This is a genomic window from Colwellia demingiae (assembly GCF_007954275.1).
GTDB classification, from domain to species: Bacteria; Pseudomonadota; Gammaproteobacteria; order Enterobacterales; family Alteromonadaceae; genus Colwellia; species Colwellia demingiae.
Map to the genome: position 1 here is coordinate 461,374 of NZ_VOLT01000001.1, position 213,071 is coordinate 674,444.

The 213,071-nt window shown below is 37.8% G+C and carries 164 protein-coding genes, 7 tRNA genes, 2 rRNA genes and 2 pseudogenes (1 of these 175 running past the window's edge); 66 read left to right on the forward strand and 109 right to left on the reverse strand.

The window, feature by feature from the left end:
- Window positions 1–466, reverse strand: partial view of a response regulator gene (locus ESZ36_RS01970; protein WP_146782786.1) — the 5' portion only. 107 nt of this gene lie to the left of the window's left edge; the window shows 466 of its 573 coding nt (coding positions 1–466); its start codon is at window positions 464–466; its stop codon lies off the left edge, out of view.
- 220 nt (window positions 467–686) lie between these two features.
- Here ESZ36_RS01970 and ESZ36_RS01975 point away from each other — a divergent pair, with 220 nt between their 5' ends.
- A complete protein-coding gene (locus ESZ36_RS01975) occupies window positions 687–2,675 on the forward strand; it encodes a methyl-accepting chemotaxis protein (RefSeq protein WP_146782789.1) in 1,989 nt (662 codons plus the stop codon).
- 563 nt (window positions 2,676–3,238) lie between these two features.
- On the forward strand, window positions 3,239–4,108 hold the full coding sequence (locus ESZ36_RS01980) for a mechanosensitive ion channel family protein (RefSeq protein WP_146782791.1): 870 nt from the start codon (window positions 3,239–3,241) through the stop codon (window positions 4,106–4,108).
- A gap of 16 nt (window positions 4,109–4,124) precedes the next feature.
- Here ESZ36_RS01980 and ESZ36_RS01985 read toward each other — a convergent pair whose 3' ends face one another.
- The 11 genes from ESZ36_RS01985 to hemN form a co-directional block, all read right to left on the reverse strand.
- A complete protein-coding gene (locus ESZ36_RS01985; RefSeq protein ID WP_146782794.1) occupies window positions 4,125–6,203 on the reverse strand; it encodes a sensor domain-containing protein in 2,079 nt (692 codons plus the stop codon).
- 593 nt (window positions 6,204–6,796) lie between these two features.
- Window positions 6,797–7,456, reverse strand: coding sequence for a response regulator transcription factor (locus ESZ36_RS01990; RefSeq protein ID WP_146782796.1), 660 nt, complete (start codon window positions 7,454–7,456; stop codon window positions 6,797–6,799).
- A gap of 259 nt (window positions 7,457–7,715) precedes the next feature.
- Complete coding sequence (locus tag ESZ36_RS01995) at window positions 7,716–8,897, reverse strand: porin (RefSeq protein ID WP_146782799.1); 1,182 nt, start codon at window positions 8,895–8,897, stop codon at window positions 7,716–7,718.
- Window positions 8,898–9,308: 411 nt separating this feature from the next.
- Window positions 9,309–10,067, reverse strand: a complete 759-nt coding sequence (locus ESZ36_RS02000) for an ABC transporter ATP-binding protein (RefSeq protein WP_146782802.1) — start codon at window positions 10,065–10,067, stop codon at window positions 9,309–9,311.
- Window positions 10,060–10,827, reverse strand: a complete 768-nt coding sequence (locus tag ESZ36_RS02005; protein WP_146782805.1) for an ABC transporter permease — start codon at window positions 10,825–10,827, stop codon at window positions 10,060–10,062. The genes ESZ36_RS02000 and ESZ36_RS02005 overlap by 8 nt, the downstream gene beginning before the upstream one ends.
- Before the next feature lie 77 nt (window positions 10,828–10,904).
- Window positions 10,905–11,903: an ABC transporter substrate-binding protein gene (locus tag ESZ36_RS02010; RefSeq protein ID WP_146782808.1), complete on the reverse strand. Its 999-nt coding sequence runs from the start codon at window positions 11,901–11,903 to the stop codon at window positions 10,905–10,907.
- Between the two features lie 51 nt (window positions 11,904–11,954).
- Window positions 11,955–14,102 carry a TonB-dependent receptor gene (locus ESZ36_RS02015; protein WP_246128950.1) on the reverse strand — a complete coding sequence of 716 codons (2,148 nt, stop codon included), beginning with the start codon at window positions 14,100–14,102 and terminating at the stop codon, window positions 11,955–11,957.
- Window positions 14,103–14,237: 135 nt separating this feature from the next.
- Entirely contained in the window at window positions 14,238–16,580 is a 2,343-nt protein-coding gene (locus tag ESZ36_RS02020; protein ID WP_146782814.1) for a TonB-dependent receptor, read from the reverse strand.
- Between the two features lie 328 nt (window positions 16,581–16,908).
- A complete protein-coding gene (locus ESZ36_RS02025) occupies window positions 16,909–17,073 on the reverse strand; it encodes a CCGSCS motif protein (RefSeq protein WP_146782817.1) in 165 nt (54 codons plus the stop codon).
- A gap of 124 nt (window positions 17,074–17,197) precedes the next feature.
- The gene (locus ESZ36_RS02030; protein WP_146782819.1) at window positions 17,198–18,247 is read right to left on the reverse strand and encodes an NAD(P)/FAD-dependent oxidoreductase; all 1,050 of its coding nucleotides are present in this window, start codon (window positions 18,245–18,247) and stop codon (window positions 17,198–17,200) included.
- A 363-nt stretch (window positions 18,248–18,610) separates the two neighbouring features.
- On the reverse strand, window positions 18,611–19,996 hold the full coding sequence (gene hemN, locus ESZ36_RS02035; RefSeq protein ID WP_146782822.1) for an oxygen-independent coproporphyrinogen III oxidase: 1,386 nt from the start codon (window positions 19,994–19,996) through the stop codon (window positions 18,611–18,613).
- A gap of 414 nt (window positions 19,997–20,410) precedes the next feature.
- Here hemN and ESZ36_RS02040 point away from each other — a divergent pair, with 414 nt between their 5' ends.
- Complete coding sequence (locus ESZ36_RS02040) at window positions 20,411–20,725, forward strand: c-type cytochrome (RefSeq protein WP_146782825.1); 315 nt, start codon at window positions 20,411–20,413, stop codon at window positions 20,723–20,725.
- 64 nt (window positions 20,726–20,789) lie between these two features.
- On the opposite strand, the gene norR is transcribed toward ESZ36_RS02040, so the two are convergent.
- The 4 genes from norR to ESZ36_RS02060 all read right to left on the reverse strand — a co-directional run bounded on the left by norR (window position 20,790) and on the right by ESZ36_RS02060 (window position 23,720).
- Window positions 20,790–22,328: a nitric oxide reductase transcriptional regulator NorR gene (norR, locus tag ESZ36_RS02045; protein WP_146782828.1), complete on the reverse strand. Its 1,539-nt coding sequence runs from the start codon at window positions 22,326–22,328 to the stop codon at window positions 20,790–20,792.
- A 61-nt stretch (window positions 22,329–22,389) separates the two neighbouring features.
- Window positions 22,390–22,647: a cytochrome C oxidase subunit IV family protein gene (locus ESZ36_RS02050; RefSeq protein ID WP_146782831.1), complete on the reverse strand. Its 258-nt coding sequence runs from the start codon at window positions 22,645–22,647 to the stop codon at window positions 22,390–22,392.
- Window positions 22,648–22,655: 8 nt separating this feature from the next.
- Window positions 22,656–23,270 (reverse strand): cytochrome c oxidase subunit 3 family protein, encoded by a 615-nt coding sequence (locus ESZ36_RS02055; protein ID WP_146782834.1) that lies wholly within the window; start codon window positions 23,268–23,270, stop codon window positions 22,656–22,658.
- A 90-nt stretch (window positions 23,271–23,360) separates the two neighbouring features.
- Window positions 23,361–23,720 carry a hypothetical protein gene (locus ESZ36_RS02060; RefSeq protein ID WP_146782836.1) on the reverse strand — a complete coding sequence of 120 codons (360 nt, stop codon included), beginning with the start codon at window positions 23,718–23,720 and terminating at the stop codon, window positions 23,361–23,363.
- A 412-nt stretch (window positions 23,721–24,132) separates the two neighbouring features.
- Between ESZ36_RS02060 and ESZ36_RS02065 the strand changes: the two genes are divergently transcribed.
- The gene (locus ESZ36_RS02065; RefSeq protein ID WP_146782839.1) at window positions 24,133–26,508 is read left to right on the forward strand and encodes a heavy metal translocating P-type ATPase; all 2,376 of its coding nucleotides are present in this window, start codon (window positions 24,133–24,135) and stop codon (window positions 26,506–26,508) included.
- Between the two features lies 1 nt (window position 26,509).
- Window positions 26,510–26,911 carry a Cu(I)-responsive transcriptional regulator gene (gene cueR / locus ESZ36_RS02070; RefSeq protein WP_146782842.1) on the forward strand — a complete coding sequence of 134 codons (402 nt, stop codon included), beginning with the start codon at window positions 26,510–26,512 and terminating at the stop codon, window positions 26,909–26,911.
- 89 nt (window positions 26,912–27,000) lie between these two features.
- Here the strand turns inward: cueR and ESZ36_RS02075 are convergent, their stop codons facing one another.
- The 6 genes from ESZ36_RS02075 to ESZ36_RS02100 all read right to left on the reverse strand — a co-directional run bounded on the left by ESZ36_RS02075 (window position 27,001) and on the right by ESZ36_RS02100 (window position 34,286).
- On the reverse strand, window positions 27,001–27,798 hold the full coding sequence (locus tag ESZ36_RS02075) for an IclR family transcriptional regulator (RefSeq protein WP_246128951.1): 798 nt from the start codon (window positions 27,796–27,798) through the stop codon (window positions 27,001–27,003).
- A 402-nt stretch (window positions 27,799–28,200) separates the two neighbouring features.
- Complete coding sequence (locus ESZ36_RS02080; RefSeq protein ID WP_146782845.1) at window positions 28,201–29,697, reverse strand: CoA-acylating methylmalonate-semialdehyde dehydrogenase; 1,497 nt, start codon at window positions 29,695–29,697, stop codon at window positions 28,201–28,203.
- Window positions 29,698–29,740: 43 nt separating this feature from the next.
- On the reverse strand, window positions 29,741–30,901 hold the full coding sequence (locus ESZ36_RS02085) for an iron-containing alcohol dehydrogenase (protein ID WP_146782848.1): 1,161 nt from the start codon (window positions 30,899–30,901) through the stop codon (window positions 29,741–29,743).
- Window positions 30,902–31,147: 246 nt separating this feature from the next.
- Window positions 31,148–32,026 (reverse strand): enoyl-CoA hydratase, encoded by an 879-nt coding sequence (locus ESZ36_RS02090; protein ID WP_146782851.1) that lies wholly within the window; start codon window positions 32,024–32,026, stop codon window positions 31,148–31,150.
- A gap of 31 nt (window positions 32,027–32,057) precedes the next feature.
- Complete coding sequence (locus ESZ36_RS02095; RefSeq protein ID WP_146782854.1) at window positions 32,058–33,329, reverse strand: CaiB/BaiF CoA transferase family protein; 1,272 nt, start codon at window positions 33,327–33,329, stop codon at window positions 32,058–32,060.
- Window positions 33,330–33,644: 315 nt separating this feature from the next.
- The gene (locus tag ESZ36_RS02100; RefSeq protein WP_146782857.1) at window positions 33,645–34,286 is read right to left on the reverse strand and encodes a LysE family translocator; all 642 of its coding nucleotides are present in this window, start codon (window positions 34,284–34,286) and stop codon (window positions 33,645–33,647) included.
- 113 nt (window positions 34,287–34,399) lie between these two features.
- On the opposite strand from ESZ36_RS02100, the gene ESZ36_RS02105 reads away from it, so the two are divergent.
- Window positions 34,400–35,326 carry a LysR family transcriptional regulator gene (locus ESZ36_RS02105; RefSeq protein WP_146782861.1) on the forward strand — a complete coding sequence of 309 codons (927 nt, stop codon included), beginning with the start codon at window positions 34,400–34,402 and terminating at the stop codon, window positions 35,324–35,326.
- 267 nt (window positions 35,327–35,593) lie between these two features.
- Window positions 35,594–36,223, forward strand: a complete 630-nt coding sequence (locus ESZ36_RS02110) for a pseudouridine synthase (protein WP_146782864.1) — start codon at window positions 35,594–35,596, stop codon at window positions 36,221–36,223.
- Between the two features lie 37 nt (window positions 36,224–36,260).
- Here ESZ36_RS02110 and rho read toward each other — a convergent pair whose 3' ends face one another.
- Window positions 36,261–37,205: a transcription termination factor Rho gene (gene rho, locus ESZ36_RS02115; RefSeq protein ID WP_146782867.1), complete on the reverse strand. Its 945-nt coding sequence runs from the start codon at window positions 37,203–37,205 to the stop codon at window positions 36,261–36,263.
- Between the two features lie 684 nt (window positions 37,206–37,889).
- Here rho and ESZ36_RS02120 point away from each other — a divergent pair.
- The gene (locus ESZ36_RS02120; RefSeq protein ID WP_146782870.1) at window positions 37,890–38,375 is read left to right on the forward strand and encodes a VOC family protein; all 486 of its coding nucleotides are present in this window, start codon (window positions 37,890–37,892) and stop codon (window positions 38,373–38,375) included.
- Window positions 38,376–38,704: 329 nt separating this feature from the next.
- Here the strand turns inward: ESZ36_RS02120 and ESZ36_RS02125 are convergent, their stop codons facing one another.
- Window positions 38,705–39,745, reverse strand: a complete 1,041-nt coding sequence (locus ESZ36_RS02125; protein WP_146782873.1) for a hypothetical protein — start codon at window positions 39,743–39,745, stop codon at window positions 38,705–38,707.
- Between the two features lie 446 nt (window positions 39,746–40,191).
- Between ESZ36_RS02125 and ESZ36_RS02130 the strand changes: the two genes are divergently transcribed.
- A complete protein-coding gene (locus tag ESZ36_RS02130; protein ID WP_246128952.1) occupies window positions 40,192–40,950 on the forward strand; it encodes a nuclear transport factor 2 family protein in 759 nt (252 codons plus the stop codon).
- Window positions 40,951–41,325: 375 nt separating this feature from the next.
- On the opposite strand, the gene ESZ36_RS02135 is transcribed toward ESZ36_RS02130, so the two are convergent.
- The 4 genes from ESZ36_RS02135 to ESZ36_RS02150 all read right to left on the reverse strand — a co-directional run bounded on the left by ESZ36_RS02135 (window position 41,326) and on the right by ESZ36_RS02150 (window position 45,150).
- A complete protein-coding gene (locus ESZ36_RS02135) occupies window positions 41,326–42,108 on the reverse strand; it encodes an ABC transporter permease (RefSeq protein ID WP_146782879.1) in 783 nt (260 codons plus the stop codon).
- On the reverse strand, window positions 42,108–42,836 hold the full coding sequence (locus ESZ36_RS02140) for an ABC transporter ATP-binding protein (protein WP_146782882.1): 729 nt from the start codon (window positions 42,834–42,836) through the stop codon (window positions 42,108–42,110). The genes ESZ36_RS02135 and ESZ36_RS02140 overlap by 1 nt, the downstream gene beginning before the upstream one ends.
- Window positions 42,833–43,837 (reverse strand): YVTN family beta-propeller repeat protein, encoded by a 1,005-nt coding sequence (locus tag ESZ36_RS02145; protein ID WP_146782885.1) that lies wholly within the window; start codon window positions 43,835–43,837, stop codon window positions 42,833–42,835. The genes ESZ36_RS02140 and ESZ36_RS02145 overlap by 4 nt, the downstream gene beginning before the upstream one ends.
- A 134-nt stretch (window positions 43,838–43,971) precedes the next feature.
- A complete protein-coding gene (locus tag ESZ36_RS02150) occupies window positions 43,972–45,150 on the reverse strand; it encodes an ABC transporter substrate-binding protein (protein ID WP_342779707.1) in 1,179 nt (392 codons plus the stop codon).
- A 345-nt stretch (window positions 45,151–45,495) separates the two neighbouring features.
- On the opposite strand from ESZ36_RS02150, the gene pedF reads away from it, so the two are divergent.
- From pedF to ESZ36_RS02185, 7 genes are all read left to right on the forward strand, one after another.
- The gene (pedF, locus tag ESZ36_RS02155; protein WP_146782891.1) at window positions 45,496–45,936 is read left to right on the forward strand and encodes a cytochrome c-550 PedF; all 441 of its coding nucleotides are present in this window, start codon (window positions 45,496–45,498) and stop codon (window positions 45,934–45,936) included.
- The gene (locus tag ESZ36_RS02160) at window positions 45,926–46,816 is read left to right on the forward strand and encodes a substrate-binding periplasmic protein (RefSeq protein WP_146783273.1); all 891 of its coding nucleotides are present in this window, start codon (window positions 45,926–45,928) and stop codon (window positions 46,814–46,816) included. The genes pedF and ESZ36_RS02160 overlap by 11 nt, the downstream gene beginning before the upstream one ends.
- 231 nt (window positions 46,817–47,047) lie before the next feature.
- Window positions 47,048–48,811 (forward strand): PQQ-dependent methanol/ethanol family dehydrogenase, encoded by a 1,764-nt coding sequence (locus ESZ36_RS02165; RefSeq protein ID WP_146782894.1) that lies wholly within the window; start codon window positions 47,048–47,050, stop codon window positions 48,809–48,811.
- Window positions 48,812–49,101: 290 nt separating this feature from the next.
- Entirely contained in the window at window positions 49,102–50,622 is a 1,521-nt protein-coding gene (exaC, locus tag ESZ36_RS02170) for an acetaldehyde dehydrogenase ExaC (RefSeq protein ID WP_146782897.1), read from the forward strand.
- A 153-nt stretch (window positions 50,623–50,775) separates the two neighbouring features.
- Window positions 50,776–52,929 carry a 4Fe-4S binding protein gene (locus ESZ36_RS02175; protein ID WP_146782900.1) on the forward strand — a complete coding sequence of 718 codons (2,154 nt, stop codon included), beginning with the start codon at window positions 50,776–50,778 and terminating at the stop codon, window positions 52,927–52,929.
- A 197-nt stretch (window positions 52,930–53,126) separates the two neighbouring features.
- On the forward strand, window positions 53,127–54,275 hold the full coding sequence (nosP, locus tag ESZ36_RS02180; protein ID WP_146782903.1) for a nitric oxide-sensing protein NosP: 1,149 nt from the start codon (window positions 53,127–53,129) through the stop codon (window positions 54,273–54,275).
- Complete coding sequence (locus ESZ36_RS02185; protein ID WP_146782906.1) at window positions 54,268–56,832, forward strand: hybrid sensor histidine kinase/response regulator; 2,565 nt, start codon at window positions 54,268–54,270, stop codon at window positions 56,830–56,832. Before nosP ends, ESZ36_RS02185 begins: the two co-directional genes overlap by 8 nt.
- A 95-nt stretch (window positions 56,833–56,927) precedes the next feature.
- Here the strand turns inward: ESZ36_RS02185 and ESZ36_RS02190 are convergent, their stop codons facing one another.
- The 6 genes from ESZ36_RS02190 to ESZ36_RS02215 are packed head-to-tail and all read right to left on the reverse strand — an operon-like array spanning window position 56,928 to window position 64,124.
- On the reverse strand, window positions 56,928–57,509 hold the full coding sequence (locus ESZ36_RS02190) for a Tll0287-like domain-containing protein (protein ID WP_146782909.1): 582 nt from the start codon (window positions 57,507–57,509) through the stop codon (window positions 56,928–56,930).
- A 38-nt stretch (window positions 57,510–57,547) separates the two neighbouring features.
- Entirely contained in the window at window positions 57,548–59,335 is a 1,788-nt protein-coding gene (cydC, locus tag ESZ36_RS02195; protein ID WP_146782912.1) for a thiol reductant ABC exporter subunit CydC, read from the reverse strand.
- A gap of 34 nt (window positions 59,336–59,369) precedes the next feature.
- Window positions 59,370–61,148, reverse strand: coding sequence for a thiol reductant ABC exporter subunit CydD (gene cydD, locus ESZ36_RS02200; RefSeq protein WP_146782915.1), 1,779 nt, complete (start codon window positions 61,146–61,148; stop codon window positions 59,370–59,372).
- 51 nt (window positions 61,149–61,199) lie between these two features.
- Complete coding sequence (cydX, locus tag ESZ36_RS02205; RefSeq protein WP_146782918.1) at window positions 61,200–61,331, reverse strand: cytochrome bd-I oxidase subunit CydX; 132 nt, start codon at window positions 61,329–61,331, stop codon at window positions 61,200–61,202.
- A 41-nt stretch (window positions 61,332–61,372) separates the two neighbouring features.
- Entirely contained in the window at window positions 61,373–62,527 is a 1,155-nt protein-coding gene (gene cydB / locus ESZ36_RS02210; RefSeq protein WP_146782921.1) for a cytochrome d ubiquinol oxidase subunit II, read from the reverse strand.
- Between the two features lie 10 nt (window positions 62,528–62,537).
- On the reverse strand, window positions 62,538–64,124 hold the full coding sequence (locus ESZ36_RS02215; protein ID WP_146783276.1) for a cytochrome ubiquinol oxidase subunit I: 1,587 nt from the start codon (window positions 64,122–64,124) through the stop codon (window positions 62,538–62,540).
- Between the two features lie 398 nt (window positions 64,125–64,522).
- Between ESZ36_RS02215 and ESZ36_RS02220 the strand changes: the two genes are divergently transcribed.
- The gene (locus ESZ36_RS02220; RefSeq protein WP_146782924.1) at window positions 64,523–65,827 is read left to right on the forward strand and encodes a sigma-54 interaction domain-containing protein; all 1,305 of its coding nucleotides are present in this window, start codon (window positions 64,523–64,525) and stop codon (window positions 65,825–65,827) included.
- A 57-nt stretch (window positions 65,828–65,884) separates the two neighbouring features.
- Here ESZ36_RS02220 and ESZ36_RS02225 read toward each other — a convergent pair whose 3' ends face one another.
- Window positions 65,885–68,929 carry a DUF748 domain-containing protein gene (locus ESZ36_RS02225; protein WP_146782927.1) on the reverse strand — a complete coding sequence of 1,015 codons (3,045 nt, stop codon included), beginning with the start codon at window positions 68,927–68,929 and terminating at the stop codon, window positions 65,885–65,887.
- A gap of 447 nt (window positions 68,930–69,376) precedes the next feature.
- Here ESZ36_RS02225 and ESZ36_RS02230 point away from each other — a divergent pair, with 447 nt between their 5' ends.
- Window positions 69,377–69,652 (forward strand): HU family DNA-binding protein, encoded by a 276-nt coding sequence (locus ESZ36_RS02230; RefSeq protein ID WP_011042697.1) that lies wholly within the window; start codon window positions 69,377–69,379, stop codon window positions 69,650–69,652.
- Between the two features lie 69 nt (window positions 69,653–69,721).
- On the opposite strand, the gene ESZ36_RS02235 is transcribed toward ESZ36_RS02230, so the two are convergent.
- The 6 genes from ESZ36_RS02235 to ESZ36_RS02260 all read right to left on the reverse strand — a co-directional run bounded on the left by ESZ36_RS02235 (window position 69,722) and on the right by ESZ36_RS02260 (window position 79,576).
- Window positions 69,722–71,473, reverse strand: a complete 1,752-nt coding sequence (locus ESZ36_RS02235; RefSeq protein ID WP_246128953.1) for a Mur ligase family protein — start codon at window positions 71,471–71,473, stop codon at window positions 69,722–69,724.
- A gap of 145 nt (window positions 71,474–71,618) precedes the next feature.
- Window positions 71,619–74,438 (reverse strand): cyanophycin synthetase, encoded by a 2,820-nt coding sequence (gene cphA, locus ESZ36_RS02240; RefSeq protein ID WP_146782930.1) that lies wholly within the window; start codon window positions 74,436–74,438, stop codon window positions 71,619–71,621.
- Window positions 74,439–74,689: 251 nt separating this feature from the next.
- A complete protein-coding gene (locus tag ESZ36_RS02245) occupies window positions 74,690–75,514 on the reverse strand; it encodes a cyanophycinase (protein ID WP_146782932.1) in 825 nt (274 codons plus the stop codon).
- An 8-nt stretch (window positions 75,515–75,522) separates the two neighbouring features.
- Window positions 75,523–76,710 (reverse strand): beta-aspartyl-peptidase, encoded by a 1,188-nt coding sequence (gene iadA, locus ESZ36_RS02250; RefSeq protein ID WP_211357748.1) that lies wholly within the window; start codon window positions 76,708–76,710, stop codon window positions 75,523–75,525.
- A 299-nt stretch (window positions 76,711–77,009) separates the two neighbouring features.
- Complete coding sequence (locus ESZ36_RS02255; RefSeq protein ID WP_146782935.1) at window positions 77,010–78,041, reverse strand: PTS sugar transporter subunit IIC; 1,032 nt, start codon at window positions 78,039–78,041, stop codon at window positions 77,010–77,012.
- 770 nt (window positions 78,042–78,811) lie between these two features.
- On the reverse strand, window positions 78,812–79,576 hold the full coding sequence (locus ESZ36_RS02260) for an NRDE family protein (RefSeq protein ID WP_146782938.1): 765 nt from the start codon (window positions 79,574–79,576) through the stop codon (window positions 78,812–78,814).
- Between the two features lie 158 nt (window positions 79,577–79,734).
- Between ESZ36_RS02260 and ESZ36_RS02265 the strand changes: the two genes are divergently transcribed.
- The 3 genes from ESZ36_RS02265 to ESZ36_RS02275 all read left to right on the forward strand — a co-directional run bounded on the left by ESZ36_RS02265 (window position 79,735) and on the right by ESZ36_RS02275 (window position 81,637).
- The gene (locus tag ESZ36_RS02265) at window positions 79,735–80,226 is read left to right on the forward strand and encodes a VOC family protein (RefSeq protein WP_146782941.1); all 492 of its coding nucleotides are present in this window, start codon (window positions 79,735–79,737) and stop codon (window positions 80,224–80,226) included.
- Window positions 80,227–80,457: 231 nt separating this feature from the next.
- The gene (locus tag ESZ36_RS02270; protein WP_146782944.1) at window positions 80,458–80,910 is read left to right on the forward strand and encodes a tellurite resistance TerB family protein; all 453 of its coding nucleotides are present in this window, start codon (window positions 80,458–80,460) and stop codon (window positions 80,908–80,910) included.
- A gap of 109 nt (window positions 80,911–81,019) precedes the next feature.
- A complete protein-coding gene (locus ESZ36_RS02275; protein WP_146782947.1) occupies window positions 81,020–81,637 on the forward strand; it encodes a MarC family protein in 618 nt (205 codons plus the stop codon).
- A gap of 56 nt (window positions 81,638–81,693) precedes the next feature.
- Here the strand turns inward: ESZ36_RS02275 and ESZ36_RS02280 are convergent, their stop codons facing one another.
- The 12 genes from ESZ36_RS02280 to ESZ36_RS02335 all read right to left on the reverse strand — a co-directional run bounded on the left by ESZ36_RS02280 (window position 81,694) and on the right by ESZ36_RS02335 (window position 96,336).
- On the reverse strand, window positions 81,694–82,881 hold the full coding sequence (locus tag ESZ36_RS02280) for an ABC transporter permease (RefSeq protein WP_146782950.1): 1,188 nt from the start codon (window positions 82,879–82,881) through the stop codon (window positions 81,694–81,696).
- On the reverse strand, window positions 82,881–84,065 hold the full coding sequence (locus ESZ36_RS02285; protein WP_146782953.1) for an ABC transporter permease: 1,185 nt from the start codon (window positions 84,063–84,065) through the stop codon (window positions 82,881–82,883). The genes ESZ36_RS02280 and ESZ36_RS02285 overlap by 1 nt, the downstream gene beginning before the upstream one ends.
- 4 nt (window positions 84,066–84,069) lie before the next feature.
- Entirely contained in the window at window positions 84,070–85,068 is a 999-nt protein-coding gene (locus tag ESZ36_RS02290) for an HlyD family secretion protein (protein ID WP_146782956.1), read from the reverse strand.
- A 2-nt stretch (window positions 85,069–85,070) separates the two neighbouring features.
- On the reverse strand, window positions 85,071–86,471 hold the full coding sequence (locus ESZ36_RS02295) for a TolC family protein (RefSeq protein WP_146782959.1): 1,401 nt from the start codon (window positions 86,469–86,471) through the stop codon (window positions 85,071–85,073).
- Window positions 86,472–86,899: 428 nt separating this feature from the next.
- Window positions 86,900–87,187: a hypothetical protein gene (locus tag ESZ36_RS02300; protein WP_146782962.1), complete on the reverse strand. Its 288-nt coding sequence runs from the start codon at window positions 87,185–87,187 to the stop codon at window positions 86,900–86,902.
- Between the two features lie 218 nt (window positions 87,188–87,405).
- Window positions 87,406–87,801 carry a hypothetical protein gene (locus ESZ36_RS02305; protein ID WP_146782965.1) on the reverse strand — a complete coding sequence of 132 codons (396 nt, stop codon included), beginning with the start codon at window positions 87,799–87,801 and terminating at the stop codon, window positions 87,406–87,408.
- A 65-nt stretch (window positions 87,802–87,866) separates the two neighbouring features.
- Entirely contained in the window at window positions 87,867–89,849 is a 1,983-nt protein-coding gene (locus ESZ36_RS02310; protein ID WP_146782968.1) for a S1 family peptidase, read from the reverse strand.
- A 741-nt stretch (window positions 89,850–90,590) separates the two neighbouring features.
- The gene (torD, locus tag ESZ36_RS02315) at window positions 90,591–91,277 is read right to left on the reverse strand and encodes a molecular chaperone TorD (RefSeq protein ID WP_146782971.1); all 687 of its coding nucleotides are present in this window, start codon (window positions 91,275–91,277) and stop codon (window positions 90,591–90,593) included.
- On the reverse strand, window positions 91,274–93,766 hold the full coding sequence (gene torA / locus ESZ36_RS02320) for a trimethylamine-N-oxide reductase TorA (RefSeq protein WP_146782973.1): 2,493 nt from the start codon (window positions 93,764–93,766) through the stop codon (window positions 91,274–91,276). Before torA ends, torD begins: the two co-directional genes overlap by 4 nt.
- Window positions 93,767–93,781: 15 nt before the next feature.
- Entirely contained in the window at window positions 93,782–94,960 is a 1,179-nt protein-coding gene (torC, locus tag ESZ36_RS02325) for a pentaheme c-type cytochrome TorC (RefSeq protein WP_146782976.1), read from the reverse strand.
- A 43-nt stretch (window positions 94,961–95,003) separates the two neighbouring features.
- On the reverse strand, window positions 95,004–95,177 hold the full coding sequence (gene torE, locus ESZ36_RS02330; RefSeq protein WP_011042655.1) for a trimethylamine N-oxide reductase system protein TorE: 174 nt from the start codon (window positions 95,175–95,177) through the stop codon (window positions 95,004–95,006).
- A 397-nt stretch (window positions 95,178–95,574) separates the two neighbouring features.
- Window positions 95,575–96,336 (reverse strand): TorF family putative porin, encoded by a 762-nt coding sequence (locus tag ESZ36_RS02335; RefSeq protein ID WP_146782979.1) that lies wholly within the window; start codon window positions 96,334–96,336, stop codon window positions 95,575–95,577.
- Between the two features lie 239 nt (window positions 96,337–96,575).
- Between ESZ36_RS02335 and torR the strand changes: the two genes are divergently transcribed.
- On the forward strand, window positions 96,576–97,298 hold the full coding sequence (torR, locus tag ESZ36_RS02340) for a two-component system response regulator TorR (protein WP_146782982.1): 723 nt from the start codon (window positions 96,576–96,578) through the stop codon (window positions 97,296–97,298).
- Between the two features lie 51 nt (window positions 97,299–97,349).
- Here the strand turns inward: torR and torT are convergent, their stop codons facing one another.
- On the reverse strand, window positions 97,350–98,420 hold the full coding sequence (gene torT, locus ESZ36_RS02345; protein WP_246128954.1) for a TMAO reductase system periplasmic protein TorT: 1,071 nt from the start codon (window positions 98,418–98,420) through the stop codon (window positions 97,350–97,352).
- A gap of 52 nt (window positions 98,421–98,472) precedes the next feature.
- Between torT and torS the strand changes: the two genes are divergently transcribed.
- Window positions 98,473–101,451: a TMAO reductase system sensor histidine kinase/response regulator TorS gene (gene torS / locus ESZ36_RS02350; protein WP_146782984.1), complete on the forward strand. Its 2,979-nt coding sequence runs from the start codon at window positions 98,473–98,475 to the stop codon at window positions 101,449–101,451.
- A gap of 360 nt (window positions 101,452–101,811) precedes the next feature.
- Here torS and ribA read toward each other — a convergent pair whose 3' ends face one another.
- The 5 genes from ribA to ESZ36_RS02375 form a co-directional block, all read right to left on the reverse strand.
- Entirely contained in the window at window positions 101,812–102,408 is a 597-nt protein-coding gene (gene ribA, locus ESZ36_RS02355; protein ID WP_170235765.1) for a GTP cyclohydrolase II RibA, read from the reverse strand.
- A 709-nt stretch (window positions 102,409–103,117) separates the two neighbouring features.
- The gene (locus ESZ36_RS02360; RefSeq protein ID WP_146782990.1) at window positions 103,118–103,804 is read right to left on the reverse strand and encodes a MaoC family dehydratase; all 687 of its coding nucleotides are present in this window, start codon (window positions 103,802–103,804) and stop codon (window positions 103,118–103,120) included.
- 193 nt (window positions 103,805–103,997) lie between these two features.
- Window positions 103,998–105,335 carry a 30S ribosomal protein S12 methylthiotransferase RimO gene (gene rimO, locus ESZ36_RS02365; RefSeq protein WP_425457370.1) on the reverse strand — a complete coding sequence of 446 codons (1,338 nt, stop codon included), beginning with the start codon at window positions 105,333–105,335 and terminating at the stop codon, window positions 103,998–104,000.
- Between the two features lie 676 nt (window positions 105,336–106,011).
- Window positions 106,012–106,608: a hypothetical protein gene (locus tag ESZ36_RS02370; protein ID WP_146782996.1), complete on the reverse strand. Its 597-nt coding sequence runs from the start codon at window positions 106,606–106,608 to the stop codon at window positions 106,012–106,014.
- Window positions 106,609–106,926: 318 nt separating this feature from the next.
- Window positions 106,927–107,199 (reverse strand): hypothetical protein, encoded by a 273-nt coding sequence (locus ESZ36_RS02375; protein ID WP_146782999.1) that lies wholly within the window; start codon window positions 107,197–107,199, stop codon window positions 106,927–106,929.
- Between the two features lie 166 nt (window positions 107,200–107,365).
- On the opposite strand from ESZ36_RS02375, the gene ESZ36_RS02380 reads away from it, so the two are divergent.
- From ESZ36_RS02380 to ESZ36_RS02395, 4 genes are all read left to right on the forward strand, one after another.
- Window positions 107,366–108,358 (forward strand): helix-turn-helix domain-containing protein, encoded by a 993-nt coding sequence (locus tag ESZ36_RS02380; RefSeq protein WP_146783001.1) that lies wholly within the window; start codon window positions 107,366–107,368, stop codon window positions 108,356–108,358.
- A 743-nt stretch (window positions 108,359–109,101) separates the two neighbouring features.
- The gene (locus ESZ36_RS22755) at window positions 109,102–109,644 is read left to right on the forward strand and encodes a PEP-CTERM sorting domain-containing protein (protein WP_246128955.1); all 543 of its coding nucleotides are present in this window, start codon (window positions 109,102–109,104) and stop codon (window positions 109,642–109,644) included.
- Between the two features lie 450 nt (window positions 109,645–110,094).
- Window positions 110,095–110,649 carry a PEP-CTERM sorting domain-containing protein gene (locus ESZ36_RS22760; RefSeq protein ID WP_246128956.1) on the forward strand — a complete coding sequence of 185 codons (555 nt, stop codon included), beginning with the start codon at window positions 110,095–110,097 and terminating at the stop codon, window positions 110,647–110,649.
- 250 nt (window positions 110,650–110,899) lie between these two features.
- Window positions 110,900–111,238 (forward strand): NirD/YgiW/YdeI family stress tolerance protein, encoded by a 339-nt coding sequence (locus ESZ36_RS02395; protein ID WP_146783004.1) that lies wholly within the window; start codon window positions 110,900–110,902, stop codon window positions 111,236–111,238.
- 251 nt (window positions 111,239–111,489) lie between these two features.
- On the opposite strand, the gene ESZ36_RS02400 is transcribed toward ESZ36_RS02395, so the two are convergent.
- A complete protein-coding gene (locus ESZ36_RS02400; protein WP_146783007.1) occupies window positions 111,490–112,323 on the reverse strand; it encodes a lipase family protein in 834 nt (277 codons plus the stop codon).
- A 566-nt stretch (window positions 112,324–112,889) separates the two neighbouring features.
- Here ESZ36_RS02400 and ESZ36_RS22765 point away from each other — a divergent pair.
- The gene (locus ESZ36_RS22765) at window positions 112,890–113,597 is read left to right on the forward strand and encodes a PEP-CTERM sorting domain-containing protein (protein ID WP_246128957.1); all 708 of its coding nucleotides are present in this window, start codon (window positions 112,890–112,892) and stop codon (window positions 113,595–113,597) included.
- 273 nt (window positions 113,598–113,870) lie between these two features.
- Here ESZ36_RS22765 and ESZ36_RS02410 read toward each other — a convergent pair whose 3' ends face one another.
- Window positions 113,871–114,791 carry a LysR family transcriptional regulator gene (locus ESZ36_RS02410; RefSeq protein ID WP_146783010.1) on the reverse strand — a complete coding sequence of 307 codons (921 nt, stop codon included), beginning with the start codon at window positions 114,789–114,791 and terminating at the stop codon, window positions 113,871–113,873.
- Window positions 114,792–114,923: 132 nt separating this feature from the next.
- On the opposite strand from ESZ36_RS02410, the gene ESZ36_RS02415 reads away from it, so the two are divergent.
- Together ESZ36_RS02415 and ESZ36_RS02420 are read left to right on the forward strand one after the other, a co-directional pair.
- On the forward strand, window positions 114,924–115,364 hold the full coding sequence (locus ESZ36_RS02415; RefSeq protein ID WP_146783013.1) for a VOC family protein: 441 nt from the start codon (window positions 114,924–114,926) through the stop codon (window positions 115,362–115,364).
- Window positions 115,361–116,527, forward strand: a complete 1,167-nt coding sequence (locus tag ESZ36_RS02420; protein ID WP_146783016.1) for an alkene reductase — start codon at window positions 115,361–115,363, stop codon at window positions 116,525–116,527. Before ESZ36_RS02415 ends, ESZ36_RS02420 begins: the two co-directional genes overlap by 4 nt.
- 249 nt (window positions 116,528–116,776) lie before the next feature.
- Here the strand turns inward: ESZ36_RS02420 and ESZ36_RS02425 are convergent, their stop codons facing one another.
- The 3 genes from ESZ36_RS02425 to ESZ36_RS02435 form a co-directional block, all read right to left on the reverse strand.
- Window positions 116,777–118,156, reverse strand: coding sequence for an ATP-binding cassette domain-containing protein (locus ESZ36_RS02425; RefSeq protein WP_146783019.1), 1,380 nt, complete (start codon window positions 118,154–118,156; stop codon window positions 116,777–116,779).
- Between the two features lie 642 nt (window positions 118,157–118,798).
- Window positions 118,799–120,985: an OsmC domain/YcaO domain-containing protein gene (locus tag ESZ36_RS02430; RefSeq protein WP_146783022.1), complete on the reverse strand. Its 2,187-nt coding sequence runs from the start codon at window positions 120,983–120,985 to the stop codon at window positions 118,799–118,801.
- Between the two features lie 257 nt (window positions 120,986–121,242).
- Window positions 121,243–122,853, reverse strand: a complete 1,611-nt coding sequence (locus tag ESZ36_RS02435; protein WP_146783025.1) for a SulP family inorganic anion transporter — start codon at window positions 122,851–122,853, stop codon at window positions 121,243–121,245.
- Window positions 122,854–123,652: 799 nt separating this feature from the next.
- Here ESZ36_RS02435 and ESZ36_RS02440 point away from each other — a divergent pair.
- Both ESZ36_RS02440 and hpt read left to right on the forward strand, forming a co-directional pair.
- Window positions 123,653–124,984: an NCS2 family permease gene (locus tag ESZ36_RS02440; RefSeq protein WP_246128958.1), complete on the forward strand. Its 1,332-nt coding sequence runs from the start codon at window positions 123,653–123,655 to the stop codon at window positions 124,982–124,984.
- Between the two features lie 121 nt (window positions 124,985–125,105).
- Complete coding sequence (gene hpt, locus ESZ36_RS02445) at window positions 125,106–125,636, forward strand: hypoxanthine phosphoribosyltransferase (RefSeq protein ID WP_011042577.1); 531 nt, start codon at window positions 125,106–125,108, stop codon at window positions 125,634–125,636.
- A gap of 91 nt (window positions 125,637–125,727) precedes the next feature.
- On the opposite strand, the gene ESZ36_RS02450 is transcribed toward hpt, so the two are convergent.
- Window positions 125,728–126,180 (reverse strand): Spy/CpxP family protein refolding chaperone, encoded by a 453-nt coding sequence (locus ESZ36_RS02450; protein ID WP_146783031.1) that lies wholly within the window; start codon window positions 126,178–126,180, stop codon window positions 125,728–125,730.
- A 204-nt stretch (window positions 126,181–126,384) separates the two neighbouring features.
- On the opposite strand from ESZ36_RS02450, the gene ESZ36_RS02455 reads away from it, so the two are divergent.
- The 4 genes from ESZ36_RS02455 (at window position 126,385) to ESZ36_RS02470 (ending at window position 131,711) form a co-directional block, all read left to right on the forward strand.
- Complete coding sequence (locus tag ESZ36_RS02455) at window positions 126,385–127,113, forward strand: response regulator transcription factor (RefSeq protein WP_146783034.1); 729 nt, start codon at window positions 126,385–126,387, stop codon at window positions 127,111–127,113.
- A gap of 2 nt (window positions 127,114–127,115) precedes the next feature.
- Window positions 127,116–128,534, forward strand: a complete 1,419-nt coding sequence (locus ESZ36_RS02460; RefSeq protein WP_146783037.1) for an ATP-binding protein — start codon at window positions 127,116–127,118, stop codon at window positions 128,532–128,534.
- Between the two features lie 283 nt (window positions 128,535–128,817).
- Entirely contained in the window at window positions 128,818–129,573 is a 756-nt protein-coding gene (locus tag ESZ36_RS02465; protein ID WP_146783040.1) for an alpha/beta hydrolase, read from the forward strand.
- A 587-nt stretch (window positions 129,574–130,160) separates the two neighbouring features.
- Window positions 130,161–131,711 (forward strand): mechanosensitive ion channel domain-containing protein, encoded by a 1,551-nt coding sequence (locus tag ESZ36_RS02470; protein WP_146783043.1) that lies wholly within the window; start codon window positions 130,161–130,163, stop codon window positions 131,709–131,711.
- 230 nt (window positions 131,712–131,941) lie between these two features.
- On the opposite strand, the gene ESZ36_RS02475 is transcribed toward ESZ36_RS02470, so the two are convergent.
- Window positions 131,942–132,337: a bacteriohemerythrin gene (locus ESZ36_RS02475; protein WP_146783046.1), complete on the reverse strand. Its 396-nt coding sequence runs from the start codon at window positions 132,335–132,337 to the stop codon at window positions 131,942–131,944.
- Window positions 132,338–132,526: 189 nt separating this feature from the next.
- On the opposite strand from ESZ36_RS02475, the gene ESZ36_RS02480 reads away from it, so the two are divergent.
- On the forward strand, window positions 132,527–133,633 hold the full coding sequence (locus tag ESZ36_RS02480; protein ID WP_146783049.1) for a GGDEF domain-containing protein: 1,107 nt from the start codon (window positions 132,527–132,529) through the stop codon (window positions 133,631–133,633).
- 37 nt (window positions 133,634–133,670) lie between these two features.
- On the opposite strand, the gene ESZ36_RS02485 is transcribed toward ESZ36_RS02480, so the two are convergent.
- The 20 genes from ESZ36_RS02485 to ESZ36_RS02580 all read right to left on the reverse strand — a co-directional run bounded on the left by ESZ36_RS02485 (window position 133,671) and on the right by ESZ36_RS02580 (window position 150,721).
- Window positions 133,671–135,824: a sensor domain-containing protein gene (locus ESZ36_RS02485; protein ID WP_146783052.1), complete on the reverse strand. Its 2,154-nt coding sequence runs from the start codon at window positions 135,822–135,824 to the stop codon at window positions 133,671–133,673.
- A 333-nt stretch (window positions 135,825–136,157) separates the two neighbouring features.
- A tRNA-Ser gene (locus tag ESZ36_RS02490) sits at window positions 136,158–136,247 on the reverse strand.
- A gap of 247 nt (window positions 136,248–136,494) precedes the next feature.
- Window positions 136,495–137,553, reverse strand: coding sequence for a quinolinate synthase NadA (gene nadA / locus ESZ36_RS02495; RefSeq protein ID WP_146783055.1), 1,059 nt, complete (start codon window positions 137,551–137,553; stop codon window positions 136,495–136,497).
- Between the two features lie 389 nt (window positions 137,554–137,942).
- Window positions 137,943–138,018, reverse strand: a tRNA-Lys gene (locus ESZ36_RS02500).
- A gap of 170 nt (window positions 138,019–138,188) precedes the next feature.
- Window positions 138,189–138,264, reverse strand: a tRNA-Lys gene (locus tag ESZ36_RS02505).
- A gap of 36 nt (window positions 138,265–138,300) precedes the next feature.
- A tRNA-Lys gene (locus ESZ36_RS02510) sits at window positions 138,301–138,376 on the reverse strand.
- A 96-nt stretch (window positions 138,377–138,472) separates the two neighbouring features.
- Window positions 138,473–138,548: transfer RNA gene (locus ESZ36_RS02515), tRNA-Lys, on the reverse strand.
- 36 nt (window positions 138,549–138,584) lie between these two features.
- A tRNA-Lys gene (locus ESZ36_RS02520) sits at window positions 138,585–138,660 on the reverse strand.
- A 125-nt stretch (window positions 138,661–138,785) separates the two neighbouring features.
- Window positions 138,786–138,861: transfer RNA gene (locus ESZ36_RS02525), tRNA-Lys, on the reverse strand.
- A gap of 172 nt (window positions 138,862–139,033) precedes the next feature.
- On the reverse strand, window positions 139,034–139,825 hold the full coding sequence (gene ybgF / locus ESZ36_RS02530; protein ID WP_146783058.1) for a tol-pal system protein YbgF: 792 nt from the start codon (window positions 139,823–139,825) through the stop codon (window positions 139,034–139,036).
- 33 nt (window positions 139,826–139,858) lie between these two features.
- Window positions 139,859–140,413, reverse strand: coding sequence for a peptidoglycan-associated lipoprotein Pal (pal, locus tag ESZ36_RS02535; RefSeq protein WP_146783061.1), 555 nt, complete (start codon window positions 140,411–140,413; stop codon window positions 139,859–139,861).
- 64 nt (window positions 140,414–140,477) lie between these two features.
- Window positions 140,478–141,836, reverse strand: a complete 1,359-nt coding sequence (gene tolB / locus ESZ36_RS02540; RefSeq protein WP_246128968.1) for a Tol-Pal system beta propeller repeat protein TolB — start codon at window positions 141,834–141,836, stop codon at window positions 140,478–140,480.
- 121 nt (window positions 141,837–141,957) lie between these two features.
- On the reverse strand, window positions 141,958–142,902 hold the full coding sequence (gene tolA / locus ESZ36_RS02545; RefSeq protein WP_246128959.1) for a cell envelope integrity protein TolA: 945 nt from the start codon (window positions 142,900–142,902) through the stop codon (window positions 141,958–141,960).
- A 1-nt stretch (window position 142,903) separates the two neighbouring features.
- Complete coding sequence (gene tolR, locus ESZ36_RS02550; protein WP_146783066.1) at window positions 142,904–143,329, reverse strand: protein TolR; 426 nt, start codon at window positions 143,327–143,329, stop codon at window positions 142,904–142,906.
- A 9-nt stretch (window positions 143,330–143,338) separates the two neighbouring features.
- Window positions 143,339–144,025, reverse strand: coding sequence for a protein TolQ (gene tolQ / locus ESZ36_RS02555; RefSeq protein WP_146783069.1), 687 nt, complete (start codon window positions 144,023–144,025; stop codon window positions 143,339–143,341).
- Entirely contained in the window at window positions 144,015–144,449 is a 435-nt protein-coding gene (gene ybgC / locus ESZ36_RS02560; RefSeq protein WP_146783072.1) for a tol-pal system-associated acyl-CoA thioesterase, read from the reverse strand. Before ybgC ends, tolQ begins: the two co-directional genes overlap by 11 nt.
- Window positions 144,450–144,682: 233 nt before the next feature.
- Window positions 144,683–146,533: a DEAD/DEAH box helicase gene (locus ESZ36_RS02565; protein WP_146783075.1), complete on the reverse strand. Its 1,851-nt coding sequence runs from the start codon at window positions 146,531–146,533 to the stop codon at window positions 144,683–144,685.
- 421 nt (window positions 146,534–146,954) lie between these two features.
- Window positions 146,955–147,557: a hypothetical protein gene (locus tag ESZ36_RS02570; RefSeq protein WP_146783078.1), complete on the reverse strand. Its 603-nt coding sequence runs from the start codon at window positions 147,555–147,557 to the stop codon at window positions 146,955–146,957.
- A 112-nt stretch (window positions 147,558–147,669) separates the two neighbouring features.
- Window positions 147,670–150,087: a Lon protease family protein gene (locus ESZ36_RS02575; RefSeq protein WP_246128960.1), complete on the reverse strand. Its 2,418-nt coding sequence runs from the start codon at window positions 150,085–150,087 to the stop codon at window positions 147,670–147,672.
- Between the two features lie 148 nt (window positions 150,088–150,235).
- Window positions 150,236–150,721: a zinc ribbon-containing protein gene (locus ESZ36_RS02580; protein WP_146783081.1), complete on the reverse strand. Its 486-nt coding sequence runs from the start codon at window positions 150,719–150,721 to the stop codon at window positions 150,236–150,238.
- A gap of 206 nt (window positions 150,722–150,927) precedes the next feature.
- Here ESZ36_RS02580 and leuS point away from each other — a divergent pair, with 206 nt between their 5' ends.
- The 14 genes from leuS to ESZ36_RS02650 all read left to right on the forward strand — a co-directional run bounded on the left by leuS (window position 150,928) and on the right by ESZ36_RS02650 (window position 168,145).
- Window positions 150,928–153,519 (forward strand): leucine--tRNA ligase, encoded by a 2,592-nt coding sequence (gene leuS / locus ESZ36_RS02585; protein WP_146783084.1) that lies wholly within the window; start codon window positions 150,928–150,930, stop codon window positions 153,517–153,519.
- A gap of 14 nt (window positions 153,520–153,533) precedes the next feature.
- A complete protein-coding gene (locus ESZ36_RS02590) occupies window positions 153,534–154,052 on the forward strand; it encodes an LPS-assembly lipoprotein LptE (RefSeq protein ID WP_146783087.1) in 519 nt (172 codons plus the stop codon).
- 69 nt (window positions 154,053–154,121) lie between these two features.
- Window positions 154,122–155,186: a DNA polymerase III subunit delta gene (gene holA / locus ESZ36_RS02595; RefSeq protein WP_146783090.1), complete on the forward strand. Its 1,065-nt coding sequence runs from the start codon at window positions 154,122–154,124 to the stop codon at window positions 155,184–155,186.
- 12 nt (window positions 155,187–155,198) lie between these two features.
- Window positions 155,199–155,882, forward strand: a complete 684-nt coding sequence (gene nadD / locus ESZ36_RS02600; protein ID WP_146783093.1) for a nicotinate-nucleotide adenylyltransferase — start codon at window positions 155,199–155,201, stop codon at window positions 155,880–155,882.
- Window positions 155,883–155,976: 94 nt separating this feature from the next.
- Window positions 155,977–156,297 (forward strand): ribosome silencing factor, encoded by a 321-nt coding sequence (rsfS, locus tag ESZ36_RS02605; protein ID WP_146783096.1) that lies wholly within the window; start codon window positions 155,977–155,979, stop codon window positions 156,295–156,297.
- A gap of 151 nt (window positions 156,298–156,448) precedes the next feature.
- Entirely contained in the window at window positions 156,449–156,919 is a 471-nt protein-coding gene (rlmH, locus tag ESZ36_RS02610; RefSeq protein ID WP_146783099.1) for a 23S rRNA (pseudouridine(1915)-N(3))-methyltransferase RlmH, read from the forward strand.
- Between the two features lie 59 nt (window positions 156,920–156,978).
- Window positions 156,979–158,937 (forward strand): penicillin-binding protein 2, encoded by a 1,959-nt coding sequence (gene mrdA / locus ESZ36_RS02615; RefSeq protein WP_146783102.1) that lies wholly within the window; start codon window positions 156,979–156,981, stop codon window positions 158,935–158,937.
- On the forward strand, window positions 158,937–160,052 hold the full coding sequence (gene rodA, locus ESZ36_RS02620; protein ID WP_146783105.1) for a rod shape-determining protein RodA: 1,116 nt from the start codon (window positions 158,937–158,939) through the stop codon (window positions 160,050–160,052). Before mrdA ends, rodA begins: the two co-directional genes overlap by 1 nt.
- A gap of 67 nt (window positions 160,053–160,119) precedes the next feature.
- Window positions 160,120–161,001, forward strand: a complete 882-nt coding sequence (locus ESZ36_RS02625; RefSeq protein WP_146783108.1) for a septal ring lytic transglycosylase RlpA family protein — start codon at window positions 160,120–160,122, stop codon at window positions 160,999–161,001.
- A 457-nt stretch (window positions 161,002–161,458) separates the two neighbouring features.
- On the forward strand, window positions 161,459–162,658 hold the full coding sequence (locus ESZ36_RS02630) for a serine hydrolase (protein ID WP_146783110.1): 1,200 nt from the start codon (window positions 161,459–161,461) through the stop codon (window positions 162,656–162,658).
- A gap of 153 nt (window positions 162,659–162,811) precedes the next feature.
- Complete coding sequence (ybeD, locus tag ESZ36_RS02635) at window positions 162,812–163,075, forward strand: DUF493 family protein YbeD (RefSeq protein ID WP_146783113.1); 264 nt, start codon at window positions 162,812–162,814, stop codon at window positions 163,073–163,075.
- 53 nt (window positions 163,076–163,128) lie between these two features.
- Window positions 163,129–163,836 (forward strand): lipoyl(octanoyl) transferase LipB, encoded by a 708-nt coding sequence (gene lipB / locus ESZ36_RS02640; RefSeq protein WP_146783116.1) that lies wholly within the window; start codon window positions 163,129–163,131, stop codon window positions 163,834–163,836.
- Window positions 163,829–164,815, forward strand: coding sequence for a lipoyl synthase (gene lipA, locus ESZ36_RS02645; protein ID WP_146783119.1), 987 nt, complete (start codon window positions 163,829–163,831; stop codon window positions 164,813–164,815). The genes lipB and lipA overlap by 8 nt, the downstream gene beginning before the upstream one ends.
- Window positions 164,816–165,688: 873 nt before the next feature.
- Window positions 165,689–168,145 carry a TonB-dependent receptor plug domain-containing protein gene (locus ESZ36_RS02650; protein WP_146783122.1) on the forward strand — a complete coding sequence of 819 codons (2,457 nt, stop codon included), beginning with the start codon at window positions 165,689–165,691 and terminating at the stop codon, window positions 168,143–168,145.
- A gap of 248 nt (window positions 168,146–168,393) precedes the next feature.
- Here ESZ36_RS02650 and ESZ36_RS02655 read toward each other — a convergent pair whose 3' ends face one another.
- A complete protein-coding gene (locus ESZ36_RS02655; protein ID WP_146783125.1) occupies window positions 168,394–170,229 on the reverse strand; it encodes a protein kinase domain-containing protein in 1,836 nt (611 codons plus the stop codon).
- A gap of 254 nt (window positions 170,230–170,483) precedes the next feature.
- Between ESZ36_RS02655 and ESZ36_RS22770 the strand changes: the two are divergent.
- Window positions 170,484–170,684, forward strand: a pseudogene (locus ESZ36_RS22770) (hypothetical protein); the annotation flags it as partial.
- A 17-nt stretch (window positions 170,685–170,701) separates the two neighbouring features.
- Here ESZ36_RS22770 and ESZ36_RS02665 read toward each other — a convergent pair.
- Window positions 170,702–172,300, reverse strand: a complete 1,599-nt coding sequence (locus ESZ36_RS02665; RefSeq protein WP_146783128.1) for a sigma 54-interacting transcriptional regulator — start codon at window positions 172,298–172,300, stop codon at window positions 170,702–170,704.
- A 382-nt stretch (window positions 172,301–172,682) separates the two neighbouring features.
- Between ESZ36_RS02665 and megL the strand changes: the two genes are divergently transcribed.
- Complete coding sequence (gene megL / locus ESZ36_RS02670) at window positions 172,683–173,924, forward strand: methionine gamma-lyase (RefSeq protein WP_146783131.1); 1,242 nt, start codon at window positions 172,683–172,685, stop codon at window positions 173,922–173,924.
- Between the two features lie 69 nt (window positions 173,925–173,993).
- On the opposite strand, the pseudogene ESZ36_RS22775 reads toward megL, so the two are convergent.
- From ESZ36_RS22775 to ylqF, 3 genes and pseudogenes are all read right to left on the reverse strand, one after another.
- A pseudogene (locus ESZ36_RS22775) lies at window positions 173,994–174,212 on the reverse strand (hypothetical protein).
- A 179-nt stretch (window positions 174,213–174,391) separates the two neighbouring features.
- Window positions 174,392–174,826, reverse strand: coding sequence for an HIT domain-containing protein (locus ESZ36_RS02680; RefSeq protein ID WP_146783134.1), 435 nt, complete (start codon window positions 174,824–174,826; stop codon window positions 174,392–174,394).
- 92 nt (window positions 174,827–174,918) lie between these two features.
- Window positions 174,919–175,851, reverse strand: coding sequence for a ribosome biogenesis GTPase YlqF (ylqF, locus tag ESZ36_RS02685; protein WP_146783137.1), 933 nt, complete (start codon window positions 175,849–175,851; stop codon window positions 174,919–174,921).
- A 569-nt stretch (window positions 175,852–176,420) separates the two neighbouring features.
- Between ylqF and ESZ36_RS02690 the strand changes: the two genes are divergently transcribed.
- The 5 genes from ESZ36_RS02690 to ESZ36_RS02710 all read left to right on the forward strand — a co-directional run bounded on the left by ESZ36_RS02690 (window position 176,421) and on the right by ESZ36_RS02710 (window position 180,913).
- The gene (locus tag ESZ36_RS02690; RefSeq protein ID WP_146783140.1) at window positions 176,421–177,767 is read left to right on the forward strand and encodes a DUF3422 family protein; all 1,347 of its coding nucleotides are present in this window, start codon (window positions 176,421–176,423) and stop codon (window positions 177,765–177,767) included.
- 342 nt (window positions 177,768–178,109) lie between these two features.
- Window positions 178,110–178,928, forward strand: a complete 819-nt coding sequence (locus tag ESZ36_RS02695) for a ribonuclease H family protein (RefSeq protein WP_146783142.1) — start codon at window positions 178,110–178,112, stop codon at window positions 178,926–178,928.
- A 99-nt stretch (window positions 178,929–179,027) separates the two neighbouring features.
- Window positions 179,028–180,296: an MFS transporter gene (locus ESZ36_RS02700; RefSeq protein ID WP_146783145.1), complete on the forward strand. Its 1,269-nt coding sequence runs from the start codon at window positions 179,028–179,030 to the stop codon at window positions 180,294–180,296.
- A 76-nt stretch (window positions 180,297–180,372) separates the two neighbouring features.
- Entirely contained in the window at window positions 180,373–180,609 is a 237-nt protein-coding gene (locus tag ESZ36_RS02705) for a hypothetical protein (protein ID WP_146783148.1), read from the forward strand.
- Window positions 180,610–180,715: 106 nt separating this feature from the next.
- Entirely contained in the window at window positions 180,716–180,913 is a 198-nt protein-coding gene (locus ESZ36_RS02710) for a hypothetical protein (RefSeq protein ID WP_246128961.1), read from the forward strand.
- 3 nt (window positions 180,914–180,916) lie between these two features.
- On the opposite strand, the gene ESZ36_RS02715 is transcribed toward ESZ36_RS02710, so the two are convergent.
- The 7 genes from ESZ36_RS02715 to ESZ36_RS02745 all read right to left on the reverse strand — a co-directional run bounded on the left by ESZ36_RS02715 (window position 180,917) and on the right by ESZ36_RS02745 (window position 193,248).
- On the reverse strand, window positions 180,917–181,261 hold the full coding sequence (locus ESZ36_RS02715; RefSeq protein WP_033081615.1) for a YajD family HNH nuclease: 345 nt from the start codon (window positions 181,259–181,261) through the stop codon (window positions 180,917–180,919).
- 164 nt (window positions 181,262–181,425) lie between these two features.
- Complete coding sequence (locus ESZ36_RS02720) at window positions 181,426–181,803, reverse strand: acyl-CoA thioesterase (protein ID WP_011042528.1); 378 nt, start codon at window positions 181,801–181,803, stop codon at window positions 181,426–181,428.
- 270 nt (window positions 181,804–182,073) lie between these two features.
- Window positions 182,074–186,360, reverse strand: a complete 4,287-nt coding sequence (pulA, locus tag ESZ36_RS02725; RefSeq protein WP_146783154.1) for a pullulanase-type alpha-1,6-glucosidase — start codon at window positions 186,358–186,360, stop codon at window positions 182,074–182,076.
- Between the two features lie 148 nt (window positions 186,361–186,508).
- Window positions 186,509–189,532, reverse strand: a complete 3,024-nt coding sequence (locus ESZ36_RS02730) for a TonB-dependent receptor (RefSeq protein WP_146783157.1) — start codon at window positions 189,530–189,532, stop codon at window positions 186,509–186,511.
- 518 nt (window positions 189,533–190,050) lie between these two features.
- Window positions 190,051–191,433 carry an alginate export family protein gene (locus ESZ36_RS02735; protein ID WP_146783160.1) on the reverse strand — a complete coding sequence of 461 codons (1,383 nt, stop codon included), beginning with the start codon at window positions 191,431–191,433 and terminating at the stop codon, window positions 190,051–190,053.
- Between the two features lie 54 nt (window positions 191,434–191,487).
- Window positions 191,488–192,060: an ester cyclase gene (locus ESZ36_RS02740; protein WP_146783163.1), complete on the reverse strand. Its 573-nt coding sequence runs from the start codon at window positions 192,058–192,060 to the stop codon at window positions 191,488–191,490.
- Between the two features lie 291 nt (window positions 192,061–192,351).
- Window positions 192,352–193,248, reverse strand: coding sequence for a LysR family transcriptional regulator (locus ESZ36_RS02745; protein WP_146783167.1), 897 nt, complete (start codon window positions 193,246–193,248; stop codon window positions 192,352–192,354).
- A gap of 104 nt (window positions 193,249–193,352) precedes the next feature.
- Between ESZ36_RS02745 and ESZ36_RS02750 the strand changes: the two genes are divergently transcribed.
- The 4 genes from ESZ36_RS02750 to ESZ36_RS02760 are packed head-to-tail and all read left to right on the forward strand — an operon-like array spanning window position 193,353 to window position 196,046.
- Window positions 193,353–193,841: a luciferase domain-containing protein gene (locus ESZ36_RS02750; protein ID WP_146783170.1), complete on the forward strand. Its 489-nt coding sequence runs from the start codon at window positions 193,353–193,355 to the stop codon at window positions 193,839–193,841.
- Between the two features lie 12 nt (window positions 193,842–193,853).
- Window positions 193,854–193,991: a hypothetical protein gene (locus ESZ36_RS22475; protein WP_170235755.1), complete on the forward strand. Its 138-nt coding sequence runs from the start codon at window positions 193,854–193,856 to the stop codon at window positions 193,989–193,991.
- Window positions 193,992–194,002: 11 nt separating this feature from the next.
- Entirely contained in the window at window positions 194,003–194,938 is a 936-nt protein-coding gene (locus ESZ36_RS02755; RefSeq protein WP_146783173.1) for a glutathione S-transferase family protein, read from the forward strand.
- Window positions 194,928–196,046 carry a low temperature requirement protein A gene (locus tag ESZ36_RS02760; protein WP_146783176.1) on the forward strand — a complete coding sequence of 373 codons (1,119 nt, stop codon included), beginning with the start codon at window positions 194,928–194,930 and terminating at the stop codon, window positions 196,044–196,046. The genes ESZ36_RS02755 and ESZ36_RS02760 overlap by 11 nt, the downstream gene beginning before the upstream one ends.
- A 238-nt stretch (window positions 196,047–196,284) precedes the next feature.
- Here ESZ36_RS02760 and ESZ36_RS02765 read toward each other — a convergent pair whose 3' ends face one another.
- Window positions 196,285–197,571 (reverse strand): hypothetical protein, encoded by a 1,287-nt coding sequence (locus ESZ36_RS02765; protein ID WP_146783179.1) that lies wholly within the window; start codon window positions 197,569–197,571, stop codon window positions 196,285–196,287.
- A gap of 293 nt (window positions 197,572–197,864) precedes the next feature.
- On the opposite strand from ESZ36_RS02765, the gene ESZ36_RS02770 reads away from it, so the two are divergent.
- The gene (locus ESZ36_RS02770; protein WP_146783186.1) at window positions 197,865–198,383 is read left to right on the forward strand and encodes a DUF1697 domain-containing protein; all 519 of its coding nucleotides are present in this window, start codon (window positions 197,865–197,867) and stop codon (window positions 198,381–198,383) included.
- Between the two features lie 74 nt (window positions 198,384–198,457).
- Here ESZ36_RS02770 and ESZ36_RS02775 read toward each other — a convergent pair whose 3' ends face one another.
- The 3 genes from ESZ36_RS02775 to ESZ36_RS02785 form a co-directional block, all read right to left on the reverse strand.
- The gene (locus ESZ36_RS02775; protein WP_146783189.1) at window positions 198,458–199,123 is read right to left on the reverse strand and encodes a LiaF domain-containing protein; all 666 of its coding nucleotides are present in this window, start codon (window positions 199,121–199,123) and stop codon (window positions 198,458–198,460) included.
- A 383-nt stretch (window positions 199,124–199,506) separates the two neighbouring features.
- Window positions 199,507–200,079, reverse strand: a complete 573-nt coding sequence (locus tag ESZ36_RS02780) for a tRNA-(ms[2]io[6]A)-hydroxylase (protein WP_146783192.1) — start codon at window positions 200,077–200,079, stop codon at window positions 199,507–199,509.
- A gap of 190 nt (window positions 200,080–200,269) precedes the next feature.
- Window positions 200,270–200,905, reverse strand: coding sequence for a sulfotransferase (locus ESZ36_RS02785; RefSeq protein WP_146783195.1), 636 nt, complete (start codon window positions 200,903–200,905; stop codon window positions 200,270–200,272).
- A 344-nt stretch (window positions 200,906–201,249) separates the two neighbouring features.
- Here ESZ36_RS02785 and ESZ36_RS02790 point away from each other — a divergent pair, with 344 nt between their 5' ends.
- The gene (locus ESZ36_RS02790) at window positions 201,250–203,118 is read left to right on the forward strand and encodes a bifunctional acetyl-CoA hydrolase/transferase family protein/GNAT family N-acetyltransferase (protein WP_146783198.1); all 1,869 of its coding nucleotides are present in this window, start codon (window positions 201,250–201,252) and stop codon (window positions 203,116–203,118) included.
- Between the two features lie 17 nt (window positions 203,119–203,135).
- Entirely contained in the window at window positions 203,136–204,089 is a 954-nt protein-coding gene (locus ESZ36_RS02795; protein WP_146783200.1) for a histone deacetylase family protein, read from the forward strand.
- Between the two features lie 100 nt (window positions 204,090–204,189).
- Here the strand turns inward: ESZ36_RS02795 and ESZ36_RS02800 are convergent, their stop codons facing one another.
- From ESZ36_RS02800 to ESZ36_RS02815, 4 genes are all read right to left on the reverse strand, one after another.
- On the reverse strand, window positions 204,190–205,461 hold the full coding sequence (locus ESZ36_RS02800; RefSeq protein ID WP_246128962.1) for a hypothetical protein: 1,272 nt from the start codon (window positions 205,459–205,461) through the stop codon (window positions 204,190–204,192).
- Window positions 205,462–205,507: 46 nt separating this feature from the next.
- Window positions 205,508–206,308, reverse strand: coding sequence for an outer membrane lipoprotein-sorting protein (locus tag ESZ36_RS02805; protein ID WP_211357749.1), 801 nt, complete (start codon window positions 206,306–206,308; stop codon window positions 205,508–205,510).
- A gap of 85 nt (window positions 206,309–206,393) precedes the next feature.
- Window positions 206,394–208,721 carry an efflux RND transporter permease subunit gene (locus ESZ36_RS02810; RefSeq protein ID WP_146783209.1) on the reverse strand — a complete coding sequence of 776 codons (2,328 nt, stop codon included), beginning with the start codon at window positions 208,719–208,721 and terminating at the stop codon, window positions 206,394–206,396.
- Window positions 208,722–208,828: 107 nt separating this feature from the next.
- Complete coding sequence (locus tag ESZ36_RS02815) at window positions 208,829–209,596, reverse strand: TetR/AcrR family transcriptional regulator (protein WP_146783212.1); 768 nt, start codon at window positions 209,594–209,596, stop codon at window positions 208,829–208,831.
- A gap of 354 nt (window positions 209,597–209,950) precedes the next feature.
- On the opposite strand from ESZ36_RS02815, the gene ESZ36_RS02820 reads away from it, so the two are divergent.
- Complete coding sequence (locus ESZ36_RS02820; protein ID WP_146783215.1) at window positions 209,951–211,141, forward strand: cyclic di-GMP phosphodiesterase; 1,191 nt, start codon at window positions 209,951–209,953, stop codon at window positions 211,139–211,141.
- Window positions 211,142–211,372: 231 nt separating this feature from the next.
- On the opposite strand, the gene ESZ36_RS02825 is transcribed toward ESZ36_RS02820, so the two are convergent.
- From ESZ36_RS02825 to ESZ36_RS02835, 3 genes are all read right to left on the reverse strand, one after another.
- Window positions 211,373–212,560: a hypothetical protein gene (locus tag ESZ36_RS02825; RefSeq protein ID WP_146783218.1), complete on the reverse strand. Its 1,188-nt coding sequence runs from the start codon at window positions 212,558–212,560 to the stop codon at window positions 211,373–211,375.
- 137 nt (window positions 212,561–212,697) lie between these two features.
- Window positions 212,698–212,812 (reverse strand): 5S ribosomal RNA (gene rrf / locus ESZ36_RS02830).
- A gap of 156 nt (window positions 212,813–212,968) precedes the next feature.
- Window positions 212,969–213,071: ribosomal RNA gene (locus ESZ36_RS02835) — 23S ribosomal RNA — on the reverse strand; the annotation flags it as partial.

A 213,071-nucleotide genomic window follows, 5' to 3' on the forward strand; every position in this document is an offset into this window, starting at 1 on the left:
TTCCAGAAATCGTAATCACTCTAATATGATTTTGAAGTGGGTTTCCCTTTACAGCTTGGCATACTTGAAAGCCATCAAGACCTGGCATTTTAAGATCTAACAACAGTATATTTGGAGTAAAATCGTGAAGTTTGTTCGCCGCATCAAAACCATCTAAACTGATTTCAACTTCAACATTTTTAATCTCTATTTTGAGCAACTCCTTGAGAAATTGAGCAAAATGAATATCATCATCTACAATCAACACTTTAGGGTTTTCATTAGTACTCGTATTAAGTTGTATATTTTTTTGGGTGGCGAATTCTTTAATATCATCAAGTTTAAAGCGACGATGGCCCCCTGCAGTGACTCTTGCTTTTAAACTCCCACTTTCTGCCCACAAACGAACCGCAGCAGTAGAAACCATAAGCAATTCAGCGACCTCTTTAGGTGTTAAATAGCTTTTTACTGACTTTTTCAATGACATTTAGATGACTTACTTGATAATTGATGAGTAATAATTATTCGCTAACATATAAGAACCGATTAACCTTTTAAATAATTTATCATTCTTTATTTGATTAAATTTGATCCACATCAAACGAGTTTGATGTTTGTTGCGTTTTTTGCGAATTTCATTGTTTTTATGGTTCTATTACGTAAACTTTACTTTCATAAATAACTTGCAGAATTCACAGAAGGCTCTAATGAGACTTGTAGATATATCGTTTAATAAGAAAATCTTTATTTTATTATTTTTCCCCCTATTGGGTTTTCTAGGAATAGGCTTGAACGCCATTGTCTCTTCCCTTGCGACAAATAATGAAATGGAACAATTGAGCAAATACACAGAACTTTCTTCTGTATATAGTGAGCTCGTTCATGAGCTACAAAAAGAGAGAGGAATGACCGCAGGTTTCCTTGCTTCAAAAGGAGTGAAATTTGCTTATAAATTACCAAGTCAAAGACAAAACACCTCCAGTATTGCGGCGAAACGATTAGATTACTGGCAAAATAATCAATTTGATAATAGGCAGGTTCAACAATTAAATGACAATATTAATCAGCGTATAAATATGCTCGATCAAATTAGAAGTAATGTTGATGATTTATCAATCCCTATTTCGGATGCATTAGCCTTCTATACCAAAACCAATGAATTACTGTTGAGTGTTTCAACTATCATTTCTACAATTTCTACTGATGCCGAAATAACAAAAGAAACGGTGGCCTATTATAATTTCCTTCAAGGTAAAGAAAGAGCTGGTATTGAGAGAGCGGTGTTAACAGGTACTTTTGCTTCAGGTAAGTTTAATCCAGGTGTGTACCAAAAATTCATTCGCTTTCTTTCTGAACAAAACACGTACTTTTATAGCTTTAATGCCTTCGCAAGTAACGAAAATAAAAGCTATTTTAGTCAAAAACAAAATACTCCTTCAATTAAAGAAGTGAAGAAGCTAAGAAAAATAGCGATAGATAATGCTACATCAGAAAAACTTAATGTAGACGCTACTTTTTGGTTCGAGCAATCAACTAAAAGAATTGGCGTATTAAAGGATATTGAAGATAAATTAACTAGTTCGTTATTAAAACTCACCAAAGAAACTCAAGGGAACGCATTCAACTCATTAATATATTACGTAATATCTTCACTTGCTATTCTGTTATTAGTTGCCATTTTTAGTTTCTATATTATGAAAGAGCTGCATAACCAAGTGGCAGATCTTACTTGTGTCATGTCAAAAGTTAGCGATGAAAATGATTTAACTGCCAGAGCAAAATTTACCGGTAAGAGCGAGTTAGGGGTTATTTCTACAGCATTAAATTTAACGCTTGAAAAGTTTGCTGGTGCCATGAGTGAGATTTCGACTTCAAGTACAATGCTGGCAGCCGCAGCAGAAGAAACATCACAAACATGTGAGCATAACTCACGTTCTTTAGTTGAGCAACAAGATGAAATTACGCTTATTGCTACCGCGATAGAGGAATTATCAGCAACGGTTAAAGAAGTTGCAGGAAATACTCAACTAGCGGCTGATTCAGCGAAAGAAGCGGATGAACAAGCACAAGGTGGCGCGGGTGTTGTACAAGAGTCTTACCTGTCCATTGAACTCCTTGCTGAAGAAATAAATAATTTGGCGTTAAGAATAACAAGCCTTCACGAAAGTAGTAACAATATCACTAGTGTGGTTGATGTGATTAAATCAGTAGCAGAACAAACTAATTTACTCGCCTTAAATGCCGCAATTGAAGCAGCAAGAGCCGGTGAACAAGGGCGTGGATTTGCAGTTGTTGCTGATGAAGTTAGAACTTTAGCACAAAGAACTCAACAATCGACCAGTGAAATTGAAGGGTTTATTTCGGCGCTACAATCAGATGCTAATTCAGCATATAGTGTTATAGAAAAGAGTCAGAAGATGGCAGTGAGTGCGGTAGAAAACTCTAAAAATGTTGAACAAACATTAGGCGCTATTACCCATTCAGTCAGTACCATTTTTGCGATGACTGAACAAGTTGCTGTAGCTGTAGAAGAGCAAGCAATGGTTACTCAAGATGTGGCTAAAAATGTTGTGACTATTGAACATAAGTCAATGGAATCAGCTACAGGCTCAACTCAAATTACCACTACAGCAAAAGAACAAGCGATATTAGCAGTCACATTACAAGATATATCTACTATATTCAAAATTTCTTAATGTCTTTGGCTTTATAGATAAATGTTGAAAGTTATTAATTTTTAATAACTTTCACATAAATTAAATCGATATCATACTCATTGTTTAAGACTTAAAAATTAGCAAGTATTAAACAATGAGTATGAAAGCCTGGTAATAAAGCACTAGGTTCTCTTCTCTTTTACCAGTCAGCCCTCCTATACAAAAATACTTTTGTTGAATGTTTTAATATACTCATAAGATAAATCTAACTGGGATAAACATACAATGAGAAATCAGCCACCAAGTCTTTGTTAAAATTGTCTTTTTTGAATATATTTTCATTCAATGCTACGCTTAACCCATTGACGGTATTATCCGTAGAGAAAGTTAGCTATTCAAATAAGCAAATAGGCAAATAGGCAAATAGGCAAGACATGGACAATCCAGCATTATTAACTGATTTTTTAACTACCGTGACTGATATCAGTTATTAAATGTTAGTTGCTCAAGAAATTATTGGTCGTAAACTTATTATTTAACCTAATAAAGTATTTTTTAGTTTTATTTACCCTCTTTGATCATTATTCTATAGGAAGTGTCTGATGACATATGAACAAGTTGTAAATTTTTTAAACATTTCTGTCGCTTCAATTGCAGAGCAACCTATTACTATCGGGGATATTTTGTTAGTCCCCACATTGTTGATTATTGGTTTCTTATTGACAAAATGGTTAGTAAAATTAATTACTCAACGCCTAACGACCAAAAATACAGATCCTAATATTATTCATTTACTGCAACGAGTATTCTATGTTGTGGCAATAACGATCATTGTGATTACAACGTTAGACGTTATCAATGTGCCCATCACTGCTTTTGCATTCTTATCGGGGGCTATTGCTATTGGTTTTGGTTTTGGTTTTGGTGCTCAAAACATTATCAATAACTTTATTAGTGGTTGGATATTAATGTGGGAACGCCCTATTCGCATAGGTGACTTTCTCGAAGTCGAAGATGCTAAGGGAATCGTTGAACAAATTAACACACGATCTACGCGAATAAAGCGTGTCGATGGCGTACATTTATTGATCCCAAATAGTAAGTTACTTGAAAATACTGTAATTAACTGGACCCTGGTCAATAGCTTAATGAGAACAACAGTAAGAGTTGGGGTAGCATATGGCACGTCAGCCAAAAAAGTGTCTGAACTCATTTTGCAAGCGACAACAGAGCAATCAAATATATTAACTGATCCAAAACCTTTGGTTACTTTTGAAGATTTTGGTGATAACGCCTTAATATTTGAAGTAAACTTTTGGATGAATTCCAATGTTGAAGGCGGTTTGAGAGTGATGAGAAGTAACATTCGTTTCCGTTTAGATGAGTTATTTGAAGAGCATAATATTGTTGTTGCCTTCCCACAGAGAGATGTACATCTTGATGGTTCAATTACTATAGTAAACAAAGATTAATCTTGGAAGTAAGGTGTTATTTATAGCTAACTGCAAAATCAAGTAACTGTTTTGCCGGTATAGGTTTACTAAAATAGTACCCTTGTACTAAGTCACACCCCAACTCTTCTAGTAAAGTAAGTTGTTCCTTAGTTTCAACACCTTCAGCAACCACTGTAAGCCCTAAACTATGTGCCATTGCTATAATGGTATTAACTAGTTCACAATCGGCCTTGTTGAGCGGTATACCACTAATAAAACTCTGATCTATTTTCAGTACATCAAAAGCATATTGTCTTAAATAACTTAAGGATGAATACCCTGTACCAAAATCATCCATTGATAATTTTATACCTAGTTCACTAATTTCAACCAAGGCATCATGAATATGGGATTGGCCACTCATTAAGACACCTTCAGTAATTTCAAGCTCTAAATATTCTGCATTCACATTGCTCTCACTCAGGGAATCTTTGATAAAGCCAAGTAACTCTTTATCTCTGAATTGGCGTGGAGACAAATTAACTGCCATGGTGAATTTTTGCTGATGAGCATTTTGCCATTCATTTAAAAAACTTAGTGCTTGTTTAATAACAAACCGTCCAATAGGTATAATTAAACCCGTGTGTTCCGCAATGGGAATAAACTCATCAGGCGTTACATTACCTAGGGCAGAATTATACCAACGCAATAAAGCTTCCACCCCTGTAATCTTTTGTTTTTTAACATCAAATTGAGGTTGATAATATAATACAAATTCATTTCGCTCCAAGGCCCCATGCATTTGCTCTTCAATTTCAAAACGGCGGAGCATCATGGTGTTCATTTTTTTAGAAAAAAACGAATAGGTATTCCGTCCTAAGTCTTTTGCTTGATACATAGCAGTATCTGCATTTCGCAACAAATCAGAAGAACAACGACCATTTTCAGGGGAAATGGCAACACCAATACTCAACGTCAGTATTAATTCTCTGCCATCTATTATAAAAGGCTCTCTAAAACTTTTAAGTAAATTTTCTGTAATAACTAACGCATCATGATGTTCAGTTACACCGCGTAATAGCACAATAAACTCATCACCACCTAAGCGACCTACAGTATCTCCTTCTCGTAATACTTGTTTTAATCTATAAGCTGATTGTATTAGTACTTTATCTCCTACCTCATGACCCAATGAATCATTAATTTTCTTAAAGTCATCTAAATCAAGAAAGAGCACTGCGATTTTTTCATTATTTCTTTCCGCTTCAGTCAGCATTTGTGATAAACGGTCAAGTGCTAAGAAACGATTGGGCAATGAAGTTAATGTATCAAAATAAGCCTGATGCCTTATTATTTCGGCAGACTTATATTGTTCACTAACGTCTCGAATGATAAGTACTATCTGATTATACTTAGGTAAATAACTCATTCTTGCCTCAAAATGCACCACTCCATGAGGCATAATTAGCTCATACTCAAAAGTTATCATCCCTTCTTTATTTAATATTTTATCAACATGGGCTTGAAATTTACTGACGACCTTTTGAGGTAATATATCTGTCATACGTTTACCAATAAACTGGTGTGGCGCAACGTAGAGGTTCTTTTGGTCACCCGTATGATAATCAACAATAGTTCCATCTACCTCCATCAAGAAAAACAAATCAGGTATTGCATCAAAGATGGTCTCAAGCATATGCTCTTTAAATAGTACTTGAGATTGGGCATGCTTAACATCAGCTAAATTGACATCAATACAATACATTTGCTTTTTATTATATTGATTAGTAAACAGCGCATGGCTTGAAAAAACATTTACATCATTACCATTTTTATGACATAACGTAATTTCTGAAGCAGGGATTTCAATGCCTTTATTGAGCCAATCACTGTGCGCACCAATCACTATTTCACGCATAGGCTTAGGGATGATTAAATCTTCCAGTTTTTGCCCTAATGCTTCTTTTTGGGTGTAACCATAAAGCAATTCACTACCTACATTCCAATATATCACCCGACGCTGTTCATCATATCCCTGTACAGAAACAATATTTACTGCATCAAACAATTGGTGAAGTGAATCATTAAGAACATATTGATGAGTCTGTCCATTTTCAACATTGCTCGATTTCATATTAAGCTAAATCCAAGAATTCCTTTACTTTTATAATAGACTTACATAATCAATTTGACACACAAAACTTGAACAAACTTTGACCTACTTCAAAATATTACAGTAAATAGACTACTTAAATGACACATGTGTGGGAGTTATAACAATGCCAATGTAACCAAATTCATCAACTTTTAGCCAGCAGCTGAGCTAAAGAGTAACAATAACTAATGTCTTCAATCAGTAGCTCTTTTATATATTAAATTCCAGACAAAATTAAGAAGGCAACGCATTGATTAATTTAAATGGAGACTGCAGAAAAGATGCTCCTTCAAACGTAATAATACCAATGCCTTGCTTCTAGCCCTTTAATTATCGCTGTGTGGGAAATAACGTAATGGACTGGGTATAAGTCATCTTTTATTTAGGTAAAATGATTAAAGGTACGTTCGGCTTATGCTTGGCCTTGCAAGACAGGGAAGCTAATTGAATATTTAGGGGCTGAAATAGAAGGTGCTTTGTCTATTTAGCAAAGCACTGAAACTTAGTTTTATGACTATGACGTCGAATAATTGAGCTACATACGCCGTCCAATTATTCGAAGTAAAATAAAGCTAACGCTTTAAATATTGATTAAAATCGATATCACTACACCCGAGTACTACTTTCACTCGATTAGATGCACCTAGCTTCTTAAGAATGGATGAAACATGTGATTTAACCGTTGTTTCTGAAATATGTAAATTAAAGGCAATTTGTTTGTTAGCTTCACCTTTAGTTAAGTGTTGTAACACAATCAATTCACGCCGCGTCAGTAAAGAAATGTTTTCAGGTGAGGCTTGAAATTCGTTTCTAGTGACCGTTGAGTCATTTTGAGAGCGCATGATATCCGATGGTAAATATACATTGCCCTGAAAAATACTATCTAGTGCATCGCCAATAACATCTTTTGAAGAGGATTTGGCGATAAAACCAACAGCCCCATAAGAGAGGGTTTGTAAAATTTTCTGTTTTTCTTGTTCTGCTGAAACAATAACAACAGGCGTTGTTGGGCATTGATTACGTAGATCTAACAAACCACTTAGGTTTGACATACCTGGCATATTCAAGTCTAACAGTATTAAGTCAATTTCATCATTATCTTTAACGAAAGCGAGCGTCGATTCAACATCTTCGGTTTCATAAGTGGTAGAACCGGGGTACTTTATGCCAATAATATTTACAATGGCATCTCTAAACAGCGGATGATCGTCTGCGACTAAAATTTTATACATAAGGCTAACTACCATGCGATTAAGTAAACTATTTAAACTTAACATGTTACGAGTATTTAGTTAACCCTACGTTAGTTGTAGGTAACTCATCTTTTAGTGTAACACTTACTCAATATCAGCTGAATAAATACCCAAGCAATTTGCAGATACGTGTTTCTAATTATAGCTGAAACCTGCTTCATTATATCGCTTGGGTATAAATTAATACTCACTACCCTCCCCCTTTTTAAGCTAACGAGGAAGCAGTGCTGACTGCGCGTTAGAAGGTTACCACTGCGCCAATTGAGAAGGTGTTATTATCTTCTGCTACCAAAGAGTTAGTTGCATCAACTTCTGTATTATTATATTCAAATACAGCAGTTACACCGGGAACAATTGTTCTAAAATATGCAACACCGGTATTACTATGTACAGCGTCCCCAACAATACCAACAACTTCAACATTACCAGAATTTGTTGTTTCAGACTCACCGTAAGTTAATACAAAACGGTTATCATCCATTGTGTATGCCGCTTGTACTAGGTAACCATCAGATTCAATAGTATCAACCCCAACAATATGATCTAAACCTGCAACATGACCTAAACCTTTTGAGCTATAACCAGAAGCGGTTAAAGATAACCCTGAAAACATAACGTTAACACCGTAGCCAATACCTGATTGGTTTTGTTCAATATCATTTATTTCACTTGTTTGCGCTACACCACTAACCCAGGCTTTCATTGAACTATTTTCATTAAAACTTGTGTTGTACATTAATTCAGCTTCAAAACGCGGTAATTCCTCAGATGAGTCACCCGCCGTTTTATTAGGATCCATAATACCAACAGCTAATTTAAAGCCACTCATATCAGGCGTTCTATAAGTAATTTGTGCTTTTGGCATTGGATAAGTGTAACCCGTAGCAATGTTACCAAAAGACACATTACCGCCATCGACTAAACCAAAAAAGTCAGACGTTTGACCAAAACCAAGTAAGAGTTCATCGCCTAGGATATTGGCACGGTTATATAGACCAAAATCTTTACCAAGTAATACTTCACCCCAGCTTCCACCTACAGTCGCATAAAATTGACGAACATCAATTAATGATCCCGTACCTAAATCAGCAGGCGATGCATCACGATTATTATCGCTATCACTAAGAGAAACCCAAAATGAAGAGCGCATTCCAATTTTCACATCTGATAATTGCTTAGCGAAGTTAAAACCAATATTACTCGGAAGGAAGCCTGTACGGACACGCGATTGAGTGCGGTCTTCTTCAAGGCCTGCAGCATTAGTTGAGTCAATTGAACTATTAGAATAAAAGACATTAACTAGGCCATCAGCACTAAATGTCATACCATCTTTTTCGTAAATTTCAACTGCTGCATTTGCGTTAAATGCTGCCATAGTCAATGTTGCTGTGATTAAGCTTAATTTAAATAGTTTAGTCATTTTCATGCTTCCTGTTTTATCGTTATTATTTAGTACAACCATAATAAAACCCTCGCAATAAAATAGAATGAGTCGACCTACCCAAATACCTTGTTACTTAGTCGCATACAAAAGGCTTACTACTTTAGTGGGATCAGGGATGAGAAATGAGTAATTGTTTATACTTTTAGAATTAAAGGGACTAATTAGGGGGGAAATTATTAAACACTTAGCGAGAGCTAAAACGCTAATAAGTAAAAAATATGAAATACAAAGACGACTTTATTTAATTGAGTTGTCAGGGTTTTTAAATATAAACAATAGTAGGCAGAAGTAATAACTGGGTGACAGCATTTACCGGACTCATTGTTGACTCTTTTCAATAATACTTGTTATTGCCTACAGCAAATCAATGTCGTAATTTTTCCCAAGTTAATCAATGCGTCCAGCAAGTAACTGAGGATATGTTACCAGAAGTTGTGCTTGCCATTCTAGTTCAGCCACACCCGATTCTTTACGTGGTCTAGGTAAATCAACAATGCTCTGATGCACTATGGTGCTAGGAGAGTCACTCATAAAAATAATGCGATCCGCTAAATAAATGGCTTCTTGCAAATCATGTGTGACAAAAATGACGGTAGTGCCTCTTTGTGCGCACAAATCAATTAACAGTTGTCGTAATCGAGCTGCCGTTGGCGCATCAAGCGAATTAAAAGGCTCATCTAATAACAACAGCTGCGGGTTTATAGCAAAAGCACGAGCAATACTCACCCGTAGTTGCATGCCACCAGAAAGTTGACTGGGAAAGTATTCCCCTTCATTTTCTAATCCCACTTGCGCTAATAAACCATCAATTTTATGAAACTGGTCCGGTTGTAATATCAGCTCAATATTCTCTCGAACTGTAAGCCATGGCATTAACCTTGGCTGTTGAAAAATATAACCAAGTTGATGTAATTCTTTATTGTTAGCAATACCCTCTTGATAAGCACTTTGATTATAAGAAAGGTGTTGTCCTTCGCAACTTTCAAGGCCACTAATCATATTTAGCAAAGTCGATTTTCCACAGCCCGATGGACCAATGATGGCAACAAACTCACCCGGTTTCACAGTAAAATCCAGTTGCGCTAAAACCGCTTGTTCGCTATTGGCGTAATACTTATCTTTAATAGCTACCTTTAATTCAATCAAAGCGGGTTCCTCTAGCAACGAGTTTATCAAAGGGTTTAAAAATCAGTGTTTCGATCAGTAAAATAATTACCACAAAAGCAAAGGTATAGGCAAGAATTCCGGCAATATCAAAAAATTGAAATAGCGTATTAAGTGCAAAACCTACGCCGTCACTTCGGCCTAACAATTCAACCACTAACACTATTTTCCAAATCAAAGATAAGCCAGAACGGGCAGCAGCAATAATGAAGGGGTATAGTTGCGGTAAAAACACAGCAAAGAAGGTTTTACTTGGCGATAATTTGTATATTTTAGCCACCGCTAATAAGTCTTTATCGACCGTTCGTGCACCTTCTCTGATCATCACCACTACCGTAGGAATTTTATTAATAACAACGGCTGCAATGGCTGCTGACTCAACTAAACCAAACCAGATATAACTAAGTAAAATAGTTACCAAGGCAGGAATATTAAGCATGATAATGAGCAGCGAGTCGGTTAACTTATTCACCCAGGCATTAACACCCATCACTATCCCAATGATGCCGCCTAACAGCATCGCAATGACAAAGCTCAACAGTACACGCCTAAGAGTGATCAAAATATTAGTAACCATCTCACCTTCATTGAAGTGAAACTGCAAACTTTTGATCACAGCAAACAGTGAAGGGAAATCTGGACTGGCAATTAACCATGCCATGCCCTGCCACAACGCAGAAATTGCGATAATAACGCCGAGTCTCACCAATAAAAATGAAAATAGTTCCTTTGGAAGTCTCATAGTAAAAACGCCTTTATTTAAAGGATTGTTTTCTGTACCGCCCTTTGATGCGCCAAAGTTTTTGAATAAAAAGAGCTTCATTGAACAGACTTGGTATTATTGGCGTTTTCCAAGGTATTTTTCTGCCAAAAAGTCCCCTTACTTAACGCGGTAGCTTTACCAACTAAAGCGCTGCCCCCCTGCTCTGCCAATATTTCAAAAACCCGCTGACTTGCCGTTATTTCTTTGCTACCAAATTCACGCAATAAACCTGCGCGGTAGTCTTGTTTCAATAGGGTGAACACTGCTGCATTTTCGGCTTTGATTAAGGGACGAATACGTTGCCATTCCTTATCAGATGAAAATAATAGTTGTTTGGCTTCAAGTGATGCTTGCAAGAATCTTGTTAGCGCTTTGGGGTGTTCATTGGCCCATGTTTGTTCAAAGACCCAACCTAACAAAGGTATTTTTCCTTCGATGCCTAATTCAGTCAGCATTTGAGGAACGGTCACTAATGGCTTAAAACCTGCCGCTTTTAATCTCGCGCCATAGTGCCAAAAGTTAATTGCTGCATCTAAATCACCGCGCAGCATTAGTCGATTTAATAGTGGTGGTACCGCAAAGGTAGGTTCAGTTTCATTTTTTAAATCAAGCCCATATTTTTTTTGACTGTAGGCTTGCAATAACAGCCAACTTTTATCTACAGATCCACCGGCAATACCAATTCTTTTTCCTTTAAGATCGGCTAAAGTTTCAATTGATGAGTTAGCCGAAACATAAAGTCCTCCGGTCGCCATTGAGGTAGGAAACATGGTATACATTCTATGGTCAAAACGCTGACGATTCACCCAAAGCCAATCGCTGAGAATAATATCAACCGCATGACTTTGTAATGCTACCGTAGACGCATTTTTACTGGCTAATGACGTTACTTTTAGATCGAATTGATATTTTTTATCTAACTGGTGATGTTTAATCACATCAATTTCCCAGTTAACCGTGCCGTATTTTAAAACACCAACGCGTACTTCAGGTTCAGCAACTACATAAAAAGAAAAGAAAAAACATAATACTATGCTAACAAACCACTTATTCATACTTATTCCTACTCTTATGTTTTAGCCATAATCTTAATTGAAAAATAAAAATTAAAAGTTAACATTAACGCCAACATGCATGGCGCGCGGTTGACCACCAAAGAAGCGGTATGAGCCAAAAGCATAATCAGCACGACTCGCATATTTTTCATCTGTTAGGTTTTCAATACGGGCAAACAAATTCACATGACTATTTATGTTAATAGCACCGCGAAGTTGCCACAGATCATGTCCTTCATACTCATGTTCATTCGCTGGATCTAGGAAGTAATCACCCATATGTAACCATTCTAGTTCAAGGCTAGTATTTGTTGTTGGCAACCAGCGCAATCGTGTATTAGCAAGATGTTCTGGTGCTGTGTCAATCTGATTACCTTTGACAACACCACTGCTTGGACGGTCGAATTCATATTCATGCTGGCCATAACTGTAATTAATCGCCAGATTTATGCTATCGCTAAGATCATAATTTATTCCTAGCTCAACTCCTTGGTGTGACGTTTTACCATCCGTTACATTTAAGCCCTGTGCATCACGAAAGAAAACGTTATTTTTAGTCATAGTATAAATAACCGCTTCGTAATGAAGTTTGTCCCTTACACCACGCAAACCTAGCTCGGTACTATTAATTTCTTCTGAGTCAATCTCTCCTACCACTTGCTGTTTTTGCAAACGATATAAGTCTGTCGTTTGTGGCGCCCTAAATCCTTGAGACCATGCACCAAATAACGCGGTATCGCCCGCTAATTGATAATTAAAACCAATCTTGGTACTAGTATTATTAAACTGATCATCACTGTCACCCGGGCGAAGATATAAACAAGGTACAGCGTCACCTGAATTGTTAACACAACTACTGCCATCTGCTTTAGTGGTGCCATCAGCAACTAAGTTATTGTAACGATACTCGGTGGCATCAAAGCGGAAACTGCCGGTGAATTTTAAAGCCTCATTCACCTGCCAGTCTCCTTGAACATAGGGCGCTATCGTTGATGCATCAACGTCGTAATCATAGTGTGTTCCTTGTTGTCGTGCCTTGCCAAAGCTAAAGGTGTCTGGCTTTTGTTGCGTTTGGGTTAGCTCTCCTTCAGTCCATTCAGCATCAATACCCATCACTAAAGCGATGCTAGCATCTATTTGCCAATAATAATTACTGGCTAGCCCAACACTATAATGACTATTTTCTTCTATCGCTTTAGATGGTAAATAATGTTGGCGAAACTCCATTTGATTGACCCGAAAGTAAGGGGTAATACTGATATGAGTATCAGCACTTAATGTACGTTGCCAATTCGTCGCAATACGTAATGATGACCACTTACGATAGGCATCATCATCACAATTTTTTTCCATTGCATTACGATCTTGGTATAAATTTCCGTCAGTATAATCAGAGCTATAACAATCACTACCGTTGTCACCAGAAGAAATAAAGCCAGCGGTTTCTTGGTCAAGTACAAAGCCTGAAATCAGTGTGCTAATTTTATCAGCGCCCTGCTCGTAATCATGTCGACCATTGACTTTAAATGAGGTAAAGCCACTATCATCTCGATAACCGCCATCTTCAATTGCTTGAAAATTACCGCTGAGACCATGCTCGCCCATTTCACGACCTAAAGTGCCTTGAAGTTGATAGCTTTGATTGGGGCCAAAAAGCAATGATACTTCCCCTTCATCACTAGGCGCTTTAGTTAATACGTTAATGACGCCATGTACGGCATTAGAACCATAAACAGCACTCGCTGGTCCTCTGATCACTTCTATTTCACTTGCTTGTGCTAGGTTGAGTTCCGACAAGCCATTATTATTAGCAAAACCTGCGGATCGGGTGGCAATGCCATCTTCAAGAAACAAAAAAGCGCCCGCGGCTCCAGGGCCTGTTAACACAGGGGAACGTAATGAAGGCAGTGACTCCATACCATTATTAGTTTGAATATGAACACCGGTAGCACGATTAAGAATATCACTTGGATGAACCGCGCTCACCCTCTCGATATCTTCGGTTGAGATGCGATCGATATTTCCCGCTAAACTCAGCAAGTCAGACGCTAATCGACTGCCGGTAACGACAATAATTTCAGTATTGGTTGAATTGCTTTGAGCAATTTTTTTATCATCATCGGCAAGCGCTAGCCCAGTAAAGCTAGTTAGGGATAAGGCTAAATAAGGAAGAAAGGCAGAATAAGATTGCTGGTACATCGATTTGCTCTTATATGAGACAAAATACATACCTTAATCCTATTCTGACTACTGCAACAATGCTTTCCTCCTTTAGTATGACTAAGCTCGTCTTTTAGTGAGTAAAGCCTTAGAGCCATCACCAAACTAGCCAATTTAGAATTGATAGTTAACACTTACGCTAATAGATCGTGGTCTTGAAGGACCGACAAAATATTCAGTAAATTCTGTATCAGGATATAGCTCACCTAATACTTCATCCGCTTCACCGTAAGTACCAAAGGTATCAAAGTGGCGATCAAAAAGGTTATCAACTTTAGCAGACAATCGTAGTTGCTCATTGATTTGATAATTGAGATAAATATTGGTAACCGCATAAGCTGATATTTTTTTGTTTTCATTGGCTTCATCACCGCGATAATACGATGAAGAGGCATATAAAAACTCTGTCCCAACATTTATCTCATCATTAAATTGCCAATTAGCATGGAGCTTAAACTGATGTTTAGGTTGACCGGGGATCTCGTCTCCTGGATTGACTTCTCTATTAGGTCCCAATGGATTAACAGGACTAAAAGAAACAAAGGGGGATTCAAACGTTGCTTTTAATAAATTATAGCTAACACCAAAATCAACATCACCCAGCTGCTTCGAAAAGGCAAGCTCTACGCCTTGACGTTGCGTTTTATCCAGATTGATAAAGTAACCTTCATTGGATTTCTCACCCGCCTGTTGAAAGATAATATCTTGATAACTCAAGGTTGAAAATACCGTCGCCACTGCTGAAAAATTGGTAATATCGTAATGTAAAGATACTTCCGTTGTTTTTGCAACCACCTGCTCAAGTGGTGGATCGGCAACAAAAGCATTGGGTAATTTGCAGGGGTCTTCTTCATCCGCACAACTCAATTCAGCAGGGCTTGGTGTGCGAGAAGATTCACTGTAACTTAATTTAACCGCGTATTGTTGGTTAAGCTGGTAGTTAACAGAAATCGCAGGGTTAAAGCGATGAAAAACGTGCTCACCGTTAAGTGACCCTTTACCACTCTCAATTTGATCTTTCATACTCACATCGGCGTAATTATATCGACCAGCGAGATTAAGGGTAAAATCCTCCGCTAGCGTAATAGCATTTAAAAAATAAAGGTAATGCTGTTTAGTTTTCACCTTCAAACTTACACGGGAGTCGGTATCATATAAGCCAATACCAGTGACTGAACGATCATCGTTGATACTGTCATTATGAAGTATTGCAAACTCGGTATTACTGGTGAAACTAATTTGGGCTTGGTCGGCACCTAAGCCAAAAATGAATTCATTATCAAAAGAGAAAAGAGAGTCAGAAGCGTCAAAATGGCTTAATCGAACCCATTGCAGCGCAGCGCCATAACTTTCACTATCAGTGAAGCCGGTATTAAAAGTGCCATCAACCTCATCTGCATCAATATCGCTAAGCTCACTTAACCAGACATCCTCATCATAACCAACAAAGTGAACTCGCTCTAAAGAGTCATCTTCACCCTCTTCGCACAAGCTATAAAGCGTACCAGACTCGCACTCTTCATAATCGCTGTCATCACCATTTATGTTATTAATTTCGTTTTGGCGATAATAAATATTTGCCTGCCATGACGTTTGCTCATTGATAACATTATCAGTCTTAATACTAAACTGCTGAAAACTCGTCTCAGTTTTATCAGGCTGTGTATAGATAGCATTTCTACCCGCTAATTCAGCAAGCTGTTCAGGTATAGCGCCATTGCCAAGCATTTCGTTATTATTAGCGGAGAAAGTAAAGTCGATTGTACGAACGTCACTGGCATAAGAGAGCGTTGCAAGCATCTGCTGCAATTCACTTTCAGAATGATCTCGCCAGCCATCTTCTTGATAATTATTAGCGACAAAATAATAGCCCCAATTCCCCTGATTACCGCCTGATTGCACAGTGAATTGCTGCTGCCCAAAGCTACCAAATCGAGCCTCAAGTTCATTTTGAGTATAGCTAAAGCCATTCTTGGTCTGTAGTGCTAGCGCACCACCTAAGGTATTTTGACCGAATGCTGGATTAGATCCAGAGTAAAGGGCTACGGTATCGAGTGCCGCAAGCGGAATGAGGTCCCAATTAACCGTATCACCAAACGGCTCATTGAATCGTACTCCATTTAAATAAACAGATATCCCCTGTGGTAACCCTAATAATGGTGAAGCGGTGAAACCTCTATATTGCACATCAGGCTGAAATGGATTATTTTGCACGTCATTGATATGCAAACTTACTAGCTGATTCTTCATATGTTCAGCTAAAGAGATGGCTTGTGATTGAGACAACGCTTGCGCATTAATAGTCTGAACACTACCAAAAGCACTGTATTCACTAACTGTGCTAGTCGACAGTGGCGTTTGGCCATAAACACTGATTTTCTCAACATCATCCATACCTTGCCCGCATACGGGTAAGGTAATTAAAAAACCAACACAGGCTAAAATACGCTTTTTCATAAACATCCCTGAGATCATACCTTAGGTCATAATTAACGCTGATGATGCTGCACTCTTCGTTAAAAATCAATCAGGATGAAGTCAGTTACAAAGCAACAGCAACACAATAAAGCCTTACATTACAATTAGATAGCAAATATAGATTTAATGGTTATCATGCTAAAGTATGATGGATTTACTCCCCAATGTTTATACTTTTAACATTGCAGAACATGAAAGTGATGAGCCGTTTAATTTTCGCCTGAGGCTAGTTAACGTTCATCACGATTTCACTGCTAACCTATCAATAATGCTGTATTGAAAACATATTGCTATCGCGGACTCTGCCCTATTCGCCTCCACAACCACCACAACATACGCCATCTTCGCCATGAACTTTTTTATTCTCTCCCTCCTCATTTGAGTTGTTTTTTACAGCACTTTCAAGTTCGTTTGATTGTGCTGATACGTCATCGTTAGTTTGCTCTTTGTTAGTTTTGAAAATATTAAACATGATGTTTTCCTATTGTTTTAATGAACGGTTGAGTAAATTATTCTGTTGGGTTTTTATTTGATTTGAAAAGATTAGCACTGCGACTATCTGATCTGCGTTTATAATATCTGCCAGTAATCAATGACTAATTCAACATTTCCTCCAGCGTGTGTTCAACTCCCATACGTTGATGCACTAACGGACTCGTCGTTGTGTATAACGTGGGAATGCGATCTTTTTCTAATACAGTTTCAGCAATCGAAAAGGCGGCTAATGCAGCCTCATGAAAACCGCTCAGAATGAGTTTTCTTTTACCAGGGTAATAATTAATATCTCCCACAGCATAAATGCCAGTTACGGATGTTTGAAATGATTGCGTATCGACTTTTATTTGATGTTGATGCATTTCAAGTTGCCAATTATCTATTGGTCCAAGTTTGGGCGACATCCCAAAAAGAACGACCAGCTCATCAAGTGCGACTCTGCGGTTAACGCCATCTTTTGAAGTAATCGTCAGTCCCGTTAGGTTATTTTCTTTTTCTTGAAAATTGCTCACTTGCCCACATAAAAACTGCATTTTTAGTTGATCACATAACTCATACATCTTATTAACGCTGTTTTTTGCTGCTTTAAAATTAGTACTTCGATGAATAAGAAGCACACTTTTAGCTGTTTTTTGCAGCGTTAAACTCCAATCCAAAGCAGAATCACCACCGCCTAGTACAACCACATTTTTATCTCTGAAATGTTCTACATTACTAATGCGGTAAAACAGCTGTTTATCTTCAAATTTTTCGATTAACGGCAGTTTTAATTTAACAGGTGAAAAAGCTCCATTACCCGCCGCAATAATGACTGCGCGACAATGTATTTTTGTCTGTTTATGAGTAGTGACGATGAAAGAATCATCTGAAACTTTTTCAATATGTTCAACCCGTTCAGCCAATAAAAAAGTAGGGTCAAAAATTGCGGCCTGTTGCCAAAGGTTATCTACAACGTCACTTGCTTTTGCGTTAGGCAATGCAGGAATATCGTATATAGGTTTATCTGGGTATAGTTCGCTGCATTGGCCACCTATTTCTGGCAAACTGTCGATTACAATCGTATTTAACCCTTGTAAGCCAAGCTCGAATATCTGAAATAAACCAACGGGGCCTGCACCGATAATAGCAACATCTGTAGTTAGGGTTTTCATAAGTACCTCCTTGGTACAGTTAGCATATTCTCAGTATTGCCGCAGCAACGTGAAGAATTCGTATTTTTTCAATAATAAACATGTGGGTTATTTCATTGTACGTCTTCGCTTTTATCAAGTTCATTACCACAATGTTGAGTCCACCCATGTAATAGATACTGCAGAAGACATGCCATAAAAATAAAGTGTTCTAAATCATAAGTATAAATAAAAAAACAAATGTAAAGCCAAATAAACGTGTCCATATAACTCATGTAAATGAGTCACTATGACATCGTTCTTGCATTCTTTTTTCAATAAAAAACACATAAAGAAAGTAGACACCTTGATGCTTTATGAGAATACAATTAATCGGCCTTGGCGTTATATTGTTCTAGAAAATATAACTTGATTATTAATCGGTTCAATATAAGCATCAAATACCATGGCAATATTGCGCAGCAACAATTGACCAGCTTGTGTAACAACAATGTTTTCAATACCTAGGGTAATGAGCTTATCTTCAACCATAGGGAGTAACTCGGTTACTTCATCAGCAAAGTAGTCAAAAAAATTGATGTTATATTGCTCATTAATATCATCTATAGACACACGATTTTGGCACATTAATGCCTGAATAATATCGCGACGAATACAGTCATCTTTATTTAAACGATACCCTCTATTCACTGCCAAGCCGCAATGATCAATGCCTTTAAAATACTCTTCTTCTGTCGCCATATTTTGAATAAAACAATCATTTACTTGACCAATTGATGTCATACCAAAACCAAGAAGATCACTATCAGCATGTGTTGAATACCCTTGAAAATTCCGCTGTAATGTACCGTTTTGTTTTGCCTGTGTCAGTTCGTCATCAGGTAAGGCAAAATGATCCATACCAATATATACATAGCCAGCTTTTTGTAGGTAATTAACAGTCATTTCAAAAATAGCGAGTTTGGTTGACGCATCGGGTAAATCATCAGCATTTAAGGTCCGCTGCGATCTAACTTTGTTCGGTATATGTGCATAGCTGTAGATAGATAATCGATCGGGTCTTTTTTGCATGACCAAATCAAGCGTTCTTTTAAAGCTCTCAACGCTCTGACATGGCAGACCATAGATAAGATCAACACTGACAGATTTATAACCCACAGCTCTAGCCGCGTCGATTACATCAAAAGTCTGCTCTACAGACTGAATGCGATTAACCGCTTTTTGTACTTTAGGATCAAAATCTTGAACACCTAAGCTGATACGATTAAAACCAAGGCTATGTAATAAAGGAATAGTACTGGCTCTAACGGCTCGGGGATCAATTTCAATCGAAAACTCCCTGTCTTCAATAGGTGCCAAGGTAAAGTTTTTACGAATATGTTCAAACATTTCTTCGAATTGCTCATCACTGAGAAAAGTTGGTGTTCCACCGCCAAAATGCAGTTGCTCAACAACACGATTAGGGCTGATCAATTCCGCCTGATGGTGCAACTCTTTATAGACTCTTTCCAAGTATGGAATTGATCTTTCCGGCTTTTTCGTAATAATTTTTGCACAAGCACAATAGAAACAAAGTGAATTACAAAAAGGAATATGAAAATACAAAGACAATGATTTGTTACTTTGGTTACTCTTATCTAGTTCTTCAATATAGATGTCATTATCAACTTCACGGTTAAATTGAACCGCCGTTGGATAAGAAGTGTATCTAGGACCCTGCCTATCGTATTTTCGGATCATTTCTGTATCAAAATTTATAACAGAACTCATAAAGGCTCACTTATCATTAGAAAACCTCCATATAGCAAATATAACACCAACAATTTAATTATTTGAAAATAAAGGAGTTTTAAAGTTTCAGTTAATGAAGATCAAAAAACGATGTTAATTTAACACTACTATTTCGTGTACAAGTGATAACAATTATTAGGCTTACAAAGAATAACTTTCAAAGTCACATTGGTTAATAAGTATGAACAGTTAATAACGAATCGTACTGTTGAATAAGAAAAATAAAGCAGTATTAAGATACATACAAAAAGACACATGAAAGATGTCATTATTACATCAAAATAAATCCAACAAATAAAAAAAACTCATAAAAACAATTAGATATAAAATGGCACATTGGTTGCTATTACTTAAACTGAATTGAATTGCTATAACATTAATCTAAGGAAAATTATGAAAAAATTACTTTTGAGTTCACTCACTCTTGCACTAGTAACATTGTCTTTTAACAGCTTCGCTGGAGATATTACGGCCGGTAAAGCCAAAGCTGGTATGTGTGCAGGCTGTCATGGTTCAAATGGTAAAGCTATGATCCCCACTTACCCAAACCTTGCAGGACAGAACCAGCAATACTTGGTAAGTGCTTTAAAAGCTTATAAATCTAAGAAAAGAAATGGTGGTCAAGCCGTTGTGATGCAAGGGATGGCAGGAGCATTATCAGAGGTTGATATTGATAACCTTGCAGCTTATTTTGCCAGTATAAAGTAAGTAATCTCGAATAAAAAATAAAGCCAATAATCATTATTGGCTTCTATTTTATATTAGCAATAAATCAGGTTAATCCAAGGCGCTTTGCTTGACGATATAAGTTTCCTCTATCGAGTTGTAGTTGACGGGCAGCTTTTGCCCACACATGGTCATTGTCTTCCATTGCTTGAGTGATCAATTGACGTTGAAAGTCGGTTACTATTTCGTTAAATGATTTATTTTCAGTAGAAATTAGCGGAGCAATACTGCCAATTTCATCCGTACTATCAGCAACAAAGTCCAAACCTAAATGCTTAAGTTCTATAACAGCTACTTTTCCTTCTGCGCTTGCGGCAGCCCTTAATGCTGCACGCATAAGCACATGTTGTAACTCTCTTACATTGCCAGGCCAATCGTATTGCATTAGTTGATGCATAGCCGTTTTACTCACTCTGACATTGTTGGTGCCAATTTTTCCTTTAATATTATTTAAGATAAAGCCACTCAACTGTGGAATATCATCAATTCGTTCACGCAAAGGCGGTACATTAAGCGGAAATACACTTAATCTGTGATAAAGGTCTTCTCTGAATCGTCCTTGCGCAACTTCTTTGGATAAATCTCGATTAGTGGCAGCAATAATTCGGACATCAACATAGAAATTTTTGTCCGCCCCAACCCGCTGAATTTCTCCTTCTTGAATCGCTCTTAATAATTTTGCCTGAAGATTTAAAGACAACTCACCTATTTCGTCTAAGAATAACGTGCCGTGATTTGCGAGCTCAAATTTTCCCATGCGATCCTTATTGGCACCGGTAAACGACCCTTTTACATGACCGAACAATTCACTCTCGGCAATATTTTCTGACAAAGCCGCACAATTTATTTGCACGATAGCTTCTTCACTTCGACGTGATTGAGCATGAACAGTGCGCGCGACTACCTCTTTACCCACGCCAGTTTCTCCAGTAATTAATACCGAAAGCTCTGAATTCGCGACCACTTTGATCTCATTTTTCAACTCAAGCATTTTCGGGCTTTCACCAACAAAATCGTCACCTTTGGCTTTATGAGCGTCTTTCACTAATTCATTAGTTAAGCACAATGCTTTCTCATTTCTTTTTTCTAACACAGCGATACAGTTAGCATTACGTATCGTTGCAGCTGCAAGCGCAGCTAACGTCGCAACGGTAATATCATCGATATTACTAAATGCACCCACTTGCAACGCATCCAGAGTGAGAACGCCAACAAGATTCTCCTCAACATATAAACAGCACCCCATACAGTCGTGTACATCAAGCACACGTCTGGGGTCTATCGATAGCAGGCCATCATAAGGGTCTGGGTAACTTGAGTCTGCATCAAAACGAATGGGTTTACGCGAAGATAATATAGCTTTTAATCTTGGGTGTTCTTCAGGAGAAAAGCGCATTCCAAGTACTTCTGGTGACAAACCGTCAACCGCGACAGGAACCAAATAATCATCTTGTAATACAAGTAAGGCTACCGCATCACAAGGCATCACTTCATTAACTGCCAGCATTAAACGCTGATAATGGGCTTTTTTAGGTAAACTTAGACTCAGATCTAAAGCTATTTTTAATAATGTTTTTTCAAGCACAAGCAATATTCCAACGTGGGAAAAAGAATAAATTATTAGTAATTCAGTGATTATAGCGTGTTTAACTATATATAATGATAGCCAATACTAAAGGAATTAAAATGGTGTAACTTAACAAAAGCCAGCGCCATTTAGCTTGTGCTCTATTTAACTCCATAAAAATATCGACGATCTGCTGACCTTTTATCACCACTGACAGGGTAACTAATATCGCAACTACATTTGTCTGAATATTTGATTGCGCCAATAAAGTACTTACCAGTGTTAGTAATATCAGAATAATTACTGAAAAGTGCACATTATTAAGTAAACGACTCATAATTTCTCCTAGTGAATGATGTAAATAAGAAAGAAAACAATAATCCAAACGAGATCGACCATATGCCAATAGGAAGCCCCTGCTTCAAAACCATTACAATCCGTTGGAATGTAAGACTCTTTTCGTGCTTTTAGTCCCATATAAGCCAAAATAATCATACCCAATAAGACATGCATAAAATGAAAACCAGTAATGAAAAAGTAAAGGGTATAGAAGGTGTTAGTTGATATATCGTAACCAAGCTCAAGCAAAGTTGTATATTCGTTCAGCTTTAATGCCAAATATACGGTAGCACTAAACATAGCGAGCATCAGTCTTCGACTTGCCGCAACATTATTACCTTTTCTCACTGCCTCAACGGCTAACGCAACAAAATAACTGCTAATAATTAAAGCCAATGTGCAAAATAGTCCGGTGGAAGCACTAAGTGTGGCTCTGCCCTCGATAAACATTTCAGTCTGTATCCGCTGCGTAACTGCAAAAGCAATAAAAAAAATCGCAAAAACAGTAAGCTCCATAACAATGAAAATCCACATTGCTAGATCACCAGGTAATTTTTTCTCGGAAACCTTATTAGTTGCAGGTACATTGTTAATTTCATCAAAAAGTAGAATATTAGTCATTTAATTTCCTTTGCTTTAACTTGAGTTGAGCTTGAGTTGAGCTTGATACTTTCACTGAAAATTTAATACTCTCCAAAAAACGAAACTTTACTATTCGTTAGTTTCAATCGGTATAGCTCTAAGTCCTACTATTTTTACTTTATCGCCCACTTGAAAAGTATAATTTGGCGAGCGAATTAACACTTCTTCATCATTTTCTTGCTTCACTACGTAAGAGTTACCGCTTGTACCTGACAATTCTTGCACGCCACCACCTGCCCAAGCACCAACTAACCCACCTGCGATAGCACCTACGGGTCCGCCTAAAACCCCACCAATTAAAACGGAACTCCAACCCCCAATAACTTGACCGACACTATTATCAGGTATGCTTTGCACAACTTCATCAGCATTTGAGTAACTACTTACTAGCAACATTGCGATAAGAAGCATTGATTTTATTGTTTTCATATAAGTATCCTATAACTTAAGTTTTTGTTTAATATTTCCTATATAGCAAAAACAAAGCCAACAAAATAAACACCTATATATCAATAGGATAAAAAAACATTTTGTACTCACCAACTAAGGCGATGTCAAAACAACATCAATAAATCGTGATGTAGGCATCAAATACACATCAAAAATATCGAGTTGTTAATTGCACAACCTGACGTAAATAGAGAGTGGCTCGAAAATCTACGAGTCGCTGATCTGACAAAGCCTTCACAATAATGATTCCCCCCCTCTTCGAGTACTGTGATTGCACGTCATGCTATCAACTTTAGGTAAAGCATCTTTTTATACTAAAAAGATTGACCTTCCTATCGTGGTAAGCTTTAACCTCAGGTTAGTTCTACAAATCAATTAAGATGAGAAGTTTATGAATACGACTACACAATTCAAAATTGACGGGTTGACCTGTGCATCATGTGTAGGTCGTGTTGAAAAGGCGTTACATAAGGTTATTGGAGTGACAGATGTCACGGTCAATCTAGCAACGGAAATAGCAACTATTCAAGGTAGTGCCAGTCATAGTGAATTAATTGAGGCTGTCATCGAAGCGGGTTATCAAGTGCCGGTAAAGGTAAGGCAATTTGGCATTGGCCAAATGAGCTGTACATCTTGTGTGACGCGGGTCGAACAGGCATTACTAAAAATAACTGGTGTGGTCAGTGCGTCAGTAAATTTAGCCACCGAGCACGTACAGATAAAGACTCTATTCTTTGTAACCGATGCACAACTAGAGCAAGCCGTTATACAAGCAGGTTACCTCTTTAATGCGTTGAAAAGTGACCGTGTGATAAACCAATCCAGTCAACATCAACCTTTTTATAATAAAGCCTGGTGGCCGGTATTGGGATCAGCTCTGCTTACCTTGCCATTGGTTTTACCCATGTTAGGTATGTTATTTACTCAACAGTGGATGTTACCGCCCGTTTGGCAATGGTTGCTAGCTACGCCAGTTCAGTTCTATTTTGGCTTTCGTTTTTATCGTGCAGGCTGGGGGGCATTAAAAGCTGGCATTGGCAACATGGATCTCCTTGTCTCCATCGGTACCAGTGCAGCCTACGGACTATCTTTGTATTTGTGGTGGAGTTTTGACAACTCTCATGGCATGCCGCACTTGTATTTTGAAAGTAGTAGCGCAGTAATAACCTTAGTTCTGCTGGGTAAATATTTAGAACACAAAGCCAAACGTAGAACAACTGATGCACTTAGAGCGTTGGAAAATTTGAAACCTGTAGAGGCGACAGTGCAGCGCTTAAGTAAATGGCAAAAAGTTGCAGCTTCATCAGTGCAGTCAGGTGAAAAAGTGAAGGTAATTCCGGGTGAAAGAGTGCCAATTGACGGTGAGATTTTACAGGGGAGTAGTCATCTGGATGAAGCGTTAATTAGTGGAGAATCAATTCCGTTAAGTAAAAAAGAAGGTGATATTGTCACGGGTGGCTCACTTAACTTGGACGGTATTCTGGAGATTCGTGCCACTAATGTTGGTACCGAATCGACCTTATCTAAAATAATTGAACTCGTCGAGCAAGCCCAAGGAGCAAAAGCCCCCGTACAGGCAATAGTGGATAAAGTCAGTAGTATCTTCATCCCTGTCGTATTATTGGTCGCGCTTACCACCTTATTGGTGACGGGTTTAGTCTTTGATGACTGGACCAATGGCATTCTCAATGCGGTAGCCGTTTTAGTGATTGCCTGTCCATGCGCACTTGGTTTGGCAACCCCGGCAGCGATAATGGCCGGCACAGGAACCGCGGCTAGATTGGGCGTATTGGTTAAAGATGCCGTGGCATTAGAGCAGGCAAAAGAAATCGATTTAGTAGTCTTTGATAAAACAGGCACTTTGACCCAAGGCAAGCCAGTTGTAGATGAGATGACTGTCATCAGTGGCAGTGAAGAAGCTGTGTTGCAGTTGGCCTATTCCTTACAAATAAATAGTGAGCACCCATTAGGCAAAGCAGTTGTGGAAAAGGCATTAGCCAAAGCTACACAACCTTTACCTGTCGAAGAATTTCAGGTTGTCTCAGGTTATGGTGTCAAAGGCAACATTGATGACAGTTTACTATTGATGGGCAGTAGTCATTGGATGCAAGCGTTAGGTGTAAAGCTGCCAACCGAAAAAATAAAAATACCGGGTGCTTCTGTTTCCTGGTTGGCTAGTCAGCAACACGATCAGATCACATTACTTGGCCTGTTTTGTTTTAGTGATCAATTGAAACCTGATGCGCTGCTTGCTGTGAAGTTATTACAACAACAAGGTATAAAGGTCGCTATGCTTACCGGTGACAATCAAGCGAGTGCAACATCGGTGGCTACAGAATTACATTTGGACGATTTTAAGGCTGAAGTGCTTCCAGCAGATAAAGCTAAATATATTCTCCAATATCAAGAGCAAGGCTATCAGGTTGCTATGGTTGGTGATGGTATTAATGATGCTCCAGCACTAGCACAAGCGGATTTGGGGATGGCAATGGCATCTGGTACTGATGTTGCGGTTAGCGCAGCTTCTTTCACTTTAATGCGCAGTAAGCCAAGCCTAGTTCCCACGGCACTGGTCATTGCAAGGCTGACTTATCGTAAAATACAGCAAAATCTTTTTTGGGCATTTATCTTTAATACGGTGGGAATTCCACTAGCAGCCTTTGGTTATCTTGACCCAATTATTGCCGGTGCTGCAATGGCCTTTAGTAGCTTATTTGTCGTAAGTAACGCATTGTTATTACAACGTTGGACATTGAAGGAAAAATAACATGGATAAACTTGTCACCATAGGCAAAGCCTCTAGTTCATCAGGGGTGTCGGCTAAAATGATCCGATACTATGAAGAAGTCGGCGTGTTGAAAAAAGCGAGTCGCACTGATGCAGGCTATCGACTATATAATCAAGCGCAATTACAACAACTAGGATTTATCCGTCGTGCAAGAAACTTAGGGTTCTCCATGACTGAAATTCAATCACTGCTCAAGTTCTGGCTCGATACTGATAGAGAAAGTCGTAACGTGAAACAACTAGCACTGAGTCATTTACAAGAGATAAATGAAAAAATATTGGAGCTAGAACAAATGAGAGAAGTGTTACAGACGCTAGCGGATAAATGTGATGGTAACGATAACCCTGACTGTCCTATTTTAGAAGGCTTAGCTCAAACGTGAGCAAGCCAGAAGAGTTAACCAATAATCATTGAATAATTAATTGTAAGGGTTTCTTAGTCAGTAGTGCGATGTTGTGAATCGCTGGTCGATTATTGTTCTTTGAGCAGTTCACCTAACTCGATGGCTGCCTGGCGCAATACTGGTTCAAAATCGAGTAATTCATCTAAGCTTTTGCGGATCACAGGAGCATGGGTGAAAAGACAAGCAAACAACCTGCCATCCTGATCTTTAATGGGTACCGAGCAGGCAACCATACCATCGACAAACTCTTCGTTATCTGTGCCTAGCTCATTTGCTTGAATTTTTAACAGCTCACTTTCTAATAATTCTGGCTCAGTCAACGTATTACGTGCCAATTTGTCCAGTGGTAGTTTACCTACAATACGTTGACGGCGCTCTTTGGGCAGAGAACTTAAATAAAGTTTACCGCTGGAAGTACACCATATAGGCGTATGGCTGCCGACAGGTAAATGAATCCGCAATGGCCAATTGGTTTCAACACGATCGTAATAGATCATCTCGGTGCAATCGGGAATCGCAATGCCGCAGGTTTCACCAATGGTTTCCGCCAAATTTTTTAAAATGGCCTGACGTAAAGCTTTAAATCGACTGCTATGGAGTACCCCTAAAGCAATATTATGCATCCGGTCACCAGGAACCAGTAAGCCACGCATATTTATTTGCACATAATCATCAGCCTCAAGTTGCTGAAGTAAACGATGAATGCTGGGTTTAGGAATATCGAGTAAAAAGGCCAATTCAGCAGGTGACATAGGTCGCTCGGCACGAGAAATAGCCTCGATTATTTCGAGTACCCGAGTTATAGATGATCCTTTTTCTCTTCGCTGAGCTGCCATTTTATATCCTGTCATAAATTTCGTGCTCATTATAAGCAAGCCTAACGCATATAGGCAAGTAACAACGGACTCAAAGACACCGATCTTAAAGACAAAAAACTAGCCCATCGTTAGAAAGGCTAGTTAATACCAATTGAATTAATGAATGCACCACTTAGCGAGAATTAAAAGGCTTAGAGGCAAGGCATTGATTGAAGAGAATGGTTATTCCCTTGTCAAAATCAATAACGCCGCATGTAAGCCTTTTAAACTCGCCCTTAGGGAGTTTCGTAGCAACCTGATAACCTCACAAAATGAAAGAAATATAGAATAACTATGTTTAACTCATTTTGTTTGTTCTAAGTTCGCTACGTAACTCTAAGTTGGTCGATTCATTATTTCAATTGGTATACTCTCACACTTACCCGTGAGAGCTATTTAATTGTGCTCGGGTTAGCTCAACGTTGGCATTGAAAATTCTACCCCCTCACGAACACCTGCTGAAGGCCAGCGTTGGGTGACAGTTTTACGCTTGCTATAAAAGCGTACTGCATCGGGACCGTAAGCATGTAAATCACCAAACAATGAACGCTTCCAACCACCAAAACTATGATAAGCCACAGGCACAGGTAGTGGCACGTTAATACCAACCATACCTACTTGAATATTGTCAGAAAAATAACGTGCTGCTTCACCATCACGGGTAAAGATACAAGTACCATTGCCATATTCATGAGCGTCAATTATATCCATGGCTTCTTGCATTGTTTGCACACGAATAACCTGTAATACCGGACCAAAAATCTCTTCTTTGTAACTCACCATATCAGTAGTAACGTTATCGATTAACGTACCACCAACAAAGAAACCATCAGAGTAACCTTCAACCTCTATGTTTCGACCATCAACTACAATCGTTGCGCCCTGCTCTTGAGCATGATTAATATAACCAACCACTTTGTCACGATGCTGAGCGGTAATAACAGGACCAAAATCGTTGCTGCTATCGCTAAATGCACCAACTTTTAGACCCGCCATTGCCTTGGTCATTTTTTCAACTAATGCATCACCGGCAACATCGCCCACAGCAACAGCAACAGATAATGCCATGCAACGTTCACCTGAAGAACCAAATGCAGCACCAAGTAATTGGTTAACGGCATTGTCCATATCTGCATCTGGCATCACGATGGCATGATTTTTTGCGCCACCTAATGCCTGACAACGTTTACCATTCGCGTTGGCTGTCGCATAAATGTATTCAGCAATAGGCGTTGAACCAACAAAGCTAACTGCTTTAATACGCTCATCAGATAACAACACATCAACAGCAACCTTATCGCCATTAACAACATTCATTACGCCGTCGGGGAGTCCCGCTTCTTTTAATAACTGAGCAATAAGTAACGTTGAGCTTGGATCGCGCTCTGATGGTTTTAATATAAAGCAGTTACCGCAAGCAATCGCCATGGGGAACATCCACAGTGGCACCATCGCTGGAAAATTAAATGGTGTGATACCAGCAACAACGCCTAATGGTTGAAACTCGCTCCATGAATCAATATTTGGCCCAACATTTTTACTGTGCTCGCCTTTTAATAACTCCGGCACGCCACAAGCATATTCAACATTCTCGATGCCGCGTTGTAATTCACCCGCCGCATCATGTGATATTTTTCCATGCTCTTCCCCTATCAACTGGCAGATTTTATCAGCATTAGCTTCAAGTAATTCTTTAAAACGAAACATCACTCGCGCACGTTTGATAGGCGGTGTATTGCGCCATGCCGGAAATGCGGCCTGAGCACAAGTAATTGCTTGCTCTACCGTTTCAACAGAGGCTAGTGCCACTTGTTTAGTCGGCTGACCCGTTGCTGGGTTAAACACATCTTGAGTGCGAGCGGCGTCGGTACAAATTTCACCGTTAATTAAGTGTCCAATAGTATTCATAAATAATTCCTAATGTTATAAAAAATAGTATAAGTAGCAGAGGTTAATCCCACAGCCCTTGATAGATAGCGACCATATCGCTGATAGACGGTTCGATCGGGTTATTAGCTGGAGAGCCTGAAGCCAAGGCTTGCTCAGCCATCGTTTGACAAACCTCGAAAAATTCATCGCGCTTAATTCCAAACTGCTGTGGTGTTGGCACCGCTAATTCATCGTTTAATGCATGAAGTTCAATTAATAGTTTTTGGTTAGCCACCTCATTGTTGTCTTGCTCAGTTGCGATACCCATCGCTCGTGCACAATCGGCATAACGTGTTGGTGCGGCGGGGATCGAATAAGCGGTAACGCTTGGTAATAACATTGCATTTGAAAGGCCATGGGGCACATGAAAAAAAGCACCTATAGGCCGACTCATACCATGCACTAAGGCCACTGATGCATTAGAAAACGCAACGCCAGCTAAGGTAGAGCCAAGCATCATGGCTTCACGTGCATTTTGGTCTTCACCGTTGTGATAGGCTTTTCGCAAGTTTGGTCCAATCAGTTTAATCGCAGCAATCGCCTGACTATCACTGTATGGATTAGCTTTTTTACTCACATAAGCTTCAATAGCATGGGTTAATGCATCAATTCCAGTATCGGCGGTTATTCTTGGCGGCAAACTTATGGTTAACTTATAATCGACCAATGCCGCAACGGGCATAAAACCAATGCCGACACAAAGCATTTTCTCGTCGGTGGTTTCATCAGTGATGATGGTAAACCTCGTTACTTCAGAACCAGTCCCAGCAGTAGTAGGTACAGCAATAACAGGCAAGCCTTGTTCTATGACCATGCGTGGAAAACGATAATCTTGCATCACGCCGCCATGTTTGGCCAAAATTGCGATTGCCTTCGCACTATCAATCGGGCTTCCGCCCCCTAGGGCAATAATACAGTCGTAATTACCCTCTTGTGCCTTTTCAACACCCGCTTGAATAGACTTTACCGTGGGCTCTGGCACAGTATCATCAAAGATATGGGCAGAAATGTTATGTGCACCTAAACTAATTTGAATACGACCGGCATATCCCAGTGCCACCATCATCTTGTCGGTAATGATCAAGGGACGGTTGCAGCCAAGACTAACTAATATATTCGGTATTTGCAGGGCAGCATCTTCACCTATCTGCATAATACGTGGCAGAATAACTTGAGTAGACATATCAACTCCTTTCTATTTTTTGGTTATGTGAGTAAGTGGCTTGTTCAATATCAAAAGCCTATACCCGTTATCATTCAAGATGCTGTAATTTAGTGTGAATTAAAAATTACAACTACAAGGCACTCATTTGAAGTAATCGTCGTTCTATTGCAAGAATGAGTAACGCCGTAGCTGTATTTTTGAAACGTAATAAAAACTACATATTGAGTGGTGATGGGTATAAACACCCCCGTTTATTTATTATTTCTAGCGATGGCGAAAAACAGGTGCTCGCTTGGCGATAAACGCATGCATACCTTCTTTCTGACCCTCTGTAGCGAAAGCAGCCTGAAATAAGCGACGCTCATGACGCATACCCTCAGTAAGACTGGTCTCAAAAGCTACATTTACCGCCTCTTTAGCCATACGTACGGCAGGATTGTTATACCCTGCAATAGTATGTGCTGCTTCTAGTGCGGTTTGTAACAGCTCTTTACCCGGCACGACACGCGCTACTAGCCCAGCAGCTTTTGCTTCATGAACATCAATGGTTCTACCGGTTAAAACAAGATCCATCGCCAGTGACTTACCGACTGCATTGGCCAAGCGTTGTGAACCACCGATGCCAGGCAAAATACCAAGCTTAATTTCCGGTTGTCCAAATTGAGCATCTTCAGAGGCAATAATAAAATCACACATCAACGCTAACTCACAGCCACCGCCTAGCGCATAGCCACTAACAGCGGCAATGATCGGTTTGCTGATTGAACGCAATTCATCCCAGGGTGCAAAGATATCGTCACAATAAAATTCGGCATAAGTCAGATTTGCCATTTCCTCAATATCTGCACCGGCGGCAAATGCTCTAGCACTGCCAGTAATAACAATCGCCCCAATATTATCGTCGGCGTCGAAGACCTTTAAGGTGTCAACAACTTCTCTGGCAAGCTCTCTACTTAAGGCATTTAGGCTTTTAGGTCTATGAAGGGTGATCATACCTACCCGTTCACGGCGTTCGACTAATATGGTTTCCATCGCTGCAACCGTCGGTTGAGCAGCAGTTACAGATTCGGCATTTTCTTTGGTTTTTCTACTTTCCTGTTCAGTGTCGACGGATTTAAGTTTATCGCTGCTTTTGGTTTTCATAATTAGATTCTCTCTCGTGGAATATTAAAAGTTAAGCTTCAGAAATGACTTCGGCGTGCTTATTCTCAAGCTCATTATCATCCGAATTTTCCTGAGGTTGGGGTGTCGGCGCATACGCACCGTTGTTGGCCATCAATTCTGCTAAAATTGCCTCTCGATGCTCGTTAAGCGCTGGGGACTTGAGCGGTACCTCGGGATCAATTTCTGATACTGAACTCATCTTTATTGGGTTACCGGCCGTTCGTATAGCTCTCTCGTTTTCCCCTTTTACTTTAACGATCATGTTGCGAGCGAGAAGTTGTGGATGGGTAAATAATTTATCAATGGTGTTTATCGGCGAGCAAGGTACTCCAGCTTCATTGAGCGCATCAATCCAATGCTGCATTGGCTCGCTGAGTGTTATTGCCTCGACATCTTTAACCAGTTGTTTACGGTTTTGCACACGTAAATCGTTAGTTAAAAATTGTTCTTCTAAGGCCATTTGAGGAGAACCCAAAGCATCCATCATTAGTAAGAATAACGTATCATTGCCGGCACAGATCACGAACTTTCCATCCATTGCCGCAAAGGTTTCAAAGGGTGCAAGTGATGGATGATTGTCACCGGTACGTGTTGGTACAATCCCTTCCACGTCATATCTTGCTAGTGCAGTTTCCATCAACGCTGCCTGGCAATCTAGCATGCCTATATCGACTCGAGTTCCTTGAGCATCACGTGTTCGACTATAGAGTGCCGACAAGATACCAATAACACCAAAGAGTGCCGCACCTAAGTCACCAAAGCTGGTGCCAACGCGAGCGGGCTCTTCATCTGGCCAGCCTGTCAAACTCATCACCCCACCCATGGCCTGTACCACCATATCGTAGCCTGGTAATTCACTAAATGGGCCGCTGTGACCAAAACCTGAAATAGACGTATAAATAATATGGGGATGCGTTTTTTCAAGGCGTTCAGGCCCGTAACCAAGGCGTTCCATCACTCCAGGTCGAAAATTCTCTACCACCACATCACAACTGTCCAACAGGCGCTCTAGTAGTTCGCGGTCGCGTGGTGATTTAATATCCAGAGAAATACTTTCTTTACCGCGATTGAAGCACATGAAATAGGCTGAATCAACGCCAACGAAAGGCCCAAATGCACGTGTATCATCGCCAGTACCAAACCGTTCAATTTTAATAACTCGAGCACCAAGATCCGCCAAAACCATGGTGCAATAGGGTCCTGCCAGCACACGAGAGAAGTCCAAGACGGTAATTCCAGACAAAGGGCCTGGCTTTTCATCTGTTTCACTTATTTGATTCATAATTGCTAATCCGATGGTTGATTAAAACTTACGAACAGTCAAAATGAGACAGAACGTATCGAATTAAAGATACTACAGGTACACATATAATGAGTCAATACGTATCGATATAGACCTTAGTAGTAGTATTATCAATGTGGAGTATTAACAACATAGAAGATTGTAATTATTGATTCTATAAAAATAGTTTTATAATTTAAGGAGTTAAGAATATAAAAGCATATCAATCGAATGTCCGCTGTCGGTATTTTCAATAAAATTTCAGTATTGTTGTTTTAAGTTTAAACATAAAAACTTAAAACAACTTAAAACAACTTAAATAGAACTCACTAAGGTGAGCTTTATAGCAATTAGCATCAATACAAATCCTGCTACTTTATCAATTTTTTGTTTCTGTCGATTGAAACGAGGCAATATATTTGGGTGTGATAACAGTAAAGCAATACCGCTGTACCAGATAAAATGTGCCAACATAATAATCAAGCCATAACTTATTTGCATTATTAGGGGCGTATCTACCGACACCACTTGAGTAAAAATACTTAAGAAGAAGATAGATGTTTTTGGGTTTAATATATTGCAAGTAAAACCTAAACGTAACGCTATGAAGGGTGACATTTGGGCTGTTGTATTTTTTTGATCTTTATCTAAAAGCTCACGTGTTGTTAATAACTGCCAGGCAATATAAATGAGATAAGCTGCACCTAAATATTTGATTGCCGAAAATAACTCTGGTGAATTTGCAATGACTACTGCTAATCCTGCAATTGAATAGCTAGCATGAATACAAACGGATAAACACATACCTAAGCTCATATATAAACCTGCCAAACGGCCATTGTAGATGCTAGTACGCGTCACCATCACAAAATCAGCCCCAGGTAACATAGCCATAAAAATAGCAATTGTGCTCACCGCGATAATTTCTGCCATATAAGTATTTATTAATAATTCCATATTCTTCTCTCAATTTGAAGTATGCTCACAGCAACTCATTTATTACTTTGCAACTATGTTAATCTATGAGTAATTTTAAACAATACATCTATTTGTAAAAGGACTTGTGCCTCATGGACACAAATAAATTAATCCCTTTATTATCCGATATGGCCATTTTTGTCACTGTGGTTGAGCAGGGAAATTTTAGTAAAGCGGCAAAAGAACTTGGGGTAACACCTTCTGCAGTGAGCCGTCAAATTAGCCGATTAGAAGATGCATTAGGCATTAAATTGTTGCAACGTACTACGCGACAACTGGCGTTAACGGAGTCAGGGACAATAACATTTGATTATTGTAAACAGATGGTTGAAGCTGCGGATCAAGCGGTTAATGCCAGTCGCTCTGCAACATCGACGGTTAGTGGGTTATTGAGAGTAGCAGCGCCAAAATCACTAGCAAATAAGGTATTACGACCACTCTTTGTTGAGTTTTTAAAATGCTATCCAGACATTCAGTTGCACGTAAAAGTAACCGACCGTATTCTGGATCCTATCCATGACGGTGTCGATTTCTTGATTCATATTAATGATTATCCAATTGAAGCCTTGGTAAATGTTAAAATTGGTCGCGTTGAACAGGTGTTATGTGCCAGTCCTGATTTCTTAAAAAACCATACTCTGCCAACACATCCCGATGATTTGAAATATTTAGCATGTATTTGTTTAGGCGAAAACATGGCCGATAATCGTTGGCGATTTAGTAATAATAATCAACAAACAACCATACAAGTGACTGGATCATATTTACTTAACCACAGTGAAATGCGTCGAGATGCGATTGAACAGGGATTTGGTGTTGGCCCTTTGCCGGATTATATCGCGCAACAGGGTATTGAAACGGGGAAACTCATTCCGCTATTAGAAGATTGGCAGTTACAAGGTAATTATCAAGGTGATATTTGTTTGCAGTATGTGCAAAGTAAATATATGCCTAATAAAAATCGCATGTTTATCGATTTTATGAAACAAAAGTTACTTATAATTCAGCCTGATTCATAAGTAGTGGTTCGGGTCAGTTGCCGTTAACATTGAGAATTACCTTATGACTTCTTTTCGCTAAAAGCTGACATTGGTCCGTTAACTTTATTTGCTAACTTTTCGTTGCAAGAGCTAGCATCACTCTAATGTCCGCTATCTTCTAGGCTAGCGAGCATATATACTCTAACGCGAAATCGTCCCCAAACCAGCAAGAAAGCTAAATCGAAAATGCCCAGATTAACCGTATAATGCGATACCACTCAGACTTTACGATCAAGGCCATGTTTAATGCCAAGCACTAACCAAACCAGTTTAGCTGAACTCGCTGAGCCAAGCCAAAATCACCAGCACTTCAAAATATTTAAGCCTTATGGTTTTTTAAGTCAGTTTTTACCCGAATCACGAAAGAAGAAACATCTTCTTGGCGAGCTATGTAACTTCCCCGATAAAACGATGGCTATTGGCCGATTAGATCACGACTCTGAAGGGTTATTGTTACTCACTACCGACGGTATGATGAGCTACAAAGTCAGAAGTAAAGGCATAGAAAAAGAGTACTACGTTCAAGTTGATGGAGCTATCACTACTGAAGCAATGTTACTGTTACAAAATGGTGTTGAGATTAGTGTTAATGGGGATAAATATCTAACCCTACCTTGTAAAGCGTCCAAGTTAGACCATGAACCTCAACTTCCCACACGTGGTCGTAAAATCCGCGATCCGAGACATGGTCCTACTAGCTGGATCTCTATCACTCTCTGTGAAGGGAAAAATCGTCAGATAAGAAAAATGACGGCTGCAGTAGGCTTTGCCACATTAAGACTGGTAAGAGTGCGGATTGGCGACATCCATATCGATAGTATGATTGCCAGTGACGTTGTTACGCTACCTAATCTTGACGCCGCACTTAATCGCTAATGCCTCAATCATTAAACCCTTTGTGCTCCAAACACAACTAACGGTTCAGCAGCTCAGCATTCGTTGGATATTTCTCAAGCAACTCAACAAGTGTCCGAGCACCATCTGCAGGTTTAAGACTGGTAAGTGCTCTTCGTAAAACTCTTACCTTTTCGATATCGTTCGAATTGAGAAGAAGCTCCTCACGGCGCGTGCTACTTTTAGCAATATCCAACGCGGGAAAAATTCGCTGATTTGCAGCCTCGCGTGATAAAACGATTTCCATATTACCCGTCCCCTTGAATTCCTCAAATATCACCTGATCCATCCGGCTTCCAGTATCAACAAGTATGGTCGCTAAAATGGTAATTGAACCACCATTTTCAATATTTCTGGCTGTACCAAACAGTTTTCGTGGTATTTCCATCGCTCGAGCATCAATTCCGCCCGACATAGTACGACCACTGCTCTTTTGATTTGCATTATATACTCGGGTGAGCCTTGTGAGAGAATCAATGACAATCATAACATTGTGACCTTCGCCAGCTTCTCTACGAGCGATGTTAAGAAGCTCGTTGGTTACACGTAGGTGATGATCATAGTTTTCATCTGTGGATGAGGCGTATACTTTTGCTGGCACGCTACGTTTAAAATCCGTCACTTCTTCCGGTCGTTCATCAATGAGTAATGCATAAAGCTTTATATCGGGATAAGCTTCGCCCACAGCCTGGCAAATATGTTTTAAAAAGGTCGTTTTTCCAGAACCTGGCGGAGCAACAATTAAACCTCTCTGCCCCATTCCGATTGGCGTTATCAAATCCATAGCTCGCGTGGAGAGTTGCTGGGAGCCTAACTCTAGTTTAATACACTGATCGGGATTGATGGCTATGCCATTTAAAAAACGCTTTTGTGGGTCTTTATGAAATACATCCTTAACCACTTCCTCTACTGGCTTAGATACTATTTTTCTTTTCACATTCAGTGTTAATATTTTTCTTGTCATAATATCGCTTTATAGCTCTAGATAATTAAGTGTTTTTTGACGTGTCACCGTAGTCTAACGCAGTTAACAATTTATTATGTTGACCGTGAAAGGTTAGCCACCTTGTCAGGTTATATTTTATAAAAATAGATAATAACGCATTAGAAAAAGTATTGATAAACATCAATACAAAAATGTATAAAAAGCCACAAAGAAGTATAAATTAAGGCTGAAATTCTATCTCGCTTTATGTCCCCAAAGTGCCCAATACAATAATTTTTAAGGCCCCAACAACAAATGCTTGATACAGCTAATAGTTACTCATTGCTTTTCTAACTGCAGCGATCCGAAAAGCGGTAGTAAGCATCAATGATTACCTTATTATTTCTAATAGCCTTGAGTTCAAATGGTGAATGCAACGCTATCCTTAATGCAAAAGAGCATATTGATGAAAAGAAATCGTATTACCTATATTGAAAAGCTGTTCACAAAGCACTCATCTGTAGTCAAAAACATACTGTTAATTCTCTAGAAAATAAATCGTTAATAAATGACATGATTAATAGCAATTTTTAACACGACAAACCATTACAAATTATTATCATTATCATGACAATTGATAATTTTTAATTATGAATTGTTCGGCGTAAGATTACCTCATCGAAACGAAGTACGAACTAATCAATATAATTTTTGGAGTAAGTTATGAAAATGAATCACGTAGGTCTCATGGTTGGTGATATGGATAAAGCGGTTGAGTTTTACACTAAAGCGCTTGGTCTAAAAATTGTAATGGGTAACACTAAGGTAAAAGAAGAGCGTGAAACTGCCATTGGCAGAATGTGTGTGGCTGTTTTTGGTGAAGGCTTTAAAGGATTTAATATTGCGCACCTAGTAACGACTGACGGTATTGGTGTTGAAATGTTTGAAATGAAAGAGCGTCAAGAACGTCACGAAGTTGATTTCTCACGCCTTGGTATATTCCACTTCTGTCTTCAAACAGATGACTTCGAAGGTGCTATTGCGCGTACTGAGCAATATGGCGGTAAAGTGCGTATGGACATTATGCGCTACCATCCAGAAGACGACAGTAAACAAGCAAAAATGGTGTACTTAGAAGACCCGTTTGGCAATTTATTTGAGCTTTACTCGCACTCTTATGAAGAAACTTACGCTTCTGATTACGAGTAATCGATTTAACGTAACACACGTTAAACGAATTATTTGAAGGCTACCTAATGGTGGCCTTTTTTGTATCTGGCTGTAATAGAATAGTAACTTTGGCTATGTTTGTTGAGGTATCAGTAAAATATTCTAAGTCGCTTTGTGCCTCTTTGCGAGATAGAACTAATGGTCACTTTTGCCACATTGAGGACATTAACTAATGAAGGTTTAAAGCTGATTCAGATTAGATTTTGTATCGATAACGCTACCTTAAGCGGCGAAATCTTGCTGGCTAAAATATTGAACGCAGTGAAAATAGCCAGCTATATGTTGTCCGTTTAAAGGTCTTGTTACCCTTATATCCAAATTAATGAGAAAATTGTATTTGCTATTAAACCTACAAAAATACCAATGAAAAGCTCCTTAAATAACAATAAATATCTAAATGGACTTACGGATGATTGACCATGTTTTTGAATGTCTGCTGAAGTAGCCAACATCCAAGATCTAGACTGTATCACTGCTGATCTCCCTAACCTATCTGATAACATTCCCGAAACAAACCCAAGTAACACTACATAAAAAAGACTACCGACGATAAAATAGATCAAAGACGTGGAGTCTGAACCACTAATGAGTTGGTTTAAGGCAGACCTTATAAATTCATCTTTATCTTGTATTTCTAAAATTTTAGATATGGAATCAACCTGACCTTCTTGCCAAAAGTTATAACCAAATATTATCCCCAATAAGCCAACACCAAAACATAAAAATCCTGCAACCCCCGTTATATATCCACTTAATTTATTCCATACTCTAACTAACTTGGGCGATTGAATAGTATGATTTCCTAGAAAATCTTCAAATAGATTTACAATATCATTTGCCCAAGTTCTTTCAGTGTGCGAAATTGAAATTGAAATCTTACTTTCTGGGGCGGGTGTTCGATAGGAATAAATTGATTCATCGCCTTTTTGAACGCCAGGTGATATTGAAATGGCAACAGTCTGTTTTTCTGGGTTCTTTTTGTTTGGAAATTGAATCAAGAAAACAAATTCTAAAGATATATTTCGAGTTGTTGATTTTTTTAATTCATTGAAAGAAAAGAATTCCTCGGGAGAATTTAGACTTACGTGTCCTCCTCCTGAAAAAAACATCTGAGCGTGAAAAGATATAATTTCGCCTGAGTTCTGCAGTCCTCTTTGCCCAAGTAATATATAGAACTGACGAAGGTCTTCAACTCTCAACTCAAATAAACAATCGAAACTTCTCTCTAATGTTTGTCCTTTACTAATCAAAGAACTAATAAACTCTGCAAACTCATCGGGCTTACAGGGAAGTGTTATTTTAAAATCATTTTGATCTTCATCCCTTTCAACTACAACACCATTACTCATTAGATACTCCATTCTGCTTATTGGGAGGCATGGTACCTTATTTCAATAAGTCACCATGCCTCCTTTTATAATTCATTGAGTTCAACCATAACGATTAATCCAATGGTTTTCAAGGCATTAACAAGATCTAGGCTTTATACGCTTAGTTGAAAGAAGGCGCTATACTTTCTTTCTCGCAAAAAGTGTAAACTTCTGGTGGAACTGTACATAAAATCAGTTACAGAACAAACTTAATTCATTAGAAAATACATGGGAAAATTTTTAACTGTAATGTCTGCAATGCGCACAAAGTGATCATAATTACTGTGCAGCTAAGTACCCCAAAGCGTGTTGGAACTAAACGCTTTGTGTGATGCCAAAGCTGACATTATGTAAGACAAAAGCCTAGCTATTATTATTTTTAGTTATAATGAAGTATAAATACATATTATTAAGGATCACTATTGTTGTCTAATAAAGATAAAATTAGAAAGCTGCTTAAAGGTATAGAAACTGGTGATCCTGATGCAGCATTAGTTGTAAATGAAAATAAGTACATCCAGCATAATCCGCATACAAAAGAAGGAAACATTGGATTAGCAGAGCTATTTAAACAAATAGCAAAGACGGGACCACGCGTAAACATGATTCGGGTATTTGAAGATGAAGATTTTGTCTTCGCACATATGGAGTATCATTTTTCAAGTTTAAAAGTAGCGTTTGAAGTATTCCGTTTTGAGGATGGTTTTGCTGTAGAGCATTGGGACAACATGCAACCCATGCAAGAAGTTAATGCTTCTGGTAGAAGCATGTTGGATGGCTCTGTAATTTCAGAAGATCATGACCTCACAGAGTTTAATCGGAATAGAATCACTTTGTTTGTAAATGAGATTTTAATTAAACGAAATCTGGATCTATTAACAGACTTTATTTCTAATGATAATTTTATCCAACACAGTCCATTACTTGCTGATGGTATATCTGCTTTGCGCTCAGCACTCAGCGATATATCAGAGGAAAAATACAAAATATCCTATTCTAGAATTCATCGTGTATTAGCTGAAGGAAACTTTGTATTGAGTATAAGTGAGGGGCTACTTGATGGAAAACATTGTTCATTCTATGATTTATTTCGTGTAGCACAGGGTAAAGTTGTTGAGCATTGGGATACTGTCGAAGCAATTCCATCTCGTACAGAATGGAAAAATGAGAATGGTAAGTTTTAATCTATAGGTAGCTCAATGAATTAGCTTTGTAATTTAAATATTGAAAAGACAATTCAGTTGAATAAAAGTCCTAAGTAGCCTTAAAAATTATTAGGCCTACTTATAATAGGTACAAACGAAGTCCTATTCTAGGCTAGTTTAAAAGCGGTAACGAACACCAGCAACATACCAATTAAAGCGGTATCTTCATCAAAAGATCCTCTCTTTAAATTGTTTTATTCAGTAACGTACTCCTCATTATTTATTAAGACCCATACACTCTCTGCGGATATTTCCCCCTTGGATACTATTAATAATTATATCTAAGGGGGGGAATGTACTCTTTTACTGATTATTTACTGATTATTTACTGATTATTTACTGATTATTTACTGATTATTTACGTCCATGAAGGGGCTTAAAACTCATTAGAGCAAAAAACGATGCAATGCTTGTTGCGATTAACACCGTTGTCAGAGCAAGGATATTCATTTGTCCATAAAGCGCAAACCGCAATAACTCAACACAAGCGGTAAAAGGATTGAACTGACAAAGCCAATATAACCACAAACTTGCTTCTTGCATTTTCCACAACGGATATAAGGCACTGGAAAGAAAAAACATTGGAAAAATAACAAAGTTCATCACACCGGCAAAGTTTTCCAATTGCTTAATTAGATTAGACAACATCAGCCCTAGCGCGCCGAGAAAAAAGGCAATTAAAAAAATGGCTGGTATTGAGCTAACATAACCCATCAGAGGAATATCAACGTCGACTAACTGCGCAAAGAGTAAAAAAATTACCACTTGTAAAAGTGACAGCAACGCACTAGCAATCAACTTACAACATAATAAAAAAGGTCGAGGTAGCGGACTCATCAATAAAACTTTCATACTACCCATTTCACGGTCATAAACCATAGAAAGCGAACTCTGCATGCCATTAAATAAAATGATCATGCAGCAAAGACCTGGGGTGATATATTGTTGATAAGTAATATAAGTGCCGTAAGGTTCCATAATAGAAACACCCAGCGCCGCTCTAAAGCCCGCAGCAAATACAACCAACCACAGTAGTGGTCTGACTAACGCACTCAATAACCGCGAACGTTGTTGAAAAAAACGTAATATTTCACGCTTAACAATGCCATTAAAACAGTAAAGATAACGATTGTTCATCAGCTGATCTCCGCGCTAGCCGTTAACGAACGATAAAGCTGATATACATCGGCGACATTATGCTTTTTACATAATTCGCCACTGATACCCTGTGCTTGGATTTTCCCATCATCAATAATAATTAATTGATCATCAGCTGCTATTTCATCAATTAAATGCGTTGCCCATAACACACAAATACCTAATTGTTGGCTAAGTGAGCCAACGTATTCGGTGATCATTTTTCTGCTATCAATATCTAAACCAACCGTTGCTTCATCGAGTAATAATACTTTGGGTTGATGAATTAACGCTCGGGCAATTTCAACTCGGCGACGATGCCCGCCATTTAATGATCTTACTTTATCATTGAGTCGCTGCGTCAATTGAAGTTGAGACAGGATCTCGCTGATATTTTCTAGTGCTTGTGATGAGGAAATGCCATGTAGCGCCGCATAATAAGTTAAGTTTTGCTTAACCGATAAATCTAAATCTAGCGTGCTTTGCTGAAAGACCACGCCCATCGACTGCATGATTTTTGCTCTCTCATGATTTAAGTCATAACCATTGATCTTAATATCTCCTGATGCTGACTGATAAAGGCCCGTTAGCATTGAGAATAAGGTACTTTTTCCTGCGCCATTAGGGCCAAGTAAAACATTAAAACCACTGTTAATATTTAGGCTTAAACCATCAATGGCCGCTTTTTTACCGTAATAAAAAGTGAGCTCGTTTGTTACAATACTCATGGCTCATTTCGTATCACTACGCCCCACGGATAACGTCCAACTTTAATTGATTTTGTTACTTTCATGCGTTTCACGTCAATCACTGACACATCACCACTAATGCCATTGGTCGTTAATAGCTGACTTTGATCATGATTAAAAGCAAGCTGCCACACCCGACGCCCTACTAATAAATATTTCTCAACCGTCATTTTTTGACGATCAATAACGGCCACATGATTTGCGGGGCCTAATGCCACGAACGCATATCGCCCATCCTGTGTTAATTCGATGCCAACAGGTTGAACACGGTCATGATGAATACCTCGTATATCAAAGGTAAATTCCTTAATAATTTTTTGCGTGGCAACATCAAGTATCACCACAGTGCCGCCAATTTCAGAGCTGACCCATAAATATTTATTATCGTCGGTAAACTTAGCTGACCTTGGTCGTGCACTCACTAAAGTATTAGCAAAGTTGTCATGAGTTTTGGTGTCAATCCAATGCACCATGTTGGTCGTTTCCGAGGTTACTACAACAATTTTTCCATCGGGACTTACCGCTAATCCTTCAGGTTCAACCCCTACATCTATTTGCGCGATAACAGTAGCAGAGTCAATATCAATCACTGTAAGCAAGGCATCATCTTCATTAGAGGTATAAATAATTTTGCCATTTGGATGTAATGCAATCGTTTCAGGATCTTCACCTGAAGGTAGCTCACCGATGATTTGCTCAGTTGCCACATCGAGTATTTGAATCCTATCTGACTCGCTCGCACAGATATAAGCAAGTGACTGTTCCTTATTGAGAATAATGCCTCGAGGTCGTTCACCTATCGATATTGTTTTTATAACTTTATTGAGGCTTAAATCGATAACCGAAATATTGTCATCTTTTTCATTGGTGACATAAGCAAATTCAGTGGCATAGCCAGCGGTAGCGTTAAACAAAATGGCTACTACCGATACTCTAAGTAGTTTTCTAAAGTTTTCTCTAAAATAAAGTGTCTTTTTCATAAGTTACCTTAAGCCCAATATCCACTATGAGTTTTTATTAAGCGCGTCCATTAAAAGTTTACGTTAAAAGTAAATATTGAGCATTTATGTTGAGCATTTACCTTATACATTTACCGTGTTCTTTAGCGTGATCTTTACCGGGATAATTCGCATTGAGATTCTTGTGCATCAAAACCAAGCGTATCAAGTTCAGTTACGGGATGAAGCATGCCAGGCTGTGGAGACTGCGATACCAGAGCGTGAGGATGTACCAAAGCCATCGGCATTCTTAATTGTCGGCTCCAAGCACGAAAACTAAGCTTGCGCCCTTTGTACGCCGCCAATTCAAAATCCACCGAGTTAATATATTTGATGAGCTCACTACTCGTGTTTGAATGAAGTCTATGTACCGATTGAGCAACACTGCGCACGGCTAGATAACCAGCAAAGTCTATTTCATTCATTTTTCTATCAGCCATCTGCATAAAACGATTTTGCAGTTGAGTAGCGCCCCACTGCTCTATCGCACTATGCCATGCCAAAGCTTCCAAACCGGCCGAGCCTATTACAGGCCGAGGTAAATAAGTATTAAAGGGTAAAAATTCAGCAAAAGCTTTTGATTGGTCAGCAACATAAACAACATCATAATCTTTTACGGTTTGAGTAAACAAAGGTATTTCTTGTTGTGCACTACGCCTAAGGTCGGTATTAAAATCCCACTGCTTTTCATCGATAATTTTCAAACCAAAACGTTTCGCCGCCCGCTTAAACGAAGTGGCCAGCTGAAGATCTTCGGCTTTACTACCCTGTATTAATAATACTTTATTCATCCGACGATAAAGCAACCACTGAGCAAGGGCATCAGATTTCATAGCATCACTGGGTATGGTATGAAATACAGAAGCTAAACACTGCGTATTACGTAATTCATCAGCAGATTCACTGACATTAAACAGCAACACTGGCTTGTTTTTGGCCCAGAGATCTACTTGCACCAGTTGTGTTAAGGGCGCTTCAAGAATAAAAATGCGTCGGCCCTGTTGATATTCTTCTTCCAGATAATCTAAAAACTGCGCAGTTTTCGTCGCAATAAAGTAGTTTAATGTAAAGTGTTGCTGTAAAAATTTTCCGGTGGTATTAGAGTCACTGATAGCTAGCTTAGCGCCCATATAGCCACTGTTTTCTGGCTTTTTAAAAAGAGTTGATACGCCAGGAGCTTGTTGCTGCGCTAACTTTACATAACTGATATCAAGAGTGATGGGGCTTGCTAATGCATTAAAACAACTAAAAAGACTAAGAAAAAATAGCCACATAGAGCTAGCAATACTTTTCACTAGATACTTTTTAAACCTTACTCTTGTCACAATAAACATGGCGACCCCAAAAATAAAAAACTCGATGACTATCAGTTATACCCAACAGATTAAACGAATGTACTTATGTATAAGCATATAGAAAAATCTCATAAAGTTAAAAAGACAATAATTCCATCAGAACACCATAATGAATTGATATATAACAAAATAAAATTAATTATGCAGTTTTCTACCCCTAAATTCATACTAAAGGATGAGGCTTAACCGCGCTAAAGTACAATTCTTGAAGGTCACTAACCTCGTTAAGATGGTTCTATTAGAATTAAACACCACAATTTTTTACGTGAAAGAAGGTACACAGTGATGATAAAACTTAACTTAGGTCGTAGCCATTTAATTGCATTCATATCAATATGTTCATTTGGCGTAGCGGCTCACGGCCCTGTGACCCCGCAATCAATTAACACCTCAACATTGCCCACATTGGGCGAAGAATGGGCAGACACTAACCCTTACCGCACAAAAGAAGGTGACGTACGCACTGAAATTTTACGTATTGGTGCATCAGCCTATAACCAAAATTGTGCTCGCTGTCATGGGTTAGGTGGAATATCTGGCGGTATTGCTCCCGACTTACGTCAATTACCAGCAGATTATGATGGTGATGAGTGGTTTATTTATCGTGTACAAAATGGCGCGGTACGTAATGGTGCTGTTTACATGCCGAAAATGACTGAACATTTAAACCAAGAAGCACTTTGGTCTATTCGTACTTGGTTAGAGTCAGTAAGTGATGAAGAATAAATTTTATTCTCTATTTTTGTGGTTAAGTTGTTGCAGCATATTGTGCTCAACAACTTTTGCGCGATCTTATGATGATATTATTGAAAGCAATGAAATTACCGTTGCTGTTTATAGCGATTTCATCCCCTTTTCATACAGAGAAAACGGGGAAGCCAAAGGCATTGATATTGATGTCGCAAAACATATTGCCAAACAGTTAGGCGTGACACTTCGATTCAGGTGGGTAACCGCCGATGAAAATGTTGAAGATGACTTACGCAATAATTTATGGAAAGGACACTTCCTTAAGCGTAGTGTTGCTGACTTAATGCTCAGAGTCCCCTACGATAAGAAATATTCTGAGCTGCGAGACGATATTGGTGAACGGGTACATGAACAGGTACACATGTTCGCTCCCTACCATACAGAATCATGGAAAATCGTTTTCAATACTAAAAAAATTGACGATGTTAGCACCATGGCAGTCTTTCAATATCATGACATAGGTGTCGAAGTAGACTCCATTCCCCAGTTTTACCTTCTATCAGTCTTCAATGGTCGAATGCGCAACAAAACCAAACAGTATTCTTCACTAGCATTAGCTATTTCAGCAATGTCTGAACAGAAGATTGATGCCGTAATGGGACTTCGAAGTCAGATAAGTCATTACCAACATCAGCTTGACTCCCCTACTTACCAGTTAGCCACCAATGCCTTTCCGATGTTAGGAAAACAACAATGGGATATAGGTATGGCGGTAAAAAGTGACTATCGCCAATTAGGTTACGCCATTGCTGATATTGTCGAAGCTATGGTAAGCCAAGGACAAATGAAGAAAATATTTAAACAGTACAACGCAGTTTACAAAATTCCAAACCTGTACTCGGTCAGTGATAAATAGCAGTCTGTGATGAACGACAGTCAAACTCATCCTTTTTCATCATACTAAATGATGAAAAAAACGCTACTGCCGAGTAATAGAGAAGTAAATAGAGACGTTTTAATATCGTTATAGCCTGCTTTAATGTTTTATTCATATCGTTAGATGATGTGTGAATTCATGGACGTTATGCAGGAAGGTAAATAGAGAAGAATATCTTTAACCAAATTTACAACCCAAGAGGAAATAACAATGATAACAACATGTAAAACTAAGGTATTGTCATTATCTATGGCAATTTCTTTATCATTAACAGGCATAGCAAATGCTGATGTAACCGATAAAGATATTGCCAATGACCAAATGACAACTAATGATGTTGTGTCCTATGGACTTGGTCTAAGAGGACAACGTTACAGCCCTCTTGATAAAATAAATATCGACACAGTTAAAGAAATGCGTCCAGTTTGGTCATTCTCATTAGGTGGGGAAAAACAACGTGGTCAAGAATCTCAGCCTATGGTCAAAGATGGCGTCATGTATATTACTGGCTCATACTCTCGTGTGTATGCTATAGACGTTCATACAGGTGACGAACTTTGGCAATATGATGCAAGATTACCTGATGGTATTATGCCTTGCTGTGATGTTATCAACCGTGGCGCAGCACTATACGGCGACCTAGTTATTTTTGGTACCCTTGATGCAAAACTTGTCGCGCTTAATAAAGACACAGGTAAAGTTGTTTGGAAAAAGAAAGTAGAAGATTATAAAGCGGGTTATTCAATTACTGCTGCACCTATTATTGTTAAAGGTAAAGTCATCACAGGTGTTGCTGGTGGTGAATTTGGCGTAGTCGGTAAAGTAAGAGCTTATGATGCCAAAAATGGTAAATTAGTATGGGAACGCCCAACAGTTGAAGGCCACATGGGCTACATCTGGAAAAATGGCAAAAAAGTTGAGAATGGCATTTCTGGTGGTAAAGCAGGTGAAACATGGCCAGCGGAACTTTGGAAATCAGGCGGAGCAGCACCGTGGTTAGGCGGTACTTATGATGCAGACGTTGATTTACTCTTTTTTGGTACCGGTAACCCCGCACCATGGAACTCTCATTTACGTCCAGGTGATAACCTCTTCTCTTCATCACGTTTAGCCATTGATCCAGATACCGGTAAAATTGTTTGGCATTTCCAAACTACGCCACACGACGGTTGGGATTTTGATGGTGTTAACGAACTAGTTTCTTTCGATTATAAAGAAAATGGTAAAACCATTAAAGCAGCAGCAACAGCTGACAGAAATGGTTTCTTCTACGTACTTAATCGTGAAAATGGTGATTTCATTCGAGGTTTCCCGTTTGTTGATAAACAAACATGGGCTTCAGGACTTGATAAAAACGGACGCCCAATTTATATCGATAGTAATAGACCATCGGATCCAAGCGAGTCGAAAGACGGCAACAAAGGTAGCACTGTTGTAGCCGCTCCTGCTTTCTTAGGCGGTAAAAACTGGATGCCAATGGCTTACAGTCAAGATACTGAATTGTTCTATGTACCATCAAACGAATGGGAAATGGATATCTGGAATGAACCTACTGCTTATAAGAAAGGTGCTGCATACCTTGGCGCTGGTTTTACCATTTCAGCAATCAATAAAGACTACATTGGTGTATTAAAAGCAATCGATCCTAAAACAGGTAAAGTTGTTTGGCGTTACAATAACTATGCTCCATTATGGGGTGGTGTATTAGCCACTGCAGGTAACCTAGTCTTTACCGGGAACCCTGAAGGATACTTATTAGGTCTTGACGCTAAGACGGGTGAAGTTAAATATAAATTTAATACCGGCTCAGGCATCGTTGGTTCCCCTATTACTTGGGAAATGGATGGTGAACAATACCTTTCAGTTCTATCTGGTTGGGGTGGCTCGGTTCCTCTATGGGGCGGTGATGTTGCTAAGCGTATCAAACACTTAAACCAAGGTGGTAGTGTATGGACGTTTAAACTACCTAAGTAGTTTATACAATCTTATCAAAAGGCTTTTGAATTTATTCAAAAGCCTTTTTTATTTAAAAAACAAATACTTTCAAACAGTTAAAACAAAAACCTCAACGTGACTTAATTCAACTCATTCTAAAGTATGATGTTTTCTATGCAAAGGGAGAATAGTCTACTTACCGTACTGCTACTAATATGGATACATGAAACAACGCTTTGGTAATTATCAATTTGATAAGTATCAAAGTAAATATAAACAGGGCCACGGAAAAGAGTTTTACTCTGGCTGGTCTAGATACGAGGTGATATATGATCTATGCAAACCCAGGCAGTGAAGGTTCTGTCGTTTCTTTTAAACCTAAATATGAAAATTTTATCGGCGGTAAATGGGTTGCTCCAGTAAAGGGAAATTATTTTACTAACACCACCCCCGTAACTGGCGAAGCAATTTGTGAAATCCCACGTTCAAGCGCTGAAGATATTGAGCTAGCACTTGATGCTGCTCATGCTGCAAAAGTGGCCTGGGGTAAAACCTCAGTACAAGAACGTTCAAACATCTTATTAAAAATTGCCGACCGTATTGAAGCAAACCTTGAGTTAATAGCGGTAGCTGAAACTTGGGATAATGGTAAACCAGTACGTGAAACACTCAATGCTGATATTCCATTAACGGTTGATCATTTCCGCTATTATGCTGGTTGTATCCGTGCTCAAGAAGGTACTCTTTCACAAATAGATGATGATACGGTTGCTTATCACTTCCATGAGCCTATCGGTGTTGTTGGTCAAATAATTCCGTGGAACTTTCCTATGCTAATGGCTGCATGGAAATTAGCGCCAGCGCTTGCTGCTGGTAACTGTATTATTCTTAAACCAGCTGAGCAAACACCGGCAAGTATTCTTGTGTTTATGGAGCTGATTGCTGACTTGTTACCGGATGGTGTATTGAATATTGTTAATGGCTACGGTAAAGAAGCCGGTGAAGCATTAGCGACTAGTACCCGTATTGGTAAAATTGCTTTTACTGGTTCAACACCGGTTGGCCAACATATATTGAAATGTGCTGCTGAAAATTTAATCCCTTCTACTGTAGAACTTGGTGGTAAATCACCAAACATATTCTTTGGTGATATCACTCAATTTGAAGATGATTACCTGGATAAATGTGCTGAAGGTTTTGCTTTAGGTTTCTTTAACCAAGGTGAGGTATGTACATGTCCTTCTCGTGCACTAGTACAAGAAGATATTTTTGATGAGTTCATGGCAAAAGTTCTTGAGAAAACTAAAAATATCGTTCGAGGTAACCCGCTTGATGTTAACACTATGGTTGGCGCACAAGCTTCTAAAGAGCAATATGAAAAAATTAAAGGTTATCTACAAATAGGTAAAGATGAAGGCGCAACGGTACTTTCTGGCGGTGAAGCTGAAAGTTTAGACGGTCCACTAGGTACCGGTTACTACATCCAGCCAACTATTTTAAAAGGTAAAAACTCAATGCGAGTTTTCCAAGAAGAAATTTTTGGACCGGTTATTTCTGTGACTACCTTTAAAGATGCTGAAGAAGCGTTACAAATAGCTAACGACACTGCTTTTGGTTTAGGTGCTGGTGTTTGGACGCGTGATGCTAACCTTGCTCATCGCATGGGTCGTGGTATTGAATCAGGACGAGTGTGGACTAACTGTTACCATTTATATCCTGCTCATGCTGCCTTTGGTGGTTATAAGAAATCAGGTATTGGTCGCGAAACTCACAAGATGATGCTTGATCATTATCAGCAAACTAAGAACTTATTAGTGAGCTATAGCACAAGTCCTTTAGGCTTCTTTTAAAGCTATCTTTAAATTTATATTTTAGCGCTTAGGCCTTAGGTGAATGAGTGTCCCTCAATAAGAGACACTCATTTTTTTTTAGTAAAGCTAAAAATCAAACAAGCTTAGTGTTTATTCTTACTAACGCTTTTAACGATTTATTTGGGTGTTAACATGCCTTTGAAACAATTAAAAAACCTCAAAACATGGGTTATCTTTGCCCTACTTTTAATGTTAACAACTTCCTTTTATTCTGTTGCTTTTAATACAACGACTCATGCCAATGTTACCGCAATCTCAGATGAAGTCGCTCAACTATTTCCTAGTGCAACACGCGTTGGACCTATTGATAAAAAAATTGCCGTAACCCCTATTTATCAATTAAATGAACTACTGGGTTATGTTTTTGAATCAGATGATTTTGTTAATTTTATTGGGTTTTCTGGTCAAACAATTAACCTGCTAATAGGTATGGATACGCAAGGCGTTTTTACCGGTTTAAAAATACTCAATCATAATGAACCGATTTTTTTGCACGGCTTAGGCGAGCAGCCTATGTTCAAATTTATCAAACAATATCAAGGGCATTCAATTAAAGAGCGATTTATTGTTAACGCTCGGTCTAAAACATCTGTTGATGCTACCTATATTGACGGCGTCACACGCGCAACAATATCAGTACTAGTAATCAACGACACCATTACCGCTTCAGCACTTAAAGTCGCACGAGAAAGGCTATCTGGCTTTGTTGCGCCATCACAAACCAGCATTAATCCAGACTACTATCAAACACTCAACTTTGAAGAACTCGTTAACAAAAACTTCATCAAGCATTGGCAGCTTACCCGTGAGCAAGCAATCGCGTTGACTAAAACATCACCGACAAACTTAGCGGATGAAATTAACCAGGTTACTGAAGAGGGAGATGAATTTATCGACTTGTATTTTGCCTTCGTCAATATCCCTATCATAGGTAAAAATTTATTAGGTGAACAAGAATACCAACGCTTGCTTGAGAGCTTAAAACCCGGTGAACACGCGTTAATGATGTTTAGTGACGGTAAGTATCATTTTGTTAGTGAAGACTTTACCCCACAAACAGTGCCTAATCGTTTAAGTGCACAGCAAGCGACTCTGCCTGTGGATATTCGTGATATCGACTTTTACAGTTTTTACGATCCTTCCTTTTCACTCACCGTCCCCGACTTTAATGAAATTAGGGTGTTTAGAATAAAGTCTCAGTCGGGTTTTGAATTAAATAAAGAATTTTCATTATCGTTAATGCTGAGTTACAACAAGTCGTTCTTATCAAAGCAACAACACAGTTTTACTATCAATAACACCTTACCTGACAGTTTATTTATTCATAAAGAGCCCGAAATCAACCCTGAAGAAAATCGACCTTTGTGGTTGAAAATTTGGATAAGCCGTAGCACGGATATCATTATACTTGGCATTTATCTTATCTTTTTAGTTTGGCTATTTATCAAACAAGAAACACTCGCCAAAAATGCTAAAGCCACCCACAAAATACGATTTACCTCATTAACCTTTGTCATTGCTTTTATAGGATTTTATGCGCAAGGTCAATTATCAGTGGTCAATATTTACACCTTATTTCTGTCAATCTGGCAAGGTTTTAATATCAATGTATTTCTCCTTGATCCAATAATTTTTATCTTATGGGTCTTTGTCTTTATTAGCCTTTTTCTCTGGGGAAGAGGCCTGTTCTGCGGTTGGCTGTGCCCCTTTGGTGCATTACAAGAGTTTGCCGCTTTAGTGGCGAGTAAACTAAAAATAAAGCAAATAAAAATAAAACCTCATCACCATAAAAACGCACAAAAAATAAAATATGCAGTGCTTATTTTATTGGTTGGCAGCTCATTTTATTCACTCACGCTTGCAGAGCAGTTGGCTGAAATTGAACCCTTTAAAACCAGTATCACACTCAATTTCGTTCGTTATTGGCCGTTTGTTTTATATGTAGTATTACTACTTGTCGTTAGCTTGAAAATACACAAATTTTACTGTCGTTATTTGTGTCCATTAGGCGCAGGACTTGCCATTATTGGCCGATATCCACTTTTCAAATGGCTGACACGACGCAAAGAGTGTGGCTCTCCATGCCAACTTTGCCGTAACAAAAAGTGTGGTATTGATGCTATCAATAAAGACGGCTCTATTGACTATGGTGAATGTATTCAATGCTTAGAATGTTTAGTTACCATCAAAAGTCCAAAAGAGTGTGTGGTTGATAAATATTCGAAAAAAAGAAAAGCTGTAATCTTGGTAACACCGAACACTGATTTTATAAATAATCTCGAGTGAAATTGATAAAAGGTGCTCGATAAAATTAAAGCGTCTACGAACTATGATAACTAACCTAACTAACGGTATAAGTTACCTAGAAATTAACAGCTTAGAAGTAAAGTTAGCACATGCAAATTAGGGTAAATATGGTTATTCTATATTTCATTCATTTTAAAAATGTATCAGGTAGCTGTTAGGCTACCAAAGGGAATTATATGAGTACAATTAAAACAATTACCGCGGTCAGTAATGCGACTGATCCCTTCCTTGCAAGCCAAGAATTGTACCAACAACTTAACCAAGAAAATATCTGCTTTGTGCTATTTTATTGCTCCTCAACTTATGCGCTCGATACACTGGCAAAAACGATGGAAGATACCTTCAAAGAAACCAAAATTGTTGGCTGTACTACCGCAGGAGAAGTAACTCAGCAAGGTTACGAACAACATTCTATTGTTGCCATCGGCTTCTCTAGTGACTACTTTGCTATTAGCGCCAAACTTATCGAGTCAATGGAAAAGTTCGATACCATCAATGCGCAATCAACAATAAATGAGTTAATAGAAGATTGTCATTCAAAAAATTTAACACCCATTAAAAATAACAGTTTTTTACTGACGTTACTCGATGGCCTTTCCTCAAACGAAGAACAATTCCTGGTTACCCTAAACTCAGCGACCCGTGGTATTCCCCATTTTGGCGGCTCTGCTGGAGACGATATTAATTTAGCGAAAACGCATGTGTATTACCAAGGTAATTTTTATCAAAATGCCGCTATCGTGATTATGGTAAACACCCTTTTATCTTTCGAGGTTTTTAATTGTCATCATATCGCACTACCAACGGAAAAATTAGTGGTAACAGCCGCAGATGCTGATAGTAGAACGGTCTATGAATTAAATGCCGAACCTGCTGCACTTGAGTATGCAAAGTTATTAAATATGGATTTAAAGGATTTAAGTCCTGAAGTATTTTCGCTCAATCCTTTAGCCGTTAAAGTCGGCGGTCAATACTATATTCGTTCAATTCAAAAAGTGAATGAAGCTGATTTAAGCCTAACATTCTACTGCGCTGTTGATGTTGGCATTGTACTCACTGCGGTAGAAATGGGTGACATATTTGATCCTGTAACTCAAAAGTTAGATGAAATTTCAAACCGTTACGGTAAACCTGAGTTAGTACTCGCTTGTGATTGCTTTTTAAGACGCTTAGAAATAGAACAAAAAGGTTTAGAAAATAAAGTACAAAAATTAAATGCTAAGTACAACATTGCTGGATTTAATACCTATGGTGAACACATTAATGGCACGCATTTAAATCAAACCTTTACCGGTGTTTACATTGCGGGAGGTATTAATGAGTGATCTATCCCTAGAAGAAGAGTTAGCTCAATTAAAAAAACAAAATATCAAATTAAAAAAAATTAACGATGCCTTAATGCAACGGGTAGAAGACAGCGGAGAAAATCAGTATGCGCCTTATACTGCCTTTGAGCATTCGGTGCACCTAGCTGAACAAGTAAGAGAAAAAACGCAAACCTTAAATGAAACACTGGCAAAACTGGAGCGGAGTAATCACGCATTAAAACAAGCAAATACTCAAGGTAATCTGTTCAAACAACGTTTTATTGATGCAATAGAAAGTATTTCAGAAGCCTTTGTTTTACTCGACAGTAAAGGTCGAATTATTTTACAAAACAGTAATTTTGCCAATTTTTGGATCGACTCAGGTTTACCCATTACAGAAGGCGTCAATCTCAAAGACTTAAAAGATTTAGCCAAAACCCGCGGTATTATTCAACGAGCATCTCCAGGTGATGCGTTTGCCAGCCCTGTATATCAATTATCAGATGGTCGATGGTTTCAATTAAACGAACACCAAACCAGCGAAGGTGGTTGGGTAATGCTCTATACCGACATTACCGCGGTAAAAACAGCAGAAAGTGCCCGTTATGAGCGAGGCATGGCGCAAAAGTCGCTGTTACTACAAAACTTGATTGATAACATTTCTCAAGGTGTAGTGTTGATCAGCAGTCATAACAAAATCGAAGTATGGAATACGCGTTTTGCCCAGATCAGTCAATTATCCCCTCACCTGTTACGAGGCACGCCTACGACTGATAATATGCAACATTTAACGGAACTCGACTTAACACCAAAATCAAGTACCAATAACTATTCTTACACCCAAACATTGATTAACGGAACCGTCTTAGAAATTAAAAGTCATCGACTTAAAAACGGAAAAACAATTAAAACCTATAGCGATATTACCGAACGTCATCGCTACGCGGAATCATTAAGAAAAAGTGAAAGTTGGTTACGATTAATCACGGATAACGTACCCGCAATGATCGCTTATGTCGGTAAGGATCTAAAATATCAGTTTACTAATCAAGTGTACGTTGACTGGTACGGTTGGCCTCAAGGTGGCCTTAATGGCTTAGAATTAGAACAAAGTCGAGTCCATTCAAATTTTACTAAAATAAGGCGTTACGTTGATCGAGCCTTGGAAGGTGAAAGTGTTAGTTTTACCATTGATGAAAAAAACAAATTTGGTGAATCGAGCTATTTATTAAAATCTTATGTGCCTAATCGTGATGTTAACGGTGATGTACTCGGATTTTTCGTGCTCATTCGAGATATTACCGAACGAAGAAAGAATGCCTTAGCTCTGCAAAAAGCCCATGACCAGCTGGAAGTTAGGGTACAAGAGCGAACCTTTCAATTACAAAGTTTAAATGACAAGCTGCAAGTGGAAGTAGAAGATCGCCGTCAAGCGCAATCTAATCTAGTCAAAGCTAAAAGCGAAGCAGAGTTCGCCAACGTTTCAAAAACAAAATTTCTTGCTGCCGTGAGTCATGATTTATTACAACCATTAAATGCAGCCCAATTATTTACCAGTTCATTAATGGAACGTCCTTTAGAAGATAACACTAAAAAGCAGCTTAACTCGGTTGCTAATTCGTTAGACGATTTAGAGAATTTAATCTCTACACTGGTTGATATTTCAAAACTTGATGCAGGTGTGGTCAAAGCCGATAAAAGCTCATTTAAATTGTCAGAACTACTTAACAACCTCGTGAGTGAGTACCAACAAATCAGTGGTCAATTTCAAGTGGAATTACATTATGTCAGTAGTGATGTTGTGGTAAACAGCGACAGTGTATTGCTTGCCCGCATATTGCGTAATTTTCTATCAAATGCCTTTAGATATACGAATAATGGCAAAGTGTTACTTGGCTGTCGACGTCAAGGTAACCATGTATCTATCGAAGTATGGGACAATGGTACCGGTATTGCTCAAGACCAAATTAAAGAAATATTTAAAGAGTTTAAACGTCTTAAAGCTTCTCAAACGGCGTTTCGTAATGGTCTTGGTTTAGGTTTAGCCATTGTAGATAAAATTTCTAAAGTACTCGAACATCCAATTAATGTTAACTCTGCCTTAGGTAAAGGTTCGGTGTTTTCAGTCAAAGTTCCGCTTGGAAAAATAAGTGATTTACCTCAATCAAGTGACCCACTTAATTATATTATGGATACCCCAGTATTAGCGAAAAGTAAGATATGGCTTGTTGATAATGACGCCAGTGTTTGTGCCGGTATGTCACAACTACTAGAAGGCTGGGAGTGTGTGGTAATAACTGCCACCAGTCTAAAGGAATTGCAACAGCAAGTTGATATCAGTCATGATCATGCCGATATATTAATCGTGGATTATCACCTTGATGATGGCGTAAATGGTTTCGATGTAGCAAAAGAAATTAACAGCTTACGAGATAAGCCATTACCGGTGATGATGATTACTGCCAACTACAGTAAGCAACTGAAAAAAGAAGTAAAAGATAGCGATATTCTATTATTAAATAAACCCGTTAAGCCGATGAAATTAAAAACATCAATGTTATATTTATTAAAATAGTTCCTTATTTATACCCGTATTCCGCTAGTATTAAAAGCGCCTTTAAACCTTTTAATACTAGCTGAGCGGTGAATATTTTAATTTTTCGCTAATGATTAATTAATTCTTTTTTGTAACGTGAAAGCCCCTCGAATATCACCAACCTTAAATCCTGTCGCCTGGTCGTTAGGATATAAGGATTTCACCTTCGTGGTGATTTCTTCAGACACATCGCTCCCATGACAAGTTACACATAAGCCAGCAGTGGGAATCGGCTTCATATAACGATAGACTAATTTATCACCTTCTCTCACCGTCTCAGAGTATTCCATGGTTTTTAATTGCTCTCCTGCAGCTTTACGTTTTTCAAATTGACGCAGAGTAGTAGATTCCCATTCATCAGGTGCGTTGCTCTCGTTTCGAACTTTCAATGAAGTCCGCGCTATGTTCCAACCTGATGAAGAAGAATTCTTTACGGCAATTGGCCCAGCTTGAATATTACACTGCTCTAATGCTTTTATAGGTCCACCTGATTTCATCGACGTTTTTAATACGTGCTTTAAATCACTGCCGAACGCTTTTACCAAAGAACGCGCTTGTAGAGTCTCTTGGCTAGCTACATTTTCTCCGGCATTTGCTAGCAATGGTAATATCGATAATGTGCTGACTAACAACACCTTAATGCTCATTGTTTTCATTTACTGCTCCATAGTTGTGTTAATTGTGTGAGTTGTGTTTAAAAATAATTAAGTAATTTTTGATAATAATCGTTATTACTAACCAGTTGGCTGTGGTTGCCTTGTGCAACAATTTTTCCTTGTTGCATTACGATTATTTTATCCATTTTTTCTAGCATCAAAGGTTTGTGAGTGATCACCAGTAGGCTTCGTTGCTGTTGCTTCACATGAGCTAATATATTACTCATTATCTGTTCTTCATTGTGACGATCTAAGCCTTTGGTAGGCTCATCTAAAATCAGTACACTGGCAGAACGCAGTAGTAATTGGGCAATTTGTAATCTTTGAGCTTGACCACCTGAAAGCCCTGTACCACTTGTTCCTAACCAAGTATCGAAACCTTTGGATAACCCCTCAATAAAGTCAATTAAGTTCACTAATTGACAGACTTTACGCATTTCTTCATGTGTTGCATCGTGTTTAGCTAAACGTAAATTATCCGCAATACTTGCCTCAAAAATATGTCCTTGTTGGCTCATCAAGGCAATATGTTGGCGCAATGACTCGCGTTCTATCAAACTCAAATCACACCCTGCAATAGTAATACTGCCTTTGCTGTGTTCACTTTCAGCAGCACTTGATGAGCAATTAGTTGGGGAATGAGATGATGAAAGCGCAACTCCTGTTGGCCAAAAGCCCATCAGTAAATTAACTAACGTTGATTTCCCTGCTCCACTAGCACCGATGATTGCAACTTTTTCGCCAGCTTTTATTGATAAATTAACATCAACTAAGCTAGCTGTTTTTTGCTCTGGATAACTAAAAGTGAAGTTTTCAAAATTAATGTCGCCATGTTTCACTGGTTCAACACCAATATCGATAGGTTTTTCTTTATCGATAATAGCGAATAACCTTGCCGCGCTGGCAAGACTTTGCGGTAACAACTGCAATGCCAACGGCATGCTACTCACGGTTTCAAAACTCACTAATACCAATAAAATAACGGCAACTAAAGACTTACTATCAACTTCACCCATTGATAACTGAGGTAATAACAACAATAAACACGCTAACGCTGATAAATGAATGAGTAAAAAAATGATCGCATTCAATCTGGCATTAATTTTTACTAAACGATAACGTACATCATAATATTGCTTGGTAATGTTTGCTATTGAGCGCTGATAACTGATGCTTACTTGATACACCAAGAGTGTTTTAATCGCGCCAATACCATTGATTAATTCTTCAGTGAGATGGCTTTCTAAATGAGACTTTTCATGCGAGAGTTGTGTTGACGCTAAATAACTGATCACCGGAAAAATAAGTCCAACAATCAATAATGCAACGAGCATTACCCAAGCAATAGAGGGTGAGAAAATGGCAAGAGCATAACAAACGATAGGTACTGATATTAGAGCAACCACAATAGGTAACAGTACCCGTAAATAAAAGTTATCAAGATTATCTATATCTTGCTGCAATCTTGCTAACAGGTCGCCCGATCGTAAATTTATACGGTAATAAGGTAATAACGGCTCTAGCTGTTGATAGAAATAATGGCGTAAATGTGCCAAGGCATTAAACGTTGCTCGATGCGTTAACATGCGTTCTGCGTAGCGCCCCGCGGTGCGCACTATGGCTAAAAATCGTATGACTGCCGCTGGAGTAAAGTAATTTACCGTAATACCTGTTGTTCCGGCAATGGCCATCAATGTAATAAACCAACCAGAAACCGCTAGTAAACTAATGTTGGCTAACACAGTAATGACTGACAATAATGCGCCAAGTAACATTAACGGCAATTGCGGTTTAAGTAAGAAAATTAAGCGTATAAAGACCTTCATACATTTACCTTATATAAACCTTCATTGATGCAGCTCATAAGTTAACCTGCTGCGCATAATAACCATCATGCAGTAACAGCTCTTGATGCGTTCCTGATTCAATGATTTTTCCTTGCTCAAGTACAAATATTTTTTTGGCGTCAATAACCGTATGTAAACGGTGGGCGATAACAATAACGATATGGTTTTTAGCATACGCATTAATTGAAGCGGTGATGATTTGTTCAGTATGTTGATCAAGATGGCTTGTTGGCTCATCCAGTATCAAAACATCGGGTTGATGATAGAATACTCTGGCAAGCGCTAAACGTTGCGCCTGACCACCTGAGAGCCCTGCACCGTCTTCGCCAATTTCACTCTCAATTCCTAGTTCAAGGGTTTGCACAAAATCTGCTAATCCCGCCTTTTCGAGTGCTTCAATCACCAGGTCATCTTGATAATTGTCCGATAAGGCGATATTAAAGGCTAATGAACCAAAGAAAACTTGTGCCTGTTGGGAAATCCATCCGCAATGTTGCAACCAGTGATCACGGTTAGCTGAGGTTAACGGCTGATCGTTGACTATTACCTGTCCAGAATCTGGTTGAACAAATCCTAGCACCATGTCTATTAAGGTTGATTTTCCTGAACCACTTTCACCAATGACGGCATATAAGCCCTGAGATGCAAACTCAATATTCACTTGAGTTAAGGCATTACTACGGTCAGGATAGGCAAACTCTGCTTGCACAAGACTGATTGAAAATGGAGCAGTAAATATTTCCTCTAGCGAATAATGTACTTGTGGTTGACCCAGTATTTCAACCAAATCTTCTGCTGCGGTAACACCAGCCATTTTTGCATGATACTGCGTACCAAGTTGTCTAAAAGGCAAGTAAAACTCAGGAGCGAGTAATAAAACCCATAAAGCGAAAACGTAATCAACATCGCCATAATACAAACGAAAACCTAAAATAACCGCGACTAATGCGATTGAAATAGAAGCTAAAAACTCTAAGACAAATGACGACAGAAAAGCAATCTTTAAAATGCCCATGGTTTCATCACCATAGTCATCACTGATTTTTTTTACGGCGGCTATTTCTCTACGCGAAGCATTGAATATTTTAAGTTGTGTTAATCCTTGGATAATATCAAGAAAATGACTGCTCATTCGCTGTAATTTAGCCCAATGTTCTTGGTTTAATCGCTGTGCCTTATGACCAATAAGTATCATAAAAAATGGCACCATGGGCGCTGTAAGTAATAAAATTAATCCTGATTGCCAATCAATAGGAAATACCGCGATCAATATCGCTAAAGGTATAACTGCGCAGTAAGCAATAACCGGAAGATAACCCGCAAAGTAATCCTCTAATGAATCTATACCTTGATGCAATAAGTGACTTAACTTCGCACTCCCCTTAGTTTGTGTGTAAGCAGGACCAAACTGAAATAAGCGATTAAGCAGTCGTGAACGAATATTGGCTTTAATATCCATAGCACCACGACGGCTATAACATTCACTAAAATAGCCTAAGGCAGCTCGACAAAAAATAAGTGCGACTAATGCTATGCTTATCATGGTGGTATCTGAAAAAAGAATACCATCCGTGATTTCACTGCTGCTTAAACTATTTGTTAAACTCAGATCTTCACTAGGAAATATCACTAAATCAATAAGGTAAGCGAGCATTGCTGTTTGTATTATCATTAATAATCCATTTAATGATCCTAACGCAATAGCGCGGCTTAATTTACCGTGAGCATATCTTTTTTGATATTTGAGCCAGTCATTAACTTGCTTTTTTTGTTGTTCAGTTTGCTCTGTCATTTCTATCAACTTAATACTGGCTCATTTTTAATGCTGCACGATCGTGCTCTTTTATGATTGATCATCGCTATCTTGATCTTTAGCAACATTGTCTACATGTTGCTCCATCTCGTACCACATCACATTAATGATGCCTAAAGAGACCGCGAGTAATACACCCAAAATCCAACTGAAATACCACATAATGTTTTCCTCTATTCTTATTTAGTTTCATGCCAACCGGATTAATAAGCGGTGTGATTATTCTGCTCAATTTCAGCGATGGTAACAGTGCGCCACATTTTTTTGTAACACCAAAGGGTATAACCAATAATGATAGGAATAAAAAAGGCGACTACCATGAACATTAACCCTAACGTTCCTTCACTCGATACGGTATCCCACATTAATAAACTATGATTTGGGACACTGCTCGATGGCATAACAAAGGGAAACATAGCAATGCCAGCAGTTAAAATAATGCTGATAATAGTTAAAGAGCTGCCGATAAAAGCAAATACTTTTACTGAGGTACTCTTACTTTTTATGCTCAATAAAAGTGCCACTAAAAATGGCACAACTAACCCAACAGCAGGTACTAACCATAATAATGGAGTCTCTCTATAATTATTTAGCCAAGCGCCTGAACTTGTAGTTACTTCTTTTATTGTTGGTTGTGCTTGTCCCATGGTATCGATAGTACTAACAACTAAATAACCATCAATACTTTGCCAAACCATCAAACCAGCAATTGCAAAAGCAAGCGATAATACCACCGCAACCACACGACCAATATTAGCCGAACGCTGGGCAACATCAGCATCTGTTCGCATTACCAACCATGTTGAACCATGCATCAACATCATCGCTACACTCACTACACCGGTTAATAAAGTAAAAGGGGTAAACAAAGCCAAAAATGAACCTGTATACGTTACCCGCATTAATGAATCAAAGCCAAATGGCACACCTTGTAGTAAATTACCAAAAGCAACACCAAATACTAACGGCGGTACCATAGAGCCAACAAATAATGCCTTGTCCCAGTTAGTTCGCCATTTTAATGAGTCAATTTTACTACGATAGTCAAAAGCAAGTGGGCGTAAAAACAAACTAAAGAGTGTTAACATCATCGCAAAATAAAAGCCGCTAAATGCCGTAGCATAAACTAAAGGCCACGCGGCAAACAAAGAAGCCCCTGCGGTAATAAACCAAACTTGGTTGCCATCCCAATGCGCGCCGACAGTGTTGATAACGACTCGACTCTCGACATCTTTTTTCGCTACAAAGGGTAACAAACCACCTACGCCCATATCCATACCATCGGTGATTGCAAACCCGATGAAAAGAAAACCGATTAAGCACCACCATATAAATTTCAATGTTTCGTAATCAAACACATATTTCCCCTTAAGAATTCTGGCTGCGAAGACCAGAAGTTAACTCTGGTACTTGTTCAAAATGATAACGTCCGGTATGTAACGCACTAGGGCCCAAACGAGCAAACTTAATCATCAAATACATTTCGATAACAAATAAAATGCTATAAACAACGATAAAGGCAATGAGAGAAAACAGCACATCGCTTGCCTCTAATGATGAAGTAGATAAGAAGGTTGGTAAAATTTCACTAATTGCCCAAGGCTGACGTCCAAATTCAGCAACAAACCAACCTGTTTCTATTGCTATCCAAGGCAGTGGTAGTGCAAAAAGTATTGATTTTAGTAACCAACGTTTTTGCTCTATTTGACGTCGAGCATTAAAATAAAAGGCTAAGCAAAATAACAGCAACATAATGAAGCCGGAAGCAACCATCATTCGAAATGCCCAAAAAACCTGCGCTACGGGTGGCGTGGAATCTTTAACAGCCATTTGTATTTGTGCTTCAGTCGCATCGACCACATTATCGGTATAACGTTTAAGTAATAACCCATAGCCAAGATCTTGTTTTGTTTCATTAAATTTAGCAATATTTTCAGGTGTGTCTTCACCATTACGTAATTTAACTAAGTACTTGTAAGCGATCATGCCATTACGAATGCGAGGTTCATGCGCTTTTTGTAAGTCCCGTAAGCCAATAACTTTTTCATCTAAAGAGCGCGTGGCAATAAGACCCAGCGCATAGGGAATTTTCACTGCATAATGGGTTTCCATAGCTTCATCATCAGGTATGCCGATTAAAGTGAATGCCGCTGGTGCTGGTTCGGTATGATATTCCGCTTCAATAGCAGCAAGTTTAACTCGCTGTACTTCACCCACTTCATAACCTGACTCATCACCCAATAAAATAACAGAAAATATAGCCGCTAAACCAAAACCTGCAGCAACTGAAAAGGAGCGTTTCGCAAACGCAATATCTCTACCTTTGAGTAAGTAATAACTGCTAATGCTTAACACAAACATTGAACCAGCAACATAACCGCCAGCGACAGTGTGAATAAATTTAACTTGCGCAACCGGATTGAAAATAATTTCGCTAAAGCTTACTAACTCCATACGCATTGTCATGTAGTTGAATTCACTTCCGACGGGATTTTGCATCCAACCATTGGCAATCAATATCCATAGCGCAGAAAAGTTGGTGCCTAACGCCATCAGAAATGTGCCCATTAAATGCTGACGTTTACTTAACCTATCCCAGCCTAAAAAGAACATCCCGACAAAAGTAGACTCAAGAAAAAAGGCCATTAACCCTTCAATCGCTAACGGTGCCCCAAACACATCGCCGACATAATGTGAGTAGTATGACCAATTAGTGCCAAATTCGAATTCCATAGTCAGGCCGGTGGCCACACCAATCGCAAAATTGATACCAAATAGCTTGCCCCAAAACTTTGTCATGTCGCGATAAATTTCACGACCTGTCATGACATAAACAGCTTCCATGATGAATAAAATCCATGTTAAACCGATTGTTAAGGGTACAAATAAAAAATGGAATAGTGCGGTAACAGCAAACTGCCACCGCGATAATTCGACTAACGCTTCACTTATCATGTTAATTACTCTCAATTCTGTTCTTTTGTTATTAAAATAGTGTTCCGATGTGCATTCAACGAGTATTCTACTTTCTAGAATGACACTGGATTAAAGTAAATATAGCTGATCGTTATAACCACCGTAGTTTTAATTACGACCAAATAACGAACGGTTAAACAACCTGCTGTTGAATCGAGTGCTTCCCCCACAGTTAATCAATTAGCTTTATTTATTACTTAATGTCTATTTAGCAATAAGCACGCCATAAAAACCAATCACTTAACCAGCTGAAAAATAACAAAATTTAATGAAAATATAATAAACGGTTCAAAATAGCTTTTATTTAAGTCATAAATGACATTAAATAATGACACGTAACGTCAATTATGACGTAAAAATCAAAAGGTTTACGGCAAGTGGTACATCAAACTATTCAAGCAATCATCGAAGCTGTCGAGAAACCAGCAATATTCATTACCCATGATTACTCAATTGAAGCGGTGAATCAGGCTTACCGTGATACCTATACGACAGAAGTAATACTCGGGAAAAGTAAGTGTTTCGAGGTGTCACATAATTTCTCTAAACCTTGTGACCAAAAAGGCGAAGCGTGTCCTCTCTCTTCATGTAAAGAAACGGGTAAGAACAGCTCGGCATTGCACATTCATAAAACAGGCTCTGCTGATATTTATTGCAATATTCTGATGAAACCCGTTAAAGATAACAACGGCATGACCATTGGTTTTTTAGAGATTCTCGAAAAAGTTGATTTTGCGAGCAGCGTCAGTAGCGATCTGAAATTAATAGGTAAAAGTAAGCCGTTTCAAGAGCTCCTCAAAATGATCACGCGCAGTGCAAATAGTAATATCAGCATATTATTACAGGGTGAGACAGGAACAGGTAAAGAGCTCGCGGCTTTATCAATACATCAAGCAAGTAAGCGAGCTAATAAACCATTTATTGAAGTTGAGTGTACCGGACTCAATGAATCCTTATTTGAATCTGAGTTATTCGGCCATGAGAAAGGTGCGTTTACAGGAGCAAACACAAGTAAGAAAGGTTTAGTGTGTATGGCAAATGGTGGCACCTTATTTTTAGATGAAATAGGTGATGTGCCACTTAATTTACAAGTGAAATTATTACGATTACTTGAAACAGGACATTATCGACGAGTCGGTAGTGTTGAAAAGCAAATGGCGAACTTTAGATTAATTTGTGCCAGTCATAAGAATTTAGAAAAAATGGTTGAACAAGGTGAGTTTCGAGAAGATTTATATTATCGGATTGCCGCTTTTCCCATTAGTTTACCAACACTAAGACAAAGAAAATCTGATGTTTCGCTGTTAGCAGAGCATTTATTATCAAAAAGTGAATTCTCCTCGAAGAAGTTTACCCCTGAAGCGCTAACTGCATTATCTCATTATCATTACCCAGGCAATGTAAGAGAGCTTAAAAACATCGTGCAACGAAGTGCCTTATTAAGTGATGATGATTTAATAAACGTTGAACACTTACCCGACAACATTACCAATTTAAACATAATCGAACATCACTCAAGCAATCTGATGTCTAACGAAAAAGAGCACATCACTAAACTACTTAATCAGTACGGTAACCAACCACAAACAATCGCTGATAACTTAGAAGTAAGCGTTAGAACTTTATATAGAAAACTGCAAAAACATCAGTTAAACATCAAAGACTTCTCTTCAACTAAATAAAAATGCCTCTTATTCCTAGAAATAAGAGGCATTGGTAATCGATTTATCCAATGAAGGCTATTTTGCTTTTAAACTGAGCGGTAGCGTTATTTGTGACTTTTCAATATTGGCAAGCTTGTTTTCAATTTCAATACTACTGTCGAGTAAAAACACATTAACAGTTGGCACTTGAGCCGTTTCAATCAGGTGCTTTTGAATTTGTAATGCACGTTGTTTTGCCAGCATTAAGTATTCTGCATCTGTTACAGCTGTTTCAGCGAGTATAAACTTAACCGCATCGTTAAAGAATTTCTCTTTCTCTAGTGCTTGTTCTGCTTTAGTTAAAGTAGCAGCAACATCTGCTTGATTTGAAGCTTCTTCTTTTTGCTTTGCTTGCTCTGTTTGTTTGTTTAAAGAATGATAATAAGTTATTAACGATGTTTTCTCATCGTCGGTCAGTGCACCGCCCAAGGTTCTAGGCGCTAATTGTAGTTGTTTTAATATTTTTGCATACGCCATTTCGTCATGATCAATTAAATTGGAACTTAGCCCTCTTATTTCTATATATAAAGAAGGTCGTTGCAATAATGCTTTGGCGAGAGAATTGAGTTTACCCTGCTCTGCCTCATTAAGTTCAAAACTATTTGCGGTAAAAGTCACATGATCAAAATTGTCATTATCTCCCTCAACCAAACTAGCTAAAGCTTTAAAAGGAGAACTTATAATACCCGTAATCAAATTACCCAATGCCCCCCAAACCAAGCTGGAATACTTAAAGTCAGGGTTATCAATGTCACCTCGAATAGGCAAGTTAAATTCTATTACCCCTTCACTGTCTTTTAGCATTGATAAGGCAAACTTTATCGGTAAGCTGGTGGCCTCTTCGCTATTAACAACATCACCTAAAGTGAGCTGGTCTAACGTGACATTATTTTCAGCAACCAGTTTGTTTTTAGACAATTTATAATTTAGCCCTAAACTTAGTTTGCCTTTATCGATTGCGTAGCCTGCGAACTTCCCGCTATATGGTGTAAATGTCGTTAACTCAATTCCTTTAAATAACATGTCAATATCAGTGAAAGCGTCATGACTTAATGGGTTAACAGCGCCTTTAATAATAACAGGCGCATATTTATCTACTTTACCTTTTAAATCTATTTTTGCTCTGCTGTCTTCATTAGAAGATAACCCTGTTATGTCTCCGTTTAGGCTATAAATTCCAGCACTAAACTTTGGTGTAAGTGAGCTATCTGAAAAATCTAACTTGCCATTAATAATATTGATTTTATTAATGTCAGCGGTAAAGTTTTGTGCTGTTGAACTGCCTTCGTTTTTGGTCTCAGACTTAACTTTTTTCGCCTCGGGGTTTGGCGCAGCTGTAGGTTCAGCTTTCATTAATTGTTGAATATTAGTTGTACTGCCTTCATTAATGACTAAACGTAAGAAAGGCGCATTTATGTCAATAGCAGCCAAGGTCAACTCTTGCTCAGGGTAATTAAATTGAATATCCTTTAATACTAAATTTTCCCAGCTTAAAAATTCTTCATTTAACGTAGTCTCGATGACATTGAGTGAGCTTATTTTAATATCACCCTTAATGTCCAATAAGGGCGTGGGCTTAGCCGCATCGATATTAATAGTTAAATTCGTGGCTAAGTCGCCATTAAGTATTTTCATGTTGGCAATAGCATTAATATAAGGCTGGAAATCTTTTAGCGATATTTGCTCTGTATCAAGGGCAAGAGACAACTGCTTGGATTCAGGTTTTATTGTGCCCTTTACGTTAATAATACCTTGATCGTTCAAGCCTATATTTGAGGATAATAGTGCTGTTTCGTTAGTAAAAGGCTTTAAATGTTCAATTGTTAATGACTTTATTGTGACATCATGAATGGCAGTTGGTGATACCGAGCTGTCGTTAATCACAATATTATTGTTGCTTGTGTTGATAACCTTTATTTCTAGATCCCAGTTATCACGCTTACCCTCATTAGGATTGACTGCTGTATTGCTTTTAATTGCGTTGTCGGTTTGAACAGCTTTAGCTGAGCCAACTGAGTGATTTAATTTTTGTAATACAAATAAGTCTTCAATATCAAACTTTGCTGATTTGTTTTTGTTAATAGCAATGAAACTGTCTTTATGGGAAATACTATTAATTACTATTTTTTTATCTGATGAACTCAATTGTTCAAGATCTAACCTAATCTCATCCGAGGTAATAATTTTTTTGTTGTCTTCTTGGCGACGAATCTCTAACGTTGAAATGGTAGCGATTAAATTAGTGATAGTAAATTGCGGCTCTTCGCCTGCAAAATTAAAGTCATAATGACTATCAACCTTTAAGGAACCTTCAGAAATACTGAATAATATTTTTTTTTGTAAATAATCAGAAATAACGTGTAATTGACTGACTAAACTAATATCGCCTGAAGACTTAAGCGGAGATAAACTAAATTTTCCGTTCCAATTAAGCTCAGTACCTTGTGATGTTTTGGCCTTCACGTGGTGGGTATTATTGTCACCTGCTTTAGTGGAAAAGTTATCCAATGCAACATTAATTTCTTTAATTTTATGATGATAGGCTATTTTTCTATTCAGATCACTGAAGTTGATAATCCCTTCATTATGACGAAACTTGTCTATAGATAAGATCCAAGCAGGGTCACTGGTATTCTCACTGTCAACTTCACTCTCGGGAGCGGTATTTTTAAGGATAATATCTTGAAAGTTAAACTCACCATTGGCCAGTATTAAAACACTAACCTCTGGTTTATTAATAATTATCTCGTCAAAGGAAATTGTTTTTTGTAAAAGAGGAAAAGCTTGCAAATTTACCGTTAACAGATCCAAACCAAGCAGTTTATCGGTATGCTTCCCATTAATACTGAAGCCTTTTAAGGTAATGGATAAAGTGAAGGGGTTAAATTCGATAACGTCTAATTGGGCTTGTCGTTCTAATTTTTCCGTCACTGTATCAATAATAAGTGGCTTTACTATAAGAGGTAAGATAAAAAAGCCAGTTATGGCATAAAGTAACACGACGATGCCACTATAAATAATGGCTTTAATACGCTTATTTAATAAAGAAAACTTTTGCCCAAAGGTCATAATAAAACTCATTTAATATACTTATTCAAACAAGGGTTTGGATGTGAAAAACTGTCGCTATCTAATCATTTTATGCTGTAAATTACCATTGTTTTCATAAGTATAAATGTCATGAAACAATAGTACATTAATCATGCTACTTTCGAGCTGCTGAGAAATTAAAATCAGGCGGCAAAAAATTTATGTCGATGAAATGTTTAACCTAAAGACTTAGTATAGAAAAAGTTAACTATTTATCGAGAAAAATACTGATTGCTCATAACATCAATGCGCCTGTCTTGAAATTGTTCAAGCACTCTGAAACATGCATATTAATTGCTAATAAGCAGATGCCTAACTTTAAGTAACGGTAAAACAAACAAAATGTCCACTTTTCGCACAAAAATGACGATTTCTATTGCTCAATTCACTGTTATTTTTTAGTATGTTAGTGACAACCATAATTAAGGAATAATAATAATGAACAAAAGTGAATTGGTAGAGAAAATTGCTGAAGGCGCAGACATTTCAAAAGCTTCAGCTGGCCGTGCTTTAGATAGTTTAATTGGTTCTGTAACGACTGAATTAGCTAATGGCGGTGATGTCGCATTAGTGGGTTTTGGTACTTACAAAGTAAATGACCGTGCAGCTCGTACTGGTCGCAATCCTCAAACAGGTGCAGAGATCCAGATTTCTGCGGCGAAAGTTCCTGCTTTTAAAGCAGGTAAAGCATTAAAAGACGCGGTAAACGTTTAGTCATTTGATGTCAAATAAGCCCCCCTTAATATAGGGGGTCTTGTTTGTGACTGATACAGAATTCTCCTATCAAACAAAAGCTTTATCAAGCAAAAGCTCGATTATCTCTTCTCGGTCAGATAGCACCATTAATAACGCTAAATCTTTCTCGTGCAACTGTTCTACAATGTGCTTTGCTCCTTCATGAGGGCTATCAGCAATATAAATCTTATCTCTTTTCATGCCATAAGCAAGAGCCGTATCAACAATAAGCTGAGGTACCTCTCCTAATGTTCTACCACGTAAATAAGGCGCTAACTCAGCAGCAATAATGAAATCAGGCTGCATTTTTAACGCCGTTTTAGTCATATTGATGATCTCATCGTCAGTTCGATCTCCTGCATGACTTAGCATTAAAAATTTACGCTTTGCTCGCATATTCGCAGTAGTTACCGCCATCGCTTCCATGCTATGAACATTGTGTGCAAAGTCCATAATCACTTCTGCATTTTTAACGCTAAAATGATTACCTCTGCCAGGGTTATCTTCAACGTTGCTAGCAAAATTTGATAATGCTATTTTAATCGCCTTATTTTCAATATTCAGGCATTTAGCTAACGCGATAGCACCAAGTGCATTTTGAATATTGTGCAAAGCCGCACCGTTTAGGGTCATAGGAATGTCGTTAACGGCAATGATTATCGACTCTTCATTACCGTATGAATAAACCAATTGTTGTTCTCTAACAAAACAAACAGCGCCACCATTTTTTTTATGTTGCTGTAATGTCGTATTATCTTCATGCAAGGAAAACCATGACTTCGTAACGGGTAAATCAGGCGCTAAGGCAACTAAATGTTCATCATCTGCATTAAGCACTAACCTGCCTTTATCTAGCCTATTATTCTCCTGTCCTTTATTTTCTTTGTTAGGTAGAAGCCCTTTAGCAACAACAGCTTTATCTTGAGCAAGTGCTGAAACAGTATTAATACCATATTGTCCTAAGTGATCTTCGGCAATATTTGTGATTAATGCTGCATCGACATTATCTATCGGTAATCCTCGACGTAGAATTCCCCCCCGAGCAACTTCCAAAATAGCAGTTTCTGTATCAGGGTGTCGTAATAACATTCTTGCACCACCCGGACCAGAATAGTCGCCATGATCAATAATATTATCGCCTACCCGAATAAAGTCGGTAGAAGTAACACCACAACATTTTCCCGCTTGTTTGATGATTTGCGACATGATGCGAACACTGGTCGATTTGCCATTAGTGCCTGTTACATAAGCAAGTGGAATCGATTTATATTGCGACCAATTTAGGCTTGATACATCAGGTAATGCTGATATTGGCCAACTTTGTGAAGAAGGACCATAACCCAAAGAAAATTCATCATCATCAACCAAATAGACAATATTATTAAACGTTGACTGTTTAATTAACTCAAGTAACTTTGGATTTACTTCCTCCACTATCGTTTGTTTTAAAAGACTTATTGCTGCTGAAATTGATTCTTCACTAGGTGTTTGGGTTAATTCATCACAGGTAAGCTGCCACGCTAGCTCATTTAAATCGCACGCCGCATAAAGCGCATCTAGAGGTGCGCTAATCGCAATAGATATCCCATCTTCAAAAACTCGAGAGAAGGTTGTTTCATCTAACCAATTAACGGCGTTTAATAACTGTTTAGCATAAGTAGACCAAACATTTACCACGGTGACTTTATCAATACCTGATACAAAAGCATCAATGATTGCGCCGGGTCGATCGGATAATAAATTTTTTCCCGTCAGCCGACGGTTATCATCTAGGCTCAGTATTATATTTTCTTTGTTCATATATACCCATTATCATTCAAAGTGCAGGACGTCTGAGAAAAGTATGATCACGTCGCATCTTTTTATTGAGAGTTATTCCCTTAAAATAGATACAACGAGTGACATGCTTTGCTCAGCCGTCCCCAAAGGGCTGGTTTATAGACAATTAATCACTATCTTCATCATGCTCAGATACCACACGAACACCTCGTTCATCAGTAACAATTTTCATACCGCTTTCCAAAACAAAGGTATCTGGCTCGCTGGTTTCTAGCATAGAAACGACAGTTTGAACGGCTGTTTTTTCTGTTTCTTGCTCTGGTTCATGACCAGTATTGAAATTAATAATCTGTTTCCAACTGCGTGTAATAGCATCACCAAAGACCATCAATAAGTCATCGGTATTCGCGAGTTCGAGTCCTTTGTTTATTGCCTCTACTTCATCTGAAATACAATATATTTGTGATTCATCAATACCCTCAGCTTTTAATGATGCCGCTAAGAGTTCCGGAACTTCATTTAACTCACGGCCACGTCTATTATCATCAGCCTTACAAATATAGATATCGAAATGTCCTGCTGCCGCTTTAGCAATATTCACTATGTCTTCATCACGGCGATCACCTGGGCCTGCCAGCACAGTAATACGCTTACCTTTAACTTCTAACTTACTTGCCAGTTCACTCATGCAACGCACACCATCAGCATTATGAGCATAATCAAGTATTACTCTAAAGTGATGTTCATCAAAAACATTCATTCTTCCAGGAGCTTGATAAAAGGTGGTGGTGAAAGTTCTTAAGCCTTGTTGAATGGCCTCAAGCGGTTTATCCAAACAATAAGCTAAGGCTGCAGCAAACATAGCGTTTTGCACATTGTGTAGTGCTTTACCTTCCAAGGTCGCAGGAATTAAATGGGTCCAAAGTAATGGAATATGAGTGCCATTATCAAAAATAGTGATCATGTCACCGTTGATACCTTTTTCTAATACAACCGCACGACCGCCTGCACGAATATGCTCTCGCACTAAACTATGGCCTGTGTTCATAGTCACATAACATAAGTGCTTAGCTTTGGTATGTTCAGCCATTTTTAAACACTGAGGGTCATCGGCATTAAGTACAACACTATCTTTGGCGACTTCAACAACAATACGTTTAATTTCAGCAAGTTGATCAAGCGTATCGATTCCTCTAAGGCCTAAATGATCTTCTTGAACATTAATACAAGCAGCTACATCACACTCATTATAACCAAGACCTGAGCGAGCAATACCACCGCGTGCTGTTTCTAACACAGCAATATCTACAGAGGGATCACGTAAAACAATCTGAGATGAAACAGGTCCAGTCATATCACCTTTCACAGATAATTGACCATCAACATAAACGCCATCGGTAGACGTCATACCGACCACATGCCCTGCACTTTTTAAGATATGCGCTAACATTCTAGAGGTTGTCGTTTTACCATTTGTACCGGTAATACCGGCAATAGGGATGCGCTTAGGTAATGATGGCGGGAACAACATATCAATGACTTTTCCAGCCACATCTCTTGGTTTTCCTTCACTCGGAGCTACATGCATTCTAAAGCCAGGTGCAGCATTAACTTCAACAATGCCGCCACCAATATCTTTGTAAGATTGAGTGATATCAGCCGTTAAAAAGTCAACCCCGCCAATATATAAACCAACGGCTTTTACTGCACGTTCAGCCATAGTCTTATTGTCAGGATGAACCACATCGGTCATATCAATTGCGGTACCGCCGGTAGACAAATTAGCGGTTGAACGTAAGTAAAATATTTCACCTTTGGCTAAAACAGTACCTTGTGTGAAATCGGCTTCTTCTAATAACCGTTCGGCTTGGGTATCTAATTCTAATTGAGTCAGTACTTTTTCATGACCAACGCCTCGGCGCGGATCTTCGTTGATAATATCAATCAACTTACTGATATTATTAACGCCATCACCAATTACATGGCCAGGCACACGTTTCGCAACGGCAACTAATTCGCCGTTAATAACTAGCATGCGATGGTCTAGTCCCGTTAAGAAAGATTCAACTAAAACGGCTCTGCTGGTACCGTGTTCACGGGCAAAGGCAAAAGCGGTAATAACTTGTTCTTCGGTGGTTAAATCAATAGAAACACCACGACCATGATTAGCATTTAACGGCTTTAATACCACTGGATAGCCAATGCGTTTCGCCATTCTCACCGCTTGTGTGTCTGAATACACCATGCGTTGCTGAGGAACAGGTAAACCCAAGTCATTTAATAAATTATGGGTGTCTTCTTTATCGCAAGAAATCTCAACAGCAATGTGCTTAGTTTCACTGGTAATGGTTGCTTGAATTCGCTTTTGATATTTACCATGGCCAAATTGAACTAGGCTGTATTCGTTTAAGCGTAACCAAGGAATGTCACGTTCTTCTGCAGCATCAACTAATGATTGCGTACTAGGGCCAAACTCTTTACGTTGAGCAAAACGAATAAAATCAGCCAACTCTTGCTGAAAATCAAAGTCGTCTTCAATTTTGGTTTGCAACTCAACTTGAATGGTAGCGGGCATTAATGAAATTAATAAATTTCTAGCCAATATAGCGGCTTCAAGACCTACATCACGTTGTTTGTACTGGAAAACCATATTGTATTCAGCGACTTGACCTGTACCACGTGTTTTACCAAACGTGACTTCAGTGCCTGCAATACATTGTAATTCGAGGGTAACGTGCTCCCAAATATGAGCTATCCAGGTGCCATCATCTTCTTTTAATCGTCTGATAAAACCACCAGGTTCTCCATAAGAGCAACCGTGCTGATCTAAACTTGGCAGGTGAGTGAGTAATCCTTGAATAAATTCATTACCCAGTCTAACTGAGGGATATTTTTCCAAAATGCCGATATCTACTATATGGCGAATCACAGGAAAATGAGCATAAACATTAGGGCCAACATACACGTTGGAAGATTGTATTTTCATAGTGATTTCCTTTATTACTCTGACGAGAACTTTATATTATCCAATAACAACTAGACTACGATTACAACTACATAAAACGTCGTTTAGAAAAGATAACACGGTTTTATTGAAGCGCAAACTACTTGCTAAATAATATTTTTAGAAGGGATATGAAAATGTGGGGTTATGGTTAAATTGATGAAATATAAAATAAAAGCCTGACAACAAAAGAGGTGGCAGGCTTTAAAGATAAGGATAATTTACCTGCTGGTTTACCTTGCAGGTTTCGCTATTCTTTCGTTGATACAGTAAGTTGCGCCAGGGCTAAGTACGTGTAACTTTAGTCCGATTAACGTTATGGCTTCACCTCTATTAGCATCAGCCATTGAACTATGGGTTAAATCTGAAGGGTCAACGACAGTAATACTACCGTGACCAACTACTTCCAAAGTCCCCGACGGATCAATAAAGGCAGCAGTATTTTCACAAATACCAAGACCTGAAGCAAAGGGGTTATAAGAGATGGCCGATAACAAACGTCCTAATCGGTTTCGTTGGCTAAAGTGCTGATCAATAATGACTTTATTAATCAATCCCATACCTGGTGCAAAAGTTACCCCTTCTTCATTAGGTAAAGCTCCAGTGCGCCCTCCCGCAATCATATGGCCAGGCATAATAGCTGCACCCGCAGAAGTACCGGCAACATGAACACCCGCAGCATTAAGTTTACGAATGCTTTGAGCCACCGGAGTACCACCTAAAATAGTAGACAAGCGTAATTGATTACCACCAGTGATAAAAATGCCAGTGGCATTCTTTAATTCAGCTAGATAGTCATCGCTATTTGCCTGCTCACGATCATTAATAGGCAAAGAAACTGCTTTCTTCACACCTAATTCATGAAAAACAGTTTCATAATTTGACCCTGTATCATCGAGTTGTGATGCGGTCGGGATAATAACTATATAAGCATTCTCTCCGCCACAAAGCTCAACAAAACGTTTTAAAATGATAGGATCATTTACGCGTTCTTCTGCCCCCCCGATTGGGATTACAAATCCCCGTTGTTGACCGTCAGTCGTTTTTGCTGGACACATATTTACCTCTATTCGAATGTACCTTTAATCATTGTTTGATTATTTTTCTTATGCCAAACACCTTGTGCCATGACATCAGTAATCTCATATTTTTCATTCATCACCAATAAATCCGCATCAAACCCAACGGCAATTTGCCCTTTGTTTTTAAAGCGCAAAATATTAGCAACATTGCTTGTTAACATAGGTAGAACGGTTTCAAGTGACAAACCTTTACTTAAAGTTGCTACCAATGTTTCTCCTAATGTACTCGCTCGACCAAAATCCATATGTTGTAATTCACCTTGAGGGTCAAAACAAGGTAAGCAACCTCCGCCATCCGAGCTAAGGGTTATTTGTTCTAAGGGTAATTGCCTTTCAACGGCCATCTCAATTGCGTCACAGGCTTCCCAACCTGGCTGAGCGGTTCCTGCCGGAAATGCTGTTAGGTCAATATGACAACCTTTACTTAATAATTTACAACTATCTTCAAACAAAGGTTTATTGCGATTAACATGCGTTGGATTAAATACTCGTGCAGGAAGTTCAGTTTCTCTTATTGCTCGTTCTATTAATTCTAAACGTCTTTCACCATCACCTAAATGAAAATGAATAACACCAGCTTTCCCAGTGATTAAGCCTGCTACATGAGTTTCACTCGCTAAGCGAATGACTTCTTCAAACGTTGGTTGGCTAGAGCGATGATCACTAATAGCAAATTCGCCAATCCCAATGACGGGTTCAAGAAAAGCAATATCTGACTTTGCACTACCCGTGATAGTCGTTAGAGGAAAGTGGTATCCACCTGTCCAACAATAAGCTGATAATCCTTCTTCACGCAGGCCATAAACTCGGCTCAATAAATTTTCAGTACTGCGGGTAGTATCATCTGTACCAAGTAAACCAACGACTGTGGTGACACCCGCATGAGTAAATTCAGTTAGACCAACAGGAGGAACTTGCGTCGCAAAACCTGCTTCACCTCCACCACCGGTAATGTGAGCATGACTATCAATAAAACCAGGCGTTAAAATAGCACCATCAAAATTAATAACCTCAACATTCCATTGTTTAGGGATGGCAATTTTACCTTGCCCATGGTCATAAATTGCAGCAATTTTATTACCTGCAATAAGAACATCTTTAAAACCTAAGGGATTTGGTGCATAAATATTTACATTACACAATAATATGAGCATCGTTTGGCTATCGTTCATGGTAGATATAATGAAGTTGCATTTAGCTTAACTTGTTGTTTTTAATTATAAAAACATAATAAACAACAAACTAAATCAACACTGAAAAAAATAAATGCCAATTGTAACACAATTTAGTAGTGTGAAATGAAATGTATGAATACCTAGTCTTTTTACCATGATTTAATTGCATGGTATGGATTACATGAGGATTGAAAGGTAAGCCATCAGTTTTATTTTGACATGAACATAATTAGCAGAGTTATCTTGCGAAATGAGTGATAAAAGGCTATTTACAACCTTTTATCACATCAATCAATTTATGTGGTTACCGGAGTAACACCATTAAGTTTATTTGCACGTTTTTCATCTAATTTTAGATGAATGCTACTGCCAATATAACCTGCGGCAATACCACAGATAGACGCAGCTAGAATGGCCATTAAAACAGTACCTGCTTCATTAAAGGCAAAAGGAGCAAGTAAGCCTGGTATTGGTGCTGCAGTTACTGGAGCATCGTTGATGATATTAAAGTAAACAGCAACTAAACCAGATAATGCACCGCCGAAAAAGTTACAAGAATAAATCTTAAAGGCATTTCTTGTGACAATATCTGCTTGGGTGAGTGGCTCCAACATAATGGCAATAACTTTGTTTCTATCCCCTAATTTGAGTCTCTTCATTAATATACCATTAGTGAAAGATCCGCCAACACAGGCAATAGCAGCTATCCCCATAGGAAGACCAGTCAAACCAAGAATAGCAGTAAGTGCCATAGAGCTTAATGGCGAAGTACAGATCATTTTGATTAAGCCACCAAGTAAAAAGCCCATAACATAAGGTGATGCAGAAGTAGCCCCGGTAATAGCGGAGCCTATAATTTCCATGATACTACCGACGACAGGCCCGGATGCATGAGCAATAACATAAGCACAAGGTGCGAGAATTAATGCGCCAACGATAACATCGATCCCCTCAGGAAGATGTTTTTCAATGACTTTGGAAATAAAGTAACAAATATAGCCTGCAATAAAGCCAGCCAATATACCGGTTCCTTTAGTCGCAATAGCAGCAACGATGGCAAACACAGGATTAGCGCCTAAGGCTAATGCGACAAGAGCCGCCGCAGCAGGCCCTCCCATAGAACCAGCAGCTAACCCAGTTTCTCTTAAGATATCAATACCAAGAAAGTCACCTGAAATATAGGCGTGAATAGCTTCCACCAGAAAACTAGCAACCGCTGCGGAGGCAAGTCCACCCATGGCTTTTGTGCCTTGGGGGGCAAAACGACTAAATAAAGAAAATGCGGTTAACGCAGCGAGAAGAAGGGTTATACCCTTAAGTAATTCCATAAAATATTCCTAAGCAAAGGTGGCATATGTTTTGTTTTTTTAAGGTATGAAAAACTCAAATAATGATGAGCGTTCCCTTGTTAACATTGCCATGTAATTGTTGAAGCATTAATAATTCATCGTAGATATTTACTACTATCTAGCACCTATTAATAATGCTTTATTGACTATCTATCTGATCGATTATTGAGCTGATTTTTATATATCTAATAATTTGACCTTTTCATTATTCATGTTTACTAAGATACAAAGGTTGAGATAGCGCAACAAAATACACTTTAAATGAAATAAAATCCACTTTAGTGAATAAAGTTTCCTATAAACTACAAAGTTTCACATAAATAGTGTTGATTATTTTAATGATGAGAGTTGTTAAGTAATGAGTGATATTTTATTTTTATGACAAGATACTCTGTGAACGGAGCTATTATCGAAGGCTGACTTTATGTAGCAAACCTCACTTTTAAAGGGTTACAGCGAAACACATAGGTATTTTGGAACTGTTCATTATTCATTATAACGAGGAGCAAGTGAGTTATATGGCTGCTCACTTAGTAAAATAGTTAGCTTTTAAGCATCGGTTAGGGGATTAAATACATCAGTCGGTAAATATGCATATTTTTTGACAATTATACGTTTAAAATTCCAGCAGTAGAATAATGAGAATCTTTTAAGCATAGCAATACATTACTTTTACTATGTATTGAGCGGTAATGGGTTAACTTGATAGCACTCTACTTTAAATAATGAATAAGAAAGCTATTAAATATTTAATCAAAGACCGTTGCTAAATTAAATTGTTGCTTAGTAACACAGTCACCTGATGGCGCATAACTGCGGTCATAAATTTCAACCTTACCTTCGACATCTTGAGTAATAATAGTGGTTGTTCGTGTTCCATATGATGGGGATTTAATAAAAATGGCACTGAGTAGCTGTTCCCACTCCTCATTAAGTCCGGTTTCAGGCAGTAAATTAGGTAAAGCTTGTTTGTCATTGGTCATTAAATCAAATAATGCATCAATGGATAGGTTTTCATGTAAACGAATATTCTCACTTAGCAGCTTTTCGCCCCTTGCCATTTTAGGCCAAATATCATCTAACGCACCATTACAGATGCTGTGCACTCCTTTACAAAGTTGATGGTTTTGATTGTTTACGCTGTCATAACAATGTAATTGGTTCAATGAACCATAAATGAGATTAAAACCATGATATTGACTTGCTTGCTGGGCTAACTCATCTGTCATGTTTATTTTAGTGTCGGCTAAAGCCTGTAAAACAAGATCGCCTCTGGATTTTTTAGGGGCTTCACTTAAAGGGAGTTTTCTAAAGTTAGTTAAGGCCGCAAACTTCCCCGTTGACGATAAACCTAACCAAGTACCACCCGCTTGTAGATCCTTTCCTGCCAAGATATTGGGCTGTTGCCAAACATGCATTGCTTGAGTTGGGCGTTGATGAAATTCATCTCTATTTGCACAAATAATCATTGGAAACTTTGGGTGTTGCTCGATAGCAATAAATAAAATGCACATGAATAAATTCTTAAAATCTGATTAAGTTAAGTCTTAGCCTGATTATTGCACCCTGATAATGTTGTGACTACCCAATAAATCATTTTATAAATAAAATTTTTGAAACAACTGACGCTATCAACGGTCTATTGAAATACAGTGTATTAACGGAATTCAATATGAATAAAAATTTTATAGCCTTATTATTTATAATAACAATTATTACTACCAATACCGCAACGGCCAACTCAGCATTAACCCCGCTTAATAATCCGATAACACAAGGCATAAACCACCTAGGTTTAACGGTTTCCAATTTAGAACAATCTACTCAATTTTTTACTGAAACATTGGGTTGGAAAGTGGTTGGTGGTTATGATGATTACCCATCAAAATTTGTAACCGATGGCAAACTATTCTTAACGCTTTGGCAAGTAACTAACCCATCAAAAAATATAGCATTTGATAGGAAAAATAATGTTGGTCTGCACCATTTAGCCTTAAGTATTGCAAGTCTAGAAGATTTGAATATTCTTTATGAACGTTGCAAAAAAACTGACGGTGTAATTATCGAATTTCCACCTGAGCCTAACGGTGATGGTCCAACTATACATATGATGATAGCAGAGCCAAGTGGTAACAGAATCGAATTTGCTTATACGCCTAAATAGGGATGTTAAGCACTGTGCTGTTAGATCAAAGCGGCGCAGAAGTGGTAGTCATCCATCATAGTGATTTACTATTTTAAGTTATTGCAAATATCGCTGATAATGCAATTATATACTCATAACCATGATGCAGTGCGTATCTGCCTTTGTAAGGCATTCTCGTAAGCACTTTAGAACCCATTGATAGAAAGGGCTAAGAGCTTAGCTCACGCTGCCAATAAATAAGGAATACACATGTTAGCAAAACTTAGAAACTTCTTTAGCCAAGAGCTAAAAATAAATGACCAAGAAAATACACAAGATAGAATCCAGTTAGCTGCTGCTACATTGCTAATAGAGGTTAATAGAGCAAGTTTAGAAAAATCATCGGTTGAACAACAGGCGATTAAAGTCGCACTCGAAAAATCGTTTAATTTATCAGGACAAAAGCTTGATTCACTTGTTGAACACGCAACCGCCCAAGATGCAGATGTTACTTCGCTGTACCCGTTTGTTAAATTAATTAATGAACACTATAGTGCGCAACAAAAAGTTCAGCTGGTAAAAACACTGTGGGAGGTAGCAATAGCCGACCAAAAAATCTGTATTTATGAAGAGCATTCCATTCGCCAAATTTCAGATTTACTTCATGTACCTCACAGTGACTTTATTCAAACCAAATTGAAAGTATTGGAGCAAAACACTTAATTTTTTATTGTACCTTTATCTAGATTAAAAACTGCAACGTAGTCACCTGGTTGATTGATGCCGTTCTATTATCGAACCTTCACAATACCTATTAACAAAATGAGATTAAATGAATTTATTATTGGAACATGCACTAACCGTTTTCATGGCTTTTTTTGCAATTATGAACCCTATTGCCAATACGGCGGTTTTCGCAGGATTAGCCGGAGATAAAAATAAACTTGAACAGAGAAAAATTGCAGCTAAGGCGTTAATTATCACGTTCATAGTTATCGCTAGCTTTGCCGTTTTAGGTAAATCAATCTTTCATTTATTCGGTATAACACTTCCTGCACTGCGCATAACAGGTGGTATATTAGTCTTTATTGTCGGTTACCATATGCTTCAAGGCTCTGGTTCTAAACTTCATCATACTCAAGATGATGATAGTTCTGATGTGGCAGTATCTCCTTTGGCCGTGCCACTTCTTGCAGGGCCAGGAACCATTGCCACAGCAATGAATTATTCATCCTCTAACGGATGGATGGAAATAATTATCACCCTCTCGGTATTTGCAGTTTTATGCCTTATTACCTTTATTTGTTTTATATTTAGTTCGCGTATTTTAGCCGCTATAGGCAACAGTGGCTTGAGTATTGTTACTCGATTAATGGGGTTGATTTTGGCTGTTATAGGCGTTCAAATGTTATTAGTGGGGATCAAGTCAGCTTTTAGTGCGCTGGGCTAAACAGGTTTTTAGCCCTTAAATACACGACTAAGCTTTCAAGGTTAGTCGCTATATCATCAACTCGATTTAATTATCATGTTAAGTTCATGTTGCTTTTTATGCATCAAAACACCAGAAATCATGGCATACAATAATGTTAATGACCAAAGTTGCATTTTTATTTGCACCAAATTATCAATACTATCTCCCATCTGATTTAACCGTAAAAAGCCATTAATTGCCGGTGTAGATGGAAAAAACTGAGCAATGACATTAATCACTGTAGGCATGTTTGATGTGGGCCATATGAAACCAGCAGAGAATACTAATGGAAGCGAGCTTAATAACACAACAAGCGTCGCTAGCTCTTTTCTTGGTATTAATAAACCGATTACAGTGCCTAAAAAAATAACTGAGAGTAAGAAAGGAAAAGCAAGTGTCATCAAATCAGGAATAGTGGCTAAGCGATTAATACCATAACTTTCAAAACTATAACCAAAATAAAAACTGAACAGCATTAAATAAATAATGAGCATCAATAATGAGCGAACAAGCAAAATCTGCCAAACAGGATAAATAAGCCAGTAACTTGATTGTAATTCTGTTACCGGATGATATTTCACTTTGTTTTCATACTGTCCCGCCGTGAGTAACCCCAAAGCAATAAGTAAAGTTTGATGTAAAATTAAGACAAACACAGCAGGAACAATATAGTTTAAATACCCTAAACTGGCGTTAAAGGTTGGCTTAAGGTTCAAGCCAATTGCGGAATACTGAGAAGAAGCTAAAGCGATATTATCTCCTCGCATCACCATTCGACTCACTTTAACTTCAGCAGCTAACGTTGATGTTGAACGAACTAACCCTTCAATGACAGTACCATAGACTAAAAAGTACGAAGCGTTGCCAGCAAAAAGCAAATGAGGGCTTTTTTCTAACAATAAATCACGATAAAAATGTTGAGGTATCAGAAGAAATCCCGTTATGTGTCCCTCAACGAGTAAGGCCTTAGCTTCATCAATATTATAGACTTGTTCGATAATGTTAACTTGAGGAGTAGCATTAGCCATACGCTCAATAGTGCGACTTAATTGGCTGTCATCTAAATTAATCACCGCAATACTTTGTTCCTTTGGTGTTTGATTAATATAAGGCAAAGGGTAAAGAAATGAATAAATGATCACGCCGCCGAATACGGTAACGAGTAAAGGTATATTAGTAAAAATAGCGTAAAACTCGCTGCTTATTAATCGTTTCCAAGTCATTAATTACAACCTTTTTCGACAGTTTCTTTCTTTGTTTCATTTAAAGCACTTGAGTTTTTTCGTTTTTCAACGAGTAATTTAGCCATATAAAACCCACTAATAAAAACAATTAATGCGACAAAGCTACCAGCACTATGACTAAAGGTTGTTGCATAATTTACCTGCTGAATTTGCACGTTTATATAATGACTAATAGGTAATAAGGCTCGCCATAATTGCGCTAAAAGAGGCATATCAGTCGTTGGAAATGTGACGCCCATAAAAGCAAATGCAGGGGCTGCGAATCCCGCCACTAAACTCATTGCACGTGTTACATCTAGGGTAATAAAGAAGAATAATGTCGCAACACTTGTGCAGGCTAAAACCAAAAGAAATTGAGCCAATATGAGTAATAGCCAACTTCCATGCATGGGCCACTGCAACGTACCGTAAAACACACTGAGGTAAACGATACCTTGTATCCAAAAAATCAAAACATAAGGGATTAACTTTATCAGTTCATCATTAAAATTAAGATGAGCAAGCCAAACATCTAAAGAAGTATTTTGTAGAGGCCTTGCCCAGACAAGCACGATAGTAGCAATAATAATAATTTGCCACATGGCAGGAATGACAGCAGTAACTAGAAATTGGCCATAATGCGTATTAGCATTAAATAATGGCGATATTTGTGACGAAATAGGCAATGCTTCTCCTATCGCTTGTTCCACGTTACCACGCGTACTTGCTAAGTCTTTAAAGGTTTCTATTTGGGCTACATAAGTGCCATGAGCACTTAACATGGCCGAATTAATTAACTTACCAATTAATATGAACTGACTATTATAAAAGGCTGTCACTTGGGGTGCCTTGCCCAATAAGGTGTTTTTTTCTAAGGAATTAGGAATAATGACTAACGCATAAATAGAACCTTCTCTAAGGGCTGTATTAGCATGTTCCATAGAGTGAAAGTGGTTTACAACAGCTAGGGTAGGACTTGCATTATAATTTCGTATGAGCGAACGAGATACTGAACTGTTGTCGTGGTCTACGACCCCTATAGGTAAATCACGCGCAATGCCTGCTGAGAAGACTCCCCAGATGACTATAGCAAGTATTACTGGCATCCAAAAAAGTAATGCTTTTAACCAAGCATCATGGCAAATTAATTGCCATTCATTTTTTATGCTTTGTAATAGCCTCACGTTACTATTTAGTCACACTGGTTAGTAATACAGTCATACCTACTCTTAACAGTGGAATGTGCTCAAGTGGTCTCGCTTCAACTTCAAACGTTCTCATATCAAACCCTTGAGCGCTATCCGTTGCGCGCCAAGTAGCAAAGTCACCCATAACCGAGATATGCGATATTTCAAAAGTAAAATCCCCCTCACCTAACGCTGGAATTTCCACTTCTATTTTTTGCCCTTTAGGGAAATCTTTCAATTTGTCTTCTCTAATATGAAAAATAGCCCACGCATCATTTATATCTACAATAGTAACGACAGGAAATCCTTGTGGGGCTAATTCTCCTTCTTGCAGTAATACCTGACTAACTTCACCATTGTGCCAACTCTCTATTTTAGTATCTGCAATGTAAGCCTCAACTTCAGCTACTGCGCCAGCAGCCATATTCTCTTTTTCTTTTGCCGCTCTTTTTACTTCTTCTCGTGCACCTTCTTTAGTCAAGGCATACATTTGATAAGCAGAGCTTTCATTATATTTTGCTGCTTGCCATTGAGTATAAACTTCATCACGTTTTTGCTCAGCAACAATGCCATCATTGAACAAATTATTGACTCTATTATAGGTTTTTTCCATTAACTCATTCGCAGCTTTTGCTTTTTGCCACTGGGTTTTAGCTGCAGCTATTTCCTGAATTCTGGCACCTTTTTCCGCTTGTTCAGCCAGCGCTCCAGCCGCTTTCTCACCCGCTTTTGCTTGCTGTAGCTTTGCTTGTATCTCAGGACTTAACAGTGTGAATATCATTTGTCCCCTTGATACTGTATCTCCCTTTCTGACAAGTACTTGCTCTATTCGACCAGGTACTTTTGAAGATATGCTAAAGTTTTGCGCCTCAATTTGACCTTGTATTCTTTCTGGGAGTGGCTGATAAGCTTGATAAAAGGTATAAATTAGCCAAATAAATAAAGCGACTATCATTAAAATTATTGGCCAAGTTTTGCTTTTTTTGTTCAAATTGTGCATCACTATTTAACCTCTATACCTTGATAAGATTGATAATGTTTAAAACTATGAGTGTCTACGCTTAATGCAAGTAGCTTAGAAAGGGATATCATGTATTGATACGCAGCAACAAACCGTTGAGTTCTTATACTCGCAACAAATAATTGTGCATCAACCACATCTACTGATGTTGATACCCCCTGTTTAAAAGCTTTATTGCGTAACCTTAAGTTTTCATTTGCTAAAGCTAAACTTGATGCAAGACCTTGATATTCTTCTAGAGATTGATTTGCTTCTCGGTAAGATTTTTCCACTAAAACAGATAAATCTTGCACGGCTTGTGCTTTAAGATATTTGATTTGCATGACTGAACTATGGGCTGCTTTCATTTTGCCTGAACGACCAGAAGTATCGAGAATAGGAATTTTCACCCCAACCCCTATTTCCCAATCAGGCGCGATTTGAGAGGCTAAGTTATCCTCTTCGTATAAATTATAATTACCATATAGATAAACTTCAGGGTAATACTTCCCTTTTTCGATCTCGATTAAACCGCTTGCTTGTTTCTGTTTCGCATCAAGCATTTTTAGTGCGGGAAAGTCAGCTAATGATTTATCTAAATAGTTAGACATTTTAGGTAATGATTTATTAATGAACAATGTTGTTGTCGGTGTCACTTTTTCTCGGGTTTTGAGTAATCTAGCTAATGCGATTTGTGCGATTTCAGAATCACGAAGTGATTTTTTACGCTCTACTTGTGATTTATCTAATGACACCTGCGCTTGTAAACGCTCTAACTTATTTATTTGCCCTTGTTCTTCTAGTTTTAAAGCATTTTCATAATGCGTCTTTAAGCCTTGTTCTACCTCTATCCTAGTTTTAAGTACTTGCTCAGAGAGCACTACTGCAAAATAATATTTCACTAAATCTTCAAATTTTTCCAGCTGCTTCATCGTTAGCAAGTGACTAGCTTCATCGTTTTGGGCTTTAGCAATACCTTGAACAGCACTAACTCGCCCTCCCGTATAAACAGGCCATAATGCACGGATTGAGCTAGTAAAAATATCACGTTCGGATAAAGTAGAAGTGAAAAAGCTATCTAAGTTATTTGTCGTTATACCAAAAGCTTCATTGATACTATCGATAGGCATACTCGCTATTACTTCAGAGGGCTTAACTCGAACGGCATGATCTAAACGCGTGTAGTTTGCACCTAAAGAAATACTCGGTAGTAAAAGATCACTTGCAGCATCCTGTAAGTATTGAGAACGCTCAATATTTTGTTTCTCTGCCGCGAGCGCATCACTCTCTTGCAGTACCGTTTTCCATGCTTGGGAAAAGGTGAAGTTCTGAGCCAAAACAGGCATGCTAGATAAATTTATAATTATTATTAAAACTGTCAGTAAAACTAAATTCTGTTTCATTATATAACCTATCATTTACCGTGTTTATCAAGCTCATAATAGACTCTACTTTCTATCATCTAGATAGTAATTACAAGCACTTAAGCGTTTATTGAATGGACGGTTTGAAAATTAACTGCAGTTAAGAAGGATATAAAATAAGCAACATTTACCGTTTTGATTAATAGATTTTCTAGGGAATTAATTAATTAATATTGAGAGTAGCGCTGCTGAGGAAGATATTGATACATACAAATAACGACCGATATACTAGCCAAACACTCAAAACATCATGCTCGTTTAGCTGAATAACTTGGTCTTAAAATTCAGCCTAGCTAGCCTAAACATCATTTCACAAATGAATTTTCCCAAGAGATTTAGGCGCACACAAGGACAAATAATAAAGCGCACTAATACAAATAAAAAACTTAAAAAGTATTAACAACACTTTAATTTGATGAGACTTTTTTACTGTTTAGTTGAGATTTACTCATGATTTCTTCATACATCAGTAAACTCTCTTTAGCCAAGGATCCATATTCGGGATGTCGAGTTATAATGGCGATTACTTGGTGGGTATCCATTAAGACCTGTTCTAGGTAAGTTAGATCTTGCTGGTCGAGTACAGCACCAGTATCAACTTTCGCTTTGAGTTGCTTAATTCTTGGATAACGCTCATTTTCAAAGCGTTTGAGGAGCACTGCTATAACTCCTTTATCTTTTTGCTCTAGGTCCATATTACCTCCTATTGAATTATCTATAGGATAGAGTATGAGCTTAAAAGCGTCTATTTCCAATAACAACAAAAAATATATTCGATGGCCAGGTGTTTTGATGATACTGAAAATATTACCAAAACACCTAGGTATCTAAACGAAAGTCATAGCTATTGGCTCCCAAGTAACTTTCAGTACAAAAGCTGTAAAATAATTTCAATTAGATGCACTATATATTTTTATTTTTTCCTTACTGGTTTAAGCGAAAATGGATTATTCGCTATAAAGCGCTTGCCAGTAATACTGCTATCATTGATGGGCATTTGAATACTTACCAACCTAGGTAAACCTCGGCATAAATCACGTTTTGTACGGAAGAGACTGGCCTCTGCAGTATCATTATCTATGTTCTTAAGTTGTAAGTTAAAGTTTTTCTCGTTAGTACAACCATTAGACTTCACTAAAAACCATAAGCCATCAGTTTTAATATCAAAACCATAAATGACTTCAAGAGTGTTATCTTGCATGGCCACATTTTCTTTCTTTTCTTCTGGTGATACTGCTGAGCAAGCTGACGTTGTTATAACAAGCAATAACAGAAGCATGACTTGAGTGTACTTTATTGATTTACTCATAAATTCCCTTAATAAATATATAAATGAGTGAGTAACGAATAACGACCCACTCTAACGAAAGACTTTTACTTACGACTTCTCAGCGATAAAAATAACAGTGTGAATAGCAATATAAAACCTCCTGCCCCGCCACTCTTTTTTGCCTCTACAGGAGCTTGAGTCTCGATAGTATCTTTAGTGATAGTTACACTTCCCACTTTACTTGAAGTAGCCCCCTGTTGGTCCGTAACTATGACTTTAAACGTAACTTTACCTTCTTTGTCACCTGCAACAAACGTTGCTTGAGCTGAAGTGGCATTATTAATCACAGAGCCGAGTTTATCGCCAACTAACTCCCATCTAAAATGAAGAGTACTCCCCTCTTTATCCGTACTTTTAGACGCATCTAAAAGCAGCTCCTTCTGTACTTTCACTTCATAAACAATCTGAGGTAAATTAATAATGGGTGCGGTATTGGTTGTAGAGCTTTGTACAAAATCAATATAGGCTTTGTTAAAACCTACGTCAGCTCCATCATCAGTATCATCTTTAGAAAAGATAAAAGCGATTCGGTCAGTGCCTTCTGTTAAAGAAACTTTTTCTTCTTTGAATTGTGTTTGAGTTATACCCGTAGCAAAAAATTCAGTCTTGTGACCATTGAGTTCTAGTTTTAGACCATCATAACCCTCTTCAGCTTGTACTAAATAATTAAACGAAAAACCATTGATTTCAGGATTTTTAATAATCGCTAGTAATACTGAATTTTGTGAATTGATAATATCACCCGATTCAATGGCATTGTTTCCTTTAAGTACTTTAGTGGTTTGCGCTTGCCAAATAGCATCACCACCTGAATACCATTCAATATTATCATTATCAATATCGAGCAAAGCTTTCATGTCTAAACTCGATTTTTCGAGGGCATTAATAGAAAAAAATTGTTCTGCTATGCTATTTCCTGGATGCGTAGTACTAACGCTGATGTTGAACCCTCCTTTACCTAATTGGGTGCTTGTCACTTTAATAGTAAGCTCACAGGTCTCATTTTGTTTTAGTGCTACGCTATTACAATTGTTTGACTCAACTGACGGCTGTGCAACATTATTTAAATCGGTGAACTTAATGTCTGTAACCGTATATTCAATTGCGCTTAAGTTCTTAAATTTCAACGTGGTAACATCTTCATAGCCGTTCTCAACATAACCCGGAGTAGGTTTTTGTTGATATGATACACCGGCTTTCTTTTGTTTAATCCAATCAATAAACTGTGAAACACGAGAGTACACTCCTGGGAAATCTGCTGAAGCACAGGCTTCTCCAAAACTAACTACTCCAACTTGATACCACTCCCCGTTTTTATTTACCACTAACGGGCCACCACTATCCCCTTGACAAGAGTCCTTACCGCCAGCTTCAAAACCGGCACAAATCATTTGTTCGGTAAGCCCACCGCCATAGGCGGCATTACACTTATCTCGATCGTAGAGTGGAACATCTACTGTTTGTAGAACAGTAGGAAACGACTGACCACTTAATGACATGTTTCCCCAGCCCATCACGGTTAGTAGATCACCAGTCTTCAACAATGATTCAAGTTCTTCTGTTAAGGGTTTAATCGGTATTACATTGGTAATTGCCGTTTCTAATTCAAGTATTGCAATATCATTATTAGTTGCGACAGAGTCATAATCTTCATGCATGTAAATTTGCGCGACTTTATAACGCACTCCAGTAGTACGGTCATTCAGATCATGCTCTCCAACAACAACATCAATATCTGAAGCGATAGAGCCATCAACACAGTGCGATGCCGTCAATACATAGTGTCCGCCAATAAAAGAAGCGCCACAAAATGGTGATATGTCGCCTCCTTCTTTAGTCGATGATGCAATTAAGCCCGTAATAAATGGGTAATCGTTTTGTTTAGCTTGTACACCATTGATAATTCGTTGCGATGCTATTCTCTTTGCTTGCTCACCTGAATCAGAGACAGGTGCCCCTGAACTTGCTTGGCTATAAAGAGTGATAGCTGAGCTAACAAACGCGATGACAAAGTTATTAAATTTCATTAAGTTTACTCCAGAATATATTACCGGTCGGGTAAAAGGTACTTGTGACAATTAGCAGTTAGAGAGCACTTATAAAATAAGTCGATGTAGAAGAAAATAGTCGTTTATAAATGTCATATTAAAAAATAGTCTGTTAATTGAGAAGTCTTTGGTAGCACTGTAGTTGGTAATAATTCTATGTTTATTTACTTGAATTAATCAGCTTTATAACTAGTTATTAATCATCATTTAAAAAGAAGTTAGCATAACTGACCTAAAGGATTAATTGTTGGTATTTACGCTTATTATCTACTTTGGCCTTTTGAATAACATCACCATCGTCTTTAGCTCAGAAAATGGTGTTAACAAAATATTAACACTATTTCATATTAGAATTAAAGATATAATTATTAAGTAAGCTTGAGACGTTATTATCCTGTAAAAGTTCATCCATTATTGTAAGCGCGCGTAAGGCTTTGTAAGCGTAGGGTTTGATAATGTGGGGAGAATTATTGATATTAGCGCTATATTTTGAAGACGATGCGAGAACCAGCGTTTAAATCGTGTAAATAAAAGTTAGTAACAAATAGCTTTCAATTTAGTCTAGTTGACGCATTATCAGCGCATGAAAAGAAGGGATAGCACATGCCATCCCTTAATAACGTAAGATACTCTACTAGTTCGCTAAACACTGTAAACATTTCAATTAATGATAATATTGATTATTATCATTAATGTTGAAGTAAGCAGATCATCCTCTATCTAGTCGTTTAGCAAAAACTCTGTATCAACTTTTAGCCACTCTAGGGTTAAATCAGCTACGAAACAATAAAACAGACCATGATCATGCTTATTTACTTGTTGGGTAAAATCACTTAGCCAAGTCATTAAATAACTATTAATGAAACTAAGTTGTTGTTCAGACCCACTGGTGACACACAGATGAGCAATGTAGGCCAAGATAACCGCAATATGATCGCCTGGCTCTGGAAAATCACTATGTATTTGTAACTTGTTGTCAGTTAAAAATTCGGTCATTTGCTGATGAAGCTCACCAAACAATTGAGTTTTATTTGTTTTTCTTTTTGAACCTGACTCATTTCTAGCGGCATTGCTTAGTTTATCACTTGGTTCTCCACCTAGCTCGGCGCTAAGGTATTGACCTGCATATGGCGACACACTTGTTCTACCATCTACTAAGAATAAGCCACAAAAATCAGCAGCCAATTCAAGTAATAACTCCTTACTGTTAAGCTTGCCTAATTTAGCATTAATCTCATTTACCGAAGCAGACAAGCTGGGCTCAAGCGCAAGTGAATTTAAAAAACTTTGCCCTTGATCTGATGTTAATTGTGCCACTAAATCACTAGTGACTTCTTTAGCAAAGAGTGAGGAGAGAAAATTATAAACTATTGCTCTCGCCTGACTCTCTTGACTTACTTGACTCATGCGCCGATCTCCAATGGTCCTTGAAATGAGGTTACTGGCGGCAATTTACCGCTAAACTTTTCATAATCTACTAAACAAGTATAGGCTGAACAAGCTTGGGCTAATTTAGATGAGCCAATATCTTGCGTTAAAGTATTAGGATCGCCATAACTACAAATCGCTCCCACTTTTGCGCCACCCGTAATACTACCATCATCGCCAACGGGTCCATACCAAGCGCCTTCATGAATCCGAATAACACCTTTAGGGAAGTTAGCACTTACCACTGCGCCAGCAAGTAATTGGCCTCGGTCGTTGAATACTCTAACTACATCGCCATTTTTAATGCCACGGTGCTTAGCATCTGCTGGATTTAAATAAACCGGCTCTCTGTCTTGTACCGTGTAAGTATCTCGATATTCTTTTGATTCACACATTTGTGAATGCAAACGTTTGTCTGGGTGACAAGACTGCATCCAAATAGGGTGTTTATCTGAGCCAGGCCCACCGTGACTGCGTTCTGATTTTTCCATCCATGTTGGGTGGCCTTTACAATCATCATATTGATAACGCTCTATTTTTCTACTGTGTATTTCAATCATGCCAGAAGGCGTTCCTAACGGATTTATTTCAGGATCTTCTCTAAAAGCAGCATGTCGAGTCCAAGGCTTACCTTCACCAAAGTGTACATATCCATCTTGCCAAAATTGCTCAAATTCAGGCATAACAAACTTACCGTCATTGGCTTTTTTACAATCATTATATAATTTTGTTAGCCAATCAAACTCGTTCATACCGCGGGTATATTCTTTTTCTTTGCCTAACACTTTGGCAAAGCGAGTGAATATTTCATAGTCGGATAAGCTATCAAATAATGGTTCAACCATTTTTTGCATGGCAAGCAAGCCACGATTGGCATAACTACCATAAATATCGATATCGTTTCTTTCCATGGTAGTACAGGCTGGCAGTACAATATCTGAGAAACGACAGGTTGCCGTCCAGTTGATATCGATACTGACCACACATTCCAGTTTATGAAATTCTTTTTTCATACGGTTTCTATCTTGATGATGGTTCCAAGGATTGTTCCCTGAGAAAATCATCATTTTAATATCAGGGTAAGTCACTTTAGCGCCATTGGCATCAATCACTTTGCCCGGCTCTAAAATCGCATCTATCCAACGGGCAACAGGAATAGTACTACTAGCGCCTTTAAAATCAGTGCTGTCAAATATCGGCTTTTGACCTTCATCTACATTGCGAGGAAAGGCACCCGGTGCTGCAGCGCCAGAAGAAGGTACACCAATACCAGAATAATGATGGCCATAACTAATTCCGCCACCAGGTAAACCAATTTGACCTATCATGGTCGCTAATACAGCAGCCATCCAATAAGGTTGTTCACCATGCTGCTGACGCTGAATACACCAACCCATTAATAATTGTGTACGACCAGCGACCATGGTTTTAGCGAGTTCTTTAATTACGTCGGCAGGTACCGCAGTAATTTTTTCTGCCCATTCAACTGTTTTAGCAATGCCATCTTCTTCGCCCGTTAAATACGGCACAAAGCGCTCAAAACCTAAGCTGTAACCTTTTATGAAATCTTTGTCATGTAAGTCGTTGGTGTAAAGCTCATACGCAATAGCGAGCATTAAGGCTACATCTGTTTGTGGATTTACATAGATTTTTTCACAACCTAAGTACTCTTGAGTTTTTGATGCCACGGGATCTATGCTGATCACGCGTATCTCACCTTTTTTTACTTTTTCTTTTAGCTGAGCAAGATATTCAAAACTTTCATGGGTTTCAGCATTCCAACCCACCTGTAAGTTTTTATAAGGGTCGTTTGCCCATAATACGATTGTCTTGGCATTGTCTAAAATTAATGGCCATGATGTGCCTTGAGCATAAACTTCGGTTGAGCCTAAAACATAAGGTAAAATTGTTTGACCTGCACCCGTAGAGTAATCGCCAATCTTTTTAACAAAATTACCGTGCATACCAACAGCTCGTTGCATGTGGCTAGTACAAGAGTGTAACTGTCCGGTGGCACGCCAGCCTGTTTGTCCTGCGTGCAAACCAGAGGGGCCATAATTTGTTTGTATTTCATCAAGTGATTGTTTAAATAAGGTTAATGCTTGATCCCAAGTGACTCGAACAAAACGAAAATCACCGCGTTGGCTGGTATCACTTTTATGACCTTTTAATAAAAAGTCTAAGCGCACCATAGGGTAGCGAATACGTGATGGATTATAAACTAAGCCTTTAATTCCGTTGATCATATCGGTTGGATATTTATCTAAATCAAATGGTTTTACTTGATCAATAACACCATTTTTACGTTTCATTTTAAAGGCACCAAAATGAGAACCTGTTGTTAGCCAATCGTCACGGTTTTTAGCTCCTATTTTTGCTAAAGCGGTCAATGGTGTCAAAACCGAAGCAGTGCTAATTACGGTAAATGATGTCGCTAAAATGCCTTTTAAAAAATTTCTTCTTTTCATGATACTTAGCTCCGATTAATGTTCTTTTTTAACAAAAGTTGATGAATGTTGTTGTAGATATTTTTGTACTAATGCTTGGGTATCTTGGTCCATGTTGACAAAAGCTATCATGCCTTGGAACATGCCTGGCCAAGTATTTGCGTCAAAGTGAGCTTCGTCTGGTTGCGTGTGGCAAACACTACAGCTGCTTCTAAAGGTTGTACGAGCATAATCCCAAAGTGGCTGTTGCTCGGTAATTAGGTATTCAGCATCAGTCCATAATGTTGTTTCTACACGTTGCCATTTCAAACCGGTCATCTCGTCTTCTTTTTCTTCAAAGCCATTGATGACACCTTCAGTTTTTGCCGCTTCTTTTGATAATTGTGCTGTTAGCATATTGATACCAAAGTCATAATAAATAACACGGCCAGCACCAATTTGTTTACGCCAACCACTAATTGAAACTTTAACTCTGTTCTCTTTGCTCTCTAATATTTTAACCTTGGTTGCGACATTTAACGTGCCTGCTTCTACATCACCTTTAGCGCTAAAAAATAGTGGTTTGGTCAATGCACTGAAGTAGTATTGTTCATTGGTGAATTTACTCGGACCAGTACCGACTTCAGCAATTAATTGTGGTGCTCTTGCAGTGCCCATATCGGGTAATATATGTGCGATACCTTTATGGCAATCAACACAGCTCTGATCTTTTTCTGCAGCACGCTTCATTTGTTTTTGCGCCAACTTAGACATGGTGTCCCATTTCATCGAGTCATAGTTGTGACAATTCTTACAAGCCAACGAGTCATCTCTCTCGAAGCGAGCCCATTCACGTGACGCCATTTCTAAACGTTTATCTTCGAATTTTTCACTGGTGTTAACGGTGTTAAAAACCCAACCCCAAACATCACTGGACGCTTCCATTTTTCTCGCAATTTTACGACCCCAACTATGTGGAACATGACAGTCTGGGCAAGTGGCACGTACGCCGGAGTGATTAGACCAATGCACTGTTTTTTGTAATTCTTGATAAGGTTTACTTTCCATACTATGACAACCAATACAGAATTCTTCGGTATTGGTTGCTTCTAATGCAGTATTGAAACCACCCCAAAACATAACCCCCATAATAAAAGCGGTTAAACTGATGGAGCCTAATGTTAGGTATTTGGCTGGCGTATTAAGTGTTTGCCAAAGGTTTTTGAACCATTTCATGTTGATAATCCTTGTTATTCTTGAATATTGATTAGTGGCTTTCCTAATGAGGAATTACGCCGCCAAATGCCTGAATTAACCAAATAATTAGGCCGTAACCACCAATAGCGAATACGCTGAGTACGGGAAATAGCACTACAATAATGAATCCTAATGCCTTAAGTTCTTTACGCTTTTTCTTTTCACCTGTTTCTTTGTTTATTTGTTCCGTGGTCATGTCGAAACTCCTCGTTTAATCAATATCTGGGATGTTTTTTGAATGACTTATCGTTTCATTCAAAGTTTTTTGATGAGCTAATTATAGTTGAAGAATGTGAATGACCATGAAGTAGGAAATGACAGCTTGCGTGAAGTTGTGAAAAGATATGAACAGAAATGTTTATATTCTAGCGACTTGAAGAGACATAAGCTAAACAACTGAAGAGCTTTAAGTACTGATAATTTTTATAACCTTAAAATGATAAAAACAGCAAAACTGTTAAGCTTCACTGCCCTTCTCTCTTTTGTTTATTTATTACTTAAGCTAAGTCACTTAAACTAAGTTACTTAAATTAGCTAACTTAAAACCATTTATTTAAAGAAAATGACTTTAAGTAAATGGTTAAAAAAGGTGACTAAAAGCTTTTGCTAACACTAAAAACAAAGCGTTCATCGAAGATTCTTTGGCCTTGTTCAGAGCCATAAACTTTATGTGAGCTATCTACATCTGAGTCGTGATAACGCACATCAACATTAAGGCCATAAACGTTTTTACTTAAACCTAAGTTCCAATGAGTCCAACCTTCAGCACCTTCTCCTGATAGTTCTTGATAACCAATAGAGCCAGAAAGTTTTATACCATTATCAAACGTTTTACTCGGATGAACAGCGTAGTTAATACCGCTCCAGCCATCAACACCAAACCAATCATTTAGGGTTGGAGTTACTTCAAGCTCTATTTTCACAGGACCAAAGTCTTTAGCAACCGTCATCCAAAGTTCGGTATAGTCCATATCTTCTACGCCTGGATAGGTGTAGTGAAATACAAAAACATTGTAACTAATATCACTGTCACCAAAAGTACCAAATTTACCAATATAGGGCGCTAGTACGGCTCTAATATCAGGGGAGGATTCAAATTTATTGGTTGCGCCAAATACGCCAGCATAAACACCATTTTCATGAGTCCAGGTAAAGCTACCTTTAATGGCTGGAATATCGCCATCAGCAACTTCAGACTCACCACGAAAGACGTAGTCTGTTGCCATTTCAAGTGAGCCACTGAAGGTGCCATTAAATAGTTCTTCTTTACTTTGTTCGCTACTTGCTAAAAAAGGGCAAGATAGTAACATTGTGCCAATTAATACGCGGTTTGCTGTTTTTATTACTTTATTCATAACTTAGAACTCCAAGATTGATATAAATCAGATAAACTATTTTTGATGGCGTTATTGTATCGCTCAGTTATGAACAGCATTGTGTGGTTAAATGAACACAATATGTAAAAATGCATAAATACCAATTCAATTCAGTTTTTCTCACTCAGCGAAAATTATTTGATTTGGTATGACTTATTGATAGTCTGTTACTTGGTGGTGTTGGTTTACTTCTGATAACAGTCGGATAGGAACAAAGCTTGAACGATAAACATATTTTAGTGGTAGAAGATGAAGCGATAACGCGAGCCAAACTGGTGGGTTATTTTCAACATGCCGGCTATCGGGTCAGTGAAGCTGAAAATAAAACGCAAATGATGGTGGTACTGGAAAATCATCACATTGACTTAGTCATGTTAGATATTAATCTGCCTGATGAAGATGGTTTGATGATCACTCGAAACCTGCGTAGTCATTCGAACATTGGCATTGTGCTAGTGACGGGAAGAACAGACTCTATCGATAAAATTATTGGTTTAGAAATGGGCGCTGATGATTATGTCACTAAGCCTTTTGAGCTAAGAGAACTGTTAGTTCGCGTTAAAAATATCTTATGGCGCATATCTTTAACGGAGCAAAAGTCTGTCATAGCTCTGGAAGATGAGGAAGATGATGATTTATTTCATTTTGGTCAATGCAGCTTTGATATTCCAAAACGAAAGTTGCTCAAAAATAATATTCCAATAAAGCTGACCAAAGCTGAATACGATATTTTAGTGGCTTTTGTTGCGAACCCGAGCCGTGTACTCAGCCGCGATCGATTACTTAATTTAATTGAGCACAGAGTTGATGCCCCCAATGATAGAACCATCGATGTGCTTGTTCGACGTTTACGTCATAAAATAGAAGATGACCCGAAAGACCCGCAGATTTTCACTACCATTCATGGTGAAGGCTATTTATTCGCCGCTGATGTTACCTAACTTGGTAATTATTTAATGCAATCAATTACCAAGTTAAAATACTGCTAGCGCTTACTTTACCTCATTAACCTTAACACTATAAGTAGGCTTAAAGTTACTTGGAGATAACGACAATCCAGTATTTAGCTTATGTATAGTTTCTTGATCTATCGTGATTATTTCAGGTGCTTGCAAAACTTTCACCTTCCCTGTTTGTAAGTAATCAACGGCTTGGTTAATGGCCATTTTTCCTTGCAGTACCATTTGATCTGAATTGGCCATTAAAATTTTATGACGCTTAATACCACGATAAACGCCATGACTAAGGTAATGACTTAGGATCTCAGGTTGTTGCCCTTTAGGTAATCCCCCTACTTCATTTATTGCCATTTCAGCCATCACGGCATTGCCCGCTAAATAATCGATATTGTTATATTTTTTTAAAGTGTCTTTTAACAACGAAAACTGAGTTATCTTCTCGTTTAAGCCATGCTCAATGGCTATTATTTCAATAAGACTATTTACGAGTGCAGCTTGTAAACCTTTAGTTGATTGTAAACTGCCTCCTCCCCTTTTAGGCCCAGGGAACCAAGCAAGTTTTGCTGGTGTCGCATTGAAGTGATTTTTATGGTGCTTAACCAGATATTCCCCCAACTGATAGCCCATTTGATACCAGGAAACTCCGGTTCTGCCACTAATATTCTTAGTGGCTATTTCATTTACTAAGGCAAAAACTGGCGTATGCTGGTTAACTTGTGCAAGTTTCTGATTTAATGCCTCAAAATTAACCGAACCGACTAATATTGCACTTGCTTGCCAGTGAATACATTGCTCAATTTGTCTTAACTGTTCATCCTTGTTCTGGTAGCCTCCGGCATCTAGGACTTTTAATTCAATTGATCTTTGTTTTGCTTGTTCAGTCATGCCAAAATTAATGCTGAGCCAATAAGAATCTTTTAGATGAGGGTAGACCGCACATAATTTAATTTTACCTGCCGATACTTTACCTACAGATAGGTCGCTTACTGGTATAGTACTCGTTGCTCGTTTGTTATTTAACTGATCTTGATTAGCTGCAGTTGCAGTTGGTAACAGCAATAAACAATGAATAATAATTAGTAGAAACATTAAAAGTATTTTCACAAAAAACTCTATTTAAAATTAATACACGGGTCGTGTAAAAGAGGATATTACATTGCACTTTCGTCGAAGTATAGGTAACAAACTATTATTTGCCTTTAGCTTTGTTGCGGGTTTACTGCTGTTTGTTAGTATTGTTGCTTGGAACGGCCTCAGCCTTATTGCCAGCACTGGTGATATCATTACTCAACAAACATTACCTACGCTTTCAAGTGCAAGAGAATTAGCAAACCTTAGTTTGCAGATCACCCATAAGACGACATTATTAAAAAATGTCACCGATGAAGATCAGCGCCAAGAAATAAGTCAGACACTAACATTGCTACATTTAGCGGTTGAAGATAAATTTACTGCCCTTACGTTACTCGATCTCAACAAGAAAAGTTTGTCCTCGTTAATTAATTTAAAGAAAGAGATTAATCAAGGCATTGAACAACTTGATGTCTACGCCAAAAATAAAATCACTAATCAACAACAACTTGATCAAGCTTTTAATGTGGTAAAAACTTCGGTTCATGAGATTTCTGTCTTATCTCAATCACAAGTAGCCAACGCGAGTACCTTTGCGCTAGTTCGCTTGTCAGGGCTTTATGATTTAATTGAACAGAAAAGTAAACTGCAACAAGCAAAAAAAGACATTGATTTAATTATTGATGAAGACCTTAACTTACTTGATAAGATGGCTGCGTTGGAGCGTCACGCATTAGAGTTAGAACAAATTGCTAACTTGGTGATTACAACAAAACAATACCAGCAACTTAATGAGCTAGCCCAAAATAAAAATAGACACTTGTTACTGATATCAAACTTAGTGGATTCGATTACTGATCCCTACAGAGTTAACTTGGCCAGTGTCGCACTGAATAAGCTTAATTTATTTGATAACTTACTTGTTAATCAACAAAGAGCCATTGAGTTAAATCAAAAACAAAGCTTGCTACATCAGCATATTTCCAATCAATTGACGCAATTAAACCAAGGGATATTGTCTCTGGTTGAAAAACAGGGTGAGTTAGCTAAAAAAACCAGTCAACAACATCAGAAATTGGTTTCTTGGTCTCAGAACGTATTTTTAATTACGACTTTATTATCACTTATTGTCATTATTTTTGTGATGTGGAAAGTAGTTTATCAAGGTATTGTTTTTAAGTTGCAAAAACATACTGACGCAATAGAAAAATTAGCAGCGGGTGATCTAGAGATCACCGTTGAGTCATCAAATGATGAAGAGTTAAAGAATTTAGCTGAAGCGCTCGATGTTTTTCGCGAACATGCGATTAAAAAGCAACAGCTTGAGTATGAGCAACTACAGACTGAGCAAGAATTACGTTTGCATAAAGAAAACCTTGAGCAATTGATAAGTGTTAGAACGCAAGAGCTAAGGTTTACCAATGAAAAGCTGAACAATGAATCTAAGGCGCATGCCTTAGCAAAGCAGCAAGCTGACGAAGCTAATAGAGCTAAATCAGTTTTTTTAGCGAGCATGAGTCATGAAATACGTACCCCCATGAATGGCATGATCGGCACATTAGAGTTATTAACCGATACTCATCTCACGTTAGAGCAGCAAAAATATGCTCAAACTATTTTATATTCAGGAGAAAGTTTATTAGATATTTTGAATGATATTCTTGATTATTCTAAGATTGAAGCTGGCCATATAGCGCTTTCTTACCGCGCCATTGATTTAGCTAAGTTAGGCGAAGATGTCGTACATTTAATGCGAGCAAGAGCGCAAAATAAATCGTTGCAATTGCACTTTGAAAAAAACGGAAATATTGAAAACTGGCGCGTTGCTGATTTAGGTAAGTTGCGACAAATATTAATAAACTTGATTAATAATGCCATTAAATTTACTCAACGGGGCAGTATTGTTTTATCAATAGATGTTAATGATGAAAGCAATACCGAAGGTTCAGAGGTAATATTTTCAGTGACTGATACCGGCTGCGGTATTGCTAAAGATAAGCAAGATGATGTTTTTCAGGCGTTTACTCAGGTAGATAATCTTCAAAGTGCTGTAGGTACAGGCTTAGGGCTAGCAATATGCCAGCGACTTGTTAGTGCTATGCAAGGTACTTTATCCCTTGAAAGTGAAGAAAATCGTGGGAGTTGTTTTGCTTTTACTATTCCATTAGCTCGAGCTTCAGCAGAAGCCATTAGCGCGCAGCAAGTATTATTTTCGCCATCACAAACGTTATCTCAACGTTATCAAGTACTCATTGTTGAAGATAATGAAATTAACCTTGATGTCGCCTGCGCCTTGGTTGAGAAGTTGGGTCATAAAGTAGCAGCCGCCAAAGATGGTACTAGCGCGCTGAAGTATATGCACAAAAATCGATTTGATTTAGCCTTACTCGACATCAATCTACCTGATATTGATGGTGTGACTTTATCTCAACAACTCAAGATTATTGCTAAAGAAAAACAGACGCCCTTCAAGACTATCGCTGTGTCTGCCCATGTTTTTAATGAAGATATCGCTAAATTTATAAAGTCAGGTTTTGATGGTTTTGTTGCCAAACCAGTGCAAATGAAAAAATTAAAACCAGCCATCGCCAAAGTAATGTTTAATGTTGAAAGTTTAGTTAATCAGGGAACTGAAAATGGAATTGAACAGAGCCTTGAAATAGCTGAAGTAATTGTCGCTGTTCCAGCTAATGAGGACTCCCTAATTGAGAATCAGGGCCTTAGTGAATTTTTATTATTTGATGCAAATATTCCCAATCAAGATATTGAGTATTTAGGTAATGATAAAGTAATACAACTTACTCAGCTATTTTGCCAACAAATAAATACCGAATACAGTGATTTTTCAAGTTTATCGGCCATCGATCAAAAATCAAAGTTACATAAGCTTAAAGGTGCTGCCATCGGTTTAGGCTTGGTTCGATTACATCAGCTTTGTCACAAACTTGAAATCAGCACTGAAGATAATAAACTAGCGGCTTCACAACTACTTGTGATTGACGAATTAACTCAATTATCGAAGGGATCTCTTCAGCAATATGCGCTAAGCCTTAAGAGTGTTTAGTGTCTAAATTATTTGGACAGCAGAGGATCACCTCCCCTGAAGTTAATAACTATAAAGGATAATTAATCGCTGTAATTGGAAGTCACTTTAAGACTAAAAGAGCTTACTGGTATTGTGATTGCTATGCTTAGTAAAATAGCTTCCGATGAAGTTAATAATAAACTAATAGTTATTCACTCCATCACAAAGCGTTTACAAGAATACTTCAACGGCTATCTAACTAAATGTCATTATTCTCACCAAGTGAAAGCATGCCATTAGCTTTCAAGTTTACTAATAACTCACTAATTAACTGATTAACTGATTAACTGATTAACTGATTAACATCAATTAGATAGGTATAATTTAACATTGATACCCTTAAATTAATGACGCTTCCAATTGATGATCTGATAATTCGTATTTAGCTAAAAGATAATTTTTATTATCTTTTTTCAAATAGGTTTTGGTATTTTGAATTGACTCGATAATTATTTCTTTTCCAATAGCTTCTATTTTTAATGGATTGTTGGTTAATAGATGTACACTAGAAACATTCAGCGCTTTAAGCATATTTATTGCGTCATCATAGTTTCTATCATCGTCATTGAATCCTAGTTTTCTATTTGCCTCATAGGTATCAATCCCCTGCTCTTGAAAAAGATAAGCGTCTAGTTTGTTATATAAACCTATACCTCTCCCTTCTTGTCTCAGGTATAAAATTACCCCGCCATTATTTTTCATTATGTTAATCGATTCATCTAATTGTTCACCGCAATCACATCGAGAAGAATGGAAAAGATCGCCAGTCAAACACTCAGAATGAACTCTCACTAAAGGGGATTTCTGTTGTTTGTCTGCGCTATTAAACACTATTGCAATATGTTCTTTATCATCAACAAGACCAGTAAAGCTGATGATTTCTGCCGGAATATCATCTTTTATACTTAATTTTACCCGTGCTCTTATTGCGGATATGTTTTCATTTAACTTCATATTTATAACCTGATTAAATCGATTAAGCTCGCTGCCATATAAAGCAGTAACGAAACTAAAATAAGTTTTATCCCATATTTACTTTTCATTGTCTCACTGAGTTCTAACAATAGAACTAGACATTGGCCAAGTTGATATAACAACAAAAGTAGTAATACAAAACGTTATTGCGGATAAAACTAAATACATTGGATACACTGAAAATGAGGATGAAAAAATTAAATACAAGGTTAAGACGTAAATAATTGCTTTAGGATTAATCAATTCAAGCTTGAGGTCTTTGGCAAAAGCTTGCTTAAATTTTATATATTGTCTGCCAGTAATATCGAATCGTAAGGATAGGATTGTTAGCTAAACAATCTAAGAAAGTGAAAAAAAAAGCACCAGTGGATTAGTGTCGCCAATGAAAGTGTAAGCTATAGCATTGACCTTAAAGAAAGATGTTACTTTTGGACAGTCGCATGGAGTGACTTGAAACGGTTAATCGTTTCAAGTCATATTGCCTAACTTATGTTGAGTTTCTTTATATCCGCTAATGAGTCATTAAAATTAAATCAGCACTAGGGTTTTACTCGAGCGTCCCAAATATCATTTTCATCGGCATCAATAGTTTGTACCCGAGGTAGAACGCTCTGTTTGCCATTTCGATGTATATAATTTATTGCAAGCTTTAGACTGTTATTAAAAAGGACTAAAAATATAAACGTAAAACGGTTTCGGCCACACAGGCTAAACGCTTACTGTTTTCAACTTCAATACTTACCTCATTAACAACTTCGATACTGCGCTTCATAGGAACTAAGTTAACTAATTTAATGCTAGCTCTAACACGAGTACCCGCTTTAACCGGATAAGGAAAGCGCACTTGATTCAAACCAAAATTAATAACCATCTTTGCTTCTGGATAAGGGTTACTATCTAAATCTACTGAATTAGTTAACTTGGGAATTAATGACAAGGTTAAAAACCCATGTGCTATTGTCGCTTTAAAGGGTGACTCTTTCGCTGCACGAATAGGATCTGTATGAATCCATTGTTTATCACCTGTGACTTCTGCAAATTGATCAATACACTCTTGCTCTACTTCATGCCAATCACCTACAAACGTTACTGTATCGATTTTTTCAAGCAGGCTTTTGTAGGTTTTTTCTGCTTGTGGTACTTGTATCAATACCTCCTCGGGTTTACTTTCTTCCGCATCAACAGGGCTAAATTGAGAGAACCAAGGGTTATTTAGCGTATTTCTAAAAGGCATTGTGATTTTATTATTAAATAGATCTGACAAGTTTTTAAACTTAGGTTCTAATTTGGCAATAAATTGATCATTTTGGTGTTGCAAATTTTTTCTTTTTTCTCTAATAAACGCTATAACTTTCATATAGTAGCCTTATCAATATCTTGATACCTAAATTTATTTTCTGTGAGTGTTTAAAGTAACTATACCACTACAACATCAATAAATTATTAAAGTGAATCCATTCTGTATAGATCAACTCGGCTTTGGAGTATTTCAATAGTACAAGTGGCAATAATAGTTAGGCTTAAGCTGAGTTAAGCCTAACTTAAAAGGGTTATTCTTCTACGCGAACACCCCAAACATCATGCTCATCAGCATGAATAATTTGTACCCATATTTGGTCGCCTGGTTTTGCATCATAATCATCCGACAAATAAACTTTACCGTCAACTTCTGGTGCATCCATATATGAACGCCCTACCGCACCAAGGCTGTTAACTTCATCAATTAAGATTAAATATTCTTGGCCAATACGTGCTTGTAGTTTATCTGCACTGATTTTGGCTTGTACTTCCATAAAGCGCTGAAGTCTGTCTTCCATCACTTCATCTGAAACATGATCAGGTAAATCATTCGCCGTAGCACCTTCAACTGGCGAGTATTTAAAACAGCCTACGCGGTCAAGTTGAGCTTCTTCTAAAAAGTCTAATAACTCTTCAAACTCTTCTTCAGTTTCACCTGGGAAACCAACAATAAAGGTTGAACGAATCACTAACTCAGGACAAATTTCTCGCCATTTAGCAATGCGTTCTAATACACGATCTGAACTACCAGGACGTTTCATTAGTTTTAATATGCGTTTGTTCGCATGCTGAAAAGGAATATCTAAATATGGCAGTATTTTACCTTCCGCCATTAATGGAATGATTTTATCCACATGTGGATAGGGGTACACATAGTGAAGACGTATCCAAACGCCCTGCTTCGCTAATTCTTCACATAATTGCTGCATGTGAGTTTTAACCGGCATTCCATCCCAAAAATCAGTCTTATGTTTAACATCAACACCATAAGCAGAAGTGTCTTGTGATATCACTAATAACTCTTTCACACCCGAATCAACTAAGCGTTTTGCTTCACCTAATACATCACCCACTGGTCGAGAGTCTAAATCGCCACGCATTGATGGAATAATACAGAACGTACAACGGTGGTTACAGCCTTCTGATATTTTTAAGTAAGCGTAATGCTTAGGCGTTAATTTAACCCCTTGTGGAGGCACTAAATCAATAAACGGATTATGTTCAGGTTTCGCAACATGTTCATGTACTTGAGCTAACACCTCATTGTATGCATGAGGTCCAGTAACACCTAAAACGTTAGGGTGGAGTTCAATGATTTCATCTTTCTTAACACCTAAACACCCAGTAACTAACACCTTACCATTTGCGGCTAACGCTTCACCGATGGTATCTAAAGATTCTTGTACTGCGCTATCAATAAAGCCACAGGTATTTACAATCACTAATTCCGCATCATCGTAGCTATTGGTTACATCATAACCTTCAGTACGAAGTTGCGTAAGTATACGCTCTGAGTCCACTAAGTTTTTTGGACAACCGAGACTTACGAAGCCTACCTTTGCAGCGCGATTTGAGTCTTTATTAGCCATAACAACAGCTTGATGCTGCTCTTCAATCATTTTAGATGGAATATCTAACGTGGTTGTTTGGCTTTCAGCAGAGTTACTGCTTTTCTTAGGTGTTTGCGGGTCGAATTGTTCTACGGTCATGTGTTTTCTCAACTAACTCTATATTGTGAAACTGGTGCTTTATCTAATAAGGAGCAGCGTCATAAATGGTGATTTAACTGCCTTTATTGCAAACTCAGAATGTTTGATAGGACAGTTGTTTAATGCGCGGGATTATACAGGAAATAAGCTTATAGTGGTAATGGGCATTAATGATAATTAATGGACTAACGGTTTTGCTTTGTTTCCTCTTGTTGCCTCTTGTTGTCTCTTGACGACTTTAACCATGCGAAAATCAACCGTTCAGCACTTCACAAGAATAATGTAATTTCTGCCTTAGAAGATAAATAAAACACAATATGTATAAATATGGGTAGTACTTCCCTAGGAGGTAACATGATTTTAACTGATGTTTACCAGCAACTTAATGAAAATAACTGATGCCACTCTAAGCAGCAATTTAGTCAAATATTATTAGGGCGTAGCAAGTGCTATCTAAGCGCACTGATTAAGCTCGAACAAGAGCTAAATACTCTCCGATCTTAGAAAAGAGGTTAACGATTAGATAATGGGTCGGTTTTAAGTCTGTCGAGGCTTATTAATTGATGGTGTCATCAATGTACTCAAAAAACTTTATCAATTCTTTTCTACTTGGCTCAAGCAAATCATTGGCACCATCAATTATTGGAGTCGCGGTATTGACCACACCGACCTTAATCGCCTCTATTGCCTCAGTAGTAATTGCTACTGAGTCATTTTTAGCTCTTTTGAGGCAAGCTTCGTTATCAAATGATTCGTTAGTTGAGAATAATATATTTTCATCATCAATAAGTTCTTTTTGCTCTTCGCAGTACTGACTCACTTCTAGATAAGTTAATGTTCCAACCACAGCTACAGTACCCAGTGTTGCTGCTGATACTGCTGTTGCACTAACCTTCTTTCCTGCTCTTTTATAAAACTTCTTCGTTGCATTAACTTTCTTAGCTTGATGGCGAGTTTTCATTCTATCTACGATTTGTTTTGAAGTAGTGAGCTTTTGTAAATCACCGAGCGCCACCGCTGAATAGCCAAACAATCCTAAAAAGCTCGCAAGGAAAAATTTAGCAATCAAAACTATAGTGATTATAGTTAAAACAATGCTCTTTAATATCGTTTTTATCATCCGAGCAGAAACCATAACTTTACTATTAGTCATACACCCTCTCATTAATTAACCCTAAACTTATCCAACCTAAATTTTCATTAATCGGCGTTAGTGTAATGAATCCACTCTAGAAATAACACTTAACTGGCATACTAATTGATAACCTTGTTTCATATTACCCTCAGATGCACCTGAATGTTCTGACCGACCATCCAGCTCCATCTGATTTTTAGAAAATATATATTGAGGTACTTCCTTGAAAGACATAATAAATGGAACCCACTTACTTAACGCTTACGCCGGTACTTTCAACCTTTATTATCCCTTAGCTCAATTATTCAATACGTAAGCTGATAAAGCTTTATCACCTTAATACCTGACGACTAAGGGATATCTTCTCCATGCAATTTTTATAGCATCGCTAGGTCCTATTCCTTCAGAAACATAACATGCAACTTTCAATGCTCTTTTTACTGTCTGAACATTTTCACCTCTAATATCTTTACCTTCACAATAACTAACAAAAGCAGTTAATGTTGATGGCTTGCTTGCAAGTTTACTTGAGCTAAAATGGTGAACAGAAACAAACCAATCTTCGATACCTAATCCAGTCCACTTATTTTCCATTGTTTTTAATAACATAAATTTCACTCCTTCTTAGTCTCATCTATACTGTAATCAACTCGTCACGATAAATCGTTCATCTCTCTATGTGTTAAATAATACATCCGTATAAAAACATAAATTGATATTTCACGAACATGTGTACTATTAATTAACTTAATAAACTTTCAATCTGAGCCTTAAAATGGAACCAACTTACTTAACGCTTACGCCGACATTATCAGCCTTTATTGAAGCCGCTAAGATTCATGAATTGAACCCATATAGATATCTTGCGGAATATAACATCGACCCAAAAAAGGCAAGCACGAATGAACGTAACTTGCCGCTTGTTGATTTAATAAAATTACTGAATAGAGCTTGTGATGAGTTAGGGTCATACACTTTCGTTTTAACGTTTGTCGAGCAATACGAGTGGGATAGGTTTGATGCGAAAGTTTTGGCGTTAGTCCAGCAAGACAATTTATATACGCTGACTTTGGTTTTTAATGCGCTACTCAAAGAACAAGGCTCTGGTCCTGAATTGGCACTAGCAAAACAAGGTAGAATAGCCTCATATCACATAAAGTTACCAATACTTAGTAATACTGATAACACCGTCTATAAGTTAGTAATACTCGTTATGTGGAATGCTGTCATGTCAAAAGTTTCAAAGGGTAATTGGCAACCAAAAAAATTCTTAGTTTCGGGTACCAATAACAATAGATCCTGTAAAAACTTTAGTATTTATGACACTCCTGTGAGTTTCGACCAAAATCTCAATGCTATTGAATTCGATTCATCACTACTTTTTAAAAAACTATCAATGAAGGTTGATAAAAATAAAGAAATGGTGAAAACCTATAGCGAAATATTAGGTAACGTGACTACAGATTCACTTACCCAAAGTACTATAAAAATGATTATATATTCAGGTGATGTGTCTATTGAACATGTTGCTTCAATTCTTGGTACTAACCCAAGAATGCTTCAACTCAAACTTAAAAAACTTAATACTAATTTTTCTAAAATACTTGCGAGTACCCGTATTATCCTTGCTAAAGAACAACTCCAATCTACCTCATACAAAATTAATGAAATTGCATGTCATTTAGCATTTAATTCTTCAGAAGCCTTTGTTCGCTTTTTCAAAATACACGAGAGTGTTACGCCGCTTCATTGGCGAAAGTACCATTAGAAAAACACATTGAAATTACTGGTGAAACAAGTAATAAACTACTTAGGCGTATTGGTAGTACTTGGATTAGGTAAGATTTGAATATGAATTAATAGGAAGAGGGTTTGCGCTATGAAGCAACAGTTTAATTAGCTTAGGCATCCTTGAGAGACAATCCCTATCTTTACAACGCGATTTGAATCTGCATTTTATGTAAAAACTTATTGATACTGCGCTTCAATTATTTTAGAGGGAATATCTAACGTGGTTGTTTGGCTTTCAGCAGAGTTACTGCTTTTCTTTGGTGTTTGCGGGTCGAATTGTTCACTGTCATGGTTGTCTCGACTTGCTCTATATTTTATTACGGTAATGTTACTGATGCTTTTACTCGCCTTTTATTAATAAAATAAGCAGCATCATAAATGGCGATTTAACTGCTTTTATTGCACACTCAATAATACTTAGAGTTAGCACTAAAGCAGTTGTTTAATTCGCGGGATTAGACAGTGATGTTTTCTTAGATAGTAATAATCGTACTTGTAAAACCAATATTAATAAATGTAATAAATCAAAAAATTACAATTATCAAAGTGTCCATTTATTTTACACTTATAGAATCATACATATTCAATTCACATACATCACAATGAAAACAAACAATTAAATTTATCTGGCTCAATTAATGCTTAATATAGATATAACAACCAAAAATACAATTCTACTCTATTCTCAGATCTCGGAAATGTATTATAAAGGGCAACATAATGAATTTAAAAATGTTAAAAGCAGTAATTGCTGGTTTGATTTTATCTGTTAGTAGTATTGCTAATGCTGGTCTTATTAATGTTAGTTATTTAGAAATAACTAACGCGAAAGGCGACTGGCTGCAAGTTGGTGAAGTTATCGCAAATGATATGTTTAATAATGATGTGGCGCTTACTGGTTTTGCAACCGCAACGGCACCTCATCAATGGTCAGCAATCAGTGGACCTGAAAAAGCTATAGACGGTATTACCTTAGGTAATTATAATTTAGGGCAAATTTTTCACGAACAATTTAAGGGCTCTACACTTACGGTGACTTTTGATTCATTGCAAGATCTTTCTTCTATACAGATATTTGGCCGTACCGATTGTTGTAGTTCTCGTGATATATACAACGTTAGCTTTTATGGTGAAGACAGTAACCTTATAGCTACCTATACCGATATTGCTCCTGGTGTATCAATTGACGTACCAGAGCCATCTACCCTTGCCATCTTCGCATTAGGTATTATGGGTTTAGCTGGACGAAGATTCAAAAAATAATAAGCTAATTTTTCATACAACTTTCTAACTATTGAAAATTAGTAAAATACAAAGCACCATTCACTGGTGCTTTTTATTGCCTCAAATCTGTGAATATCACTAAACTATTTCCATGGTCACTATTAATAATTACGCTGACTCACAGTGTTATAAATGCTTTGACTGAAAATTCACTTTATTACTAGGAATTGGTGCTAAGGATATTTTTACAGCATAGGATTATACTAAAACCAATAGCATTTGATAAATAATTGTAAACAATAAACTGGAAAATTTATAATTATCTAAGTGTCACTTAACTTTACACTTTTGATGTTTAACTCAACAAAAACACACCTATATTATTGAAAATAAAGAAATAAATATAGCTGGCTCAATTAATGCTTATCAAAGGTACAATAACTAAAAGTCCATTTCTATTCTCAGGAATATATTACAAGGGAAAATACGATGAATATAAAAATGTTAAAAGCGTTAATTGCTGGATTAGTTTTATCTGTTAGTAGTTTTGCTAATGCAGGATTGATTGTCAACGGGGCTATTGAAAGTGATGGAGCAAACTCCACATTAGACCACACCTTTTTTGAAGTGTTAACAGCAGGTCTTTTTGAAATAACTCTTACTTCGACAGATGATCCTGAAATGAATCTTCTATTTTCGAGTTCAGCTGGTGTATTAGGTGCATTTATTGAGAATGATGACGATGATGGAGCTGGGCTGAGCTCTTTTATATCTATTAATTTAAATGTAGGGTATTACGCTTTAATCAATGGTGAATTTGCAGTATCAAATAGTGAGGTGGGTTTTCTTCACGTTAATGCAGAAAATCCTTCAAACCCTTATACATTAAATATTACAGGGGATGCCAGTTTAATAGGAACGAGAACAGGTAATCTTGATGGTAGTTATACAGAATCAGGTTTTACTCAAGTTCCAGAACCTTCTACCCTTGCAATTTTCGCATTAGGTATTATGGGCTTAGCAGCACGTAGATTCAAAAAATAGCAATAGAAGCTATTTTAGCCCCCGATTTACCCACTAAATATAAGTAAATCATTAAGCACCATTCATACTGGTGCTTTTTATTGCCTGCCTTTCATGACTAGCCTCTTAATTAAGTACCAACATTAGGCATATCGCTAAATAAAAACCGCTAATTACAATTAAAAACAAACCACATACACCTTGATACAGACTACAGACTTGTTACATATATAATACTCACATCTTAACTAACACATATAACGAGTCTAGAATGAAAAGATTATTAATCGGCACTATTTTACTATTATCATTAACTGCTAATGCTGAGTTTATAGGCGAAGGCGGTACAGCTGAAGTTACAACAATTAAAAATGCGATTGAATTATCAGACGACAGTAGAGTGATAGTAGAAGGCCATTTAGTTAAAAAATTGAAGAATGAACTTTACCTTTTTAAAGATGATAGTGGTGAAGTAGAAATAGAAATTGATGATGAAGACTTTAGAAATATAAAAATATCATCTGATGATAAGGTTAGAATTACTGCTGAAGTAGACAGCGACTGGACAACGACGAGCTTAGAAGCTGAATATTTAGAATTAGCGAAATAAATACACAACTAAAGTCAGAATCAAAAAGCACCATTAATTGGTGCTTTTTTGATTCTATAGGCTTTAAACTTACATCGTAATTCTTTGCATTATTTCTTCAGTTAGTTGGTTTATAGTTTTCTCGTTTCGTTCTTGTAAATATCCTATTTTTTAGTAAACAACTAAGATTGTCAGTTTCCTCCGTCAATTAAGGAGAACTCAATATCCAAAATATAGAGCGATAAAATCGTCTGATTTTATTCTTGAAATATTTATTCATTATCAGATCTTTCTAAATCTTTTAATAGTCTAGGTATGTAACTTTCTTCGTCAGAACTAAGTCTATGATTATCAGCAACATCTAGGGTTTCAGCTGCATTAGAAATAAATACTCTTAGCGCCTCTATTCTCTGAGAGAACCATGATTCATCAGAATGCTCTCTCACCTCTTCTTTCAGTATTACCCGAGCACCTGGGTGGCTATAAAATGGTTCAGGAGGTATATGAGGAACAACATCACCAAAATTTACGACTCTAAAATGAGGGCCTATAACTTTATTATTTAATCCTGCCTTAAAAGCTTCATTCCCAGGCCTAGGGCTGGCAAAGGTATATATTCCATATACTCTATATTTATTTTCTATCAACATACCTGCATAAAGAGAGCTTAACGCGCCACCAAGACTATGCCCTGTGATCCATATTTTTTTATTTTTCGATAACACACTATCTAGCAGGTTAGTAATTCCTATAACTGCTGGAAATAGAGAGTCTTGAAAACCTTCATGAGCCTTAGTATTTTTTAAGGGCCCAGGGTCATAAACAGCCTGAAAATTTGCGAACCAATCTTTTAAAGAATCACTACCTCGAAAAACCACTACAATATTATTTGCATTCGACATTACATAACATTGAGTATCTATATCAGGTTTCTTTACAATTTCAATTACACCATCAAATTGATATCCCCAACTCTCGACTATCAAAGCTATTTTATTTTCATCTTTTTCGTAGGCCAAATCACAAGCTATTGCTAAAGACAATGATGTTTTTTCGTCGTAAGATTCCTTTTGGCTTATCCCTTCAAATTTATCGTAATAATTCATAACTAGCTCCCTTAAGACTAACTGTATATTCTACAATATAGCATTCATAACAAGTCTTAGTTAACAGAGTATACCTTGTATCTAAATAGCTAATATTTATTACGTATCAATGCTGAGTAGTGACATCAAGCATAAAATATTTACCCGAGGCCTTAGCCATTATTTTATTATATTAAAAGTAGCATAAAATCATGACAGTACAAAAAGCATACACAGAAAGTATAGTGCTGATAGTAAGAACTTCTGCTGTTAAATTACTTTCTAACAAAAGCTATACAGCTAGGCTTTTAGTACGTGTGGAAAACAAAAGTGTTTTCTTGGATGGAGGTAGTTTCACTTGTTAAGTAAATGTGAATAAACTATCAGGATAACAACAAGTTATAATTGTACATGTGTCTATCTATTTTACACTATTGAATTCAAACATTATCAGCCCATCGTATCTCATTGAAAAAAATCGCTTTATAATACATGGCACAATTAATGCTTAACCATCAATAACAATAACAATAACAATAACTAAAAATAAATTTCCATTCTCAGGAATGTATTATTAAGGAAGTATAATGAATATTAAAATGTTGAAAGCGGCTGTTGCTGGTCTAGTTTTATCTGTTAGTAGTTTTGCGAATGCGGGATTGATAAATATAATATATACATCAGATTCTCAAGGGCAAGCAGATGCGAATGCTACAATTGCTGCGCAAGGTGGCACAGTTACTGAAATGAACGCTACTGGTTTTAATGCATTATCTTCTATTCAATTAGGCTCATATGATCTATTAATGGTTGGTTGGAGAGGGACTGGCTCATTCAATTTAGATTGGGATACTGTGCTACTACCATTTATTCAAGCAGGTGGCGGATTAATTTTCGAAGCACCAGGAGAAATTGGCGATTTAACAAATACGGGTTTTACCATTACTGAGCAAAATACATCTAATAACTTAGCAACTTATGATGATTTTTTTGGTAACGCTCTTTTTAGTAATACACATATGTCGATAACAGCACTATCTTCTGATTGGACATGTCATTTAGATAATAATAGCGGTAATTGTAACTTGGCAACAGCCTCTTTCGGTGCAGGTCGAGCAATAATTGGCGGCTATGATTCGTTTTACCATGAAAATGGAACTACCGATTATATCATTAACCAAGCTAACTGGGTTACAAGTGGAACTTCAGTTCCAGAGCCTACAACTCTTGCTATCTTCGCATTAGGCATTATGGGTTTAGCGTCACGTCGCTCTTCATTAGCGAATAAAAAATAGTAATCAATTTGTTTAAATTTCTATTTATTACTTAGTAAAATGAGTAAATCATAAAGCACCATTCATACTGGTGCTTTTTTTTACCTGAAATACACCTATCAACCTATGACCAGCCTAAACCAGCATTTGATGACTCAATAGACTCAACAAGTATTTCCATCGTCATCAAATCTAATTAGCCGCCTTTACTCCAATTGATATGCCTTTGCTATGGTTGTTCTTTAACAGATATTTCAACGAGACTAAGAAAAAATTAGTCATTAGTTTAATAAATTAACTGTCTACTGAATAGAAATGCTGCTTCAATGCTTCAATAAACGCGGTAGTTCTCTGTGAAATGAACTTTCTATTCGGGTATATAACATGGAGATCAGCCCCTCCAGTGGTTCCTGTCCGATTAAAATCGTATTGGTAATTATCCATAATCGTCACTAAACGTTTAGCTTTTAGATCATCTGCAATATCCCAATATGATTTTAATGCAATGCCTGCCCCTTCAATCGCCCAGCGCCTAATCAACGCACCGTCATTGGACGCTCTCGTCCCTTTAATTGAAATTGAACTGTTACCATCCGTACTTTGAAAATGCCAAGTAGTTAGTGGCTCAGCCATACGTACCATGGTCAAACAATCATGCTGTGTTAACTCTTCAGGTCGCACTGGTATGCCTTTACGTTTCAAATAATCGGGTGAAGCACACAATACTCGGTGATTACTCGCCAATCGACGTGCTATCAGCGTACTATCTTTTAAACTGCCGAAGCGGATGCCTAAATCAAAACCGTTTCCTACCAGGTCTACAACACTGTCAGAAAGGTAGAGGTATGGTGTAATACCAGGATGTTCTTCTACAAACTTTGATAACACCGGTGCTATGTGTTGTTGACCAAGATCAGATGGCGCTGTTATACGTAGTGCACCAGTAAAACTAGTTTGGCCCGTTTGTAATGATGTTTCAGCCTGCTCGACTTCAGCTAAAATACGCTCACATGAAACGTAAAATTTACGCCCCTCATCGGTAAGTGAGATCCGACGAGTTGTACGGTTTAACAATCGAACGCCGTACCTTTCTTCTAAACCATTTATCCGCGCAGTCATTCTTGCCGGTGAAAGCCCAACCTCTCTACCTGCTGCTGCTAAGCCTTCATTTTTTATAACCCGTACAAACAAATCAATATCACCAAGCTTATCCATATCGTCTTATACCGCTCATATTATTCCGTAATAGAAAACAATGTTTCAATAATTATGACAATTGTTTTGTTTATGAGCAAGACCTATTATTTCATTAACAAAACGCATGGTGAGCATTTAAGAAGGTATTACATGAATATTAATCACGTATTAGTTCTAACAACAGATCTTAGAGCAATGGAGTGTTTTTGGGTAGATCTGATTGGTTTACACGAAGGAAAACGACCACCTTTTCCATTTAATGGTCTATGGATTTATAGCGATGATAAACCGCTAATACATATTGCAGAACAAGCCTTTTCATCTTTTGGTAATGGATCAATTGCACATGTTGCGCTTGAAGGAGCTAATTACAACGCATTACTAAAACGACTTGATAATAGTGCTTACTTCTATACCGAAAAAGTTATGCCTATTTCAAACGAACGACAGCTATTTATTACTGGCCCTGATGTCTTAACGGTAGAAATGCTTTTTCCACTTGATGAACATCAGGAACTAACAGAAAAAAAACAAACACTTGTATATGAAACTAATGAAAACTTTAACTTTTTAGGAGGTAAAATATTATGAAAAACTCAATTTTATTTAACGCAAAGAAGCTAGGTACCTTTGAAGCGAAAAATCGTATTGTCTTAGCGCCAATGACACGTTCACGTACTGCTCAGCCTAGTGATACTCCAACGGACTTAATGGCAAAATATTATGCGCAGCGCTCCAGCGCAGGCTTTATTATTACTGAAGCAACACAAATATCTTCTCAAGGAAAAGGCTATTCATTTACGCCAGGTATTTTCACCACTGAACAAGTCGCTGGTTGGAAAAAGGTAACCCAAGCGGTACATCAAACAGGCGGCCGAATTATCTCTCAGTTATGGCATGTAGGAAGAATGTCTCATGCCTCCTTTCATGCTGATGGGTTGCCTGTTGCGCCTTCTGCAATTTCGCCTGATGCACAAGTATGGGTAGTAGGTGAAGATGGTGTAGGACGCATGGTCGATTGTCCCACTCCACGTGAATTATCCAAACAAGATATTAAGGATATTATTCAAGATTATCGTCGCGCTGCAAGAAATGCCATAGAAGCAGGATTTGATGGCATTGAGATTCATGGTGGAAATGGCTATTTGATCGATCAGTTTTTACGTCGTAGTTCAAACAAACGTGACGATGAATACGGTGGTTCAATCACTAATCGATTACGCTTTGTTATGGAAGTTATTGAAGCGGTGAGTGATGAAATTGGAGCAAATAAAGTCGGCATTCGTCTTGCCCCATTTATTACGCAACGTGGTATGCATGATATTGAAGCAATTGATGCCATTTTACTTGCTAGTAAGAACTTTAATGATTTGGGTTTAGCTTACATTCACCTTTCTGAGGCGGATTGGGATGATGCACCGGTAGTCAGTGTTGAATTTAGACATGCTTTACGGGAAAATTTTAACGGCGGTATTATTGTTGCTGGTAATTACACAGCAAAAACAGGCGCTGAATTAATCGATTCAGGTTTAGTAGACTTCATCGCTTATGGACGTAAGTTCTTGGCGAATCCTGATTTACCGTATCGTTTTAAACATGATTTGCCATTAAACGAAATTACTGATCCGTCAACATTATTTGGCGGAGGCACACGTGGTTATACCGACTATCCAAGTTATTCAGATCAGATTTCAATTGAGGAAAACAATGATTGCACAAAAAACACTAGCGGAAATATTGCTATAACCACTTAAACGAATATTACCCTGTGATTCTAATAGCATTAGGGCATAAGTTAAGGGAGCTATTACTCTCTTAACTTTCTCGCTAACTGATACTCATTTTGAAACTGCCTAGTGCATGCATTAGCCCGTATAACGCCTCTATTTGTTCGAAGCATTATTATAAACGGGAGAACAATACGACCGAAATACTACAAAAATACAGAATCAATGAACTTAACTAAACGCCATGTGAGCAATAAAATTATTTAATGATCAAACTTACAATTTTATATGCTGCTCAAAAATTGACAGGTACTCATCTTTACGGTGACTAACTAACATCATGGTACTGTGCTTTTGTTCGGCTAAGTGCTCTAAAAAATTAAGTACTCTGTGTCGATTAAGCTCATCTAAACCTTGTGTCGGCTCATCTAGAATCAATAAATACGGAGATTTAACCAAAGCTCTAGCGATTAAAGCTAACCGTTGTTCTCCATAACTTAAACTTCGAAAAGAACTCTGTTGATGCGCCAATAAGCCTATTTTTTCTAACCACTGTCGCGCAATTTCTATTTTATGCTGTTCAGGTTGTTGATAAAGACCAATAGAGTCATAAAAACCAGAAAGCACAACCGTTAATAAATCGCCGTTTACGCGATATTGTCGGTGTAACTCTGCACTGACAATACCCATGTCTTTCTTGAGTTCCCAAATACTTTCACCTGAGCCTCTTTTATAACCTAAAACATGAATATCATTGCTATAACATTGAGTGCAATCCCCTGTAATTAACTGCATTAAGGTAGACTTACCACTGCCGTTAGGACCTGTGATCAAGGTATGCTGCAATGGTTTAATGTGAACATCTAAATCTTCAAAAACGCTCACTCCTTTGTACTGAACTTTGCCCTTACATAGTTTTACTAGGTAATCGTGCTTGAAGTCACACAGCTCTTGCATGTTAGTAGGCCAACTAACATTGTCAGATATCGGCATTAACAAAGCATCAAGTTGCCGCTTGGTTTCATCAGTTTCAAGCTTACCAATAACATCAAACTGTCCTCGTTCAATAAAGGCAATATTGTTACACCATACGGGTATATCTTGTCTGTTATTTAACATCAGTAAAACAGTAATGCCTGTTTTCGATAATCGTTCTAGTGCATTTGACAAGGCGACACAGGAAGCTTCATCTAAGCTATCAAATGGGTTATCGCATACCAAGAGCTCTACACCATTAAATATAGCCTGTAAGATTAGGAGCTTTCTCCCCTCACCAGTACTTAACTGACGATAACCACTTTCAAGTCGATGGCTCAAACCAAATTCACTGATCAGGTCATCATTAAGTTTATCTTTGGGTAAAAAGTCTTTAGCTTTAGTACCAATATCATTGGCATCGGTATAGTCTGAAGCATCCATTTTTAATTCGTGCTCATAAACGTCTTGTTGGCTTTCAAAAGAAACCATTCCAACTTTATCTGCATGGGGTATTTTAAATTCACCTACCGAGTCAGGCTGTAACGTGCCCGTTAGAAGCTGATCAAGGTATTGTTTTCCAGAGCCATTTCGACCCAAAACACACCAGCTTTCATTTTCAAGTATTTGCCAGCTTTTAATCGCCAACTTGGTGTGCTCAAAATTTGTAATGTTTATCATAAGATCGTTAGGCTCAACTCGAAGTTTAATAAAATGGATAGATTTATAGCATTAAATATAATGATAACCTTGGTTTACATGCGCTATCAACAGCTTTATTTTAACCGGTAAATTGTATACTGAGAATTCAATATATTCATCTAATAAACGGGGTTGATCTTCACATTGCAAAAATTAGGCGTAAAAATCTAAAATGAAATTCAGATTAGTTTTCGTGTTGATAACTCTTGTCTTGATCTATGAGTAATAAGAAGAAAAATGTGTAGTAAGTGGAATATAATGGACTTATCGAACTACGACAAGTCCACTATTAGCATTCTAATCTATTCAGTCGTTGCTGCTTTATCTGAATCCGATACTTTGCTTTGTTTTAACAATCTAACCTGTTGATCTTTCATGTACATTGGGTGATATGACCCAACAGGCTTACTCCCAATAAACCTACCATTCGCTTGTTCCGCATAAGTAGTATAATCCGCTGCTACGGTGTTGATTGCTAAAGCTCAATTTCAGATATTTTCTGATTAGATACGTTTCATAAACGCTGCAACATACATGTTAATGAGTAACGCATATATCCATAAAACACTGTTCAAAAGCTAATAACAACACTTGAAATTAGCCTTTGAGCAGATCAACCTGCTACTTTTGTGCAGCGAGTTTTCGCGCTTGATGCAACTTCTTGTAACTTTCAATCAATCTCTGGTGTTTGTCTAACCCTTCAAGTTTCATGCTAGTTTCAGTTAGGCCAAAAAACCTTATCTCGCCGAAAACGGAGCCAACAACACTTGCCATATTTTCTTCACCGAACATTCTATTGAAGTTACCGATATAATCTTCAAGTTCCATTTCTTCATCTAAAGTGACTTCAAGTACTGCATGAATTGCTTGATAGAATAATCCGCGTTCAACAGTATTGTCGTTGTATTGTAAAAATTCTCCAACTAATTCAGTCGCATCTTCAAGTGCGCCTAGGGCTAAGCAAATAAGAATTTTCAATTCGAGAATAGTTAGCTGGCCCCAAACTGTATTTTCATCAAACTCGATGCCAATTAAAGTGCGAATGTCGATATAATTATCTTGTTGGCTTTCTTCTAAACGGTCAAACAAACTTGTTAATGCCTCATCATCTAAACGATGAAGGTTCAAGATATCTTCACGGTAGTCTAGGGACTTATTAGTATTATCCCAAATAAGGTCTTCAACTGGATACACTTCTGAATAATCTGGAACTAGAATACGACAGGCCGTTGCACCAAGTTGATTAAACTCAGCAATATACACTTCTTTGCCTAGGTCTTTTAAAATGCTCATTAAGCCGGCATTTTCTTCTTCATTAGTGCCAGTAAAATCCCATTCAACGAATTCATAATCGTGCTTAGCACTAAAGAAGCGCCATGAAACAACACCCGTTGAGTCAATAAAGTGGTCAACAAAATTTTCAGGCTCAGTAACTGCCATGCTATTAAATGTAGGTTTAGGTACGTCATTTAAGCCTTCAAAGCTTCTACCTTGTAATAGCTCAGTTAAGCTACGTTCAAGTGCTACTTCAAAACTTGGATGTGCACCAAATGAGGCGAAAACACCACCAGTTTTTGGGTTCATCAAGGTAACGCACATTACCGGGAATTTGCCGCCTAATGAAGCGTCTTTTACTACCACAGGAAAACCCTGAGCTTCCAATCCTTCAATGCCTGCTAAAATAGCTGGGTATTTAGCGATAACCTCTTTAGGTACATCGGGTAAAACAATTTCTTCCGCTATAATCTGTTTTTTAACCGCTCGTTCAAATATTTCTGACAAACATTGTACTTGCGCTTCAGGTAAGTTGTTACCTGCACTCATACCATTACTTAAAAATAAATTTTCGATTAAATTTGACGGAAAATAAACCGTTTCACCATCTGACTGTCGCACATACGGAATTGAACAGATACCGCGTTCAGTCATACCTGAGTTGGTATCAATCAGGTTTGAAGCGCGTAGTTCATCTTCTGGGTTGTAAATAGCTAAACAATAGTCGTCTAAAATATCATTGGGTAGCGCATCATCTGCGCCCGCTTTAAACCATTTTTCATTGGGATAATGCACAAAATCACTGGTAGCAATTTCAGTACCGAAAAATTGATCATTATAAAAGAAATTACAATTAAGGCGCTCAATAAATTCACCTAAAGCTGAAGCAAGAGCACTCTCTTTCGTTGCACCTTTACCGTTAGTAAAACACATAGGGGATGCCGCATCACGAATATGCAAAGACCAAACATTTGGTACAATATTACGCCATGAAGAGATTTCTATCTTCATTCCAAGATCAGCCAATAGCTTTGACATATTAGCTATGGTTTCTTCTAGTGGTAAATCTTTACCTAAAATAAAGGTGCTAACACCGTCATCAGGTTGCTGCATCAACATAGCTTGGGCATCTTCTTCAAGACTGGTAACAGCCTCAACTTTAAACTCTGGCCCCTGCTGAACCACTTTTTTCACGGTGCAGCGGTCAATTGACCTTAATATACCTTTTTTGTCTTTTTCAGAAATACTTTCCGGCAACTCAACCTGAATTTGAAAAATTTGGTTATGTCTGTCTTCTGGGTCAACAATATTGTTTTGTGATAAACGAATATTATCTGTCGGAATATCACGAGAATTACAATAAACCTTAACAAAGTATGCTGCACACATAGCTGATGACGCTAAGAAATAATCAAAAGGTCCTGGCGCTGAGCCATCTCCTTTATAACGAATAGGCTGATCAGCGATGACACTAAAATCGTCAAACTTGGCTTCAAGTCTAAGGTTGTCGAGAAAGTTAACTTTGATTTCCATTGAATTATTTCCACTGTTATTTACGGCCAATAGGCGCATTGAGCTTTATGGCGCTAATTATCGGATTTTTTACCGCAATAGTCTTGGAAAAGTTGCATTATTTTTCCAAATAACGGCCAATGAAGTGATATTTATTTTACATTTTGTCGATAGGCAGCAAAAGCTCCAATAAAAAAGCACCTTGTCATATTATTCCAAGGTGCTTTTTATGATTCATCATTGCTATTTAGTCGACCGCAAACAATTAACGTAGAGCTTTAATTTTGTACTTGCTCTGATAAATAAGTCAATGCCTCTAAGCGAGTAGAAAAGACATGATCAGCTGATATTTTATCGAGTAACTTCAATTTATCGAAATCATTTTTCACTCGCTCGCAAACACTTGAAAGTAAAATGTCCCGCCCTTGATTTCGATAACTAACAATAATTTCTTCAATCGCAATAGTACTGGTAATGCCGACAAAGCGAGCATCAGTTAAATCGATCAACAAAGTTTTATTTTTATCCGACTCTGAAACACTTTGCTTTAACCCGCGAGCTACACCAAAACCAATGGGTCCTGAGATATTTAGCAATAATACGCTATCGTCCATTGAAGCGAGTAATTGCCTTTCAGGAGGCGATAAATGCTCCGCTTCTTTAGCCGTACACAACTTAATATTATCAAGCTGTATTTCTGATAAACGACGAATAGTCACTAAGTTTGCTAAAAAGACGCCAACTAATACTGCGGTGACTAAGTCAAAAGCAACTGACATAACCAAAGTTGAAAGCATCAAACCAGCACTAAACAGCGGTACTTGATGTAATCGTTTAAGGAAATTCCAATCAATAATACTTATGCCTACATGAGTCAAAATTGCAGCTAAAACGGCCACAGGAATATACGCGGTGTATTCCCCTGCCCACAGAACAATCGCTAAAATAAAAATAGCATGAAGAATGCCTGACAACGGCGTAGTACCACCAGCCCTTAAATTGGTCACTGTACGCATTGTTGCGCCACCACCGGGTAATGCACCGAATAAGCCCGCAACAATATTACCAATACCTTGACCAACCAGCTCTTGGTCAGAGTCATGTAATTCGTTGGTAATACTGTCAACAGTTAACGAAGTCATTAATGAATCTAACGTACTTAATGTCGCAATTAATAACGCCGATTTAATCATTTCACTGGCTAAGGCATTGTCCCAAATAGGCATATTGAACGAGGGTAGTTCGCTAGAAATAGCACCAACTACGGGCATTTCAGCCCCCGAAAAAACAAAAAATATAGTTGCCCCCATTACCGCGATAATACTAGCAGGTACTACACGGCTAAATCGTTGTGGCCATAAAAATAGAATGACTAAACAAGCCAGCCCCAATAACGTATTGGTACTTGTAAATGTGCTTAATGACAACTGAAAATCTGGTAATGAATGACCAAATAATGGTTCCAGTTGGGAAAGGATAATTAATACGCCAATGCCCGAGGTAAAACCTGATATAACAGGGTACGAAACGAGAATAAAGTACTTTCCTAGCTTAAAAATACCAAAGAGCATTTGAAATAACCCCGCCAAACTCACCACAGTAAATGCCGCCGCAATACCGTTATCTGGAGACTGCGCTACAAAGCTAGTTAAAATGGCGACCATGGCAACCGTTAAGCCGGTATTCGGGCCCGAAATTTGTTGATTAGTTCCGCCAAATAATGAGGCAAATAAACCGGTTAAAATTGCACAGTAAATCCCTGCACTTGCACCAGCGCCCGAAGTAACCCCGAAAGCCAACGCAAAAGGTAAAGCAACGATTGTTGATGTTAAGGCACCAAAAATGTCGCCTTTAATTGTTCGTCGATTAAAATGTGATAAAGAAAGCATGGCTACCTAAATTAAATGTTTTAGTTAATGACACTATTAATCCTATCTCAGATATTACGTGCTAGATATCTTAGTCGAAATTACAAGCGCTATAAAAATACTCAGTTAAAAAATATTCAACAAAGATTACGGCCTCTCCAGAGAGAACCAGACACTTACTGTACACTAAAAACCATTTCTTGACACTATTGACAAGTTTTCTAGTTTAGGTATAGGATTAATGTGTTGTTCATTAGTTAGGCACATTAAATACCAATAAAGATATTAGTAAAGTAAAACGATTAAGGAAGCTGTACGGATACCTTTAGATTACATATAATTAAAGCTAACAAGGTCTTACGATGTGAAATGTGAGTATTCTATCTTTCACCGTTTTCTCTAGTTACCTCTAATTTTATAAGATATAGCAAACATCTTAAAATCTACACAGGTTTCACTATATGGAATTGACAAAGTGTTTTACTTGTTAACTTTGCTTTGTATTTATGTATTAATAAATCAGCTTCACTGAGGTTGGATACAACACAGTCTCTTTCAATGAATTAGCAACCGCTGGCATTATCGGCTTTACTGATAGAGCAGCGATAGGAAAGATAAGTTTTAAAAATTATTACAAGCAGGTCAAACTTAAAAAAACACAAATAAACGACCTTAAATATAAATCAACTAGAGAACTGTAGTTATGTAACAGGTTAGCAAATCTTGCGACAATAAAGCTGAAGAGCAAACTGAAGGCGTCGGTCTGTTAGAGCGTCTTTTTAAACTATCACAGCATAATACCACTGTAAAAACTGAACTCATGGCCGGTCTTACCACCTTCGTGACCATGTCTTATATTATGTTTTTAAACCCAATCATTATGTCTAAAACTGGCATGCCATTTGATGGATTATTTCTAGCAACTTGTTTAGGTGCAGCCATTGCTACCATCTTAATGGGTATGTACGCTAACTGGCCGGTAGGTCTTGCGCCAGGCATGGGATTAAATGCCTTTTTCACCTTCTCAGTCGTTGGTTCCATGGGTTACAGTTGGCAAATAGCCTTAGGTGCAGTATTCCTTTCTGGGGTTATTTTCGTCTTAATGAGTGTCACTCGACTTAGGGAGTGGATGCTTGATAGCATCCCCATGAGTTTACGGCTTGCCATGACTGCAGGTGTTGGTCTTTTCCTCGGTTTTATCGGCTTACGTTTCACTGGCATTATTGTGGCTAACCCTGATAATGTTGTTGCCCTAGCTGATATGACACACTTTGGCTTTGGTCAATTTGGCCCTGAAGCCCCTGCATTAGGGTTCCTAAGTTTCTTATTAATTGCGGTTCTTAGCTACCGTAAAGTATTTGGTGCCGTGCTCATAGGTATTGCTGTAACAACCTTCATTGCCTTTGCAATGACTTGGGTACTCCCTACTGATTTCTTCGTTGTTGCTGAAGCCGCTAAATCATTTGCTCCACCTTCTGGCTTTGTTGCCTATAAAGGATTACTAGCTGTTCCTGAGTTTTCTGCCCTTGAACCTATTTTGTGGAAAGCTGATATTGTTGGCGCTTTTGAAGTCGCCTTAATTCCTGTAATCGTCACCTTCTTATTTGTTAACATCTTCGATACTGCAGGTACGTTAATGGGTGTTGCTGAACGTGCTAACTTGCAAGACGAAAATGGTAAAATAGAAGGCTTAAGCAAATCTTTAAAAGCCGATTCTATTTCATCTGTTATCGGTACTGCTTTTGGTTGTCCTCCGGTTACCTCGTATGTTGAGTCTGCTGCGGGTGTTGCTGCGGGTGGTCGAACTGGCCTTACTGCCGTTACTATCGGTTTGTTATTTGCTGCTGGTGTGTTTTTCTTACCTCTAGCACAAATGCTACCTGGCTTTGCCGTTGATGGCGCCCTTATTTATGTGGCCATGTTAATGATGAGCTCTCTTAGAGGCTTAGATTGGGATGACTTAACTGAATATGCTCCTGCAGTATGTACCACGGTTATGATGGCATTCACCTTCTCTATTGCTAATGGTATTGCCTTTGGTTTCATTACTTACACTGTATTAAAAGTAGGTGCTGGTAAGTCTAGTCAAGTATCTAACGGTGTTTGGGCGTTAACCGTATTATTTCTTGCTAAGTTCATCTTTTTAAATTAAATATACAATAAGCACAAGTTAAGTTTACTGTGAATAAAAGCCTTTGCTCGCAAAGGCTTTTTTCGTATTAACATCCTTTAGCCTTTTATTAGCTTTAATTACTAACTTAAAAGAAGCAATTATGAAACATACAATTGAAGTAATGATCTCAGAAGAAAAAATCAAAACACGTGTCGCTCAATTAGGACTTCAAATTAGTGAACATTATCAAGACAGCGATAACTTAGTTATGGTCGGCTTACTTCGCGGCTCATTTGTTTTCATGGCTGATTTGGCAAGAGTCATTACCGTTAATCATAGCGTTGATTTTATGACGGCATCGAGCTATGGCAATGGCATGGAGAGCTCTCGTGATGTTCATATACTTAAAGATCTTGATGATAATATTGAAGGCAAAGATGTATTGTTGGTAGAGGACATTATTGATACGGGCAATACCTTAAGTAAAGTATTACAGATTTTAAATTTACGTGGACCAAACTCTATTCAAATTTGTACGTTATTAGATAAACCTACTCGCCGAGAAGAAGATGTTGCAGTTAAATGGATAGGTTTTGAAATCCCTGATGAATTTGTCGTGGGTGTTGGTATTGACTACGCGCAAAAATATCGTCACCTCCCTTATATTGGTAAAGTAATTCCTACCGAATAAATAAGATTGATAGTAAATTTATAATATAAAAAATCCGATTCAGTATCGGATTTTTTATTCTTATCTAAAAATTTTATGAGCATAATTTTTATTAACGACGTGAACGTTTATGTTTCATTGAACGAAACGTCGCTAATTGTTCCTCAGTTAAAACACTTTTCATAGCAAATTTACTTTTTGCTTTAGTCAACGCCATCGCAGAAAAAACATCTTGATTACTTGCCTGTAATTGAACAAAAGCTGCTTCGTCAAAACTATCAGCAGACATCAAAGCTTTCACTTGCGTTCTAAAAGCTTTCATTGCCGGTTTTAATGCCTGCATCTGCACTTGTTCTTCACTTTTCAGCGCTTTAATCTCTGCTTGTTGGCTTTCAGATAGTCCTAATTTACGAGTCATTTTGGCGAGTTTCTTTTCACTCATTTGCTGGTAACTTTTACCACCTTGATAGTCAGAATTGCCATTACCTGCATAACTTACAGGAGCTAAAACCAATGCTGAACATAGTGAAGTGACTATTGCGATATTTTTGAATATGGTTTTCATTTGATAGTTCCTTTTGGGTACATTATTTATTACAAGATAATTAAGTTCAGCTTTAGTATATCGAGCATTTTTGCAAAGCAGTGCAAGACTATGTAAAGCTATGTAAAGTTATTTTCTGCTTCACTAAAATCACGTAAACTAGTTGGTAGTTACTACTAAGCAATTGCAAACTTAGTCTCTTATTTCTAAAAAGCAGCCACTCCTATGACACAATCCACAGTGCAAACTAAACACATTTTATTAATTGATGATGATGCTGAGCTTGCTGAGTTATTAACCGAGTACCTTGAGACCGAAAATTTCAAGGTAACTTCATGCTTAGATGGTGCAAGTGGTTTAGCAAAAGCGTTTGACGATAGTTTTGATTTGATTTTACTCGATGTCATGATGCCAATATTAAATGGCTTTGAGGTATTAAAGGCCCTAGGTGGTAATCATAAAACGCCCATTTTGATGTTAACGGCTAAAGGTGATGATAATGACCGAATTTTGGGGCTTGAATTAGGCGCTGATGACTACTTGGCAAAACCTTTCAAACATCGTGAATTATTAGCGCGTATTAAAGCAATATTAAGACGTATCTCCATTGTTAAAAGTCAAAGCGCGGCAGAAGTGAAGACTCCAACCAAACAACTGACTATTAATCAGGTCAAGGTTAACCAAGCAACCCGTGAAATAACTTGTCGAGATCACTTACTTGAATTAACAGGAACCGAATATTTAGTGCTGGTTTATATGATTGAAAATCATAGTAAAATCATTAGTAAAGCTGAAATATCTGAAAAAGTACTACAACGTAAACTCAGCCCATACGATCGAACTGTTGATGTACATGTGGGCAATGTTCGTAGAAAGTTGCTCGTTATTGATCCCGTAGATAAGATGAAAACGGTGCGTGGGGCTGGTTACGTCTTTTTACAGGGAGAAGAATAGTTATGTTCAAGTTACCGCTTGCATGGTCTAAGAAGTTATCTTTGGGTATTAGCTTAAAGCTATTTTTGGCTTTCTGGCTAGTTATACTCACCTCTGTGCTTATTAGTTACCTCGTTACGATGCAATTTCGGCATAGTCCTGTCCAAGAACAAGCTAATCCACAACAATTAACCCTATTAAAGCAATACACACAAAGACTAGCGGATGAGGGTCAGGTAAAACTTAAAAAGGTGCAGGAGAAGTTCCGCCGTAAGCATAATCAGTATTTAATCATAAAAAAAATAAGTAACAACAGAGTTTATACACCAAGAAAACGTGGCTGGTCTGAAGTAAGAGATTATTTAAAAAAACATCCGCTCAAAAACCCCGTCACTGTTGACTTTGCTTTTACCAAGGTCACTTCTTCTGAGCCCATAATAATTAATGGCGAGCAGTTCCAACTGTTCATTGCCAATGAATTACACCGTAAACGTATAGTTAGTTGGGTCAATCAACTGCCCGTTGCTTTGCGCTTATTGATGTTATTAACGATTAGTTTCCTATCATGCTGGTTACTGGCGAAAAGCTTTACTAATCCTTTAATCGCCATACAAAAAGCAAGTGAGAGTATAGGTGAAGGTAAATTAGCTACGCGTATAACAAAGTTTGACCAGCGTTCTGACGAATTTGGCACCCTTGCACGTAGCTTTAATCAAATGGCAGAACAACTAGAAAATAATATTACTGCGCATCAGCGTTTATTAGGTGATGTGTCTCATGAGCTTAGATCACCATTAACTCGTTTACAGCTTGCCGTTGCCTTAGCCGAAAAAAATATGGGTAATGACGTTGAGCAACGAAAACATTTAAACCGTTGTGAAACTGAAGTTGAGCGATTAGATGAAATGATAGCCGATGTACTTACGCTTTCAAGACTAGAACATAACCAAAATGTTTTCGCTGCTGATGATATTGATCTCAGTACTATAGTCGCTCAAGTGGTTAATGACTGCCAATACTTTGCGACCAGCAGAAATGTCACGATAGATCTCAAAACACAAGCTAACTGTGCTCTTTTAGCAGACAGTAAACTGCTAGCAAGTGCTATCAGTAATGTGGTGAATAACGCAGTAAAATACTCGCCAAATGACCAAGTAGTAACGGTTGAATTAAGTCAGCAAAATGAGCAGATAATGTTAAGCGTTTCTGATCAAGGCCCAGGTGTCCCAAATGAAATGATAGAGAAACTTTTCACTCCTTTTTTTCGTGTTGCCGATGGCAGAGAGAGAAGTAGCGGAGGCACAGGTTTAGGTCTAGCAATAGCCCAACAAGCCATATTATTTCACCAGGGTGAAATAATCGCACAAAACCAAGAATCAAGCGGTCTTAAAGTTATCATTACCCTACCAACATTATCGAAGCAGAATAAAAGTAAGACCTAGCTAACCAGCTATTATGACTCAAACATAAAAAGCACCTTTGATAGGTGTTTTTTAGTTGAGCCAGATTTATAACTAATAACTATGAAAATTTTTCACCTTATTCAAATAAAAGTACTTCCCGCTTAAGAACTACAAAAAAACAAGATTAATACTTCAAATAGTCCCCCCATAAAACGGGTATATAGCACATTAAGTAGTCAACTGGTCGTATTAAGCTGTCATTAGTGAAATATTAAAGATAGCTTGAGGGTCTAAGATATAAATCACTACAATAGGAATTGTCATGTTACGTTTAATTACCACTTTATCGTTAGCGAGCTTACTTATCACTGTTAATAGTTTTGCTGCGGAAATAACGCTAACCACCCCAGATAACTTCGCACTCAAAGCTGATTATTATCCAAGTAAAAACAGCACGAAATCCACGAATAACCGTGCGGTGTTAATGCTCCATCAATGCAATTACAACCGCACTATGTATGACAATATTGGTGAACAATTAGCACAACAATCTGTCCATGCCTTAAGTCTAGATTTCAGAGGTTTTGGTGAGAGTATAAGTAGCGAATTTAATGTTGCAGACGTTCGAAAATTACCGCAAGCAGAGCGAAGAGAAGCTTGGTCAAACATGTCATCACACTGGCCTGAAGACGTGCAATTAGCTTTTAATTATTTAAAAGAGAAAGTGGGCAACAACGGAAAAATAGGCATCATTGGTGCTAGTTGCGGTGGAAGCCAAGCCATCACCTTAGCAGAAAAAGAAAACATCAGTGCTCTCAGCTTCTTCTCTTCATCTCAACGAGATGAAAACATTGCTCGCTACGGCAAAACACTAGTTAATACTCCTACTTTAATCATCGCCTCAGAAGACGATGGTAGAACGTTCACCAGTGCCCAACAGTTGTTTTCAACTGCAAAAAATCCTAGTAGCAAAATGATATCCTACAAGGGCAGCATGCATGGCTATCCATTACTAGATAGTGATAATGCATTAGAAGCAACCATTGTCACTTGGTTTACCAGCGAATTGAACAAATAATGTAGAAACAATGATAGAAAGTTAAACACAAGTTAGGTCAACCACGCTTGTGTTTACCTTCGCTAACTGCCTATGGAGCGGTCACCTGAATAGTGGCAGAGTTCCTGAAGTTGCCTTTATTGACTTGATAGTAAGTGAATACCTTCCCACATTTAATGTTACTGGCTTCAATTACAATGTCAGCCTTAGCGATGACTTTTTTATACCAAATGAAGCGTAATTAAAAACATCTTCAAATGAATCATTTTGCATTCTATTGGCAGTGCTATTTGGCAAATTTAATAAATAATAACTTTCAAACCTTTCTTCACTGTTAACAAATGTGGACATCAAGCGATACTAATTGCGCATTGGTGACAATGGGTCTTATGTATCATCTAACATTAGTTGCCCGTTATGGAACACACGACTAAAACCTTATCAACGATAGTGAAAGGTCATTGATTACCTTTATAACTCAAATAATTCATAGGGTTTTACAACCTTAACTACAAGTTTTATTAAAATTACTATATTCTCAATTAAGCTAATACCTCGTTTAAGTTGTTAACCCTTTAATAAATCAAGGACATCATCAGGCTCACATTATGACAAAACTCACTCATTCAGAAAATTTTAAAGGGCTATACTTCGCTTTATTTAGCGTGGTTATTCTTTTATTAAGTGTCAATGTGCCAAATGCTTTGGCAGCTAATAATGACGAAAATTACCTAGCGGTTACAACTGAAAATGCCAATATTGACCTAGGCGAATTAGAGTTTGCCCTTACGCCCTTAACTAAAGATGAATTAACGATCGAGGTAGATGCTTGGTTAGCCATTTTAAAAGCAAGAGCCACTATTGTTAGTGAAGCTGAAATTCTAGTCAGTCAAAAACAGAAAAAGATTTTAGCTGCCCAAGAAATTTCTGAAATCAGCGCTGAAAGTGCAATCCTACTTGATAAAAGTAAAAACGATAAAGCGGCAGCGAAAGAATTAAAAGAAGATTTAGAGGAAATTAAATCGCTTGCCAAAGATATAAAGCACAAAAAAGCAGATAAAGCGGTAGATGAACTATCAAAGACACCTGAATCTCTTAACCAGCTTTCCAAAAAGGCCGACGTGTACAGTGAAAAAATGCAGAAAAGACGTGAATTGCTAATCAAAAACCTTACACAATTAAGAGAAGAAAAAAATGATGCTTTAGAGCGCTTTCAGGTAGTACTAAATAGTTGGGAAAGCAAAGGCGGAGATGGCACTGAGTTACACCTCTATGCCAATGCACTATCAGGTACCAATGTTGATTTAACTGATAGTGATGCAGCTTGGCTAACGATTAAAGGCTGGTTATTATCACAAGATGGTGGCTTACGTTGGTTAGCAAATATCATCAAATTCACTTTAGCCTTATTTTTTGTATACGTACTTTCTAGAACCGCCGGAAAAATAACTGATGCAGCACTTAATCGTAATAGTAACTTATCAACGTTATTAAAATTATTTATCAAAGTATCTGTCCGCCGAGTCATTTTAATTATAGGTTTTATTGTTTCACTGACTTTAATAGAAATAAATGTCGCCCCGGTATTAGCATTAATTGGTGCAGCAGGTTTAGTGGTTGGTTTAGCGCTACAAGGTACCCTAAGTAACTTTGCCAGCGGTATGCTCATTCTGATTTATCGTCCTTTTGATGTAGGTGATATTATTGAAATTGATGGTGTGACAGGAACCGTTCATTCCATGACCTTATTATCTACATCCATCAAAACATTTGATAACCAACATTTGGTAGTGCCTAATAATAATATTTGGGGTACAACTATTGTTAATGTTACTGGTAGTAGAACACGCCGCGTTGATCTTGTATTTGGTATAGGTTATGGCGATGACATGGTTAAAGCTGAAAAGATTATGCTTGATGTCGTAAGTAGGCACGAGCTAGTACTAGAGAACCCAGCCCCTGTAGTTAAAGTGAATGAATTAGCTGACTCGTCTGTTAACTTTGTTTGTCGTCCTTGGGTGAAAACAGAAAATTACCTAGATGTTTATTGGGATATTACTCGCCAAGTAAAAGAGGAGTTTGATAAACAAGGTGTTTCAATACCGTTCCCACAACGCGATGTTCATGTTCATCAAGTCGCTGAAATCACTGAGAAGTAACACCTATCAGCTAGGATGAGTATAAATTCCTTACACTAAACCAATAAGGTGACTTTAAATCAGCACCTTATTGGCGAGTAACGTAAACCACCGTTAGTTTTACTCGATAGAAAGTACCTACATTAATTCTGTAATGTATTACGGTGCTCACCTGTCAAAAAGTTAATTCAGCTAATCAAAATTTCAGATAATAACACTGCGAACAAGTGAGGAATATTTGAATTGAGCTTTTAACTTATATTTTCATGGTCAAGGTATTTTGGATCTTCAACTTGAATATGATTCACTAACCAGTCATTTAAAAAGTAGAGTAACTCCAAAGAAATAGTTCCTATCCTTAATGATTGCTGCTTTATTTTATCAAGCTCATCGATAAAAAATTGATGTTCACTTTTATGCTTTTCAATACTACCCTGAGATAGCGTAGTAAAATATTGCTCTTCTTCATCGAAGTGATATTTGGTGTAGTCTTGAAGCTCATCAAATAGAGGCATAATAACGTCTATATCACTATCGTCTTCAGAAGCGACATAAATTTTATTCATTATGTCAAAGAGCTGCTTGTGTTGGGTATCTATTGTATTAATACCAATAGAATAACTATCTTGCCATATTACCTGTGTCATGCTGCTTCCAATAATGTCTTTGAGCACATTATAAACACTAAGATAAAGACTTAAATTGAAATTCCACTGCGCTTTGATTTAAGTCAATGTTTTAGGAGGATTTTAAAAGTGTTGATTTAAATCAGCGTTAATTTTACGTTCTTATGTATACTGAAATACTTAATTAATTATGAGATATTCACAGTCATTATGAAAACATTTATTTGGAATAGTAATTACGAAACAGGTGTCACTAAAGTCGATGATCAACACCAATGTCTCGTTGAAATAATTAATGAATATAGTCACTTGCTAGCAAACAATACAACAACAGAAAATGATATCGAATTAACACTGAATAAGCTCATTGATTACACCAAGTTTCATTTTAAGGATGAGGAACAGTTGATGTACAGTGTTGGTTTAGATACTCGCCACATCACTCATCACGAAAAATTACACCGTGATATCCTTGATGAAATATCTACTTTATTATCAGATAAAGTGACTGATAAGTTATCCATAGCACGCTACATTTTAGATCTCATAATACACTGGCTCGTGTATCATATTCTGGGAACAGATATGAATATGGCGAAACAAATGAAAGCAATACAAGAAGGACTCTCTGCTCAGGATGCTTATGACTTTGAAGAGAAAATTAAAGACAAGTCGACAGAGCCATTACTTGAAGCCCTTAATGCATTATTTATTCAAATATCTGAAAGAAATAGAGACTTAATTGAGCTTAATAAAACCCTTGAAGCAAAAGTTATTTCACGCACACAGCAATTAAGTGCACGTAATAAAGAGTTAGCTATCTTATCGTTAACAGACCCATTAACTAATATGGCAAACCGTCGTCACGCCATGCAGCAGTTATCGTTATTATGGGAAGAATCAGTAACAAATAATTTACCACTTACCTGCTTGATGATTGATGTTGATTATTTTAAGCAAATTAACGATACCCACGGTCATGACGTAGGAGATAGGGTGTTAATTGAGTTAGCCAGAGTCTTTCAACATGCGATAAGAACGGATGATATTGCTTGTCGTTTAGGTGGTGATGAATTTTTTATAATTTGTCCTGCTACTGAGCTAAAAGGTGGCTTACTTATCGCCGACATAATTAATGAGCAAGTACAATCACTCACTATTGATATAACAGACCATCACCTTTCACTGAGTACCAGCATAGGTGTTGCGACAAAAATAACACAAATGACAAGTATTGAGGATTTGATAAAAGCCGCTGATGATGGAGTTTATTCTGCTAAATCAAATGGACGAGGTTGCGCTAAAAGTATTCAATAACCAACATTGTCATATCATCTAACTAAATAGTTACTAGTTACTCATATTGGAAGTCAGTTAAATATTGAGGAAGTAACTCAGGTGCTAATGGTTTTGAAAAGTAATAACCTTGGATATAATCACAGCCTAATGAGACAAGAATATCAACTTCTTGTTTTAATTCGACTCCCTCAGCAACAACAGATATACCAAGCGCTTTAGCCATTGAAATAATAGCTGACACCAGCACTTTATCACCTTCTACTTTTGTCATTTCAGAAATAAAACCTCTATCTATTTTTAGTGTATCGATTGGGAATCTACGTAAGTAGTTTAATGACGAATAGCCGGTACCAAAATCATCTAATGCTATTTTACAGCCCGCGAGTTGCAGTTTATTGAGTAAAGTTATGCATCCGTCATTTTCAGGAGCAAGAACACTTTCAGTTAACTCAAAACATATGCTTTCAGGGTTAAGGTCATATTTTTTTATAGTATCAAGCCATGAATTATCATTCACACCAGAAGTGAACTCATAGATAGAACGGTTTACATTAAAAACGATCTCATTAAAGCCCATTTTTTTGAGATGGCATAATTCGATACAGGCTAGGTTTAAAACCAAATCCCCTATTTTTGATATCAGGCCAAATTTTTCTGCTGTCGGAATAAAGTCTATAGGGGAAACCCACGTGCCATTATTGTTCCATCGAATAAGGACTTCGAATTTAGTAACCGATTTATACTTCAGAGATACGATAGGTTGGTAAACCACACAAAAGTCATTATTTTCAATAGCAGACTCTAACGATAGTTTTAATTGCTCTTCTTTATTTGCTTTATCAGATAGCAGTTGACTATAAAATTCATAAGAATTTCGTCCATTGTCTTTAGCAGCAAACATAGCTTGCTCTGCTTTTTCAAATAACCGATGTACATCCTGTGTATCTTGTCTAAAACAAGCAACACCGATACTCAACGTTATTTTTATATTAATACCTTCTATGACAAAAGGCTTTAAGAATGCGTGCGTTACTTTATCGATAAAATAAACTATCGAATCCTGGTTAGTTATATGATTAATAAATAATGCAAAATTATCGCCACTAGTGCGAGCGACGATGTCACTTGATCTAATCAGTGATTGTAACCTGCTAGATACTTGCATAAGTACTTCATCGCCAAATGCATGACTATAGAGACTGTTAAATTTATTAAAAAAGTCGATGTCAATAACAAGTAAAGCAGCAGGAGTCGTACACTCGAGTTGATTAGAGTATTGTATTACTGAACGTTCTATAAAGGTGAATAACGTTTTTTTATTAGCTGTTTTGGTTAATTCATCATATGAATCTTGAAATTTTATTTTTTCTTTAGCTATATATTGCTCTGTGATATCAGAAAAAAAAGCGGTGTAATGTGTCAGTTCATTCGACTCATCTACAATAGCAGTAATAGAAAGCCATTCTAAATATTCACTGCCATTTTTACGTTTATTCCAAATTTCGCCTTGCCAGTGGCCATTTTTTCCGATGTCTGCCCACATGGTCTGATAAAAGGCTTTCGTTTGCTTTCCAGAATTTAAAATTTTGGGTGTTTGGCCTTGTAAATCAACCAGTGTGTAACCTGTCATACGAGTAAATGATGGGTTGATATAAGTGATATATTTGTTTTTATCACAAACCATGATCGCTTCGTGAGTGTTATCAATAATCTTATTAGAAAATTCTATTTTCTTTAAGTAGTTACTTTTATGTAATTCTTTCTCTATCAAGCCAGAAAAAAGGAGAAAGAAAGTTTCCACTTCCAAAACATTACTTATATTCTCTTCAAATAAAGCGACCAAAATAGCACTCACTTCCCCTTTACTCGTTTTTAAAGGGATACCTACATAGCCATCAATATTCATATCCACGAGTAATTGATCGTCCGGGTACAAATGTTGAATATTACAGCAATGAGTACAAATAGAATTATTAGAGACTACAGAGCAAGGTGAGGATTTTAGCGAGTAAGTGAAGTTGTCTACTTTTTGTCCTCTATTAGCCACAGCAATAGAGGTTGCATTTGTTTTGGAGTCATCAATACTCGCTATAAAAACAAAATCTGCTTCAATTGCACGACTTAGTGACACACAAATTTCATCAAAAAAATTATCGTTATTGATGTTAGATATGCTTTCTACGATACTTGTTATTCGATGAACATTCATAAATATCTTTCACTCAGATAAGTTTTTTATAAGAGAACTATATTAAGGATATTTTATTTAGAAAGCCCTTTCCCACCGATGGCTCATTCCTTTGATATACAATATAACAAGCTAGTTCGGTTATTAATATGACGGGTGTCAACAAAGCATCATTTAAATATACGGTGAAATGACCATATCGGTTCAGATACATGATTTACTGATGAGTAGGGGGTTATCTAAGTAATTTGGAAGTAGCAATATAACTTGTCTTTTTTGTGACAGAGTTATATGACAGAGTTTTACCGAAGTTCAGAACGAAAAAACCCCTGATAAATCAGGGGTTTTAGAATATGGCGGTGAGCGAGAGATTCGAACTCTCGAAAGGGATAAACCTTTACACGCTTTCCAGGCGTGCGCCTTCAGCCACTCGGCCAGCTCACCAAATTTTGTATGATATTTAAAATGTTATCTTCATCGTTGCTTCCAATTAAGTACTCCGTTGATGAACACGCTATACGTGTAAAATCATCTTACCAGCCATTAAGCTAGGTACCTTATCGTCAACAGGCGCTATGGTAGAAAAAAAGCCCTGTTGGTGCAAGGCTATTTTAATTTTATCGTTAAAAAATGGTTTAAGTGCTGTTTATTTATTCATAAATATTAAAAATGAATAGATTACAGAACAAAACTAGGCATTACCTTTTACTTTTAACTTATTTTCAGCGGCAAAGTTAAGCATTCTGTTTAAAGGGATTAATGCCTGTGCAGCTAAACTTTCATCAACATTGATTTCTTTACCAATAGGGCTCACTAACGCATCATGAATCGATTTAAGACCATTCATTGCCATCCAAGGACAACTAGCACAACTTCTACAAGTTGCGCCGTTACCGCCTGTAGGAGCTGCTAAAAAGGTCTTTTCAGGGTTAGCTTGTTCCATCTTATAAAAGATACCTTTATCCGTTGCGACGATAAAGTGGGTATTAGGCATTTCTTGGCTTGCTTTAATCAGCTGGCTGGTTGAACCTACAGCATCAGCCATTTCAACAACATTAGCAGGTGACTCTGGGTGAACAAGTACCGCTGCATCAGGGTATTGCAGTTTGAGATCACGAAGTGCACTTGCTTTGAATTCATCATGAACGATACAAGCGCCCTGCCACATCAACATCTTGGCACCTGTTTCTTTTTCGATGTATGATCCCAAGTGACGATCAGGTCCCCATAGAATAGGCTTACCTTCACTCTCAAGCATATCAACTATTTCTAGCGCAATACTCGATGTTACCACCCAATCAGCTCTAGCTTTAACTGCTGCTGAGGTATTTGCATAAACAACAACAGTATGATCGGGATTCTCATCACAAAAAGCAGAAAACTCATCAATAGGACAACCTAAATCTAATGAACACGTCGCTTCAAGTTCAGGCATCAAAACACTTTTTTCTGGTGTTAAAATTTTGGCCGTTTCGCCCATAAACTTCACACCAGCAACAATTAAAGTCTCTGCCGAGTGCTGCTTGCCAAAACGAGCCATCTCTAGAGAATCAGCGACACAACCACCTGTTTCTTCAGCAAGCGCTTGAATCTCAGGGTCAGTATAATAATGCGCAACCAATACGGCATTCTTTTCAATTAAGAGCAGTTTAATTTTCTCTATGTATTGTGCCTTTTCATCATTGGCTAAAGGTTTTGGTTTGGCTGGAAATTGAAAATCAAAATCTACCGCAGTATTACTTATACTCATGGATTCTCTCTAATTCAGGACACGTAAAAACGCGGTAATTATAAGGGAAAGTAATACTAATGTGTAGTGGAGAATGGTCAGCTTAAACGGTTAAACGCTTTGGTTTTGAGTTATGTGAATCTTAAAGGGTATTTAGAATAGTTATTGAATTAAAAGTGGATAGCTGTGCAGGGTTTGAGGCTTGGCTTTAATTCTAAGAAGTTATATCACTGTAGAAATATATGATGAGGCTTATCATTATTTTTTAAATTAGGAGTGGTCGGCCGTGAAGGATTTGAACCTTTGAATAAATTGGACTTAAACGGTTAAAAGCCTTGGCTTTAATTCTAAGAAGTTATGTCTCTGTAGAAATATATGATGAGGCTTATCGTTATTTTTTAAATTAGGAGTGGTCGGCCGTGAAGGATTTGAACCTTCGACAAATTGGTTAAAAGCCAACTGCTCTACCAACTGAGCTAACGGCCGTTCCTAACTGTGAATAACCGATAAATATTCTTTTATTGGTCACTGATGAAGGATTTCAACCTTCAAATAAATTTAGCTTAAGCTGTTAAAAGCCTTGGCTTAAATCATATCAATATAATTGAGATGATTCATATTTACTGGTATTAACATTGTATTCTTTACATTAGGAGTGGTCGGCCGTGAAGGATTTGAACCTTCGACAAATTGGTTAAAAGCCAACTGCTCTACCAACTGAGCTAACGGCCGTTCCTAACTATGAGTAAATGATAAATATTCTTGAATTGGTCGGCCGTGAAGGATTTGAACCTTCGACAAATTGGTTAAAAGCCAACTGCTCTACCAACTGAGCTAACGGCCGATTCAAGATTTATCTTTTCAATTTACTTGCTCCACTATCTATTACGATAAGAAGACTTTTTATTCAAACTTAAAGTTATTACTCTAAGTTAGAAGGTGGTCGGCCGTGAAGGATTTGAACCTTCGACAAATTGGTTAAAAGCCAACTGCTCTACCAACTGAGCTAACGGCCGAATCTAATTTTAAGTAAATGATATCTATTCTTGAATTGGTCGGCCGTGAAGGATTTGAACCTTCGACAAATTGGTTAAAAGCCAACTGCTCTACCAACTGAGCTAACGGCCGATTCAAGATTAATCTTTTTCAATTTACTTGCTCCATTATCTTTAACGATAAACCGATTATGATAAGGAGACTTTTTATTAAAACTAAAATATCACTTCAATAAGTTAATATTTTAAGTTAGAAAATGGTCGGCCGTGAAGGATTTGAACCTTCGACAAATTGGTTAAAAGCCAACTGCTCTACCAACTGAGCTAACGGCCGACATGCATTGAGTCACTGCCTCAATGCGGGGCATATAATACTCATAATTTATTTAAGTGCAACAATAAACTTCGTTTTTCTGAATATAATTTACTGTTCGAGCAAATTGTCAGCAATGCGCTAGTTTTATCATCAACAAAAAGCAATTTAATGCCGTTAGCCTATAAATTCTTTACTTAGTTAAACTGGCTAAGCGTGGCTTGCCAAGTTTTGCCGCTGTTGATTCTGGGTACTCTTTTAATAACTGTTGATAGGTCGCAATCGCTTTTTTAGCATTATTTTGCTTTTGAGCAACCATAGCAAGTTTTAACAATGCATCAGGACGCTTAGTAGAGTCTTTATGCTTGTTAACAACAATTAGGAACTCCTTGTCCGCTTGTGCAAGTTCGCCTTGATTAAAGAGTAACTGACCTAACCAGTAATGGGCATTAGGTGCATAGCTTGAATTTGGAAAACTTTTATTAAATGCTCTAAATTCAACGATAGCTTGCTGGTAACGTTTATCTTTTAAAACGAGATTAAGTGCACGATCATAAGTTTCATTTTCAGTTAAGTTATCACTGTAACTAGTCGCATTAACTGCGGTACTAATTGTCGCAACTGGACTCGTAGTAACTGAGGCTGTTTTACTGGTTGATTCAAGTACTTCATTCACCCGTCTATCAATTTCTTTATAAAGCTCTCGTTGACGCTCTAATACTTGACTTAATTTGTGGGTATGTAATTCAGTCACGCCACGAAGTTCATTCACTTCGTTTTGTAAAAAATCCAACTGACGTTGTATATTCACTTGTGCCTTATTACGAGAGTCTAACTTACGTGACAAGGTTGTTAATTGCTCTGTTAACGCAGAAGAGTCGATAGAATTGGCGTTAACATCAATGACTGGCGCTTTAGCTACAGCCAGCGCACTAACGGCGCTAGCTGTAAACATCATGCCAAATAAAACTTTATTCAGTTTCATTCAGTTACCTGCTTATGTGAGGCTTATCAAATTTTAGTAAACTAAAACGGCACGACGGTTTTTAGAGAAAGCATTTTCGCTACGATCTTTAACCATTGGCTTTTCTTCACCGTAGCTAACTACAGTAAGTTGGCTAGCAGCAACACCCATGTTTTCTAAATAAGTAACTACTGATTTAGCACGACGTTCGCCTAATGCAATATTATATTCAGGTGTACCACGTTCATCGGCATGACCTTCAATTAATACTTTTACATCTGAGTTAGCATTTAAGAATTTAGCATGTGCATCTAAAATAGCTGAATACTGGTCGTTTACGTTTGAAACATCAAAATCAAAATAAACGATGTGTTCTGAGCGTAACTGCGCTAATTCTTGACGTTTTTGTTCTTCAATTTCAGCAGCACGTTTTGCCGCTGTAACTTGTACGGCTTCTTGTGCTTTTTGAGCATCTTCCGCATTTTGAGTTACTTGGGCATTTGTATCGACTTGGCTTTGCTCATCGATGTCAGAGTTTGAGCTACAAGCAGATAGAATGGTAAGAGGTAAAGCAATTGCTAAGCTTTTTACTATGTTATTAAAGCGCATTTTATTTTCCTTTGTTCTAAAATTATAAGTTAAAATTCAATTAATTATTTTGTCTATCTTATTATTATAAAAATGGTGACCAAGCAGGTGCTTTCACTTGACCATCAAGTGCAGGCAATCTAGCTTTAAAGCGACCATCTACCGACACTAAACCCAATACTTGTCGATTATTATGTAAGGTACTGTATATGATCATACCACCGTTTGGTGACACACTTGGCGATTCATCTAAACGAGTTTCGGTTAACACCTGAAATAAACCAGATGATAATTCTTGCTTCGCTAAACGATATTTACCACGCGTTCTGTTGACCATAATCAATTGTTTACCATCAGGTGTTACTGAACCTCCTAGGTTCACTTCGCCATCAAAAGTTAAACGTCTTACTTTCCCCCCGGCTAAATCTACGCGATATAGCTGCGGTTTTCCACCCCGTTCTGAACTAAATATCAATGAATTACCATCCGGAGTCCAACTCGGCTCAGTATCTATGGCTCGATTACGTGTTATGCGACGTAATTTCATGGTAACTAAATCCATAACATATAAATCTGGGTTGCCATCTTTTGACAATACCATTGCCATACTATTTCCATCAGGAGAAAAGCGAGGTGCGCTGTTTATACCATTAAATGAGCTAATTGATTTTCTCACTCCGGTATAAATATCAATGCTGTGGATTTGTGCTTGACGGTTTTCAAATGAGACATACGCTAATTGATCACCATTAGGATGCCAAGATGGTGACATTAACGGTTCTTTAGAACTTAACAATACATGTTCATTAAAACCATCATAATCAGCAAAAGCGAGTTGGTATGGGTACTTTCCTTGATCGCGGACAATAACATAGGCAATTTTGCTTAAAAAAGCGCCTTTACTTCCGGTAAGTTTTTCATAAATAACATTACTGATGCTATGCGCATAACGACGTGCTTGATTCAGTTGAATGTTAGCGCTACTTTGCGCCAATATATGATCTTTAGTATTAACTAGCTCACCATTACTGAGCATTGAGGTCTCACCGCCAGTGATTTGCCCGCGTATCACATCAACTAACTGATAGCTGACTCGGTAACGCCCTGGCGCAATTTCACTAATTTCACCTACAACGACAGCTTCTGCACCTAGATTTGCCCAGGCACTGTAATCAATGCTTTTTGCATCGGAAATAGTTTGAGGAAACTTATCCAGTGCAATAGGGCTAAACTTGCCACTACGTAATAAATCATCACTGATAACTTTTGATAATAATTCTGGTCGTTCACCGGTACCAGTCCAATGAAAAGGGATTATAGCTATTGGTCTTGCACTATCTACACCCCCAGTAATAACAATTTCTAATGCTGCCATTGCCTTAACAGAAGTTAATACAATCAGGGCACCAAATACAATGTTTGATAATAATTTCATATTCTTAATACTTTTCCTTTAAATAGCTTGATGTACTGCTATTAAATTAACTGGTTTAATATTTTAATAAAACCATGTAGCAAACACGGTCCTATAATATCTATTAAAATATACTGATAAATAATATCAGTTAAAATTTGGGCTCTACCGTAACCGCAATTTCTCGCATTTCTTTAAATACTTCAGGGTCTTTAGATACCGGTAATGTACCTGCTTTACCAATGGCTATATTAGCGGCGTCACACACCACTTTGTCGCCTTGCCCTACTTTAACATCAATAACAAAACCAGAAGGCGCCAGCGTGAGAGTTAAACGACAAGATTTATCTGCCATGGTGCTGCGATCTGTAATCATACGTTGGTTAATGCTTTGTTGAATCAATGCGGAATAACGTTGAACTTCTGTCATGACTTGTTGGTGTCTCGCTTTATTGCGGGTCGCCATTTCATCAGCCATTTGCTCCGCTAACATAGCATCTTGAATAGCCTGTTCTTTTGCAGCAATTTCTTGACGTTTTCGTTCTGCAATTTTTTCAAGACGTAAGTTCTCGGCTTTTTTTGCATCCGCTTCTTCTTTTAAACGTTTACTTCTGGCAGCAGCAGCGGCTTTTTCAGCGACTTGTTTCTCCTGCTCTTTTTGTTTACGTACTTTTTCTGCTTTAGCTGCTTTAGCTTTTGATGATTTAGCCGCTTTATCCGCCTTAATTTTTTCTTGCTCTTTTTGCTTACGTTGTTTCTCTAGTTTTTTAATGCGAGCTTGTTCTTTTACGCGGCGTTTTTTAGCATCTGCCGCACGTTTTTCAATAGCTTTAAGTCGCTTTTTCTCGGCATCGCGTTCTTGATTTTTTTGTCTCTTAATCTTGTTTACCGCTTGCTCAAACTTAGCTTTATCAACAACAACAGCCTTAATAGGTTCCGATGATTGGCTTGTTGGCGTAGGTAATGGTTTAGGCTCTGAAGAAAAATCGCCTGACAATAAACCTATCAGTAAAATAAGATGCAATGCGATACTTAACCACACAGCTTTAAAATAAGGTGACTTCATGCTAAAACGAGAAATTAACTGCTGGATCACGCTATTTCCCCACCGAATCTGTCATTAAACCAACTGAAGGAACACCTGCAACGTTCTGTAACATCACCATCAGTTGTATAACTGCATCATATGATACGGCGCCATCGCCATTAACAACAACAGGTGTACCTGGCTCAATAGCTAGGTGCGCTTTAACTAATATCGCAACTTCTTCAGCAGACATTGGCTCTTTATCATTGGCCCCTACGGTTAAATAGTAACGCCCTTGTGCATCTACACTGGCAACCAAGGGTGTTTTACTGTCTTCATCTAGAGGCTCTGCATCTGCTTGCGGTAAATCAACCTTAACCCCTTGGGTTATTAAAGGCGCGGTGACCATAAAAATAATGAGCAATACCAACATCACATCAATATACGGAACCACATTTATTTCAGCCACTTTGCGGCGTCTAACTCTTTGGTACATAGTAATACCCTATTTAGTAGATTGCTCGGCGGCTGATTGACGTTGTAAAATACTCGAAAATTCATCCATGAAGTTACCGTAGCTATTTTCTAACTTCTCAACTTTATGACTAAAGCGGTTAAAGGCAATTACCGCAGGAATTGCTGCAAATAACCCCATTGCGGTAGCAATTAATGCTTCAGCAATACCTGGCGCAACCATAGCAAGCGTGGCTTGTTTTACCGCACCTAAAGCTATAAATGAATTCATGATGCCCCAAACTGTACCAAACAAGCCAATGTAAGGACTAATAGAGCCTACTGTTGCCATAAATGGTAAATGCGTTTCTAGACCATCGACTTCACGTGATAAAGCAACACGCATAGCTCTGTGTGTACCATCAACAATTATTTGAGGGTTATCAATATGACTTTTTCGCAGACGGGCAAACTCTTTAAAGCCAGCTATAAATAAACTTTCAATGCCTTGTATTTGTGACTTTGCACAGGTTTCGCTATAAAGTTTACTTAAATCAGCCCCACTCCAGAATTTATCTTCGAATGCTTTCAATTCTGCCGCGGCGGTACGCAAAATTTTTCTACGTTGAAATATCATCGCCCAGCAGACAATAGAAAAAGTAAGCAAAACAAGCATTACAAATTGCACTAATATGCTTGCTTCTAAAAACAAATGGAAAATAGATATTTCAGCTGACACGTTTAAACGCTCCTAGTATTAATTCGGGAATAGCACAGGGTTTATTTTGACTAAAATCAACGCATGCTATACGTATTTTAGCGGTACACAATACTTGTTTTTCTTGATTGGTTATTTGTTGTTGAAACACTAAACTTGCACGCTTCAGGGTTATGATAGTTGAATTCACTTCAAGTAAATCGTCAAGTTTTGCCGAGGCAACATTGTCCATTTCAACCTTTCTGACCACAAAACCTAACTTTTGTTGCAAAAATACTTCTTGGTTTATACCTATTTCTCTCAGCCACTCTGTTCGCGCGCGTTCAAAAAACTTCAAATAGTTCGCATAATAGACAATTCCACCTGCATCGGTATCTTCGTAATAGACACGAATAGCGAAATGATGGGCTGATTCAACGTTTGATTCGGATGTTATTTCAGACATTACTACTAGAATTATTTTTATTGTGCTTTGTGGCTCTATAGTAATAGATAAAGCAATAGGCAAACAAGGGACTGAGATAAAAACTTACACTTTTTAGCATAAAAAGCCCTTAAACAGCTTTTCTTATAGCGTAAAAACAAAAAAGCGCCATAAGGCGCTTTTTAAAGTTACATCATCTCACATAAAAAAGTATTCACTCTTTTATGCGCAATGCTATAAACCTATCACATCAATTAAGTATGACGTGGTGCTTTTTCAGTACGACGAGCTGGACGCTGTTGTTGGCTAACAACTGCTTCATCTGACGTAGTGATTGAAAGAGGTTGACGACGAACGCGCACTCCTTTCAACTGGTTAAACAAGTCAGTTGGGATACCTTTAGGTAACTGAACAAAACTATGTTTATCATGTAAGTTAATAGCACCGATATAGCTACTATCAAGCGAGATTTCATTAGCAATAGCGCCAACAATATCACCTGGGCGTGCGCCATGTTCTTTACCCACTTCTAAGCGGTAAGTTTGCCAATCAACATCTGTACGATTAACTTTAGCTTTACGTGGCTTATCGTCACGATTGCTACGGTTCTCACCACCACGTGAATCACGACCAGCGCTACGGCTATCGTTACCACGGCTATTACGATCATTACCACGGCTATTACGATCGTTACCACGGTCATTGCGGTCGTTGCGATCAGTACGTTCACGAGCATCACGACGAGGTTTAGGATCTTCTTTTGGTTGAAGTGGTTGCTTCATTTGCTTTTGGTAAAGTAAGGCAGCAGCAAGGTCAATCATAGAAACTTCAGATTCAGCAGCCATACCTTCAACAATTTCACGCATGCTTGAGATATCTTTATCTGCAACAATCTTTGCAACTTCAACACGTGTACGCTCAATACGTATTTTACCAATATCTTGGATATTTGGTAAATCGTAGTTAAGAACAGTACCATTCGTTAAACGCTCATAATGACGAATTGAGTACATTTCACGTGGACGTACAAACGCAATTGACATACCTTCACGACCAGCGCGACCAGTACGACCAATACGGTGAACATATGCTTCGTTATCACCAGGTAAGTCATAGTTAATTACCAAAGAGATACGAGGAATATCTAAACCACGAGCAACAACGTCTGTAGCAACTAGGATAGATGATTTACCAGATTTCATTTGGTCAATACAACGTTCACGTTGTGCTTGGTTCAAATCACCATTTAGTGCTAATGCAGGGTAACCGGCACGCTCTAATTTTTCTGCAATATCAACAGTATCGTTACGAGTACGAACAAAAATAATCATTGCATCGTATTCGACTACTTCAGCAATACGCTCTAACGCAGTCATTTTAGTGATGCCACTAACTTTCCATGCGTACTGAGTAATGTTAGCTTTTGCTTTTTTAACAGCGGCAACTTTAATGTGCTCAGGTTCTTTTAAGAAACGGTTAGCAATTTTACGAATCGCTGGTGGCATTGTTGCTGAGAACAAACACATTTGTGCAGTTTTTGGAATGTGATCCAAAATCCACTGGATGTCTTCTAAAAAGCCCATGTTTAACATTTCATCTGCTTCATCAAGCACACAAACACGTAATTCATCTAACTTAAGGCTTTTACGACGTAAATGGTCCATTAAACGACCAGGAGTACCAACAACAACTTGTGCGCCACGCTCTAGTTGTTGAAATTGTGGTCCATAAGATTGGCCACCGTACAATGTAGCAACACGTAAACCTTTCATGTCTTTACCGAAAGATTCGATTGCTTCAGCAACTTGCATTGCTAATTCACGAGTCGGTGCTAAAACCATTAATTGTGGTTTTTTAATTGAAGTATCGATTTTTGCTAATGCAGGTAAACCAAAGGCAGCAGTTTTACCTGTACCTGTTTGTGCTTCACCTAACACATCTTTACCAGCAAGTAATGGCGGTATAGTTAATGCTTGAATATCGGTAGCAGAGGTAAAGCCAATAGAAAGAACGGCAGATAATAAGTTTTCAGGTAAGCCTAAAGAGGCAAAAGCTACTGCTTCAGCTTCAGTTACAGTTACAGTTTCAGTTTTTTGATCAGTCATAAATAATTTTCATCTTCTCAAGGCAGGCGCATTACTTGAGCATAATTACTTGGGCGTAATTATAAAAATCAATCACAAAGCTGCCGCCAAATTAACGATGTTAATTAGCTGCACTTAATAGCATTTGATTTAAATTGCTAAGTCTTAACCTGCGTAAAATATATACGAGGAAACCACCAGGAAGACTTAAGGCGCATAGCGTTCTATTGACGCTATATTTCTTGCTAATTCTAGGGGCGAATTAGCTGGGAAGTCTATTGGGCGGTAAAACCCCACTCATCTCAATATACTTATACATCCATTAAACTATTGCTAGTTAGTATAAGTAAGTCGCTTATTGGACTAACTTTGGCTGAAATTCATTCAACCTGTTATCGAGGCGCGCATTATACAGAGATATTATGATTTGACAAGAACTTTATTAAATAACGTCTTGATAAAGGTTGGAGTACTTCAATTGATGGGAGTTGAATAAGAATTTTCTCAATGCTTCTTTCCCCTCCTGTAAATCCTTAAATTTAGCCGCAACAATATTTTTATCACGTCTAACTATGTCTAGCTCAAGCTTGAGGGGCTCCTCACCTGCTAAACTCATTTCAAATGAATACTGCTTTAGATCAATATAATTATTACCTGAGTTAGGTACTTTTAACGTTAACCCTGTCGCCGAAAGTGACAATATTTCAATTTTTTGATCATGAAAAATATCGACGACGGCTACATTTTTAGGCGTTTTTATTCGCCAACTACGCTCGTGCCCTCTTACGTCAATGACTTCAGGAGTGCCTAATTTGGGTGAGAAATCACCTTGTTCATTTATGGATAGAGAGACAGGGAACCATAATTGATAATGGCTAATTTCTGCTAATAGCGTTAATTGACTCCCCACTAAAACTTGTCTTAAATTTTGAGGGACGCCTGCTTTCACACCAATCTTATGATGTGAGTCACTGGTCATGTAATCTGTTGATTTTTCAGCAAAGATATTGTTGAAAAATTCCAATTCTTCCGACGAAAATTCCACTTGAATACCATGCTACTTGTTGTTTTGTTTTATTATTATAAACAAAAGCACTAACAAGAGCAATTTTCGAACCATTACAGGTTGATTTTCAACCAAAGCAAAGGTTGTAATATTACTCTTCAGAGCCATTAAGTATATCGGAAAAATTCTCTAGCTTATCAAGCGCCAAGCCATGAATAGATTTACGTGGATAACGTCCGGTCTTACTTATATTGCCAGCATCAACATTCATCAATAACTCCAGTGCTTGATCAATTGTTTCAACTGCATGTATTGCAAACTCTCCCCGAGCTACAGCATTAATCACTTCATCATTAAGCATTAAATTAATAACGTTAGTTTTCGGAATAATAACACCTTGTGTCCCTGTTAAACCTTTATCTTGGCATAACTGAAAGAACCCTTCTATTTTCTCATTAACACCGCCAATGGATTGCACTTCACCATGTTGATTAATTGAACCGGTTATCGCAAGACTTTGATCTATGGGTAATAAAGTAATAGCAGAGATAAGTGCACAGAGCTCAGCCATCGAAGCACTGTCACCATCTATATGTCCATAAGATTGTTCTATAGCAATGTTGGCAGAAATGCTTACAGGGAATGTTTGTCCATACTTATGGCCCAAATACCCAGTTAAAAGTAAAACACCTTTGGAGTGAATCGACTTACCTAAGTCAACCTCACGTTCAATATCTGTAACGCCTTCACTACCGGCATAAACGGTTGCAGTTATACGTGCAGGAGTACCAAAAACACTGTCTCCTATCTCAAGTACAGTTAAGCCATTCACTTTACCGATAAAGCCACCTTCGGTATGAATCAATACTTGTTGCTCTTTAATCTCACTGAGCCATGTTTCGCTTAACCGACCGATACGTCGTTTTTTAGCAGCTTGTGCTAACGCAATATGTTGAGCTTTTAAAGGACCTTCGCTACCCTGTTTTTGCCAACAGTAATTGGCTTCATCGAGTAAATCATTCACCTGTACAATATTTGCTGACACTTTATATTTATGTTCGCCTCGTCTGAGGGCATAACGAACAAGTTCTAAAACTGCATCATCACTAACTTCAGGATAATTATGTTTATCAGCACGTTGTCTGATTAGTTGTCCAAACGCAATTAAATTACTATCCGTTTTATCAAGATGACGGTCAAAATCGGCTAATACTCTAAACAGCTCGGTAAATTCTTGGTCATAATCTTGTAAGGTATAGTAAATTTCGGCATCACCAAGCAGTACGACCTTAACTTGTAAGGGAATTTTTTCTGGCTGTAAGCTATAACCGCTAGGCTGGCTATATTCAGAATAAGGATTTTCAATGGTAATTTGCTGGGTTTTTAACGCTAACTTCAGGCGTGACCACACCATAGGTTGGCTTAATACTTTCTCGGCATCTAATAATAAGTAACCACCATTAGCCTTATGTAAAGCACCCGGTCTAATTAAACGATAACTGGTATAGCTGCTACCTTGAAAGCTAGCAAAATCGACATGGCCAAATAAGTTTTGATAAGTAGGATTTTGCTCATAAACTACAGGTGCCCCTTTCGTGTTATCGCGTGGTACCAGTAGGTTTGGTAAAAATCGTTCAACCATTAATTTACGTAACTCTTTATCTGTCGGGGTATCATCAGATTCGGTTACTAAAATTTCTAAAACTGCATCGACTACATGGCTTTTCACTTTACCTAAATAGTTTAATACACCTTCATTATTACTAAATTCTTTCTCTAATTCAGTTATATAAGGTTTGATGGCATTCTCAGCGGTGTCATTTTTAAGTTGTCGTAACTGATCAAAAGATAGACGCTTCCATAATGGTAACTCTAACAATTGCTCGGACAGTACGTTTTCTAATTCATTTAACGATTTATAAAAATTTGCTCTATCGGTTTCATTAAGATTAGAAAATTCTTTATCACTCAGTGGCTTACCTTCAACTATAGGTGAAAAACCTACTTCGCCATTTTCTTCATATAAGACCACGTTTTCTTTTAGAGCAAGCTCTTCAACCACTGAAATGGCTTGATCGTACTTTCGATTAAACTCCCGATCAATGGCTGACTTTTGTCTTTGGTAGCCTGGGTTATCAAAAACCTCTGGGAATAAACTGAGTAAGCCATCAATAAATTTATTCATGCTTATTAATAATTTTTTGCCACCGGCAGGTTTGACTGACAACGTTAACGGAATATGACTTTCGTCAAAATTATTGGTATAACACCACTCATCTGGTGCAGTTTTCACACTAGCAAGCGAAGTTAACATTTGTTTAATTAATGTTTGCCTTCCTGTGCCATGCTCACCCATAGCAAAAACATTAAAGCCAATAGCAGACATAGATAAGCCAAACTCCAATGCCTCTTTTGCTCTTTCATGACCAACAAATCCCTGTGCGTCAAATTCATTACCTTTATTGACTGGTTTTATACCATTGGAAAATAGTGAAGCTGATAAAGAAGAAGTAAGGTCATCAACACCCAGACGGGTTTGATCGGCAAGGTAAGTAGGCATTTTAGTCATGTAAATCCTTAAAAGAGCGTTATTGAGTCACGCTCCTAATGATGAAAGTATCGAACTGGGTATATCGAAATTAACGTATCGATATATGCGTATCGAATTTTGGCGCTAGTGTACTTGCTAACATTTCTGCTAACAAGTAATTGTAAAGTTAAGGGTTGAGCGGGAGACGAACAAAATCTGATGAACCACAATGAACACAGTCACTAATTTCACTAAAATGAATAATCGTTATTTTTTCATCGCATTGTTCACATTGCAATTCACCAAAACCAATAAAGTCGCCACTTTTGTATACACCATCATGATCAAAGTCATCAACAAGCTCCGCCCATTCTACTTGCGATTTATCGGTTAATTGAGCAAGGTTGTCCCATAATGTTTCATTTAATAAACCTAAATAGACTGAGTTTTTTGCTTGTGATCGGTTTAATTGATAAAAGTCATGCAAATCATACTTTAAATTATCGGTAAACTGTTGCAGTTTTTCCTCTGACATTGTTTCAGCAGCCCCCGCATATAACTTAGCTTGCTTGATAAACTCGTCAATATGTGGCTTTTGCTCAACTTTTACTTCAACCAACCAGTCATTGAGCTTTTGATAAATATCGGCGAAGTAATCATTTTGTTGTGACATTAGTATTCTCCCTTGAGGGTATTACTTTAACTATAGGTTCAAGTATAGGAAAAGTTATAGTTTACGCTTAATTATGCTTGTTGTTACCCAGTTATATAAGGTATTCTACAGCGATAATCTAACATCGATTTGACCGCTGTTTATGCAACTTTATATCGCATAACAAGCAATTCGGTAACATCTTAAAAGCATTAGAGAAAGTCTTAATGGAAGCCATTTATAATCCCCAAGCTATTGAAGCAACAGTACAAAAATTTTGGACTGATAACAACACTTTTCAAGCTATTGAAAACCCAGACAAAGAAAAATTTTACTGCTTAGCGATGTTCCCTTACCCGAGTGGTCGATTGCACATGGGTCATGTACGTAACTACAGCTTAGGTGATGTTATTTCTCGTTACCAACGTATGCAAGGCAAAAATGTCATGCAACCAATGGGTTGGGATGCTTTTGGTTTACCTGCTGAAAACGCTGCTATTAAAAACAAAACAGCGCCAGGAAAATGGACCTACGAAAATATTGACTACATGCGTAATCAATTACAATCACTAGGTTTTGGTTATGACTGGGGTCGTGAGTTAGCTACGTGTAAACCTGATTACTATCGCTGGGAACAGTGGTTCTTTACCCAGCTTTTTGAAAAAGGCCTAGTGTATAAGAAAAATGCTACGGTAAACTGGGATCCAGTAGATCAAACAGTTTTAGCTAATGAACAAGTTATTGACGGCAGAGGCTGGCGTTCTGGTGCACTTGTTGAGCGCAAGCAAATTCCACAATGGTTTATTAAAATTACTGCTTACGCCGAAGAGTTACTTGATGATTTAGATAAATTAACCGAGTGGCCTGAGCAAGTAAAAACCATGCAGCGTAACTGGATTGGTCGCTCTCAAGGTGTTGAAATGACTTTCGCGGTTGCCAACTCGACTGAAAGCTTTGATATTTACACCACTCGACCAGATACCTTAATGGGTGTTACTTATGTCGCACTTGCTGCTCAGCATCCATTAGCAGTAAATGCCGCCAAAGATAATGCAGAGCTAGCTGCTTTTATTGATGAGTGCAAAAATAGTAAAACCACTGAAGCTGACATGGCTGCAATGGAAAAGAAAGGTGTTGATACCGGCCTTAAAGCTATTCATCCACTTACCGGCAAGTTAGTCCCTGTTTGGGCTGCTAACTTTGTGTTAATGGATTATGGCTCAGGTGCTGTAATGTCTGTACCAGGGCATGATCAGCGCGATTATGAATTTGCGACTAAATATGGTTTAGCTATTGAGCAAGTCATTTCTGGGCAAGACTCTGATGATATTAACAAAGCAGCTATTACAGAAAAATCTACTTTAATCAATTCTGGTGAATTTGATGGCTTAGATTTCGAGCAAGCTTTTAAAGCCATCAGCGATAAGTTAATTAGCGAAAACAAAGGTAAAACTACTACTAATTACCGTTTACGTGATTGGGGGGTTTCTCGCCAACGTTATTGGGGTACGCCAATTCCAATGATTAACCTAGCTAATGGTGAATCAGTACCTGTACCTGAAAATGAATTACCCGTAGTATTGCCAGAAAATGTGGTAATGAATGGCACCACTTCACCGATTAAAGATGATCCAGAATGGGCAAAAACCCTTTATAACGGCGAAGAAGCACTACGTGAAACAGATACTTTTGATACCTTCATGGAATCTTCTTGGTATTACGCACGTTATTGTTCTCCAAATGACGATACTCAAATGATTGATCCTGCCAAAGCAAACTACTGGTTACCAGTAGATCAATATATTGGTGGTATCGAGCATGCAATCTTACATTTATTATATTCTCGCTTCTTCCATAAATTATTGCGTGATGTCGGTTTAGTTAAGTGTGACGAACCTTTTAAAAAGCTTTTATGTCAGGGCATGGTTTTAGCAGAGACATACTACCGTGAAGCTGACAACGGCGCACAAGAGTGGTTTGCACCAACGGATGTCACAGTTGAGCGTGATGACAAAGGTCAGATCACTTCATCAATAAGTAAAATTGACGGCCAACCTGTTTTATCTGCAGGTATGAGCAAAATGTCTAAATCAAAAAACAACGGCATTGATCCACAAGAAGTTATCGAGAAATACGGTGCTGATACGGTTCGCTTATTTATCATGTTCACTTCACCACCAGAACAAACCTTAGAATGGTCTGATGCCGGTGTTGAGGGTGCACATCGTTTTGTTAAACGTGTTTATAAATTAGCACATGAATTTGTTGAAAGTACTAGTAATACCGCAGTGGTCGATATTACAAAGTTAACATTGAACGCTGATCATAAAAAATTACGTCGTGAGTTACATAAAACCATTGCTAAAGTGACCGACGATATAGGTCGTCGTAATACTTTCAATACTGCTATAGCTGCCGTCATGGAGTTAATGAATCACCTAGGTAAAGCTAAACTAAGCAGTGATGAAGATAAAGCGGTAATGCAAGAAGCTGTTCGCGCTGTCATATTAATGCTAACGCCAATTACCCCGCATCTATGTCACCATTTATGGCACTTAGTTAGCGGTAGTGATGTGAATGTTGAAGATGCTAGCTGGCCGGTAGTAGACGAGAGTGCTTTAGTTGAAGATGAAAAACTTATCATTGTACAAGTCAATGGTAAATTACGCGCAAAAATCACTGTTGCTGCTGACGCGAGTAAAGAAGATGTTGAAGCACTTGGCTTAAATGATGAAAGCGTATTGAAATTTACTGATGGTAATACCATACGCAAAGTTATTTATATTCCAGGTAAATTACTTAATATTGTCGCCAACTAACAGGTTATAGATGAATGTATAAATTAAGCCTTACCATTAAAAGCTTAACCTTTAGAAATTTAGCTATTGCACTGTTAACCACAAGCTTATTAACAGCTTGTGGTTTTCAACTACGTGGTGATTATTTACTCGATGATGAATTACAAACGCTTTATGTTAGCTCAAGTGATGTTCACGGTGAATTAACACGGTTAGTTAAGCTCAATTTGACTCGTAACCAAGTTAACGTATTAAAATACTCGAAAGCTGACATTCCTGAATTACGTATTCTTTCTGATAAGTTAGATAGACGAACGTTATCATTATTCTCTAATGGACAAGTTGCAGAGTATGAGCTGATATATTCGGTTCATTATCAAGTACGCTTTACCGGTGAAGATGCAAAAGACTTTCGCTTTGAGCTTTATCGCGATTATCAAGACGATCCTAACCTCGCCTTGGCAAAAAGCCGAGAGTTATCTTTATTGCTAAGTGAGATGAGAACGTCGGCCGCAGATAAAATATTACGTGATTTGGCAAGAATTCAACGCTAGTTATAGCGAGAATTTTTTAATATCAAACTCACTGTAAAGCTTATATTTTACAACAAATAAAAGGCCTTCATGAAAATTTATCACAACCAGCTAGATAGTACACTTCGACAGGGGTTTAAACCTGTTTGGTTGGTTTTTGGTGATGAACCATGGCAAAAAGATAACAGCTTAGCTGTTATAAAAAATCATGCAAAAAGCCAAGGTTTTAGTGAGATTATTCGTTTTAGTAGTGATACTAGCTTTGATTGGCAGCAGTTGCTTGATGAGTATCAATCGTTAAGCCTTTTTGCCAGCCAACGTATCATTGAAGTAGAATTAACAACGGTAAAAGTTGGTGATGCCGGAAACAAGGCCTTATTAGCTTTAGCTGAGCGATTAACACAAGATGCCAATAGTGGTCATGCACCACAAGATGTTATTTTTATATTCCACGGCGCAAAGCTTGATGCTGCTAGTGCAAATAGAAAGTGGTTTAAAAGTCTGAGCCAAATAGGCTGCTATTTACCCTTGTATGATATTGAACTGAAGGTCATGCCTCAATGGTTGAATAATCAAGCAAGACAATTACAACTTAATATCTCTCCCGAATTAAACGCATTACTTATTGAACTGTTTGAAGGTAATTTACTTGCCCTCGCCCAAGAGCTAGATAAACTTGTTTTACTCTTTGGTTCACAAGCTATTAGCATTGAACAAGCTGAGCAGCTGATCATTAAACAGGCGAAGTTTAACCCTTTTCAGGTTATCGATGCTTTATTGCGAGGTGATTGTGCTAAATGTATCACTATGCTTGATCAACTGCAGCAAGAAGGCATGGCGCCAGCTCAATTAATTTGGGTGTTTCATAAAGAAATAAACCAGTTATACACCATGTTAAATCAATTAGCTCAAGGTGAAAGTATTGCTAATATTTACAAACAATACCGTATTTGGGATAAACGTAAACCCTTGTACCAACATGCATTAACTCACATCAAACTTGATAACGTAAAGCGTGCCATGATGCGTATTGCTGATATAGACTTATTAAGTAAAACCAGCAGCGAGTTTAATATTTTTATTTTATTAGCTGATTTGTGCATCACCTTGTATCACGGTGAAAAAACTGCGGCCTTTAGTCTAAATTATGGCTAATAGGAGTAAGTAATGACCTCAAAAAAACTAAGCGCTGGCACCTACATAAATGAAGGTATAGGTATTTTAGGTGGTACCTTTGATCCGATTCACTTGGGTCACACTCAGTCAGCCGAAGCAGTTGCCAATGAACTAGGTTTACAAGAAATACTGTTAATACCCGCTCATATCCCCCCTCATAAAGTTTCACCTGAATTAGTGCCCCACGCTAGTGCTGAGCAGCGTGCAGCTATGGTTGAAATTGCATGTCAAAAAAGTAACATCTTTAGCTGTGATCTTAGAGAATTAAAACGCTCCGGTCATTCTTACACTATTGATACGCTCAAAGAGTTGAAGCAACAATACCCTGAACAATCTTTGTATTTTATTATTGGTATGGATTCACTGCTAAATTTTACTACTTGGCATCAGTACCAAGAAATTTTATCTTTGTGCCACTTAGTAGTGAATACTCGACCAAATTATTCCGTTGATGTATTGAATGATGAAACAAAGACATTACTCAGTAACTGTCAAACAACTGATATCAGAGAACTAACATTGTTTGATTCAGGAAAAATATTTTTTTCAAACAAGTGCTTTTTTGATATTTCATCAACACATATTCGACAACATTTAGCGCATAAAAAGGGTTATAATCAGCACTTATTACCCTCGATTTCAGAATTTATTCACAAAAACAAGCTTTACCGTTAACCCTGAGCGTAAAAAGTGTTAATATCGCACTATTATTTATTGTCGCTCGTTAAAGAGCACATCAAAAGTTACGATTAACGATAGGAAGAACACCTTGCAAACTGAACAACTTAAAGCATTTGTCATAGAAAAACTTGAAGACATGAAAGGCAGAGATATCATTGCTCTTAATATTAGCGATAAAGCAAGCTTTGCTGATTACATGGTTATTTGTTCAGGTAATTCGAACCGTCATGTAAAATCTATTGCTAACTCTGTTGGTATGGAGTGTCGTGCTCAAGGTCTTGAGCCGCTAGGTATGGAAGGTAACGATATCGGCGAATGGGCATTAGTCGATTTAGGCGATATCATCGTTCATGTTATGACTGATGAACAACGTGATAAGTATAACCTTGAGCAACTTTGGGCTGAATAATTTACTTATTCTCCTTGCCTAGTAAAAAGACGAGAGCCACGTTAGTTTCATTCGCCCTTGCGAACTGTAATGCTATCAATCGTATCGCTCTCGTTATTTTTTCAAGGCCATTTCGATCTAGTCGACTTCAATCTGACAATCAAAAAAATTTATGAAACTCACCTTATATGCCGTCGGTAGTAAAATGCCTGCTTGGGTTACCCTTGGATTTGCTGAGTACAGTCGTCGTTTTCCACGTGATTTAAGCTTTCACTTAGTTGAAATCCCAGCAGGAAAACGTGGTAAAAATGCTGACATAAGTCGTATACTCGCTAAAGAAGGTGAGTTATTACTTGCTGCTATCCCTAAAGGAAACCGTATTGTCACCCTTGAAGTTGAAGGGCAACCATGGACAACTCCAAAACTTGCAAAACAACTGCAAAGCTGGCAACTTGATGGCAGAGATGTCGCGTTGCTTGTTGGTGGACCAGAAGGTTTAGCGCCCGCTTGTATTAAAGCTTCAGAACAAAAGTGGTCCTTATCAGCGTTAACGCTACCTCATCCAATGGTTCGAATACTCATAGCAGAGAGCTTGTATCGGGCTTGGAGCGTAAACACTAACCACCCTTATCATAGAGAATAACTTTTGTTAATGACTACCTTAGCCATACTTTTAGTAAATATTTTTAATAGAGTGCGCTAATGTCTCCACGTCGCGTTGTTATTAGAAATCAATCCGCTGAAGCAAATTTATTTGCTCGACGTACCTTCATTGCTTTTGCTGGCGTAGTGCTAGTCTTATTAATACTTTTTGGTAATGTATTTAACTTACAAGTTGAATCATTCGAGAAATATCAAACACGCTCTAACTCTAATCGTATTAAATTACTTCCCGTTGCGCCAAATCGCGGTTTGATTTATGACAGAAATGGTGTGTTACTCGCCGACAATAAGCCGGTATATAGTTTAGAAGTCATCGCCGAAGATGTTGATGATATTAAAGACAGCATTGAACAAGTCAGTTTGTTGCTTAATATCAGTCCCGAACGACAGACTAAGTTTTTCAAATCAATGAAAAGTAAACGTCGTTTTAAACCGGTCGAATTACACTCGCGTTTAAGTGATCAACAAGTTGCTTTATTTTCAGTTAATCAGCATAAATTCCCTGGTGTTTTTGTTAGCGCTCGCTTGAAACGCTATTATCCTTTTTCCGACTTAACCACGCATAACTTAGGTTATGTAGCTCGCATAAACAGAAAAGATGCTAATAAATTAGAACAAGAAGGTAAATCTGAAAATTATGCTGCGACTTATGGCATTGGTAGACTAGGTATCGAAAGGTACTATGAAGATATGCTACACGGCACCATTGGTCATCAAGAGGTTGAGATAAATAACCAAGGCAGAGTGATTCGTACGCTCAATTATACTCCGCCAGTGCCAGGTAAAGATCTCACATTAACCTTAGATATTGAATTACAAATGATTGCTAAACGTGCCTTATCAGGTAAGCGCGGCGCGATAGTAGCAATGGATCCTCGTACTGGTGGTATTTTAGCCATGTATTCAAATCCAAGTTACGACGGTAACTTATTTGTTCATGGCATTAGTAGTAAAAATTATAAAAAATTGCTTGAATCAAAAGATTTACCCCTTATTAATCGAAGTGTCCAAGGTTACCCTCCTGCTTCTACCGTTAAGCCTTTTCTTGCGTTAACAGGGTTAGAAGAAAATGTTGTTACGCCAACTACCGAAATTCACGATCCAGGTTGGTATCAGCTAGATGGCTTGCCTAATAAATATCGAGATTGGAAACCTTGGGGGCATGGCATGGTCAACTTAACCAAGGCTATAGAGCAGTCCTGTAATATCTATTTTTATGATTTGGCCTTTAAATTAGGTATCACTAAAATCAGTAATATGATGGAAAGGTTTGGCTTTGGTGACTATACCGGCATCGACATCCATGAAGAAAGTAAAGCCATTATGCCTAGCGTTGCATGGAAGCGTGCCCGATACAATAAGTCTTGGTACACAGGAGAAACGCTTTCAGTTGGAATTGGCCAGAGTTATTGGACGGTTACACCACTACAATTAACACAAGCTTTAACCACCTTGGTAAATCATGGTGAGCGTAAGGTGCCACATTTATTAAAAGCGAACAGTGAATTGATCATTGAGAGCAGTGGTAACGCTTATCATCAAATTACACCAACCATCTATGAACCACGTGCACCATTAACGCTTAAAAATGAAGAAAATTGGGATGTTGTGTTAAAAGCGATGCATAATACGGTACAAAAATTTGGTGCTACCGCTTATAGACCATTTAAAGGCACTACCTATGATGCATCGGGTAAAACAGGCTCGGCTCAAGTTGCACGCATAAAACAAGACGAAAAATATGATGCAAAAGCCACTTCAGAAAACAAACGCGATAACGCTATGTTTATTGCATTTGCTCCTTTTGATAAACCTGAAATTGTTATTGCCGTTGCGATTGAAAATGTAGCTAAAGGTGGTGGCGCTACTAATGCTGCCCCAGTAGCAAGGCAAGTTATGGATCAGTATTTCGGTGATAGGGTTATTACCAGTCAAACACATAGAGCTAAAGTAAACGTAAAAACAGCCACAGTAACCAAACATCAAGAGGCTGACTGATGCGCAGTAGCGGACAAGACCAACAAAAAACCCACACTCTTTGGCAACGACTTCATATCGATGTACCACTCTTATTAGGTCTATTAACATTATTGGCTTTAGGGCTATTTCTTGTGTACAGCGCAGGTGGTCAAGATATAGCCGTTGTTTATCGAAAGGCTAGAAGCATTGGTGTTGCCCTGCTAGGGATGTTTATTGTGGCGCAAATCCCGCCATTAGTGTATCGAAAATGGGCAGTGCCCGTCTTTGTATTGGGTTTATTAATGCTGGTCAGTGTATTGCTCTTTGGTCATGTTGGTAAAGGTGCTCAACGCTGGCTTGATTTAGGCTTTATAAAATTCCAGCCTTCTGAAATTATGAAACTCATTGTGCCTATTATGATTGCTTGGTTTGTTAGCCAAGATAGCTTACCCGTAAAAATATCCACGGTGGTACTTGCCTTTATCCTGGTGCTATTGCCAACTTTACTTATTGCTAAACAGCCTGATCTGGGTACTTCTCTGCTTATTGCCAGTTCCGGTATTTTTGTTATTTTTCTGGCTGGAGCTAGTTGGCGTCTGATTTCCGCGTGTGTTGGTTTAGCCTCGGCATTCGTTCCTATTTTATGGATGTTTTTGATGAAGGGTTATCAAAAACAACGCGTGCTTACTTTTTTAAACCCTGAGCAAGACCCCCTTGGCTCGGGTTACCATATTATTCAATCTAAAATAGCTATTGGCTCTGGAGGTATTGAAGGTAAAGGTTGGTTGCAAGGTACCCAATCACAATTAGAATTTTTACCCGAGCGCCATACCGACTTTATCTTCTCAGTATTTAGTGAAGAGTTTGGTTTAATTGGTGTTGCTGCCTTACTTGCCGTGTATTTATTTGTGGTAATGCGCGGTTTATGGATCGCGGTCAATGCTCAGCATGCCTTCACAAAATTACTCGCAGGTAGCCTTACCCTAACCTTTTTTGTTTATGTTTTTGTTAACATTGGCATGGTATCAGGTCTCTTACCTGTGGTTGGCGTACCACTTCCCTTAGTTAGCTATGGTGGAACTTCAATGGTGACATTAATGTTAGGTTTTGGCATATTAATGGCTATTAGTACGCATCGACGTTTCCATGTTTAGACTAAAGTAAACTAGTCTGTTCAACTAAAACCTTATTCAATCCCTTTACTGTGAAAAATATAAAGTTATGAACCAAGTTATTAAACACCTTTTCTTTATTGCATTGATCTCTTTATTAAGTGCTTGTAGCTCTGATCGTTATCAACAAAAGCATGACAGCACACCAACACGTTTGCCAAGCCAAGCAGAGCTAAAAGATGCCCTTGCTCGCGCAGAGCCTCATAGCCGCGGTGGTAATAAAGATTATCAAGTTTTTGGAAAACCCTATAAAGTATTGGCTAGTGCACAAGGTTTTGAACAAACGGGTACTGCCTCTTGGTACGGTAAAAAATTTCATGGTCACCTCACTTCTAATGGTGAGATTTATGATATGTATACCATGAGCGCCGCCCATAAGAACTTACCATTACCGACGTATTTAAAAGTCACCAATACCGCGAATAATAAATCAGTCATTGTACGCGTTAATGATCGAGGTCCTTTTCATCAATCACGTATTATTGATTTATCTTATAGTGCAGCTTATAAGCTCGACATGTTAAAAACGGGTACTGCACAAGTTAAAATCACTGCAATTACTGATTTTGATACAAAAACAGGCAAGGTTAAAATCCCAGAAATAAAATTAGCTTCCACTGTAGTTAGTTCGGTAGCGCCTGCCCCAGTTAAATCAGCTGTTTCAAGAAAAAATGCTCTCCCAAAAGAGACAGCTATGGGTATTACCACACCCTATATTCAAGTCTTGGCAACTAGCAAAAAAGAACTTGCTATGAACACGGCTAATAAGCTAAAAATACAATATAAACAACAGACCAGTTACCCTGAACATCAAGGACTTTATCGCATTCAAATAGGTCCTATTGGAGATATTGCGACATTGAACGCCTTATTGGTGTCATTAAAAGAAAATGGCTATCCTAATGCTTACCCGCGAACTTCGCCACAATAAACATCAAACACAAATGTTCAATAGAGAAGGCAATAGCGTCACTCTAAGTAATATACCCGTCACCAATCAAGATTCAGGTTTCAGAGTGCTTGAGCAATTTCAATTCAAGGCGCTGTGATGAAATAATGGTTATTCCATTGTGAATCACAGCAACGATGAAGTGATGTTGCTCAAGCGCTTCTTCGATGGGTTTTAAATGACTTTATACCGCGTCAAATAATCAAACCATAGAATGACTATGCTTAAATCATTCTTCTTGCCTAAAGTCATTTTAATTCCAACTGAAAACCTGTACTTTGAATGGTAATGGGTATATTTATAAACGTTGTTACATTTTTAACGTGTTTTCTGCGAAATTATGCACAATATCTATTTTTTGCCCATAGCCAAGCTTTTTAGAAGTGGTATACTTTCGTCCAGTTGATTTTCCTTAATTTTCCCATATACGACTAACACTATGACTAAAAAAATAAAATTCTCTGGCAAATATTCTACCAATAAAATATTTACCTTCTTAAGTGGTGCTCTATTTAGCGCAGCAATTGTACTTATACCAACTGCGCACGCTATTACTATTATTCCCGATGCGCCGCAAATAAATGCCAAAGGTTTTATCTTAATTGACTACACCACAGGTAGAATCATTGCTGAAGAAAATGCTGATACCCAGTTAGCCCCTGCAAGTTTAACCAAAATAATGACCAGTTATATTATTGGTAAAGAGCTTGAGAGCGGCAATATTAAAAACACTGATAAAGTTATGATCAGTGAAAAGGCTTGGGCTAAAAAGTTTCCTGACTCTTCCAAAATGTTCATTGAAGTAGGTACTGAAGTACCTGTTAGCTTGTTAAATCAAGGCATTATTGTTGCCTCTGGTAATGATGCTTGTGTTGCTATGGCTGAGCATATAGCTGGTAGTGAAAGTGCTTTTGCTGATTTAATGAATGCTCATGCTGAGCAATTAGGTATGTCGAGCAGTTTCTTTGAAAATAGTCATGGTTTAGATAGTACTTCTCATATGACTACGCCAAGAGATATGGCAACACTAGCTATAGCGCTTATTCGCGAAGTACCTGAAGAATATGCAATTTATAAACAAAAATCATTCACATATAACAGTATTAAGCAGTATAACCGTAATGGTTTATTGTGGGATAAAAGCTTAAATGTTGATGGCATGAAAACTGGTCACACTTCAAATGCAGGGTATAGTTTAGTTACCTCTGCAACTAAAGGTGATATGCGTTTAGTTACCGTAGTTATGGGCACTGCAAGTGAGCGCGCACGAAAAGTAGAAAGTAAAAAACTATTAAATTATGGCTTCCGATTTTTTGAAACTATTACACCATATAAAGCAGGTGAAAAATTTATTGCTAACCGTGTTTGGATGGGTGACAAAGAGAATGTAGATTTAGGCATTATCTCTGATACACCAATCACCATTCCACGTGGCCAACGTAAAAACTTAAAAGCTAACTTTGAGTTAAACCAGCAACTAACCGCGCCATTAGCTAAAGGTACTGTTGTTGGGACATTATTTTTACAACTAGAAGATGAAGATATAGCTCAATACCCACTAGTAACATTAGAAGAGGTGAATGAAGGTAGCTTATTTAGTCGTTTAGTGGATTATGTTAAGTTACAGTTTGCTAACTAAAAAACGTTGAGAATACCTCCAAAACAGCCTCTTTATTGAGGCTTTTTTATATTTTTTAATAAATAGTTATAAACAAAATAATATCAGCCCTGAATATTTAATGATAAAATGTCGTTATTACGTTTCAACCTAGCTCTAAAAGAAGTAAATAAAATGAAAACCAAGTTTGACGAATTATTAGAATTTCCTACGGTATTAAACTTTAAAGTAATGGGTGTTGCCTGTGACGAACTACCTGATTTGATCATAGCTGAACTACAAAAGCATACACCTGGTGATTACGTACCTAAAATAAAACCAAGCTCTAAGGGGACCTATCATTCGGTCTCTATTGCCGTAACGGTTACCAGCAAAGATCATATTGAAACTATTTATAAAACGTTAACTGCTATTGAGCAGGTCCGGTACGTTTTATAACACTCATTTATTAATGATTAATTTAAGAACCCTAGATTGACGAGGTTTGCCGAATGCACTCAAATTCAACAAACAAGAAAAGTGTCAACAACCTTGCTGATTCATTAGTCATCCGACAATTAAATACCATGGATTACAGCCAAGTTTGGCAAGCCATGAAAGATTTTACTGATAATCGTGATGCCAGTATTGCCGATGAACTATGGTTAGTAGAGCATCCTGCTGTTTTTACCCAAGGACAGGCAGGTAAAGCTGAGCATTTACTGGTGCCGGGTGATATTGAAGTAGTAAAAGTTGACCGTGGTGGTCAAGTGACTTATCACGGGCCAGGTCAATTGGTGGTTTACGTTATGATTAACCTACGCCGTAAAAAAATGGGTGTTAGACAATTAGTAACCTTGATCGAAAACAGTATAGTCTCGGCTTTAACAGATTATGATATTGCCGCTTATGCTAAAGCTGACGCACCGGGTGTTTATGTTGATGAGAAAAAAATTGCCTCATTAGGATTACGAGTTCGCAAAGGTTGCTCTTTTCATGGCTTAGCTATGAATGTAAATATGGATTTATCACCATTTCTACGTATTAACCCCTGTGGTTATGCTGGTCTTGAAATGGTACAAACGGCCGATTTACAAGGCCCTAAAGATACCGCTAGTGCAAGTACTGCATTAGTTAAACATTTAATAAACTTACTTGAAGCTAACAATGTTAGTTATCAATCGGGTTTACCAAACGAGAATAATACGCATCATGAGTAGTGATTTAACCTCAGAAACAAAAACAGCCAATCGTGCTGCTGGCGAAAAATTTCGCGATGCAGATAAATTAGCTCACATTCCAATTAAAGTTGTTAGCTCAACTAAATCGACAATGTTACGTAAACCAAGCTGGTTGCGTATCAAGTTACCAAAGTCTAGTGAACGTATTGATAACATCAAAGCTAATTTACGTAAAAATGACCTTCACTCGGTATGTGAAGAAGCGTCATGCCCTAACTTATCTGAATGTTTTAACCACGGTACTGCCACCTTTATGATTTTAGGTGATATTTGTACGCGTCGTTGCCCATTTTGTGATGTTGGCCATGGTCGACCACTAGCTCCAAAAAGTGATGAACCGCAAAAATTAGCTAATAGCCTTAAAGATATGGGCTTAAAGTACGTTGTTATTACTTCAGTTGATAGAGATGATTTACGTGATGGTGGCGCACAGCAATTTGCTGATTGTGTTAAAGAAATCGGTGAGCAAGCGCCAAATACTAAAGTTGAACTATTAGTACCTGATTTTCGTGGTCGTATGGACCGCGCGCTTGAAATACTTAACCAACATCCGCCACATGTACTAAACCACAATATGGAAACCGCGCCACGCCTTTATACTAAGGTTCGCCCAGGCGCTAACTACCAATGGTCATTAGACTTACTTAAGCGTTTTGGTGAAGCAAATCCAGACGTAACCACTAAATCTGGTTTGATGGTTGGTTTAGGTGAAACTAACGAAGAAATTTTAGAAGTAATGCAAGACTTACGCGATCATGGTGTAACTATGATAACTATTGGTCAGTACCTTCAACCAAGTAAAGATCATCTAGCTGTTGAGCGCTATGTACACCCTGATGACTTTGCTATGTTTGAGCGTGAAGCCAAAAAAATGGGCTATGAACACGCCGCTTGTGGTCCACTGGTTCGTTCAAGTTATCATGCTGATAAGCAAGCTGCGGGTGAAGAAGTTAAGTAGCTTGTCATTTCTGTAGTCTAGCGAGAAAGTGTAAAAGACTTTCTGAAAAAGCAGTAAAAAATTTAAAAGCCAGTAGTAATACTGGCTTTTTTAGTTTTGCTAAAAGCTCTAGCATTTTTTCATGAAAGCTTTATTGATTTAGAATAACAAAATAGAATTAAGTTAGAAATGTAAACTTTACTATCCGCCATTTTGTAATCATTATTGTACAAAGGTATAATTCACTATTATAAGATCAATTATAATTTGGTTTTAGCTGTGTTTCATCTTTTGAATAAATAACAAGCATGTCTGTATTTCCCTTTAATATAAAATATTTTAACGATTGAATTTGAATGCTTTTGATTACGTGCTTTATCTTTATCCCCCTCCTTTCAATTTTTATTCTATCGCTTCGGTCTCCTTTAAATCCGAGGGCATAACAGAATAATCACATTGCTCCCCCTTGTTATCCTGCGTCTCTATTCGCATTACCATCCTTATACATATTAATGAAACTTTCAAACGTCAGCGGGATTTGAAACAGACAAGTACATGCAACCCACTTTGTTTAGTTATTCACTATGCATTCATTCTGGGATTTTTTTTTAAACGCCACTGACACATAAAACACCCATCACATCGGACCAGGTGCTGTAATCAAAATTTAACACTATATGCACTAACTCATCGCTGACTAAATAACCATTCAGTAAGACTTAATAATAATTCACAACTATGAGTGTTGCGCCAATGAAAGTTTTCATTTATGTTACACATTACTTGCGATAATAAATTCAAACAGAACAGCTCACAAAGTACTAACGAGTTACAAAAAATGAATATTTATCACTTATAAAGCAAGCCTAATAAAAATACTTAAGGGTCTATAACATGAAAAAACGTTTTAACTACAGTACGCTAGCACTGTCTGTCTGCCTATCTTTAGGTAGCACGGTAACTTTTGCCGCAGAAAAAGATACTTCTGCTGGCGCTGATAAGTCAGATATAGAACGTATAGTGACCGTTGGTACACGTATGTCTAACCGTACAGTTGCTGACAGCCCAGCACCAATTGATATAATTTCAGCAGAAGCAATTAGAAACTCAGGTGCGACTAGCACGCCAGATATGCTTCGTAAACTTGCCCCTTCATTTAATATGAACAATACCACCACGTCTGATGGCCAAGATTTAATGCGCCCAGCGTCACTAAGAAGCTTAGGACCAGATCAAGTATTAGTATTAATCAATGGTAAACGTCGTCATCAGCAAGCAGTAGTTGCTGTGCAAGAGAATGTTGGTCGCGGCAGTGCCGGTACTGATCTAAGTTCAATTCCAATGACCGCTATTTCTCGCATTGAAATATTGCGTGATGGTGCAGCTGCGCAATATGGCTCTGATGCGATTGCTGGCGTTATCAACATTATTCTTAAGAGTGATGAGGGTGGTACTGCTTGGACGCAATATGGTCAAACAAGTGAAGGTGACGGTGAAAGCTTTGAACTAGGCGCTAACTATGGCTTTAAAATTGGCGACCAAGGCATGTTAAACCTTACTTTGGAATATGCTGATAATGGTGAAATGAACAGAGCAACACCAACAACGTGGTTTGGCTCTATCGCAGAACCAAAACAATTGTTACTTGTTGGTGAAGCGCCAACCGAAATGACTAGCGTATGGGCAAATTTTTCTTATGATTTAGGTAAAGGTAGTCAATTATACGCCTTTGGTGGCTTTACCGCGAAAGAAGGTGAATCACTCGGTTTTTACCGTGGTGCTGCTGACAATCGAGTATGGAGCGAATTATTTCCTGAGGGGGTAACACCACAGTTAGGCTCTAAATCGGAAGATTTCTCATTGGCAGTAGGTTATAGAACTGAAATAGCTGATTGGGAAATAGATGCCAGTATTGTGACCGGTGAAAACCGTTTCGAATTCAGTAACCTAAACTCTCTTAATGCCAGTTATGGACCAGACAGCCCAACATCAGCTTATGATGGCGCGCTTGTCTTTAGTCAAACCACGTTTAATCTAGACGCAGTTACCGCCGTTGATTTTGGACTTTACGATGAAACCTCTATCGCTATTGGCGTAGAATACAGAATAGATGGTTATCAACAAGAAGCAGGGGATGAAGTAACTTATGCTCGTGGCGATACCCTTTGTGGTGAATCTATCAACCCCACTGGTGATCCAGACTTTATCGCATGTTCTGGTGACGACATTACCGCACCTGGTATGCAAGGCTTCCAAGGTTACAGCCCAGAAATGGCGATAGATACCGATAGAAAAAGTTTTGCAATTTACTTAGATACTGAAACCTATTTATCTGAAGACTGGTTAGTGGCAGCAGCCGTTCGCTATGAAGATTATGATGATTTTGGTAGCACAGTTATTGGTAAATTATCAACACATTTAACCTTAACTGAAAATCTATCACTGCGTGGTTCTGCTTCAACAGGTTACAGAGCACCCGGTATGCAACAGTCTAACTTTACCCAGCGCTCTATTTCATTAGATAATGGTGAATTAGCTGATTTAGTTACTTTACGTCCAAATGATGCGCTTGCTCAAGAGCTTGAGTTTAAAGAGCTTAAGGAAGAAACCTCAACCAACATTTCTGTTGGTGTGGTATATAACAGTGGAAATTTCTCATCTACCCTTGATGTTTATCAAATAAATATTGATGATCGCATTGCTTATTCAGGCAATATTACCCGCGGTATTAATACTGAAATCGATACATTCTTTGATAGCCATTCTGGCGCTGGCGAAGCATTAGATGGAGTTAAGAATGTCTCTATCTTCACCAATGCCACTGATACTGAAACCTTCGGCCTTGATTGGGTAAACTCATATACACAAGATATAGAAGAATTAGGTAGCGTTGTTTACGAACTTGCATATCACCATAATAATACCGAAGTAAGTAACATTAATACTTCATCAACAATAGTTCCTGATGAGACTATTTTTGATGCTTCTCAGATATTATTAGTCGAAAAAGGCCAGCCACAAGACAGATTAAGTGTCTCTGCCATGTTGGATTTAGATAATTGGACAGTAACGGGTCGCATGACTCATTATGGTGAAGTATCTACTGCAGCTTATGGTACGGAAGCTAATACTTGGGGCGCAAAAAACTTATTTGATGTAACGGCTAGATGGAATGTTACAGATCAGTTAGCCATCAGCGGCGGTGTTTTAAACCTAACGGATGAATACCCTGATGAATGGGGCGATGCTGGTGGTATTTTTCCAGAGATTGGTTTTAAATATGGTTGGGCGAGTTTTCCATTTTCACTTGCAGGACGTGAATATTACGTAAGAGCTTCTTATAGCTTCTAACGTTACTTAGTAAATCAAACAATAAGCCAGCTTTGCATAACTTGCCTCGCTGGCTTTTTTATCCCCTTTATTCACTTAACTGATACCAGTTTCACTAATTAGATGATCTATTTCATGCGTAGAAAAAATGGCTAAATACAAGGCATTTATTTTAATAACTAGTCGCTCTAATTATAAAGTAAATAACGAATTAGTTAGTAATTTTAGCAAGTATAAATGTTCACATAGTTAGTAAGATTGGTATTAATCTACAGCTTAGGATTTTTCGGATAAAACTTATCAGGCATACTACTAATGTGTTCAAAAAAACGCGTGTCTTTATAAGGAAGTTTCATAAACCCTGAGATCCCCACCCCATCAATAGTGGGTAACAATGTCAGTACCTTCGCTAGGCACTCTTTAAATTCTGCTTTTTTCTCATGATTTAACAACATTAAATAACTATGAATTTTTAAATGCTTAGGTAGCACTTCAAAAATAATACAACCAGTATGATGAATTAAGTTTAGTTCAGCCAAAACAGCCATCAACTCATCAGGCAGATATAAGTATTCATCGGGATCTTTACCATCTTCAAAATATGAGTGTAGGCGAGTTATATCATCAACATCGGGCACATCACTCACTTCGAACACTATCTCTTGAGTTTCATCGGCAATAAAAGGCTGATTCTCTTTAATCCGTTCAACGTGTAAGGTATTTCGAGCGTTGAACAAACAACTTTTGAACATACCAATACGAAATATGCCCTGAGCCAAAAAAATAATATTGTTCACTGCACTGGTAAAAGCCGCTTTGAGAGCTTCATCAAATAACGTTAAGTTAGAATCTATGTAAACCCCCTCTTTCGCCCAGCGAATAGCAATGCCGCCAACCACAGGAAAGTTACCGAGTCTGCTTAATGCTGCAATGAACGCTTTTTCATTATCTCCCATACCCATAAGGTAGTTTTTATAGTATTTGTCCAATTGAGCGTCATCAATATCCGATAAGCTATCATGTCCTGTTTGCTCACGTAAAAAAGATTTCCGCGAGCCATATACTACCGTATCAATTTGCTCGCCTTGTGGTTTCACCCAAACAGGAATATGCGCAATGGCTTCATAGTTTGTTGGTTTATCTGCAAGAACAACTTGTTTAAGGTAAGTAAGATTATTAAAAAAGTAATCCCCTGCTTGCCCTCGCAGTTTTTCATCATCGCTTAACATACCCGTTAAGACTTGAGCGAGCAACTTAGGTAATCCTAACGCATTAGGTGGTATCACCTTTACGCCATATCTGCATGACTGACCAGAGGCGAGTGCATATAAAGTCGCTGCTAAGCCCTGCTCATCAAAACGAGGGCTAGATAGACCACCATTAAGCTGTTCAGGCCCAATAAAGTAAACATCGCCTAAACGTGCATTGCTGTGTTGCAAATCACTACTCATCAGATCCATCACATTAGTACTGGTGCTTTGTTTATCACAATCAAGTTGTGCACTAACTGATGAGCCCCAATCAATAAGCTGCACTTTTCCTGTACTTTTGTCATAAACGAGGTTTGAGGGTTTGATATCTCCATGCACAATCGGTTTTAACTGCCGATGATTATTAGCTTGTCGCAAATACAATAATATATCGGCTAATTGTAATGCGATACTTACCACCAACTCTGGTGCTAATGGCCCTACTTGCAGTGACAACTGTTCTAAATCGATGCCAGGAGCTCGCGTCATTTGCAATATTGATTGCCGCTTTATTTTTTGATACTCGATGACTTGTGGGATTTGAGGGTGGTTCAGTTGTCCTTGAATTTCTGCTTCTTCTGCCAACCTGTCTTGTACATGTTGAGGTAAATTAATGCGAGAGAATTTGAAAACAACAGGTAATTCTGTCTCTGAATTGTCTTTACGCTTAATACCTGAGAAAACAAAACCGTATGCTCCTTTACCTAAAAGCGCAACATCTTCAAAATCGAGTTGCTTTAATTGTTGCTGACACAAATCAACCCATTGTTTTAACTTAGTCGCATCTTTATGACTCAGTAAGTAAATGGATTGTTCTTGGGCAATGTAGAAATGCTGTAATTTTTTATTTGTCACAAGTTGTTTCTATAATTAGGTGTAGGATTAAATAATTAATTTGGGCTTAAATTATAAGCTCAATTAACATTTCAGTTAATGGTTCAGTTAAAAACAAGAACACGCTTGATGAATACGCTACCCATTATTGATTTAAACTACAAGATTAGCGTGAAACTTTAGTTTTTACTTTTACTGTCGAGTTAAGCTAGGGTCTGTTGATCTTTCGCGGTTAAATTGTGTTCGAGATAAAAGCGTTTTAATCGCGGCGAGTAGTGTGTAGCCTAGTCACTCTAAGCAAATACTACTCAACAAAGAGTAAAACACTTTTAGCCGAATCCTTCGGACAGCGTTTGCTGGTCATTTTTACGGCGTTATCGCCTTTTGATGTGGAACAACCACATGACAAAGGCTCTGCCTTGTATAAACACCCAGCAAATCGCTGCAAAAACAATCTCGAAAGGTCAACAGACCCTATAAAAACCTTTAAATATCATTTTATGCCATGCTCTCTTAATTTCATCGCTATTTTATTGTGCGATACATTGAGACGCTCAGCTAGCTTTCGTGTTGTTGGAAATAACGGGTGTAGATGCTCAAGTAATTTAGCTTCAAACTCAGCCTGGGCGGTAGACCAATCTTTAACCGTTTGAACACCAGTATCATTACTGAGTTGTTGATTACCTGCATGTTTATTAAGAACTTGCAGCAAGTCATCAGCACAAATATCATCGCCATTATTCAAAGCGACGACACTGAACAAAACATTTTGTAATTGCCTAATGTTTCCTGGCCAAGAGAAATCCTGTAATAAACTAAGTGCTTGTTCGGTAATTTTTGGCTTTGTAATTTCAGTTTGTTGACTGTTACTGACTTGTTTAGCCGCATTTTCAATGAACAAATTAGCTAATAAGCTCATGTCCGCCATGCGATCTCTTAGTGGTGGCAGTTCAATACTAAGTACATTTAATCGATAATATAGATCTTCTCGAAAGATTTTTTGACTAATGAGTTTGGCTAAATCTTGGTGAGTGGCACTGATGATACGTATATTAGCAATAAGCTCTTTAGTACCACCAACACGACGATAAGTTAGATCTTGTAAAAAGCGTAACAACTTAGCTTGTAAATAGGATGACATTTCAGCAATTTCATCTAAAAATAAACAACCGCCTTCTGCCAGCTCAATTAACCCAGGTTTACCGCCTTTTTGCGCGCCAGTAAATGCCCCGCTGGCATAGCCAAAAAGTTCACTTTCTAACAAGTGTTCTGGTAATGCCGAGCAGTTAATTGCTAAAAAAGGAGCTTTAGCTCTTGAACTAGCTTGATGTAAAGCCCTAGCGATTAGCTCTTTACCCGTGCCCGTTTCACCACTAATTAATACCGGTAAATCTAATTCTGCAAAACGTTTACTTTGCGCCTTAATTAAACTGATGCTTTTTGATTGGCCAATAATATTATCAAAACTGTGCTCTTGATGACTTTGCATTAATGAAATTTGTCGCCCTAAGGTATTCATAGAACGAAAAAGTAGTACCGAACCATTTACCTGCCCAGCTTTATCTTGCTCTACTGTTGAGCTGTTATTTGATAATACCGGGCTTATATCAAGGATGTACGCTTTACCTTGAATAGTCACCGCTTGGCTGGTGGCAGTATTCGTGAGCATCGCTTTATTAATTTGAGTAATAAACGTTTCGATTGACTTGCCCATGTAATCAGTCGCAATCAAATCATGCTCGATTGTTTCATTTGACGGTTTAAGTTTATGACTTGCTTTGTTCATGGCCAATATCAGGCCATTACTATCAACATCGATGATAGGCTCAGGCATTTTATCTAATAAGGCCTGTAAATGACTTTCTCGTTGCTCACTAGGTAATAAATTAATCACCTCTACACTCTTCACGCCAATAACAGGGGCTAAACACTCTCGAATTAAGGATAAAGTTAACGCTGCATATTCAACATGCACATAGGTGAAACAGCTAGTTATTTCTACGGTTTTTAAATTCCAAGCCTGCTTGGCAAATATAGTTAATATTTCCTGAGAAATACCGATTCTATCGCTTGATTCAATAACAACTCGCATAAAGTGCACGTCTATAGATATGATGTACTACAAATATTACACAGTAATAAAATTAGTACAACCTGTATTTATTCCATGAAAACAGTGAATAAGCAGCCGTTACTGTTAGCAGTGGAAAAGCACAACCATTCATTGTAATAACTTTAGTACAACCAGGATAACTAAATATATTGATAATAACGTATCTATCTGAAAAATAAGCGTTTTATTTAATTGGCAGTATAGTTGCAACATACTGAAATTAAGAAAGAAATAAAAACAAGTCAACATGACAGTTTAGCGATAAATCATTCTCCCTATATCGATCAAACGCGTGTTTTCTATTACCACTTAAACCATAACAATAATAATAATAATTACACCTTACTTTAGAAGAGAAGCTATGACCCAGTTTAAGAGCAAAAATATTGAAACTAACGCTATTCACGCCGGCAGAATTAATGACACTCAATTTGGCTCGCTTGCAACGCCTTTATATCAAACGTCTACTTTTATCTTTGATAATGCTCAACAAGGTGGCGATCGTTTTGCTGGTGAAAGTGAGGGTTATATTTACACACGCTTAGGTAACCCAACAACTCGCCAATTAGAGCAGCGCGTTGCTGCCATGGAATGTATGGATGATGCAGCAGCAACCGCAACGGGTATGGCTGCGGTTTCAGCGGCATTACTGACTAACCTGCAAGCTGGCGATCATATGATTTCATCTAAAGCAGTTTATGGTTGTTCATTTGCACTAATGAACCACATGCTGAAGAAATTTAATATCGACGTTACTTTTGTCGATATGACTGAGCCTGAAAATATCAAAGCAGCCATCAAAGAAAATACCAAATTGATCTTTTTAGAAACACCAATCAATCCAAATTTAGTGGTACTAGATTTAGAAAAAATTTGTGCTATTGCCAAAGAGTACAAATTATTGTCTATAGTAGACAACACATTCCTTACACCAGTTTTACAACAGCCTGCGAAATTTGGTGCAGATATTGTGGTACATAGCGCGACTAAATACCTTAATGGTCATGGTGATGTTGTCGCCGGCATCGTGTGTGCTAGTTTTGAAATGATCAATGAAATAAAAATGACTACTCTTAAAGATATCGGTGCAACAATTAGTCCTCATGATGCTTGGTTGATAATGCGAGGTCTTAAAACATTACCAATTCGCATGGATAGACATTGTAGTAATGCACAAACAGTCGCGGAGTTTTTAGAACAACATCCCATGGTTGATGAAGTTTACTATCCAGGTCTTAAAAGCCATTCAGGAAACAAATTTATTGGTAGTCAAATGAAAGCCGCTGGTGGCGTTATTGCCTTTGAGTTAAATACCGATCTTACCGGTGGCAAAACCTTTATTGATGCAATGGAGCTCTTTTCAATCGCGGTCAGTTTAGGTGATGCAGAGTCATTAATTCAACACCCTGCGTCAATGACACACTCACCATATACACCTGAAGAAAGAGCTGATGCTGGCATCAGTGATAGCTTAATTAGAATCTCTGTAGGTTTAGAAAATGTCGAGGATATTATTAGTGATTTAACGCAAGCCCTAGCAAAAGTAGAACAGCCAAGCAGCGATAAAGTCACCAATATAGCTACAGCTAGCAATGCAGCATAATTAGCTGTATCGATATTCACTCAGATGAGTGTATAAATTAATATAAAAAAGCCTCAATAAGCGTTTAACTTATTGAGGCTTTTTATTAGGGCCTGTTGATCTTTCGAGATTGTTTTTGCAGCAATTTTTTGGGTATTTATACAAGGTAGAGCCTTTGTCATGTGGTTATTCCACATAAAAAGGCGATAACGCCGTAAAAATGACCAAAAAACGCTGTCCGAAGGATTCGGCTAAAAGCGTTTTACTCTTTGTTGAGTAGTATTTGCTTAGGGTGACTAGGCTACACACCACTCGCCGCGATTAAAACGCTTTTATCTCGAACAAAATTTAACCGCGAAAGATCAACAGACCCTACATTTATTAGTGATATATTGATGAGTTATATATTCAATAACAATCTAGATTTTAGTCATTGCATATCAACTGAGCATTATCCATTTATCAATTCCTGATAAATGACTGCTCAATTATTTATCAGAGAAAATAACCGCTAATTGCGGTAACAACTTTTCTTTGAGCGTCGCTATTTCTTCATCAGAATAAGGCGTTAATGGTTGTTGGCCCCAAATTGGTTTCGGCCATTGTGCATCATCTTTAAAGCGTACAACATGATGAACATGCAGTTGCTCAACAACATTACCTAAAGCAGCAACATTCATTTTGTCACCAGCAAAAACTTGCATCAATAACTCACTCAATAAGCTCGACTCATTAAGAAATTGTTGCTGTTGTTCCCACTCGAGTTGGAAAATCTCACTAATATCGGCAACTTTAGGCACTAAAATAAACCAAGGGTAAGCACTATCATTACAGAGTAGCAATTTACACAAAGGAAAATCAGCTAACTCAATACCATCCGTTGCTAATTGAGGATGTAAACTAAATGTTGTTATTTCACTCATTATAAATACCTTGTTATAAACACATATTATGTAAATTGACTATGATGATTTACCGTTAAATAGCAGCCGTTAAAAACTTGCCATACAACGAATTAACGTTTGTTTTTGCGGCCACGACCACGGGCAGTTTTCTTTGCTTCTCTAGCAGCGATGCGTTTCTCTTCAAGCTCAGTGAAGTGCGCGTTCTCAGCATCGATAATATCCGGTAACTCAAAGGAAATAGCGCCTAAGGTTTTATCGCGGATTTCATTTATCAAAATAACAGACGCTTTATGCAAATCAACACGACCGCCACTTTTAATACAGCTTCTTTTACGACCAATCGCTTCGATTAAATCTTCTTCATGCGCAGGTAACTCGCTAAGCTTATAACGCTCCATTAAACGTTTAGGATAATTCTTAAGTAAGTAATCTGCAGCAAAATAAGCAATATCGTCATGATCAAAGGCGGTATCTTTTACCGCACCTGATACTGCTAAACGATAGCCAGAATTTTCATTCGCAATTTTAGGCCACAACATACCTGGGGTATCGAAAAGGTATAACCCCTCTTCAAGGCGAATACGTTGCTGCCCTTTAGTTACTGCGGGTTCATTACCCACTTTAGCTTTTGCTTTACCGACTAACGTATTGAGTAATGTGGATTTACCAACATTAGGGATCCCCATTATCATCGCGTTAATTTGTTTGCCTTCTTCATCCTTATTCGGCACCAGTTTACGAATTAAACTGACCAGATTTTTTGCTACACTCGGCTGTTCTGTGGTTAAAGCAATGGCTTTTACATTATGCTGCGACTCTAAATAATCTAACCAAACTTTGGTGCTTTCAGGATCCGCTAAATCACTTTTATTAAGGATCTTTATCAGTGGCTTATCACCTCTGATCTCAGTGATCATAGGGTTTTCACTACTAAAGGGTAAACGCGCATCACACACTTCAATAACCACATCTATTTGCGGTAGTATCTCTTTTATTTCTTTTTGCGCTTTGTGCATGTGGCCTGGAAACCAATTAATCGCCATGAAAATCCTAATGTAACTATTATAATGGCGCAATTTTAACAAGCTTTTAGCTAACGTGGCTAGCCATACTCGTTAATAATACCAAACGAATTAATTAACGGGTGAAGTAATGTACTTTGTACTGACAGCTCTGATGCCGTAAAACAGATTAAAGCAGTGACTAAAATAACCAATATTGGTTTCATCAAGTGAAAAATACCCTAAGGTTAATTGCTCATAATGCATTTTATGGGCTTCATAATAAGTAACTGATTATGAAGCCCATAAAATGCATTAGACCAATAGTCAACAAAGCATCAATTTACAGATTAAGCCGACAGCCTATGTGTTTACTGGAGTATATAGCAAGGTTACTCGTTATTTACCCTACATAATGGTACTGTTATTTCAAAACATCTTGAGCGCATATACCGTTTATTCAGCGCCAAAATACCCTCGTTATTGAAAAATGACTTACTATGTCGGTTGACAGTAATTTTAAAATCCTCCCTAAGGGGGATATAACTAAACGGGTATAACGGCTAACATATACTCAATACAAAAACACAAACAGCGTCGAGAGTAGTACTTTGTTAAATAAATTAATATCTAATGAATTATCTGAAAATACAGTACTACCTTTGTCTTCATTGCATAAAATAGCGATTCATCCGCTACGCGAAAAGCTTTATAACGAATTACATAATAGACCTTTTCAATCGATATCTTCGCCCGCTCAGCTCACCCACATCGCGATTCAGCATCAAGGGGAATTAAAGCAACAAGAGCATGAATTTATCTCACTGTTATGTAATAGGTTTCAAGTAAACTCTCCCGCAAAGTCAATGCCATGTTTTTATCAAGATTTTGGTTTATTCAGTCTTCGCTGGGAGCGCCATTTAGAATACTCCACCTACACCTTTATCCACCAAGCGCCATTAACTGATCAACCCTTTGTTAAAAATGCTATTGATTATGTTCCCAGCAATTGGTTTGAACAAATGCCCGGTCAAGTTATCGCTGCAGTACATTTGATTATTGAATCTGAAAATATTGATAAAGCAAAAACACACAAGGTTGAGCAATTTTTTGACAATATGTCATTGATCGCCAGTGCGCCCGTACATTCTCAGGCGAAAGTGTGGAGTTCATTCAAATTACATGAAGATGGTTTTGGTCGTTTTCTGATATACCAAGAAGATTTGTCGCCTGCACAGCTCGGGCGCTTAGCACAACAATTATTGCAGCTTGATACCTACCGCTTGATGGCAACACTTGGTTTACCGTTAGCACAAGCAATTAATAGCGAACTTAATCAACTCGATATACAACTGCAACAGGTTACTACTTACATCGCTTTAGGTACTGAAAAAAGCGATAGAGAACTACTAACACAAGTATCTAAAATAGCAGCGAAAGTAGAAGATTATCGTAGCCAAAGCACTTACCGCTTCTCAGCTACTAATGCCTATTACGACGTAGCATTGCAACGGATGGAAGAATTAAAAGAAGAAGAAATCCCAGGCTACATGACCTTGCAAGAATTCTTAATGCGTAGAATTACACCTGCAGTTAAAACATGCCAAACGGCTTCTAATCACTTAGAAGATATATCTAAAAGAGTCACTCGTGCCAGTGACTTATTGCGCACGCGCGTTGAAATGGTGCTACAAGAGCAAAATCAAACTTTGTTAAAATCAATGAACCACCGTGCTCATGTGCAAATGCGTTTGCAACAAACGGTTGAAGGCTTATCTGTTGCCGCAATCAGTTATTATGGTATGCAATTATTTGAAACTATGCTCACGTCTTTACCAACGTTAGGTGTTGAATATAACCATGAACTAGTCAGTGGTTTTGCTGTACCTATTGTTATTGGAATCGTATTTGTTGGCACACGCTTAGTACATAAACGCTTAATGAAAGGGTTAAAATAATCCGACGGCACTAACGATGCTGTATGCTCAAAATCAATATATAAAAACCAACAAGGGATTGTTCACAACAATTTAAGTTTACTCATCAATATTGCCAAGATGCAAGCCAATTAGTCTCTTCTTAAGTATTTTATAAAGCAGCAATTACCCCGCTAAAGCACGCCAGCAAAATAACATCTGTAAATAAATAACTAGGCTGGCTTTTTTGTATTATAACCAGGCCAGATATAATCCCCTTTCTTCCTAATTTTTAGTAGCTAAGCGTTAACTTATTGCTGATAATGCTAATCATTAAGTATCTTTATCATTAAATATCTTCAATCAAGAGTTAGCTATTAAGTTATGAGTAAAAAATTCTACGTGATCTGGAAAGGCGCCCAAACCGGTATCTTTACCACTTGGCCAGAGGTTCAGCAACATACTGCGGGTCGCTCTGATGCTCAGTATATGGGCTTTGAATCAAAAAGTGCTGCCGAGCAAGCCTTCGCAACAACCTACACAAAAGCGTTAATGCAACGTTCTTTAAGTAAGAAAGGTACGGCAAGTACCGCACCTACATCGAGTCGCACAGCAACGAGTAAAAAAACGAGCAAAAGTGCTAGTGCTAAAACTACCACTGTCAGTCCAAATGGCCCAAGCGATATTGAAATATATTGTGATGGTGCTTGCTCCCCTAATCCGGGTAAATCAGGTACGGGTCTTGCGGTTTATGAGTTAGGTAAAGTCACTTCATTGTATTACGGTTTGTACCTGCCTAATGGCACCAATAATACCGCCGAGTTAAGCGGTTTACTTTCTGCTTTTCAAATTGCACAACACTTTATCGATAAAAACAGTGAACAAAGTATTTGTATTTTATCTGACTCTAAATACTCTATCGACTCGATTACAAAGTGGGCTAAAGGTTGGCAAGCAAAAGGTTGGACTCGTGGTAAAGGCGAAGAAATTAAAAACTTAGCGTTAATACAGCAATGTTATGCACTTTATAAAACCATGCACACAAAAATCACTGTTCGTCATGTTAAAGGTCACGCCAATATAGAAGGTAATGAACTAGCAGACAGAATGGCTGTACTTGCAAGAAAACAACAACAAGAAAATATGATTCGCTATAGCGAAACAATCAACATAAAAGCCATTCTTGCTATGGATTCTGGCTAAATTGATCCCAACGTTAACTGACCATAACTTAAGCGGAGTTGAACTAAATAAACAATAATGAAGCTGAACTAACCAGACCTTAATTAAACTGACGAGAATATGCTAACGAATATCCTGATTACTATTACGTTGTTATTGATAACAGCCTTTGCTCTTTCTCGAATATTTATTTTGCCGAGAAACATTTGGTTGTTATTTATTTCTCAACCTTTAGTTATGTCTGCTTCACCTATTATTGTTTTTATTGGCGGTATTTTATCCAGTGAAATGGCCAACGATCCTTCGCTCGCCACCCTACCAATCACCTTGATGATTTTGGGCGTTGCAGCGGGCTCTATACCTGCGGCTATGTTAGCTAAAAATAAAGGCCGAAAGTTTGCCGTTTATACCGGATTAAGTTGCTCTTTAATTGCAGTAATTATTGCCTTATTTTCAGCAAAACTGGCGCTATTTGAACTATTTTGTTTTGCTAGCATGTTAATTGGCATCGGCGGAGCCTTCACGCAACAGTTACGCTTTGCTGCGATAGAAAGTAGTTTGAATAAGGAAGATGTCCCTAAAATATTATCTATTTTAATGTTAAGTGGCGTCTTTTCTGCCTTTTTAGGCCCTGAAGTAGCTGTCGTTGGTAAAGACTGGTTAAACTCTCCTCATGGTTATGCGGGATCTTTTTTATTCCTAGCAGCGCTGATCGTTTGTGCAATGTTAGTGATGTTAGCCTTTAAAAATCCCCCTGTTAATACAAGTGAGACGATTGGCGAGCCAAGAGAATTAAAGGTTATAGCTAAACAGCCTATCTTTTTAATTGCTGTTTGTACCGCGACCATTGGCTTTGCATTAATGAGTTATTTAATGACCGCGACACCTATTAGCATGCACCATATGCAAGGACATAGTTTACAAGAAACTAAATGGGTCATACAAAGCCATATTGCCGCCATGTATATCCCGTCATTATTCACCCCTTGGTTAGTAAAATATCTAAAATTAAAAGGGCTGATGCTTATCGGCACCTTAATTTATGCCGTAGTCGCTCTCATTGCCTTATCAGGTCATGAAGTGGTGCATTATTGGTGGGCGCTTATTTTATTAGGTATTGGTTGGAACTTCTTATTCTTAACTGGCACGTCGTTATTACCCGAGAGTTATCACGCCAGCGAGCGTCATAAAGTTCAAGCAACCAATGACTTTGTCTTATTTGCTTTTCAAGCAGTAGCTTCTCTATTAGCTGGTTGGGTATTGTTTAATGCGGGTTGGCACTGGGTTGTGATAACGAGTCTCCCCTTTATTCTTGTACTGTTTACTGTGGTTGGTTTTTATCATAAACATCAGAAAAAGTTAACATTGAATATGCTGAAAACTAATTAAGACTATAATTTATACCAATCGAATTAAAGTATTATGGTCGAGAACCTTAAATCAATAAAAAAAGAAGGATGTAATTATGAGTGGAACAACTATGGTCGTTGTTATTGTCTGTGTCGTATTCGGTATTTTATATAAAATGTATAACAAACATTTAGAATTTAAAGCGAAAACGATTAGTCATAATAACAGTACTGACTCACTAAATGATGAACTAAAAAAAGAAATTATATCCCTCAGCGAGCGTGTACAAGTGTTAGAGAAAATTGTCACTGATGAGGGCTACCAAGTACAAAAAGACATTAATAAACTTTAAAGTAATCTAAAAGGTAAACTTTAAGACTAGCTATAAATTATAGGCATAACTTATAGGTACAAACTTCACCTATTATTGACAGAGTGCTGATGCAATGAAGCTAATAATGAAAACTGAATTTGATAATCTCAGGCTCAATCCGCTGCATGACTTTGAAACCGACAGTAATGGAGAAAAGCAGGTCGTTAAAATTTATTGTGGTGAACTGCTGATTGCCAAAAAATTAAAACTGAAGAAATCCGTTCGTTTTTTTGGCATAGCGACTTATCAGCAGTATCTAACGCAAGAAGATGTCTTGAAGTAATCCCTACTTCTTCAACATTGATTTTAAATCCGCAAATGGGTTATACGTGGCAGTATCTTGATTGGTATCGCCCGCTTTTACTTCCGTTTTATAATTAGCGTGATCAGTATATTTAGCATGTTCATTATCGTGACAGTAAATACACAATAGTTCCCAGTTGCTACCATCATTTGGATTATTGGTATGGTCATGATCCATATGATGCACGGTTAATTCTCTTAAGTTAGAAAACTCAAAAGCACGGGCACAGCGACCACATACCCAAGGGAATAATTTTAATGCTCGGTCACGATAACCTTTTTCTTGTTGTTTGTAGTTGGCACTTGTGCCAAAACGATCTGAGGACATATGAATATAGGAGGTAAATAAATTATATTACTAGTGTATTGCTAAGCGCGAAGCTTAGCAATAGCTGGATATAAACGAATACTACCGATTAAGGGTATTTGTTTTACGCTATACCCAAGCAACTTTAAACTGCATGATTCAGTTTAAAATAGCTTTGGTATAATTTACTGATCTAGTGATTCCAGTGTTTTACCGTGTGGAATAGGTAAACGTGTTTTCGCATCAACTTGTACAAAAACAATATCATCCGCCAAACAAATGGTTTTTTTAGTCACTTTATTACGTACTAAACACGTCACAGTAATAGAAGTGCGACCTACTTTTTTAGTTTCTAAGCCGAACTCTACTACATCACCTTGCATAGCTGCTGACTCAAAACTAATTGCACCTATATGTTTTGTTACTAAGCAGTTGGTTTCTAATTGACAGATAGCGTAAATAGCAGCCTCTTCATCAATCCATTCGAGTGCGCGACCACCAAATAGAGAGTTTGCGTAATTTAAATCGTTGGGCATAACAAGACGACGGGAAAGAAAGCGCATAAAAAGCCTTTAAGTATATGTATCAAAAATAGTAAGGCTTATTATAGCAAGAGTTTCTAGTAATTACTGAGCATTAACTCTAATTGATGCCCGGTTATACTTATCATGTTTCACTTATTATTTGTGGATCGTCACAAATAATGAGAGTTGATATAATTAACTTCCCACATATAAAAAGCTCTCTAACAAGTAGAGAGCTTTTAACATCTTCTAGGACGAGACAGTTTAACTATAACGCTTTATTCCACTGATATTAACTTACAGTAAGCATTACAGTTTCTTACTAATGTTTATAGTAGGTATTGTCGGGTTAGGTCCTGCAACCGTAACGATATAAACACCATCATCTACAATAGTTACACTCAAGTTATCTTGCGAGTCTTGCACTAATAACAACGGAGAGTCTAAGGTTACGACTGTAGTATCCGCCGGCGCACCTAAATTGATTGTAGACCAATCACCCGAGGCAACTTTAAAGCCATAATCACCAGCAGCTAGGTTTATTTCCACTGAATAACTACTTGCGCCATCATAGTTAAGCAAATCAACTTCACCCCAACCATTCATGTCGCCACGAATAAATACCGGTGTAACACCAAACATTTCAGCTGAGTAGATACTTAATGTAGCTTCAGCCAAATTAGAGGCGTCGAAAACAAAAGTGTAATCTCCGTCTACAGCAAAGTTCATACTGAAGTTATCACTACTACCTGATAATAATAACTGATTTTCACCTTCCGTTATTTCCATATCATCAGCAGGTGCACCCATATTTACGGTAGACCAATCAGCAGAAGCTATTTTAAAGCTAGGTGTTGATGCACTAATTGTTATGGTGGCTTGATACTTACCATTACCTATATAAACTAGTGGGTTATCTTCACTCCAACCATTCATGTCACCTCGAATAAACACAGGCGTTCCAACAAATGGTTCTTCATTTTCTACTAACAAAGTAGGTGCGTTGATATCAGAAGCATCAAGGGTAAAGAAGTAAGTTCCATCAATCGCAACAGTAATACTTAAATTGTCATTACTGCCCGATAATAAACTAAAGTTTTGATCTTCTAATACTTCACCACCAGAGCCTGTTGCCCCTAAGTTAATTGTTGACCAATCACCTGAAGCAATCTTAAAACCATAACTTCCCGCAGCGAGAGTAATCTTGGCTTGGTATATGCCATCAGCTTGATAAACCAAACCGTCAACTTCACCCCAACCATTCATGTCGCCACGAACATATGGAACAGTATCTCCATAAGGAACCACGTCAGGTGCGCCTGCTGTTGCATAAGCTGATAAACCTGTTGCTTGTGATTCGCCCTGAACTTTAACAAAAACAGCGGTAGTTAGCGGAGGAACAGTAAAGCTACCTTCGTCTGTACCTTGCTCAAAACTAGCACTAGCAACAGTGCCGTCAACTGAGGCAGCTAATAATGGATGTAAGATAAAATCACTTGCTGAGGCAATAGTATGTGACTGTTCGGTATTACTGCCATTTACCACAACCACTACTGCATCGTAATTTGGATCAATATCAGTAAGGTTTGTGCCATCATCGATACTCATCACAATCAAACCTTGGGTTTGATTTTTCCCAATATTATGAAAACCAACGCGGTTAATAATATCCGACGCTGTGGTTAATCTAAATAATGGGCTGTTTGAACGAATTGATAAAAATTCATTGAACACATTAGATGCAAATAATATATCTGTCATTGCAACAGTGCTTGATGAACTAGAGGCTAAATTAACTAAGTCATCATCACTTCGACCACCTTTATCTAGCGGTAAACCTTTATTCCAGTTGTTTAATTCGAAAGTGAAATCAACTAGGTTATACCAATCACCTGCGTCATACGTATTTCGGTCTAACGATTTAGAGCGAAGGAAGTCACCACCCATTTGCAAAAATGGAATACCTTGCGACAACAATACGATTGATTGAGAAATGTTTTGTGCGCGAACACGTTCGCTGTTATTCATTTCAGGACTTAGCTTAAATTGTAAGTTGTCCCATAAGGTTTCGTTATCATGCTTTGAAACATAGTTAATAATATCTGCAGGGTCTTTTGCATACATACCCGAAGTGCTACCGATTACGTCAGTCCCCTTAAAGGTTTTCAATACATAATCAGTTAACGTACCGGCCATACCAAATTTAACAATATCTTGTTGTTCAAATGGATAATCTGAATCACTTTCGTTGTTAAATAAAGTCGCATTTCGAATACCGTCACGAATACGATCGTTATAAGTAGCAATTTCAGTACCTGCCATATTTTCTTGGTCGGCACGCTCAAAACCACGAGAGTCTTTGTACCAGCCTTCACCATAAAAATGATTGTCTGGGTCAATCGCTTGAACAGCGTCACGTGCTGCTAACATCTGCGCTTTAGAGCCTTGGCTCATAATATCGAAACGGAATCCATCGAACTGGTATTGTTCAGTCCACTGCTTTAACGAGTCGACCATCAACTTGTCCATCATGCGATGTTCAAGAGCAGTGTCACTACAACAAGTGCCATTTAGCACAGCACCAGTAGTAACATCACGACTGTGGTAATAGCCAGGCACAAATTTATCAAGTACCGAGTTATCCCATAAACCAGAAGAATTAGTATGGTTATAAACAACATCTAAAACCACACGTAAGCCAATGTCATGCAAGGATTTAATCATTGCGCGCATTTCTTTGATTCGACTTACACCGTCTGGGTTTGACGCGTAAATACCATCAGGCACATTAAAGTGTTTAGGATCGTAGCCCCAATTGAAGCTATCATTATCACTCATCGCTTTAGTTAGTAATGCTGCTTCGTTTGAAAAAGGGATATAACTTTCAAAAACAGCACGCAATGTTTGGTCATCGATATTTTGATAACAAGGCGGTGCTTGGAAGTTTATTTTACACAAATCTAAGACGGTACTATCCAAATCAATAATCTTCTCAGGATCTTCACCTATCGTTGCGATGTCATTGGCAGGCAACATATGAAAATGCGTTAAACCGTTAGCAACTAATTTTTGTAAATGTTGCATAGGTGCAGAATCAATTTCAGTAAACGCTAAGAACTTGCCTCTATTTTCAACCGAGGTACTTTCATCTTGCGCACTAAAGTCACGAATGTGTCCTTCGTAAATTACCGCATCTTCATAGTTTTCAATGGTTGATACTAAGTGACCATCCCAACCTTCTGGTTGTAATTCTTCATCAGATAGATTAACAAACTGAGAATATTCACCATTGGTTGATAAACTTAACGAGTACGGGTCTGTGCTTTCTATTTCTTCAATCGCTTTATTTTGTGGATGGTAAATCGTTAGCGCTAAACGATAAAATTGACGGTCAAGACTTGCATCACCTGTATAACTCCAGACACCGGTCATGGAGTCTTCAGTCATGTCATGGCTTGAAACCATGTCTTTATTCGCATCATAAATATTTAGTTTAAGCTTTTGAGCGGTTGGAGACCACACAGAAACCTTAACGCTACCATTATCATAAACAACACCTAACGTTGCTTCATCAGCATCCATTTCGCCTTTAGTATAAAGATCATCTAGTACTAAATCAGCTTGAACATAAGTGGCAGCAACAGCTAACCCTTCCGCGTTATAACCAACTAAAACCAATTGGTTTTTTGTGAGAGTTTTTGCTTCTTCAATTGACCAATTACCAGAAAAAGCAGGCCAGTCAGCAACTAAAGGCGCGACAGTTTTTTGTTCGTCAGTTAAATCAACTTCTGTTAACTCAACAACCGTGCCGGTGATAACATCTTCATTAGCTTCATCCCCCCCAATACCAGCAGTCGCTGAATGATGTAATTTTACCGATGTAACCAGATCAAAATTTACATTCCACGTAAAGGTATTACTATCAATCCAATGCGCTGAAAAGCCACTTATTGCTAATGCCTGTTTACCCAAAGTTACAACGGGATATTCAAAAATAGAAGCGACACCTGAAAAGGTGAAGTTCATGCGTTGGTATGTTTTATCATCTTGAAACAGTGGCATTTTAAAGTCACCACCACCAAACTCTTTTCCTGCGTCATCAGTGCCTTTATGGATAATAAAATGACCACATTCGTTGTGATCGTCTTTAAGATTTACTAGCCAATACGCACCGTATACAGGATCAACTCCAGTATGTGCTAAGCCATTATCCCAAGAAGGCGCTATAGAATCTGCAGCATAAGCATCACATTCAGCACTGTTCCAATTATGCATTTTGTAGTCACTGTATTCACCGTCTGCACGGTTATAAAACAGTAACGCCTGATTTTCGCCTGCAAAAATCACAGGCTCTGGTGCTTTGGGATCTATACCAACAACACAACTTTCATTCAACGCATCAGGCACTGTTGGAACAGGACATTCAATAGGCTCTGGCGCAACACAACTTGTGCCGGCAGCATCAGAAACCATTGGTACATCACAACTAAGTAGTACTTCACCCGGCTCGGTAGACTCTGAGCCACCACACGCGACCAGTACCATAGATACAGATGCTAAGACAATTACTCTTAACACCGATTTTTGACTAAACATAACTTTTACTCCAAATGAATAATTGGCGAGTTAATACCGGAATTAGCACCGAAATTATTGGATTTTTTTTATTGGAAAATTTAATTTCACTCATTTTTAATAACTCCCGACTAATAAATTCTGGCTAATAACTCAAAACTAACTGCCGCTATAACGCGTAGGTCATGCCTAAAAAGAATTGACGACCAAAGTACTGGATGGTGCCTGTTTGGCTTTGTACACCAAAGTAACTTTTAGTTGGTTCGTCGGTTACGTTGTTCACCTGAAAAACCATGCCTAAGTTGTCATTAAATTGATAAGAAGCCTGATAATCGATCACCAATTCGTCATCGTAATTAACCGTTTGTGCTTCAACCGCTACTTGCTCTGACACAAACTCATCTCGATAACGCGCACTAACACGTGTTTCAAAACCTTGATAACCCCAGAAAAGTGTGGTTTGTAAAACATTTTCAGATAAGCCAGGCAATGTAATAGGTAAGTCTTGCTGTCCTAATTGTGAAATTTGTTGAATTTCACTTTTGGTATGAGAGTAACTTGTACTAAGTCCTAAACCAGACCAAAAATCAGGTAAGAATGAAAAGACTTGGGTGTAACTCACCTCAAGCCCTTTTATATAACCGCCTTTATCATCATTAAACGCCGTTTCAAAATTACCGTTACGAATTTCTAATGGCACGCCACTTAACGGATCTATAAATTCGTCTGGTACAATTAAGCCATTACCGGCAAAGTCATATTCACTGATTGTTTGCGTAACAATACCGGCCGATTCTATGTCTTTATAAAAAAGTGCAAAAACGAAACTACCATCAGATTCTGAAAAGTATCGTTCATAGGAAATATCATACTGATTGGCATAAAACGGTTTTAAATGTGGGCTGTTTTTCGCGTTACCACTGATTTCAGCATAAGTACCACTGTCAGTTGTCACTTTGTTGATGCTCACACTGCTGTTAGAAGCAAGTCGGTCAATATTAGGACGACTCATTACTTTAGCCGCAGCAAAACGTATTTGGTCGTTTGGCGTTATATGAAAATTTAAATTCATTTGATGCAGGTAATCGGTGTAAGTATTTTCGATAATACCCGGTGCATATTTTTGATTGATTAGACCAGCATCATCCGTAATAAACTGCGCACCTAAGTCGGCATTCGCTTGAACAATAACATCGCCATTTTCGTCAATAGCATCTTGTCCGTACGCATCTTTTACCGCTGTTTCACCAACATCTTGTAATGAAGTAGACGCTTGTTTAGTTCGAACAACACGAACACCAAAGTTACCAGTTACTGGAATATCACCAATTTCTACATCAATATTTGCCATGATATAGGCCGCAAAGATATCTTCAAAAACTTGACCACTTTCTTTAACGGTCCAAGCTGTATCTTTACCTAATGGATCGCCATTTATTACACCGCTTGCAGAGCCGCCCCATGTTTGCACAGGTTGAGGTATGCCTTGAGGAAACCAAGCATTTAATACTTTGTTTTGATCAAGTGCTAAGTAACTTGGAAAAGAAGAAAAATCACCCTTCCAGTCAACCACGGTAGCCATATCTTCAGTGATATTTAACGGTTTTTCTTTCGAATTAAAACCACTATCACTACCAAATTCATATACTGAACGATCGCTGCTGTATTCTCTTTCTGAATAACGTGCACCAAATTCCACAGACGAAATATAATCTGAATCAAGGGAATACTGAAAATCAACACGAGCAGCAATAACTTCATCAGAATTCACATAAGGATAAATACCGTATTTTGTTACCATAACGCGGTTTACATCAGTTAATGCATCCGCTTGATTTAAACTAACATCAGGTAAATCTAAGCCATTTAATAAATAATTTATTGATACGTTATTATCAAATTCTGGCTGCACAGCATTAGGATCGTCAGCAACTAATGACCAAATTAAACCGTTTCTAAAATCACTGGTAGCTGATGAATAAGATAAATCTACCGCCATATTAAAGTTGTCGGTGATTTGCCAATCAGCATTTATACCGAAACTTTGTACTTCATCAGAATCACTATTGTCATCATTAACGATTTCAACACGCGTTGAACTATTAGAAGTTCTATTAAACGTACCGCCTATTACTGAGTTGTCTATAATAGTCGGGTTGCCTATTGCCGCTTGGCTACCATCAAATTTCACTCGATAACCACGAGCAAACTCTTCCGAGTCAAATTTCGAATAAAAACTATCAAATTTTAGACTAAAGTTATCAGCGGGCTGCCACTCAAGGGTCGCTACAAAACCATCTCGGGTTTCTTCCCCTCCTTTGTGTTGCAATTCAAAACCTTCACCGACATATTCTTTAGCGAGGTGAATTCCCTCTTCTTTGGTTGGTCCATTGATATCATCAGCTAAGCCGTCTACATCTCTTAATTTACTGTAGTTAAGCCCAACAAATTGTGTGGTGGCACTTGGCTGAAATAAACGCGCATAACCCAGAGCGACACCAAAGGTGTCATCAGAAAATTTACCTTGGTAAGAAACACTAAAACGATGACCAGTTGATGTGGCATCAGGTACGTCACTTGCCAAATCGTTATACATACCACGAGCATTTACATTAAAAGAATGTTGTTCTTCATTTTTCAAAGGGCTGGCAGTTTTTAATTCAACCGTACCTGCCACGCCACCTTCAATAAGTGACACTTTGGGTGATTTGAATACTGAAGCTTGTGATATCAGTTCTGAGGGATATTGGTCAAATTCAACACTACGCTGACCGCTGGTTGATACTTGCTCACGGCCATTTAATGTTGTGGATACAAAACCGCCTGACATACCGCGAATATTAATTTCAGCAGCTTGCCCCCCTGTTCTTACGGCAGAAATACCAGGCAAACGTGTTAAAGCATCTGCCATTGAAACATCAGGCAGTGCACCTAAATCATCCGCAGTTATTTGCTCTGATACGGTATCTGCAAAACGTTTTTGATTGATAGATTTAATAAGTGAACGTCTAAAGCCAGTAACTTCAATCACTTCAATTGTTTCAATCTCTTCTTCTGCACTAATTTTTGCAGCAATCTTTTCTGGTTCTACTGTGGTTTCAACCGCTTCTTGAGCATAAATCCCCCCAGAAGACACCATAACACCACAGGAAAGCAAGGCTATTGAAAGCTTACTCGGTTTAAATTTACGCATAATTTTCCCCCCATATTCATCCATGAAATATTTTTATTATCAGTTTTCTAACTGACTTCGTTTTTATAATTTCAACTTAATATAAGGGGCGAATTTTTCTTTAGATATGTTTTGCATACGTATTCAACAATACGTAAAAATCAAAAAATAATTAAACAGAAGTAAAAAATATTAAAACTAAATTGGCATTAATGAGCCGCTATCCCATTAATATTGGTGTTCAGAATGTATCCATAACACCAATAAATCGGAATAATAAATCGACAAACCGTACAAATTGATTACATTTGAATACGTATGCAAAATAGCGCTACACAAATTTTATTGCGCTGTATAAAGCGTAAATTAAGGCAACACTAAAGGTGTTATGGATGAACTAGAAATAAACGTTAAATGGAATAGTTATAGTGTGAGAAGTAAAATAGACACCTACATTACCGCACTCTGTGGATGAGTTTTTTAATCGTTTTCTAGGGAGATTTGATATCATATTGCTTATCTAACTTGTCACTGATAGCTCAAAATTTAAATGCTATCGAGGTCATAAAGAAGTCTGAATTTTTACCTTCACTCTCTTCAATAAAGTCACCAACATTGCTGTGAGTATAAAAGCTCTGAACAGATAAAAAGTGAGTGATATCCCAAGTTGCTATGACATTAAATTGTGTTCCATAGAAGCTGTCGTTACTTGTATCAGATGTTAATAACACAACCCCAGGATTTACATACAAGCCATCACCTTTTGAGGCTCGCCATAGAAAATCTACACCTGCGAATACAGTTAAATTAGGTGCTAATCGCAAATTAACAAACGGCTGAATATCCTTAACATTACCTGGTGCAAACAAGGCTGACTCGGATACATAGGCGGCATTAGGAAATAAAGCATTATATGTGCCCAGTTTATCGTCTTGAGGATCACTATCACCACTAGCATAATTTATGCGTAGCCCAACGTTATCTATCCAATGGTAGTTATCTATAAGCAAACTAGTTTCACTGGCAAGCCCCCATGCGGAAATGTCATATTGTTCAAAATCGCCAAACTGATAAGTTAGCTCGTAATCAAATTGTATAGGCCCAGTTGTTTTATAAAAACGTGTTCCTATACTGTGACGTTCTTCTTTTCCTACGCCTTGTTCGTATACTTTACGGTCATGATTATAACCATAGTAAAATAGATCCATCGATACGTCATTCTCCCAAGCGATCAACGCTTTAGCATGAACACCGTAAAATCTTATAGCTGAAGTCGATGAGTCTTTGAATGACTCCTTTTCGGCTTGTACTTCTTGCATATAAAAAACATCAAATGCGCTTTTTAAATCACCGTTAACAGTGAAATTAATGCCATCGAACGCTCTTCTTTGGTTCGGGCCTTCTCTTACGCCTGTTTTTTTACCTCCGCCTAAAATAAACTCTTGACGGCCAACCTTAAACTCTCCCCAACCAGTATGACTTTCATAAAATGCTTGTTGGATATCTAACGCTGACTCATCTAATGGGCGTGGACCATGAGTTAAACCTTGCTCGGTATACTTGGCAAGTTGCACAAATAACCGAGAAGATTCAAATTGTAAGTCCGCATGTAACATGAAGCGTTGTAATCGAGAGTTTGAAGAGTCATCAGATACTAAGCCGAACATTTGATTTGAATAGTGCTCGTAACGACCACGGTAGTCACCGCCTATTGTTAAGTAAGCTGTATTGCTTTTATTTAGCGCTATGTGCTTAAGCGCAGCCAATGTTTCATCTTGCTTAGCCTCAAAATCATCATAATTTTCAAGCCAGCGGAAAAAGTGAAGCCGTTCTCCCCAATTTTCCGAGTTCACTTCAGCCCAAGCTGAATTCGATATAAAAATAGTGCCTATAAATATAATAATTTTTAATGAATTCAACATGGGCTGATACCTTTTACTTAACTAATTACGCTTTAAATTTGACCAGTTCTAAGCCTATTTCAAGCCAATTTGGCGATTCCAGTCTGCGTTATCCCAGAATAAATACTCTTCAGCGATCCGTCCATTCTCCCAACGGGCGATGGTTGCAATCTTGAGACTAACCTTTTTACCCGTAGGCTGTAACACTGTGCCATCAGGCAAAGTTAGTGGTTTGATCCATTTGCCTTCTGAGATGCTAATACCTGCGGTCCATTCGCCAAACCCAAACTGCAAAATGTGCTCGGCCACTTTAAAATCGAAAGTCTCGAAGAGAAACTCAAGTTCTTCGACATGCGGAGCCGCCGGCTCGGTAATTGTGCCATCAGGGTTGTAAACCTTAACGTCTGTCGCATGAATCTGTTTGATTAGTTCTATATCGCGATTGTTAAATGCGACCAAATCCAGCTCATCGAAGGTTTTCAGGTTCTTGACCGTAGTCGCTCGTTCTGCCTTATGGCTGGCAACTTGAGCCTCCAACTTTACGATCTGTGCTTTGAGCTCAGCAACGGATTCACCTGCAAAAGCGTTTCCGGCTAATAAACTCAATGCTACGGTGCTTGATATTAATAGTGATTTAATTGATTTCATCGTTATCTCCTAGTTTTCATAATGGTGTTTGTTGAAATAAATGTGTTACCACAGCGTTATGCTTTCAACTTGAAGATAAGTGTAAGTCAGGAATTATATTTTCTATATAGTGATAAATGAGAAAGTATTTTTCTCAATATAAGAATTTAAAAGTATTTTGATGGACGACGAACAAGAAAGTCAACTTAATCGCTGACTTTAGACATTCATGTATGAAGTGTGTAAATGGTTACTTGTGCTATAAAAGTTCTATAAAAAAGGTATAGAAAAGCAGTGCTAGAGTTTACAGATCTAAAGAAAGCATGTTTCTTCAATATTATTGAATAAGTAATCTATAACCGATTTAATAATGGGACTTCCAGTACTTTTCTGGTGATACAGAATTGAGATATCCAACTCCATTGTTTTTTCTGGGAGCAATTCAATTAATCGCCCTTGACGAATACCCTCGTTAACAAAAACCTCGGGTAATTGGGCTAACCCCACACCGGCCTCACACAATTTAACTACGCATTCAGCATCATTAACTTCCATGGGGCCATCTACATGAACACTATTTATGCCCCCGTCAGCGTTAGTAAACCCCCACCTTTTGGCATTTGCTACTGAATTATCAACGATACATACGTGTCTATTTAAGCTTTCTGGGCTCAAAGGAGCACCATGTTTTTCAATATAGGCAAGACTCGTTACTAGTCTAAGCGCTTGTTTTCCTATTTTCCGGGCAATAAAGTTTGAATCAGGAAGTTTACTTACCCTTAAAGCAATATCGATTCCTTCTTCGACCATGTCATTGAAATCGTCTGAAAGTAATATATTTAAATGGATACCAGGAAACTCAAGATGAAATTTAGGCAATACATATTCACAAAGTTTTTTCCCTAGAATCACAGGCGCTGTTAACTTAACTGAACCGATAAGTTCACTATTATCTACATTTTTGGGTTGTTCGAGTGACTCGACAGCGACGACAATATCTTTGATTTTGTCGTAATAAGATTGTCCTTCCATACTAAGCTTTAGGCTTCTAGTTGAACGATAAATCAGTTTTCTTCCTAACCAGACCTCCAACTCATTTAGATTTTTTGAAACAACGGAATTAGCAATACCGAGTCTTCTTGCCGCCCCAGACATAGAGCCTTCTTCAATAATTGCATTGAAAATGGTCATTGCTTTTAGTTTATCCATCTAATTTCTCATATTGGAAAATATATTTTCTTATTTTGCTGTATTCAGAAACAAAGTCAAGTTACCTATACTCGTCCCAACTTAATCATTAATTGGAGTTAATAATGTCACCATTGAAATTACCAACAAGAGTTGGTGTGAAACCAAGAACCAATCCATTACCGCCACATTTACAGTATGACCAATATAGTCCACTAGAAATATATCAGTCGCTTGCTGATTGGATGTTTAATGCTTTCCCTAAATCTAGAGAGCACAAAACCTTGATTTCGGTGCCATCAAGCAGAGCAATGTGGCTTGATGAGAATATTAAAAACACACCAAGAGATGGTTTTATGCCGCCTCCAACGGCAAGTCGTGAATTTGCTCATTTACATAAAGATGGCAGCATTCATGTTTGTTTACCACAAAAAGATATTGATGCTGTATATGACGCTAAATGGGGTGAGCCTCATCCATACAAAAAGCACGGTGTTAATGAAATTTTAGTTTATGCACCTCAAAATAAAAAAGAAATGGAAACCTTAAAACAAGTCATTGTTGCCAGTTATGAGTACCTAACAAACGAAGTATATGTACCTATTTACCAATAAATGGCAGAGCTAATGCCTTGGTGGGACAGCGATGTAAAAGGAACTTATAGCCTTGGCAGTTATTTTAAAAAAATGATTGATGGAAAATTAATCCCCGATGCTGTTCAAGCGTTATCCGATGTTGTAAAACACTTTGAAACTCAATTATAGGAGTATTAATAATGGCTTATATGAAACAAGGGCTATGGCAGTCATCAGGTGACTTATCTGAACTGCAACATGTCGATATTTTTAACGAGTTTTCTACTTTAGAAAAAGGTCGATTTCATTTGTACGTTTCGTATGGGTGTCCCTTTGCTCATAGAACCATGCTTGTTATTTCTCTACTAGGATTAGCAGAGTATGTGTCAATCTCCTCTATTGCGCCGCTTAAAGATAATAGTGGCTGGGAGTTTAGTGATGAACATTCTGATCCACTAAAATCAAGACGTTATTTATATCAAGTTTATCAAGATGCCAAACAAGATTACTCTGGCCGTGTATCGGTACCAGTATTATGGGATAAAAAACTCAATATTATTGTTAGCAATGACTCTTTGGGAATAAGTAAATGGTTAGCGAAGCAGGACGTCTCGCGCTCTAGGGTAGACTTAATACCGGAGCAAGATAAAGAGAAGATTGAAGAACAATGTCAATGGATTAACACTCATATCAATACATTACCCTTTAAAGCAGGTTTTACCAACGAGCAAAATCAGTACGAAGCAGCAACGTTAGCGTTTTTTGATAACTTAAAGGTATTAGATAATAAGTTGGCTCAGCATCAATACTATAATGGCGTAGACATAAGCTTGAGTGACTTATTGATTATTCTGACCTTAGTGCAACTCGAATTGGTTTACGCTACTCATTTTAAATTGAACTATCAGCCGCTTAGCCATTTTGAAAATATTTACAAATACCTTACTCATTTAATGAGTTACCAAGCTATCAGATCCACCTTCCATATAGGTTTTATTAAAACAACCTATTTTGCTGGGCAACCTGAGATTAACCCTTCTCGGCTCATAACCAAAGGGCCCATTGTTAATTGGCTCGATAATAGTGAGAAAAGGTTCCCCTTCTTTGATGTAAGTACCGTAAGTAATGATGCTTGAATCAGACACTAGAAAAGTAACCTGGTTAGAACTATTTTATGATTTAGCTTATGTCGCCGTTATTGCAAAAATTGTACACCATTTACCTGAATATACTGATCATTTGTCCCACTATTTTATGGGGTTAATTATCTTTATTCCTATCTGGTGGTGTTGGGCAGGCCATACTTACTTTGCTAATAGATTTGAACGTAATGATACCTTTCAGGTGATTGCTGTTCTGGCTCAGTTATTTGCTGTTACTGTATTGATCACTTCAATCAACCCTTTATTTAACGGGCATCCGCAGCAGTTCATTTTGGGTTACTTCATCATTCGACTACTTTTAGTCGTGATGTATATTCGCGAGTGGAAACTCAATGTGGAAAATAGGACAATATTAAGACACTTAATCGTAGGATTTAGCTTAGGCTCTGTCGTATGGATATCGTCATTATTATTCGAATCGACAATAATGTACGCTATGTTAGCACTGTCTATTTTGATTGAAATTATCGTGTTAGCGCTAAATTCAAAATCACTCAAAGCTTATGCGACAACACATGCTGAGCATCTGGCTGAAAGAACAGGACTTTTTACCATTATCATGTTGGGTGAGGTCGTTGTAGCATTGGTAGTCTTTTTAGAAAACGCTACCGTAACATTAGAAAATCTGGTATTAAGTGGCACGGGATTTACCATTTTGGCATTAATGTGGTGGCTGTACTTTAGAGTATCTGAACCACTCATTGAAGATAATCCTATTTTAGATAGTCAAATACATGGTTACTCAAACTTGCTGATTTTTATCAGTATCATTGTAATTTCTACCGCAATTGCAAGTTGGGGAGTGAAAGATCAAGGTGTAATCATTTGGCTTACAGCATCAGCTTTGACACTCTTTGTCACTACACTACAGCTCATTTTAGGGCAAAGCTCCGTTTACTCGAACCACAGGGGACTGAACATATGTAGATATGTTAGTTGTTTTGTACCTGTTGTACTCGCAGCCATTTTCTCTCAAGCAGACATGAATGTATTACTCTTTAACTCGCTAATGATCCTTTGGTTGTTTGCGATTAATTACACTTATAACTTCACCATATTTATAAAAAAAATTAGAGAATGATTTAAAAAAAATTTAACCCTCAGGCTTATTGCCGTCATCGGGAAATATTTAAAAAAAAGGAATAAAAATATCTTATTTTAGCGAGAAGCGGAATATTTGTGAATATCACAGCTAACTTCCGCTTAGCGCACTATCGAAACGAGAACAGTAAGGCACTAAGCGGTATTTCGCATAGGTAAGTTTTGATGGTATTTTTGGGTCACAGTGATACGAAAACTGACCTTAATAAAAATATATTTTAATTGGTTTCAATAATTATATTTGCACGTCCATTTGATCGCGGATCAGTACACTTGCCATGAATATAACGTCCGTTTGCTGAGAAAGGTCCTGACTGAGCTATATTATTAAAATCACCAATTATAAATTGATCAACCACACCTGTTGTTATGGATGCATCAGTAAGACCTTTCTTACCTCTTGAACGATTATTTTTGTTGTCTGACCACCACATTAAGTACAAGTCGACGGGCTCATTCTCATCCACAAAAAATATATCATTATCGTTATAGTGCTTAGATAACTCACCTGTCTCATCAGCTAAACAAGCTTCAAAATCATCAATACATTGGATCACAGAATCACGAGCCAGTAACCAGCCGTTTTGTGCAAAACCACTCGCATACCCTAGACGGGGATTATATGACTTGGGATTGAAAGTATTAGGTCGTTTAACTCTTATTCCATAACCATCAGGTAAATTATCTTGTATTTCTTGAGGAAGTTTACCTGCGTCAGACACTGGTATAAAAAGTAATTCCCCACTACGCGCATCCTTCATGCCCAATGGCCCTGCATAGGCAAAAGTCACAAAGTTTTTCAGGTTCTCTTTACATGCTGGCACCTGACTGGCTCCTACTATGGGCTGTTCGGAAAATACGGGATCATACTTATAGACTCCCCAATCAACGTCTTTTGACCCAGTCAAAGTACTAAAAAGCACTGAACTTTCCCGCGGACGAGGAGCCCCCGGAAGCAATGCGCAATGGTATTCACCATCAGGATACGGCGAAGCACTAGGATCACCTGGTTGACCTAAATCTATACATTGACCAGGAAGATTGATTGTTGAGCCATCCATTGGATTCTTTATTTCGCGTGGACACTGAAAAGGATTTAGGCTTGCAGCAGAGCAAGGAATGTATCCTTCTTCCAACGCAAGTCCTAATATAGTCGGATCAGGTGATGGTACTCGTGATGTTTCAATAATATCAACAGGAGAAGCGAAGCTCCAGTCATCCTGACTCGTAAATCCACAAAAGAAATTAGGTGGCGTGTTACCAAGACCAAGATAGATATTGGCTGATCCCGCTTTTGGATCCGTAGGCCCAACAGCAGTAATATCACATTTTCCTCTTACCGGCTCTGCAAAACCATTTTTAATAAAATGATTATCATTACGAACTCTTTCCCCCTCATAAGCGGGTAAATGTGCGAGCAGGTTACCGCTTAAAAAAGTAAAACTTAATATGATAGCAGTCAATATAGATTTTTTTACAGATAGACCATCGTTACATTCAATCATTGGACTCCCCCTCTATAGCGTATGAAACAAATGTTAATTATAGTTATAGTATAAAAAATATTATTTTTACAGAAGCCCTCCTTGTGATATGGGAGTTATTGCCTGACTGCAAAAAATGTCCAACCTATTAAAAAACTGACCAAAGCAAAAGTCATCAATACGGTAAAAATATAAATTTCAATTAACGATTTGAAAATTAAATACTTTAAGATATCTTAGAGATAATACTGTAGCTTTCTCATACAAAGGAGTGCTCATACCTATGACCGTTAATAAGTACTTAAGGAACTGCCATGGAAAAATATATAATATTTTTTAGAGGGGTCAATGTTGGAGGTAAAAATTTATTACCCATGAAGGAGCTTGTTGCTCTGCTACAGAAAACCGTATTTGAAGAGGTATCATCTTATATTCAAAGTGGTAATGTCGTTGTACAAAACTCAACTAATCCAGCGGATGTCATTAATAAAGTTGTGTTAGATAATTTTGGGTTTTCCCCTGAACTATTCGTCTTGAATGAAGCTCAATTTAATAGCGCGATGGAAAACAATCCATATCAGACATTCGAAGGTAAGTTCGTTCACTTTTATTTTTGCCACAATGCCATTGAGTTAAACAAGGAAAAAATGGCTAAATACCTCGCTGAATCAGAAGCCTACTTTGTAAAAGATAAAGTATTTTATTTACATGCCCCTAATGGCATTGGCCGCTCTAAACTTGTCGCTAATATAGAAGCTTGTTTAGACCAGTCAGCTTCAGGTCGAAATTTAAATACCGTCAATAAAGTCAGTACTATGCTAACAAAAATGTAAAAGCCCTACAAAAAGTAGAGCCTTTAATTAAAACCCGTTTGTGTTGTATTAATTTATGGTAATCAATATAGTTATTAGGAGAACATATTTTTCAAACTATCCGCTAGCTCAACAAAGCGTTCTTTCATACTACGTCTCACTTTAATACTAACGCCACTGAAAATAGAAACACCTTCAATAATAATAGTTGGAGTGTTTTGACTCTGTTGATTAACGGTATGAGATCTTGTTTGACTCGGTGATATATTATCAATACCACCAAAAATGCAGAACGCTTTTGATACTACATTGACATTTTCAGGCACATAAATAGTATCACCACTAAATAAACTGAACATTTTAATACGTACTACTTCTTGGCTAAACTGAGCGTCAGTAAAATCAATATCAGTACCACTGAAGATACTTAGATAACGGGTTTCTTTAGCAACCCTCCAAACACCTCCACGAGTACTGCCACTAAAGATATTAACCATATAATCTAATTCTTCTGCTTCACCTGCCACATAGTTTGGTGCTAAGTCTTGCTTTTTACTTTCCACAAAAGCTTTATCAACGGCTAAGGGTAAGTCGCTGGTTAGATCGACTAAGTCTTGATGATTGGCCAATTCCATGGCTTGGTCTAAACGACGTTCAAAAGCCTCATAAGATAATTCAGCATGACTATAATTCATGATCAATTGATCAATCACTTCACTACGAACTGTTTCAATAGGTCTGTCTTTTAAGGTAACTGTCATTTTACTTTCCTTGTGCTTTTAAGTTTTTCGATTACTTAGTTACAAATGAATAACACTGTAACAAATAAAGAAGCAATGACAATGCCAAGAATATTAACGATAAAATACAATGAGTTGAAAATAAAAAACAAAATATGAATGAGGTAAGTACAATTATCTGGTTATTTTGACCAAAATAAAGGGAATAAAGCGGGGTAAAGTTAAAAAAGTTTAATAAGTTATTCAGGGAGATAATATAATCATTTAGCTTAAAACTGTATGACGGCGATAAAGATAAAGCACTCATTTTTCAAATGGTCGACGTTAGTCAATGAGTACTTTATACATCTTAACTGTGAAATACACCAATAAGATAAGTGACTATTAGTGAAGTACAGTGACTATTAGTGAAGTACAGCGCGTATTGGAAGACCCGCACAGATCTCAGCTTCAGCAATTAAAATCTCTTCTAAACGCTTATCAACCTCGCTTTTATCACAATACTCATAAGCAAGCTCAACAAATAAGTTTTTATGCTTTTCTTCTGATTTTGCAATGGCTACATAAAGGTCTTTATCTTTACCTTCAGGTAATGCCTCTGAAACTAACCAGAATTTTTCATACCCACGGGCTTCTATTACCGCTGCAACTAGTAATCTATCCATTAAAAAGAAGCTGGTTCCGTTACGAAATAATGCTCGAATTTGAGTAATGTATGGGTCTTTTTTATCTTGACCTAATGTCACATCTCGAGCCACAAGTAACTTTAATACTTGTTTGAAGTGAATAAGCTCTTCAATAGCTAAATCAGTCATAGTACGGACAAGTTTAGCTTTATCTGGATAATGAGATAACATTGCCATTGCCATACCTGAGGCTTTCTTTTCCGCCGCCGCATGGTCTTGTAAAAAACTGTTAAAGTCAGCCATTACAGCATCAACCCAATCTTGGCCAGTGTGGTGTTTCAATTCAAACATATTTACTACTCTCTAAGACTATACCCGTTCCACTTGAAGATGCTCGTTACAGGAAGTCTGAACGATTCATAATCAAGGCGTATATATTTATTTAATGAAATTTATTGACGAAATTGGCATGATTTTACCTGTGAACTTTTCACTCTACAATAGTTAACCGTTGCACCTTTTAACAAATAGTTTATCGAGACTAATAAAGTACCTTATCAATTCGCCCTTTATTAGTAGATTCTACTTTTAAAGCATTGTTAAGGTGTTGCCAGGCTCTTACTTTACCGCCAATATTAATTTGTTTAAAACCGCCCTCTCGTGCCTTTTCTCTATCAATATTAAGAAAAGATAACATGGCCAAGTAACTCTTTTCATCACTTACATCAATAGTAAGTAAATCTTGAGGTCTTTCTTTAAAATAGTCAGAGATCCCTTGCTGATGACGACTATAACAATCAAGCAAGAATTCATCCTTGCTAATGTTATCCTCAGTTAATGGCGAAAATACTTCACTATAACAACGTTTTATATGGGGGTTAAACCCTCCATCAGTACGTTGTAGGTTAACCATCATGCGTTGTAAAAGCTGCTTAATTGAAGGAAGCCAAAGTTCTGGAGCGCGCGTTAAGTGAATAAATTGACTATTAGGAAAGTCTTTATCAAGTTGTTGGTAATCACAAAATATTGGTGTATCGGCTAATACCTGTGCCTGAGAAAAGGAATCTTGCGTATAAGCATTATGAGCCGTTTTAAAACCTTGTTCTAGCATTGCTAAACACACACTGGTGGTTGCCGTTCTCGGTAAACCAATAATAAAAATTTTCTCTGTCGACACTTAAGCTAAACCCTTTATAAGTAAAGTATATTTCAGTAAAATCACACTAAAATCACATTAAAAATATGCGATTATAACTTATTTTTTTGGCGCTGTTGGATTTTGATTATTAAAAAATTGTTCGAATGAATTGCTTTTAGAACGTACCGTAAGAAGTATGGACGCTATCATGCATAAGAAAGAAGTAAATAGCTGCATAAATATCGACAAAATTCAATAAATATTTATATAACAAACGTCCAATTGACAGTGATCAATAAATGCCTTATTTATGAGAGCATACTGGAATATATACCTAGTACATATCTAGCACATAACGAGTAAATATTAGCCAAGGAAAATTCATGACAGCACAAGACGAGCAACGTGATAGTGTCAAATGGGGTGATTACTTACAATCAGGTAATCGTATTTTTATCGGCTCTAATGCAGCCGTACCTAATGCCTTAATAGATGATTTGATAGCCAATAGCAAAGGGCTACATGATATTGAAACCGTTCATATTTTAACTTTATCCGAGAATGTTTGGGCGAAACCTGAACATAAAGACTTATTTAAAGTAAATAGTTTGTTTATTGGTGGTAAAAACATTCGTGAAGCTATCGCTGAAGGGCGTGGAGATTACACCCCTTGCTTTATTTCTGATGTACCACGTTTATTTAATGAAAATAGCTTACCGCTAGACGCAGCACTGATCATGGTGAGTCCTCCCGATGAATACGGTTACTGTTCATTAGGCGTGAGTGTAGATATTGTTTCTGCCGCAGTAAAAGCAGCCAAATATGTCATTGCCCAAATAAATCCTAAAATGCCACGTACCAATGGTCATAGCTTTGTTCATGTAAATCAAATTCATAGCTGGATAAATGCAGAGCAAGATTTACCACAAATTTTTGCCCCTGAAATGGATAGACGTACTGAACAAATTGGTCAATATGTTTCTATGTTAATCGATAATGGCGCTACCTTACAAATTGGTATAGGTAAGATTCCAGAAGCGGTATTAACCTATTTAGGTAACCATAAAGATTTAGGCATTCATAGTGAAATGATCTCAGATGGTGTGATTGATCTCATGCTAAAAGGGGTTATCAATAACCGTAGAAAAACCTACCACAAAGGCAAAGCCGTAGTAACGTTCTGTATTGGCAGCCAAAAATTATATGACTTTGTTGATGGTAATCCTCATATTGAATTTTACCCTTCAGAACATGTTAACTCACCTGTTAAAATTGCTAAAAATGACAACATGGTGTCCATCAATAGCGCCATTGAAGTAGATTTAACCGGACAAGTGGTTTCTGACTCTATTGGTTATCAATTCTATAGTGGCATTGGTGGGCAAGTAGATTTTGTTCGTGGCGCTTCTTTAAGTAAAGGGGGGAAAGCAATTATAGCCCTGCCTTCCACTACCAAAGATGGTACAACTTCTCGTATAGTTGCCCATATAACTGAAGGGGGTGGCGTAGTGACTTCTCGATGTCATGTTGCCTTTGTAGTTACCGAGTTTGGTATCGCCTCATTACAAGGTAAAAGTATTCGTGAACGTGCACTAGAGCTGATTCGTATCGCTCACCCTAAATTTAGAGATAAATTGCTTAACGATGTTCGTAAACATTATTGGGTGCCTGAGTATCAAGAAAGCTCTCCTAGCTCTGTGCCTGAACTAGGCACTATTGAAATGAAGCGCTTTAATTTTGCTGATATTAATTACACGTTAAGGGCATTAGCGCCGGCTGATGAACGTAAACTACAAGAGTTTTTCTATTCTCATAATAAAGAAACTTTAATCATGCGTTACAACCATCATATTACCCAGATGACGCGTGAAAAATCCTGTAATTTGGTCAGCGTAAATCAACACACAGATCTTGCTCTCTGTTTTACCAAGAAAAATTCTTTAGGTGAATCGATACAAGCCGTTGCTCGATATTATTATATTGAAAGTATTAATAGCGGTGAGGTGGCTTTTGTTATTAAAGAAAGTTTACGTGGTCGCGGCATGGCAAGTACCCTATTGGGTGAGATGATCGCCATCGCTAAAATTCGTAAGCTTGATAGTTTAGTTGCCTGTGTGCGACGAGATAATGGCTCTATGTTAAAAGTCTTCGAACGTTCAGGCTTTGTACGCCAGCCAAGTGAAGATTTTGATGAAGTTAGTTTACAACTAACGTTAACTACACCGGAAACGGGTGATACTGAAAAACACTAAAATAATAAGGGATAATTATGCCAGTAGGAATAATAGGCCACTATCGATGTGGTGAACATAATATGGGTGAGCATCACCCAGAAAATGGTAAGCGCTTAACGGCCATTTCAGATCAATTAATTCGTAGCGGCTTAGACTATGTCGTGCGTCAGTTTGATTCAAAACCTATTGATAAAAGCTTGCTAGCCTTAGCGCACACGCAAGAACATATTGATTTTGTTTTTGATAATGCACCAAGTGAAGGCGAAGAGAACTTTACTGTAGGTGAAGATTCTGTGATGAATGAAAAAACACTCACTTCCATTATGTATTCAGCAGGCGCTGCTGTTGATGCGGTAGATTTAGTGATGGAAGGCACCTTAGGTGCTGCATTTTGTGCCACAAGGCCTCCTGGTCATCACGCAGAGCATGATAAAGGCATGGGTTTCTGCTTTTTCAATAACGTAGCCGTGGCTGCCGCGTATGCCAAACAAAAGTATGGTTTAAAACGCGTAGCTATCGTGGATTTTGATGTTCATCACGGTAACGGTACTGAAGATATTATAAGAAATCACTTTAATGCAACACCAGAAGATGACAAAGGTTATCTATTTTGCTCAAGCTATCAATATCCACTCTACCCGTTTGAAATTGAAGAGAGTGATACTCCACCGATAATCAATACACCCTTAGCGGCAACGACTAAGAGTGAACAGTTCCGTGAAAAATTAACGGCACATTGGTTACCTGCCCTGCATAAATTCAAACCTGAACTGATCCTTATCTCAGCTGGTTTTGATGCACATATTGAAGATGAGATGTCACATGTTAGTTTGACCGAGGCGGATTATCGTTGGATCACCGATGAACTTAAAGTCATCGCTAATGAATATGGTAAAGGTAGAATTGTTTCTGTGCTTGAAGGCGGTTATGCCCCAAGTGCGTTAGGAAGAAGTGTCGTTGCCCATGTAAATGGTTTGATTGGTAACTAATTTGCTTTCAACTGTCATTCTATAGGATATTTCCTAATAAAAAAGCGGATAAGTCATATGATTTATCCGCTTTTATTTTGAAGCACTGTTAATTAACATGCTAGAAGTACCAAGCTAGAGACAACTGTGCATGGTCATCATTGCTTATGGTATACAGTAAATCATTCGGCTCGTTACTTTGTAATAACCTCACATCAAAACTCGCAATAAAGTTATCACCAAATCGACGACTAGCTTCAATTAAGAAACTAAAAGCGTTGTGATCTAAATCACTGCCAAAGCCCATGAGTAGTTCGCTACTTTGCATGTCATTAAATGCCAATCGAGCACCTAAAAACAAATCATTTTGCATTAATGAGCCTTGCGCACCAAGGGCTACTTCACCACGAGAATCCCAGCTATGCTCCATCAATAAACCTAAGTCGAGGTTAGTATCAAACACACCAATAAAGCTGTATTCAAAACCCGCTTGCGTTGCCCAGAAATCTTCCAAGCTAGTGCTACGATAGATACTTTCAAACTTCCATAACCAGTCACCCAAGGTAGCTTGAGCATCAATACCTAACTGATCCATTTGAGAATAATATTGCACTAAACTTGATGATGGTGCTTGTGGTGATGGACTTAAATAAGCCTCTCTGTTGGTTCCATGAAACCAATAAGCGCCTAGGTCAAAGTCACCAACACTATGTGCCCAACGAAGAGCAAAATCTAGATGCTGTTGACCTGCAGACGACTCATAGCTGACGTTATCTTCATCAACTACTAAAGGTCCACGTAAACGTCCTTCTTCGCCAGCATAGGTTCTTTCTCGAAAGCCTGGTAGTAAAAATACATCAACAATTCCCCAGTCATTCACCAATGATAAGTTGACCATTTGCTGACCGAGTTTGTCTTCGCCATCAAAATCTTCCACGCCATCAGTTTGGTTTATCACGTCAACCAAGTGTTGAAACTCGGTAACGCCCCAAAACTCTTTGCGAATACCAACGCGTAATTCCCAATCATCACTCGCATGAATATAAGCAAGTTCACGAATATCACCATGAGTTCGTTGCTCATCATGACTATCAACGCGATAAAACGGCGTAAATAAAAGGCTATCATTACCATTATTCCACTGCCAATAAAACTCAGGCTCTACCGAGAAAGAAGTTTGGCTATGACTCAATTGCTCGGAATAAAGCGCCTCTTTGAAAAAGTAACGCTGCTCGAGGGCAATATTACCTGATGCCTCAAATTCAACGTCAGTTGCTACTTCACTGGCAGATAGAGGGTTACTAAGTACTAAACTAGCGCATACTGCCATAGCAGATACAGACGACTTGGCTCTGCTGCCGAACACTTTACTTAGCGCTTTAGTTAAAGACATATTTGAAGGCTTATTTAAAGGATTTTTTAAAGATAAGTGCATTAGCTTAACGGGCGCGTTTTAATGAGTTACGGTTAAAGTCACTGTCTGACAAGCCGGTTTTAAAGGCATAGTTAGTCCATTTAAGTTCAGTGCTTTTACCATTTTGGTGATTAATCATTTCTTGGATATCTGCACGCCAATGCTTCGCTATATACTGCTTATAACCTTTAAAGGATAAAGTCTTTAGTAATGAATCTTTACGGTCATAAAAGTCAATTTTATGAACACGGTACTCTTCTGTATCAATCCATACTATACGGCGGGTGTAACCTGAGTTTTCATCCGCTGGGTATTGCTCAACTTTGAAACTTTTTAAGCCATTTAATTCTTCTTCACCTAAATATTTATAGGTGTATTTTTCAACTTCAAAAGAACTTAAATCTTCAAAGGCAAATTCAGAGCCCATGAAAGGTCCCGATTTATTACGTGATGAAATACGTTTAACACGCTTTAATGCCGGTAAAAATAACCATTGCTCATCAGCGTCAATCGGATGAGAAAAGCTCAAAAATGCGGTGCCTTTTACATCACGTGGTTTATTAAATATTGTTAAGCTTTTATCACCATCATCAATAACTTCTAATGACTTCATCTTAATTTCGCGGATGCTTTCTTGACCTTGCTTATTACGCAATAACATCAACATATCAGCAGTACTGTCTTGCCAGCCTAAATCACGTTTTTTAGCTTCCAGGGAAATATCCAAGCCTTTTTGTTCTTCTGCACTTAACGCAAAAGAAACATTTGAAACAATCAGCAAACTGAGTACAGACAAAGCACTAATCAGTAATTTTTTAGTTAACATGTAAAAATCCTTATAAAGATTTATCATCATAATTGATAAAATTGTTTGGTAAACCGCGGTTCTATTAAACCGCTTTAATTGTTTGTTAAGTTGTTGCTTCAGCGGTCACTGCTGCATTCTCTTTTACTTCACTTTTGTTCTTGTCCAATAACATCAATAACGGAGGCAGGAATAAAAAGTCAACCACAAGCGCTACAAATATGGTTAGTGCGGTTAAGAACCCCATATCAGCATTCATTTTAAATGACGACTGTGCCAGTACAGTAAATCCAGCAACTAATACAAAAGTGGTTACCCAAAGTGCTCTACCAACATTATCAAAGGCATAGTGTACTGCTTCTTTGGTATTAGCATTTTTGTCACGTCTTGCATGAAGGTACTTACTTAAAAAGTGAACGGTATCATCAACAACAATCCCTAAAGTCATACCAATAACAACCGATAAACCTAAGCCTACTTGCCCACTGTATAATCCCCAAATACCAAATCCTATGGCTGCTGGTGCCAAGTTAGGCAACAAACTGATAAGGCCAAAACGCCAGCTTTTTAACGCTACACCTAATAAAATAGAAATTAGAATTAACGCTAACGTTGTGCCAATTAGCATACTGGTAATGTTACGTTGGCCAATATGGGCAAACATTAAACTAGGGCTAGCAAAATCAACTTCATACTGCGGCGCATGCTTACTAAACCACTGGATCATGTCTCGTTCAACAGTAATCAATTCATTACTGGTCATATTCTTAAAGGTAGCAACAATTCTTGATGATGATTTATCAACATCTAATTGGTTATTTAAATCTAAGCCATAAGGTAAAGACATTTCATACAACAATAGATACTGTGCTGACATTTCCTGACTGTCTGGTAATTTATACCAATTAGGATCGTCACCGTGCATATTTTTATTTAAACGTTTTAACGTATCGGTAATGGTATTTACGTGATCAGTTTCTGGGCGTGCACGTAACCAGTCACTAAAGTCTGACACACTGTTCAAATATTTAGGATTATTTATGCCGCTTGCTTCACCCGTTTTAACCGAGATCTCAACCATCATCATGCCTGATAAGTTCTCTTGCATAAAATCAGTCGCCACGCGGTACGGTACTGTTTCATCAAAGTACTTCACAAAATCATCATTGAGCTCATTGTTAGGAATAAACATAATAGAGGAGATAATAAATATACTGGTTAAAGGTAATAAGGCTTTACGCTTGGCTATAACAAAATCTGCTAATTTAGCCATGATGTCTTTTTTATTTTCTGGCTGCACTTTAACGCGTACAGGTAATACTGTTAGCAATGCAGGGAATATAGTAATAGAAAAAACAAACGCCAACATTACACCAATCGCAACTAAGTTACCTAAGTCTCTAAAAGGTGGTGAATCAGAGAAGTTCATACTTAAAAAACCAATAGCTGTAGTAATACTGGTCAAGAAGATTGGCTGTAAGTTAATTTTAATACTGCGTGCAATCGCCGTACGCTTATCAGCGCCTTGGCGCATCTCATAAAACATAGAGGTTAAAATGTGAATACAATCAGCGACAGCCAGAGTCATAATCATCGTAGGCGCAGATGAAGATGGTCCGGTTAAATAGAAGCCTAACCAACCAGCAAGCCCCATGGTAGTAACAATACTCATAATGATAATAAGCACGGTAGAAATAGTACCTGTTATGGTTCTCAGCAATAAACCTATGGTAACTATAACAACAAGAAACATCAGGGGAATAAGGGTTGAACTATCACTAATTGAAGACTCACCAAATGAAGTATTCATCATCGCCATGCCTGATAGATAAACGTCAAGCTCTGGGTGTTCCGCTAGAAATTGAGTTTTTATAGCGCGAACGCTAGCCGCAACTTCTGGCGTTTCGGCCATTGGGTTAACACCCGGGAACTGCACCGTAACATTAACAATAGAAACATGGCCCGTTTGAGAAATAATTTTATTAACTAATAGTGGTTCACTGATAGCAATTTGTTTTATCTTTTCGAGCCTATCGCTAGTTAAGTTTTTAGTCGACATAACAAGATCTTCAACGATCATGTCATCTTCTTCAGCATAGGTATATTGGAAGTTAGTAACTGAATCAACACGGGTTGAATACGGTACTTGCCAACTTTCTTTAGTTAATACTTTTAACGCCGCTAAATGCTCAGCCGTAAAAACATTGCCATCTTTAGGCACAACAACAAAAGAAACATTATCGCTTTTGTTATAGACCTTTTGCATCGATTCAAAAGCCGTTAATTGTGGGTTTTCTTCACTAAAGAACACGCGATAGTCATTTTTAAACTCTAACTTTTGTGCCCCCGTTCCAGCCAGCACCATAAACGTAATACAAACAAGTATTACCCAAAATGGATTTTTGCCGACAAAATTGTAGAGTTTGTCTCTCATTGCTAAGTCCTTATTTATCTTTATAAAAGAAGTATTCTATCGATGACGAATCGTCACCTGACAGGTCAAAAAAATGCGGTTAATCACCGCACATCATTTATATTTATTTAGCTAAAACTATTAAAATTTAGCTCACGTCCTTTTGCACTAATTAGCGCTAATTCTTCTGGAAATAATTCAGCCAATGCAATTTTGAGTTCTGCACAATGGCTTATGTCTTTTGTTAAAGGTTTCCACCCCATGCCGTCATAAAGCATATTGCTAAGGTTAAAAAGTTCACGTTCAACAATTAAACTCGTTCTGCCACTGCACTGTTCAACTTCACCAGAAAGCAGAGTGATAGCACCATACGCCATAGACCAATTACTAAAGCATAATTGCTGTATATCCATATTCATAGGAAGTGAGAGACTATTATCGTTTAAACCGTCCTCTACAATGCCGTGAATAGACGTCATTAACTTAACTTCTAATTGCTCCCCCTCATTAATATGCTTTTCACTTGATTTTCCCACTACATTAGGCGATTTTGCGCAAAGCACTGTTTGAAACAAGGCGGGGTATAACATCGCATAAATAAGGTAAGAGAAATTTAATAAAAGCATTCGCGAACGTGAACAGCCTTTAAATTGATATGCGCGATGAAAAAGATCGCCAAGTACTTTGATAGAGTAATTACTGATAGCTAAAAGTAAATCTTCTTTGCCAATAAAGTGTTTATAGACAGTACCCTTTGAAAACGGCACTTGAGCAACCACTTTATCCATGGTGAGGTTTTCAATACCATTTTGTTGGATAAGAAGCACCGCTGAGTTAATTATTAATAACTCTCTTTCTTTTAGCGCTTTTTTATCGAGTAACTTAGGTGGTGTCATAGTGTCTACTTTTATAAGTGTGACGAATCGTCACTGACGTTTCGTCATCTTACAATAAGTGTAACTATTGTCAATACAATTGTAACTAGAATGTACAAGCATGCTTTAGTTCATAGTCCTAAAGAACGCTTGTAAAATCATTGCTAGATATAAATAAGGAGACTTAAATGTTCTACTCAACTTAAACAAATAACATATATTTACTTATGATTTGATAGTATATTAATTAAAAACCAACAAGATAATTTAATAAAAAACTTTCATTAACCGCCTCACAACTCATTGACCGTGAATAAAGAAATACTATTAAATATGGTTTAGAATTAAATTATACCAATGGATTGGATATTAATTATGATTATTGAACAGGAAATCTCATCACTGAAAGTTGGGCATTACGTTGTTGAAATAAAGCAACAAGATGGTAAACACAAATTACGATCACCAAGTCATATAAAAAGCACTGCTGTGTTAAAAAAGTTAATTCACAAAGGAGTAAAGACTGTACTAATTGATGATGAAAAAACTATTGTAGTTGAACTCGACAATATAACTGAAATCATTAATGAGCCCTTTATTCAACTTCCCGCAAATGAACTGACTCCAGAGAAACTACAATCAGCCAAGCATGTTCTTACCGAATCAAAAGCAATCCTGAATAGGGCATTTAGTGATGCTAAAAATGGTTTTGACCTTGAACTAGAGCCAATACTTCAAGTAACTAACAAGTCGGTCGATGCTATTTTTAATAACCTCGATTCTTTATCCTGTTTAGTTAACATTCGTAAAAAAAGTGAATATTTACTCGAACATTCCATTTCGGTTTCTATTTATTTGACCCTATTTTCAAGTTATTTAAATATTGATAAAGCGATTGTTTACGATATGGCAATTGGCGCATTCTTACACGACGTAGGAAAAATAATGGTTCCTGATGACATACTTAATAAACCAGGAAAACTTACTGATGATGAGTTTTTTATCATGAAAACTCACGCTAATCATTCTGCTGAGATTATTAAAGGTATTGAGGGGATAAATAATTTGAGCTACGAAGTAGCGGCTTTTCACCATGAAAAACTTGATGGAACGGGTTACCCATTCAGACTTAAAGCAAATAAAATTAGCAAATATTGTCGGATGATGAATATTTGCGATATTTTCGATGCTTTAACCTCTAACAGATGTTACAAAGATGGTTTTACTCATATAAAAGCATTTACTATCCTACGTAATCTAGCTGAAGGGAATAATCACCTTGATAGTGGGCTCGTAGAGCATTTTATTAAAGCAATTGGTTTATATCCTATTGGTTCTCTAGTGCAGCTAAACTCGAATAGGATCGCCATCGTCGAACGACGAAATCAATCAGACTCTACTCGTCCTGGTGTTCGTCTATTTTTCGATTCTGAGAAACACGAATATCAAGATACAGAAGAAATAGATCTATCTAACAGCGATAAATTTATTGTTAAAGCTGTTAAGGCTAGTGATTTTTCACTTGATATGGATGATGTTATTGAATTTTTGGCTAAACAAGCTTAAATTTTGTCTTACTGGGCTTTCATATTAGTAATTAAGTGAATATGACAGTAACTCAATTAGAACATTCGTTGATACTGAGCACGTGATATTCGTAAGATAAAGGTCATTAGTAAGCACGCTAGTTATAGGCTTAACCATACCAGAGGATAATAAAGATCTTAGGGAAGTAGTACTTGTCTTAGTGTAAACCTAAAGGGATAAAATGTTTTATCCCTTTACTTAGAAAACATTCTAACCGAAGATAGCTCTCATCAATCCAATAACGTGTTCAACACTCTTACCAGCTTTAACTTGCTTAAGAATGGTATCTCGCTTAGTTTGAATGTACTCAGGTACACCCTCTTCTGCTAAAGCTTGATCAACTACTTCTTCTGGTGTTAGCTTAATACGACCACGACGACCTGACTTGTAGCTACTTTCAACGCTATTCAACTTTTTATCACGAATACGTAAATAATTAGAGGTAAAAGCAAAGTCTTCATCAGCGAACATAAACAAGTCGACTAAAATTGCGCGAACTTTCCAAAGTTTTAGTTCTCGTTCATCTTCAGGTGCATCTTGATGCCACCAAGCAAAAGTTCTTAAGGTGCCAATCATATCCTGCCAGTAACTTTCAAAATCAAAAGCATTAAACTTAGCTATCGAAAGGCCTTGGCAAAATACATCTATTTTAGCATTGGTTAATGCGATAAATTGATCTGGACGTTTCATCGCTAATAAACGAGTAGCGGCTGCTAGAGGTGCTTTTTCACCTGCTTCTTTATCGACATTGTAATCGTTAAATATTCTTTTGTAGCTATCAACAAATTGTTGATACTGCTTTGGCGTTACATCACCTGTATCTGGGATATGGCTTAAGGCTAAATCAAAGCTTTCTGGTTGTTGTGCTAATAAAGTATGAAATACTTTAGCGCCTTTGGTTGAAGCAAACCATTCTACATCAAAGTTATATTGTGTATGGCAATGCTGACTGGTATGTTTACCAGCAAAGGCAAGACGTTCTATTTCAGTCATTTCTTTTAAAGGTTTAACTTTTATTCTTTCGATATAATCTAGTAACGCTAATCTTTCTTCTAGCGCATGTAAAGTTGCTTGTTGTTCGATAAAAAGTGTAAATATTGGCCAAGGTGCAATACGTGCCATTTTAAATTGGCTAACACTTGCGCCAAGTACAAGTACTTGCTCTAGTTTTTTCAGGCTAGGTAGTTGATGTTCTTCTAGCAGCGCCATATTAATTCGGTTACGACAGACATCAATTAACTCTTTACACCAACCAAGAAAATCTTCAGGTCTATTATCTACTTTAACGGCTATAAGGTTTAAGCTTATTTCAGTAATGTATTTTAAAGAATTTTGGTATGAAGCATTTTCAGCATCACTTAAGGCCATTTTTACAGGGGAAGATAACAACTTTCTCATTAGAGAATAAAACTCCAGTATTACATCAGTTCAAATAGACGATCACAGAGGTGATTACAAATATAATCGCAGTGAAAATTAGATATTCAGAAAAGCAAAAAGCCCGTCACTTTCGTAACGGGCTTCTCTGAATAGAAGTTTAGCAATGTCCTACTCTCACATGGGAACTCCCACACTACCATCGGCGCAACTGCGTTTCACTTCTGAGTTCGGAAAGGGATCAGGTGGGACCACAGCGCTATTGTCGCTAAACAAAAAAAGTACAATCTTAGAAAGCTTTGCTCAATGAGCTATAAATATCGTTTGGTTTTCTTAGTTTCAAGTAACACGTAAGTACGTGATGTTTTCTGTCAGTCTTTATACAAATCACTCAGCGTTCACTTCTCAGCAAAACTACTTGGGTGTTGTATGGTTAAGCCTCACGGGTAATTAGTATCAGTTAGCTCAATGCCTCGCAGCACTTACACACCTGACCTATCAACGTTGTAGTCTCCAACGACCCTTTAGGGGA

What these genes read in the sequence shown, in the direction of transcription:
- lipB (WP_146783116.1), top strand. Translation starts at nt 163,129, where the DNA reads ATGCACTCAAATTCAACAAACAAGAAAAGTGTCAACAACCTTGCTGAT.
- torC (WP_146782976.1), bottom strand. Translation starts at nt 94,960, where the DNA reads ATGAAATGGTTCAAAAACCTTTGGCAAACACTTAATACGCCAGCCAAA.
- ESZ36_RS02420 (WP_146783016.1), top strand. Translation starts at nt 115,361, where the DNA reads ATGAAAAACTCAATTTTATTTAACGCAAAGAAGCTAGGTACCTTTGAA.
- ESZ36_RS02750 (WP_146783170.1), top strand. Translation starts at nt 193,353, where the DNA reads ATGTCACCATTGAAATTACCAACAAGAGTTGGTGTGAAACCAAGAACC.
- ESZ36_RS02825 (WP_146783218.1), bottom strand. Translation starts at nt 212,560, where the DNA reads ATGAGAAAGTTGTTATCTTCCCCTGTAAAAATGGCCTTAAGTGATGCT.
- ESZ36_RS01995 (WP_146782799.1), bottom strand. Translation starts at nt 8,897, where the DNA reads ATGACTAAACTATTTAAATTAAGCTTAATCACAGCAACATTGACTATG.
- ESZ36_RS02335 (WP_146782979.1), bottom strand. Translation starts at nt 96,336, where the DNA reads ATGAATAAAGTAATAAAAACAGCAAACCGCGTATTAATTGGCACAATG.
- ESZ36_RS02770 (WP_146783186.1), top strand. Translation starts at nt 197,865, where the DNA reads ATGGAAAAATATATAATATTTTTTAGAGGGGTCAATGTTGGAGGTAAA.
- nosP (WP_146782903.1), top strand. Translation starts at nt 53,127, where the DNA reads ATGAGTACAATTAAAACAATTACCGCGGTCAGTAATGCGACTGATCCC.
- ESZ36_RS02145 (WP_146782885.1), bottom strand. Translation starts at nt 43,837, where the DNA reads ATGAAAAAGACACTTTATTTTAGAGAAAACTTTAGAAAACTACTTAGA.
- ESZ36_RS02735 (WP_146783160.1), bottom strand. Translation starts at nt 191,433, where the DNA reads ATGTTGAATTCATTAAAAATTATTATATTTATAGGCACTATTTTTATA.
- ESZ36_RS02215 (WP_146783276.1), bottom strand. Translation starts at nt 64,124, where the DNA reads ATGATAAGTGAAGCGTTAGTCGAATTATCGCGGTGGCAGTTTGCTGTT.
- ESZ36_RS02455 (WP_146783034.1), top strand. Translation starts at nt 126,385, where the DNA reads ATGACACAATCCACAGTGCAAACTAAACACATTTTATTAATTGATGAT.
- ESZ36_RS02590 (WP_146783087.1), top strand. Translation starts at nt 153,534, where the DNA reads ATGTATAAATTAAGCCTTACCATTAAAAGCTTAACCTTTAGAAATTTA.
- rlmH (WP_146783099.1), top strand. Translation starts at nt 156,449, where the DNA reads ATGAAACTCACCTTATATGCCGTCGGTAGTAAAATGCCTGCTTGGGTT.
- ESZ36_RS01975 (WP_146782789.1), top strand. Translation starts at nt 687, where the DNA reads ATGAGACTTGTAGATATATCGTTTAATAAGAAAATCTTTATTTTATTA.
- ESZ36_RS02400 (WP_146783007.1), bottom strand. Translation starts at nt 112,323, where the DNA reads ATGAATTATTACGATAAATTTGAAGGGATAAGCCAAAAGGAATCTTAC.
- ESZ36_RS02575 (WP_246128960.1), bottom strand. Translation starts at nt 150,087, where the DNA reads ATGACTAAAATGCCTACTTACCTTGCCGATCAAACCCGTCTGGGTGTT.
- ESZ36_RS02105 (WP_146782861.1), top strand. Translation starts at nt 34,400, where the DNA reads ATGGACACAAATAAATTAATCCCTTTATTATCCGATATGGCCATTTTT.
- rodA (WP_146783105.1), top strand. Translation starts at nt 158,937, where the DNA reads ATGCGCAGTAGCGGACAAGACCAACAAAAAACCCACACTCTTTGGCAA.
- ESZ36_RS02395 (WP_146783004.1), top strand. Translation starts at nt 110,900, where the DNA reads ATGAAAAGATTATTAATCGGCACTATTTTACTATTATCATTAACTGCT.
- ESZ36_RS02565 (WP_146783075.1), bottom strand. Translation starts at nt 146,533, where the DNA reads ATGACTGATCAAAAAACTGAAACTGTAACTGTAACTGAAGCTGAAGCA.
- pal (WP_146783061.1), bottom strand. Translation starts at nt 140,413, where the DNA reads ATGCGCTTTAATAACATAGTAAAAAGCTTAGCAATTGCTTTACCTCTT.
- ylqF (WP_146783137.1), bottom strand. Translation starts at nt 175,851, where the DNA reads ATGGCGATTAATTGGTTTCCAGGCCACATGCACAAAGCGCAAAAAGAA.
- ESZ36_RS01985 (WP_146782794.1), bottom strand. Translation starts at nt 6,203, where the DNA reads ATGAAATCGAGCAATGTTGAAAATGGACAGACTCATCAATATGTTCTT.
- exaC (WP_146782897.1), top strand. Translation starts at nt 49,102, where the DNA reads ATGATCTATGCAAACCCAGGCAGTGAAGGTTCTGTCGTTTCTTTTAAA.
- cydD (WP_146782915.1), bottom strand. Translation starts at nt 61,148, where the DNA reads ATGACAGAGCAAACTGAACAACAAAAAAAGCAAGTTAATGACTGGCTC.
- cydX (WP_146782918.1), bottom strand. Translation starts at nt 61,331, where the DNA reads ATGTGGTATTTCAGTTGGATTTTGGGTGTATTACTCGCGGTCTCTTTA.
- ESZ36_RS02305 (WP_146782965.1), bottom strand. Translation starts at nt 87,801, where the DNA reads ATGAGTAAATCAATAAAGTACACTCAAGTCATGCTTCTGTTATTGCTT.
- ESZ36_RS02015 (WP_246128950.1), bottom strand. Translation starts at nt 14,102, where the DNA reads ATGTACCAGCAATCTTATTCTGCCTTTCTTCCTTATTTAGCCTTATCC.
- cydC (WP_146782912.1), bottom strand. Translation starts at nt 59,335, where the DNA reads ATGAAGGTCTTTATACGCTTAATTTTCTTACTTAAACCGCAATTGCCG.
- ESZ36_RS02805 (WP_211357749.1), bottom strand. Translation starts at nt 206,308, where the DNA reads ATGTTAACTAAAAAATTACTGATTAGTGCTTTGTCTGTACTCAGTTTG.
- ESZ36_RS02255 (WP_146782935.1), bottom strand. Translation starts at nt 78,041, where the DNA reads ATGGAATTACTTAAGGGTATAACCCTTCTTCTCGCTGCGTTAACCGCA.
- ESZ36_RS02730 (WP_146783157.1), bottom strand. Translation starts at nt 189,532, where the DNA reads ATGCGTAAATTTAAACCGAGTAAGCTTTCAATAGCCTTGCTTTCCTGT.
- ESZ36_RS02165 (WP_146782894.1), top strand. Translation starts at nt 47,048, where the DNA reads ATGATAACAACATGTAAAACTAAGGTATTGTCATTATCTATGGCAATT.
- ESZ36_RS02030 (WP_146782819.1), bottom strand. Translation starts at nt 18,247, where the DNA reads ATGAAAACCCTAACTACAGATGTTGCTATTATCGGTGCAGGCCCCGTT.
- ESZ36_RS02705 (WP_146783148.1), top strand. Translation starts at nt 180,373, where the DNA reads ATGAGTGGAACAACTATGGTCGTTGTTATTGTCTGTGTCGTATTCGGT.
- ESZ36_RS01990 (WP_146782796.1), bottom strand. Translation starts at nt 7,456, where the DNA reads ATGTATAAAATTTTAGTCGCAGACGATCATCCGCTGTTTAGAGATGCC.
- ESZ36_RS02065 (WP_146782839.1), top strand. Translation starts at nt 24,133, where the DNA reads ATGAATACGACTACACAATTCAAAATTGACGGGTTGACCTGTGCATCA.
- ESZ36_RS02740 (WP_146783163.1), bottom strand. Translation starts at nt 192,060, where the DNA reads ATGAAATCAATTAAATCACTATTAATATCAAGCACCGTAGCATTGAGT.
- ESZ36_RS02055 (WP_146782834.1), bottom strand. Translation starts at nt 23,270, where the DNA reads ATGACTAATATTCTACTTTTTGATGAAATTAACAATGTACCTGCAACT.
- ESZ36_RS02245 (WP_146782932.1), bottom strand. Translation starts at nt 75,514, where the DNA reads ATGTGTCCAGCAAAAACGACTGACGGTCAACAACGGGGATTTGTAATC.
- ESZ36_RS02380 (WP_146783001.1), top strand. Translation starts at nt 107,366, where the DNA reads ATGGAACCAACTTACTTAACGCTTACGCCGACATTATCAGCCTTTATT.
- ESZ36_RS02260 (WP_146782938.1), bottom strand. Translation starts at nt 79,576, where the DNA reads ATGTGCATTTTATTTATTGCTATCGAGCAACACCCAAAGTTTCCAATG.
- ybeD (WP_146783113.1), top strand. Translation starts at nt 162,812, where the DNA reads ATGAAAACCAAGTTTGACGAATTATTAGAATTTCCTACGGTATTAAAC.
- ESZ36_RS02715 (WP_033081615.1), bottom strand. Translation starts at nt 181,261, where the DNA reads ATGTCCTCAGATCGTTTTGGCACAAGTGCCAACTACAAACAACAAGAA.
- ESZ36_RS02755 (WP_146783173.1), top strand. Translation starts at nt 194,003, where the DNA reads ATGGCTTATATGAAACAAGGGCTATGGCAGTCATCAGGTGACTTATCT.
- ESZ36_RS02820 (WP_146783215.1), top strand. Translation starts at nt 209,951, where the DNA reads ATGATTATTGAACAGGAAATCTCATCACTGAAAGTTGGGCATTACGTT.
- ESZ36_RS02480 (WP_146783049.1), top strand. Translation starts at nt 132,527, where the DNA reads ATGAAAACATTTATTTGGAATAGTAATTACGAAACAGGTGTCACTAAA.
- ESZ36_RS02360 (WP_146782990.1), bottom strand. Translation starts at nt 103,804, where the DNA reads ATGAAAGTTATAGCGTTTATTAGAGAAAAAAGAAAAAATTTGCAACAC.
- mrdA (WP_146783102.1), top strand. Translation starts at nt 156,979, where the DNA reads ATGTCTCCACGTCGCGTTGTTATTAGAAATCAATCCGCTGAAGCAAAT.
- ESZ36_RS02815 (WP_146783212.1), bottom strand. Translation starts at nt 209,596, where the DNA reads ATGACACCACCTAAGTTACTCGATAAAAAAGCGCTAAAAGAAAGAGAG.
- ESZ36_RS02760 (WP_146783176.1), top strand. Translation starts at nt 194,928, where the DNA reads ATGATGCTTGAATCAGACACTAGAAAAGTAACCTGGTTAGAACTATTT.
- ESZ36_RS02440 (WP_246128958.1), top strand. Translation starts at nt 123,653, where the DNA reads ATGGCCGGTCTTACCACCTTCGTGACCATGTCTTATATTATGTTTTTA.
- ybgF (WP_146783058.1), bottom strand. Translation starts at nt 139,825, where the DNA reads ATGAAACTGAATAAAGTTTTATTTGGCATGATGTTTACAGCTAGCGCC.
- ESZ36_RS02090 (WP_146782851.1), bottom strand. Translation starts at nt 32,026, where the DNA reads ATGAAAACCAAAAGCAGCGATAAACTTAAATCCGTCGACACTGAACAG.
- ESZ36_RS02800 (WP_246128962.1), bottom strand. Translation starts at nt 205,461, where the DNA reads ATGTCTTTAACTAAAGCGCTAAGTAAAGTGTTCGGCAGCAGAGCCAAG.
- ESZ36_RS02125 (WP_146782873.1), bottom strand. Translation starts at nt 39,745, where the DNA reads ATGAGTAATGGTGTTGTAGTTGAAAGGGATGAAGATCAAAATGATTTT.
- ESZ36_RS02475 (WP_146783046.1), bottom strand. Translation starts at nt 132,337, where the DNA reads ATGACACAGGTAATATGGCAAGATAGTTATTCTATTGGTATTAATACA.
- ESZ36_RS02700 (WP_146783145.1), top strand. Translation starts at nt 179,028, where the DNA reads ATGCTAACGAATATCCTGATTACTATTACGTTGTTATTGATAACAGCC.
- torA (WP_146782973.1), bottom strand. Translation starts at nt 93,766, where the DNA reads ATGAAAAGAAGAAATTTTTTAAAAGGCATTTTAGCGACATCATTTACC.
- ESZ36_RS02120 (WP_146782870.1), top strand. Translation starts at nt 37,890, where the DNA reads ATGAAAATGAATCACGTAGGTCTCATGGTTGGTGATATGGATAAAGCG.
- ESZ36_RS02230 (WP_011042697.1), top strand. Translation starts at nt 69,377, where the DNA reads ATGAACAAAAGTGAATTGGTAGAGAAAATTGCTGAAGGCGCAGACATT.
- ESZ36_RS02435 (WP_146783025.1), bottom strand. Translation starts at nt 122,853, where the DNA reads ATGCTTTCTTTATCACATTTTAATCGACGAACAATTAAAGGCGACATT.
- ESZ36_RS02095 (WP_146782854.1), bottom strand. Translation starts at nt 33,329, where the DNA reads ATGAATCAAATAAGTGAAACAGATGAAAAGCCAGGCCCTTTGTCTGGA.
- ESZ36_RS02310 (WP_146782968.1), bottom strand. Translation starts at nt 89,849, where the DNA reads ATGAAATTTAATAACTTTGTCATCGCGTTTGTTAGCTCAGCTATCACT.
- ESZ36_RS02235 (WP_246128953.1), bottom strand. Translation starts at nt 71,473, where the DNA reads ATGAACAAAGAAAATATAATACTGAGCCTAGATGATAACCGTCGGCTG.
- ESZ36_RS02025 (WP_146782817.1), bottom strand. Translation starts at nt 17,073, where the DNA reads ATGTTTAATATTTTCAAAACTAACAAAGAGCAAACTAACGATGACGTA.
- ESZ36_RS02790 (WP_146783198.1), top strand. Translation starts at nt 201,250, where the DNA reads ATGACAGCACAAGACGAGCAACGTGATAGTGTCAAATGGGGTGATTAC.
- ESZ36_RS02275 (WP_146782947.1), top strand. Translation starts at nt 81,020, where the DNA reads ATGAATTTATTATTGGAACATGCACTAACCGTTTTCATGGCTTTTTTT.
- ESZ36_RS02450 (WP_146783031.1), bottom strand. Translation starts at nt 126,180, where the DNA reads ATGAAAACCATATTCAAAAATATCGCAATAGTCACTTCACTATGTTCA.
- nadA (WP_146783055.1), bottom strand. Translation starts at nt 137,553, where the DNA reads ATGAGTATAAGTAATACTGCGGTAGATTTTGATTTTCAATTTCCAGCC.
- pedF (WP_146782891.1), top strand. Translation starts at nt 45,496, where the DNA reads ATGATAAAACTTAACTTAGGTCGTAGCCATTTAATTGCATTCATATCA.
- ybgC (WP_146783072.1), bottom strand. Translation starts at nt 144,449, where the DNA reads ATGTCTGAAATAACATCCGAATCAAACGTTGAATCAGCCCATCATTTC.
- ESZ36_RS02625 (WP_146783108.1), top strand. Translation starts at nt 160,120, where the DNA reads ATGAACCAAGTTATTAAACACCTTTTCTTTATTGCATTGATCTCTTTA.
- ESZ36_RS02710 (WP_246128961.1), top strand. Translation starts at nt 180,716, where the DNA reads ATGAAAACTGAATTTGATAATCTCAGGCTCAATCCGCTGCATGACTTT.
- ESZ36_RS02425 (WP_146783019.1), bottom strand. Translation starts at nt 118,156, where the DNA reads ATGATAAACATTACAAATTTTGAGCACACCAAGTTGGCGATTAAAAGC.
- ESZ36_RS02765 (WP_146783179.1), bottom strand. Translation starts at nt 197,571, where the DNA reads ATGATTGAATGTAACGATGGTCTATCTGTAAAAAAATCTATATTGACT.
- hpt (WP_011042577.1), top strand. Translation starts at nt 125,106, where the DNA reads ATGAAACATACAATTGAAGTAATGATCTCAGAAGAAAAAATCAAAACA.
- ESZ36_RS02040 (WP_146782825.1), top strand. Translation starts at nt 20,411, where the DNA reads ATGAAAAAATTACTTTTGAGTTCACTCACTCTTGCACTAGTAACATTG.
- tolR (WP_146783066.1), bottom strand. Translation starts at nt 143,329, where the DNA reads ATGTACCAAAGAGTTAGACGCCGCAAAGTGGCTGAAATAAATGTGGTT.
- ESZ36_RS02370 (WP_146782996.1), bottom strand. Translation starts at nt 106,608, where the DNA reads ATGACTAATAGTAAAGTTATGGTTTCTGCTCGGATGATAAAAACGATA.
- ESZ36_RS02100 (WP_146782857.1), bottom strand. Translation starts at nt 34,286, where the DNA reads ATGGAATTATTAATAAATACTTATATGGCAGAAATTATCGCGGTGAGC.
- ESZ36_RS22760 (WP_246128956.1), top strand. Translation starts at nt 110,095, where the DNA reads ATGAATATAAAAATGTTAAAAGCGTTAATTGCTGGATTAGTTTTATCT.
- ESZ36_RS02375 (WP_146782999.1), bottom strand. Translation starts at nt 107,199, where the DNA reads ATGTTATTAAAAACAATGGAAAATAAGTGGACTGGATTAGGTATCGAA.
- ESZ36_RS02270 (WP_146782944.1), top strand. Translation starts at nt 80,458, where the DNA reads ATGTTAGCAAAACTTAGAAACTTCTTTAGCCAAGAGCTAAAAATAAAT.
- ESZ36_RS02020 (WP_146782814.1), bottom strand. Translation starts at nt 16,580, where the DNA reads ATGAAAAAGCGTATTTTAGCCTGTGTTGGTTTTTTAATTACCTTACCC.
- ESZ36_RS02780 (WP_146783192.1), bottom strand. Translation starts at nt 200,079, where the DNA reads ATGTTTGAATTGAAACACCACACTGGCCAAGATTGGGTTGATGCTGTA.
- megL (WP_146783131.1), top strand. Translation starts at nt 172,683, where the DNA reads ATGACCCAGTTTAAGAGCAAAAATATTGAAACTAACGCTATTCACGCC.
- ESZ36_RS02085 (WP_146782848.1), bottom strand. Translation starts at nt 30,901, where the DNA reads ATGTCTACTCAAGTTATTCTGCCACGTATTATGCAGATAGGTGAAGAT.
- ESZ36_RS02050 (WP_146782831.1), bottom strand. Translation starts at nt 22,647, where the DNA reads ATGAGTCGTTTACTTAATAATGTGCACTTTTCAGTAATTATTCTGATA.
- ESZ36_RS02430 (WP_146783022.1), bottom strand. Translation starts at nt 120,985, where the DNA reads ATGGAAATCAAAGTTAACTTTCTCGACAACCTTAGACTTGAAGCCAAG.
- ESZ36_RS02185 (WP_146782906.1), top strand. Translation starts at nt 54,268, where the DNA reads ATGAGTGATCTATCCCTAGAAGAAGAGTTAGCTCAATTAAAAAAACAA.
- rho (WP_146782867.1), bottom strand. Translation starts at nt 37,205, where the DNA reads ATGACAAGAAAAATATTAACACTGAATGTGAAAAGAAAAATAGTATCT.
- ESZ36_RS02745 (WP_146783167.1), bottom strand. Translation starts at nt 193,248, where the DNA reads ATGGATAAACTAAAAGCAATGACCATTTTCAATGCAATTATTGAAGAA.
- hemN (WP_146782822.1), bottom strand. Translation starts at nt 19,996, where the DNA reads ATGAGTTCTGTTATAAATTTTGATACAGAAATGATCCGAAAATACGAT.
- ESZ36_RS02485 (WP_146783052.1), bottom strand. Translation starts at nt 135,824, where the DNA reads ATGAATGTTCATCGAATAACAAGTATCGTAGAAAGCATATCTAACATC.
- ESZ36_RS02075 (WP_246128951.1), bottom strand. Translation starts at nt 27,798, where the DNA reads ATGAGCACGAAATTTATGACAGGATATAAAATGGCAGCTCAGCGAAGA.
- ESZ36_RS22765 (WP_246128957.1), top strand. Translation starts at nt 112,890, where the DNA reads ATGAATATTAAAATGTTGAAAGCGGCTGTTGCTGGTCTAGTTTTATCT.
- ESZ36_RS02630 (WP_146783110.1), top strand. Translation starts at nt 161,459, where the DNA reads ATGACTAAAAAAATAAAATTCTCTGGCAAATATTCTACCAATAAAATA.
- ESZ36_RS02720 (WP_011042528.1), bottom strand. Translation starts at nt 181,803, where the DNA reads ATGCGCTTTCTTTCCCGTCGTCTTGTTATGCCCAACGATTTAAATTAC.
- ESZ36_RS02810 (WP_146783209.1), bottom strand. Translation starts at nt 208,721, where the DNA reads ATGAGAGACAAACTCTACAATTTTGTCGGCAAAAATCCATTTTGGGTA.
- ESZ36_RS02415 (WP_146783013.1), top strand. Translation starts at nt 114,924, where the DNA reads ATGAATATTAATCACGTATTAGTTCTAACAACAGATCTTAGAGCAATG.
- ESZ36_RS02410 (WP_146783010.1), bottom strand. Translation starts at nt 114,791, where the DNA reads ATGGATAAGCTTGGTGATATTGATTTGTTTGTACGGGTTATAAAAAAT.
- cphA (WP_146782930.1), bottom strand. Translation starts at nt 74,438, where the DNA reads ATGAAAATACAATCTTCCAACGTGTATGTTGGCCCTAATGTTTATGCT.
- ESZ36_RS02290 (WP_146782956.1), bottom strand. Translation starts at nt 85,068, where the DNA reads ATGCACAATTTGAACAAAAAAAGCAAAACTTGGCCAATAATTTTAATG.
- torE (WP_011042655.1), bottom strand. Translation starts at nt 95,177, where the DNA reads ATGACCACGGAACAAATAAACAAAGAAACAGGTGAAAAGAAAAAGCGT.
- ESZ36_RS02280 (WP_146782950.1), bottom strand. Translation starts at nt 82,881, where the DNA reads ATGACTTGGAAACGATTAATAAGCAGCGAGTTTTACGCTATTTTTACT.
- ESZ36_RS01980 (WP_146782791.1), top strand. Translation starts at nt 3,239, where the DNA reads ATGACATATGAACAAGTTGTAAATTTTTTAAACATTTCTGTCGCTTCA.
- ESZ36_RS02265 (WP_146782941.1), top strand. Translation starts at nt 79,735, where the DNA reads ATGAATAAAAATTTTATAGCCTTATTATTTATAATAACAATTATTACT.
- pulA (WP_146783154.1), bottom strand. Translation starts at nt 186,360, where the DNA reads ATGTTTAGTCAAAAATCGGTGTTAAGAGTAATTGTCTTAGCATCTGTA.
- ESZ36_RS02160 (WP_146783273.1), top strand. Translation starts at nt 45,926, where the DNA reads ATGAAGAATAAATTTTATTCTCTATTTTTGTGGTTAAGTTGTTGCAGC.
- ESZ36_RS02060 (WP_146782836.1), bottom strand. Translation starts at nt 23,720, where the DNA reads ATGAAAACAATAAAATCAATGCTTCTTATCGCAATGTTGCTAGTAAGT.
- ESZ36_RS22755 (WP_246128955.1), top strand. Translation starts at nt 109,102, where the DNA reads ATGAATTTAAAAATGTTAAAAGCAGTAATTGCTGGTTTGATTTTATCT.
- ESZ36_RS02175 (WP_146782900.1), top strand. Translation starts at nt 50,776, where the DNA reads ATGCCTTTGAAACAATTAAAAAACCTCAAAACATGGGTTATCTTTGCC.
- ESZ36_RS02695 (WP_146783142.1), top strand. Translation starts at nt 178,110, where the DNA reads ATGAGTAAAAAATTCTACGTGATCTGGAAAGGCGCCCAAACCGGTATC.
- ESZ36_RS02140 (WP_146782882.1), bottom strand. Translation starts at nt 42,836, where the DNA reads ATGAGTATTGTAACAAACGAGCTCACTTTTTATTACGGTAAAAAAGCG.
- ESZ36_RS02470 (WP_146783043.1), top strand. Translation starts at nt 130,161, where the DNA reads ATGACAAAACTCACTCATTCAGAAAATTTTAAAGGGCTATACTTCGCT.
- ESZ36_RS02775 (WP_146783189.1), bottom strand. Translation starts at nt 199,123, where the DNA reads ATGACAGTTACCTTAAAAGACAGACCTATTGAAACAGTTCGTAGTGAA.
- ESZ36_RS02460 (WP_146783037.1), top strand. Translation starts at nt 127,116, where the DNA reads ATGTTCAAGTTACCGCTTGCATGGTCTAAGAAGTTATCTTTGGGTATT.
- ESZ36_RS02110 (WP_146782864.1), top strand. Translation starts at nt 35,594, where the DNA reads ATGCCAAGCACTAACCAAACCAGTTTAGCTGAACTCGCTGAGCCAAGC.
- ESZ36_RS02225 (WP_146782927.1), bottom strand. Translation starts at nt 68,929, where the DNA reads ATGAGTTTTATTATGACCTTTGGGCAAAAGTTTTCTTTATTAAATAAG.
- ESZ36_RS02010 (WP_146782808.1), bottom strand. Translation starts at nt 11,903, where the DNA reads ATGAATAAGTGGTTTGTTAGCATAGTATTATGTTTTTTCTTTTCTTTT.
- ESZ36_RS02135 (WP_146782879.1), bottom strand. Translation starts at nt 42,108, where the DNA reads ATGAACAATCGTTATCTTTACTGTTTTAATGGCATTGTTAAGCGTGAA.
- ESZ36_RS02300 (WP_146782962.1), bottom strand. Translation starts at nt 87,187, where the DNA reads ATGGACCTAGAGCAAAAAGATAAAGGAGTTATAGCAGTGCTCCTCAAA.
- lipA (WP_146783119.1), top strand. Translation starts at nt 163,829, where the DNA reads ATGAGTAGTGATTTAACCTCAGAAACAAAAACAGCCAATCGTGCTGCT.
- ESZ36_RS02650 (WP_146783122.1), top strand. Translation starts at nt 165,689, where the DNA reads ATGAAAAAACGTTTTAACTACAGTACGCTAGCACTGTCTGTCTGCCTA.
- ESZ36_RS02295 (WP_146782959.1), bottom strand. Translation starts at nt 86,471, where the DNA reads ATGAAACAGAATTTAGTTTTACTGACAGTTTTAATAATAATTATAAAT.
- leuS (WP_146783084.1), top strand. Translation starts at nt 150,928, where the DNA reads ATGGAAGCCATTTATAATCCCCAAGCTATTGAAGCAACAGTACAAAAA.
- rimO (WP_425457370.1), bottom strand. Translation starts at nt 105,335, where the DNA reads ATGGCTAATAAAGACTCAAATCGCGCTGCAAAGGTAGGCTTCGTAAGT.
- ESZ36_RS22475 (WP_170235755.1), top strand. Translation starts at nt 193,854, where the DNA reads ATGCCTTGGTGGGACAGCGATGTAAAAGGAACTTATAGCCTTGGCAGT.
- ESZ36_RS02795 (WP_146783200.1), top strand. Translation starts at nt 203,136, where the DNA reads ATGCCAGTAGGAATAATAGGCCACTATCGATGTGGTGAACATAATATG.
- ESZ36_RS02080 (WP_146782845.1), bottom strand. Translation starts at nt 29,697, where the DNA reads ATGAATACTATTGGACACTTAATTAACGGTGAAATTTGTACCGACGCC.
- ESZ36_RS02665 (WP_146783128.1), bottom strand. Translation starts at nt 172,300, where the DNA reads ATGCGAGTTGTTATTGAATCAAGCGATAGAATCGGTATTTCTCAGGAA.
- holA (WP_146783090.1), top strand. Translation starts at nt 154,122, where the DNA reads ATGAAAATTTATCACAACCAGCTAGATAGTACACTTCGACAGGGGTTT.
- ESZ36_RS02580 (WP_146783081.1), bottom strand. Translation starts at nt 150,721, where the DNA reads ATGTCACAACAAAATGATTACTTCGCCGATATTTATCAAAAGCTCAAT.
- nadD (WP_146783093.1), top strand. Translation starts at nt 155,199, where the DNA reads ATGACCTCAAAAAAACTAAGCGCTGGCACCTACATAAATGAAGGTATA.
- ESZ36_RS02680 (WP_146783134.1), bottom strand. Translation starts at nt 174,826, where the DNA reads ATGAGTGAAATAACAACATTTAGTTTACATCCTCAATTAGCAACGGAT.
- iadA (WP_211357748.1), bottom strand. Translation starts at nt 76,710, where the DNA reads ATGAACGATAGCCAAACGATGCTCATATTATTGTGTAATGTAAATATT.
- cueR (WP_146782842.1), top strand. Translation starts at nt 26,510, where the DNA reads ATGGATAAACTTGTCACCATAGGCAAAGCCTCTAGTTCATCAGGGGTG.
- ESZ36_RS02005 (WP_146782805.1), bottom strand. Translation starts at nt 10,827, where the DNA reads ATGAGACTTCCAAAGGAACTATTTTCATTTTTATTGGTGAGACTCGGC.
- torD (WP_146782971.1), bottom strand. Translation starts at nt 91,277, where the DNA reads ATGAGTCAAGTAAGTCAAGAGAGTCAGGCGAGAGCAATAGTTTATAAT.
- ESZ36_RS02465 (WP_146783040.1), top strand. Translation starts at nt 128,818, where the DNA reads ATGTTACGTTTAATTACCACTTTATCGTTAGCGAGCTTACTTATCACT.
- ESZ36_RS02190 (WP_146782909.1), bottom strand. Translation starts at nt 57,509, where the DNA reads ATGAAAACAATGAGCATTAAGGTGTTGTTAGTCAGCACATTATCGATA.